Annotated in this window: 180 protein-coding genes and 1 other RNA gene (2 of these 181 only partly in view); 72 read left to right on the top strand and 109 right to left on the bottom strand. The window is 57.1% G+C overall.

Going from position 1 to position 230,686, the window contains the following annotated elements:
• On the top strand, positions 1 to 1,282 hold the 3' portion of the coding sequence (gene ilvD / locus RRF56_RS08710) for a dihydroxy-acid dehydratase (protein WP_317037245.1). It extends 614 nt beyond the left edge of the window; the window shows 1,282 of its 1,896 coding nt (coding positions 615-1,896); the start codon falls outside the window, past its left edge; its stop codon occupies positions 1,280 to 1,282.
• A gap of 104 nt (positions 1,283 to 1,386) precedes the next feature.
• Here ilvD and gyrB read toward each other — a convergent pair whose 3' ends face one another.
• Positions 1,387 to 3,327, bottom strand: coding sequence for a DNA topoisomerase (ATP-hydrolyzing) subunit B (gene gyrB / locus RRF56_RS08705; protein ID WP_317037244.1), 1,941 nt, complete (start codon positions 3,325 to 3,327; stop codon positions 1,387 to 1,389).
• A gap of 206 nt (positions 3,328 to 3,533) precedes the next feature.
• Between gyrB and miaA the strand changes: the two genes are divergently transcribed.
• From miaA to RRF56_RS26390, 3 genes are all read left to right on the top strand, one after another.
• Positions 3,534 to 4,445: a tRNA (adenosine(37)-N6)-dimethylallyltransferase MiaA gene (gene miaA, locus RRF56_RS08700; RefSeq protein ID WP_410510582.1), complete on the top strand. Its 912-nt coding sequence runs from the start codon at positions 3,534 to 3,536 to the stop codon at positions 4,443 to 4,445.
• Positions 4,446 to 4,540: 95 nt separating this feature from the next.
• Complete coding sequence (locus tag RRF56_RS08695; RefSeq protein ID WP_317037243.1) at positions 4,541 to 4,750, top strand: ribbon-helix-helix domain-containing protein; 210 nt, start codon at positions 4,541 to 4,543, stop codon at positions 4,748 to 4,750.
• Positions 4,737 to 5,075 carry a type II toxin-antitoxin system PemK/MazF family toxin gene (locus RRF56_RS26390; protein WP_410510550.1) on the top strand — a complete coding sequence of 113 codons (339 nt, stop codon included), beginning with the start codon at positions 4,737 to 4,739 and terminating at the stop codon, positions 5,073 to 5,075. The genes RRF56_RS08695 and RRF56_RS26390 overlap by 14 nt, the downstream gene beginning before the upstream one ends.
• Before the next feature lie 101 nt (positions 5,076 to 5,176).
• On the opposite strand, the gene RRF56_RS26385 is transcribed toward RRF56_RS26390, so the two are convergent.
• The 6 genes from RRF56_RS26385 to RRF56_RS08660 form a co-directional block, all read right to left on the bottom strand.
• Complete coding sequence (locus tag RRF56_RS26385) at positions 5,177 to 6,052, bottom strand: BMC domain-containing protein (RefSeq protein WP_410510549.1); 876 nt, start codon at positions 6,050 to 6,052, stop codon at positions 5,177 to 5,179.
• A gap of 36 nt (positions 6,053 to 6,088) precedes the next feature.
• Positions 6,089 to 6,772 carry a hypothetical protein gene (locus RRF56_RS08680; RefSeq protein ID WP_317037242.1) on the bottom strand — a complete coding sequence of 228 codons (684 nt, stop codon included), beginning with the start codon at positions 6,770 to 6,772 and terminating at the stop codon, positions 6,089 to 6,091.
• Positions 6,773 to 6,801: 29 nt separating this feature from the next.
• Complete coding sequence (locus RRF56_RS08675; protein ID WP_317037241.1) at positions 6,802 to 8,790, bottom strand: ribulose bisphosphate carboxylase small subunit; 1,989 nt, start codon at positions 8,788 to 8,790, stop codon at positions 6,802 to 6,804.
• Positions 8,791 to 8,926: 136 nt separating this feature from the next.
• Positions 8,927 to 9,229, bottom strand: a complete 303-nt coding sequence (locus tag RRF56_RS08670; protein WP_317037240.1) for a EutN/CcmL family microcompartment protein — start codon at positions 9,227 to 9,229, stop codon at positions 8,927 to 8,929.
• A gap of 6 nt (positions 9,230 to 9,235) precedes the next feature.
• Complete coding sequence (locus RRF56_RS08665; RefSeq protein ID WP_017296879.1) at positions 9,236 to 9,574, bottom strand: carbon dioxide-concentrating mechanism protein CcmK; 339 nt, start codon at positions 9,572 to 9,574, stop codon at positions 9,236 to 9,238.
• A gap of 150 nt (positions 9,575 to 9,724) precedes the next feature.
• Positions 9,725 to 10,033: a carbon dioxide-concentrating mechanism protein CcmK gene (locus RRF56_RS08660; protein ID WP_026072292.1), complete on the bottom strand. Its 309-nt coding sequence runs from the start codon at positions 10,031 to 10,033 to the stop codon at positions 9,725 to 9,727.
• Positions 10,034 to 10,860: 827 nt separating this feature from the next.
• Here RRF56_RS08660 and RRF56_RS08655 point away from each other — a divergent pair.
• From RRF56_RS08655 to RRF56_RS08645, 3 genes are read left to right on the top strand one after another with little or no spacing between them, the layout of a single operon-like run.
• A complete protein-coding gene (locus RRF56_RS08655) occupies positions 10,861 to 12,696 on the top strand; it encodes an NAD(P)H-quinone oxidoreductase subunit F (RefSeq protein ID WP_317037239.1) in 1,836 nt (611 codons plus the stop codon).
• Between the two features lie 9 nt (positions 12,697 to 12,705).
• On the top strand, positions 12,706 to 14,313 hold the full coding sequence (locus RRF56_RS08650) for an NADH-quinone oxidoreductase subunit M (protein ID WP_317037238.1): 1,608 nt from the start codon (positions 12,706 to 12,708) through the stop codon (positions 14,311 to 14,313).
• Positions 14,310 to 15,440 (top strand): CO2 hydration protein, encoded by a 1,131-nt coding sequence (locus tag RRF56_RS08645; RefSeq protein WP_317037237.1) that lies wholly within the window; start codon positions 14,310 to 14,312, stop codon positions 15,438 to 15,440. The genes RRF56_RS08650 and RRF56_RS08645 overlap by 4 nt, the downstream gene beginning before the upstream one ends.
• 12 nt (positions 15,441 to 15,452) lie before the next feature.
• Here RRF56_RS08645 and RRF56_RS08640 read toward each other — a convergent pair whose 3' ends face one another.
• Positions 15,453 to 16,877: an MFS transporter gene (locus RRF56_RS08640; protein WP_317037236.1), complete on the bottom strand. Its 1,425-nt coding sequence runs from the start codon at positions 16,875 to 16,877 to the stop codon at positions 15,453 to 15,455.
• Between the two features lie 217 nt (positions 16,878 to 17,094).
• Between RRF56_RS08640 and RRF56_RS08635 the strand changes: the two genes are divergently transcribed.
• Positions 17,095 to 17,625, top strand: a complete 531-nt coding sequence (locus RRF56_RS08635) for a phosphoribosyltransferase (RefSeq protein ID WP_317037235.1) — start codon at positions 17,095 to 17,097, stop codon at positions 17,623 to 17,625.
• Here the strand turns inward: RRF56_RS08635 and RRF56_RS08630 are convergent.
• The 6 genes from RRF56_RS08630 to gloB all read right to left on the bottom strand — a co-directional run bounded on the left by RRF56_RS08630 (position 17,591) and on the right by gloB (position 25,079).
• Positions 17,591 to 18,760: a tetratricopeptide repeat protein gene (locus RRF56_RS08630; protein WP_317037234.1), complete on the bottom strand. Its 1,170-nt coding sequence runs from the start codon at positions 18,758 to 18,760 to the stop codon at positions 17,591 to 17,593. The genes RRF56_RS08635 and RRF56_RS08630 overlap by 35 nt on opposite strands.
• A 142-nt stretch (positions 18,761 to 18,902) precedes the next feature.
• A complete protein-coding gene (locus RRF56_RS08625; RefSeq protein ID WP_317037233.1) occupies positions 18,903 to 19,541 on the bottom strand; it encodes a hypothetical protein in 639 nt (212 codons plus the stop codon).
• 100 nt (positions 19,542 to 19,641) lie between these two features.
• Positions 19,642 to 21,276 (bottom strand): CHAT domain-containing protein, encoded by a 1,635-nt coding sequence (locus tag RRF56_RS08620; RefSeq protein WP_317037232.1) that lies wholly within the window; start codon positions 21,274 to 21,276, stop codon positions 19,642 to 19,644.
• An 82-nt stretch (positions 21,277 to 21,358) separates the two neighbouring features.
• Complete coding sequence (locus RRF56_RS08615; RefSeq protein WP_317037231.1) at positions 21,359 to 23,701, bottom strand: PP2C family protein-serine/threonine phosphatase; 2,343 nt, start codon at positions 23,699 to 23,701, stop codon at positions 21,359 to 21,361.
• A 128-nt stretch (positions 23,702 to 23,829) separates the two neighbouring features.
• A complete protein-coding gene (locus tag RRF56_RS08610) occupies positions 23,830 to 24,180 on the bottom strand; it encodes an NAD(P)H-quinone oxidoreductase subunit M (protein WP_317037230.1) in 351 nt (116 codons plus the stop codon).
• Positions 24,181 to 24,287: 107 nt separating this feature from the next.
• Positions 24,288 to 25,079: a hydroxyacylglutathione hydrolase gene (gene gloB, locus RRF56_RS08605; RefSeq protein ID WP_317037229.1), complete on the bottom strand. Its 792-nt coding sequence runs from the start codon at positions 25,077 to 25,079 to the stop codon at positions 24,288 to 24,290.
• A 254-nt stretch (positions 25,080 to 25,333) separates the two neighbouring features.
• Here gloB and RRF56_RS08600 point away from each other — a divergent pair, with 254 nt between their 5' ends.
• The 6 genes from RRF56_RS08600 to RRF56_RS08575 all read left to right on the top strand — a co-directional run bounded on the left by RRF56_RS08600 (position 25,334) and on the right by RRF56_RS08575 (position 32,713).
• Entirely contained in the window at positions 25,334 to 25,531 is a 198-nt protein-coding gene (locus tag RRF56_RS08600; RefSeq protein WP_317037228.1) for a hypothetical protein, read from the top strand.
• A gap of 134 nt (positions 25,532 to 25,665) precedes the next feature.
• Positions 25,666 to 26,727, top strand: a complete 1,062-nt coding sequence (locus tag RRF56_RS08595) for a potassium channel protein (RefSeq protein WP_317037227.1) — start codon at positions 25,666 to 25,668, stop codon at positions 26,725 to 26,727.
• Between the two features lie 186 nt (positions 26,728 to 26,913).
• Positions 26,914 to 27,399 carry a response regulator gene (locus tag RRF56_RS08590; protein WP_317037226.1) on the top strand — a complete coding sequence of 162 codons (486 nt, stop codon included), beginning with the start codon at positions 26,914 to 26,916 and terminating at the stop codon, positions 27,397 to 27,399.
• Between the two features lie 589 nt (positions 27,400 to 27,988).
• Positions 27,989 to 30,307, top strand: a complete 2,319-nt coding sequence (locus RRF56_RS08585) for an ATP-binding protein (protein WP_317037225.1) — start codon at positions 27,989 to 27,991, stop codon at positions 30,305 to 30,307.
• Positions 30,261 to 30,707 (top strand): response regulator, encoded by a 447-nt coding sequence (locus tag RRF56_RS08580; RefSeq protein ID WP_317037224.1) that lies wholly within the window; start codon positions 30,261 to 30,263, stop codon positions 30,705 to 30,707. The genes RRF56_RS08585 and RRF56_RS08580 overlap by 47 nt, the downstream gene beginning before the upstream one ends.
• Positions 30,668 to 32,713 carry a response regulator gene (locus RRF56_RS08575; RefSeq protein WP_317037223.1) on the top strand — a complete coding sequence of 682 codons (2,046 nt, stop codon included), beginning with the start codon at positions 30,668 to 30,670 and terminating at the stop codon, positions 32,711 to 32,713. Before RRF56_RS08580 ends, RRF56_RS08575 begins: the two co-directional genes overlap by 40 nt.
• Before the next feature lie 19 nt (positions 32,714 to 32,732).
• Here RRF56_RS08575 and ileS read toward each other — a convergent pair whose 3' ends face one another.
• From ileS to RRF56_RS08550, 5 genes are all read right to left on the bottom strand, one after another.
• Positions 32,733 to 35,615, bottom strand: a complete 2,883-nt coding sequence (gene ileS / locus RRF56_RS08570; RefSeq protein WP_317037222.1) for an isoleucine--tRNA ligase — start codon at positions 35,613 to 35,615, stop codon at positions 32,733 to 32,735.
• Positions 35,616 to 35,787: 172 nt separating this feature from the next.
• Entirely contained in the window at positions 35,788 to 36,885 is a 1,098-nt protein-coding gene (locus tag RRF56_RS08565; RefSeq protein ID WP_317037221.1) for a Ycf66 family protein, read from the bottom strand.
• 103 nt (positions 36,886 to 36,988) lie between these two features.
• Positions 36,989 to 38,014: an anti-sigma factor antagonist gene (locus tag RRF56_RS08560; RefSeq protein WP_317037220.1), complete on the bottom strand. Its 1,026-nt coding sequence runs from the start codon at positions 38,012 to 38,014 to the stop codon at positions 36,989 to 36,991.
• Between the two features lie 231 nt (positions 38,015 to 38,245).
• Positions 38,246 to 40,927: an aconitate hydratase AcnA gene (acnA, locus tag RRF56_RS08555; RefSeq protein WP_317037219.1), complete on the bottom strand. Its 2,682-nt coding sequence runs from the start codon at positions 40,925 to 40,927 to the stop codon at positions 38,246 to 38,248.
• 116 nt (positions 40,928 to 41,043) lie between these two features.
• Positions 41,044 to 41,997: a J domain-containing protein gene (locus RRF56_RS08550; protein ID WP_317037218.1), complete on the bottom strand. Its 954-nt coding sequence runs from the start codon at positions 41,995 to 41,997 to the stop codon at positions 41,044 to 41,046.
• A gap of 172 nt (positions 41,998 to 42,169) precedes the next feature.
• On the opposite strand from RRF56_RS08550, the gene RRF56_RS08545 reads away from it, so the two are divergent.
• The 3 genes from RRF56_RS08545 to RRF56_RS08535 all read left to right on the top strand — a co-directional run bounded on the left by RRF56_RS08545 (position 42,170) and on the right by RRF56_RS08535 (position 46,081).
• Positions 42,170 to 42,553, top strand: coding sequence for an NINE protein (locus tag RRF56_RS08545; RefSeq protein ID WP_317037217.1), 384 nt, complete (start codon positions 42,170 to 42,172; stop codon positions 42,551 to 42,553).
• 210 nt (positions 42,554 to 42,763) lie between these two features.
• Entirely contained in the window at positions 42,764 to 43,294 is a 531-nt protein-coding gene (locus RRF56_RS08540) for a ComEA family DNA-binding protein (protein WP_317037216.1), read from the top strand.
• A gap of 387 nt (positions 43,295 to 43,681) precedes the next feature.
• On the top strand, positions 43,682 to 46,081 hold the full coding sequence (locus RRF56_RS08535; RefSeq protein WP_317037215.1) for a phosphoketolase family protein: 2,400 nt from the start codon (positions 43,682 to 43,684) through the stop codon (positions 46,079 to 46,081).
• Between the two features lie 191 nt (positions 46,082 to 46,272).
• Here RRF56_RS08535 and RRF56_RS08530 read toward each other — a convergent pair whose 3' ends face one another.
• The 14 genes from RRF56_RS08530 to RRF56_RS08465 form a co-directional block, all read right to left on the bottom strand.
• On the bottom strand, positions 46,273 to 47,193 hold the full coding sequence (locus RRF56_RS08530) for a glycosyltransferase family 2 protein (protein ID WP_317037214.1): 921 nt from the start codon (positions 47,191 to 47,193) through the stop codon (positions 46,273 to 46,275).
• 9 nt (positions 47,194 to 47,202) lie between these two features.
• Positions 47,203 to 48,108, bottom strand: a complete 906-nt coding sequence (locus RRF56_RS08525) for a glycosyltransferase family 2 protein (protein WP_317037213.1) — start codon at positions 48,106 to 48,108, stop codon at positions 47,203 to 47,205.
• Positions 48,109 to 48,115: 7 nt separating this feature from the next.
• Complete coding sequence (locus RRF56_RS08520) at positions 48,116 to 49,363, bottom strand: glycosyltransferase family 1 protein (RefSeq protein ID WP_317037212.1); 1,248 nt, start codon at positions 49,361 to 49,363, stop codon at positions 48,116 to 48,118.
• Positions 49,360 to 50,130, bottom strand: coding sequence for a class I SAM-dependent methyltransferase (locus RRF56_RS08515; protein WP_317037211.1), 771 nt, complete (start codon positions 50,128 to 50,130; stop codon positions 49,360 to 49,362). Before RRF56_RS08515 ends, RRF56_RS08520 begins: the two co-directional genes overlap by 4 nt.
• Complete coding sequence (locus RRF56_RS08510; RefSeq protein ID WP_317037210.1) at positions 50,127 to 51,242, bottom strand: DegT/DnrJ/EryC1/StrS family aminotransferase; 1,116 nt, start codon at positions 51,240 to 51,242, stop codon at positions 50,127 to 50,129. The genes RRF56_RS08515 and RRF56_RS08510 overlap by 4 nt, the downstream gene beginning before the upstream one ends.
• A 6-nt stretch (positions 51,243 to 51,248) precedes the next feature.
• Positions 51,249 to 51,719, bottom strand: a complete 471-nt coding sequence (locus RRF56_RS08505; RefSeq protein WP_317037209.1) for a hypothetical protein — start codon at positions 51,717 to 51,719, stop codon at positions 51,249 to 51,251.
• 161 nt (positions 51,720 to 51,880) lie between these two features.
• On the bottom strand, positions 51,881 to 52,792 hold the full coding sequence (locus tag RRF56_RS08500) for a class I SAM-dependent methyltransferase (protein WP_317037208.1): 912 nt from the start codon (positions 52,790 to 52,792) through the stop codon (positions 51,881 to 51,883).
• A gap of 17 nt (positions 52,793 to 52,809) precedes the next feature.
• A complete protein-coding gene (locus RRF56_RS08495) occupies positions 52,810 to 53,721 on the bottom strand; it encodes a hypothetical protein (RefSeq protein ID WP_317037207.1) in 912 nt (303 codons plus the stop codon).
• Positions 53,722 to 53,811: 90 nt separating this feature from the next.
• The gene (locus tag RRF56_RS08490) at positions 53,812 to 55,050 is read right to left on the bottom strand and encodes a hypothetical protein (protein ID WP_317037206.1); all 1,239 of its coding nucleotides are present in this window, start codon (positions 55,048 to 55,050) and stop codon (positions 53,812 to 53,814) included.
• A gap of 2 nt (positions 55,051 to 55,052) precedes the next feature.
• A complete protein-coding gene (locus tag RRF56_RS08485) occupies positions 55,053 to 56,072 on the bottom strand; it encodes a glycosyltransferase (protein ID WP_317037205.1) in 1,020 nt (339 codons plus the stop codon).
• 27 nt (positions 56,073 to 56,099) lie between these two features.
• The gene (locus RRF56_RS08480) at positions 56,100 to 56,831 is read right to left on the bottom strand and encodes a class I SAM-dependent methyltransferase (protein WP_317037204.1); all 732 of its coding nucleotides are present in this window, start codon (positions 56,829 to 56,831) and stop codon (positions 56,100 to 56,102) included.
• Between the two features lie 52 nt (positions 56,832 to 56,883).
• Positions 56,884 to 58,176, bottom strand: a complete 1,293-nt coding sequence (locus tag RRF56_RS08475; RefSeq protein WP_317037203.1) for an ABC transporter ATP-binding protein — start codon at positions 58,174 to 58,176, stop codon at positions 56,884 to 56,886.
• Positions 58,177 to 58,493: 317 nt separating this feature from the next.
• On the bottom strand, positions 58,494 to 59,357 hold the full coding sequence (locus RRF56_RS08470; RefSeq protein ID WP_317037202.1) for an ABC transporter permease: 864 nt from the start codon (positions 59,355 to 59,357) through the stop codon (positions 58,494 to 58,496).
• Between the two features lie 119 nt (positions 59,358 to 59,476).
• Positions 59,477 to 60,070: a PAP/fibrillin family protein gene (locus tag RRF56_RS08465; protein ID WP_317037201.1), complete on the bottom strand. Its 594-nt coding sequence runs from the start codon at positions 60,068 to 60,070 to the stop codon at positions 59,477 to 59,479.
• Positions 60,071 to 60,195: 125 nt separating this feature from the next.
• On the opposite strand from RRF56_RS08465, the gene RRF56_RS08460 reads away from it, so the two are divergent.
• The 5 genes from RRF56_RS08460 (at position 60,196) to RRF56_RS08440 (ending at position 64,407) form a co-directional block, all read left to right on the top strand.
• Positions 60,196 to 60,444, top strand: a complete 249-nt coding sequence (locus RRF56_RS08460; RefSeq protein ID WP_317037200.1) for a DUF3134 family protein — start codon at positions 60,196 to 60,198, stop codon at positions 60,442 to 60,444.
• 315 nt (positions 60,445 to 60,759) lie between these two features.
• Complete coding sequence (gene mraY / locus RRF56_RS08455) at positions 60,760 to 61,854, top strand: phospho-N-acetylmuramoyl-pentapeptide-transferase (protein ID WP_317037199.1); 1,095 nt, start codon at positions 60,760 to 60,762, stop codon at positions 61,852 to 61,854.
• Positions 61,855 to 62,029: 175 nt separating this feature from the next.
• Positions 62,030 to 62,806 (top strand): isochorismatase family cysteine hydrolase, encoded by a 777-nt coding sequence (locus RRF56_RS08450; RefSeq protein WP_317037198.1) that lies wholly within the window; start codon positions 62,030 to 62,032, stop codon positions 62,804 to 62,806.
• Between the two features lie 420 nt (positions 62,807 to 63,226).
• On the top strand, positions 63,227 to 63,907 hold the full coding sequence (locus tag RRF56_RS08445; RefSeq protein ID WP_317037197.1) for a hypothetical protein: 681 nt from the start codon (positions 63,227 to 63,229) through the stop codon (positions 63,905 to 63,907).
• 161 nt (positions 63,908 to 64,068) lie between these two features.
• Positions 64,069 to 64,407 carry a P-II family nitrogen regulator gene (locus tag RRF56_RS08440; protein ID WP_073609484.1) on the top strand — a complete coding sequence of 113 codons (339 nt, stop codon included), beginning with the start codon at positions 64,069 to 64,071 and terminating at the stop codon, positions 64,405 to 64,407.
• Positions 64,408 to 64,474: 67 nt separating this feature from the next.
• Here RRF56_RS08440 and RRF56_RS08435 read toward each other — a convergent pair whose 3' ends face one another.
• Positions 64,475 to 66,253 (bottom strand): hypothetical protein, encoded by a 1,779-nt coding sequence (locus RRF56_RS08435; RefSeq protein WP_317037196.1) that lies wholly within the window; start codon positions 66,251 to 66,253, stop codon positions 64,475 to 64,477.
• A gap of 235 nt (positions 66,254 to 66,488) precedes the next feature.
• Between RRF56_RS08435 and RRF56_RS08430 the strand changes: the two genes are divergently transcribed.
• The 4 genes from RRF56_RS08430 to RRF56_RS08415 all read left to right on the top strand — a co-directional run bounded on the left by RRF56_RS08430 (position 66,489) and on the right by RRF56_RS08415 (position 70,181).
• Positions 66,489 to 67,049 carry a methylated-DNA--[protein]-cysteine S-methyltransferase gene (locus RRF56_RS08430; RefSeq protein ID WP_317037195.1) on the top strand — a complete coding sequence of 187 codons (561 nt, stop codon included), beginning with the start codon at positions 66,489 to 66,491 and terminating at the stop codon, positions 67,047 to 67,049.
• A gap of 149 nt (positions 67,050 to 67,198) precedes the next feature.
• A complete protein-coding gene (locus RRF56_RS08425; protein WP_317037194.1) occupies positions 67,199 to 68,809 on the top strand; it encodes an alpha/beta hydrolase in 1,611 nt (536 codons plus the stop codon).
• A 28-nt stretch (positions 68,810 to 68,837) separates the two neighbouring features.
• On the top strand, positions 68,838 to 69,830 hold the full coding sequence (locus RRF56_RS08420; RefSeq protein ID WP_317037193.1) for an aldo/keto reductase: 993 nt from the start codon (positions 68,838 to 68,840) through the stop codon (positions 69,828 to 69,830).
• Positions 69,831 to 70,016: 186 nt separating this feature from the next.
• A complete protein-coding gene (locus tag RRF56_RS08415) occupies positions 70,017 to 70,181 on the top strand; it encodes a DUF1328 domain-containing protein (protein WP_317037192.1) in 165 nt (54 codons plus the stop codon).
• A 250-nt stretch (positions 70,182 to 70,431) separates the two neighbouring features.
• Here RRF56_RS08415 and RRF56_RS08410 read toward each other — a convergent pair whose 3' ends face one another.
• The 3 genes from RRF56_RS08410 to RRF56_RS08400 form a co-directional block, all read right to left on the bottom strand.
• Positions 70,432 to 71,979, bottom strand: a complete 1,548-nt coding sequence (locus RRF56_RS08410) for a glycosyltransferase (protein ID WP_317037191.1) — start codon at positions 71,977 to 71,979, stop codon at positions 70,432 to 70,434.
• Between the two features lie 234 nt (positions 71,980 to 72,213).
• Positions 72,214 to 74,268, bottom strand: a complete 2,055-nt coding sequence (locus tag RRF56_RS08405; protein ID WP_317037190.1) for a DUF3685 domain-containing protein — start codon at positions 74,266 to 74,268, stop codon at positions 72,214 to 72,216.
• Positions 74,265 to 76,073 (bottom strand): hypothetical protein, encoded by a 1,809-nt coding sequence (locus tag RRF56_RS08400; protein ID WP_317037189.1) that lies wholly within the window; start codon positions 76,071 to 76,073, stop codon positions 74,265 to 74,267. The genes RRF56_RS08405 and RRF56_RS08400 overlap by 4 nt, the downstream gene beginning before the upstream one ends.
• 167 nt (positions 76,074 to 76,240) lie before the next feature.
• On the opposite strand from RRF56_RS08400, the gene RRF56_RS08395 reads away from it, so the two are divergent.
• On the top strand, positions 76,241 to 77,026 hold the full coding sequence (locus tag RRF56_RS08395; RefSeq protein ID WP_317037188.1) for a pentapeptide repeat-containing protein: 786 nt from the start codon (positions 76,241 to 76,243) through the stop codon (positions 77,024 to 77,026).
• Positions 77,027 to 77,178: 152 nt separating this feature from the next.
• On the opposite strand, the gene RRF56_RS08390 is transcribed toward RRF56_RS08395, so the two are convergent.
• From RRF56_RS08390 to RRF56_RS08365, 6 genes are all read right to left on the bottom strand, one after another.
• Positions 77,179 to 78,531, bottom strand: coding sequence for an OB-fold nucleic acid binding domain-containing protein (locus RRF56_RS08390; protein ID WP_317037187.1), 1,353 nt, complete (start codon positions 78,529 to 78,531; stop codon positions 77,179 to 77,181).
• A gap of 137 nt (positions 78,532 to 78,668) precedes the next feature.
• Positions 78,669 to 79,094, bottom strand: a complete 426-nt coding sequence (locus tag RRF56_RS08385) for a protease complex subunit PrcB family protein (protein ID WP_317037186.1) — start codon at positions 79,092 to 79,094, stop codon at positions 78,669 to 78,671.
• A gap of 232 nt (positions 79,095 to 79,326) precedes the next feature.
• Positions 79,327 to 84,003, bottom strand: coding sequence for a pre-peptidase C-terminal domain-containing protein (locus RRF56_RS08380; protein ID WP_317037185.1), 4,677 nt, complete (start codon positions 84,001 to 84,003; stop codon positions 79,327 to 79,329).
• 1,431 nt (positions 84,004 to 85,434) lie between these two features.
• Positions 85,435 to 85,776 (bottom strand): XisI protein, encoded by a 342-nt coding sequence (locus RRF56_RS08375; RefSeq protein WP_317037184.1) that lies wholly within the window; start codon positions 85,774 to 85,776, stop codon positions 85,435 to 85,437.
• Between the two features lie 92 nt (positions 85,777 to 85,868).
• Positions 85,869 to 86,120 (bottom strand): hypothetical protein, encoded by a 252-nt coding sequence (locus tag RRF56_RS08370; protein ID WP_317037183.1) that lies wholly within the window; start codon positions 86,118 to 86,120, stop codon positions 85,869 to 85,871.
• Between the two features lie 296 nt (positions 86,121 to 86,416).
• Positions 86,417 to 89,017 carry a DNA polymerase III subunit alpha gene (locus tag RRF56_RS08365; RefSeq protein WP_317037182.1) on the bottom strand — a complete coding sequence of 867 codons (2,601 nt, stop codon included), beginning with the start codon at positions 89,015 to 89,017 and terminating at the stop codon, positions 86,417 to 86,419.
• Positions 89,018 to 89,421: 404 nt separating this feature from the next.
• On the opposite strand from RRF56_RS08365, the gene RRF56_RS08360 reads away from it, so the two are divergent.
• The 4 genes from RRF56_RS08360 to RRF56_RS08345 all read left to right on the top strand — a co-directional run bounded on the left by RRF56_RS08360 (position 89,422) and on the right by RRF56_RS08345 (position 94,238).
• The gene (locus RRF56_RS08360) at positions 89,422 to 90,675 is read left to right on the top strand and encodes a transposase (RefSeq protein WP_317037181.1); all 1,254 of its coding nucleotides are present in this window, start codon (positions 89,422 to 89,424) and stop codon (positions 90,673 to 90,675) included.
• Positions 90,676 to 90,716: 41 nt separating this feature from the next.
• Positions 90,717 to 91,076: an AIM24 family protein gene (locus RRF56_RS08355; protein ID WP_317038347.1), complete on the top strand. Its 360-nt coding sequence runs from the start codon at positions 90,717 to 90,719 to the stop codon at positions 91,074 to 91,076.
• 161 nt (positions 91,077 to 91,237) lie between these two features.
• A complete protein-coding gene (gene pcrA, locus RRF56_RS08350; RefSeq protein ID WP_317037180.1) occupies positions 91,238 to 93,592 on the top strand; it encodes a DNA helicase PcrA in 2,355 nt (784 codons plus the stop codon).
• A 490-nt stretch (positions 93,593 to 94,082) separates the two neighbouring features.
• Positions 94,083 to 94,238, top strand: a complete 156-nt coding sequence (locus tag RRF56_RS08345) for a lmo0937 family membrane protein (RefSeq protein ID WP_317037179.1) — start codon at positions 94,083 to 94,085, stop codon at positions 94,236 to 94,238.
• A 64-nt stretch (positions 94,239 to 94,302) separates the two neighbouring features.
• Here the strand turns inward: RRF56_RS08345 and RRF56_RS08340 are convergent, their stop codons facing one another.
• The gene (locus RRF56_RS08340; RefSeq protein WP_317037178.1) at positions 94,303 to 96,450 is read right to left on the bottom strand and encodes a diguanylate cyclase domain-containing protein; all 2,148 of its coding nucleotides are present in this window, start codon (positions 96,448 to 96,450) and stop codon (positions 94,303 to 94,305) included.
• A gap of 420 nt (positions 96,451 to 96,870) precedes the next feature.
• On the opposite strand from RRF56_RS08340, the gene pstB reads away from it, so the two are divergent.
• From pstB to RRF56_RS08325, 3 genes are all read left to right on the top strand, one after another.
• A complete protein-coding gene (gene pstB / locus RRF56_RS08335) occupies positions 96,871 to 97,674 on the top strand; it encodes a phosphate ABC transporter ATP-binding protein PstB (protein WP_317037177.1) in 804 nt (267 codons plus the stop codon).
• Positions 97,675 to 97,879: 205 nt separating this feature from the next.
• Positions 97,880 to 99,334 (top strand): BCD family MFS transporter, encoded by a 1,455-nt coding sequence (locus RRF56_RS08330; RefSeq protein ID WP_317037176.1) that lies wholly within the window; start codon positions 97,880 to 97,882, stop codon positions 99,332 to 99,334.
• A gap of 108 nt (positions 99,335 to 99,442) precedes the next feature.
• Positions 99,443 to 100,252 (top strand): inositol monophosphatase family protein, encoded by an 810-nt coding sequence (locus RRF56_RS08325; RefSeq protein WP_317037175.1) that lies wholly within the window; start codon positions 99,443 to 99,445, stop codon positions 100,250 to 100,252.
• Positions 100,253 to 100,313: 61 nt separating this feature from the next.
• Here the strand turns inward: RRF56_RS08325 and RRF56_RS08320 are convergent, their stop codons facing one another.
• Positions 100,314 to 100,925, bottom strand: a complete 612-nt coding sequence (locus tag RRF56_RS08320; protein WP_317037174.1) for a thylakoid membrane photosystem I accumulation factor — start codon at positions 100,923 to 100,925, stop codon at positions 100,314 to 100,316.
• Positions 100,926 to 101,021: 96 nt separating this feature from the next.
• Positions 101,022 to 101,642 carry a hypothetical protein gene (locus tag RRF56_RS08315; protein ID WP_317037173.1) on the bottom strand — a complete coding sequence of 207 codons (621 nt, stop codon included), beginning with the start codon at positions 101,640 to 101,642 and terminating at the stop codon, positions 101,022 to 101,024.
• A gap of 213 nt (positions 101,643 to 101,855) precedes the next feature.
• On the opposite strand from RRF56_RS08315, the gene ychF reads away from it, so the two are divergent.
• Both ychF and RRF56_RS08305 read left to right on the top strand, forming a co-directional pair.
• A complete protein-coding gene (gene ychF / locus RRF56_RS08310; protein WP_317037172.1) occupies positions 101,856 to 102,947 on the top strand; it encodes a redox-regulated ATPase YchF in 1,092 nt (363 codons plus the stop codon).
• 133 nt (positions 102,948 to 103,080) lie between these two features.
• Positions 103,081 to 103,947: a GDSL-type esterase/lipase family protein gene (locus tag RRF56_RS08305; RefSeq protein ID WP_317037171.1), complete on the top strand. Its 867-nt coding sequence runs from the start codon at positions 103,081 to 103,083 to the stop codon at positions 103,945 to 103,947.
• A 36-nt stretch (positions 103,948 to 103,983) separates the two neighbouring features.
• Here RRF56_RS08305 and RRF56_RS08300 read toward each other — a convergent pair whose 3' ends face one another.
• The gene (locus RRF56_RS08300) at positions 103,984 to 104,766 is read right to left on the bottom strand and encodes a DUF6816 family protein (protein ID WP_317037170.1); all 783 of its coding nucleotides are present in this window, start codon (positions 104,764 to 104,766) and stop codon (positions 103,984 to 103,986) included.
• A gap of 480 nt (positions 104,767 to 105,246) precedes the next feature.
• Here RRF56_RS08300 and RRF56_RS08295 point away from each other — a divergent pair, with 480 nt between their 5' ends.
• A complete protein-coding gene (locus RRF56_RS08295) occupies positions 105,247 to 106,149 on the top strand; it encodes a pentapeptide repeat-containing protein (RefSeq protein ID WP_317037169.1) in 903 nt (300 codons plus the stop codon).
• Between the two features lie 134 nt (positions 106,150 to 106,283).
• On the opposite strand, the gene RRF56_RS08290 is transcribed toward RRF56_RS08295, so the two are convergent.
• Positions 106,284 to 108,098, bottom strand: a complete 1,815-nt coding sequence (locus RRF56_RS08290; RefSeq protein ID WP_317037168.1) for an alpha/beta hydrolase — start codon at positions 108,096 to 108,098, stop codon at positions 106,284 to 106,286.
• A 256-nt stretch (positions 108,099 to 108,354) separates the two neighbouring features.
• On the opposite strand from RRF56_RS08290, the gene RRF56_RS08285 reads away from it, so the two are divergent.
• Positions 108,355 to 108,846: a cytochrome gene (locus RRF56_RS08285; protein ID WP_317037167.1), complete on the top strand. Its 492-nt coding sequence runs from the start codon at positions 108,355 to 108,357 to the stop codon at positions 108,844 to 108,846.
• Between the two features lie 248 nt (positions 108,847 to 109,094).
• Positions 109,095 to 109,379 carry a hypothetical protein gene (locus RRF56_RS08280; protein WP_317037166.1) on the top strand — a complete coding sequence of 95 codons (285 nt, stop codon included), beginning with the start codon at positions 109,095 to 109,097 and terminating at the stop codon, positions 109,377 to 109,379.
• A 295-nt stretch (positions 109,380 to 109,674) separates the two neighbouring features.
• On the opposite strand, the gene RRF56_RS08275 is transcribed toward RRF56_RS08280, so the two are convergent.
• Positions 109,675 to 110,949, bottom strand: coding sequence for a cyclic nucleotide-binding domain-containing protein (locus RRF56_RS08275; protein ID WP_317037165.1), 1,275 nt, complete (start codon positions 110,947 to 110,949; stop codon positions 109,675 to 109,677).
• 114 nt (positions 110,950 to 111,063) lie between these two features.
• Here RRF56_RS08275 and RRF56_RS08270 point away from each other — a divergent pair, with 114 nt between their 5' ends.
• A complete protein-coding gene (locus RRF56_RS08270) occupies positions 111,064 to 111,630 on the top strand; it encodes a hypothetical protein (RefSeq protein ID WP_317037164.1) in 567 nt (188 codons plus the stop codon).
• A gap of 19 nt (positions 111,631 to 111,649) precedes the next feature.
• Here the strand turns inward: RRF56_RS08270 and RRF56_RS08265 are convergent, their stop codons facing one another.
• The 7 genes from RRF56_RS08265 to pdhA all read right to left on the bottom strand — a co-directional run bounded on the left by RRF56_RS08265 (position 111,650) and on the right by pdhA (position 120,462).
• Positions 111,650 to 113,893 (bottom strand): caspase family protein, encoded by a 2,244-nt coding sequence (locus tag RRF56_RS08265; RefSeq protein WP_317037163.1) that lies wholly within the window; start codon positions 113,891 to 113,893, stop codon positions 111,650 to 111,652.
• 34 nt (positions 113,894 to 113,927) lie between these two features.
• The gene (gene sat / locus RRF56_RS08260) at positions 113,928 to 115,109 is read right to left on the bottom strand and encodes a sulfate adenylyltransferase (protein WP_317037162.1); all 1,182 of its coding nucleotides are present in this window, start codon (positions 115,107 to 115,109) and stop codon (positions 113,928 to 113,930) included.
• A 223-nt stretch (positions 115,110 to 115,332) separates the two neighbouring features.
• Positions 115,333 to 115,704, bottom strand: a complete 372-nt coding sequence (locus RRF56_RS08255) for a hypothetical protein (RefSeq protein ID WP_317037161.1) — start codon at positions 115,702 to 115,704, stop codon at positions 115,333 to 115,335.
• Positions 115,705 to 115,721: 17 nt separating this feature from the next.
• Complete coding sequence (gene secF / locus RRF56_RS08250; protein WP_317037160.1) at positions 115,722 to 116,702, bottom strand: protein translocase subunit SecF; 981 nt, start codon at positions 116,700 to 116,702, stop codon at positions 115,722 to 115,724.
• Positions 116,703 to 116,710: 8 nt separating this feature from the next.
• Positions 116,711 to 118,129 (bottom strand): protein translocase subunit SecD, encoded by a 1,419-nt coding sequence (secD, locus tag RRF56_RS08245; protein WP_317037159.1) that lies wholly within the window; start codon positions 118,127 to 118,129, stop codon positions 116,711 to 116,713.
• A 117-nt stretch (positions 118,130 to 118,246) separates the two neighbouring features.
• A complete protein-coding gene (locus tag RRF56_RS08240) occupies positions 118,247 to 119,230 on the bottom strand; it encodes an alpha-ketoacid dehydrogenase subunit beta (RefSeq protein ID WP_317037158.1) in 984 nt (327 codons plus the stop codon).
• 203 nt (positions 119,231 to 119,433) lie between these two features.
• On the bottom strand, positions 119,434 to 120,462 hold the full coding sequence (gene pdhA, locus RRF56_RS08235; RefSeq protein WP_317037157.1) for a pyruvate dehydrogenase (acetyl-transferring) E1 component subunit alpha: 1,029 nt from the start codon (positions 120,460 to 120,462) through the stop codon (positions 119,434 to 119,436).
• A gap of 780 nt (positions 120,463 to 121,242) precedes the next feature.
• On the opposite strand from pdhA, the gene RRF56_RS08230 reads away from it, so the two are divergent.
• From RRF56_RS08230 to RRF56_RS08205, 6 genes are all read left to right on the top strand, one after another.
• Positions 121,243 to 123,870, top strand: coding sequence for an IMS domain-containing protein (locus tag RRF56_RS08230; RefSeq protein ID WP_317037156.1), 2,628 nt, complete (start codon positions 121,243 to 121,245; stop codon positions 123,868 to 123,870).
• 230 nt (positions 123,871 to 124,100) lie between these two features.
• Entirely contained in the window at positions 124,101 to 124,706 is a 606-nt protein-coding gene (locus RRF56_RS08225) for a DUF3038 domain-containing protein (RefSeq protein ID WP_317037155.1), read from the top strand.
• Entirely contained in the window at positions 124,703 to 126,094 is a 1,392-nt protein-coding gene (locus tag RRF56_RS08220) for a DUF4335 domain-containing protein (protein ID WP_317037154.1), read from the top strand. The genes RRF56_RS08225 and RRF56_RS08220 overlap by 4 nt, the downstream gene beginning before the upstream one ends.
• Before the next feature lie 99 nt (positions 126,095 to 126,193).
• A complete protein-coding gene (locus tag RRF56_RS08215; RefSeq protein ID WP_317037153.1) occupies positions 126,194 to 127,234 on the top strand; it encodes an OmpA family protein in 1,041 nt (346 codons plus the stop codon).
• A gap of 4 nt (positions 127,235 to 127,238) precedes the next feature.
• The gene (fmt, locus tag RRF56_RS08210; protein WP_317037152.1) at positions 127,239 to 128,240 is read left to right on the top strand and encodes a methionyl-tRNA formyltransferase; all 1,002 of its coding nucleotides are present in this window, start codon (positions 127,239 to 127,241) and stop codon (positions 128,238 to 128,240) included.
• A 72-nt stretch (positions 128,241 to 128,312) separates the two neighbouring features.
• Complete coding sequence (locus RRF56_RS08205) at positions 128,313 to 129,131, top strand: queuosine precursor transporter (protein ID WP_317037151.1); 819 nt, start codon at positions 128,313 to 128,315, stop codon at positions 129,129 to 129,131.
• A gap of 79 nt (positions 129,132 to 129,210) precedes the next feature.
• Here RRF56_RS08205 and RRF56_RS08200 read toward each other — a convergent pair whose 3' ends face one another.
• The 4 genes from RRF56_RS08200 to RRF56_RS08185 all read right to left on the bottom strand — a co-directional run bounded on the left by RRF56_RS08200 (position 129,211) and on the right by RRF56_RS08185 (position 133,284).
• Positions 129,211 to 130,419 (bottom strand): alpha/beta fold hydrolase, encoded by a 1,209-nt coding sequence (locus RRF56_RS08200; RefSeq protein WP_317037150.1) that lies wholly within the window; start codon positions 130,417 to 130,419, stop codon positions 129,211 to 129,213.
• Positions 130,420 to 130,466: 47 nt separating this feature from the next.
• Positions 130,467 to 130,982, bottom strand: a complete 516-nt coding sequence (locus RRF56_RS08195; RefSeq protein ID WP_317037149.1) for a nitrate reductase associated protein — start codon at positions 130,980 to 130,982, stop codon at positions 130,467 to 130,469.
• 7 nt (positions 130,983 to 130,989) lie between these two features.
• Positions 130,990 to 132,243, bottom strand: a complete 1,254-nt coding sequence (locus RRF56_RS08190; protein WP_317037148.1) for an MlaD family protein — start codon at positions 132,241 to 132,243, stop codon at positions 130,990 to 130,992.
• 156 nt (positions 132,244 to 132,399) lie between these two features.
• On the bottom strand, positions 132,400 to 133,284 hold the full coding sequence (locus RRF56_RS08185) for an ABC transporter ATP-binding protein (RefSeq protein ID WP_317037147.1): 885 nt from the start codon (positions 133,282 to 133,284) through the stop codon (positions 132,400 to 132,402).
• Positions 133,285 to 133,662: 378 nt separating this feature from the next.
• On the opposite strand from RRF56_RS08185, the gene RRF56_RS08180 reads away from it, so the two are divergent.
• The gene (locus RRF56_RS08180) at positions 133,663 to 135,045 is read left to right on the top strand and encodes a YvcK family protein (RefSeq protein ID WP_317037146.1); all 1,383 of its coding nucleotides are present in this window, start codon (positions 133,663 to 133,665) and stop codon (positions 135,043 to 135,045) included.
• A gap of 95 nt (positions 135,046 to 135,140) precedes the next feature.
• Here the strand turns inward: RRF56_RS08180 and RRF56_RS08175 are convergent, their stop codons facing one another.
• The 3 genes from RRF56_RS08175 to RRF56_RS08165 all read right to left on the bottom strand — a co-directional run bounded on the left by RRF56_RS08175 (position 135,141) and on the right by RRF56_RS08165 (position 138,593).
• Positions 135,141 to 135,404, bottom strand: coding sequence for a hypothetical protein (locus tag RRF56_RS08175; protein ID WP_317037145.1), 264 nt, complete (start codon positions 135,402 to 135,404; stop codon positions 135,141 to 135,143).
• A 366-nt stretch (positions 135,405 to 135,770) separates the two neighbouring features.
• A complete protein-coding gene (locus RRF56_RS08170) occupies positions 135,771 to 135,953 on the bottom strand; it encodes a hypothetical protein (RefSeq protein ID WP_275337038.1) in 183 nt (60 codons plus the stop codon).
• A 609-nt stretch (positions 135,954 to 136,562) separates the two neighbouring features.
• Complete coding sequence (locus tag RRF56_RS08165) at positions 136,563 to 138,593, bottom strand: hypothetical protein (protein ID WP_317037144.1); 2,031 nt, start codon at positions 138,591 to 138,593, stop codon at positions 136,563 to 136,565.
• 423 nt (positions 138,594 to 139,016) lie between these two features.
• On the opposite strand from RRF56_RS08165, the gene RRF56_RS08160 reads away from it, so the two are divergent.
• Positions 139,017 to 139,223 carry a hypothetical protein gene (locus RRF56_RS08160; RefSeq protein ID WP_317037143.1) on the top strand — a complete coding sequence of 69 codons (207 nt, stop codon included), beginning with the start codon at positions 139,017 to 139,019 and terminating at the stop codon, positions 139,221 to 139,223.
• Between the two features lie 24 nt (positions 139,224 to 139,247).
• On the opposite strand, the gene bioD is transcribed toward RRF56_RS08160, so the two are convergent.
• On the bottom strand, positions 139,248 to 139,955 hold the full coding sequence (gene bioD, locus RRF56_RS08155; protein WP_317037142.1) for a dethiobiotin synthase: 708 nt from the start codon (positions 139,953 to 139,955) through the stop codon (positions 139,248 to 139,250).
• 198 nt (positions 139,956 to 140,153) lie between these two features.
• Positions 140,154 to 142,055, bottom strand: a complete 1,902-nt coding sequence (locus tag RRF56_RS08150) for a serine/threonine-protein kinase (RefSeq protein WP_317037141.1) — start codon at positions 142,053 to 142,055, stop codon at positions 140,154 to 140,156.
• A 295-nt stretch (positions 142,056 to 142,350) separates the two neighbouring features.
• Here RRF56_RS08150 and RRF56_RS08145 point away from each other — a divergent pair, with 295 nt between their 5' ends.
• From RRF56_RS08145 to RRF56_RS08135, 3 genes are all read left to right on the top strand, one after another.
• Positions 142,351 to 143,982, top strand: a complete 1,632-nt coding sequence (locus RRF56_RS08145) for a DUF697 domain-containing protein (RefSeq protein WP_317037140.1) — start codon at positions 142,351 to 142,353, stop codon at positions 143,980 to 143,982.
• Positions 143,983 to 144,068: 86 nt separating this feature from the next.
• On the top strand, positions 144,069 to 145,451 hold the full coding sequence (locus RRF56_RS08140) for a GTP-binding protein (RefSeq protein WP_317037139.1): 1,383 nt from the start codon (positions 144,069 to 144,071) through the stop codon (positions 145,449 to 145,451).
• A 184-nt stretch (positions 145,452 to 145,635) separates the two neighbouring features.
• Positions 145,636 to 150,252, top strand: a complete 4,617-nt coding sequence (locus tag RRF56_RS08135) for an EAL domain-containing protein (protein WP_317037138.1) — start codon at positions 145,636 to 145,638, stop codon at positions 150,250 to 150,252.
• On the opposite strand, the gene RRF56_RS08130 is transcribed toward RRF56_RS08135, so the two are convergent.
• The 11 genes from RRF56_RS08130 to RRF56_RS08080 all read right to left on the bottom strand — a co-directional run bounded on the left by RRF56_RS08130 (position 150,225) and on the right by RRF56_RS08080 (position 165,911).
• Positions 150,225 to 152,093 (bottom strand): diguanylate cyclase domain-containing protein, encoded by a 1,869-nt coding sequence (locus tag RRF56_RS08130; protein ID WP_317037137.1) that lies wholly within the window; start codon positions 152,091 to 152,093, stop codon positions 150,225 to 150,227. The genes RRF56_RS08135 and RRF56_RS08130 overlap by 28 nt on opposite strands.
• Positions 152,094 to 152,348: 255 nt before the next feature.
• Positions 152,349 to 153,101 (bottom strand): urea ABC transporter ATP-binding subunit UrtE, encoded by a 753-nt coding sequence (gene urtE / locus RRF56_RS08125; RefSeq protein WP_317037136.1) that lies wholly within the window; start codon positions 153,099 to 153,101, stop codon positions 152,349 to 152,351.
• Between the two features lie 121 nt (positions 153,102 to 153,222).
• The gene (urtD, locus tag RRF56_RS08120; protein WP_317037135.1) at positions 153,223 to 154,353 is read right to left on the bottom strand and encodes an urea ABC transporter ATP-binding protein UrtD; all 1,131 of its coding nucleotides are present in this window, start codon (positions 154,351 to 154,353) and stop codon (positions 153,223 to 153,225) included.
• Positions 154,354 to 154,472: 119 nt separating this feature from the next.
• Positions 154,473 to 155,657, bottom strand: a complete 1,185-nt coding sequence (gene urtC, locus RRF56_RS08115; protein ID WP_317037134.1) for an urea ABC transporter permease subunit UrtC — start codon at positions 155,655 to 155,657, stop codon at positions 154,473 to 154,475.
• A 4-nt stretch (positions 155,658 to 155,661) separates the two neighbouring features.
• A complete protein-coding gene (gene urtB, locus RRF56_RS08110) occupies positions 155,662 to 156,834 on the bottom strand; it encodes an urea ABC transporter permease subunit UrtB (protein ID WP_317037133.1) in 1,173 nt (390 codons plus the stop codon).
• Positions 156,835 to 157,266: 432 nt separating this feature from the next.
• Positions 157,267 to 158,571: an urea ABC transporter substrate-binding protein gene (urtA, locus tag RRF56_RS08105; RefSeq protein ID WP_317037132.1), complete on the bottom strand. Its 1,305-nt coding sequence runs from the start codon at positions 158,569 to 158,571 to the stop codon at positions 157,267 to 157,269.
• Positions 158,572 to 158,820: 249 nt separating this feature from the next.
• Complete coding sequence (gene ureG, locus RRF56_RS08100; protein WP_410510548.1) at positions 158,821 to 159,468, bottom strand: urease accessory protein UreG; 648 nt, start codon at positions 159,466 to 159,468, stop codon at positions 158,821 to 158,823.
• 111 nt (positions 159,469 to 159,579) lie between these two features.
• Entirely contained in the window at positions 159,580 to 160,872 is a 1,293-nt protein-coding gene (locus tag RRF56_RS08095) for a glutamyl-tRNA reductase (RefSeq protein WP_317037130.1), read from the bottom strand.
• 374 nt (positions 160,873 to 161,246) lie between these two features.
• Positions 161,247 to 162,284, bottom strand: coding sequence for a class II fructose-bisphosphatase (gene glpX / locus RRF56_RS08090; protein ID WP_317037129.1), 1,038 nt, complete (start codon positions 162,282 to 162,284; stop codon positions 161,247 to 161,249).
• Between the two features lie 95 nt (positions 162,285 to 162,379).
• Positions 162,380 to 163,408, bottom strand: a complete 1,029-nt coding sequence (locus RRF56_RS08085; RefSeq protein ID WP_317037128.1) for an S-layer homology domain-containing protein — start codon at positions 163,406 to 163,408, stop codon at positions 162,380 to 162,382.
• Between the two features lie 28 nt (positions 163,409 to 163,436).
• Complete coding sequence (locus RRF56_RS08080; RefSeq protein ID WP_317037127.1) at positions 163,437 to 165,911, bottom strand: ATP-dependent Clp protease ATP-binding subunit; 2,475 nt, start codon at positions 165,909 to 165,911, stop codon at positions 163,437 to 163,439.
• A gap of 509 nt (positions 165,912 to 166,420) precedes the next feature.
• Here RRF56_RS08080 and RRF56_RS08075 point away from each other — a divergent pair.
• The 8 genes from RRF56_RS08075 to RRF56_RS08040 all read left to right on the top strand — a co-directional run bounded on the left by RRF56_RS08075 (position 166,421) and on the right by RRF56_RS08040 (position 173,464).
• Positions 166,421 to 167,197 (top strand): hypothetical protein, encoded by a 777-nt coding sequence (locus RRF56_RS08075; RefSeq protein WP_317037126.1) that lies wholly within the window; start codon positions 166,421 to 166,423, stop codon positions 167,195 to 167,197.
• 124 nt (positions 167,198 to 167,321) lie between these two features.
• Positions 167,322 to 168,413, top strand: coding sequence for an EAL domain-containing protein (locus RRF56_RS08070; protein ID WP_317037125.1), 1,092 nt, complete (start codon positions 167,322 to 167,324; stop codon positions 168,411 to 168,413).
• 625 nt (positions 168,414 to 169,038) lie between these two features.
• The gene (locus RRF56_RS08065) at positions 169,039 to 170,064 is read left to right on the top strand and encodes a chlorophyll a/b binding light-harvesting protein (protein WP_317037124.1); all 1,026 of its coding nucleotides are present in this window, start codon (positions 169,039 to 169,041) and stop codon (positions 170,062 to 170,064) included.
• A gap of 255 nt (positions 170,065 to 170,319) precedes the next feature.
• The gene (fldA, locus tag RRF56_RS08060) at positions 170,320 to 170,832 is read left to right on the top strand and encodes a flavodoxin FldA (RefSeq protein ID WP_317037123.1); all 513 of its coding nucleotides are present in this window, start codon (positions 170,320 to 170,322) and stop codon (positions 170,830 to 170,832) included.
• A gap of 140 nt (positions 170,833 to 170,972) precedes the next feature.
• Entirely contained in the window at positions 170,973 to 171,734 is a 762-nt protein-coding gene (locus tag RRF56_RS08055; RefSeq protein WP_317037122.1) for an alpha/beta hydrolase, read from the top strand.
• A gap of 34 nt (positions 171,735 to 171,768) precedes the next feature.
• The gene (locus tag RRF56_RS08050; RefSeq protein ID WP_317037121.1) at positions 171,769 to 172,065 is read left to right on the top strand and encodes a hypothetical protein; all 297 of its coding nucleotides are present in this window, start codon (positions 171,769 to 171,771) and stop codon (positions 172,063 to 172,065) included.
• A 186-nt stretch (positions 172,066 to 172,251) separates the two neighbouring features.
• Positions 172,252 to 172,863 (top strand): Crp/Fnr family transcriptional regulator, encoded by a 612-nt coding sequence (locus RRF56_RS08045; RefSeq protein ID WP_317037120.1) that lies wholly within the window; start codon positions 172,252 to 172,254, stop codon positions 172,861 to 172,863.
• Positions 172,864 to 173,074: 211 nt separating this feature from the next.
• On the top strand, positions 173,075 to 173,464 hold the full coding sequence (locus tag RRF56_RS08040; protein WP_317037119.1) for a RidA family protein: 390 nt from the start codon (positions 173,075 to 173,077) through the stop codon (positions 173,462 to 173,464).
• A gap of 131 nt (positions 173,465 to 173,595) precedes the next feature.
• Here the strand turns inward: RRF56_RS08040 and RRF56_RS08035 are convergent, their stop codons facing one another.
• From RRF56_RS08035 to RRF56_RS08020, 4 genes are all read right to left on the bottom strand, one after another.
• Positions 173,596 to 174,798, bottom strand: a complete 1,203-nt coding sequence (locus RRF56_RS08035) for an argininosuccinate synthase (protein ID WP_317037118.1) — start codon at positions 174,796 to 174,798, stop codon at positions 173,596 to 173,598.
• A 339-nt stretch (positions 174,799 to 175,137) separates the two neighbouring features.
• Complete coding sequence (locus tag RRF56_RS08030; protein WP_317037117.1) at positions 175,138 to 176,400, bottom strand: ATP-binding protein; 1,263 nt, start codon at positions 176,398 to 176,400, stop codon at positions 175,138 to 175,140.
• On the bottom strand, positions 176,397 to 178,307 hold the full coding sequence (locus tag RRF56_RS08025) for a tetratricopeptide repeat protein (RefSeq protein ID WP_317037116.1): 1,911 nt from the start codon (positions 178,305 to 178,307) through the stop codon (positions 176,397 to 176,399). Before RRF56_RS08025 ends, RRF56_RS08030 begins: the two co-directional genes overlap by 4 nt.
• Before the next feature lie 194 nt (positions 178,308 to 178,501).
• Positions 178,502 to 178,762, bottom strand: coding sequence for a hypothetical protein (locus RRF56_RS08020; protein ID WP_317037115.1), 261 nt, complete (start codon positions 178,760 to 178,762; stop codon positions 178,502 to 178,504).
• A gap of 106 nt (positions 178,763 to 178,868) precedes the next feature.
• Here RRF56_RS08020 and mazG point away from each other — a divergent pair, with 106 nt between their 5' ends.
• Positions 178,869 to 179,714, top strand: a complete 846-nt coding sequence (gene mazG / locus RRF56_RS08015) for a nucleoside triphosphate pyrophosphohydrolase (RefSeq protein WP_317037114.1) — start codon at positions 178,869 to 178,871, stop codon at positions 179,712 to 179,714.
• Positions 179,715 to 179,783: 69 nt separating this feature from the next.
• Here the strand turns inward: mazG and RRF56_RS08010 are convergent, their stop codons facing one another.
• The 3 genes from RRF56_RS08010 to RRF56_RS08000 form a co-directional block, all read right to left on the bottom strand.
• Complete coding sequence (locus tag RRF56_RS08010) at positions 179,784 to 180,008, bottom strand: hypothetical protein (protein ID WP_317037113.1); 225 nt, start codon at positions 180,006 to 180,008, stop codon at positions 179,784 to 179,786.
• A 95-nt stretch (positions 180,009 to 180,103) separates the two neighbouring features.
• Complete coding sequence (cofG, locus tag RRF56_RS08005) at positions 180,104 to 181,075, bottom strand: 7,8-didemethyl-8-hydroxy-5-deazariboflavin synthase subunit CofG (protein WP_317037112.1); 972 nt, start codon at positions 181,073 to 181,075, stop codon at positions 180,104 to 180,106.
• Between the two features lie 111 nt (positions 181,076 to 181,186).
• Positions 181,187 to 181,564, bottom strand: coding sequence for a rhodanese-like domain-containing protein (locus tag RRF56_RS08000; protein ID WP_317037111.1), 378 nt, complete (start codon positions 181,562 to 181,564; stop codon positions 181,187 to 181,189).
• A gap of 284 nt (positions 181,565 to 181,848) precedes the next feature.
• Between RRF56_RS08000 and mutL the strand changes: the two genes are divergently transcribed.
• Positions 181,849 to 183,537, top strand: coding sequence for a DNA mismatch repair endonuclease MutL (gene mutL, locus RRF56_RS07995; protein ID WP_317037110.1), 1,689 nt, complete (start codon positions 181,849 to 181,851; stop codon positions 183,535 to 183,537).
• 130 nt (positions 183,538 to 183,667) lie between these two features.
• On the opposite strand, the gene RRF56_RS07990 is transcribed toward mutL, so the two are convergent.
• The 12 genes from RRF56_RS07990 to rpsT form a co-directional block, all read right to left on the bottom strand.
• A complete protein-coding gene (locus RRF56_RS07990; RefSeq protein WP_317037109.1) occupies positions 183,668 to 184,870 on the bottom strand; it encodes a glutathione S-transferase family protein in 1,203 nt (400 codons plus the stop codon).
• Positions 184,871 to 184,990: 120 nt separating this feature from the next.
• Positions 184,991 to 185,635: a response regulator transcription factor gene (locus tag RRF56_RS07985; protein ID WP_317037108.1), complete on the bottom strand. Its 645-nt coding sequence runs from the start codon at positions 185,633 to 185,635 to the stop codon at positions 184,991 to 184,993.
• A gap of 351 nt (positions 185,636 to 185,986) precedes the next feature.
• Positions 185,987 to 186,589: a fasciclin domain-containing protein gene (locus tag RRF56_RS07980; RefSeq protein ID WP_317037107.1), complete on the bottom strand. Its 603-nt coding sequence runs from the start codon at positions 186,587 to 186,589 to the stop codon at positions 185,987 to 185,989.
• Positions 186,590 to 186,893: 304 nt separating this feature from the next.
• On the bottom strand, positions 186,894 to 187,535 hold the full coding sequence (locus RRF56_RS07975) for a hypothetical protein (RefSeq protein ID WP_317037106.1): 642 nt from the start codon (positions 187,533 to 187,535) through the stop codon (positions 186,894 to 186,896).
• 93 nt (positions 187,536 to 187,628) lie between these two features.
• Complete coding sequence (locus RRF56_RS07970; RefSeq protein WP_317037105.1) at positions 187,629 to 187,973, bottom strand: hypothetical protein; 345 nt, start codon at positions 187,971 to 187,973, stop codon at positions 187,629 to 187,631.
• Between the two features lie 337 nt (positions 187,974 to 188,310).
• Positions 188,311 to 189,036 carry a ribonuclease III gene (rnc, locus tag RRF56_RS07965; RefSeq protein WP_317037104.1) on the bottom strand — a complete coding sequence of 242 codons (726 nt, stop codon included), beginning with the start codon at positions 189,034 to 189,036 and terminating at the stop codon, positions 188,311 to 188,313.
• Positions 189,037 to 189,058: 22 nt separating this feature from the next.
• Positions 189,059 to 189,433, bottom strand: an RNA gene (rnpB, locus tag RRF56_RS07960) — RNase P RNA component class A.
• A 130-nt stretch (positions 189,434 to 189,563) separates the two neighbouring features.
• Positions 189,564 to 193,556 (bottom strand): DNA-directed RNA polymerase subunit beta', encoded by a 3,993-nt coding sequence (locus RRF56_RS07955; RefSeq protein ID WP_317037103.1) that lies wholly within the window; start codon positions 193,554 to 193,556, stop codon positions 189,564 to 189,566.
• Positions 193,557 to 193,609: 53 nt separating this feature from the next.
• Positions 193,610 to 195,484: a DNA-directed RNA polymerase subunit gamma gene (locus tag RRF56_RS07950; protein WP_317037102.1), complete on the bottom strand. Its 1,875-nt coding sequence runs from the start codon at positions 195,482 to 195,484 to the stop codon at positions 193,610 to 193,612.
• 130 nt (positions 195,485 to 195,614) lie between these two features.
• Positions 195,615 to 198,923: a DNA-directed RNA polymerase subunit beta gene (rpoB, locus tag RRF56_RS07945; protein WP_317037101.1), complete on the bottom strand. Its 3,309-nt coding sequence runs from the start codon at positions 198,921 to 198,923 to the stop codon at positions 195,615 to 195,617.
• Between the two features lie 146 nt (positions 198,924 to 199,069).
• Positions 199,070 to 199,912, bottom strand: a complete 843-nt coding sequence (locus RRF56_RS07940; protein WP_317037100.1) for a TatD family hydrolase — start codon at positions 199,910 to 199,912, stop codon at positions 199,070 to 199,072.
• 62 nt (positions 199,913 to 199,974) lie between these two features.
• On the bottom strand, positions 199,975 to 200,277 hold the full coding sequence (gene rpsT, locus RRF56_RS07935; protein WP_317037099.1) for a 30S ribosomal protein S20: 303 nt from the start codon (positions 200,275 to 200,277) through the stop codon (positions 199,975 to 199,977).
• Positions 200,278 to 200,492: 215 nt separating this feature from the next.
• Here rpsT and hisD point away from each other — a divergent pair, with 215 nt between their 5' ends.
• Together hisD and RRF56_RS07925 are read left to right on the top strand one after the other, a co-directional pair.
• Positions 200,493 to 201,818 (top strand): histidinol dehydrogenase, encoded by a 1,326-nt coding sequence (hisD, locus tag RRF56_RS07930; protein WP_317037098.1) that lies wholly within the window; start codon positions 200,493 to 200,495, stop codon positions 201,816 to 201,818.
• 111 nt (positions 201,819 to 201,929) lie between these two features.
• On the top strand, positions 201,930 to 203,570 hold the full coding sequence (locus RRF56_RS07925; RefSeq protein WP_317037097.1) for a CTP synthase: 1,641 nt from the start codon (positions 201,930 to 201,932) through the stop codon (positions 203,568 to 203,570).
• Between the two features lie 75 nt (positions 203,571 to 203,645).
• Here RRF56_RS07925 and RRF56_RS07920 read toward each other — a convergent pair whose 3' ends face one another.
• The 3 genes from RRF56_RS07920 to argS all read right to left on the bottom strand — a co-directional run bounded on the left by RRF56_RS07920 (position 203,646) and on the right by argS (position 210,251).
• A complete protein-coding gene (locus RRF56_RS07920; RefSeq protein ID WP_317037096.1) occupies positions 203,646 to 204,833 on the bottom strand; it encodes an adenylate/guanylate cyclase domain-containing protein in 1,188 nt (395 codons plus the stop codon).
• A gap of 9 nt (positions 204,834 to 204,842) precedes the next feature.
• A complete protein-coding gene (locus tag RRF56_RS07915; RefSeq protein WP_317037095.1) occupies positions 204,843 to 208,118 on the bottom strand; it encodes an MHYT domain-containing protein in 3,276 nt (1,091 codons plus the stop codon).
• Positions 208,119 to 208,493: 375 nt separating this feature from the next.
• Positions 208,494 to 210,251, bottom strand: coding sequence for an arginine--tRNA ligase (gene argS / locus RRF56_RS07910; protein WP_317037094.1), 1,758 nt, complete (start codon positions 210,249 to 210,251; stop codon positions 208,494 to 208,496).
• A gap of 68 nt (positions 210,252 to 210,319) precedes the next feature.
• Here argS and RRF56_RS07905 point away from each other — a divergent pair, with 68 nt between their 5' ends.
• Positions 210,320 to 210,784: a cupin domain-containing protein gene (locus tag RRF56_RS07905; protein ID WP_317037093.1), complete on the top strand. Its 465-nt coding sequence runs from the start codon at positions 210,320 to 210,322 to the stop codon at positions 210,782 to 210,784.
• 215 nt (positions 210,785 to 210,999) lie between these two features.
• A complete protein-coding gene (gene mnmH, locus RRF56_RS07900) occupies positions 211,000 to 212,076 on the top strand; it encodes a tRNA 2-selenouridine(34) synthase MnmH (protein WP_317037092.1) in 1,077 nt (358 codons plus the stop codon).
• A 271-nt stretch (positions 212,077 to 212,347) separates the two neighbouring features.
• On the opposite strand, the gene RRF56_RS07895 is transcribed toward mnmH, so the two are convergent.
• Positions 212,348 to 212,683: a hypothetical protein gene (locus RRF56_RS07895; protein ID WP_317037091.1), complete on the bottom strand. Its 336-nt coding sequence runs from the start codon at positions 212,681 to 212,683 to the stop codon at positions 212,348 to 212,350.
• 298 nt (positions 212,684 to 212,981) lie between these two features.
• On the opposite strand from RRF56_RS07895, the gene leuC reads away from it, so the two are divergent.
• Both leuC and RRF56_RS07885 read left to right on the top strand, forming a co-directional pair.
• Complete coding sequence (gene leuC, locus RRF56_RS07890) at positions 212,982 to 214,394, top strand: 3-isopropylmalate dehydratase large subunit (protein ID WP_317037090.1); 1,413 nt, start codon at positions 212,982 to 212,984, stop codon at positions 214,392 to 214,394.
• A 287-nt stretch (positions 214,395 to 214,681) separates the two neighbouring features.
• On the top strand, positions 214,682 to 215,368 hold the full coding sequence (locus tag RRF56_RS07885) for a Crp/Fnr family transcriptional regulator (protein ID WP_317037089.1): 687 nt from the start codon (positions 214,682 to 214,684) through the stop codon (positions 215,366 to 215,368).
• Here RRF56_RS07885 and RRF56_RS07880 read toward each other — a convergent pair.
• From RRF56_RS07880 to purN, 3 genes are all read right to left on the bottom strand, one after another.
• On the bottom strand, positions 215,365 to 216,333 hold the full coding sequence (locus RRF56_RS07880) for a DUF1350 family protein (protein WP_317037088.1): 969 nt from the start codon (positions 216,331 to 216,333) through the stop codon (positions 215,365 to 215,367). The two genes, RRF56_RS07885 and RRF56_RS07880, sit on opposite strands and share 4 nt — an antisense overlap.
• Before the next feature lie 257 nt (positions 216,334 to 216,590).
• Positions 216,591 to 217,424, bottom strand: coding sequence for a hypothetical protein (locus tag RRF56_RS07875; protein WP_317037087.1), 834 nt, complete (start codon positions 217,422 to 217,424; stop codon positions 216,591 to 216,593).
• A gap of 146 nt (positions 217,425 to 217,570) precedes the next feature.
• On the bottom strand, positions 217,571 to 218,203 hold the full coding sequence (gene purN / locus RRF56_RS07870) for a phosphoribosylglycinamide formyltransferase (protein WP_317037086.1): 633 nt from the start codon (positions 218,201 to 218,203) through the stop codon (positions 217,571 to 217,573).
• Positions 218,204 to 218,283: 80 nt separating this feature from the next.
• Between purN and RRF56_RS07865 the strand changes: the two genes are divergently transcribed.
• Both RRF56_RS07865 and RRF56_RS07860 read left to right on the top strand, forming a co-directional pair.
• Positions 218,284 to 221,181, top strand: a complete 2,898-nt coding sequence (locus RRF56_RS07865; RefSeq protein WP_317037085.1) for a zinc-dependent metalloprotease — start codon at positions 218,284 to 218,286, stop codon at positions 221,179 to 221,181.
• A gap of 309 nt (positions 221,182 to 221,490) precedes the next feature.
• Complete coding sequence (locus RRF56_RS07860) at positions 221,491 to 223,107, top strand: DUF3370 domain-containing protein (protein ID WP_317037084.1); 1,617 nt, start codon at positions 221,491 to 221,493, stop codon at positions 223,105 to 223,107.
• A gap of 152 nt (positions 223,108 to 223,259) precedes the next feature.
• Here the strand turns inward: RRF56_RS07860 and RRF56_RS07855 are convergent, their stop codons facing one another.
• The 6 genes from RRF56_RS07855 to RRF56_RS07830 form a co-directional block, all read right to left on the bottom strand.
• Complete coding sequence (locus RRF56_RS07855) at positions 223,260 to 225,089, bottom strand: serine/threonine-protein kinase (RefSeq protein ID WP_317037083.1); 1,830 nt, start codon at positions 225,087 to 225,089, stop codon at positions 223,260 to 223,262.
• A 7-nt stretch (positions 225,090 to 225,096) separates the two neighbouring features.
• Positions 225,097 to 225,759 carry a V4R domain-containing protein gene (locus RRF56_RS07850; RefSeq protein WP_317037082.1) on the bottom strand — a complete coding sequence of 221 codons (663 nt, stop codon included), beginning with the start codon at positions 225,757 to 225,759 and terminating at the stop codon, positions 225,097 to 225,099.
• A gap of 87 nt (positions 225,760 to 225,846) precedes the next feature.
• A complete protein-coding gene (locus RRF56_RS07845; RefSeq protein WP_317037081.1) occupies positions 225,847 to 226,335 on the bottom strand; it encodes a hypothetical protein in 489 nt (162 codons plus the stop codon).
• A gap of 102 nt (positions 226,336 to 226,437) precedes the next feature.
• Positions 226,438 to 226,725: a hypothetical protein gene (locus RRF56_RS07840; protein ID WP_317037080.1), complete on the bottom strand. Its 288-nt coding sequence runs from the start codon at positions 226,723 to 226,725 to the stop codon at positions 226,438 to 226,440.
• Between the two features lie 17 nt (positions 226,726 to 226,742).
• The gene (locus RRF56_RS07835; protein ID WP_410510581.1) at positions 226,743 to 227,420 is read right to left on the bottom strand and encodes a V4R domain-containing protein; all 678 of its coding nucleotides are present in this window, start codon (positions 227,418 to 227,420) and stop codon (positions 226,743 to 226,745) included.
• Between the two features lie 322 nt (positions 227,421 to 227,742).
• On the bottom strand, positions 227,743 to 228,219 hold the full coding sequence (locus RRF56_RS07830; RefSeq protein WP_317037078.1) for a phycobilisome protein: 477 nt from the start codon (positions 228,217 to 228,219) through the stop codon (positions 227,743 to 227,745).
• 375 nt (positions 228,220 to 228,594) lie between these two features.
• Here RRF56_RS07830 and RRF56_RS07825 point away from each other — a divergent pair, with 375 nt between their 5' ends.
• The 3 genes from RRF56_RS07825 to RRF56_RS07815 all read left to right on the top strand — a co-directional run bounded on the left by RRF56_RS07825 (position 228,595) and on the right by RRF56_RS07815 (position 230,204).
• Positions 228,595 to 228,819: a photosystem I reaction center subunit IV gene (locus RRF56_RS07825; protein ID WP_317037077.1), complete on the top strand. Its 225-nt coding sequence runs from the start codon at positions 228,595 to 228,597 to the stop codon at positions 228,817 to 228,819.
• A gap of 204 nt (positions 228,820 to 229,023) precedes the next feature.
• Entirely contained in the window at positions 229,024 to 229,872 is an 849-nt protein-coding gene (locus RRF56_RS07820; protein WP_317037076.1) for a DNA-formamidopyrimidine glycosylase, read from the top strand.
• Between the two features lie 113 nt (positions 229,873 to 229,985).
• Positions 229,986 to 230,204: an NAD(P)H-quinone oxidoreductase subunit O gene (locus RRF56_RS07815; protein WP_317037075.1), complete on the top strand. Its 219-nt coding sequence runs from the start codon at positions 229,986 to 229,988 to the stop codon at positions 230,202 to 230,204.
• 115 nt (positions 230,205 to 230,319) lie between these two features.
• On the opposite strand, the gene RRF56_RS07810 is transcribed toward RRF56_RS07815, so the two are convergent.
• Positions 230,320 to 230,686, bottom strand: the 3' portion of a protein-coding gene (locus RRF56_RS07810; RefSeq protein ID WP_317037074.1) for a hypothetical protein. 272 nt of this gene lie beyond the right edge of the window; 367 of the gene's 639 nt are visible here — the last part of the coding sequence; its start codon lies beyond the right edge, outside the window; the stop codon is at positions 230,320 to 230,322.

Genomic DNA, 230,686 nt, shown 5'->3' with positions numbered 1-230,686 from the left:
CACCGAGGCGATCGGCCTGTCGCTGCCGGGCAACGGCACCACCCTGGCCACCCACTTCGATCGCAAAGATCTGTTTCTCACCGCCGCCCGCACCATCGTTGACATCACCCGCCGCTACTACGAGCAGGGCGACGAGTCAGTGCTGCCCCGCTCCACCGCCAGCTTCAAAGCCTTTGAGAATGCCATGATGCTGGATATCGCCATGGGTGGTTCTACCAACACCATTCTGCACCTGCTGGCGGCCGCCCGCGAAGCCGAGGTTGACTTCACCATGGCCGATATCGATCGCCTGTCGCAGCAGGTGCCCCAGCTGTGCAAAGTGGCCCCCAACACCCCCGACTACCACGTCGAGGATGTGCATAGAGCTGGGGGTGTGTACGCCATTCTGGGTGAGCTCGACCGAGCCGGGCTGCTGCACAGCGACATACCCACGGTTCACAGCCCTACCCTGAAGGAAGCCCTGGAACGCTGGGACGTGACCCGTACGGCTGACGAAGCCGTTCACACCTTCTTTAGGGCTGGCCCAGCGGGCATTCCCACCCAGGTGGCCTTCAGCCAAGACACGCGCTGGCCTACGCTCGATCTCGATCGGCAGTCGGGCTGCATTCGCAGTGTGGAGCATGCCTATTCCCACGACGGTGGCCTGGCCGTGCTCTACGGCAATCTGGCCGTCAATGGCTGCGTTGTCAAGACCGCAGGTATCGACGTCAGTATGTTCGAGGCGGAGCAGTTGCGCTATACCACCAGCGTGCCGACCTCGACTCTGCGGGTGTTTGAAGGGCCTGCCCGCATCTTTGAAAGCCAGGATGCCGCCGTCACCGCCATCCTCAACGACCGGATACAGGCGGGAGACGTGGTAATTATCCGCTACGAGGGGCCAAAGGGCGGGCCGGGGATGCAGGAAATGCTCTACCCCACCAGCTACCTGAAGTCGAAGGGGCTGGGTAAGTCCTGCGCTCTGCTCACCGACGGGCGGTTCTCGGGCGGCACCTCGGGCCTCTCCATTGGCCACGCCTCGCCTGAGGCGGCGGCGGGGGGCAACATTGCCCTGGTGGAAGAGGGCGATCGCATCGTGATCGACATTCCCAACCGCACGATCAACGTCGATATCTCTGACCAGGAACTGGCCCAGCGCCGTGCCGCCATGGAGGCGAAAGGCGACGCCGCCTGGAAGCCCGCCGAGCCCCGCCAGCGACGAGTGACGGCAGCACTCAAGGCCTATGCCCTACTGGCTACCAGCGCTGACCAGGGCGCAGTCCGCAACCTGGAGATGCTGAAGTAGAGTCTGTTTCGGCGATACCAAAAAACCCGGTTTCTTTTCTGCCCTAGGCCAGCAGCCTGTGCGTGCAAAAGAAACCGGGTTTTTGCTGGCTTTTGGCCGTTCCGCTAAATATCGAGATCTTCCAGCTTCATACGGGGGCCGTAGGTCTCAATGAACTCGCGGCGGGGGGCAACGCGATCGCCCATCAAGATCGTAAAGATGCGATCGGCCTCGGCAGCGTCTTCAATCTCCACCCGCTTCATGGTGCGGGTGGTGGGGTCCATGGTGGTTTCCCACAGCTGCTGAGGCATCATTTCGCCCAGACCCTTAAACCGCTGCACCGTGTAGTTGGCGTTGGCCGGAAACTCGTTGGTGATCAGGTTTTGCAGCTCGCGCTCGTTGTAGCAGTACCAGTGGTTGCGACCCCGCTCCACCTTATAGAGGGGCGGGCAGGCAATGTAGATATAGCCCTGATCGACCAGGTCGCGCTGGTAGCGGTAAAAGAAGGTCAGCAGCAGGGTGCGAATGTGGGCTCCATCCACGTCGGCGTCGGTCATTAGGCAAATGCGGTGGTAGCGCAGTTGTGACGAGTCAAACTCTTCGCCGCGAATGCCCATGCCCAGGGCGGTGATCAGCGCCTGGATCTCGGTGTTTTTGTAGATCTTCGAGTCTTCGGTTTTCTCAATGTTGAGAATCTTGCCCCGCAGGGGGAGAATGGCCTGGAACCTGCGATCGCGCCCCTGCTTGGCGCTGCCGCCGGCTGAGTCACCTTCTACGATAAAGATCTCAGACTCGCTGGGGTCGCGGCTGCTGCAATCGGCCAGTTTGCCCGGTAGGGTAGACGACTCTAGCACCGACTTGCGGCGCACCAGTTCCCGCGCTCGGCGGGCCGCCTCAGCGGCGTTAAAGGCTTGGATCGCTTTCTCTAGAATGGCATCGGCCACGCCGGGGTGAAAGTCGAGGTACTCGGTCAGTGCCTCGCCCACCAGCGAGTCGACAATGCCGCGCACTTCGGTGTTGCCCAGCTTGGTCTTGGTCTGGCCCTCAAACTCAGGGTCGGGCACCTTGACCGAAATAATCGCCGTCAGCCCCTCGCGGATGTTTTCACCGGCCAGGTTAGAGTCGGCGTCTTTGCGTTTGTTGCGCTTGCGGCTGAAGTTATTGAGGGTGCGGGTGAGCACCGCCTTGAGCCCCTCTAGGTGGGTGCCGCCGTCAATGGTGCGAATGTTGTTGGCAAAACCCAGCAGGTTGTCAGAATAGGCGTCTATACACCACTGGAGCGCTGCCTCTACCTGCACTCCATCGCGCTCGGAGGAGATGTGAATGATTTCGTCGTGGATCGGCTGCTTGTCGTTGTTGATGTACTTGACGTACTCAATGATGCCGCCCGCGTAGTGGTAGGTGGACACCTTGGGGGTGTCTGACTTGATCACATCGAGGCGGTAGTCGGTGAAAATCACCTGAATGCCCGCGTTCAGGTAGGCTAGCTCTCGCAGCCGCCCGCACAGGGTGTCGTAGTCAAACTCAGTGCCGTTGTGGAAGATTTCGGTGTCGGGCAAAAAGGTTACCGAGGTGCCCTGGCGCTTTTCGGTAATTTTTTCAACCTGGAGATCGCCGATGGGCACGCCCCGCTCAAAGCGTTGTTTGTGGGCCTTGCCCTCGCGCCACACCGTGACCTCAACCCACTCCGACAGGGCGTTGACGACAGAAATGCCGACGCCGTGGAGACCGCCAGACACTTTGTAGCCGCCGCCGCCAAATTTGCCCCCGGCGTGCAGCACGGTCATCACCGTTTCGAGCGCCGACTTGCCGGTGCGAGGGTGAATATCGGTGGGGATGCCGCGCCCATTATCGGTTACACTGACCGAGCCGTCGGCATTGAGGGAAATATCGATGCGATCGCAGTGCCCTGCCAGCGCTTCGTCTACGGAGTTATCGACGACCTCGTACACTAGGTGATGAAGCCCCCGTGGCCCCGTGCTGCCAATGTACATACCTGGGCGTTTCCGTACAGGTTCAAGCCCCTCTAGAACCTGAATCTGATCAGCACCGTAGTCGGTTGTCATGTTATACGCTCCAAAAATGAGCCCTAAGCCGCCTGACTGCGCGACAGGCTAAAACGCTAGAAAATTATAGCACAAAGCGGCCACGGCGGTTCCTAAGGCAGCTTCAGGCGAAGAATGAGCTAGGGATGCATCTACCAAAATTTTCTCAACTAGAATCACTACCCCAAGCCGACAGTATCACTAGTTCAATTGTACCGTTCTTGGTGATAATTGGCGGGGCTACAGCTACGGGCAAGTCTGCTCTGGCGATCGCCCTAGCCCAGCGCCTGTCCCTGGCCTCAGATAGCGAGGCTGTCATTCTTAGCGCCGACTCCCGACAAGTCTATCGAGAGTTTGACATTGGCACTGCTAAACCTCTGGCCTGCGATCGCCAGCAGATTCCCCACTATTTAATCGACATTTGCGATCCCACCGAAACCCTCACCCTGGCCCAGTATCAGCGCCAGGCCCAGACGTTGATCCAGCAGTTTCACCAAGCGGGCACTCTGCCGCTACTAGTGGGCGGCACCGGTCTCTATATAGATGCGGTGGTGAAAGGACTGCGAATTCCCCCGGTGGCTCCTCAGCCCGCTCTGCGGCGGCAGTTTGAGGCTTTGGGCCAACCCCACTGCTATGCCCTGCTCAAAAGTCTCGACCCCGCCGCTGCCGATCGCATTCACCCCAACGACCCTGTGCGTACTGGGCGCGCCCTAGAGGTGTATTACGTCACTGGTCAGTCCATCTCTACGCTCCAGGGCGAAGCTCCACCGGCTTATCCGCTGCTGTACCTGGCCCTCGACTGCGATCCGCTAGCCTTAGAAAAACGCATTGCCAGGCGTACCCAGGCCATGCTCGAGGCTGGCTTCGTCGAAGAGGTCACGCGTCTGGTGGGCAAGTACGGTTCTGATCTGCCGCTGTTGCAAACCCTGGGCTATGCCGAAATGCTGCGCCATCTGCAAGGCCATAGTTCTCTCGCCACGGCCCAGACAGAGATTGTGCAGCACACGCGCCAGTTCGCCAAGCGCCAGCGCACCTGGTTTCGCAACCGGGCCACGGTGCAGTGGTTCGATGCCGACGCCAGCGATTTGGTAGACCGGGTGTGGGATTGGCTCAAAGAGCAGGGGGAGCACCTGACCTAGGCGGTGCATTCAGCGGGTAAACGATAGCGCTAAACTGGTGGCATAGTAAGTATGACCATGTTTCCTACTGGGTAAAGCTTATGCAGGTTGCCAAAGTGTCAATCTCTCTCCCTCAACCATTGCTCACCTTTGTGGAAGATTATCGCCATAGCCATGCCTTCAAATCGCGATCGCAGGTGATTGAAAGAGCCCTAGAGCTACTGCGTGAGCAGGCCTTAGAAGAAGCCTATGCCCTCGCCGCTGAGGAGGTAGATCTAGATTGGGAGGTCACTGTAGCGGATGGAATGACCAATGAGGCGTGGTGATATCTATTTTGCCGACCTAAACCCAATCGTAGGGTCAGAAATTGCCAAGCAGCGCCCGGTACTCATCGTCAGCAACAATGCGAACAACCGAGCTGCCTCTACCGTTACAGTGGTGCCGCTTACGTCCCAAGTGAATCGGGTATACCCCTTCGAGGTGCTATTAACTACAGATGAAACGGGCTTGCCTAAACCATCCAAGGCCCAGGTGCAGCAAATCCGCACGATTTCAAAACAGCGTGTTCTAGGAGGCCAGGTAGGGCGTTTGGGGGTTAGCTCCATGCAAAACATAGAGGCTGCCCTAAAGTTACATTTAGATCTTCGTTAGGTCTCCCATCCAGCAGGAGGTGGCTTTAACCCCAATCGCGCACCAGTCCAGGGGGCTAAACGAGCTGAGAAAATATGGTCGCCAATTTTCTCGGGTGCCCTCTAAAGCTCTTCGTCGGCCAGCTCGCGATCGTCTACGGTCAGCTCTAGGGCGATAGGTTCAGCCTCTTCTGCGGCAGCTTCGATCAGCACCGGCTCGGCTTCGGCCTCTTCCTGCTTGACCTCCAGGTTGAGGGGCATCCGCAAGGGTTCGGGCTGCTCCTGCTCCTGCTCCATTTCCATCACCGGCAGTGATTCAACGAGGTCATCGAGCGGTCGAGGAATCACCATGACAGCATGGAGTTCGCCGATGCGCTCGGCCTCATGCATCCCGGCTTCAATTGCGATCGCCACATTCGGCAGCGATCCTCGAATCAAAATTGTGCACAACCCCTCCCCAATTGCCTCATGAGACATGAGCTGCACATCGGCGCTCTTGGTCATCGCATCCGCAGCCCCCACCATAGCCGGAAACCCACGGGTTTCCAGCAGCCCAATCGCTTGACTGCCAAGTTTGCCCCCCCCGACGCTGCGCAGTTCGTCCCAGCGGGCACAGATCGGCAGCACTGCCTCCAGATTGGGCATAGGGCGTGGTATTAGCGTTGAGGAGACAAACTGACCAAATTCCTGGGCCGTTGCAACTCCAGCCTCCACCGCCATCCGCACGTCGCTGATGCCGCCCCGGACAATCGCCGTGCAGTGGCCCCCACCGGTTTTTTCATAGCCCACCAGCAGCACATCGGCGGCCTTGAGCATGGCATCGGCAGTGCCCACCACCGCCGGAAAACTCTCCGTCGACACCATGCCTAAGGCCGCCCCGCGATACTTGTCACGGCGCTGGGCCTCTGTCGGTTCTGGCGCTGGCGTGGCCAGATTGAGCCGCTTAGGCTTGCCGGACTTGAGGTCTAGGGGCGAGGCTAGTTTGCCGTCGGGTTGCATAGGGTGCCTCTGCACAGGGGTGTCTGCTTCTCCATTCTACGGCCTGTCTTCTGGGCTAGCGCCATTCAGCGCCTGACGTTGGGGAAATAGAGTTGCCAGCAGTCGGTTTACCTGACTTTTACCGTAAACAGAGGAGCCATTCTGGGTATTGCCGTTCTGGGTATTGCCATTCTGGGTACCACTGTGAATACTTTCTTGGGCAGAAGCGCTGCCGTTCAAAGAATTGCCGTTGGAGGTACCACCAGTTTGAGCGTGACCGACTGCGGTATCGCTTGACGCTGAATAGAAAGTACTTCCCCCAGCCTTACGGACACTAGGGCCAAACCCAGGGCTCGAACCGTTGGCCTGCCCTGGCTGGGGCGGTGTAGGTTGACTGGGGTCGCCCATTAGAGAACTCGGCGCTACTACCTGAGAAGCTCCTATAACGGGATTGATCAGGGTGCTATTGGCCCCAATGCAGGTGTGCTGACCAATAAAACCGTGGCCAACTACCAGCACACCGCTGCCTAAACTGACCCCTGGCTCAAGCACTAGATCGCCGTGGTGGGCCTGTATCACCACATCGGCCCCCAAACAAACCCCAGCGGAAACCACCAGACGACAGCCCGGCGCTGCGCCCAGCAGCACCCCAGGCGCTATGGCTACTCCCGGTGCCACATCCACATTCCCCTGGATATGGCCGTTGGTAGACTGATTACTGGCCTGGGCGGGTGCTGCCACGGTTACCGATCTTTGCGTCAGAGCGTTGATTAAGGGCGCTGAATAGTTGTTTCAAGCACCCGCTTTTTCACTTTGGGGTCAATGCCGATCAAGCGCACGTATTTACCAGAGTGATTTCGGAGTTGAGAGTCTAAGGCATTGAGCACGTCTGAAACCCGGCTGCCCTCCAGCGCCCCCCCGGTCTGCCAAGCGCCACTGCGGTAGCGACGCACATCGGCGTGCTCAAGGCTGAGTCGGTAACCCTGGTTCACCAACTGCTGTACCTGCTGCACCAGATCCTGGGACAGACCGCCCATCGGTGCCGCCCCGTTGCTGGCCGAGGAACTGTGAGAGGTTGGAGCCGAATAGGAGGGAGTCGGTGCCGCCAAAGCACCCTTAGATCCGGGGCGCTGAACGGTGACAGCGGCTACTCGGCGCTTAGCTTTGGGGTCAATACCAAAGACGCGCACATAGTCGTTGGGGTGCTGAGCCATGCAGGTGTTGATCGCTGCTACCACATCACCCTCGCGGTTGCTGGAGATGGGCGTGCAGGTTTGCCAAACATTGCTGCTGTAGCGGCGGCTGTCGGCGTGCTCGGCCCCAATGCGATAGCCTCGACCGAGCCACTGACGCACCTGCTGTACGACCTCACCCGTGGCCTGGGCACCACTACCGTTGTGGTTAGGGGAAGGAGTTGCATAGGTGGAACCAGCGGTACTCATGCCGCCAGTCGCGGTAGCTACGGGCTTGCTGTCGGGGCGTTGAATGGTAATGGATGCGACGCGACGCTTGGCCTGAGGGTCGATGCCAAACAGGCGAACATATTCGCCGGCATGCTCGGCTAGGCAGCGTTCTAGGGCACCAAACACTTCACCTTCGCGGGAGGAAGTGATGGGGGAGCAGGTTTGCCAGACATTGCTGCTGTAGCGACGGCGATCGGCGTGCTCGGTGCCGATGCGATAGCCCTGGCTGAGGTACTGGCGCACCTGCTGTACCACCTCGGGCGACAGCGGGCCACCACTGGCTGCGGCCGGAGCGGGGCGATGACCGCCGTTGTTAGAAACCGTCGTGATCGTGACTCCACCACTATGGACGTCTACAGGTTTGCCATCGGCTCGCTGAATGGTGATGGGAGCTACCCGCTGTTTGAGTTTCGGATCGATGCCAAACATGCGCACATACTCGCCAGAATGCTCAGACAGGCAGGCTTCTAAGGCCGCTAGCACCTCAGGCTCTCGGTTAGATTGAATGGGGCTACAGGTCTGCCAGACACCACTGCGATAGCGGCGCGCGTCAGCGTGCTCGGTGCCAATTGTTAAGCCCTGGGCCAGATACTGACGAGCCCGTTGGACAACGTCGGGAGGTAGCAGTTGAGAAGTCATAGTGCCTAATCCATCGCGTTCGTTTGATTGTGCTGTGGTGCCTGAAGAGGCCGAGCTTGACGATCGGTATCCGCTGGCAGGGGAGGTGTAGCCGGGCATGCCAGCCAGTTCTCTGACCAGAGCAATGTCGGCAGGGCCTACGTCAGGCAGCCCATCGGCCTGCTGCTGCTGAGTGATCACTGCGCCCGAGGGCACCAGTTTGCCCGGAGGCACATCCACATCCTGTACCAGGGCGTGCATCATCACTACGCAGCCCGCCCCTAACCGGGCGTTAAAGACTGTGGAGCGAAAGCCAATAAAGCAGTCGGTGCCGATGTAAACCGGGCTTTGTATTAATACCTTGTGGGTCAGAATGGCGCGATCGCCCACCCAGACCGCGTAGGGGGCGCGATCGTCTCCCAACACGCGCCCTTGGGAGCGACCATAGACTGTCGCCCCCTCTTGGAGGATGCTGCTCACACCAAGCCGCACAGTGGCAGCGGCGTCAGCCTGCACTACAGACCCTGCTGCTAGAGATACACCAGGCTCTACTAGAACCTGGCCCAAAACCTGGGCTAAAGCATGAACCTGGCCCAGGTTTTGGGCTGACGTTGGCCCAAAGACCGACTGCGAACCCCTTGCCTGAGTCGGAGATGCCGCTGGTGTGCGGATCGCCATCGCTGTAATTCCTCCAAAAAAGTCCCGATTGGCTAGCCCTTGACCTACAGCAGTAGATCGCTCGATCAGGGCTAGTTAGCAGGAAGAGAGTGTGCTTAGTCAGACTGAGCAGGGCTACTCAATGCCCTCAGACCAACTAGCTGAAATCGTCTCGTTTGTTATAGAGGTTGCCACTGTCGAGACTAACGGTGTCGACAATGGCAATAACCGCCGCATCGACGGGACGATTTTCGTAGCCGGGGTGCTGGCGTGCCCCGCTGCCTTGGGTAATCAGCACCCATTCACCAGGGCCGGCCCCGACTACATCGGCGGCGACCGTATAGTCGGGCAGTAGATCGCCAGTTTCGCTGATGAGCTGCACCAGCAGAAACTTAACGCCACTCAAGCTCGGCTCTTTGCAGGTGCTAACTACCGTGCCGCGAACCTTAGCCAAGAGCATAGCGACTTATCTGCCGTAGGGACGAATGCCGCTGACGCTCTCTCTAAACTGTTCGACCGCTTCGGTGTAACGAATGGGCAGAACAAATTCTAGGTTCTCGTGGGGACGGGCAATGATGTGGGTCGACAGCACCTGGCCACCGTTTACCCGCTTCACGTTCTCGATACCAGCAGCCACGGAAGCCTGGACTTCAGACACATCGCCGCGAATAATTACGGTGACGCGGCCGCTGCCGATTTTTTCGTAGCCCACTAGGGTGACTCGGGCCGCCTTTACCATGGCGTCTGCGGCTTCTACCACAGCGGGGAAGCCCAGCGTTTCAACCATACCAACTGCAATTGCCATATTTCTATATACCTTTCTTCACAAAGAACGCGGGATTAAACGAATGCTGAGTAGATTTACCTTGAGCGACAATCGCACCCAGGCAACCCCTAAACCTTAGAACGAATAGGTCTTAAAAAACCGCGCGTTTTAGGTTTGCTGTCTTAATGTCTAGGTTCGGAATTGTTCTACGGCTTCGGTGTAGCGAATGGGCAGCACAAATTCCAAGTTTTCGTGGGGCCGCGCGATGATGTGGGTCGATAGAACTTCTCCGCCATTGACCCGCTTAGCCGACTCAACACCGGCCGAGACGGAAGCTTGAACTTCAGACACATCGCCCCGCACAATGACGGTGACGCGACCGCTACCAATTTTTTCGTAACCCACCAGGGTGACCCGGGCCGCTTTTACCATCGCGTCGGCGGCTTCTACCACAGCCGGGAAACCCAGCGTCTCAATCATTCCAACAGCAATCGGCATAGTCGAAATCTCCGTTATAAAAATTTAGGCAACCCTAGACCTACCCAGCACGCTCTATAAGGTATTTAAGCGCAAAAATATGCCCCGAAATCGACAGACGGGACTCACCCCTAGGGGAAGCAAAAACTTCAGACTGCCCAAAAATTCTTGATGACAGATTAAGCATAGGTGTCCGTAGTCACTTTTGCAATATAAGCCCCAATGATTGTTGCTAATGTTGAATATTATTAAATCTTATATTGCAAAAGTTTTCCTGCCGCAATCAATCCATATATTGACAGAAGTGACTGCTCACTTCCAAGCAGTGTTTTGAGGGGTAGTTTGAACCTTGAGAGAGGGGGTTGTCGAAGTGATTATGGTACCTCGTTAGGCTTTTCGAGGGCCCATCGAAGGGGTTTTATGGCTGGAGGCGAAAACTGGCGATTCCTGGTCCAGAGGCCTTCAGGTAATCAGGTAGAATAGCAAAAAGCTCTGAAATTAGGGCGTTAAGGTCTACGATCGCAGTCCGTGGGCGCTGTGGAGGTGGGGGCCCAGCCGCCATGCCTCTCGGTGATGGCGGCTGGTAAATAGTTAGGCTGAGCTTTGAGTGCAGTTCTGTATCTGTGCTTGCCGCCTGTAGCTGAAGCGCGTAGCAGGGCGATCGCCCAGGGCTGAAGCCTAAATAGCTGCGGTAGATTGGCCGCTCGTCTTGGGTGGAGGGTGTTGGCGCAGATTGTGTTGCCGCTGCTCTGCTAGATTGCTGCCCAGGAGACGGTAAACTCTGGGGCAGATACTGTGGGAAGCTGCCGCTAGGTGCGAACGGTAAGGTGTTGTCAGAGAGCGTCGGGATGACCCAATTCTTTGTAGAAACCAGTTGGCTGTTGCCGGTCTATGGTCTAATCGGGGCGCTGCTGGCTGTGCCCTGGTCCACTGGTTTGATTCGCCGCACTGGCCCTCGTCCAGCGGTTTATCTCAACATATTGATGACCCTGGTGGCCTTTGTCCACGGTCTATTGGCTTTTAGAGGAATTTGGAACCAGGGTCCCCAGGAACTGCTGTTCTCCTGGTTTGACTTTGCCGATGTGCACCTCACCTTGGCGTTCGACATTTCGGTGCTCAATCTAGGGGTTCTGGAGTTGATCACGGGCCTCAGTTTGCTAGCCCAGGTGTTTGCCCTCGGCTATATGGAAAAAGACTGGGCCTTAGCTCGTTTTTATGGGCTAATGGGCTTCTTTGAGGCGGCCATGAGCGGTCTAGTGTTGAGTGGCTCGTTGTTTGTCTCCTACTCGCTGCTGGAGATGCTAACGCTATCTACCTATCTGCTGGTGGGGTTTTGGTTTGCCCAGCCCTTAGTGGTGACCGCCGCCCGTGATGCCTTTTTAACTAAACGCATTGGCGATGTGCTGCTCCTGATGGGGGTGGTGACCCTAGCGTCGCTGGCGGGCAGCCTCAATTTCAATGATTTATACGAGTGGGTGAAGGTAGAAACCCTGCCCACGGGGGTAGCTACGCTGCTGGGACTGGCGCTGATCGCTGGCCCAATTGGCAAATGTGCCCAGTTTCCGCTGCACCTGTGGCTTGATGAAGCCATGGAGGGGCCTAACCCCGCCTCAATTTTGCGAAATTCGGTGGTGGTTACCTGTGGAGCCTACGTATTGATTCGGTTGCAGCCGATTGTGGTGCTCTCGCCAGTGGCTTTGGGGACTCTGGTGGCGATCGGCACGGTGACAGCGCTGGGGGCCTCTCTCGTGGCCCTGGCCCAGGTCGATCTCAAGCGAACGTTTTCCTATTCCACCAGCGCCTACCTGGGGCTAGTTTTTATTGCGGTAGGCACTGAGTGGCCAGGGGTGGCCTTTGCCCTGCTGCTCACCCATGCCGTGGCCAAAGCGCTGATCTTTATGGCGGTCGGGTCGGTGATTATGACCACCAACTGCCAGAACATCACCGAACTGGGGGGGCTGGGGCGCAAAATGCCGGCTACTACCCTGGCCTACGTGACCGGTGCCCTGGGCATGGTTGGGGTGTTACCCCTGGGCTGTTTTTGGGGCCTACGCATGGGGGTCGATTTTTTGAGCGGTAGTTCGCCACTGCTGGCGCTGGTGTTTCTTGGAGTCAATGGGCTGACGGCTTTCAACCTGATCCGGGTGTTTCGACTGGTGTTTTTGGGGACACCCCAGCCCAAGACTCGCCGCGCTCCAGAGGTGCCTTGGCCGATGGCGGTACCGATGGTTACCTTATCGGTGGTAACGCTGCTGGTGCCGGTGATCATGGGCAAGCTAGCGCTGCTGCCGCCCTGGGAGTACATTAACTGGCCCATTACGCTGCTGCTGCTGGCGTCGGGCTGGGTAGGGGTGGCTGCGGGAGCCACGGCTCCATTGTCGAAGTCGCTAGCGCGATCGCTCAATCGCTCCCTGCGCATTGCCCAAGACCTGCTGGCCTACGACTTTTACACCGAGCGCCTCTACGACAAGACGGTAGTGGCTGCGGTATCGAGCCTGGCCCGGTTTAGCAGCTGGTTTGACCAGTATGTGGTTGATGGTCTGGTAAATGGGGTAGGCCTGGCGTCGCTGTTCGGCGGTGAGGGGCTTAAATACAGTGCCTCTGGCCAGTCGCAGCTCTACCTGCTGACCATTTTTGCCGGGGTAGGGCTACTGGGAATTTTCATGACCTGGACGCTTTGGTAACGGTTGACGATGCTGAGTGCACTGATTTTAATTCCGCTGGTGGGGGCATTGGTGCTGATCCTCTGGCCTGGCAAGCTAGAGTCGCAGACCGCTAAGGTGATTAGCAGCGTCAGTCTGCTGGTGACCCTAGGATTGTTGGGTTTTCTGGCCACCCAATTTGAACTGACCACGCCAGGGTTTCAATTTGAGGAACTGCTGCCCTGGGTCGAACCCCTGGGGCTGAGCTACCGATTGGGGCTAGATGGTCTGTCGCTGCCGCTGCTTGTGGTTAACAGCTTGCTGGGCCTAGTGGCGATTTACATTACCGATCCACAACTGCATCGGGTGCGGCTCTACTACGTACTGCTGCTGGTCATTAACAGCGCCGTGGCCGGGGCCTTTTTGGCGGCGAACCTGCTACTGTTCTTTATTTTTTACGAACTAGAACTGATTCCGCTGTACCTGCTGATTGCCATCTGGGGCGGGGCGCGGCGCGGCTATGCAGCCACCAAGTTTTTAATCTATACGGCGCTGTCTGGGGTGCTGATTTTGGGGGCGTTTTTGGGGCTGGTGTGGCTGTCGGGCAACAGCAGCTTTGACTACGACAGCGCCCTGGCCACAGCGCTACCCCTGGCTCAGCAGATTACTCTGCTGGTGGCGCTGCTGATCGGCTTTGGTATTAAGGTACCGCTGTTTCCCTTTCACACCTGGTTGCCCGATGCCCACGTGGAGGCTTCTACCCCGGTGTCGGTGCTGCTGGCGGGGGTGCTGCTAAAGCTGGGTACCTACGGGGTGGTGCGGTTTGGCCTGGGGCTGCTGCCCGATGCCTGGATGGCCCTGGCCCCCTGGATGGCGACTTGGGCGGTGATCAGCGTGCTCTATGGGTCGCTGGCGGCGATCGCCCAGACCGACATGAAAAAAATGGTGGCCTACAGCTCGATTGGCCACATGGGCTATGTACTGCTGGCGGCGGCGGCGAGCACTCCGGTCAGTATTGTGGCTACGGTGTTTCAGATGATTAGCCACGGGCTGATTTCAGGGCTGCTGTTTTTGCTGGTGGGGGTGGTGTACAAGACCACCGGCACCCGCGATCTAACGGTGCTGCGCGGTCTGCTCAACCCCGAGCGGGGGCTACCCTTTGTGGGGTCAATGATGATCTTGGGCGTGATGGCCAGTGCGGGCATTCCCGGTATGGTGGGCTTTATCTCTGAGTTTTTGGTGTTTCGCGGCAGTTTCTTGATCTTTCCGGTGCAGACGCTGCTGTGCATGGTGGGCTCAGGTCTGACGGCGGTGTACTTTTTGCTGCTGGTCAACCGGGCATTTTTTGGGCGGCTGGCGATCGCCCCGCCCACCAATGCCCCCCAGCTCGATATCGCACTGCCTCCGGTGACCTGGCGCGATCGCGCCCCTGCATTAGGTTTAGCTCTACTAATCATTGCCTTTGGCCTCCAGCCCAACTGGCTGGCCCGGTGGAGTGAGCACACCACCCTGGCGCTCCATGCTCCCTACCAAGGGTTTGTACTGGGTGAATCGCGGTTTACGCCCGCTGCTCCCGCTACGTTGCCTGCTGCTGTCGCTGATACTCGGCTAGCGGCTCCTGCCCTCGTTGACCCTAGCGCTAAGGTCTACCTGCCATGACCCACACCCTGACTGCCCCCGCCACCCATCCCCAAGAGCCGTTTATTCAGCGGCTGTTGAATGCTGAGGCCCTGCTGCCCGACTCCCCTAGCAACGTGCTGGAGGTAGTGGGCATTCTCAAGAGCTACGGGGTGGTGCTCAACGCCTATTCCGACAACTTGATCTATATTGCCGACCACCAGTTTTTGGTGCTCTTCCCCTTCTTCAAGTACTTCAACGGTAAGGTAACGCTGCCGCAGCTGCTGCGGCACTGGTGGCACGATCGCATCAACTTTGAGTACGCCGAGTACTGTATGAAAACGATGCTGTGGCACGGCGGCGGCAAGTTTGACGCCTACCTTGATAGCGATGACTTTTTGCAGCGGTGCCAGGCGGCGGTAACCGCAAAAACCAAACACAATCCGCCCATTCGCCTGCTCGGTGGTCTGTTCCCAGACTTTTTTCCTGAACAGGTGCGCCAACTCGCCTACTACAGTGCTCTAGGCCAATTTTGGCGGGTGATGAGCGATCTGTTTATCGATCTCTCCGATGCCTACGATGCGGGGCAGGTGGTCACTATTCCTGAGGTGGTGGCTTTTATCAAGGCGGGGCTGGTGGCGGCGGCGGCTAACCCGATTACCTACGCCGTAAACATCGACGGAACCACCTACGAGCTGCTGCCCAAATCTGCGGAGCTTACCTTTCTCATGGATGTCGCGGTGCCCTACGTGGAGGCTGTCTTCTTTCGCGGCACGCCCTTCTTGGGAACGGTCTCCTACAATGCCCAGGCCAACCAAATTTCCGCCGACCAGGGCCGCTTCGAGTACGGTGCCCTCTACGCCGATCCTCTGCCCATCGGCGGTGCGGGCATTCCCCCCACCCTGCTCATGCAGGATATGCGTCACTACCTGCCCGACTATCTAACGGCGTTTTATCTCGCCAGTGGCCGTGGCCTTGACGATGTGCGGGTTAAGATTTGCCAGAGCTTTCAAAAGTCGATGTTCTGCGTTACCAGTGCGTCATTGCAGGGCCTCATGCCTCACCCTGCCGATACCCAAAACCCTGCTGAGCAAGCTGCCAACCACGCCTTCCTCGCCGGATGGATGGATCGGTTAGCCACCTCGCGTTTAGATGTGGTGCAACTTTAAGGCCCTAGTCATCTACCCCTCCATGCCGCCTTGCTCTTGCTGGCGATCGCGCTCAGCCAGTTGTAGCAGCATTTCTGCGTGCATTTGGCGGGTAATGGGGTAAAAGCGGGTGAGCAGCATCGACATGGCCAATAGCACCATTGGTACCGGGCCAATGAAAATGCGAATTGCCAGCAGGGCCGAGTCAGGCTGCTGGGTGGCCTCGCTGACAAAACCCGAAAATTGCAGGGCCAGACTGACCAAAAACAGCCCCAGGGCCAGTCCCACCTTTTGCAGCAGGGTCATAAAGGCGTAGAAAATGCCCTCTCGCCGCTGGCCGGTTTTAATTTCGTCTAGCTCAATCACGTCGGGCAACATAGCCCAGGGCACCACGTAGGCGGTAGCCACCCCAAAACTAATCACAATGCACAGTAGGTACAGAGCCGCCACCTGCCCCGGCTGCACAAAAAACAGGGCAATCTGGGCAATAATCCAGGTGCCAATGCCGATGTAAAACACTTCCTGCTTACCCAGGCGACGGCTGAGATAGTTGACCACCACCATCATCAAAATGGCAGTACCCTGTACCAGCAGCGCCGCCAAAAAGTAAGAGTCTAGGCCCATCCAAAACGTAGCGTAGAAGGGAATAATGCTGGCGGTCATTTGTAGGGCCAGCCAGGCAAACAGGTAAATGCCTACCACAAACATAAAAGCCCGGTTGGCAAAGACCACTTTGATCTGCTGCAGAAAGGGCAGTGCTGCTTCCTCTGTGTCGGCGGGCTGGAGGGCGTTGCGCTGTACCGCGTAGGGATAGGTGCCCCAGACGCACCACAGCAGCGGCAGCACCGCCAGCACCGAGCAGATGCCCCCCAAAACTAAATACTGCTGGCGCTGGTCGGCAATTACCTGGGTGATCACTAGACCCAGGCCCAGGGCGGCGATCGCTCCAAACAGCGACGACCCCAGCCGAAAGGCCGTCAGCTCAGTGCGTTCGTCGTAGTCTTTGGTGAGTTCAGCGGTGAGGGTGGTGTAGGGCAGGTTTACCACCGTGTAAAACACCTGAAACAGCAGCGACATCACCACGTAGTACCAAAACCGGGCGGTATCGCTCTCCCACCCCGGTACTACCCAGGTGAGAAAGAAAGTCACCCCAAAGGGAATGGCTCCCAGCACAATCCAAGGGTAGCGGCGACCCCAGCGAGTACGAGTTTTATCGCTGAGATAGCCAATAAACGGATCGTTTACCGCATCCCAGATCCGCCCAATGGCCAGCACGGAGCCGGCGGCTACCGGGCTCAGCCCGGCAGCAGTGGTCAAAAAAATTAAGAACGAAAATGCCAGCAGGTTGGCGGTCATGCCAGGGCCAATGTCTCCGGCCCCAAAGGCCAGCTTGCCCCAGAGCGAAAACTTATCGGGGGCAGGTGAATTAGTGCCCGAGGGCGAAATATTTGGAGCCATAGGGAACCTGCTTGGTGGATCACCACCAGAATCAACAATTCAATGGGCGTCCTCAGTGTATTATTTCCCCATCGCAGATTGCCCTACACCGAGTCCAGCTTAGGAACTGTAGCGCGACCGTGGGCAAAACTCCACCACTGCGCTTAAATCGGGGCAGGGCAACGCCTTGTTTTTAGGGACGTTTTTGGGGGCGGGGGCTATTCATGGGAGAAGGGGCATGGCTGATTTTTATGTAAGTTGGGACGACTACCACCGCGATATTGAAAAACTGGCTATTCAAATCTACGAGTCGGGCTGGGAGTTTAACCAGATTGTCTGCCTGGCCAAGGGTGGGCTGCGCATTGGCGATACCCTCTGTCGCCTGTTTGATGTGCCCCTGGCGATTTTGTCGACTGCCTCCTACGGTGGGGCCGATGGTCGTACACGGGGGTCGATTACTTTCTCCCGCGACCTGAGCATGACCACCCCGAGCCTGGGCAGCCAGGTGCTGATTGTCGACGACCTAGTTGACTCAGGCTACAGTCTGAAGAAATCGATGGCCTGGCTGCACCACAAGTATGGGTTCTACATCGAAGATGTGCGTACGGCGGTGCTGTGGTACAAGGCCGAATCGATCATTAAGCCCGATTACCATGTGGTTTACCTGCCCGATAACCCGTGGATTCACCAGCCCTTTGAACGTTATGAAACCATGACCCCAGCGGATCTGGTGGCTAGTCATCGATCCCAGGCGGAGTCAGCGGTTTAGCGGGTAGCTCTAGGGGCGACGCCGATGCTTCTGGAGGGCCATAAAGCCGTTGATAGCCCCAGTAGCCCACGAGCATAGTCACCAGAGTGAGGGAGATGATGCCCCCGGCGCGGCACAGCCCCTGAATGGCCTTAGAAGCTCGCAGGGCGGTGAGGTAGTCACCCCGCTGGTAGGCCTGACGCAGGTTCATGGCGCAGGCTAAGGCCGGAATGCCTAGGGGCGGGAAAATCAGAAAGGCGGTCAGCAGTACCCGAGACCATCGAGCCGGGGGGCAAGGCTGCCCTTGAAACAGCTTGTAACTGCCCCGCCACTCGACAACATCCTGCTCTTGCACCTGACCGGTGAGATCAAAGCTGTGAATGTCGTCCATTTGCCAGCTAATCATCAGGGTGCGCAGCCGGTCGGGCAGGGTGAAGTAGTTGATACCCACCCCCACGGGCCGATGGACTTGGATATGCAGTCTGTCGTCGTCTTGCTGGGCGGTTACGGTGATGTGTTTGAGCGCTAGCCCCGCTTGTAGGCGTTGAGCAATCAGGCGATCGCGGTTGGCCTGATGGTAATGGTGTAACTTGATCCGAGCTTGATCGAGGTTGAGGTCATTGCAGAGGGCCAGTTCCCAATCCCGGATAGCGGCCTCAGCTTCACCTAGGGTTTCGTGCAGGTGGCCCCGGTGCAGGTAGGCTTCGGCTAGGTTGGGGTTAGCGGCAATGGCCGCATCTAAGTCGGCCAAGGCGGCAGTATAGTGCTGATGTCGCAGGTGCAGCAAGCCCCGGTTGTAATGAATTAGCGCGTGACCAGGCTGGTGCTCGAGGGCACGTTGCCAGTCGGCTAGGGCCAGCTCGTCGTGCCCTTGCTGGCAGTGCAGCAAGCCTCGGTTGCCGTAGGCGCGCACATTGCTGGGGTCATGGGCGATCGCTTCGGTGAAGGCGGCGAGGGCTGTATCTAGAGACCCGGCCTGCCAGTACACCTTGCCCAACTCAAGGTGAATATCGGCAGGGTTGGGGTGATGGCTAAGCGCTTGGGGCAGGGCCTTGAGAGCGGCGTCTACATTGCCCTTGCGGGTCTGGGTCAACGCTTGACGATAGTGATAGCGGGCCTGCTGGCGGCGGAGCCACTGGGTGAGGGAGTATCCCATAGGAGTAACACAGCTAAGGAGCATCCACTCTCATGATTCCCTCTGAAACTCAACCTGTCAGTGGAGCATTGCAATATCGTAATGAGGAAATTTGCAGTAGTGAAGTATACAATTTGGTGGATTGATGGTCGAATTGCTGGGCTTAAGGGCGATCGCTCTTGGCCCCGTCATCGTCGGCTTGGGCCGCTTTGAGCGCCACTGACGCAATAGCTAACGTCAGCCGTGCCTGCTCTAGATCAGACAGGGTCTCCCAGGGATTGGCTGGAATTGCCCGCAGGTTTAGCTCTAAAATTTCTCCGCGTCCGTCTCGTAACGAGTAGGCCAATGGACGGGCTAGCACCGCTAGGTCAGCGGTGTCCCAGCTGGGCAGAATGTCATTGGCACATTGCACTAGCTGGTCAATGAGGGGTTGGCCACTGCGGGCTAGGGCAGTGGCGGTGGTGGCCAGGCTTTGCAGCAGTTCGTTGGGCACTCGCGCTTGAAACTGACGAATCTGACTGAACACGGTCCTAGCCTGGGCTGGAGCGATGGCTGTCTCGCCCCTTTGAGCACTCATCTGAGCGGCCAGGATCTGCCATCCGGCGGCGATCGCACTCGTTAAGTCCTCTGTTCCTAAATCGTCAAACTCTGCTTCAAGGTGAGTCAAATAAGCTTCGGCTTCAGGGGCCAGAGGTTGCCAGGGATACGCCTCATCGGCGGTAAGAATACTGGCAAGCAAGTCGTGTTCAGCGGCCATGGCAGACTTAGAAGCAGGGTTGGAAGGCTGGGAGGACTGGTTCATAGCAAAATCAAAGATGCACAAGACGGTAACAAACCTGACAAGAGAGAATACACAAGGCCGCTGAGCCATTCCGTACAGAGTAGACAAGTTTGCCCGATAGCTAGCGCGGCGGCGCTGACCTGGGGTTACCCTCAAGGGTAAATTCCATCAATTCGCCATCCCGGCTGCCAAACTGAATGGCTGTGCCCAGGGCCAGGGGCACTTCGGCCCGGTGGACATGGTGCCAGGTGCGACCATCATAGTAGTAAGACCCATAGCGCGACATATCCCGCAGGTAATAGCCGGTAGTCTGTACGCCGTTCTCAAATTGGTTGCGGCAAAAAATCTCGGCATGCTGCAGCGATACCCAGGGTTCGACAATCACCAGGTCATTATCAGGCAGCCTTCCTACCCGCAAATAGCCATCGTAGAGCCGCCACAGGCGGTCTGGGGTGTTGAGGCAGCGCACTACCGCATTGGTCGTGTCTAAGTCTTGACCGGGCAGTTGGGTAACCGCTAAGGTCGCCTCTCGCAGCAAATGTCCTTCAAAATTGGGATGCTGATACAGCACTGGCAGCGTCCAGGCCGCATGGTTAAACCGGTAAGCCGTCAGCAAATGTTGTCGGGCCAGCGCTACCGCCTGGGCCACCGGCTGCCGCTCCGCCAGCCCTCGGGCCAGTACCTGAATAAAGCTCAGGGCCTCATGGTCCGCAATAGAGTCACGCATGGCCAACACGGCTGGCACCCCGTGGTGCAACAGTACCTCCGCTAGGCTACTGCGGGGAATCACCTGCTGGTGTTGTAGGTCAGGCTGAGCTCCCCAGCAGGTGTTAAACACCGCTAGCCGAATGCCGTTGTGGGCAAGCCCCTGGGCCAGTTCGGTGCCGCTCAGACTGCCCCCCTGCCGCAAAAATAGCATGCCGCCGTCGGGGGCAGGCACCCCGTGGCCCGCGTAGAAGAACACATTGAAATATCCGGTTTCTAAGGCTTTGAGCAGGGTTTTGGCGTCGGGTTCTAGCAGCGTCTGCACCTGGCAGACGACTGGGCCAGCACCCTGGTAACTCAAGCGTGAGGCACTAAGCTCTAGCAACTGTTTCAGGGCTTCGGCTTCCTGGGGGAGCTGCAGAACGTTTCCTGCCCCCTCGGTCGCTCCAGGATCGTCTTGTCCTAAGACCAGCAAAATACGCAGGGAGGTGTCTAACTCAGCGGGGGGCAGCGGGTCTACAGCGCTGGCTGTGCGGCTAAACAGTACCTGGGGCCCCATCGCCAGGGCCGGGCGACCGGGCTGAGGCTGCATAATTTCCCAGGGCAGACTGATGAGCTCTGGGGGCCGTACTTCTAGCCGCAGTGTGAGCGGGCGGTTTTGGCCGATCGCGATGCCGAGGCTGCGTTCTAAGGTCTGGCGAATGGGGCCGTCAAACAACCATTCCCACAGGCTTACCCCCAGCCCCTGCATCAGCCGTCCGGTTTTGCTGCCGGTTTCGGCGGTGGGGGCGACCCGGTCGAGCAGATCGTCGAGCTGAAACTGCGGCACGTAGGCTGAGGGTACGTGGGGCACCTGGGGTAGCCCCCGCAGTGAAAAGAACTGTTGCCAGCTGTCCCAAATCTGCGCCATCTGATCATCCCAGATGCGATCGTGGTGGGCGTATCCCCCGGGAAACGGGCTTTCTAGCACCCAGATGGCATAGTGGTTGGAGTCGGCCTGAGTAAGGCGATCGATGGCAATACAAAGGGTGAGGGCGTCAGACGACAGCATAGGCAGGCCTAAGGCAAGAGGGCCAAATCATGAAAATTGAGGCGGCGGCAGGGCCAGAAAATACGGCGACCAGGCCGGGCGGCTAGGGAACACAGCGACCGGCTTGGGTCGGAGTCACTAACTCTAAAAATGCTGTGGCCCGATAGAGCTGTCGGGTCTGCATCCAGCCTTCATCCCCTGGGGTTGATAGGCGCTGGCTGAGATCTGGGTTATTGGCCAAGGGCTCGCTTAGATCGGTTTCCTGGGGAGCTTGTTCAAGGGAGTCCCCCGAGGGAATAGAGCAGATTTGGAGCCGTACCCAGTCAGTATTGTCTGCGGTGGTTTGGCGACTGATGACCCTGACGATGCTACCAATAGCTACCGCAGGAGGCTCTGTTGGCCCTGGCTCTGTTAGCCCAGCCGCCTCACCAGGCTGCTGCCGCAGATCCAGGTCGCGGCCATCCCCAGCGTTGGTCGCTTGCCAAAACGATCCGATGGGGATTTCGACGGTGGCAGCTAGGGCCGAGCTGGGTAGGGGTTGACCGGCCAGCGCCGGGATAGGCCAGTCTGTCGTAAGGGGCTGGATGGCCATGGCAGACGACTGACGACGACTTAAGAACCACCCCGTTGCCCCTAGGGCTGCTAGCACCACGGCCATGCCGCCTAGAAAAGCGGCCCACGGAAAGCCCGCTCGCCCTGGCCTTGCAGCCGGAGCGGTGGCAGCGGCAGGGGCCACTAGACGCGTCGTTGGGGGTGGGGCATGGCCTGCTGCCCCTGTGGCTGCAAGCTGGCTAGGGACCGGAGCCTGTTTTAAGCTGCTGGCGGGCAGGCTGGGTAGCGTTGCTACCTGGGGAATAAACCGCATTAACCCCACGGTCACGTTGTCGTGGCCGTTTAGACGATTGGCCTGCTGAATCAACTCGGCGATCGCCGTTCCCAGAGGGCCAGCGGTGGCGGTCAGCGGGGCCACCAGATGGGGGGCCAAGGCTTCAACCCGGTCGTAGTCGCTGAGGCCATCGGAGCACAGCAGCAGCAGGGCAGGATCGTCAAGCAGCAGGTGTTGTACCGAGGGGTAGAGGTAGCCCGAGTCGCTAATGCCTAGGGCCTGAATAAGCGCTCCGCCACTGGGTAACTGCACGGCTTCTGAGTAGAGGGCATAGCCCATCTGGGCCTCCCGAGAGGCCACGTCGTCGTCGACGGTAATTTGGTAACAGGTGTGTGGGCTGATTCGATAGGCGCGGCTGTCGCCAATGTGGGCAATAGATACATAGGGAAAATGCACTAACGTCACTACTACGGTGGTGCCCATGCGGGCTCGGGCCGATCGCTGTTCGTCGTTATTGCGGGCTGAGATGGCATCGTTGGCCAGAATAATGGCCTGCTTGAGCCGCTGGGCGATCGCCGCTGGCGGTAGATGGGGCTGCTGGGTCAGGGGTTCTAGCTCTTGCTGGAGTAGCTTGATGGCGGTTTGAGAGGCCACACTGCCCTGTTCGTGGCCACCAATGCCGTCGCAAACCAACAGCAGCGGTGGCGGATCAACGCCGATGGCTGACCCGGTTAACCGCTGCTGGCGAGACTCGCCATCGGGGTAGCAGGCATCTTCGTTGCGATCGCGGGTTGGCCCCTGGTCTGTCCCTGCGGCCCAATCAATGGTTACCAATAGCCCCTGCCCCAGGGTTTGCAGGGCTCCTTCCAGGTCAGCCTCTAGGTCGGCGGCAGTCGTGATTTTGCCGTCGCGCAGCGCCTTGACTACCCAGCCCAAATATTCCTGCACCGCAGGCTGAGCCGTAGCGACTAATTTTCGCCACGGCAGCTCTAGGGCGCTGAGGGCGGGGGGTGTCTCGTCGGTGACTAGGGTGGTGAGCCGCAGCAGCGCCCCATCAACTCGCAGATCGTCTAGATTGAGTAGGGTTGAGGCCACCTGCTGGTCAGCGAGAGCGGGCCACAGACTGGCCACCTGACGCAGCCAGTTGAGCTGCCGCAGGGCCGACCCACTGGCCCAGGCCTGAGACAAATTTGGCAGCAACATGGCCTCGATCTGCTCGGGCGACTGCGGCGACGAGCTCTCCAGATTTCCCTTGAGGCGAGTAGCAATGGGGGCGGCATCAAGCAGCAGTACCGGCGTGGCTAGGCCCGTTTCTTCAGGAATGAGGTAGGCATAGGGCCGGGGAACGTGCTGGGCCAGATAAAAGAGCTTGAGATAGACCATCACCGGAGGCAAAATCTTCTCCAGGGATGGGGGCGGGGTGTCGGGCCGAGTGTCTAGCCAAAGGCGATCGCGCCACACCAAAAACCGCCCGGCTACCAGCGTGCCCGAACGCAGCGATCGCGCCCCTTCGCCCACGGCCAACAAAAACCGGTACAGCAGTGGCGTACCGCAGACCTTACAGCGACTGGCGGGTGGCGTCGAAGCGGCTCGACAGGTTGGATTAGAGCACTGGATCACGATCCTCTAGGCGCAGATAAACAGCTCTGAACGTTTCACTTGTAACGTCTCAATAGTACCCAACCCTAGGGGAAGTGCGGAGAGCGCTGCCAATCGATGGGTCGCCGAGCCTACGCCAGCCGCCAAGCTTAGCTTGCTGCCGATGGGTCAGGCTCGACTCGGGGTAAACCCATGCTGTAGTTGAGGGCGCGGCTCTTGAGATTGTAGCTAATCGCTCCCTGCTGCAAGAGTTGGCGCACAAAATGCTCTAAATCTGAGCCAATGCGTCGTAGGTTGTAGTCGGTTAAATCTTCGCCAGCGGCGGCATCGACAAGGCGGTCAAACTCGGCATAGACAGCCTTGAGGGCGTCTTCGGGCCAGTTGAACTCGTTGTCGGGGTCAATGTCGAGGGTGAGTTTGTCGTCGCTGGGCACCAGTTCGTTATCGGCGACGGTGGCGGTGTAGATATGGACGTGCCGGGTGGTCGATTTGAGCATCATAGCCAGGTTATGCCCTCTAGGGAATCCAATGTGGTCGTTCTGGGGTAGTTTGCTCCCAGGGTGGCGCTACTCTTGTTGATTGTATAGCAACTGCCCCACCCCAGAGCTTAAAACAAGTCTTTCTTGCCCCGCAGCCGGGCAAAGGTTTGAACGGCTGAGCTACTATTCGTGGCCTGCTGTAGCGTCTGCTGATCCCACCGCAGAAAGGGATTAGTTTGTTTTTCTAGCCCAAGCTCAGCGGGTACGGTGGGGCGATCGTGGGCGCGGGCTGCTTCTACCTGGGCCAGGCGATCGCGCAGAGCGAGGTTGGCCCCATCGACCGTCAGCGCAAACTTGAGATTGTTGAGGGTATATTCGTGGGCGCACCACACCCTCGTGGTATCGGGGAGCTGCCGCAGTTTGCCCAAAGACTCAACCATTTGCTGGGGGGTGCCCTCAAACAGCCGACCGCAGCCCCCGGCAAACAGCGTGTCGCCACAAAATAGCTCACCCCAGTCGGCGGCGGTAGCTGGGGCAAAGTAGTAAGCAATGTGCGCTCGGGTGTGCCCAGGCACAAAGAAGACGTCGGCGGTGCATTGGCCCTCCGCCGAACCCTCGAATAGGCTGACCCGATCGCCTTCGCGAAGCAGATGGGTTTGCCCTGGAATGCGGCCTCTGTCCTCGCTGCCCCCATAGACCTGGGCCTGGGGAAAGTGCTCTAGTAATTGCTGGTTGCCGCCCACATGGTCACTGTGGTGGTGGGTATTGAGAATAGCCGTCAGTTTCGCCCCCAGCCGATCTAGGGTTTGCAGCACTGACGTGGCATCGCCAGGGTCAACCACCGCAGCCTGCCCTTGGGTTGCATCGTGCAGCACAAAAATATAGTTGTCGCGAAAGGCCGCTACCCGATGAATTTCCATGTTGCTCTCCTGGCTGTGCGCCATTGCTTCCGTATCTTCTCCGTGGCAAATCTACCCTTAACTCAGGTTTAATGCAGATTTACTGAATCTTTATCGGTTGCCCCACCGTAACCTCTAGGGATTGGGCATGCTTGAGAAAGATGCAAATGTAGCATTGGTTACATTGCCTCGGGCGGTCTCTGGGGTAGCCCACGCCTTTGCCGCCTACCTACTCCTACCTACTATCGTCACTCCTGAACCGAGGATCTGCAATCATGGTGTCGTCTCTGCCTGCTGCCGATATTCAAACCCTGGTGCACACCGCCCTTCAGCAGGGCCGGTTGAGCCGCCGCGATCACCTCAGCCTGTCGACGGCAATGCTCAGCAACCCGGCTCTGACCGCCCGCGATCGCCAGTACATCAACCAGATGTTTGACAGCATTCGGGCCGGGCGAGTGCGCCTGGCCGACTAAGTTTTTCTCCAGGATGGTAAAAAAAGCGCCCTGACTAACCCCAGGGCGCTTTTCCTTTTACAATTTGGGCATTCCCATCGTTGTCGGCCTAGGCCGGGTCAGCTTTTAGGACCACCGCTTAGGACTATCTACCCGTGCGCCAAAACCGCATTCGCTATGGCGAAACCGCTGTTGAGGAAAACTACCGCCGCACCCGGCGACACTTAACTCGCGGGGCGATCGCCCTGGGGGGTGTCGTGTTCTCGGGGGTGCTGTGGTATCGCTTCATGGAGGGGTGGAGCTGGCTCGATGCCACCTATATGGCGGTGATCACGCTCTCGACGGTGGGCTTTGGCGAGATTAACCCGCTCAGTCCCCGGGGGCGGCTGTTTACCATCCTGCTGATCATGATGGGTGTGGGCGTGATTGCCTACATCCTGAACAGCTTGACCGATGCCATTGTGCAGGGGCATTTTCAGGCCGGGTTTCGGTTACTCAAGCGGCGCAGACTGATGGAATCGTTACAGGAACACTATATTATTTGCGGGTTTGGGCGTACGGGTCGTCAGGTGGCGACCGAGTTTGCGGCTGAGGCCCTTGCCTTTGTGGTAGTTGACTCCGACAGCGTGGCGATTCAGACGGCCCAGCAGCTCAGGTACATCACCCTCCAGGGTGATGCCACCCAAGATCAAATGCTGCTCCAGGCGGGGGTAGAGCAGGCTCGCTGCCTGGTGGCCGCCCTGCCCTCCGACGCTGAAAACCTCTACATTGTGCTCTCGGCTAAGACCCTGTCGCCGGGTATTCGGACCATTGCCCGCGCCAGCAGTGAAGAGGCCATACTCAAGCTACAGCGAGGCGGGGCCGATGTGGTGGTGTCGCCCTACATCACCGGCGGCAAGCGCATGGCCGCCGCCGCCCTGCGCCCTCAGGTGGTGGATTTTTTGGACGGCATGCTCACTGGGGCGGAACGCGCGGTCTATGTGGAAGAATTTTTGCTGCTGCCCGAGAGCTGCCCAGTTGTCGGCAAAACCCTGGCGGAGGCTCAGCTAGGTCGTGAGTCTGGGGCGCTAATTCTGGCGATTCGCCGGGACGATGGGGTGCTTATGTTTGCCCCTAGCGCCGACACCCGCCTCTACCCCGGCGATATGGTGATCAGCATGGGCAACGCCGACCAGCTGCGGCTGCTGAGCCAAATTATCAGTCCGATTCGTCGCTGAAGGCCACTGACACCACCGCCGGCCTGAGCGGGCCGAATCTTACAACTTTCTGCACAATGGGCGGCTGTGGGTAATTTGTCGCTAGCGTGCAGTAGCAAGGTGCGCTGCGTGGCCCACCCTGGTGTTGTAGCCAGGTGTGTCGATGGGGCTCAGCCGTACTCAACCAGCCTTAAATGGCCAGGCCCTATGCAAGAGCTAGAACGCGATCGCTTCATTTTGATCATTGATCCTCACCGGGAGCATGCCCAACTGGTGCAGCAGGTTTTGGCCCAGTCCTCTGGTGACGATGCCTGGCGCGTTCAGGCGTCTCAGGCCGAGTATCGGTCCCAGAATCGCTTTGACATTATCGAGGATGGGAATGAGGCGATTGACTACCTGCTCCAGCGGAATCAGTACACCCAGGCACCTCGTCCAGATTTAGTTTTACTCGATCTCGATCTGCCGGGGCACGACGGCCACAGCATTCTCACCACGATCAAGACAACCCCCCACCTGAAGCGAATTCCGGTGATTGTGTTCACGCAGTCAGACCACAGTGAAGATGTTCTGCGGAGCTATGCCAGCCAGGGCAACTGCTACGTGGTGAAGGCGGCTGATTTAGCGCAGTTGTCTCACACGGTGCAACAGATTGAATCGTTTTGGCTTGGCATTGTAACGCTACCGCTGAGGTAAGCCTCCCTCGCTTCAATACGTTTAGTAAATAAACAAAAACTATCCAATAGTCCTGTTGCTTGAAAACTCGGTTTTATGGGGCGATTGAAATCTAAATTTACCTAAAAAGTAAGCTTCTTATTTTCTTAATAACCTTATTCCGGTGCCTCAATTTATCTGAGATATGCTGCTGGTATAGAGCCATTTCAGGGCACGATGATCTCGTTGCAGTGAATGGTTGACGATGAATTGGCCTAGCTGGATGGTTTGGTGCCCTGTTCTGTTGAGGCTCTTAGGCTTCTCTGTCCGTTAAGGTCAGAGTGCTAAAGAGCGTTTAGCTGGTGCGAATTCGCTATGGGTTGTGCCGCAGCAGGGGCGAATTAGGCTGATGCTGTATGGTTCCGGTTTTTGAAGGATGAATGCAACCTATTAACATCTTGTTTGGGTTCGATCAATCTACGGTTTTGTCTAGTTAAGTATTTGTCTAGCTGAGTGTGTTATTCCAGATGCTTTTGAATCGGTAGATTGTTGATTTAAAGGTCCAAATCCACCACGCCTACCCACAGCCACGCCTACAAACACCCCTATTTTTGCCAGGAGAGCGATCGCTATGACCCTTCGGAATCTAAACCCTGACGCCCAGCTCGTGAGTCTCAAACAGCCCGAGATTCATACCCTGACCCAGGTGCAGCCCCACGGCGTGCTGCTGGTGCTGCGGGAGGCCGATCTGTCGATTGTGCAGGTGAGTCGCAACACCCGCGATGCTTTTGGTCTATCGGCGGAGGAGGTGCTGGGCCAAACCCTAGACGATCTGCTGGATGCCTATCAGGTAGATCAGATTCGCGCGGGCCTGCGCCACGACAATTTAGATGTCTTGAACCCCACTAAGGTATGGGTTCGGCGACGGGGCGATGACTACGGCGTGTACGATGCCATCTTTCACCGCAACAGCGAGGGCTGCCTGATTCTAGAACTAGAGCCGGCCTCAACCCACGAGTCGATTCCGTTTTTGAGCTTTTACCACCTGGCGCGGGCCTCAATCGGGCAACTGGAGGCGGGAACGGCGAGCCTGGCCGATTTTTGCCGCATCATTGTCCACGAGGTGCGGCAGGTGACGGGCTTTGACCGGGTAATGCTCTACAAATTTGATGACGACGGCCACGGCGAGGTGCTGGCCGAAGAAAAGCTCGACGATATGGAATCGTACCTGGGCCTACATTTCCCTGAGTCGGACGTGCCCCAGCCCGCTCGTAAGATGTTTCTCTCCAACTGGATTCGGGTGATTCCCAACGCCAGTGCCGAGCCGGTGGATTTGGTGCCCGCCCTCAACCCCGTGACCCACCACGGCACCGACCTGGTGATGTCGATTTTGCGCCAGCCCTACCGCTGCCACACCGAGTACCTGCACCACATGAACGTGGAGGCGTCGCTGACCATTTCGCTGATGAAGGATCAGAAGCTATGGGGGCTGATTGCCTGCCACCACAAAACGCCCAAGTATGTGTCCTACGAGCTGCGTAAGGCCTGCGAGTTTTTGGGCCGGGTGATTTTTGCTGAAATTTCGACCCTAGAAGAGGAGGCCGACCAGAGCTACCGGCTGCAGCTGGCGGCGGTGCAGTCGGCGCTGATCGACCAGATGGCGCGGGAAGACTACTTCGTCGATGGCCTGGTGCGCCACGACCCCAGCCTGTTGGATCTGGTGGGCGCGAAGGGGGCCGCGATTTGCTTTGGCGGTCAGTGGACGATTTTGGGTCGCACCCCGCCCGAGGAGGAACTGAACTATCTGGTGCAGTGGCTGGCCAACCAGGCCGACCAATCGGAGCAGGATATTGTCGTCACCAATGCCCTGCCCCTGGACTACACCGAGGCCCAGCGGTTTAAGGATGTGGCCAGCGGGCTGCTGGCGATTCCCATCTCCAAGCGTAGCTACGTGCTGTGGTTTCGCCCCGAGGTGATTCAGACGGTGAACTGGGGCGGCAACCCCAATGAGGCCTATACCCTGGTGGGTGAGGGCGAAGAGCAGTGGCTGTGCCCCCGCCAGTCCTTTGAGTTGTGGAAGGAGACGGTGAGCCTGCGATCGCTGCCCTGGCAGCCGGTGGAAATCAAAGCTGCCCTAGAGCTGCGCAAGGCGATCGTCAACATTGTGCTGCGCCAGGCTGAGGAACTGGCTCTGCTGGCCAATGACCTAGAGCGATCGAACGCTGAGCTGAAGAAATTTGCCTACATCGCCTCCCACGACCTGCAAGAGCCGCTCAACCAGGTGGCCAACTTTGTACAGCTGCTGGAGATGCGCTACGACGCCAAGCTCGACGACGACGGCAAAGAGTTTATCGGCTTTGCCGTGGAAGGGGTGAGCCTGATGCAGACCCTGATCGATGACGTGCTGGCCTACAGCAAGGTCGATCTCCAGGGGATTGAGTGGCAGCTGACCGAAGTGCAGCAATCCCTCGACCAGGCTTTGGGCAACCTACGCGGACGGGTGTCCGAAACGGGCGCGGTGATCACCGTGGACCCGCTACCTACCATCGTGGCTGATGGCACCCAGCTGATGCAGCTGTTCCAAAACCTGGTGGGCAACGCCATTAAGTTTCGTCAGCCCGGCGAAACGCCCCAGATTCACATTGGGGTGCAGCGTCAGGAGGAGCACTGGCTGTTTTCGGTGGCGGACAATGGCATCGGCTTTGACCCGCAGTTTGCCGAGCGCATTTTTGTCATCTTCCAGCGGCTGCACACCCGTGACGAGTATGCTGGCTCGGGTATGGGTCTGGCCATCTGCAAAAAAATTGTGGAGTGCCACCGAGGGCGCATTTGGGTAGAGGCAGTCCCCGACCAGGGGGCGACATTCTATTTCACTATCCCCGTTGAAGGACGCGATCGCCACCATGGCAACGGACGCAAGGCCCAAAACTATCTTTTTAGTCGAGGATAATCGCGGCGATATTCGGCTGATTCAGGAGGCCCTTAAGAGCACCGCCGCCCCGTGCGAGATTGTGATCGCCCGGGACGGCATGGAGGCGATGGCCTACCTACAGCACCAGGGGGAGTTTGCGTCGGCCACTCTCCCTGACCTGATTTTGCTTGACCTAAATTTGCCCAAAAAGGATGGGCGTGAGGTGCTAGCGGAGATCAAAGCCAACGAGGCGCTGAAGCACATTCCGATCATTGTGCTGACTACCTCGCGAAACGAGGACGACATCGGTAAGAGCTATGACCTGCACGTCAACTGCTACATCTCAAAATCGCGGAACTTGGCCCAGCTGTTCAAAATTGTGCAAGGAATTGAGGCATTTTGGCTAGAAACAGCGACGCTGCCCTCGCCTACCCCCTAAGCCCAGGGGCGGTGCGCGTGCTTTTGATTGAAGACGACCTGGCCGAGGCCCGGTTTTTGCAGGAGGTGCTAAAGGGGTCACCCCGCAGTCGCTTCCTGCTCAGCCACGCTAAGCGCCTGGGGGAGGCGATCGCCTGGCTGGATCAAGACAGCTTTGACATCGCATTGCTCGATCTCACTCTGCCCGACAGTACCGGCCTCGATTCGCTGGATGTGCTGCTGCAAACGGCCCCCCACTTGCCGGTAGTGGTGCTGACCAACACCAACGATGATGAGCTGGCGGTGGCCGCCGTGCGCCACGGTGCCCAAGACTACTTGATGAAGCGATCGCTCCAACAGGAGGTGCTAGTGCGATCGCTGTTTTATGCGATCGAGCGGCAGCGGGCCGAAGAGGCCCTGCGAGATGCCAACGAAATCTTAGAAGACCGGGTGCAGGCCCGTACCGCCGAGCTGGAGGCGGCCAACCGCCACCTGCGCCAGGAGATTGAGCAGCGCCAGCGCATTCAGGAACGGCTGACCCTGGCCCAAAATGCGGCCAGCATTGGCACCTTTGAATGGTGTGTCGATGCGCCTGCCCAGCCGTTGCATGCCTCAAGGTCAGCGCCAGACATGCCCTGGCCCCTGGCTGACATGATGGCCAGCTTTAGCGCCAGCTGGCCCTGGCCCATGCACCCAGACGACACAGAACGGGTCGTTCAGGAGCTGAGGCAGGCTCTCCAGCAGGGCCAGGGGCTCAACACCGAGTTTCGTATTTTGGTGGGCGATCGGGTGCACTGGCTGACCATCAACAGCAGCTTGATCTGCGATCTCGAGACCCATAGCGAACGCCTGCTGGGCATTCATATGGACATCACCGATAAAAAGCAGCTAGAGACGCAGTTCTTGCGATCGCAGCGGCTAGAGAGCCTGGGCACCCTGGCCAGCGGCATTGCCCACGACCTCAACAACATTTTGACGCCGATTTTGCTGGTGGTGCAGCTGCTGCCGCTCAAGCTCAAAACCATCGATCCTTGGATGCAGGGCAAGCTGGACATTTTAGAAGCCAGCGCCCAACGGGGAGCCGACTTAGTCAAGCAGATTCTCGCCTTCACGCGGGGGGTTGAGGGCAAGCGCTTTGCCCTCCAGGTCAACCATTTGCTGGGGGATATTCGCAAGCTGGTGCAGCAGACCCTGCCCAAATCCATCGATATTTACACCGAGGTGCCAGACAGCCTTTGGTCGGTCTGGGGCGACCCCACCCAGCTGCATCAGGTGTTTATGAACCTCTGTGTCAACGCCCGCGACGCCATGCCTGCTGGGGGTACGCTGCGCCTGACCGCCGAGAACCTGACCCTCGATCCGGCCTCGGCCCAGCGATATTTTCAAGCCCAGCCTGGTCCTTACATCAGAGTGACCATCGCTGATACTGGCACTGGCATGGGTCCAGCGGTGCTCAACCAAATTTTTGACCCCTTCTTTACCACCAAAGCCTTTGGCCAGGGGACAGGCCTGGGGCTGTCGGCAGTGCTGGGCATTGTAGAAAGCCACGGTGGCTTTGTCGATGTCCAGAGTCAGGTGGGCCAGGGTAGCCAGTTCCAGGTGTATCTGCGGGCCAGCTTCGAACCCAGTGCAGAAGCCGACGCCCCCCTGACCCTGCTCGATGGCCATCAGACAACTGTGTTGGTTGTCGATGACGAACCCGCTGTCTGTGAGGTAGTGCGTACGGTGTTAGAGCTGCACAACTATCGGGTGATGGTGGCCGATGGTGGCCAAGCGGCGATCGCCCTGCTGAGTGCGCACCCCACCACCATCCACACCGTGCTGATGGATCTGATGATGCCCACCATGGATGGCCTGACGGCCATTCCGCTGCTGAAGTCCATCAATCCTGGCCTGCGGGTGGTTGCCATGAGCGGCCTCAATTCCACCGAGGCGGTTGCTAAGGCCGAGCAGCAGGGCTTTGAGAGTTTCTTGCCAAAGCCCTTCACCCACCAAGAGCTGCTACAGCGCATTCAGCCCGGTGCCTGAAGGGGCTAGCCCGACGGAACTAGAACGTACCGGCCAGGGCCTCAACGCAGCGATCGCAAATGGTCGGATCTTCGGCACTCTCCCCTACGTGGGTCGAGTAGTTCCAGCAGCGATCGCACTTTTGGCCCTCCGCATCCACTACGCCAATGCCCAGCGCGTCGGATTCACTACTGCACTTAACCCCAGCCAGTGCCTCAGGAGACTCCAGCACCTCCACCTGCGACACCAGGAACAGATAGCGCAGTTCGTCCACATGGTTGCCGCTGGGGGTGGTCGCATCCTCAGGATTCATCGCCGCTAGCTTCCCGCGCAGTTCGGCATCGGCCACGTAGATCAGCGCCTTTGCCTCCAGGGAGGAGCCGATATCCTTTGCCGTGCGGGCTTGTTCGAGGACTTTGTTGACCTCTTGGCGCACGGTGCGGATCTGGCTCCAGGTTTCGGCCAGCTCCGGCTGTTGCCACTGGGCATCGAGTGTTACCCAGCCCGCCTCGAATACCGACTTGTGGGCGGTGGGGTAGGGCAGGTTTTGCCAGATGTCTTCGGCCATGTGGGAGAGCACCGGGGCGATGGAGCGGGCCAGGGCTTCGATCGCGATCGCCAGCACCGTCTGACAGCTCCGCCGCCGCTGGGAATCCGCCGCGCTGATGTAAAGCCGATCCTTCGCAACATCCAGGTAAAAGTTCGACAGATCCACCGCGCAGAAATTCTGCACCGTTTGGAAGAACCGGAAGAACTGGTAGGTCTCGAAGGCGTCGGTAATGTCGGCAAATACCTCGGTCATGCGGTGCAGCATGTAGCGGTCGAGCTCAGGCAGCTGATCGTAGGGAACCGCATCTTTGGCCGGGTCGAAGTCGTCGAGGTTGCCCAGCAAAAACCGCGCCGTGTTGCGAATTTTGCGGTACACATCGGCCATTTGCTTGAGAATGTTACCGCCTAGGGGCACATCGGTGGAATAGTCTACCGACGACACCCACAGCCGCAGCACGTCGGCCCCGTAGGGCGGCTCAGTCTTTTGGTTTTTGCCGCCGTTGATCACAATCGCCGGATCGACCACGTTGCCCACCGACTTGCTCATTTTGCGACCCTGCTCATCGAGGGTAAAGCCGTGGGTGAGCACCGTTTTGTAGGGGGCATGGCCATTCACCGCCACGCTGGTCAGCAGGCTGCTCTGGAACCAGCCTCGGTGCTGGTCAGAGCCCTCTAGGTACATATCGACGGGGTAGTCTAGTTCGCCGCGCTGCTGCACCACCGCCGCCCAGGAAGACCCTGAGTCAAACCACACATCCATGGTGTCGGTGCCCTTGCGGTAGGTGCGGCCATTGTCGCGGTAGGCCTCGGGCAGCAGATCGGCCTCGCTCAGCTCCCACCAGGCGTCAGACCCTTTTTCGGCAAACAGCGCCTTGATGTGGGCCAGGGTGTCTTCGTTCAGCAGCGGTTCGCCGGTCTCGGTGTCGTAGAACACGGGGATTGGCATCCCCCAGGTGCGCTGGCGCGAGATACACCAGTCGGAGCGATCGCCCACCATAGCCGTAATCCGGTTTTCGCCCGTAGCCGGAATCCACTGTACCGACTGGATCGCCTTCAGGGCTTCGTCGCGGAAACCCTCCACCGAGGCAAACCACTGCTCAGTGGCGCGATAGATGGTGGGCTGCTTGGTGCGCCAGTCGTAGGGGTACTTGTGCACGTAGGGCTCGTGCTTGAGCAGTGACCCGGCTTTTTTCAGCGCTTCGATCACTGCCGGGTTGGCATCTTTGAGCACGTTCAAGCCCTCAAAGGGGCCAGCCTCCTCGGTCATATCGCCCTTCTCGTCCACGGGGCAGAGCACCGGCAGGCCGTAGCGCTGCCCCACCTTAAAGTCTTCGTCGCCGTGGCCGGGGGCGGTGTGCACCAGGCCCGTACCCGACTCGGTGGTCACGTAGTCGCCGCCGATCAAAATCGGGCTGGTGCGATCGAACAGGGGGTGACGGTAGGTAGAATGCTCCAGCGCTGCCCCTTTGATTTCGGCTTTGAGGGTGAGTTCGGAACCGAGTACTTGGGCCATGCGATCGCAGAGATCCTTGGCGATGATCAAATACTTAAACGGTGTCCCCGAGGCCACCTCCACCACGGCATAGGTCAGCTCGGCATTGACTGCCACCCCCAGGTTGGCCGGAATCGTCCAGGGAGTCGTGGTCCAGATCGCCACGCCCAGCTCGCTTAGGTAAGGCTCCAGGGCCGTCTGAGCTTCCGGCGACGCGCTCACCATCTGGAAAGCTGCATAGATACTGGGAGAGGTGTGGCCCTCGGGATACTCCAGTTCGGCCTCGGCCAGCGCCGTTTGGGAACTGGGGCTCCAGTGTACCGACTTGAGGCCACGGTAGATGTAGCCTTTGAGGTACATCTGGCCAAACACCTCGATCTGAGCCGCCTCGTACTCTGGCCGCAGGGTCAGGTAGGGATGGTCCCAATCGCCCCAGACGCCGTAGCGCTTGAAGCTCTCTCGCTGACGATCGACGGCCTTGAGGGCAAAGGCCTTGGCCTTGTAGCGCAGCTTGATGGGCGTCAAGTTGGCCCGCGCCTCGGCATCCATAGCCTGGAGCACCTTTAGCTCAATCGGCAAACCGTGACAGTCCCATCCGGGCACGTAGCGTACCTTGCGGCCCTTGAGCAACTGGTACTTGTTGATCGTATCCTTCAAAATTTTGTTGAGGGCGTGGCCAATGTGCAGGTCGCCGTTGGCGTAGGGAGGCCCATCGTGCAGCACAAACACCTCGCCGGGGTTGCTGGTCGACAGGGTCTCGTAGATTTTGTTCTCGGCCCAAAAGGCTTGAATTTCGGGCTCCCGCTTGGTGGCGTTGGCCCGCATGTCAAAGCTGGTCTGGGGCAGCAGAACGGTATCTTTGTAGCTTTTAGGGTCTGTCACAGCCTGAGGTCAGAGGGTGAAGGATAGTTCGCGTCATTATCGCAGATTTGGCCCTGGGAACATCTCCGGTAGGCCGTCTCTAAGCGATCATTCCTCTACATTAGGTCAGGTTGCGGGCAATTGCAGCAGGGGAGGGGAGATTGCGGTTGGAGGCTAAGCCGCAGGCTTGACCTCAGTCATCGAGCCAGTTGGTCTCGTCATCATCCCAATTGGTCTCTGCCTGATTGCCTCCTGAATTGCCCGTAGCATTGTCCGTAGCCTTGACTGGACCATGGGTATTGTCGGTCTGCGGAGCATCGGGTGAGACGGCTGCGCTGTTCTCCATGGGGGAGTTATCTGGGGCCATGGGGGCCGCTGGGGCATCGCTCTCTACTGCCGCCGCATCCACAATCGTCACGGTTTCGGCAGGGGGAACGTCCTCTCTGTCGGGCGGATTGTTTGATCGATCTAGGGGCGAAGGGCGGGGCGGGATATCTATGGTCTCCCGCTTAGGTTTCTTGCGGCCCAGCGGTGAGGGGCGGGGCGGAATTTCGATCACCGCTCGCTTGGGTTTGGGGGCTGTCTTGGCTTTTACCACCTCTCCCACCCACGCTTTGAGGCCAGCCAGCCTAGTGCCGATGGGAATGGACTTTGGTTGGGGAGCGCTAGGGGCAGGTTTGGGCTTGGCAGCCGTCTGGGGGGCGGAGGGGCGGGGCGATCGCGCTATCCTAACCGGTGGTACGGGAGATACAGGTACCTCTGCATCGGTGGGCGCAGTAGTGACTGGGAGAATTGTGGCTGGAGCAGCCCGGCCTGAGCGAGGTGTCAGCTCATCGACAAACTCATAGTCCACATCTTTGAGCGATGAGACTCGAATTTCGCTGACGGCGATCGCCGGATCGCCGGGCGGCCTCTCAGTATCTGTCTCAGGCAGCCAGCGTCCCAGGGGCGTCGCTTTGAGCAGGGTCAACACCGACTGCTTGAGCTGCCGCCCAAAGGTAGGCCAGGAGTCTGCCGTGAGGGGAGTTTGCAGATCGAGCGGGGTGCGCTTGCGGCGCAGGGTCAGAGTTTGCCAGCCCAGCCAGCCCAGCAGCACAACGCTGGCCCAATGGCCCAGCAGCTCGGTGGGCGAGGTTTGGGCTGCCGTAAACCACAGCACTAAGCCATAAAACGCCCCGACCCCACTCCAAAAAAAATCGTGGCGGCGATGAACTTCCGGAAAGAAAAAGGCGGCTCCATAAACGGCAACGCTGCCTAGCCAAACCGCGATCGCCAGAACTTGAACCCCCATATTTTTCGGTGTGCCCGCAACCTCAATACCACCACTGTATCGTGGCTGGCCAAGTCAGACCAAGATTCTACAGTCAACCCTCCTTTAACCCTTTGCTGACGGCCTAGGCCGCCCCTGCCTTCTTAGAAAACAGCACCAAAATAGTCTTGACAATCAGCTGAATGTCGTACATCAGACTCCAGTTTTTCTGGTAGTCCAAGTCCATGCGAATCACGTCTTCAAACTTCTTCACGCTGGAGCGACCATTGACCTGCCACTCGCCGGTCATGCCGGGCTTCACATCAAGGCGCTGCCACTCGGGCACCTTGTACTGTTCAAGTTCATCTGGGGTAGGGGGGCGGGTGCCTACTAGGCTCATGTCGCCCTTCAGCACATTCCAAAATTGAGGCAGCTCGTCTAAGCTAGTGCGGCGCAGCAGCCGACCTACTTTGGTAATGCGAGGATCGTTTTCGTTTTTAAACAGCGGCCCTTCTACTTCATTTTTAACCTGGGCCTTACGCGCTTCGGCGTCGGTCACCATAGAGCGAAACTTCCAGATTTCAAACCTCTTGCCCATCCACGAGCAGCGCACTTGTTTGAAGAAAATAGGGCCACCGTCTTCAAGCTTGATGGCCGCAATGATCGGTACCGCCAGCACCGCAGTAATGCAAAGCCCCACGATTGCCCCGATAATATCCATCGCTCGCTTGCCCCGAGAGGTCACTGAAGGATGGGTTGTCAGAGCCACAAACCGCATTTCGGGCGGGGGAGCTGGTTCGGCAGATGCGCCTGCCACTGGCTCAAAGGTGAACAGCTGTTCTAAGTCGGTCAGCGCTAGCACCATACGTACCTGCTCTTGAACGCCCCGCAGCACCATAGAGATGCCCTTGCCGTGGCAAGTGCGATAGCAGATTACCAAGGCCCCTAGGCCGCTGCTGTCAATAAAGCCAGTCTGACTCAAGTCGATGACGATGGTTTTAGGCGCTGGCTGGCTCGAGCTCTGGCGCTTTACCTGCTGTTCAAACTCAACTGCCTCAACCACGGTCAAGGTTGACGGTACGCTAACAACACAGGGCGTTACAATCTCATCCGCTGGGGTTTGTGCTTCGGCCACTTGTGGATCCTTGTCTGAGGCAATGGATGAGGACATACCGGCATCCCTGGTAGGTAATGGTTAACGTCAAAAATAATGTCAGAGTTCCCCCGGACAATGGCCAAACTATAGAGGTCCTGGCGGCGGTTTGCCCTGCTCCTGGGGCCAACTTCAAGGAGTCTTAACGAGTCGTTGAGGAGTTGGTTAGGAAAAACTGAGTGTTTTTTCCCTTGACGGACGCAGGGCACCTCGGTTCCAGCCCGGGGGTGATCTAGCAGTTCAGGCCCCTTAGGCGGCCAGCAACTGTCGCAGCACGTAGGGCAAAATGCCGCCGTGGCGGAAGTACTCCACTTCATCGAGGGTATCGATGCGGCACAGTAGGGGCACCGTGGTAGCGTCGCCCTTGACCCGATGAATCACTAAGGTGACCGTCATGCCGGGCTGAATACCGCCGCTGAGGCCTGTCAGGTCGAAGGTTTCGCTACCGTCGAGGTGTAGCATGCCACGGTGCGCCCCGTCGATAAACTGGAGCGGCAAAACGCCCATGCCCACCAGGTTAGAGCGATGAATGCGCTCGAAGCTTTCGGCCACCACTGCCTTAACCCCAAGTAATCGGGTGCCCTTGGCGGCCCAGTCGCGCGACGACCCAGTGCCGTACTCTTTGCCCGCGATCACCACCAGGGGGGTGCCGGTGGCCTGGTACTTCATCGCCGCATCATAAATCGACAGATCGGTGCCGTCGGGCATGTACTTGGTGACGCCGCCAGAGGATCCGGGCACCATTTCGTTTTTAAGGCGAATGTTGGCGAAGGTGCCGCGCATCATCACCTCGTGGTTGCCCCGGCGAGAGCCGTAGGAGTTGAAGTCGGCGGCGGTGACCTGGTTGCCCACTAGATAGCTACCGGCGGGGCTGTCGGTTTTGATCGCCCCAGCGGGAGAGATGTGGTCTGTGGTGATGCTGTCGCCCAGAATGGCTAAGGGCCGCGCCCCGATAATATCGGCAAAGGCCTGACCGTTGACGCTAGGGGCCATATCGGTGAAGTAGGGCGGGTTCTGCACGTAGGTGCTGTCGCCGTTCCAGGTGTAGGTTTGGCTTTCGGGGGTGGCAATCTGCTGCCAGTCGGCGGTGCCGGTAAACACGTTGCTGTAGCGGCTGCGGAACATCTCAGGGGTGAGAGCAGCGGTCATCACCTCAAAGATTTCGGCGCTGGTGGGCCAGATGTCTTTGAGGTAAACAGGGCGGCCTTCTGAGTCTTGGCCGATGGGGTCGGTTTTGAGGTCGATGGCCAGGTTGCCTGCGATCGCATAGGCGACCACCAGCGGCGGCGAAGCCAGATAGTTCGCTTTGGTGTGAGGGCTGACCCGGCCCTCAAAGTTGCGGTTGCCCGAGAGCACCGCGCCCACCACCAGGTCATGCTCTTCAATGGCGCTGGCAATGGGGGCAGGCAGCGGCCCCGAGTTGCCGATGCAGGTGGTGCAGCCGTAGCCCACCAGGTTAAAGCCCAGGGCATCGAGGTCTGCTTGCAGGTTGGCCTTTTCGAGGTAGTCGCTCACCACCTGACTGCCGGGGGCGAGGGAGGTCTTGACCCAGGGCTTAACGGACAGTCCCTTCTCTCTCGCCTTGCGGGCCACCAGACCCGCACCGATCATCACCGAGGGGTTGGAGGTATTAGTGCAGCTGGTAATGGCGGCAATCACCACGTCGCCGTCCGTGAGGGAGTAGTCAGTTCCGGCTACGGGCACCGATCGCTTCTCGCTGTAGTCTTTACCGCTAAAGCCGGGAAAGTCGCTGGTTTTGAACTGGGCTGCGAGGGCTGCCAGAGTAACGCGATCCTGGGGCCGCTTTGGCCCGGCCAAAGACGGTTCTACCGTGGCTAAATCTAGCGCTAGGGCATCGGTGAAGATGGGGTCGGGGGCGTTGGCTTCGCGCCAGAGCCCCTGGGCTTTAGCATAGGCTTCGACCAGGGCTACCCGCTCCGGGTCGCGGCCCGAAAACTCTAGATAGCGAATGGTTTCGCCATCGATGGGGAAGAACCCGCAGGTCGCGCCGTACTCGGGGGCCATATTGGCGATGGTGGCGCGATCGGCCAGGGTGAGGTGGTCAAGACCGTCGCCGTAAAACTCGACGAATTTGCCGACCACGCCCTTGGCCCGCAGCATTTCGACTACGGTGAGCACCAGGTCGGTGGCGGTGGCCCCTTCGGGCAGCGAGCCAGTGAGCTTAAAGCCCACCACTTCCGGAATCAGCATCGAGATGGGCTGGCCCAGCATGGCCGCCTCGGCCTCGATGCCGCCCACGCCCCAGCCCAGCACGGAGAGGCCGTTGATCATGGTGGTGTGGCTGTCGGTGCCCACCAGGGTGTCGGGGTAGGCGATGGTTTCGCCATTTTCGTCCTTGGTCCACACCACCTGGGCCAGGTATTCTAAATTGACCTGGTGGCAAATGCCGGTACCGGGGGGCACCACGCGGAAGTTGTCGAAGGCGTTTTGGCCCCAGCGCAAGAAGGCATAGCGCTCAAAGTTGCGCTGAAATTCTTTCTCAACGTTTTGGTCAAAAGCGGCGGCGCTGCCGAAGGAGTCAACCATCACCGAGTGGTCGATCACCAGATCTACGGGCGACAGGGGGTTAATTTTGTCGGGGTCGCCGCCCAGGTTGACCATGGCGTCGCGCATAGCGGCCAGGTCAACCACGGCGGGCACCCCGGTAAAGTCTTGCATCAGCACGCGGGCGGGGCGGTAAGCAATCTCGCGGCTGGAGGTTTGGGTCTGGAGCCAATCGGCGATCGCCTGGACATCTGCGGCGGTGACCGATCGCCCGTCTTCGTGGCGCAGCAGGTTTTCGAGCAGCACCTTGAGGCTGAAGGGCAGGCGGCTGATGTCTCCCAGGGTGGTAGCAGCGGCGGGCAGGCTGTAGATGGTGTAGGTAGTGCTGCCTACGGTGAGATGGGTCTTAGCGTTAAAGCTGTTCACGGCGGTGTGGCTCTCCGAGTCGCGACGGGCATAGATAGCGATGCGATCTTATTACATTGGCTGCCCCGCTGTGCTGTAGGCTGTGTTGCCAATCGCGCCCCAGAGAGCAATCTGCCTTAGCGAGTTGGCCCCTTAGAAAACAGGCCGCCAAACCGCGATCGCTTTTCGGCGGTCGGTGCTGCCTTGGAGTCAGCGGTTGCGCCCGCCTCGCGGCGAGGGATGTCGGCTAGGCTGACGTTGAGTTGCTGGGCATACTTGAGGGCTACGGCATTTTTGGGGTTGAAGCGCAGGGCTTGCTTAAAGTGCACCTTAGCCATCCCAGGTAGTTTGTTGAGTAAGTAAGCCTGGCCCATGAGGCAGTGGTAGCTGCTGTTTTGGGGGTCAATCTTGAGGGCATCTTTGAGTTCTTGAATGGCGGCCTGAATATTTTTGCCTTTGAGGTATTCTTGGGCGCGGCCAAAATGACGATCGGCGTATACCTGTTCTGAGGGGATCTGGTTATCGCCGGGAAGATCGGGCATCGCCCCTGGCGACTTGGGTGTAGCCGCAGTGGCCATAAGCCCAGTCCGCTTTTCTCGAATCACCGGTGCGCCCATCTTGCGGTACAGATAGACCAAGTTGAGTTCGCTGAGCTGCTGGGTACGGGTCTCAAATTCGGCTAGGGTCTCGTACTGGCGATCGCACAGCTGTTCTACCGCCTGCTCGTAAAACACATCGATCTCAAGCTCAGGCACCTTGAGTAAGGCTTGGCTGGGCTCAGCAGTAGGCTTAAGCTGCTGCTCGCGACTGAGGCGACGCACCTTGAATCGCAACGTTGCCAACACCTCGTTGCGGCCTTTTTCTTGCTTGAGCCGTTGATAGGCTGGGTTGACTAGCTTAGGCAGCACCTGATCGGCGAACTGGCGTAGATCTGCTGGCACTTCTACTAGGGCATCGGGGTGGAGCTGCTTGGCCACCGCCCGGTAGCGCTTGAGAATGCGGCGCTCGTCCGCCGCGACCGATACCCCTAGCAGCGCGTAGGGATCTGTAAAGCGATGGAGCCATTCGGGAGAGAAGGCGGCGTGAGGCATGCAGGTGCAGCGCTAGGGAGGGTTTTGCTTATTGTTACGGATGGGATCGGTGAGGCAGAGTCGATAGAGGGTGGCAATGTCGATTCTTTACGCCCGTCTTATACTGAATTCACAAGATTATTAGATTAAAGCTTTACACTCTACGGGCTTTAGGGAATAGCGAAGGGCAATCATGTTGGCACAGCGTAGCCGTCGGACAGCCGTTATTTTGGCGTGGGTAGGAGTGTTGACACCGCTCTCGGGTCTACACAAATTTTATCTGGGGCAACCCTTCTGGGGAATATTGTACTTGCTGCTAGGGCTGACTCCCATTCCTAAGGTAGCCTGCGCCATCGAAGGGGTGATGTTGCTGACCCAGTCAGCGGATGACTTTGCCCAGCGCTGGAGCGATTCGGTGGCACAGGCGAGTTCTCCCCTGGACCCGACTCGGGTGAGCGCTCAGGTGAGTGCCCTGGGGGTGGCGCTGCGGGAGCTCGATACCCTGCGCCAGGAGGGCTTAATCTCAGAACTGGAGTTTGAGCAGAAACGCCGCCACCTATTAGAACAAGTTACCTAGTTGCCTGTTCTGCTCTGCCTGTTCAGCACCGCAGCGTGAGCTAGTGCTTGGCACAACTAGTACTTGACACAACAAACCCTGAATTCTATACCCCCTGACGGGTCATTTTTGGCTTGGCAGTTTACCAGGGCTACAGTCAGCATCCACCCCGTTTTTGGGTGGAGCGATTAGAGTTGAGTGGTTAACCCCTAAGGCAAGGCAGAATTCGCGGTGCTGAAGCATTGGCAAACCCTGAGGGCGCAGCTCAATCCCCTGGCTAGTCGGCTGGGCCAAGATCCGAGCTACCGGCTACGGTCGTACCAGGAGGTAGACCAGGCGGCCCGCCTAGGATTTTCGCTCGATGTCAATCGGGCTACGGTAGACGACTGGCTGCGGCTGCCGGGGCTGTCCATTCGTCAGGCCCAGGGGTTGGTGCGCCTGCGCCAAACGGGGGTACAGTTTCACTGCCTAGATGATCTGGCGGCAGCGTTAGGGGTTGCGCCAGCCCACTTGCAGCCCTTGGCCCCAGTGTTGTCTTTCTGCTACTACGACGAGTATGGCGGTGCCCTACCCGCGCTCAGCCTCAACCAGGCTACTGCCCAGCAGCTCTGCGGGTTGCCGGGAGTGCCCCCCACGCTGGCCCAGGCGATTGTGCAAGAGCGATCGCGCCATGGCTCCTACCAAGACCTGGCCGATTTGCAGCGCCGCCTTAGACTGCCACCTGATCTAGTGCAGGCCTTGATGTATTACCTGCGGCCCTAAGCCACAAAGCTTTAGCATTATTTTCTCTAAGCAAGAAAATTTTTCGTTAGCTAAATAACAAATGAGCCCAAGCAGATGTAACGAAAATCACAAAAATCTGGCTTGCTGGGCTTGTTTATGAGAGACATCAGGGGAAAATTTACGTCTTTCTATAGATTTAATTGTGCAATCAAATTAAGCAAGTTGAGGGATGGGTTAGTCTGAGCGGTAGCGATCGCATTTAAGCGCCAAAGTCCCCTATTAAAAGATATCTAGGGTCATAGGCCCTTAGGTCGCCATGGCCAAAACTTAATTTTGTCGGAGTATTTTTAGGAAATTAAAAACGCTCTGTCATTTTAGAGGCTGGCCTCACAAACATAACGAGTACTTCTTGCTGGAATTAGTTCAATGGTAGTAGCTTCCCCTCCCCAAACTAAACCCCTGACTGACGAAGAACTCCGCAAAATTCATGCCTATTGGCGAGCCTGTAACTACCTCGCTGTAGGGATGATTTATCTGCGCGAGAACCCCCTGCTCAGAGAGCCGCTGAAGCCAGAGCATGTCAAGCACCGCCTGTTGGGCCACTGGGGGTCGTCCCCGGCCCTCAGCTTTACCTACGTTCACTGCAATCGGCTGATTAAAAAATACGATCTCGACATGATCTTTGTGGCTGGGCCGGGCCACGGTGCGCCAGGGGTGCTGGGGCCAGTGTATCTAGAAGGCACCTACGCCGAGACCTACCCCGATAAGAGTGAAGATGCCGAAGGCATGCAGCGCTTTTTTAAGCAGTTTTCCTTTCCGGGGCATATTGGTAGCCACGTCACTCCAGAAACCCCTGGCTCAATTCACGAAGGGGGCGAGTTGGGCTATAGCCTCTCCCACTCCTTCGGGGCTGTGCTAGACAACCCAGACCTACTGGTGGCCTGTGTGGTTGGCGATGGTGAAGCCGAAACCGGTGCCCTCGCCACTGCCTGGCACTCCAACAAGTTTATTAACCCCGCCCGTGATGGAGCGGTGCTGCCCATTCTCAACCTCAACGGGTACAAAATTGCCAACCCGTCTATTCTCTCGCGGGTCTCCCACGAAGAACTCGATTGCTTGTTTCGGGGTTACGGCTACACGCCCTACTTTGTCGAGGGCAGTGACCCAGAGCTGGTGCACCAAAAAATGGCTGCCGTGATGGAAGAGTGCGTGCTCAAAATTAAAGAGGTGCAGCGCGAAGCCCGCATCAATGGTGGCACCGAGCGCCCCCGCTGGCCCATGATTGTGCTGCGTACCCCCAAGGGCTGGACCGGCCCGAAAGAGGTCGATGGCCACAAGGTGGAAGGCTTCTGGCGATCGCACCAGGTGCCCATGGGCGGCATGCACAGCAACCCTGAGCATTTGCAACGGTTAGAAGACTGGATGCGCGGCTATAGCCCCGAAGAGCTATTCGACGAGAATGGCACCTTAGTGCCTGAGCTCAAGGAGTTAGCCCCCGTCGGCCCACGCCGCATGAGCGCCAACCCGAACTCTAACGGTGGCTTGGTGCGCAAGGCGCTGACGATGCCCGACTTTCGCGATTACGCCATTGATGTGCCCAAGCACGGCACGGTGGAGTACGAAAACACGAAGGCTCTGGGCATTCTCATGCGTGAGATCATGCGCGACAATCCCAAAAACTTCCGGTTGATGGGGCCAGATGAAACCGCTTCAAACCGGCTGCACCCGGTGTATGAGGTGAGCAAAAAAGCCTGGATGGCCGACTTTTTACCCGAAGATCTTGATGGCGGCGAGCTATCGCGCGATGGTCGGGTGATGGAAATGCTCAGTGAGCATACGCTCCAGGGCTGGCTAGAGGGCTACTTGCTGACCGGGCGACACGGCCTATTTCACACCTACGAGGCCTTCGCCCACGTGGTCAGCTCGATGTTTAACCAGCACGCCAAGTGGCTCGATATCTGCAAAAACCATGTGCCCTGGCGGCGATCGGTATCGTCGTTAAATATCTTGCTGTCGTCGCTGGTGTGGCGGCAAGATCACAACGGCTTTAGCCACCAAGACCCCGGCTTTGTCGATTTAGCCACGAACAAAAGCCCCGATGTGGTGCGGGTGTACTTTCCCCCCGATGCCAACTGCTTACTCTCGGTGGCCGACCACTGTTTCCGCAGTGTCAACTACATCAACGTGATTGTGTCCGACAAGCAAAGCCACTTGCAGTATCTGCCGATGGCTGAAGCGGTACAGCACTGCACCAAAGGTCTGGGCATCTGGGACTGGGCCAGCAATGACGACTGTGGCACCGAACCCGACATTCCCGATGTGGTGATGGCCTGCTGCGGCGACATCACTACTAAGGAATCGCTGGCAGCAACGGCTATTTTGCGGGAAGAATTTCCCTACCTAAAAGTGCGGTTTGTTAACGTTGTCGATCTGTTCACCTTGATCTCAGCAGGAGAACACCCCCACGGGCTAAGCGATCGCGACTTTGACTCGCTGTTTACCCCCGACAAACCGGTGATCTTCAATTTCCACGGCTACCCCTGGCTGATTCACAAGCTGGTCTATCGCCGCTCTAACCAAGATCGGATTCATGTTCGGGGCTACAAAGAGCAAGGCAACATTAACACCCCGCTAGAACTGGCGATCAACAACCAAATTGACCGCTTTAGCCTGGTGATTGACGTGATCGATCGGGTGCCCAAACTGGGTTCCGCAGCGGCCCACGTCAAAGAAAAGATGAAAAACAAGATCATCGAGTGTCTCACCTATGCCCACACGGAGGGCAAGGATCAAGATGAAATTGTTCACTGGCAGTGGCCCTACTAGGGTTGGGGTTATCTTGAGGGACTAGGCGATCGCTGGCCGGTCTCCATCAAAAACGGTCTGGCTATGTCAGACCGTTTTTGGATGGTCCAATACTAAATCCTATTTAGTTCCCCGGTTCAGCAGGGCGCATGCCCTGTACCCCTACAGTTTGGCCTTGGGAAATTGGGGTTGGCTCTGGCGAATAATCTAGGCTAGCGAAATCGCTTGGCCAGCCGCGCCATGGGCTGAAACAAAAAGGCAGGTATGGCTAGGGCCACCAGGGATGAAAATTGAAACTTGCCCCTGCTAATGCAGGTTGCCAGGGCGTGGCGATAGCGATGAATGTCCTCGGGCCAGTTCATCCACTTGCTGCCCAGCAGCAGCAGCTCGTGGGCTCGGTACTCCAAACCGTTTTGGCAATACACATCAAAATGTTTTTGGGCAATACGGTACCACGACATCGGGTTGACCTGGCGGCTGTTGCTGCCTAGGTACTTACGCCAGATGTAAATTACCTCTGGGGTGCCGTAGTAGCCGCAGGGCAGCGCCATCGCCCGCAGCCAAAATTCTAAATCGTGCAGATCTTCGGCTCCTAGTTCGGGGTCGCTGTAGCCCACGGCTTCCCACAGTGACTTGCGCAGCGGGGCGGTGCCAATTAGCGTCCAGTTGGTGCTGAGGGAAAACCGCCGCGATCGCAGCAGCGAATTCAGCGAAATCGGCTCTGCCCGAACCAGGCGAGCATCGTTGGCATAACGCTGGCACAGATAGCTGCCGTAGATAAACCCGGCATCGGGATGGCTGATAAAGGCCTGCTGAATGTGGCTAAGCGCGTCGGGGGGCAGCAGGTCATCGGCATCGAGGGGCACCAGAACCTCGCCTTGGGCGGTGGCAAACCCGGCATTGCGGGCGACTGAGGGGCCACCATTTTGGGCCTGCCACACCAGGGTAATGTCTGGCTCAGTCTCTAGCTGGCGGCAGACCTGGTTGGTGCGATCGTCCGGCGAGGCATCGTTGACAATTACAATCTCCAGGGGTGACAAGGTCTGCTGGCGCACGCTCTCTACCGCCTCTAGTAGCAGGTCGCCCTCGCGGTAGCAGGTGATGACAACGCTCAGGGTGGGTGAATTGGCCATTGATGTCCCTCAGGTGGGCTGATTGGGGGATACCTGCGCCGGACGAAACAGCCGCTGCCGTATAGTAACAGGCAGCAGCCGCAGCACGGTAAGCGGCAGTATAGAAACGTATTTTTTAGCGAACATAACAATGCCCCAGGGGCCATAGGCTAGCCAGTTGAGCCGCCACCACAGCCGCCAGCTCAGCCCGGAGTAGGGGTTAAAGGCCAGCCGCACCAGCTGCCAGGGGTCGCCGGGGGTCATTAGCCAGTCGCTGGGGCACAGGCGCGACTCGGCGGCGTGGTTGGTAACGGTATAGCGGCTATCCACCCAGAGCTGAAACCCGGCTTTTTGGGCATGTAGCAGGTACAGCGAGTCGCCGCCATAGTGGGGGCCAGTCTGCGGATCGGGATAGCCGATCGCATCCACCACCGCCCTAGGCAGACAGACCAAGTTGCCGCTGAACAGATCGCAAGGTACCGTTTGGCCGGGAGGCAGGGTGAGAAAGCGGTAACCCTGCCAGGTCTTGCGCTTGCCGCCGAAGGAGAGGCGGTTAGGGACGTCCTGTTCAAACCCCTGGGCACCAACGATGGCGTTGGGACGGTCGGTGCAGAACTGTACTAGCCCAGCCAGGGTGCCGGGGGCCAGGCGGCAGTCGTCGTTGAGCCAGACAATGTAGGCTGTATTCTGGGCGATCGCATACTCCATCCCCAGGCGAATCGCCCCCGTCCACCACAGGTTGCCGTCGCCCACCAGCACCGTCACCGTGGGAAAGCTAGCGGCGATGGCTGCCCCGGTGCCATCGGTGGAGCCGTCGTCGATCACCACTACCCGGTGGCGGGTCAGGTCACCGTTGCGATCGAGCGCTTGCAAACAGCCCAGGGTAATCGCCCTGCGGTTGTGTACCGGAATTAGAATGTATACCTTGTCATCCATAAGCACGCTATGTATTAGCAGGATGGCTGGTGCTGTTGGGCCAGCCGTAACGAATGGTTTCAAACTCATCTAAAAGCGCGATCAGCCGCTTCGCATAGTCCTGAGGTTGCCAACTTTCCGCCCGCGTCAGCCCCTTTTGAATCAAGTCATAGCGCAGGGTGTCGTTCTCACAGAGGGCTTTCATCGCCAGGGCCAGCTGGGTTGCATTGCGCTGATCGACTAGCAGAGCTGCATCGCCTAGCTGTTCTATCGCTCCCGGTACATCGGAGGCAATCACCGGACAGCCCAGGGAAAACGCCTCAAGGGGCGGCAGGTTGTCAGGCCCAAAGTGGGTGGGAAACACCAGCCCCAGGGCGTGCTTGTAGAGGTTGGCCAAGTCGGTGCGAGAGACAAACCCCAGAATGTGAACCCTGGCGATGAGATCTAAATCGTGGATCAGCTGCTTGATATAGCCTGCGTTACCCTTGTCCGACCCGGTCAGCACTAGGCCAATATCTTTGTGCTGGTCAACCAGGGTTTTGAATGCTTTCAGCAGAGTGTAGTGGTTTTTGTGGGGCCAGAACTGGGCCGGATAGAAGAAGTATTGATTGGGTAAGCCGTGCTGGGCCAAGAAATCTTCTTTTGTGGATGCGTGCTTGGCCAACGCTTCCGCCAGTCTTGGCGTCGGGAAGGGAATTACCTGAATGCGCTCTGGAGCAATCTGGTAAAAGCGCTCGATCTCAGCCTTGCCCCGCTCGGTACCGGTAATCACATAGGTGGCCCGAGGCAGATTGCCTCGGTAGAACCGCTCTCGCTTGCCCCACTCGCGCCCCTGGCTCACCTCTGGGAAGTAGGGCTGCAGGCGGTGCTGCAAATCCCAAATAGTCAGGGCGTAGGGTGTGTGATGCTTGGGGCACTGGATCAGGGCGGCGGGGGCCAGCACCCAGCTAAAGTCAAAGCGGTTTTTGGTGATGAAGTGTCGCACATAGGCGGCCTGAACTTTGTCGGCCTGGTTGGCCAGCTTGGGGGAACCGCTGCCGTAGGCCAGCTCCACCCCCCGCCTCAGCACCCCTGGCATCAGCTGGGTGGGCGGGTGGAGGATGGTGAGATTGGGGTGAGGCGTTACCGCCTCGTCGCCCTGAGCCCCGCTAAAAATCGTGATCTGGTGGCGCATCGTCGGGGCCAGGTCGATCAGCGCCGCCACGATTTCGGACTCAAAAGTGTAGCCGCCCCCGGCTGATGGAAACGCTGAGGACACGGGGATAGCGACCTTCATGACTTGACGGCAACAAAGTAGACGCCCCAGGTGTCGAGACTAGCGGGGCGATCGCTCATCCATTCGCTATAGGTCACCAGACTCATCCCCGATTGCCCTAGCAGCAGCTCCAACTCGGGCTTAAACAGGTAGCGCATACGGTGCAACTCGCGCAGCTCCTGACAGGTATCAGTACCCGTGGGCTGCAACAGAATGTGGTAATTCACGTCCACAATATTCTCATTGGGGTGCAGCACCGGCTCAGCAATCCGAGTGATGGCCAGATTCTCGTTTTGCAGGCGCTTGACCCGCACCTGAGGCTGGTCGTACAGTACCGCAGGCCCATACCACACATCAAATATAAACATGCCCCCCGGCTTCAGGTGCTGGGCTACGGTGGCAAAGGCCGCCGCCAGATCGGCGTTGCTGGTCTGGTAGCTGATCACGTGGAACAGCGACAGCACACCGTCGAAGGTTTGCCCCAGCCGCACCTGCCGCAGATCGCCCTGGAGGAATTTGAGCCGCTGGGCGAGTTCCTGGGACTGAGCCGCCTGCCGATCGCCGCAGCGAGCCAGCATCTCCTCGCTGCGCTCGACTCCGGTGACCTGGTAGCCCCGTTCGGCCAGGTATTCGGCATGGCGACCGGTGCCGCTGCCCAGTTCTAGCAGGTGCTGAGCCGCTGGGGCGTGGGTCTTGAGCAGTTGGTGAATAAAGGCGGCCTCTTGGGCGTAGTCTTTATCCTGATACAGCAGGTCGTAGTACTGGGCATAGGCATTGAACACGCTCACGCCATCACCTCCCGCACGGCAACAATTACCTGGTCGATCTGCGCGTCGGTGAGGGCCAGACCGCTGGGCAAATAGAAGCCGCGCCGGGCGATGCGCTCGGCCACGGGGTGGTGTTCGCCTTCAAATAGCCCCATGGTGTGGAACACGGGTTGCTCATGCATGGGCCAGAAAAAGGGGCGGGTGCCGATGCCCTTGGCCTTGAGACGCTGCATGGCCTCGATCGCATCGAAGGGCAACCCGTCGTCGAGCACCAGGCCGTAAACCCAGTAGACATTCTCGGCATAGTCGGTGGTGGCCAGCGGCAGTTGCAGCCCAGCGACTCCAGCCAACCCCTCGGTATAGCGTCGCCCGATCGCTCGTTTGTGGGCAATAAAGCTGTCGAGCTGCTCTAGCTGAGCCACCCCCAGGGCGGCTTGCAGGTTGCCCAGGCGAAAGTTCCAGCCCAGCTCTTCGTGGACAAAGCGCCGCTGGGGCTGAAAGCACAGGTTTCGCAGGGAGCGGCAGCGTTCTGCCAGCTCTGCATCGTCGGTGAGCACCATGCCGCCTTCGCCCGTGGTGATGTGCTTGTTGGCGTAAAAGCTAAAGGTGCTGAGGTCGCCAAAGCTGCCGCAGGGCTGGCCTCGATAGGTCTGGCCGTGCATTTCGGCGGCGTCTTCGATGATCGCTAGATTGTGCCGCTGGGCGATCGCCAGCAGCGGCTCCATGTCTACGGGCAGACCATAGATGTGTACCACCATGATCGCCTTGGTCTGGGGGGTAATGCAGGCTTCGATCTGACCGACATCCATATTCCACGTAATCGGGTCGGCATCAACCACGACGGGCTTGGCTCCCGCCCGCACGATCGCCGCCGCACAGGAAATAATCGTAAACGTAGGCAAGATCACCTCATCGCCCTGCCCCAGCCCCAGGGCCGCCACCGCCACATCAAGGGCAGCAGACCCATTGGCCACCGCTACCCCGTGCTGGCGACCCACCCGCTGGGCAAACTCGGTCTCAAAGCGATCGACAAAGGGGCCTTCGGACGAAATCCAGCCGGTGTCGAGGCATTCCAGCAGGTATTTTTTTTCGTTGCCGTTGAGGGCGGGCTCGTTGACCGGAATAAACGCCATAGCTGCCTAGCCTGTAATGGTGGCCTGGCTAGACGATATCCCAGAGAAGCGGGTTTTGTCTTGGTCGCCCATGTAGGGGCCTTGCTTGACCTCGACCATCTCCAGGTCTTCGAGCACTTCAAAGCCGTGGCCGCCCGTCACCAGCAAAATCACGTCGCCGCCTTCTAGCACGCGGCTCTCCAGGTACTCCTGCTCTTGACTGTAGAAATCGACCCGCAGCTTGCCTTTTTTGATAAATAGCACTTCCTGGGTGTGGAATACGTCGCGGTGCACGGGGTTGTGGACGTGGGCGGGAATGGTTTTGCCTGCGTCGTATTTCATGTAGGCGAGCTGCTGCGATAGCTCGTTGGGGGTAAAGAAGTGAATGCCCGGCTCAGCAAAGCGGTGGGAGAGAATCAGCGCCAGCATTTCGCTGTTGTGGACGATTTGCTGTATGGGGGAGAACTGAGTGGCAGTGACGGTGGGGGAGGATGGCATGGGGCAGAGCCTTTGGGTAAAGGAAAGAAGGCAGCGCCTGCGAAAGGACAGGGCAACCTACTAGTTCTAGTCTGCCCAGGATGGCGGCGATCGCGTAGCCTGTTTAACTAAATCAACAGATTGGGTCATTCCGTTCAGGTGTTGCTCCATCTGCAGAGGATCTAACGCAGCAAGTGAACACAGGCAACAGCCCGCGCTGCTGCTGCCCCGTCGCTGGGTTTAGGTTTTCCCGGTGTCTGGGTAAACCACTCATCGGACTGAACATATTCACAATTGGCACAGTCGGCTTCTGTAGCTACTTGCCATCCATTTATGAAGTACTTAAAGTAGGTTTTCTCTACTACCTGGGCAGGGCCAAAGGCTGCGATCGCCTTGTTTAGAAGTGCTGCATCAAACTGCTGAAAGCTGCCAAAATTCTGGTACGTGCCGAACGGCACACTGATAAACAGTGCTCCCCCGGGCTTGAGCACGCGCCGGAGTTCATGAAGAGCAGCTATAAAGTCGGTGGATTTGGCTTCGATGTCGTCAGAGGAGCGTGTATAAATGCTGTTGTCTAAGCCCACGTGCTCTAGGGTAGACAGGCAAACAATCGCATCGTAGAACTCATCCCGCAGGGGTAGATGGCGGAGATCGTCATAGAAATAGCCAATGCCTCGCTCCCAGTAAGCCATTGCTTCGGGGGACAGGGTGACAATGTGGAGGCGGCGACTGTCGAAATAGGGGTGGCTGACGATGTAGTCGTGGTTGAGCACCGACCCGGCGTCCAGGAGGGTGCTAGCGGTCTCGGGCAGGTGGGCAAATAGCCACGGATATTCTACACAACGCTCGTCCAGGCCGAGACCGTAGTTTTTGGGCAGAGGGCGGCGATCGCGAAATACCGTCAGCAGGTCGCGATCGCGGATGGCAGCTGCCACTGCTTGAGTCTTGTGAATAAGGTATCCCTCAGACCAGGGAATACGGCCCCCCTGGTGGTACTTCTTGAGCTGTTGGTCAGCGGATTTGCCAGCCACCTGTAGGGCTAGGGGATAGAGCCCAGGGGGAAGCAGATTGCGGGCGAGAGATTTCAGCGTCATAACGGGGTTGATTCAGCTTAGAAAGGAGCAGAGTAAAACAGCTTTTTGACCTGGCTCAGCACCCGAGTTACTGGGCTAGGGCAGCACTGCCCTAGCCCCAGGTACTGTTTGACAGCGGCGCGGGCAGCAGCGCAGGGTACCGGGGCGATCGCCTCTACCCGAATGGGCGTTGGGCTCACGACCACATCATAGGTGCCGGTGCGCTGGGAGTGGGTGCCCGAGTCGTCGTGGCCGATGTTGTGCACCAGCGATCGCCCAGGATACAGTGTCAGTCGATCGGCCAGAAACGCGGAGGCGTGCCAGCGAATGGCCCAGGAGTTGTTGCGTCCGGCAATTTGGTCGCGCAACATCTGGGAAAAGGGGTAAGCTCCCTCCAGGTCAAAGGCCAATAGTAGCTGCTGGCGCTCTAGCTCTGTCAGCAGCGCTTGGCCGTCGGGGTTAAACAGCGCCCAACCACGCCGCCAGGTGGCCCAACCCCAGCAGTCAGCCCCCCGTAGGAAAAAAGTTTCGGGTAGTGGCGTATCAATGGGATAAATGTAGCCATGGATGCTGATGACGCGATCGCACTCGGCATAGACCTCCAGCGCCTGGTTCATGTAGCGCAGAAAAAAAGGCGACGTTACCAGGTCGTCTTCGACGACGATCACCTGCTCGTGCTGCCTGAGCTGCTCGGTGACACCCATGATAATCGACCGAGCCAGACCGCAATTGGCTTCGCGCTCCACCACCTGCACCTGGGCAAACCCATTCCCTCCGTGGGCAATCGCCCGTACGGCCTCGATGTTCGAGTGATCCTGCTCATGGCGAGGGCCGTCACAGTAGATCGTGACAGTCGTAGTCTCGGCTCCCTCGTTTTGTGCCAGGGTGGTCAGGGTTTGGTGGAGGTGGTGAGGGCGGTTGAAGGCGAAAACAGCGACGGGGGCGGGCATGGAGTGGATCAGCGAAGGGATAAGAGGTGAGAAAGCTAGTGTGGACAGTGCCCATCGCGGCTTAAGGCTGCCCGTCAACGGCGGTGCAGGTTATGGTGTGGCTAGACTAGCCAGGTACTGCACTAGCGGTTGAACATTTTTTTCAAACTGGTACTCGGCTAAAAAGAGCTGTTGGGCACGGTGACGGTAGGTGGGGTGGGCGTTGAGAATGGTTTGTACTGCCGAGCCAATCTCCTCTAGATCAGTAATGAGAACTCCTGCCTGGGCTGTTTCAATGGGTTCATACCCGGGGTAGCGAAAGCCAATGACGGGCAGGCCGCACTGCAAATAGAGGGCTAGCTTTTCGGACGATCGCCCGGTGAGCTGATCGTTAATGGGGGTGTTGCTGTAAAACACTAGGCCCACATCCGCAGAGGCGCTGAGGGCCTGTATCTGGTCAAAGGGCAAATTTTCTAGCGAAAACACCACCCGGTTTTTGCGATCGAGCTGTTTCAGCTCCTCCACAAAAGCTTCGCACTGCCAGAGATCTTGGGTGAGCCCGTCGTGGAGCACTAGTCGATACTTTTCAGGAAACTGCTGGGCTAGCTGTACTAGCGCTTTGCCGTACCGCTGAATTTGGCCAAACTGTAGAATAAGCACGCTATCGGCGGGCAGCTGAAATTTATCGCGCAGGTAGGTGCTGGATTTGGAATAGGGCGATCCCGGTAGCGAGATCGGTAAGGGAATGACGGGGCGATCGCCCAGCTCATTGTCCTTGAGCAAAACCTCAGCTCGGGCCTGATCCTGAATGATCAGGGCAGCTAGGTTCTGGCAGTAAAACTGCTCGGCTTTTTTGAGCCGTCGCCAGTAGCGGCGACTGGTGATAAAAAAGTGATCGCGGGTGTAAAGCTCTAGGCTGTAGTACAGATAAGGGATGTGCCACTGCTCAGCCCACTGGGCAGCCCACACCAGGCCCAGTTTTTCGATGCCGATCAGACATAGGTATTGCTTGGCTGTGGCCACAGTCTGAACTCTGCGGTTGATTGCGGCCGGAATAAAGGAGCGGGTATTTTGGGTCAGGTTGAGGTACTTGCGGTGAAGCGATCGCGTTTTGTCGGCAAACCATGCTGCCTGATGTTGTAGCCCGTTTAAGTCGCCCGGTTTTGCCTCTGAGTAACTGAAGCGATGGATGTGCACCCCACTACCACAAAAGTCTTTAGGGTCGTCTGTAAAAAACGATTCTAGACAGAAAAAATCGACATCATACCCAGCATGGGCTAACCCATCGAGCAGGTACAAAGTGTGCTTTTGGACGGGCCATTCTCCTTGGAATGCGGCGATCGCGGCCATAGTCAGCTCTCCATCTGGGAAGTACTGCCAATCACCGAATAGCTATTTTGACTGACCCATTGTCGCAATGACTGATCGACAATTAGCCGCAAGGTATATAGCAGACTAACACTATAGAACACCAACTCAATTTCGCGATCGACTCTGGCTTGGCGAGGGCACAGGGAGTAAACTACCCAAGCGATTGTGGCCTTTATAAGTCCTTTGGTGTTGCTGAAGGTATCCTTCAATAATTCCGAACGGGAAAGGTTGTGTTGGCGAGCCTTGGTATAAGAGCCGCTAACTGCGCTTTTCATCGCTCGGTGACGAATAAATTTGAAGCTTTGACGCGATAGGGGAATGCGGTGGTATAGCCAGCCCTCGGCACTGTACATAATAACGTGGCCCGCCTGTTTGACCTTCCTTGCAAAGCCCGTTTCTCCATCCCCTCGACGCCATTCAATCCAACCGCCGCCCACGCCATCGGGGGGAAATCCCCCAAGCTTAACTACCAGGTCTCGACGAAAGGCCATGTTGCAACCGTAGGGCAGTTCGCTCTCAGTCATAGCCCTAGTTTCTGAACCCAAATCCAGTAGGCTAAAAAAAGATGGCTCTAGGGCTTTTACCCAATTGGGGGGAGGAGACTCCCACCGGGGCAGAGTTCTACCACCTACGCCTCCTACTGCGGGATCTAAGAAGGGTTGGCAGATGTTCTCAAGCCATCCCTGCGGCGCAATAACGTCATCGTCAATGTAGACAATGATGTCTCCAGAACTTAACTGAGCACCTGTGTTTCTGCCGTTGTGAAGCCCAATCGCCTCTACAGAAAGATAGCGAAGCGGCACTGTGATACTTTGGGCAAATGATTCTACTCGTGTTTTGAGGTCGAGGCTGCATTCGTTGTCCAGCACCAACACTTCAAAATCAAAGCCTGGCCTCTGCGATACTACACTGTCTAAAGTGTCCATCAATAACTGATGACGACGATAGGTGGGGATTGCAATGCTTAAGGCAATTGTTTTTTGATTGTTTTCAGCAAACATTAGAACACATTTCTCAGTGAAAGAGAGTTATTTTTGGCAGGTGAAAAAATCCAGCATGGCCCACCCAGGAGCAGCTCGGGCGATTGGTTCGAATAGATCGTGGAGGAACCGCAGTTGCTTAGCATGACGGCAAATCAGTCGCCTATAAATGTAGGGAACTGATAGAGTGACTCCGACGCAATTCAAAAGCTTGAAATTCGCAGCTTCTAAGAGTTCTCGATTTTCTTTGAAGGGCCGCTCACCTAGATGGTCAAGTTCATTGTCGGTGCGATCCAGACGGCCAAAAATGGAGAAAATAACGCGAGAATTAAAATGAGCAAGATTGGGAATGGAAGTAAAAAACAATCCTTCTGGCTTAAGTACTCGATAAATCTCAGTAAGTGCTTTAGGCTGATCTTTAAAGGCAATGTGCTCAAATACATCTAGCAACATTATCGTATCAAAATGTGAGTCGGGAAAAGGTAAGTCAAGAATATTTCCCTGCCGCACAAACTCGCTCTCATAGTTCAAATCTATTCCTTGAATATCTCTACCCTGGCGGACATATTCTTCAACGAAAACTCCCTCTCCACAGCCAATATCTAAGATTTTATAGTCTGGGTTAAGAGATTCAATGAACTTCCTGGTTAACTTGATTTTCTGAAGATAAGTGGGCGCATAAGACCACCCTAAATCAAGATATCTATGATAGTCTCCTGCCTCAGAATAAACCCACCCTCTGTGAGCCTTTTTAATTGAATTCATTGGTTCGCTAGACATTTATAAGTTCACAGTTAGTTTTTAGATGCAAAAAATCTTTGTGAGATTCTCATTAGTTGGCTTCAATCTCTATTTCTCCAGGCAGAAAAACTATTCCATGAGAACGGTCAGGAATCTTGCCAGATCCAAATACGTCAGCCGGGAAAACTTCAAATTCTATTGCTCTTTCAATAAAGTCAACCCATTCAGTTTGGTTCTCGACAAGTGAAATGCTGACTGAGTAGCGCCCAGGCATTAGAGGTAGCTTATTAATTCTGAGACTTGCGACTCCCTTTTTTACAATCTTCAAGTTGCCATGCAAACTTGGACACATGTAATTATTGAGAGAAAAAACTCGTCTGCCAGATTGATCTTCGAATCCAAATCCAAAGCCAGGAGACGAAACACTTGATTCGCAGTCGAATGAGAAAAGGACTGATATTCCTTCTCCCATTTTGAATTCATTCTTTACTCTTTGCATTTCATCTAATAACCAAATTTTTTTTAAAGCTTTTTCTCTTGAGCGAAGTCTGCCTGGATGCTCTAGTAAATCAATTTTATCGGAGGATCTTTTTCTGCCCATTCCAAGATAAGCAGAAATAACTTTATCCGTATTAGCTTGAATTTTGATTAAGCCCTGTTCTATCAACAGGGCTCTGCTACAAAGGGACTGTACCGCTGGCAGATCATGGCTAACGAAAACAACAGTCCTGCCTTCAGAATTGGCAATGTTGTGGAGCTTACCCAAGCATTTCTTCTGAAATGCAGCATCACCTACTGCTAAAACTTCATCCACCACTAAAATCTCTGGCTCCAAGTGGGCGGCGACGGCAAAAGCAAGCCGCACATACATACCGCTGCTGTAGCGCTTGACCGGCGTATCTAAAAACCGCTCAACTTCGGCAAAGTCAACAATTTCATCGAACTTGCGGTTAATCTCAACCCGGCTCATGCCCAAAATTGCGCCGTTGAGAAAAATATTTTCGCGCCCGGTCAGCTCTGGGTGAAACCCCGTTCCCACCTCCAGCAGGCTCGCCACCCGACCCCGCAGGCGCACCCGCCCCTCCGTGGGTTCTGTAATGCGGCTAAGAATCTTCAGCAGCGTCGACTTACCCGCCCCATTGCGGCCAATAATGCCCACCACCTCGCCCTGCTTCACCTCAAACGAGACATCCTTCAGCGCCCAAAACTCTTCTTCGTGGCGGGCAGGCTGCGATTTAAGCGGGTGACGCAGGCGGCGGCCTACAGACTTAACCCCATCGGCCACTACATCGCGCAGCGCGACGTAGCGAGAGTTGCCCTGCTGTTGTTGGCCAAGAACATACTTTTTGCCGAGATTTTCGACCTGAATAACCGTGTCAGACATGGGGGCTGTAGAACTGGGGCGGTTCACTGACTGGCGCATCGGCCATTGTGCTCATTGTGCCCTCTGGCTTTATGAAAATTGCATGATCACACACTTAGTTACCCAGGCCCACAGCCCAGATTGATCTCAACCCAGGAGATGGGGCATTGCACTCAGCCACCATCCTTTAGCCAAAACGGGGTGAAGCGCGCCCTAGCCTACAGTTTCTGGCTACCTAGCCGTCTGTGGTCTCTTCTGGTGCGGCTGGTTGATGGAGCACTGGCCAGAAAAATTTGAGAGTAAAGCTGGTCAGCTTTCATGCGATCTTGCCTCGCTAGCTAGATCACATCGGCAAAGGTGCGCTCCATACGGCGAAAGTAGAGGATGCCGGTGATGAGCAGCAGTATTACCAGCAGCAGCGACAGCAAAAAGCCTGGCCAATACAGCGCCACATCACCGCCGATAATCGCCCAGCGAAATCCGTCGATCACCCCCACCATGGGGTTCAGCGAGTACAGCAGCCGCCAGCGCTCAGGAATGATGCTGCTGCTAAACCCCACGGGCGACACGTAGAGGCCAAACTGCACTAAAAACGGCACCACGTAGCGAAAATCTCGGTACTGCACATTAAGCGCCGCCAGCCACAGCCCTGCTCCCATCGCCGCCGCAAAGGCTACAGCAATAAACAGCGGCAGCGTTGCCACCCGCCACGAGGGCACCTGCTGATACCAGGCCATTAGCCCCAGCAAAATAATGCCCGAGATCAAAAAATCGACAAAGCTGACGATCACCGCGCTGGTGGGCACCACCAACCGGGGAAAGTACACCTTAGAGATTAAGTTGGCGTTGGTGATCAGGCTGTTGCTGCACTCAGAGAGGGCGTTGGCAAAAAACTGCCAGGGCAACATGGCCGCAAACACCAGAATGGGGTAGGGGGCATTGCCCTCTGTTGGCAGGTTGGCTAACTGGCCAAACACCACCGTAAACACCACCATGGTCAAAAACGGACGAATCAGTGCCCAAGCTACCCCGATCGCGGTCTGTTTGTAGCGCACCAAAATATCGCGCCAGGCGAGAAAGTAAAACAGTTCTCGGTAGCGCCACAGATCTCGGAAATACTGGGCTTCGGTGCGTCCGGCTTCGATAATGAGCTCGGGCGGGGCGGCGGGGGTAGGGCGGCGGGGGCGGGGGCGACGGGGCATGGGCACAGTCTTAAACAATAAAGGGTTTGCCAGTATCGTCCCAAGATGCCCCGGTTTAGGGCTAAGGGTATCAACCCTAGAGGCGATTGGTGGTAACTCATGTAACCCAACGGCGATGCTCAAACCCTTTGCAGCACAAACAGACTGCCTTGGTTGCCCCGGCCAATGCGTAGGTCGTCGTCTAGGTAGGTGACTTCGAGCCAGCCAGCGGAGCGATCGCGGTTAATTCTAAAATCGAGGCCCTGGAGCAGCGAAAACTTAGGGGTGCTTTGCAGCGCCTGAATAAACTGGGCGGGCGATCGGTAGCCCAGGGCCTGGCGCAGACCGACCACGCCGCGCTCAAAGCCCACGTTGACCCGCTGGGCCGAGACCGGCTCTAGGGTGGCGGCCACGGCCACTAGGCCCGAGAGCAGGGGTGGGCCGTTGACTTCGGCAATATTGTAGATGCGGTTTTCGGCCAGGCGAATGCACTGGTAGATCGGGCCTAGGGCAGCAAGGGGAATGCGATCGATATTTAGCAGCTCTTGGCTGGTGGTGTAGAGCAGTAGCCAGTCACCATTGAGGCGATCGCTGGCCTCTAGCGGTCGAGGGGTGGGGTTGCGGCCCTCTAGGGTGGCGGCAGCCGCTTGAATGGCGGTGCGATCGCTGGGGGTGGCCGCAATACCTCGGTTGACCGAGGCCACGGCATCGAGTAGCTCTGCTTTACCCAACATGGCCAGTCTCCACGGCAGTACCACGGGCATGATACGGCAAAACTTCGCGGCTCAGCCGCCAAGCCGCTCTGTTACCATGGAATGTCTGTATAACAGCGTCTGTATGCCGCTAAAGGGCCACTGCTATGTCTGAAAAAATTTATAACCCCTCTCTGCGCCAGGTGCCCCGCGACGCCAAGGCACCTATTCTGCCGTCTTCTGGGCGATCGTCCATTCTGAGCTGGCTCGAGGAAATTGGCCGCCTGCGCAGCCGCGATGTGATCGAAACTATTCCTGACGAGGCCGAAAACGAAGAAATTTCAGACCTGATGGGCAATGATGACGGCTTTGAGGAAGATGACGATACCGATCTTGCCCTCGATGATGATGACTAACCGGGAAAGACTTGACCCAAAAGGTCAAATCTGGTCAGACAGTCCTGACTAATACCAAATCCGACTCACAAAACCCCAATTCCCAAAAGGCCAACCCGTAGGGGTGCATGGCATGCGCCCTGCTGAACCGGGGGTAGCTAACCAGGAGTTGGGATAAGAGCCAATTTGTCGTTAAGTGTTGTTAACCTTCGCCACCTAGTGTGAGACTGTCGTCTAAACTTCCTGACTATTTCCTGACGCCAAACCGTAGTCAATCGGAAGATCATCCAGTAGACTCCTGTTGGTGTGTGGTGTGACGATATTGAGGAATTGTTAGTGGATGCGAAGTTCTCAACACCCAATCGGCTGTCGCTGAATGGTCAGGGGCTGTTTTGGTTGCTTAGCCTAGGTCTCAGTGCCGCTGCCCTAGGGCTAGATGGGGTTTTAGACCACAGTCTGGGCTTAGGCACCTCGATGACAGTGCCATTTTTGGTAGCGGCTTTGGGCAGCAGTTTGGCGGGTTTTTGGGGGGTGCCTCTGCTGCGGGCGCTCAAAACCGGTCAATTTATTCGCGCAGAAGGTCCCCAGGGACACCTGAAAAAAGCGGGCACTCCTACCATGGGTGGCGCTTTTTTTGTGCCTGTGGCGGTAATCACCGCGCTGGTGGCCACGGGGTTTGCCCGCGATGCCTTGGCGGTATCGGCTCTTACCCTGGCCTACGGGGCCATTGGCTGGATTGACGACTGGCAGGTGATTCAACGCCGCTCGAATAAAGGAATTTCGCCCCGCACCAAGCTGGGCTTGCAGGTTGCTGTGGCGATGCTGTTTTGTCTCTGGGTGCTGACCAGTCAGCCGGAGAGCATTACGACCGTGGCGCTGCCCCTGGGCCTGGGCCTGCCCCTTGGGTTTTTGTTTTGGCCCCTGGCTGGGTTTGTGCTGGTGGCTGAGAGCAATGCCACCAATCTTACCGATGGTCTCGATGGGCTGATGGGCGGCACCGGCGCGATCGCCTTTATGGGGCTAGCGGCGATCGTGGCCCCCAGCCACCCCGATCTCATGGTTTTCTGTGCCGCGATGGCCGGAGCCTGCCTGGGCTTTTTGCTGCACAACCACAACCCCGCCCGCGTCTTTATGGGCGACACGGGCTCCCTAGCTCTCGGGGCTGCCCTCGGAGCGGTCGGTATCCTCAGCGGCAACCTATTTGCCTTGCTGGTGCTCACTCTTTTATTCTTTGCCGAAACCCTATCGGTAATTATTCAGGTTGGCTATTTTAAGGCAACCAAGGGGCCAGACGGCGTTGGCAAGCGTTTCTTTAAGATGGCCCCTCTGCACCATCACTTTGAGCTGTCGGGCTGGTCTGAAATTCAGGTGGTTGGGGTTGCCTACGCCTTGACGGCCGCCTTAGCCACCCTAGCTCTCAAAATGGGTTGATGTATTGCGGGCTGGCCGTTCTTGTTTGCGGCCCCAGCCTACAATTGGAGCCTTGACTCGGGTTCTAACTCCCTGGCCAAAGCCTGCATTCCTGCATTATTTATGGGATGACTGAACGGCTCGTCGCCTGCTATTCCCTTGGTTTCCTGTCCCCTGACCTCTGAGGAGGGCTGTTTTGGCAGATTCAAACCTGCGTCCTCTGGGTGTTGAACCCAACGTTTGGTGGGTTGACGATCAGGTAGCTGACGTTAGCCGCCAAGCCCTACAGCCCCGTCTCGCCACCCTGACTACCCAGACCAAGCAGCTGCGGGTTGACCTCAGCAAAACCGCCTGCCTGGTGATCGATATGCAGAACGACTTCTGCCACCCCGACGGCTGGCTCGCCAGCATTGGGGTCGATGTCGCCCCCGCCCGCCGGGCCATTGAGCCGTTGCAGGGGCTGCTGCCCAGCCTGCGATCGGCCCAGGTGCCCGTAGTGTGGGTGAACTGGGGCAATCGCCCCGATCTGCTCAACATTAGTGCCGGGTTACGCCACGTCTATAACCCCAACGGGGCCGGCGTGGGTTTGGGCGATGCCCTACCCGCCAACGGAGCCCCAGTGCTCACGAAAGGCAGCTGGGCCGCAGCGGTGGTGGATGAGCTAGAGCAGGGGCCTCAAGACATTTGGGTCGATAAGTACCGCATGAGTGGCTTTTGGGATACTCCCCTCGACAGCATGCTGCGCAATCTGGGCAAAACCACTCTGCTCTTTGCCGGGGTCAATATCGATCAGTGCGTTATGGCGACCCTGCAAGACGCCAACTTTTTAGGCTACGACTGCATTTTGGTGAGCGATTGTAGCGCCACCACCTCTCCCGACTACTGCACCTTGGCCACGGTTTACAACGTCAACCAGTGCTTTGGCTTTGTGACCGATAGCGCCGCCATCCAGGCGGCTCTGGGACAAGTCTAGGCGTAGCGCGCCAGCGGCCTAAAGCTTTTGAGAATGCTGCGCCTGGCTACCTATAGCTACGTCAGCCTCGCCGAAACAACGTCTTGCCACTACCATAGCGGTATAGGCAAGATGTACTAGCTGCCCGCCCGTCCTCTGCTGCCAAGCTGGAACGGTGTTCAAGGTATTGCTGTGGCCAGCCTGGTTAAGACATCTCCCTCAAGAACGTTTGAACGTTCAAACCTTCTTAGGGCTTCTGGATGTCCTAACCCAGGTGATCATGGCTATATTGCTGTGCACTTCTGGCATGGTTGAGCTTGAAAAACTTTTCTTGACTAAATCTGGTGCAATTGCTCTAATTTGAACTACCCTTGGGCAGACCAATTTAGCCGACTCCTTTTCAGACTTGTTTTTGTCTTTATTGCCCCTTCTACCGTCATCATGAACGTACCTTTTTCCTCCGACTCTGCTTACCCTGGGGCGGTGGCTCCAGAGGCACCCCAGGGCAACCGCCAATCGCCTTCGGTACCGATCTCGGTCTATCGAGAGCTGGCTACCGAGTTGCGGGCCACCCAGGCCATGGTAGATTCGCTGACCCAGCAAAACCAGCAGATTACCCAGCAAAACCAGGTACTGCGCCAAGAAATGATTCGCTTTGCCGACTCGGCGGCCCGGCTGAAACAGGCCATTGAGGGCAGCCAGCCTCAGCCCGTGGAGATGGCCAGCGGCATGCGGCCGCTGGAGTCCAACTTTGGCGCTGAGGCCTCAGCCATTGCTCCCCTGTATCCGACACAGGTGCATGAAGAGACCGCGTCTTTACCCGATCGTCTATCGGAATCGATGGGCGAAGGGGTCTCTTCTTTGGCTAACCAAATCACTCAAATGGTGAAGCCTAAGGCCAAGACCAAAAAGGCATCGAAGCCACCTCAGCGGCCCCAGGCAGCTCCGCCCCAGCGGCTCTACACCGAAGAGCGGCTAGAGAGTAACCGTCCGGGCCAGCTGAGCCAGCGCCCTGCTGACCTCAGTGGGCTATGGTTAGCGGCGACGATTCTGCTGATTGTGATCAGTGCCTTTGGGGCCGGATTTTTGATCATGAAACCCCTATTGAGTAACTCTCGCTAGGGCACCGATGCCTTGACCATGGGGTTTGACCAGATGCGCTGAGCGAGGTGCCCAGGGTTTGCCGGGGCTTTTGTAGCTAGCGATACAGTATTCTAAGGGTCAGGCCCGATAAACATAGACCGAAGCTAAGAGATAATTGCTGAAGCACCCTAGTCTGATCTATGAAAAAAATAGAAGCTATCATTCGCCCCTTTAAGCTCGACGAAGTTAAGATTGCCCTGGTCAATGCTGGCATTGTGGGGATGACTGTGTCGGAAGTACGCGGTTTTGGTCGTCAGAAGGGGCAAACCGAGCGCTACCGAGGCTCAGAATATACGGTCGAATTTTTGCAAAAGCTCAAAATTGAGATCGTGGTTGAGGAAGCCCAGGTGGACACCGTGGTCGATAAAATTATCTCTGCTGCCCGCACCGGAGAAATTGGCGACGGCAAAATCTTTGTCAGCCCCGTAGATGAAATTATCCGCATTCGCACCGGCGAAAAAAACACGGAAGCTGTGTAGAGCTCACCGTTGATGCCTCAACCCAAGACGTAGCCTCTGGCTGCGTCTTTTTTGTTTTTGTAGCGGTTTAAGACGTGCACTCGTAGTGGCTGTAGGGGTGACTGCCCTGGCTGGCCTGGGTCACCTGAGTACAGCCGTAGTCGCTTAGGTCGGCGGCGGTGTGGAGAAACCACAGGTCGAAGGGGTGCGGCAAGGTCGAGAGAATGTCTGCCAATTTTTCTTCGGGGGGTGTGGCTGGGTTGCTGGGCAAGGTCCAGATGAAAAACTGGGGTGGCTCTGACCACTGGCTGGCAGGATCTTGAGGATGAAAATGGCGGTGGATCTCCCAGCCAATGCTCAGGAGTTCAAGGCCCAGTACTGTGGGTTTAGCGTCAATGGGGTTAGGAAAGCCCACGAGAGCGGGATGGGTAGACTCGCTTTGGACGGTGCGGACAAATTGGGCGGGATTGTAATACTTGGCGAAGGCTAAATTGTTAACGACAAATAGGGTGCTGACTAAGCCCGCCAGCCAAAAAATCTGCACGCTGCGCCGCCCGGTGATTTTGTGCTGAGTGAAGGGGATGCGGCCTGAGGTCTTTTGTGCCTTTGTTTCTGGCCAGTAGACGGCGAGCAAACCGCCTAACAGCACCATCACACCGGGGTGAAAGACGACGTTGTAGCGGTGACCTCGGGTAATATCCATCGCTAGGCCGTAGCTGACGGCGAAAAATAGGGCGATCGCAGCCAGTACAAACCCGCCCATCACGACTAGGCCAAACCGGCCAGCCTCGGAGCGATTAACCAGGGAGCGAGCTGCCCCTAGCCGCGCCCCTAGCCACAGCAGCACGGGCAGCAGCACCAGCACCGACAGCACGACGGCCCCCAGGCCGATCGCTCCCTGGGTATGGGTAATCGGGGTGATCACCATAAAGATCAGCCCGGCCAGCATTTGGGCGATCGGGTCTAACCACAGCCGAGGCTGGCTGAGGTCGATGGCCAAATTTGAGGACTGGCTGCTGCCATAGAAGTTAAGCAGCACTGGTAGCCACACCAGGCAGGTTGCCAAGGTGCCGAGCATGACCCAGTACAGCCGTCGCCAGGGCCGTTGCCAGAGGAGTTGGGGCCGCCTGCGACCCTGGTGCCAGGCGAGGCCCAGCAGCACCAATGCCTGAGCCAGCAGCGCCAGCGCTGTGAAGTAGTGGGTGGCAAAGGCCAGGGCATTGACCCCCACCCACAGCAGTCCAAAAGCCGGTGATATGGGGGCAGGCGGTGGGGCTGGGGCGGCGGGACGATGCAGGCTTCTAGCGCCGACGGCAAAACAGGCTAGCCCTAGGGAGATCATTAAGGTGGTCATGCCGTAGTGGCGAGCTTCTTGCGCCATGGCGACCCCAAAGGGCGATACAGCCATCAGGGCGGCGCTGATCTGCCCCGCCAGTACCGAGCGAAACCCCCACCACCCCGCTAGATAGACCGCCGGTACGCTCAAGGCCCCTAGCAGGGCCGGTAAGGCCCGTGCCGCCCAGGGGGAGGCTACGCCCTGGAAGGTCGGGAACAGCGCCATCCAACCGTGGGCTAGGGCGAAGTAGGCAGGCGGGTGATTGTCTTCTTGAAGCAGGTAGTGAATGGTTGAGCCCACGCTTGCCTCAGGGCGCGGCTGTAGCGGCGTTAGCAGTTGATCGAGGGAAATCACCTGGTCTAGGGGCATTGAGTAGCTGCTGTTGCCCAGGCTAAAGATAACTGTGGCCACCTCATCCATCCAGAAGGGCTTGCTGACTAAAAACGCTAGACGCAAGCCGAGAGCCAGCAAAAACCACCCTGCTAGCCACACCGCTGGGGCGGGTAGCTGCCAAGTTTTGAATAACTGCATAGCGGTGAGGGAGACAATCTAAACTCGCATCATAACCTTCAAGCCTAGGCCTGCTGTTGCCCCCACAGGGGATGATTGAGCAGAAAAAAGTTTAGGCTAATAGAGCAGAGCCCATAGCCAATGCGGGGCTGAGCTGCCTAGACGTTTGCTGCCTGAGGTTGTCTTTAGGGTTGCCGATCGGCCTTTTGCCTGCCCCTGGCCCTAAAATGCGGGGGTACCTTGCCCATCAGGCGTTATGTCTGTGACCACTGAACTCTGGATTGACACCCTACCCTCGGCGATCGGTGACATTCTGCTGGTATCGGATGGGGGGTCGCTCTGTGCCCTCGACTTTGCCGACTACGAAGCTCGTCTGCTGCGGCTGATAAACAAGCGATTTGCCGCCGTCACCCTCACTCCCTGTTCCAATCCCCAGGGCTTTACCGATCGCCTCAGCGCCTACCTAGATGGCGATCTGCACAGTTTTGATGCGGTGCCCGTCAATCCGGGGGGCACGCCCTTTCAGCAACAGGTGTGGCTGGCGCTGCGGCAGATTCCGGCTGGTACGGTGGCCTCCTACGGTGAATTGGCGACCAGGGTTGGCAAGCCTGCGGCTTACCGCGCTGTGGGGATGGCCAACTCGCTGAACCCAGTGGCGATCGCCCTGCCCTGCCACCGGGTAGTGGGTACCCAGGGCCAGCTCACGGGCTACGCGGGCGGGTTAGACCGCAAACAGTGGCTGCTGCGCCACGAAGGCGTGAATCTGGCTCTGGGGAAGAGGGCGGTTGGGCAGGAGCAACTGTCGCTGGGGTTTTAGAGAATTTGGGACGACGACGACTTTCCTAGAAAATCCCCAGGATTCTGAGGGAAAATGCGGGTACTTTTTGCTGCTGCCCTATGCCACTGTGCGATCGCCCGTTCAAGTTTTTGATGGCCCTTGCTCTGGGCCTGAGCACCACTGTAGCTATGGCCAGGCCGCTCAGGGCCGCCGATACCTTAGTGCTAGAGTTTGGCCCCTTCAGCCGCTCTATTTCGGTCGAGTCGCTGGTCACCTTTGCCGAAACCGGCGTGGTCGATCGGTCGCTCGCGCCCTTTTTGCGACGGCTCAGCCCGGCTCAGCAGCAGGGGCTGCGATCGGCGCTGACTGCCAGCCGATCGGTCGATGTGGTGCCAATTTCTCAATGGTTTAACAGCCCCATGGGCGATCGCAGCCTGGAGTTTCTCGGCCAGGTGGTTCAAACCGAGGCCGGGCTGAATGGACGGCAGGCGCTGCGGGCGGCGATCGTGGCCGCCGCCGCTGATGGTGAACTGGCTCCAATCGACATCGTGCAGCACTTTCCCACCAGCAGTCTGCGGCTAGATCTGTCCCAGGCCGGGGCGATCGCCCGCCAGGTTCAAGCCGAGGCCACCGTCACCCGCACCATTGCCGCCGCCATCCAGCAGCAGTCAGAATTAGAGGCTGCCCAGTCGCCGCTGCTCGATCTAGAGGCCCTGCCCGACCTTACCCAGCCCGGCCCCTACGGCAGTCGTCAGGTTTCTCTCACCCTGAACGATGCCAGTCGCGATCGCACCTACGCCGTCGACCTATTTTTACCTCAAACTTCAGCGGCGGTAGCCGGGCCGCTGCCCGTGGTGGTGATCTCCCACGGGCTGGGCGACAGCCGCACCACCTTTTTTGACCTGGCGGCCCACGCGGCCTCCCACGGCTTGGCGGTGGCCTTGCCCGAGCACGTGGGCAGCAACAGCACCCAAAAACAGGCCCTGCTCACTGGCCTAGACCATGAAACCTTTAGAGCACGGGAGTTTCTCGACCGCCCCCTGGATGTGAGCTTTTTGCTGGACGAGCTGGAGCGCCTTAACGGCAGCACCTTTGAGAATCGGTTGAAGGTTGACCGAGTAGCCGTCGTTGGCCACTCCTTTGGCGGCTATACTGCCCTGGCCCTGGGCGGGGCCAGCATCGACTTTGAGCGCCTGGCCCGCCGCTGCCACCCTGCCGCCAACCTACTGCTCGATGCCGCTATGGTGCTGGAGTGCCGTGCCCTAGAGTTGCAGACCGATTCAGCGGTGATGGCGCGCTTTGCCCAGGGCACCCACGATGAGCGGGTCAAGCTGGTGATGGCCTTTGCCACGGTGTCTAACCTGTTTGGCCCTCGGGGGTTGGGGCAGATCGCGGTGCCCACCATGGTGTTTGGCGGCGAAGTCGACCTGCTGGCCCCGGTGGTGCCCCAGCAGGTGGCCGCCTTTAGCTGGCTGCAAAGCCGCGATCGCTATCTATACCTGGGCGAAAATACCTCCCACGGGCCTGACTTTACCAAATTGGCCACGCGCTTTTTGTACCTAGACGACGCCTTCGATCAGGGCCTTGACGAAGCTCTGGCCGCCACGCGGGGGGTAAACAAGTCTCTAGTGGTGGCCTTTAGCCAGGTGTATTTGGCCGAGCGGGAAGACTATAGGCCGTTTTTAACCGCGGCCTACGTCGAGGCGGTCAGCGCCGATCCGTTTCGTCTCCACCGGGTGCACGATCTACCGGCAGCCGTGGTAGAACAACTAGAGTCTGGGCTACCCGGCCTGGAATAATGGAATTGCCCTTACGCTTCGCTACCCTATGACTGCTGCCCCCCCTGCTCTACCCCCCCTTGTTTTGCCCGAGATGGGGTGCGGCACCTGGGCCTGGGGCAACCGGCTGCTGTGGGGCTACGACCCGAGTATGGATGACGAGCTGCAGCGGGTGTTTGATCACTGTCTCAGCCACGGCGTCACCCTGTTTGACAGTGGCGACTCCTACGGCACCGGGCGACTCAAGGGTCGCAGTGAAGCATTGTTGGGGCAGTTCGCTAAGACCTACACCGGACCCCACCGCGATACTCTGTGCCTGGCCACAAAGCTAGCCGCCTACCCCTGGCGATTGACCGCTGGCTCGGTGGTCAGCGCCGGGCGGGCTTCGGCCCAGCGCCTGGGTCGCCCCATCGACCTGGCCCAAATGCATTGGTCTACCGCCAACTACGCCCCCTGGCAGGAAGGCCCCTTTCTCGACGGCCTGATGGATCTGGCTGCCCAGGGCCAGGTGCGGGCCATTGGCCTGTCAAACTTTGGTCCCAAGCGGCTGAAGCTAGCCCACCAGCGGTTGCAGTCGCGGGGGCTGACCATTGCTACCCTGCAAGTGCAGTATTCGCTGCTGTCAACCTACCCGGTGACCGAGCTGGGCCTGAAGGATCTCTGCGACGAACTGGGCATTCGGCTGATTGCCTACAGCCCCCTGGCCCTGGGTTTGTTAACGGGAAAATACTCGGCTCAGGGGCCGTTTCCCTCAGGATTGCGTGGGTTGCTGTTTCGCCAGCTGCTGCCGAAGATTCAGCCGCTGCTGGATACGGTGACGGCGATCGCCACCCACCGCCAAAAAACGGCGGCCCAGGTTGCCCTCAACTGGTGCCTGTGCAAGGGCACCATCCCGATTCCAGGGGCAAAATCGTTGGCTCAGGCCAAGCAAAACACTGGTGCTCTGGGCTGGCGGCTCGACGCCGGAGAAATCGAAGATCTGGATCGAGCTGCAATGGGCAGCGATCGCCAGATGGTGCAGAATATCTTTCAATCGCATTAGACCGTGGGGCAATGTATTTCCCTTTACAACTACCCAAAGACAGGGATAGGGGTTCCTTTTCTTGCCCAAAGTGATGCCTGAACCCAACCAAGGGGCAGATGTGGCAGTAGGTTCAAATCTGGATAATGGGGGCGTTAGCTTTACGGCTTACCCCCCAATCTTTCCATTCCATTTAGGAGAACCGCCATGCTGCGTTATGCAATTATTTTTCTGGTTGTAGCCTTAATCGCCGCCTTCTTTGGCTTTAGCGGTGTGGCTGGTGCCGCCGCAGGTATTGCTCAAATTTTGTTCTATATCTTCCTAGCCATCTTTGTTATTTCTTTAATCATGAATTTCCTCAAGCGCGCCTAGGTATCTACCGACGTGAATGGTGTAAAAGCCGGATAGCTTTGAGAGGAAAAATCCCTTTCTTCACTGTAGAAGGAAGGGATTTTTTTAGTAAGAAATTGCTTACCTTAAACTAAATTCTATCTGTATATCCCCGATTTGTAGGGGCATTGCAGTGCAATGCCCCTACGAGGCACCGGTTTTGAACCGGGGTTTTGTAGGTCGGATTCGGTATTAGCTATGGCCTTGGAGAGTTTACCTCCCTACTCGATGCCTACTTGACGCCGCGCAGGGCTGGCATCCACTTGCGGGGTTTGCGTTTGGTGCGGGCAGTGACATGCCACACCCGACTGCCGCTGAGATGGTTGACCAAGGCCACCATGCCAATGAGTGCCTTCAGCCAAAAGTAAACCGGCGACAGCAGACAATACAACAGTCCGTGACGGCGGGTGTAGGTCGATGCCTCTGGGCGCAGCACCATCGCCACCGCCACCTGGAGCACGACGCTGAGGGTCAACAGGCCCATCAGCACCAGGTTGAGGGTTTCAAAGTTGAGGTCGCGATCGCGATCGCTAATGTAAATGCTTAGCAGCATGGGCACCACCTGCCACACCAGCGGGTAAAAGCCTTGGCTAAACAGCAGCATCAGCGCCCAGTAGGGTTTTTGAGCGGCGTCTAGGTGGGGCGATCGCAGCACCCGCCCTAGGTAAAGGCCCGCCACCTCCAGCCAGCCCTGGCTCCAGCGCTGCCGCTGCAACCATAGCCCACGCAGATTATCGGGGGCTAGCTCCGTGGTGACAATGGCCGGGTCGTGCACCAGGCGACAACCCCCCAATAGCCCCCGCACCGTCGTGTCAATGTCTTCGGTTAGGCGGGTGTGGTGAAACCCGAGCTGACGCAGGGCCGTCGTGCGCCAGTAGCCATTGGAGCCGCCAAATAAAGCGGTGTCGGCCAGCAGCGATCGCCCGTAGTGGCTCACCCCATAGATGCATTCAAACTCTACCGCGATCAGCTGTGTGAGCCAGCTATCTTGGGCATTGCGAATAATATTGCGGCCTTGGACGACATCGTAGCGGCCCTGGTAGAGCCAGGCCCAGGCCCGCCCCAAACAGTCGGGGGCAGGGTGGTGATCGGCATCAAAAATGCCGGTCATCTCACCGCGAACCATCTGCAACGCCGCATTCAGGTTCTCGGCCTTAGAGTGGCTGTGGTCCACGGGCAGCAGCACCAGGGCCGGGTGACGGTACGCCAGCGCCCGCAGTCGACGCTCCACCGGCAGCGGCGTGGGGGTGTTGTAGGCCAAAATGATTTCCCAACCCTGGGCCGGGGGAGTCACCTGGGTCAGCCAGTGAATCAGGGTGTCTTCGATGATGTCTTGCTCGTTGGGCAAGTAGGCCGCCACCACAATCGAGACCAGGGGCAGCACCGTCGACGGGCTGGCTGTCGACGGTGGCTCTACCCATGAAGGGCTAGGGCCAGAAATTGCGGCCCCGGCCCTAGTTCTAGCGCGATCGGTTCTAGGGGAGAACCCAAGGCACCAGGACCGCAGGGCCTGCCCCCACCGCTGTACCATGCCTCGATGGTGCCAGGGGTAAGGGCGACGGCAGCTGTAAACCACTACGGTGGTTTCAATATTGATCACCACCAGACCAATGGCCGAAACCACCAGCAAGGCCCCCTGCAATAGTCCTAGGTGATGCCCTCGGTTTAGCGCAACAATGTATACCCCCATTGGTATCCACAGTAGCCAGGTGCTTAACCAAAACAGCCGCCTGGCCCCAGCCAGAACCGGCTCAGCCAACAGCGCCAAGCTCAACTTCATAGGCGTTGACCAACTCCTTATGGGGTAAGTAAAAAGACAGAATCAGCAGACGAACGGCGTTGCCATGCCGCTAACAAACTAGAACGGCTAGCTGACCCATGTAGCCCACGCCAGTCGTTCCATTCTGCTGATTGTCCCAAAAAAAGGTAGAGTTTGTGTGGTTTGAATGGGCAATTGTGGGTGATTACCCAGTTGACCTGGGTCGCGAAGTCGCCCCTGCGATCGCTCAGCCCCCTACTCGCGCAGGTCGCCCGCCTGGTTATCGCGCCGGTAGCGGGGGTCGCGCCAGCCACCCCCTACCCCTCGCAAAATGCCCCGGCCAATTAGCCCAATGCCGCGGCCAATCACATCGGTGAGCACGTACACAATGCCGCTGCCCACCAGCGATATCGCCGAGCGAAATCGGGGAGCCACCGCATCGCGGGCCTCTACCGCCAGGGTCACCGCCCGCTGTAACCCCGAGAGCTGCTCTAGCTCGTCGCGGCGGGGCACGTAGATCAGGTCGCTTTGAATGCCCCGTTCGGTAAAGCCAAACAACCGATGCTGACTTTCAAAAATGGCCCTGGGTTCGTTAATTAGCCCATCCCATCGGTAGCGCCAGGAGAGGTCGTTGCGAAAGCGCTCTAGATCGCGGCTGGTCATCATCCGGCGCTGGTAGAGGTTCTTTTTGAGCAGCTCCACATCGGCGAAATGGTTGAGCAGCGGCTGCACCACGGCGTTGGCCATCTGAATCAGCAGGTGCTCTAACAGCGCCTGGCTACGGGCTATGGCCTCAGGGGTAGCCGCCTCGTAAAGCGCCCCGTCTACCACCATCGGTTCGTTAAACAGCAGGTGTCCCAGCAGCATTGGCACCAGGGGCAAGCGATCGAGAATGGCTGCTTTCACCACCGGTGCTTCGACTAGTAGGGTGGGCACCACCGGCTGTTCGAGATTACCCACCTGGAGGGTGTAGTAGCGCCCAAAATAGTCGGTCACCGTGGCCTGCCACAGGTCTTGTAGGACCAAGGTGCTGCTTTCGGCTAGCTGCCCCGGTGGCACCCCAGCCTGACGCAGGTTGTCGAGGGCGTCTTCGAACTTGCGCAGGGTGAGGTAAAGCAGCTCCCGCTTTTTGTCATCTCGCAGAATGTCGGTTTCGAGCGGTATGCCGCTGGTGTTGTCGAGCAACCCTTGCAGATGGTTAAATACTCGCTCAAATATCAGGGTTGCCAGGTCGCCCTGGTTCAGGGCCAGGCGCTGGCCAAACACCGGCTCTAGGGGACCATCGCTAGCAACTGCCGCCGCTCCCGAAGCGGCAACCAGGGCCTCATCGGGAACGCCCGCCGGCCCATCGGTAGGAGACTGTCTCGGGGGACGACCACCGCCCTGGGCCGGGGCAATACTCTTTGCCCCCAGGCCGCGCTCAGGCCGTTCGGCCCTGCCCGGTGGCCTGGGGTTGCTTAGGCTAGGGGTGGCCAGCAGTCTACGCACCAGCCAGCGGGCGGCTTTGAGTTCTCGGTAGCGCCCGGCCAGCATCGCCTCCGACAACAGGGTGCCTCGCCCCCGGCGCTGCTCGACCTCAATTTGGGCCATCACCGCATCAATCTGCTGTACTGACGATCGCCGCAGGTTAAAGCGCAGGGCTGTTAAGGGGCCGACGGACGGGGCGATGGCGGTGGGGACCACCTCTCGCAGCGGGGGCGATGGCGGACGTGGCCCTGGCCGGATGGGGTTGGGACTGGCAGCGGAGGGTAACCGCCCTGACTGTTCGCGTTCAGCACTTTCAGGCCCAGGAAGGTCAGGCGCAGGAATTTCGGGCCTCGGCCCAGCCAACTGCTGAATTAGCCGACCCAGGTCGCCCACGGCCATGCCCCTAGCCCCAAACCCGTCGGCCCCCATCTGTTGGGCAGCGGCTTCTAGCACGGGTTCGGCCTGGGCGCTGAGCACCAGCACCGGCAGGGTGGGGTAGCGGGCTTTAATATCGGCACAGAGGTGCAGCCCCGGCAGCTGGTCGGGGCGTCCGGCCCCTAACCCCAGATCGAGAATCACTAGGTCGAGGTCAGGCTGGGGTCCATCGTCTGGGGTGGCCCAGGCCTCGGTCCAGTCCGGCGACGATTCGGGGGGCCAGTCTGGGGGCGGCTCCGGCGGTGCCCCCAGGGCGGCGCGGCTGGCCAAAATCGCCAGGGCATCGGTTCCTTGGCTAGCCTCGGCCACCACCTCGTAGCCGGCGGTTTGCTCCAGCCAAATGCGTAGACCCAGGCGAAATACCGGGTCTTCGTCCACTAGCATGAGTCGCAGGGGGGCCGCCGTCATTCTGAGTCTGCTGTCGAAGATCCGCCGGGAGTGGGCCTACCCTCGGCCTCCCAAATCGACCAGATATAGGCGCGCTCGGCTTTCCAAAGGGCGATCGCCGCTTGGGCTTCTCCCGACAGCGCCCGACCCGACGCAATCTGGCCCGCCAGGTTGATCGCCGCCGACAGGCTGCCACTGTAGGCCAGATTCTTGGCGCGATCGAGAATCGGCTTGTCTTCAGCAATTTGAATCGACGCCGTCCACTCGTCTACTAGCCCCTGGGCGCGGCTGTGAAGGGCACGGCCAGGGGCAATTTTGAGGGCTTCGCTGATCGCCTCGCGCAAATTCCCGTCATCGGCCAGCGCCACGGCGGCATCGAGAATCGGTCGGTCTTCGATCACCTGAATTTCTTGTTGCCACCCAGCTACCAGGGTTTGAGCCTCTACTCGCAGGGCTCTCCCTAGCTCAATCTCTTCGGCCTTGGCGATCGCCGTTTCGAGGGCAGGAATAGTGCCCGGTCGGGCCAGATTGCGGGCTTCAGCCAAAACGGGCCGGTCTTCAATCCGCTGAATGTTAGCCTGCCACTGAGCGACTAGGGTTTGGCCCTGAATGCGCCGGGGGCGATCTACCTCTACCTGCTGGGCCTGATACATGGCCCAGTTGTAGGTAAGGCGCTGCCCTAGTCTGGCAACAAGGTCGCTAAACTTCAGCCGCCTGAGATCGATCAACTGTTCTTGCCACTGCTCTGCTGGGGTTAGCTCCGCCACTGCGTAAGGACTGCCCTCCGGCAGCTGTGCGATCGCATGGGTGGCTTCCATCAGACTAAACAGATGGCTATAGCGGGGGGCCAACCCCTCGCCCGTAGGTTCGGCCTGGCTGGCCAGGCGCTGGGCGTGGCTGAGGTGCAGCAGCTCCTGGTCGGCTCCTGCCCACTGGGGGCCGGGGGGGACAACGCTAGCCAGCTCTAGGGCACTGGTGCGATTGCCCACCTGCCAGCGCTGGAGGGCGACATCTAAAACGGTCTTGCTCCAGCGATCGACATCGTTTTCGGCGGCCTGCCATACCTGGCTGCGCAGGTCGATCGATCGCGCCAGCACCACTGCCTGAGCCAAATTGTCGATCTGGTTAGTGCCTGCCAAGGCGCGGGCCTGCAAGAGCTGATCCCAGGCCTGCCGTTCGATCTGAAGCTGCCGCTGCCAGCGCAGGTAGCGGGTGTCCAGCCAGTAGTCGCTCTTGAGGGTTTTGAATTCTTGTAGATACCCTCTCGCGAGTTCCCAGTCGCTGGCGGCCAGAGCGGGCCTGAGTTTGGCTTCAATCGCCTGGCCCTGCTGCCAGTCTTGTCGCCACTCAAAAATGACCGCCTGGGCAGGATTCCTCAGGGGGGTATCGAGGGGGATTTTTTCGGCTAGCGCCACGGCGTCGTCGAGCTTGCCTGCCTGAGCCCAGCGGTTAGCCAGCACCAAGAGCTGCTCCGAAGCATCGGTCAAAATTTCTTGAGACTCTTCGTACTGGGAATGGGTTTTGGACCAGTTGGCCGTCAGCAGCACCGACTGCACCAAGCTGTTGGGTTCCCCGGTGCGGGCTTGGGCCTTGGCACAGTAGAGCAGGTCACTCGACGAGTGAAACGGGGTAATTTGCTCACAGTCGGGCAGCGGCGGAATTCGGGTTAGCCACATCAGCGCCCAGCCGCAAAACACCCCTGACCCAGTCAGCAAAAGCACCCACAGAGTGAGCCACACCCATTCCCACGGCTTGACCTGGCGGTTTGACCTAGGTAGTTGCCGTCGCCGAGAACTAAGGGGCGAAGATGCCGGTGTAGATGCCATGACGTCGAACTACCAGAGCGAGCAGTAAGATCTAAGCAGCCAGAGAGATCAGAACCATACTTTGCTGGTTCAAACTCCTGCTGAAGGCAAAAGATGCTGACACATTGTAGAAGCAATCTATAGACTTGATCTTAGATTCTGGGCCTATTTTTTAGGGATACTACTCTATGGCACGCTGCACCCAAACCCGTCGGAGCCTGAACCGAAGCCAGCTGGCCATTGGTCTGGTAGCTGGTTTGGGGCTGATGGCAGCGCCGGGGGCCGCCAACGACCAGCTCCGGCAGTTTTTGATTAGCCGCAACTGTATAGCCTGCGACCTCAGTGGGGCCGTGCTGTCTCGGGCTAATCTCGACAATGCCGATCTGACCAACGCTACCCTGGCCGGAGCCAACCTGCGCCAGGCCCGATTGCCCAGGGCGCAGATGACCCAAACCGATCTGGGACGAGCCAATCTGTCCCAGGCTGTGCTGAGCGAGGCCGATCTCTCGCGGGCCAACCTGGCTGAGGCCAACCTGAGCGGGGCTATTCTCACCCAAGCCCGCCTGGTGGAGGTAAATGCCGCCAACGTCAACCTAGAGAACGCCGAGGCCCGCAGCAGCAATTGGTACGGTAGCGATCTCAGCGGCAGTCGCTTAGACGGGGCCACCTTCGCCCAGGCCAGCCTATCGAACACCGACCTGACCAATGCCAGCCTCACCAACGGCCAATTTTATCGTGCCGACCTCATCGGCGCTCGCCTAGACGGAGCCGATCTGACGGGCGCTGACCTGCGCGAAGCCCTGATTCGGGATGCGTCGTTAGCCGGTGTTGACCTGACCAATGCCGACCTACTGCGAGCCCGGTTGACCCGCACCGACCTCAGCACCGCCCGCTTTTGCAATACCCGCATGGCCAATGGCGACATCAACAACGAGCACTGCGGCGATGGCGATCGGTCAAGTCTCAATGAATAATCGGTACGGCAGTTTTCCACCGCTTCGCTGTCTGCGGTAGATCTGGCCAGCTGTCGCCGGTCTACTAGCCTCCGCGTTTTAGAGACCCGGTCCCTTTTGCGTGTAGCCGATCAGCTTGGCATCGCACAGAAGGGACCGGGTCTCTCCCGAGATCACGCGCTGATCAGCGGCGTTGCCTTGGCCTGAAAATTGGCATTTACCAAGGCCGTTACCGCTGCCTCGGGGTCTTTGACACGAAACTGTGCCCCCAGCCGCACAAACTGCCGCTGCTGGTTACCGCCAATCACCGCGATCACGGGTACCCGCGCGTACTTGGGGTCGTCGCCCTGGTTGTTGCGAATCACGTTGCGCAGGCGGTGCTGCTGCTCAATGTCGCCCGCCAGGCGTGGGTCTAGCTCGACCATCACCATGCGCACGTCTTCAATCGATTCGGCATCGTCAATGATGAACTGCACGCGATCGTCGCGGCGATCGACCTTGCCCCAGATCATCAGCCGTTTGTCAGCGACGATGTGCTGGCCAATGCGCTCAAAAGACTTGGGGAAAACGACGGCTTCGGATTGCCCCGTCAAATCTTCGAGCTGCACGATCGCCATCCGGTCTCCCTTTTTGGTGATCACCGGCTTCACGCTAGCCAAAATCACGATCGCGCTCAGGGTCACGTTATCGGGCTGCTCGTGCAGCTCTGCCAGGTTAATCGGGGCCAGCACCCGCGCCGATCGCTGCACCGACTTGAGCGGGTGATCAGAAATGTAGAAACCCAGCAGCTCTTTCTCCTGGCGCAGCTTTTCTTGGGCTTCAAAGTCGGCCACCAGGGGTGCTTTGGGCGCGGTTTCATAGCCACTGGTTGGAGATGCGGCCTGGGTATCGCCGCCCCCCATCATCATGTCGAACAGGTTGCCCTGGCCGATTTCGCGATCCTTGGCGCGACTTTGGGCCCACTCGATTACCAGACCCAGATCCTGCATTAGCTGGTTGCGGTTGGGGTCGATGGGGTCGAGCGCGCCACTGAGAATCAGTGATTCTAAGGCACGGCGGTTGACGGAATGCAGATCGACGCGATCGCACAGTTCGGCTAGCGAGTTAAACGGCCCCTCTGCTTCGCGGTGCTTGAGAATGCATTCGATCGCCCCCAAACCCACGTTGCGCACCGCCGAGAGACCAAACAAAATACTCTTGTCCTCGGGGGTGAAATCGACCAGCGATCGGTTGATATCCGGCGGCAGCACCTCAATGCCCATGGCGATGCAGTTGCCGATGTGCATCTGCACCTTGTCTTGGTCGCCGCTGTTGGAGGTCAGCAGCGCCGCCATGTACTCGACGGGGTAGTTGGCCTTCAGGTAGGCCGTCTGAAAGGTGACAAACCCGTAGGCGGTAGAGTGCGACTTGTTGAAGCAGTTAGCGGCCACCTGACCATCGGCCAGCAAAAAGTTGTGGTTGTGGGCCACCCCGATGTCGTAGACGGGCTGCACTCCCAAAGACTGGCGACTAACGATTTTGGCCATAGCTTTACCTCATGGGCAGAACGTCATGATAGCAGTATCAAGCCGCTGGCAATTCCATACAATGGTGGGGCTTCCAGCCGTTGGCTGGTGGCTGGAACAGCAGCGTCAGTGAGGGGCGATGGCTATGGCGGGTGCGGTTAACAGGACTCGTTGACTATGGTTTGTCCTTGCAGTTCAAGGGGCGGCACTGGTGGCTTAACTGTGATAAACACACTTGGTGTCGTAGGTTCTTGGGTTAACACGCAGTTGTGAGCTGGAACCGATTCTGTGTAATGTATGATCCATCGATTGCCTTGAAGATTGGGCTCTATACGATCGATGTGGATGCCGTAGCCTCCAGTGGTACGGGATCCTGAAGTAATTCCAACAATCGTTTGCTGTTGAAAGTCAACGCTAGGAGCCGGCGGCTTTTGCAAATTTAGATCTAGAACAGTGCTGCTTTGCCAGAAGTCTTTCCAATCCGAAGTGCTGGAAAAGACAAAGGCCTGAGGCTCAGGTACAAACCGCTCTTCCAGTGGTGTTTGGCCAAAGTCAAGTATCTGAAAAGGAATGTTTGAAGTCATAGAAGCTGCTGGAGAGGGTGTAATTGGTTGGGGCTCAGATGGCACGACAGAATCGAGAGAACTACAGCTACTCAAACTTACTGCTATGGCTGTCAATAAACTAACTCTTAACCATTGCATTGCTATTTCCTAGAATGTTGGCCCTCATTATTCTAAAAGCTGAGTGGGGTTGAGAAGAGAACCCTCATACCCCCACTCAGTCCTACCCTAGAAGCGATGTGGGCCTAGGCCTTTAGGCAACACCTCGAGCGGTAGCCATGGCCCGCCTAACGGCGGCGTCTGCATTGACAAACCCATTGCCATAAACTGTGTCATATCCTGGAGTGCCCAGATCGTAAGCAGTTTGGGAAAGAATATTACGAACCTGGGTGGCCGTCAGGTTTTGGTTAGCACTCCAGACGAGGGATGCCACACCTGTAACATCTGGCGTAGCGGCAGAGGTGCCATTAAAGCTAGTTGTATAACCAAACGTGACAGCCCCCGTAGCACTGCGAGTTGCAGTGGTAGCCGTCACCTCCGATGGCCCCATGAGGGTTAAGCCAGTGCCATAGTTAGAACCCCACCACCCTGGATAGGAAATCCGGCTGCCTGGTGTGACTGAATTGCCGTAGGTATCCCTTCTGCCCCAGGAAGCGCCGATTGCCATGACATTTGTAAACTGGCTGGCAAGCCTCGATGGGTAAGAAATAGAACTGATGTTGTCATTACCAGAAGCAATCACAAACAACACATTGGGGTTGGCAGCAATCAGTTGCTCAAAAGCCGTACCGCCACCGCCGCTCAAGCTCATATTAATCACCAACCGCCGACCAGCTTGAGTTGCTACATTGATCATATTTTGAGCTGCCTCTGCATACGATTGGTCAAACGCATTGCCATCCAGCACATCGATATGGATGACAGGAGAGTTCCAGTTGATGCCGCTCATCCCCACGCCATTATTCGTGGCTGCGGCAATAATGCCTTGAACAGGGGTGCCATGGGAAGTGGCCTTGGGCCCAAACCCTGGCCCTGTAAAGTTGCGGTAGAAGTCATCTTGGTAGTTGTTGGGGTAGATGGTTGTCGATCGCAGATCGGGGTGAATCGCATTGTTAGCGTCTACCCCTAAACCGGTGTCTTGCACCCCAATTTGCACATTGCTCGAACCGGTAGTAAATCGCCAGGCGTTGTGAACCCCCATCATGTGTAAGTTCCACTGATTGTTAAAGAGGGGGTCGTTAGGGGTAACTGATAGGTTGATGGTGCGATCTGCAAACCGTAACCGCTCAATCCCCTCGAATAGAACTCGAGCTCCATTAGATAGTGTCAACGCATCGAAGACACGGTTGCCGTTACCGGGATTGTAAATAACTCCACCTGTGCCAGTATTGGCGTAGTTAAACACTACTGAAGTTGAGGAGATGTCCGAGAAAACGAGCTCATCCCGAGCCCCTGTTTGATAATCAACATTGCCATTGCCTAAAAAGACGCTGCGGCTATAGCCTGGAACATAGGTAAACGAATCTGCGCCTAAAGTCCCACGCTCCGTTCGGGTGCCGGCACCCCCAAACAGACTTAGGGTGTAATTACTGCTCCCGTTATATTGATAAACTTGGGCAAAATAGGCACCTGCGCCCAAACCAGATAGACTAATTGACTCACTGCCGCCCACTCCGGCAGTAGAACGAGCTAATTCATCGCCAGCATCAACAATGCCATTATTATTTGCATCTCTGATTAAGCGCAAATCAATGTCATTAGGAAATCCGCCACTGACGCCGGTGAGCTGCAAGTTTAAAGGACTATTGGGTGCACCTAAAACAAACCGATAGACGTCTGACGTATTTGTGCTTCCTACCGTACCAGAATAGCTGACTACCGATGATCCTAAGGTGCCAATATTCGTCTCTGTCGGCAATAGGTTACTGGGCGTGCTTGTTGGGGCAATTGGTGTGGTCGATAGCAGCAGGCGATAATTGGTATTATTACCGCTGAAGGGATAGACCCGTACATAGTAGGTGCCAGCATTTAAGGCGTAGTTGATGGCATCATCATTCGTGCCACTTCGGGTAGAACTCGTGATGATAGTGCCAGAGCTGTTCAGTAGAGCAATGTCAGCATCGGCTGTCAGCCCTGTCAGCGCTAGATTCAGATTGGCCGCACTGCCAAGGGTAAATCGGTAGTAGTCATTGGTATCTGCACTCCCGACAAAGTCATTAAACACAGATGGTGTGGCACCAACTGTAATCGCTCGTGCGGTGCCAAGGGTATTACCAGCACGATCGGGCGGTGTTGCATTGAGCGCTAAGCTGTAGTCGCTGGCACCGCTATAGCGGTAGACCTGCATGTAGTAAACTCCGGCGGCCAAGCTCCGGCTAATCAATTCTGATGCCGAACCAGCCAACTGTGAACGAGCAATTTCTTCCCCCGCATCTACAATCCCGTTGTTGTTAGCATCCCGAATTAAGCGAATGTCTACATCAGATGTTAAGCCCGTTAGAGAGGCATTTAGTGTGCTTGGTGTATTGAGATTGAATCGATAGAGCTGAGTCGTGTTACTGGCACTGACATTACCAGTAAACGTTTGGGTATTTAGCCCCACAGGCCCAATTTCAGTTTCACGAGTCAAGAAGTTGCTAGGCAGACTGGTGTCAAGGCTGAGAGTATAGTTGCTATTGCCGCTGTATTGGTAGACCTGCATGAAGTAGGCACCTGCAGATAAAGCGCCCAAGTTAATGGCTTCATTTGCAGACCCACCCCGCTGTGAGCGAGCAATTTCTTCGCCCGCATCTACAATACCATTACCATTTAGATCGCGCAGTAGCCGAATATCAACATCGGCGTAGGGGCCTACACCCGTTAGTACGGCGTTTAAGTTGCTGTTTGCCCCCACGGTAAAGGCGTAAATATCAGAAGTATTGAGGTCTCCTATGGCACCTGTACGAGTGCTAGTAGCACTGCTCAACGCTCCTAGATTAACTTCAACAGGCAATAGATTACTTGGTGTCGTTGAGGGTGAAGGAGGGGTTGTAGAGAGCCTAAGGGTATAGTTAGTGTTGCCAGAAAATTGGCTAACATTGACAAAGTAATTGCCTGGCCCTAGTCGCGCTACATTAAGCGCATCGTTAGCGTTTCCACCTCTAGTGGAAGATGTCAGCACATCTCCACTGTCCACAATACCGTTGTTATTTACATCTTGAATTAGTCGGATGTCAGCATTAGCACTCAGCCCAGTCAATGAGGCGTTAAAGTTGCTCAGAGAACTAAGGCTAAAGCGGTAGTAATCGTTAGGATCGGTATTGCCAACAAAATCAGTATAAGTTCGCGTACCACTCAGATTGCCAATGTTGCGGGCGGTTCCTAAGCTATTACCAGCTTGGTCGATCGTCAAACTTAAGTTATAGTTGGTGTCTCCATTAAATGGAAGAACTCTTGCGTAATAGGTGCCAGCACTTAAGTTTCTGGTAATGAGTTCTGGAGTAGTGCCACTGGCTGTAGAGCTCTGGATCACGCTGCCAGAGCTATTAAGCAATTGCACATCAGCATCTGCACTTAGGCCGTTGAGAGTTAGTTGGAAATCACCTGGTGCAGTTAAATTAAAGCGGTAGTAATCGTTAGGATCGGTACTGCCAACAAAGTCAGTATAAGTTCGCGTACCCCTCAGATTGCCAATGTTGCGGGCGGTTCCTAAGCTATTACCCGCTTGGTCGATTGTCAAACTTAAGTTATAGTTGGTGTCTCCACTAAATGGAAGAACTCTTGCGTAATAGGTGCCAGCACTTAAGTTTCTGGTAATGAGTTCTGGAGTAGTGCCACTGGCTGTAGAGCTCTGGATCACGCTGCCAGAGCTGTTAAGCAATTGCACATCAGCATCTGCACTTAGGCCATTGAGAGTTAGTTGGAAATCACCTGGTGCAGTTAAATTAAAGCGGTAGTAATCGTTAGGATCGGTACTGCCAACAAAGTCGGTATAAGTTCGCGTACCACTCAGATTGCCAATGTTGCGGGCGGTCCCTAAGCTATTACCAGCTTGGTCGATTGTCAAACTCAAGTTATAGTTGGTGTCTCCACTAAATGGAAAAACTCTTGCGTAATAGGTGCCAGCACTTAAGTTTCTGGTAATGAGTTCTGGAGTAGTGCCACTGGCTGTAGAGCTCTGGATCACGCTGCCAGAGCTATTAAGCAATTGCACATCAGCATCTGCACTTAGGCCGTTGAGAGTTAGTCTGAAATCACCTGGTGCAGTCAAATTAAAGCGGTAGTAATCGTTAGGATCGGTACTGCCAACAAACCCAGACAACGATCGACTGCCGCTCAAGGTGCCAAGATTAACAGCGGTGCTCAGGGAATTGTCAAATTCTACTAGTAGGGACGTGCCATCGAGATTTAATAGCCCCCAGTCGTTCTCAGCTCGTATCCTGCCCAAGTCTTCTGCATTGATTGCTTCACCTAAAACAGTCATGCTAAATAACTCACCTTCGTCACCAGCAGTATCTCCACCGGAATTAAACTGCTGATCTAAGGCATGTCCATACTCCTCTAGCAGCACCCTAGTGAGCCCTGTCAAACTGTCAGGGTGCATCAGAGATTCTGCCAAATAAATAGTGTTTCGATCTGCAGAATAAGCGCCTAAAGCACCCCCCAAGACCTCATCACTCAATACTGAAATATCAGGCAGATCTGAAAATACCCCTTCAGCCCAGCCTTCTAAACGAGTTGCTGCTGCATTAAGATTAGTAATTTCAAAAATGCGATTGAGCTCTTCAAAAGCATTTGATGATAACGCTAACTGATGAAGACTACTCCGAATACCTTCAAATGCAGAAGTAATGACTCCTGAATTTAATGAAAACAGCTCGTCATCAGTACCAGAGCCGGTTGAATGGATATTTGAAAACTCATCACGATCGCCAGACATAAAAGTAGTCATGCAAACCCTCCAGGCAGATGCTTATTACTTAGTTCTCATTTCAAGCGCCAGGCTTTTCAGGCTTTTCTTTAGCCCCAGAAGAGTTATTTCCTTAATCATGATTGCCAAACTTCCTGATACAAGAGTAAGGAGAGTCTTGCTGATCTGTTTTATAAGCCTACAATGAGAATTTTTCGCTTTTCGAGATACATGCCGACAGGAAACAACACAAAAGCTTTAGCCTGCTCAATCTTCCAGTTCCTTGGCTGACAATGCCCAAACTAATCAAACATTTTTCACTTCGCTTGCTAGCAAGCGAAGTGAAACGGCTTGATAAACTGGCTTTTGGCTCAAGAAAGCTATTTATTCTTTAATAAGAGAACCATAGAGAAGTACTTGTTTGCAGTACTTCTCTTGAAAATCTTATACCATGCTTTTTCAGAGAAAAGAAGTGCTCTGGACTTTTATGACAGGAAATCAACATTTTTTCATATCCTTCCATGGCAAAAGATGTTTTACAGCTAAGCAAGCCATAGGGCAACGCCACGAACCACAACCGCAGCCATCTGTCGCGAAAGGGACTGCTGGGTAAAGGGGGGAGTCAAAATGCAACGTCTCTCGTAAGGGCAAAGGGCCGTTTGCCCTTACGAAATTTCTGCCTCAACTCAGCAACACCCGACACCATGCCGGTTGAGGTGCGGTCACTGAATAAATCAATTTGCTGTTCTTTGAAGCGATTCTCCATCGTGCAGCAAGGACAATGGTTAGTCGGCGCTTAGTTTCGCAAACGGGCCTGTTGAGCCCTTAGAGGTGCCGACAAAATGATGACGCACACCCTTGCCCCCCCGCCGTCACCTTACAAATTTCTCGCTGGAATAACAACTAAGACCAAATCCTAACTGCATACCCCCGATTCGTAGGGGCATAGCATGCTACGTCCCTACAGGGTTTCTGATTATGAATTGGGGTTTCCCAACTCGGATTTCGTATAACTCTCCTGAGTCTGATAGGAAAAACAGTCCTAGACAATTGCCTAGAGCATGAGCGCATCAAGGTTTTTAGAACTCGCGACATCCGACAGTGGTTAGGCGCTCAAGGTTCCACTGGCCTGCTGACAGTGTTGCTTATATAGCGGTGGCCGTTGCGCTTAGGGCAATGGTCACTGTCCCGGTTAAAAACTGGAGCAGCGCAACGGCGTATAGCCATTGCGCTAGGGCTACAGGAAATGTCCTAACGGTTCTGGCGATCGCTATAGACGTAACAATACCGCTTCGAGTTTAGCTGGGTTTACCTTGGCCTTACCCGCTAACGGGGCAGCCATAACTGCCTCAAGTGTTAATGGAGATTAAGGACGGATATTTCAGCTTCCTTATCTTGCTCTATTTAACTATTTTTTGACCATTGCCCCCAAATTGAAAGGTTTACTTACTTTCTGTTTTTACCTGAAATTGATTAGGCTACAGCGAAGTCTGTGTACTGCCGCATGTTGGGTTCATGGAAAGCTAAAACAATACCTTCCTTAGCGACTCCCATTCGCATTAAATCTGTAGCGACGCCTTCTTCGGTCAAGTCCTCCTCAATCCAAAATTTGCCGTCAAGAACGCGGGCATAAATAGTCATGCCAGCAATTCGTTCTCCCTTTTGCCAGCCCAGGGTCATCCAAATGTAATGACCTCTTTCCTCATCAAGAATCAAAAGCTTTTTGATGTTGGGATTGGGGTAGCGATCGCAAATTTCCGCATGTTCAGTCAAAATCTTCTTGATAATCTGAGGATATTCGGTCAGTTTATCCACTGCTCATTTCCTTCATCTTCAGCCTTAAATCCTCGGCGAGCGTTGGGTTTCGCTACGCTGCACCCAATCTACAATAGAGATGTGTCAGGCAATCAGCAATCCAAGCCAAGCTGAGCTTTTAAGCTTAATAACTTAACTGTCGATTCTTCTTGTCCATGCCGATCAAGAAGCGCCATTAATGCTGGATTTTGTCGAGTTAGCTCTACTTCGTGGGCAAAGTTGTTGAGGGCAGCCAGGACAAACTCTTTGCCATCAGGAGTTTGCAAAATTAGGGCTTCTTCTTGAGCCTGCTCTAATAACTCTGCTAGGGGAGCCAATACATCCAACAGAGAGACAGTTTTCATAGCTGGTACGGCTCTCCACGAATAAATAGTTGGTTGCCTTCTTTATAGTCAATAGCTTCAACTTTAACAATTCTTACAATTGGCTCAACATCGTAGAAAACGCGATACTTGCCCAGTCTCAGTTCCCACTCTGGAAAATCGTTGGGGTGGAGGCGTGGCGCTTACGGTTTCGTGTCTCGACATTAGGTTCATGCAAAAGCTGGCTTGCAATGCCAGCAATTACTTGCTGCTGCTCATTCTTCTTCAGAAATCGCAGATCATCAACAGCACCCTGCGTAAACTCAACGTCGTACATCTCACGCGCACCGCAGCACTTTCGGCCAGGGGGGCTCGACCTGCTTCAACTCTAGCCCACGCTGAAAGATTTGGTCGATCGCCATCATGTCCCCGGTCTCGGTCATAAATTGGTGGTCGGCGGTGGCGCGGAGGGTGGTGCCATCGTCGAGGTGGTATTCAAACACCTCTTGCTGGCCGCGATCGTGCCATTGGGCAATGGGCTGGGTATACACATAGCCCTGCTCATCGACACTGAACACATGGCAGGGGATGCGTTTGGCGACAATTTCGCCGATGGTAAGGGGGCCGTATTCCAGCGTCAGTAACTCTGTGTCGGCGCTGAGGCAGTACTCTGCAAACTTCACCATCTGGTCCCAAAGTTCTGTGGCTACTTTTTTGGCAACGCCTTTCTCCATGGCACCATTGACGAAGTTTTCCTGGTGCTTGAGCATTTCCGACATTTTCTTTTTACCCATGGCCCGCCGCAGCAGGTCGGCCTGGCCAAGAGAGTAGCCGCCCATATCCTGGGCAATTTTCATGATCTGCTCCTGGTAGACCATGATGCCGTAGGTTTCGCTGAGGATGGGTTTGAGAATTTCGTCAGCAAAGTCGATTTTTTCGCGCCCGTGCTTGCGGTTGATGAATTTGGGAATCAGCCCCGCATCCAGTGGCCCTGGTCGGTAGAGGGCCAGCACCGAGGAGATGTCTTCGAGACCCGAGGGTTTGAGATCTTTGACGATCTGGCGCATGCCGGATGACTCTAGCTGAAACACGCCGCCCAGATCGCCCCGCTCCAGCAGCTTGTAGGTGGCGGGGTCATCCATGGGCAGGTCGTCGGGGTCGATTTTGGTGCCGTGGGTGGCCTCAATTAGCTCCAGGGTTTTTTGGATCATGGTCAGGTTGCGCAGGCCCAGGAAGTCCATCTTGAGGAGGCCCAGGGCTTCCACATCTTCCATGTAGTACTGGGTGATCACCTGGCCGTCGTTGTTGCGCTGGAGGGGCACAATTTCATCCAGCGGGTCTTTGGAGATCACCACCCCGGCGGCGTGCATGCCGAAGGTCTTGTTGGTGCCTTCGATCCGCAGGGCCATGTCGAGCCAGCGGCGGGTTTGGGGGTCGTTGTCGTACTTCTCCTTGAACTCGGGGGCGGGGGTGTCGTCGGAGATCATCACCTTAAGCTTGGTGGGCTTGCCCCGCGCCACGGGGATCAGCTTCGCCATCCGATCCGACTCGGCGTAGGGGATGTCGAGCACCCGCGCCACATCCTTCAGCACCGCCTTGGAGGTCATACGGTTGAAGGTGATGATCTGGGCCACCCGTTCTTCGCCGTAGCGGCGGGTGACGTATTTGATCACCTCGTCGCGGCGATCGATGCAGAAGTCGGTGTCAATATCCGGCATCGACTTACGTTCGGGGTTCAAGAATCGCTCGAACAGCAGACCGTGGTGGATGGGGTCGATGTTGGTGATTTCCATGGCGTAGGCCACTAGCGACCCCGCCGCCGAGCCGCGACCAGGGCCGACCGGAATGTTGTTGTCGCGGGCAAAGCGAATGTAGTCCCACACGACGAGAAAGTAGGTGGGGAACCCCATCTGGATCATCATCTCGATTTCGTATTCGAGGCGATCGCGGTATTCCTGCTCAATCTCCCCATAGCTGACCGCCTTCATCCGCTTAACCAGCCCCTCCCGCGCCACATGGCCCATGTAGGCCCCGGCGTCTTCGTTGAACTCGGGGGGAATGGGGAAGTCGGGAATGCGCGACTGGCCGAGGATGCCGGTGTACTCTTCGACTTTTTCGGCGACTTCGAGGGTGTTGGCGATCGATTCCTCAATCACCTCCGGCTCAATGTGATCGCGAAACAGCAGGCGCATTTCATCGGCAGATTTGACATACTCGGTACCGCTGTAGCGCAGGCGCTTGTCTTCGGTCAGCAGCTTGCCGGTCTGAATGCAGAGCAGGGCGTCGTGGGCCTCCACATCGTTGCAAGAAATGTAGTGGCTGTCGTTGGTGCAGATGACTTTGATGTCCAGCTCGCGGGCGATCTTGAGAATCTCCACATTCACCACCCGGTCTTCAGGAGAACCGTGATCCTGAATTTCGAGATAGTAGTCTTCGCCAAACAGGTCTTTGTACCACTGGGCCACCTTGCGGGCCACGTCAGGCCGCTTCTGCAAAATCGCCTGGGGCACCTCGCCACCGAGGCAGGCGCTGGTGACGATCAGCCCTTCGTGGTACTGCTCTAGCAGGTCTTTGTTGATGCAGGGGCGCGAGAAAATGCCTTTGCCCTGAACGCCTTGCAGGTGGGAGATGGTGGTGAGCTTGACCAGGTTCTTGTAACCCTGGGTGTTTTTGGCCAGCACCACCTGATGGTAGCGGGGGCGGCGCTGCTGCTGCGAAATATCGCCGTTGATCAGGTACATCTCGTTACCGATGATCGGCTTAATGCCTGCCCCTTTGCAGACTTTGATCAGCTCGATCGCGCCATACATGACGCCGTGGTCGGTAAGGGCGATCGCCGGCATACCCAGTTCCTTGGCCCGCTCCACCAACTGGGGTAGCTGGCTGGCCCCGTCGAGCAGACTGTAGGCACTGTGGATATGGAGACCAACAAAGGACATGGCGCAGCGGCTCGTTAGTACAATTTTATCATTTTGAGTATTCCTGGGGCTAGAGCAATCTTGCCTAGGCACCCAAGCTGCCCCTTAGGTTAGCCGATCTGCCGGTCTACATCTAGTGATGTTTGAGAAACAATAGAATTTGGTCACCCCATATGTAGGGGAGGGTAGCCAGCCACGGTTTTGCCCTGCTGCGGCTATAGCGGTGGTGAGATCGAGCAGGGTAGGCAAGCTTGGGGATAACTAGAGAGGCCAAGCTCTATCAACCTTCAACAATCTACCAGGTTCCGCCGCAGTGCTCCGCCCATAGACGAAGGCTTGGGGGGTGGTGAAGCGGCGGGCAACCAGGGGGAGCAATCAGTCACCCCTAAGAAATAGTCGATCATTTCTTAGGTTACAATGACTCTATGCTGAATATGACGTGGGAATTCAAGCTAGAGCCAACTGCCGAGCAGGTTTCAGGGATTGAGGACATCCTAGATGTGTGTCGCAATGTCTGGAACTTTGCGCTGCGGGAACGTAAAGACTGGCTGGATTCTCGCAAGTCTCCGGTAAATGCGTGTTCGATTCGGCAGGAGTTTATTCTGCCAGTCGATGCACCATTTCCTAACTATGCTCGTCAGTGCAAGTCGCTGACGGCAGCGAAAGCGGCATTCCCCCGGCTCAAGACTGTCAACGCCCAGGTCCTCCAGCAGGTCATTAGAAAGCTGGAAGCCTCCTGGGAGTCGTGGCGGTTGAAGCGGTCGGGGTTCCCTCGGTTCAAAAAGCCAAACCGGATGCGGTCTTTTTCTTTCCCTCAGATGCTCAAGCACTGCATCACACCAGAAGGGATTAAGCTGCCTCAACTAGGGTTGGTGAAGGTGCGCTGGTCGCGGGAGATCCCGGACCGCTTCGAGGTGAAACAGGCCCGGATCGTCCGCAAGGCATCGGGCTATTTCGTCATGCTTAGCCTCCAGGCTGATGTTGCTATTCCCGCCACGATGCCCCATGGACATCCGGTGGGGATTGATGTTGGGCTGGAATACTTTCTCTCGACGTCTGATGGAGAGCAGGTCAAGCGACCTCGCTTTTTCAATGAACTGCACCGCAAGCTGAAATTGCTGCAACGCAGGTTAAAGAGGAAGCAACAGGGGTCAGCTAACTGGCTGAAGCTCCAGAAGAGGATTGGGAGAGTCCATCAACGCATTGCCGACACGCGCAAAGACTGGCATTTTAAGCTGGCTCATCACCTCTGTGACGAGGCAGGGATGGTGTTTGTCGAAGATCTCGACTTCCGCATCATGGCCAAAGGGATGCTGGGTAAGCACATGCTAGACGCTGGGCTGGGTCAATTTACGAACCAAGTCCTGCCCTGGGTGTGCGTTAAGCGCGATGTGTTTTACGGCAAGGTTGAGGCACGGGGCACTAGCCAAGAGTGTCCTGATTGCAGGGCAGAGGTACGCAAAGACCTCTCAACCCGGATTCATCACTGCCACAACTGCGGGTCAATTAAGCCCCGTGATGTGGCAGCGGCTCAAGTTATTTCTGCCCGTGGGCAACGGGTGGTCGAAATTGCCTGTGGAGTCGAGGCGGCGGGGGCTGAGGTCACTCAGTCTAGCTGGCTGGCTGTGAAGCAGGAAATCTTTGGGGCGACTCAAGGAATCACCACCCATATCGCCTAGCGATTGGGTGGTGAGGATGTCAATGGAGCAGCGACGGCAGCATTGAGGTCTCGACTGAACGCAATAAACTCGTCACCGGTCTGGTGGGCGGTGAGGGGTTGTTTCAAACCAAGGTCAAAGGCACCGGCAAGGTGGTGATGGTGGCCCAGGGGCCGGTGGAAACGGTCACACTCCAAAACGACCGTCTGGTGGTAGACGGCAATTTTGCGATCGCCCGGTCCGGCTCCATCACCTATCGGGTCGAACAAGCCACGAAGTCTTTGCTGGGGTCGATGACCTCTGGCGAATTTCTGGTCAATATTTTTGAAGGCAGCGGCACCGTTCTCTTGGCCCCCATACCTTATTGGCAAGTTCTGCTGTTGCGGCAAATTGCGGCCAGCACCCCTAGTTCATCGAGTTAGCCAGGGCAGTTCAGTGCCCGATCTGGGAGCAAGGCTGCATTGCCACACCGGGTGATTCCCAGCCCTCAGATCGGGCTTAATCCAGGCTCACAGTCAGGCGGCTCACCCTCTCAGGGCACCGGGTGTCATACTTAATAGGCAAAAACCCTAACCGGCTACCGATGACTGACTTTCTCGCCCTGCTCAACCCCGCCCAACGCCAGTCTGTCGAGCACTACTGTGGGCCGCTACTGGTGGTAGCTGGGGCCGGGTCAGGCAAAACTCGGGCGCTCACCTACCGCATCGCCAACCTGGTGCTTACCCACAAGACCGACCCCGACAATATCTTGGCGGTCACCTTCACCAACAAGGCCGCCAAAGAAATGAAGGAGCGGATTGAGGTGCTATTTGCCGAGCAAGATGCCCAGGCTCGCTTTGGCAAATCGCTCTCGGCGCTGCCCCCGTACGATCAGACCAAGCTCAGATCCCAGGTGTATAAATCCATCACCAAGCATCTGTGGATTGGCACCTTTCACGCCCTCTGTGCCCGCATTCTGCGCTTCGACATTGAGAAATACCAGCATCCGGCGGGCTACCAGTGGACCAAAAACTTCTCAATTTTTGACGAGTCTGACGCCCAGGGCGTAGTCAAAACCATCGTCACCCAGACCCTAAATCTCGATGACAAAAAATTTAACCCCCGCTCTGTACGTTTCGCCATCAGCAACGCCAAAAACCAAAACCTGACGCCCGATGACCTAGAGCGGGAGCAGCCTAACTATCGGGGGCGAGTGATCGCCGATGTCTATCGCCTCTACCAAAAGGCCCTGGCAGAAAACAACTCTCTCGATTTTGACGACCTGATCTTGATGCCGGTGCACCTGTTTCAGCAGAACGAGCAGGTGCTGGCCTACTGGCACAAGCGCTTTCGCCACATTTTGGTAGATGAGTATCAGGATACCAACCGCACCCAGTACGATCTGATTCGCCTGCTGGCCACCAATGGTGAGTCGATCGCGACTTACAAAGACTGGAATCACCGCTCTGTTTTTGTCGTTGGTGATGCAGACCAGTCGATTTATTCCTTTAGAGCTGCCGACTTCACCATTCTGATGAACTTTCAGGATGACTTTGGCGACGGGCTGCCCGACGACGACACCCACACCATGGTGAAACTGGAGGAAAACTATCGCTCTACCTCAAATATTCTCGAAGTTGCCAATCACCTGATTGAAAACAACACCGAGCGCATTGACAAGGTGCTGCGGGCCACCCGAGGTGAGGGCGAAAGCATCTACGTCTATCGGGCCGACGATGAAAATGCCGAGGCTGACTTTGTGGTCAGCCAAATTCGCAACCTAGAGACTCAGCATCCAGAACTCAACTGGGGTGCCTTTGCCATTCTCTACCGCACCAACGCCCAGTCGCGCGCCTTTGAGGAGGTGCTGACCCGCTACAGCATTCCCTACCAGGTAGTGGGGGGGCTGAGGTTCTACGATCGCCGCGAGATTAAAGATGTGCTGGCGTATTTACGGGCGATCGCTAACCCTTTCGACACCGTCAGCCTCAAGCGGGTGATCAACGTGCCCCGGCGCGGCGTCGGCAAGGGCACCCTCGACAAGCTCGAACAGGCTACCCAAACCCTGGGCGGCATTCCCCTGTGGGAAATTCTCGCCGACGAAACCTCGGTGAAGACCCTGGCCGGGCGATCGTCTAAGGGCGTACTAGAATTTGCTGACATCATCAAAAAATATCGCCAGGGCATCGATGAGCAAAAGGGCTCTGAGATCATTCAGGGGGTACTCGAAGACAGCGGCTACCTAGCCGCCCTCAAGGCCGAGGGCACCGACGAAGCCGACGATCGCTTCGGCAACGTGCAAGAGCTTTACAACGCCGTGCTGCAATTTGAAGAAGAAAACGTTGACGACCCCTCACTCCTGGCATTTTTGTCCAATGCTTCCCTCGCCTCTGACATGGACGACAACAAAGAGGGCAAAAACGCCGTCTCACTGATGACCCTCCACTCCTCTAAGGGGCTTGAGTTTCCTGTCGTGTTTCTCGTCGGTCTAGAGCAGGGCCTGTTTCCCAACCACCGATCGCTCGAAGACCCCGCCGCCACCGAAGAAGAGCGCCGCCTTTGTTACGTGGGCATTACCCGCGCTAAGGAGCGCCTGTTTATCTCCCACGCTCGCGCCCGCCGCCTCTACGGCAATCGCGAACCTGCCAGCCCCTCACTGTTTTTGGGTGAATTGCCCCTCGACTTGATTACTGGCAACAGCAGCACAGGCATGCCCCAAAAGTGGAGCACCCCCCTGCGCGAAGCCCGCAACAAGAGCGAGGCCGCCGCTAAACCGGGCAGCGGTGCCCACGAGTCAGACTGGACTGTGGGCGATGTGGTGGTGCACAAATCCTACGGGGCGGGTGAGGTGACCCACATTTTTGGGGCGGGCAATAAGATTTGTTTGGCGATTCATTTTCAGGGTCAGGGCCGCAAAATTATCGATCCGAAAATTTCTGCTCTACAACGGGCGGAGTAAACCTCTTTAGCCCTACTCGGATGCCAACCTTATACCAAATCCTAGCTGTCTACCCCCGATTTGTAGGGATATTGCACTGCAAATCTCTACAAGGTATAGGTTGCAACTTGGAATTTTGTGAGTCGAGTTTAGTATTACTCATACTCTAGATAAAGATATTGTCGGGGGCGATCAGCTAAGCTTTGCGCATCATGCTTGGCGCTAAAAAACCATGCATCCTAGGGTTGCAGGGCTACGCTCAAATTGATTTTCTAAGGCAAGCGATTTGTTTTAGACCTGTAGCCAATCTAGTCGAGATGCTTGCTAAACAGACGTTTAATTGCTTGAACGTCTGAGGTTTTTGATGTCTTTTCTAATGAATCTATGGCTATCAAAAGCTTAGGGGGTGGAGCTGAAATAATCTCCAAACTTATTTTGGCAGCGTTGAGAATAAGCATTGATATCAAGCCAGCTATTGGCTAGGCAGCTTTAGTTTAAAGAGGTGAATCCCGTGGTAAATCTGATTTGGACCGCTATTGTAATTCTTGTTATCTTTTGGGTGTTGGGCTTTGCAATCAACATTGGTGGCAATTTAATTCATCTACTGCTGGTTTTAGCGGTAATTGGTCTGATCTACAACTTGTTAACTGGCCGCCGAGTGCTTTAGGTTAGCGATTTAAGCCCAGCAATTCTAATTCTCCTCACAAGCAATCTCTGGGATGGTTGGCGTCTTAAATGAGCCGAATCCAGTAGCGATCGCGCCCTCTCCGCTTCGCCTGATACAGGGCGGCATCGGCGGCGGCGATCAGGTCTTCGGGCGATTGATCGGTGGTGGGTACTACGCTGGCAATGCCAATGCTGATGGTGAGGTAGTCGCTGACGGGTGACTGAGGGTGGGCGATTTGCAGGGCGGCAATTTCGGCTTGCAGGGCTTTGGCGACAATTTCGGCTCCGGCACGGCGGGTGTTGGGTAAGATCACCGCAAACTCTTCGCCGCCGTAGCGGGCCAGCAGGTCGGCGGCTCGTTTTACAGCGCGGGTAGCTGCTGCTGCGATCGCAATCAGGGCCTCATCCCCCTGCTGGTGGCCCAGGCAATCGTTATAGGGCTTAAAAAAATCAACATCAAACATAATCAGCGACAGGGGCTGTTGTTCGCGCACCAGGCGTTGCCACTCTTGCTCTAGATATTGATCAAAGCGGCGACGGTTAGGAATCTGGGTGAGCCCGTCGAGGGTAGCCAACCGCCCTAATTTTTCGTTAGCCGTCTTGAGGGCCGTTTCCATGCCCTTGCGATCGGTGATGTCAATGCAGTTGGTAATCACGCCATTGACGGTGCCGCCAGTATCTCGAAAGGGGCTAATCACCACCTGGTACCAGCGTCGAGTGCCCACCCGGTCGATAATCTCTTGCTCCCCCTGGTAGGGCACCTGGGTTCCAATTACCTGCTGGTGAATGTGGTGCTGCTGGGCGGCCTCAGAGATCGAAATATTGGGGTTGAAGTCGGTATCGAGTTTGCCCACCATATCGGTGGGGGTAATGCCGTGGAGAGCAGCGCTGGCTCGGTTGGCCATTTTCACCCGCCCATGGCGGTCTTTGACCACAATAATGCTGGGAATGCTGTCGATCACATTTTGCAGAAACTGTCGCTGGCTGGCAATTGCGGCCTCAGCCTGCTTGCGTTCCGTAATGTCTCGGATAATGGCCAGCACTTCATTGGGGCCGCTGGTCACAATGCGAGACTCTTCGTAGTGCCAGCCCTTAGCGTTTTGAAATTGATACTCATAGACCTGGGGCTGGCCGGTTTGCAGGGCCAGGCGAATGTAGTGCATGCGCTCGGCAGCCATATCGGCGGGTAGCACTTCATGCATTGGTCGGCCAATCTGGGCGCTGGGCTCTACGATCAGATCGACCGATCCGGCGTTCATCACGTCGAGACATACGCCGTCGCCCGATAAACGCATCAACAAATCGGGAATGGCCTCTAAAATAATCCGCTGGGTGGCCTCGGCCTGGCGCAGGGCCGCGGTGCGATCGGCCACCTGGCGTTCAAGGGTTTGGTTGTAGTTGGCCAGTAGGGTTTGGGCCTGCTTGCGGGTAGTGATGTCTTGAAAGGCCGCGATCGCATATTCGACCTGGCCCGTTTGGTCAAAAATCGGCGTCGTCGCCATCTCAATCGGGATGGGTCGATTGCCGGGGCGCAGCTCAAGATCATCGGCCCAGCCAGCCTGTCCTCGCAGGGCTTGAGCAATGGGGAGATCAGCCGTGGGGTAGCGATCGCCACTGTTGACCCGGTAGGCAATGAAGGTCTCTTCTAAAGCGAGGGACGGCACCGAGGGCATGTCTTCGAGACAGAGCAAAATGCGAGCCTGCTGACTCGCAAACACCATCTGTCCCTGGCGATCGTACACGGCAATGCCTAACGGAATGCCGTCTAGAAACTGCCGCCATCGTCGCTCACTGCGCTGAATTTCCCTATTGAGGTGTTGCAGCTCAACGTTGAGATGTTCTAGTTCAGTAAACGAATCGCGCAGCTTGGCCCCCATGCCATTAAAGGCCCGCGCCAACTGGCCGAGTTCATCCAGGTTGTTGACCGGCAGGGGCGTTTGCCAATTGCCCTCGGCTGTAGCCTGAATGGCACGCTGCAGCTGGGCAATGGGCTGCAAAATGCGGTTCACCACCGCTAGCCCCACCACCACTGAGCAGCTAATTGCCCCCAGGCTGAGCAACGCCACGGGCCAACTGCCCAGATAGAACGTCAAAAAGCCCAGCAGCCCGACTACTGAGATAATTTGCAGCACAAACACCGCTACTAAAACCGTTTTGAGCGAAAAGGGTCTAAGCAAACGGCTTAGCGATCGGTAGAGGGGAAGTTTTGGCACTGGCTCAAGCGGCAAAATTAAGTGAAGCACAACACCCTACCTGTCTTTCTAGAATAAAACGCAAAGCCTGGCTCTGAAGGGCTGTCTGTGTCAGATGTTTATTAGTAAGCCCAGACTGGAGTGATGCGCCTATCCTAGGTGCTGGCTAGGGATTAGCCCGTGATCTTAAGCAGCCATTTCAACCCTGTGGAGAGGCCGACTGAGTGATTTAAAGCAGCACCAGAGCATTTTTCCTCGTTCTAAGGTTTTTTTCACAGGTTTTTGGATTGAAGCCAGCGCCGGAGCATTGGCCTCACGGTGCCTCTCCTCAAGGATCTTAAGCCCCTACCCCTTAGTCTCGCCTTAACCCTAAACGGAGTCCGGACTGCAATACTATGGGGTGAGTTCTTGTTCGAACTTTAGCGCGACCCTGGTGCCAAAATGTCAAACACCTATGCTCCACCTTCTACCGATGTGGCCCTTAAGGCCGAAAGCCTTCAGGTCTACTACGGGTCTAACCTGGCCGTTCGTGACGTTGATCTAGAGATTCCTCGCAACGAAATTGTGGCTTTTATTGGCCCCTCGGGTTGTGGCAAAAGCACCGTGTTGCGCTGTTTCAATCGCATGAACGACCTGATTGTCTCCTGCCGGGTCGAAGGCAAAATCACCTTCCACGGTGAAGATATCTACGCCGACAGAGTAGATGCCGTAGAGCTGCGCCGCAAGGTTGGCATGGTGTTTCAAAAGCCCAACCCCTTCCCCAAGTCGATCTACGAAAACATTGCCTGGGGTGCCCGCATTAACGGCTACAGAGGCGATATGGATGAGCTGGTCGAAACCGCCCTCAGCAAGGCCGCCCTGTGGGATGAGGTCAAAGATAAACTCAAGCAGAGTGGCCTATCTCTGTCGGGTGGTCAGCAGCAGCGCCTCTGTATTGCTCGGGCGATCGCCGTTCAGCCCGATGTCATTTTGATGGATGAGCCCTGCTCGGCCCTCGACCCAATCTCGACTATCAAGATCGAGGAAACCATGAAGCAGCTCAAGGAAGACTACACGATCATCATCGTTACTCACAACATGCAGCAGGCTTCGCGGGTGTCTGACCGCACCGCCTTCTACAACGCTGAGCCGACCGAGAAAGGCGGCAAGGTCGGTTACCTAGTCGAGTTCGATCGCACCGAAACCATGTTTAACAACCCCCGCGAGCAGTTTACCCGCGACTACGTGTCGGGTCGCTTCGGCTAGGGTAACCGCTTGGGAACATGGCCCAGGACGTTGCCTGACTTAAGAGCAATGCCTGAGCGACTTTCAAAAAAACAAAGCCTTACACTCGACAACCCAGGCCTGACCTGGGTTCTTTTTTGCCCTAGGCTCTAGGGCCATCTAGCGTTGCGGCCCGCCAATTAAGGTCTAAGGTATTACTATCCTCTGACGAGTTTTTCCATCCACTATGACAAGCCCAGATGTCTCACCCTCGGCTGCGGCAGCCGAGGCCAAGCCCACCCTCGGCATTCCCACTATGCTGCGTCTGGGAGTGTTTAATATGGGCCTGGGCATTATGTCGTTGCTCACCCTGGGGGTGCTCAACCGCATCATGATTGAGGAGCTCCAGGTGCCAGCGCTGATTGCGGCGGGCACCATTGCGGTGCACCAGTTCATGGCCCCGGCGCGGGTGTGGTTTGGTCAAATGTCTGACTCTAAGCCGCTACTGGGCTACCACCGCAGCGGCTACATCTGGATCGGCATTTCGGTGGTGGCGGTGACCTCGTTCTGCGCGGTGCAGGTGGTGTGGCGACTGGGCGAAGCCATGGCCACCTCGGGCTGGGGGCCAGCGGTATACCCCTGGGTGGGGCTGCTGGGGCTGCTGTTTGCGGTCTACGGCCTGGCCCTGAGTGCCACCTCGACCCCCTTTACTGCTCTGCTGGTCGATGTATCCGATGAAGACTCGCGATCGCGCCTGGTGGGCATCGGCTGGGCCATGCTGATGGTGGGTATTATCACCGGGGTAATCATCGTCTCGATTGTGCTGCGGCCCATTGACCTCGATGCGCCGATTGAGCAGGTGCAGCAGTCGGTGAACCGGCTGTTTGTGGTGGCCCCAGCGGTGGTGATTGGCTTGTCAATATTTAGCACCGTCGGCATTGAGCGCAAGTATTCGCGGCGATCGCAGCGCTCCATGGTCGCCGGACGCGAAGACAACATTACCCTGCCCCAGGCCCTGGGCATTCTCACCGCCAGCCGCCAGACTCGGCTGTTCTTTGGCTTTTTGCTGGTGCTCAGCCTCAGCCTGTTCATGCAAGATGCCATTCTCGAACCCTACGGCGGCGAAGTCTTTGGCATGACCATTGCCGAAACCACCCAGCTCAACGCCGCCTTTGGCATGGGTACCCTGCTGGGGATCATCGTCACCGGATGGTTGGTGGTGCCCCGGATTGGCAAAAAGCGCACCGTCACCATTGGCTGCGGCTGGGCGGCCCTGAGCCTGCTGGGCATTACCCTCTCGGGGTTAACCGGGGCACCGCCGGTGCTGCTAGGGGCGGTGTTTTGCTTTGGCATTGCCTCGGGGGTGCTCACCCTGGGGGCGATCGTGCTGATGCTCGACCTGACGGTGGCCGAAACGGCGGGCACCTTTATTGGGGCCTGGGGGTTGGCCCAGGCGATCGCTCGGGGAAGCGCCACGGTGCTGGGCGGCGGCGTGCTCGATCTGGGCCGGGGGCTTTTGGGTCTGTTTCACGCGGGCGAAGTGCCGGCCTCTCAAACGTTTATGGCCTATGGGCTAGTCTTTATGGTGCAGGCGATGGGTATGGTGCTGGCGGTGGTGCTGCTGCGCCGGGTTAACATTCAAGAATTTCAGGCCAATGCTAGGGCCGCGATCACGGCGGCTTTAGAAAGCGATATGGACTAGTGGCGGAAGGCAGAAGGATGAAGGCAGAAGGCAGACATGAAATTCTCGATGTAGTGACGCTTCCCCACGGCACAGATAGGGCGGCTACATCCCTCTTTGAGGACTAAGATGCAAAACTTTTGGGATCAGGTGCTGGCCTTTGCTGAGGCGATCACGACCACCGTGGGCGAAAAGCTGCTGGTCGATTTTGGCCAGGTGCAGGCCGATTTGAAGGCGGATGGCAGTTTGGTGACCCGGTGCGATCGCTGGTCAGATGACACCCTGCGCGCCGCCATTCGTGAAGCATTCCCCGACCACGGCGTGCTCAGCGAAGAGGTTGAGCACATCTTCCCGGCCACCGACTGGTGCTGGATCATTGACCCGATCGACGGCACCACCAACTTCACGCGGGGTATTCCGGTGTGGGGCATTTCGTTGGGCCTGCTGTACCGGGGTACCCCAGTGTTTGGCTATGTGGCCATGCCGCCCTTACGCCAATCGTTCTATGGCTACTGGCCAGGGCACAGCGGTCTGGAGATGCCCAGCGGGGCCTTCTGTAACGGTCGCCCGATTCACACGAGCGAGGCTGAACCGGACAAAACCCAGTTCTTTAGCCTCTGCGCTCGCAGTACGGCGGTGCTAGCTAACCCTTTTCCCTGCAAGATTCGCATGCTGGGCTCGGCGGCCTATAACCTGCTGATTGTGGGGGCCGGCTGGGCGATCGGCGCGGTCGAGGCCACGCCTAAGATCTGGGATATTGCGGCGGTGTGGGCGATCGCGCAGGCTGCTGGTGCTACCTGGGTGCCGCTGGATGATCTGAACCCCTTCCCCCTAGAGGTGGGCAAAGATTATAGCGATCGCCCCTACCCCACCCTGGCCACCGCTCAGGCCTCATGGATAGAGCGGTTTCGTCCCCTCGTGCAGCGGGTTGTGCCGTAATGGTCTGTCGTCAAAACCCCTGTTAGCACAGTTGCCTAAAACAGTTGCCTAAATTGGCTCGCTACTGGGGCACCAGTTCGGTATTCACTTCGTTGATGGGGCGGCGGCGCAGTTCTTCTGACTCACTGCGAGGCAGCAGATCAAAGGCTTCGCGCATGGCATCGTCGATTGCCTCGTAGGCGACAATCCCCGTTTCATTCAGCAGCAGCTTGCCCTCGGTGTCAAACACCAGGGTTTGGGGCACGGCATTTTTAAAGTAGTAGCCCGGCTCATTGGGTGCGTAGGCATCTTTGACCGGAATCGAGTCGGCCATGATCGGGATGAAGTTGGCCACCCGGCCATAGGGAGCCTGAAGCTGGGAGATCACCGACGAAAATTTCTTGCAGTCGCTGCTGTCGTCAACGTAGATCACGACCAGAGATACCTTGCCGTACTTAAGCGACTGCTCCAGGCTGACCTTGGGGGGCACCAGCGACCCATTGCCCGCGTAAAGGGCAAAGATATTGCCGTCGTAGTTGTCGTCGGTGAGGCCCGCTAGTGCGGTAGGCTGCCCGCCTAAGCCCAGCCACAGCACCAGGGCAGCACAAACGAGTCCGATCGCTTGCCCCAGCCGGTGCCGGACCTCTGAGGAGAGACGATGGGTGGAGAAATGTGCGATGAGCCAGCGCAGCATGGCAGTGATGTCCTTGGTCTAGAGCCTGTATTCTTGGGCCTTGAGTTGTCACACTTGCAAAGCCACAGACTCTATTAGGCCACAGAATGGGGTTGCTTATTGCTGGGCTTCCCGAAATTCTTGTGCGATCGCTCGCATGGCCTCGCTGTTGGCTACGCGCAAATCGTCCGGGGTCCAGACTACGACCTGGTAATAGTTGTCGCCCATCTCAACGGTGGTGTGCAGGTAGGCGACGGGGCGCTGAGACACTTCACCGCGCACCTCGTATTGCACCGCCGGAAAGCCGTTGATCCGCTCTACGCCGGTGCGGGCTTGGTTGCCGATGACTTGAGCAAAGCCCCCCTTGAGAATTTGCAGATAGAAATTGGCTTGGTCTTCAAGGTTGCCGGGAGCCACGGCGTTGCGGTCTTCCCCCAGCACGATCAAAAACATGCTTTGGTCAAGGTTGTGGGCCTCTAGGTCGGCATTGGGATGCAGACTGCCGGTGGGAGCGGCCTGCCAACCGTTTTGCAGGCGCAGACGCACGGGCTTGAGGCGGCTTACCAGGGTGTCGTCTCGAAAGGAGCGATCGACCCGCTGGCTGTCCATGGTGCCGTTGCCATCGAGCGATCGCGACAGCCCCAGGGTGCCACATCCGGTGACTCCCAGGGCCACTGCTGCAACTACTAGCAGCGATCGCAGCCCACCTTGCCCTCTCCACCCAGTTTTACCAGCCATAGCTCCACCCTTTGCGGTCTCAGGTTCTGTCAGCTTCAAGGGTATAGCAACACCTCCGCAATCGCCCCATCCTCCCATATGCTAGATAGGGGTTTAAGGTGCAAGGTCTCGGGTGCAAGGTCTCAGGTGCAAGGTTTGAGCTCAGCCCTGAACTTGAACCCTGAGATCATTTCACCACACCCTTCCCCGTTGCCCCAAATCTAGAGTTATCCCATGTTACGAGCTGGCATTGTTGGGCTGCCCAACGTTGGCAAATCAACCCTATTTAACGCTGTAGTGGCCAATGCCAAGGCCCAGGCGGCAAACTTTCCCTTCTGTACCATCGAGCCTAACGTGGGCATCGTCGCGGTGCCCGATGGCCGCTTACAGGTGCTGGCCGACCTCTCTAGCTCCGACGAAATTGTGCCTGCTCGGGTTGAGTTTGTCGATATTGCGGGCCTGGTGCAGGGTGCCAGCCAGGGAGAAGGGCTGGGCAACCAGTTTTTAGCCAACATTCGCGAAGTCGATGCGATCGTCCATGTGGTGCGCTGCTTTGACGACGACGACATCATCCACGTCTCGGGATCTGTCGACCCGGTGCGCGACATTGAGGTGATCAACCTGGAACTGGCTCTGGCCGACCTGTCCCAGCTAGAGCGTCGGGTAGATCGGGTACGCAAACTGGCCCGCGCCGACAAAGAGGCCCAGGCTGAGCTGGCGATTCTCGAAAAAATTCTGCCGGTGCTCAACGAGGGCAAAACTGCCCGCCAAGTCGAACTAGACGACGAAGCCGAGGCAATTATTAAGCCCCTGGGGCTGCTCACCCGCAAGCCCGTGATCTATGCCACCAACGTGTCTGAAGATGACCTAGCTAGCGGCAATGCCTGGGTTGAACAGGTGCGAGCTGTAGCGGCGGCAGAAGACGCCCAGGTGGTAGTCATCTCGGCCCAGGTCGAGTCTGAACTAGTCGATCTCAACGACGCCGAGCGCAAAGACTTTCTCGAAGCCCTCGGGGTTGAAGAAGGCGGCCTCAAGACCCTGATTCGCGCTACCTACGAGCTCCTGGGCCTGCGCACCTACTTCACCACCGGCCCGAAAGAAACTCGTGCTTGGACGATCAAAGCGGGTATGGTTGCCCCCCAGGCTGCAGGGGTAATTCACACCGACTTTGAGCGGGGCTTTATTCGCGCTGAAACCGTGGCCTACAACGATCTGGTTGCCGCTGGCTCGATGGCCACCGCCAAAGATAAGGGCCAGGTGCGCAGCGAGGGCAAAGAGTATGTGGTACAAGAAGGCGACGTCATGCTGTTTCGCTTTAATGTGTAACCCATTGTTACCATCCCACCAGGATAGACGCGAAAACTATGGCTACAACAGTGGTCTGTAGGAGAAAATCTATCTACAATTTGAGCCATTGGGGGCGCGGACAGCTTGGCCCCAGCTCTGTAGGTATATAGCCGTGGCATCACCGCTTCAACCCTATCCTCAGCTTCGATCAGTGCTGCAACGATTGCAGGGGGTGCCCCCTTGGGCACTGCTGTCGCTGGTGATCAATGGGCTGCTGTTCATTACGGTGGTTGTCATGCTGCGGCAGCTCAGCCGTGCTGGAGACGATGTGCTGCGCCAAGCTAACGCCTTCGCCGCCGACCCCTACGTAGCTGTGGCCCCCTTTGACCCTGAATTGGGCAGGCGTCATAGCCTTGACTATGAGCAGTGGGTAGCCCTGCTAGCGGCTGAGGCCCAGGCAGCGGTGGCGCTTAACGCCCCGCGCCAAAATATTTTGCTGGGTGACTCGCTTACCCTGTGGTTTCCCTCTACGATGCTGCCGGGGCGCAAAACCTGGATCAATCAAGCGATCTCGGGTGAAAATACCGGCGGTCTGCGCGATCGCCTCTACCTGCTTGACGACACCTCTCCCGAGGCGGTGTTCATCATGGTGGGCATCAACGATTTGATCTGGGGCGGCTCGGAGGCTGACTTGGTCTACAACGTGCGCCGCATGGTGAACTACCTGCGCCAAACTCACCCCGAGGCGCGGGTGGTGGTGCAGTCGATCTTGCCCCACGGCGGCGAAACGGCTACGTGGGAAGGCCGCGATCGCCTACTGACCCTTTCCCCCGATCGGGTGCGCGAGGTCAACGACCAACTCAAGCTCGTGGCCGTCGAAACCGGAGCCGACTTTCTCAACCTTTACCCGCTGTTCGCCAATGGCGACGGCTATCTGCGTGCCGACCTGACTACCGATGGCCTACACCTCAACCAAAACGGCTATATGGTGTGGCGCACGGCCCTGGCCCTGTTCAACGAAACCGATTTTCAGCCCTAGGGGCGGTCGGCTTGATGCCCAGCTTCGAAGGCTGCTCTAAACCCCTGTCGGAGCCAACGCCAACTGATAGCGGTAGAGCGCCACAGGCTGATTTTGCGCCTTGAGAAAGTCAGGGTCTTGGGGCGAGAGATAGACGGCGGTCACCTGGTCGGCAACCACACCCTGGTCAATCTGGCGGTAGGCCGTCGTCGTCTCGACCTCGTTAAAGTAGGGTATTGCTCCCCCTCGAAACACCTGCTGAAACCGCTCCACGGTGATGAACCGATCGTCGGCGGTTTCGATCGCCCGGGCGGTTACGGTCGACTCTAGCTGGCGGTTCTGCCGGAGCAAGGTGATCTGGCGATTGGGGTTACTGGGGTCAACCTTTACCGCCCTCACCGTCGCCGCGCCCAGGTAGGCACGGGCCATACTTAGCCCGTTAAAGGCGCGATCGGCCACGGTCTGGGGCTGCCTCGTCACGATGGGAACCAGGCCTGGCGATGGTCTATTCACCGCCACAAAGCGCACTGGGCAGGTGACAGGTTCTCCTAGGTGCGCTTGGTTACTCTCAAACCCAGGACTCACTAGGTCAGGGGCTAGGGGAGCCGCTAGATCAACGAGAGTACTGGTCAGCTGCCACTCTCCCCGCAACCAGTCTGGATAAACCAAGTCTCCCTGGGCGGCGGGCAGAGCCGTTTTGTGCTCCCAATTTGGGAAAGCGGCTAGGCGATCGGCGATTGGCCCTGCTTGGGCTTGGCCGCTGCACAGCAGCCACACCGTCAGCAGCAACGTCAACCAAAACAAACGGCGGCGCAGCAGGGTTAGGAGCGATCGAGGCATAGGGCAATACCTAAAGCAACAAGCTAGAACAACCTGATGGCCACTTTGATTGAGGCTAGCGGCGGTAGGTAGGTAATCCCTATTCTGAGGGAAACCTGGTGGTAGAGATCACCTTAAATCAGCCCTAACGGACCAAAGTTAATGCCTAAAACAAGTTCATCATAGATGCTCTCGCCAAGCCGCACTGGCTCAGATAGGTTGTAATAGAAGATAGAAGCCGTTAGCCCCGATTGGCTGGGTCAATTGGCTGATTTCCTCTCCAGTTTGGGTTAGGCGAAGTTGAGACCTGTTAAGGTGACAAAACTCAAGCGGTCAGGCCAGAGTAACTGCTTTACTCGGAGTAATCGCCTGACAATCCTAGGTCATCTAGGTTAAATCATCTACCCTAAGATAGATGCCCTAGCAACTCCTTTGCTCGTTGCTACTCAGCTTTTCAAGGCTGTGGTCATTCCTAATCATCGTTGCTGTTGAGGATTGTCTTTGGAAACTCTGCCTTCTAGTGCTCAACCCCCCGATACCCCCGTAGAGATTACTGCTGCGGGTTTGCTAGAACGCTACGCAGCAGGGGAACGAGACTTTCGCGGCATTCAGCTGATTGGCGCTGACCTGAGTGACCAAACCCTCAGCGGAGCCAATTTTCGTCAGTCAAATCTGCAAAACACCAGCTTTCGGGGAGCCACCTTGGTGGGGGTCAACTTTCGCGAAGCTAAGCTCACCGACATCAATTTTGAACAGGCCACGCTGACCTTGGCCAATTTAATTGGAGCCGATATTGCCGATGGGTGTCTGGTGCGGGCCGATCTGAGCGAAGCGGGCATGCGCAGTGCCAACCTTGTAAGAGCCGATCTCAGCGAGGCCATCTTGCGGGAAACTAACCTCAACGAAGCTGTGCTCGATCATGCCACCCTGCAAGGAGCGGTATTGAGCGAAGCTAGCCTTAGCCGAGGTCGTCTGCTGGCTGCTAACCTCAGCCACGCTAACCTGGAGCACGCCAACTTAACTAGCGCGCTGATGAATCGGGCTAGTCTCAAAAACGCTAGTTTGGTTGGGGCTGTGTTTACTGGGGCCACCCTAGAGGGGGCCGATTTTCAATCGGCCAATCTAAGCCGAGCCAAGTTAACCAGCACTAATCTAGTCAATGTCAACTTGTCTTACGCCAATTTGCGGGGGGCCAACCTGAGTTGGAGCTCACTGCGGGGGGCCAATCTGCGCGGCGCTACCCTCTATCGCACTCGGTTGAGTTGGTCGAACCTCAGCGGGGCTGACCTCACCGATGCTGTGATGATTAACGCTAAGCTCGACTACACTAACCTGCGACGCACCGATGTTCACGGCGCTATTATGCCCGATGGCTACACGATGGGATCCAAGGGCGAGGCCTAGGGTTGGGTTTGGAGTAGTGCGTTATACCCAATCCGAATCCCATGCCCCCGATTCCCAAGCGGCCAACCCGTAGGGGCGCGTGGCATGTGCCCTGCTAACAAACAGGATTCAGTAGAGCCTAAGCGTGTTTTTGGTTAGGGTGTCGCTTGGCGGGGTTCGCGGTGGTTGGCCTGCATGGGCACCGTGGGCCACAAAAACGGCCAGTACACGGATGTCAGCGACGGGGGGGTGTTGCGCAAGTAGGTGATCATCTGCCGCTGCAACGCCTGAAACTGGTCTTGAATGGCCAACGCCTCCAGGTGCAACAGCGAGGGTAGATAGCTAATTAGCCCTTCCTGACGGTGTAGCGTTTGGTGCAGTCGGGGCCAGCTAGCTAGTCCTTCGGGTACTGTCTGACTCAGACGCAATGACAGGCTGGTGGTCGAAAAGGTGGTGGCTGTAGCCGGGTCGAGAGCGGGGGCGTAGGCTTCGGCCTCGGCGGTTTGCTGCATGACAAAGCTCAGGCTGAGGCCCTGGAAAAAGATGCGCAGGGGGGCGGTAGTGACATCGGGCAATTCGGGCATAAACGGAATGCGGCCCAGGTCAGCATTGAGGTTGTTGGGGTCGCCGATGCTCAGGTGCGATCCACCGACCATGGTAACCAGGTGTTTGTTGCTAGGCAGCTGCATAAAGGGTCGCAGCTGCTGACTCGCCATGGGGGTAACGGTGTCGTGGGTGGCGGCCAACACTAGAGTGGGCACCCGTACCCGGCTTAGCCCAGCCTCACCAAACAGCAGGCCGGTGAGAGGATTGGCCACAATCAGCTGAGAAATGCGATCGTCGCGCAGATTGGCGTATTTAACCGGCAGGTCGAGGGCGGCGCACTGAAGCCAGTCGGCGGGGGAAACATTGACTGGGTTGAGGGTTTGGCAGTAGGTTTCGAGCGATCGCAGATCGAGGGCTGCCCCTGCCAGCGCCAGCCCTGTGTAGCCCCCCAGGGAATGACCAATGAAGGTGACGTCGCGGGTGTTGATGCGATCGCGCAGGCTGTAAGAGTGACGGTTAATCTTTTCTAGGCGATCGAGCACGAAGCTAATGTCGCGAGGGCGATCGAGAAACTCGGTGGCGGGTAAGATGCGGCTCTGAGAGGCGACCCCAGGCAGGTCATCAGCAGGAAGCGACAGCAGAGCCGCCACGTTGCTGCCCGGATGCTCGACTGCCACCACCGTGAGCCCGTGGGAGGCCAGGTGCTGGGCTAAATAAGCAAAGAAGCGGCGATCGGCCCCAAACCCGTGGGAGATCACCACCAGGGGGCCGTGGCTGTCTTGGCTCCAGTAGATATCGACCGGAATGCTGCGATCGCGGCTGCGATCGCGCAGGATCAGTTCCCAGCGCTCTACGTTAGAGGGGCCAGTCGCAAAGGGGTCGGGGCCAAGCAGAGTCACCGGATCGGTTGCCTCGGGCTCTGGGGCCTGGCGCAGCACCCGGCTGAGGGCTTTGCTTTCCATCTGGGCTAGGCGAAACTGAGACGCCAGGGTAATCAGGGTGCCCACGTTAATTTCGAGGGTGTCCTGGGGCATGGCCCGCAAAATGCCCAGCAGCGTCAGCCCCGACTCGGCTTTAGACATCTGCTCTAGGGTGATTCGCAGATCGGTGGCCGACAGGTTGGGGGCGATCGCCCGAAGGGTGTCGAGTAGCTGCGCGCCACCGGGCGTATTTAAAATTTCGTCTAAGATAACTTGACCAACCTCTGGCTCTAGGGTAATTTCGCCCTGGAGCGTCTCCTGAATGCTGGCGTTGAGCAATGGGCGATACAACCGCAGCGAGCCAGGCACCTCTCCGGTGGTGGCGAAGGTCTGCAAATCGTCAAGGCTTACCGTTTGGGAAAACCGCCCCAATCGTACTGTCACCGATTCTGCGGCGGCGGCAGATGGGCTGAGGGCCAGACCACCCGCTATCAGCCCGCTCATTACCAAGGCTAAACTACCCCACCGTCGACGCTGTATCGGAGCAACCAAACCACTAAAACAAGACACTATAGATCGCACGGTAAAACGGCAGGATCAGGAGTACGAAGGTAGGGCACAGCAACGATTCAGGACAGGCAATGGGTTCACTGTTCCCAAATTCTCTCCATTAGTTAACTTAATCTAAACGACAGCACCCCTCGGTGGTGGGATTTCATCATCAAGTTTTTTTGCAATTGCCCAACACGACATTCACCCTATGACCGAGATTGTCATTGGCGTTATGGGGCCAGGGGCCGCCGCTACCCCAGCCCAGCTAGAGACAGCCTACGCCCTCGGATACGCGCTAGCCTCTACCGGATGGGTGGTCCTTACCGGTGGGCGCGCTGCTGGTGTGATGGCGTCGGCCTGCCGAGGAGCCAAAGCGGCTGGCGGGCTGACCCTGGGAATTTTGCCCTCCGCCGATGGTCACGATATGTCAGCAGATATTGATATTCCTATTCTGACGGGGCTGGGCGATGCCCGTAACGCGATCAACGTGCTGTCGAGCCGGGTCGTGGTGGCCTGTGGTCTTGGCCCTGGCACTGCCTCAGAAATCGCCCTGGCTCTTAAAGCCGAAAAGCCAGTGATTTTAATGGCTATGGACCCCAGCGCGATCGCCCTGTGGCAGAGTTTGGCCACCGGGGCGATCGCGATCGCCCCTACCGTTGAGGCGGTTATCGACCAAATTCGAGAATGGCTACAGCCCTAGGGCAGGCTAAGGGGGCTACCCAATAGCTCTGGTTGGCTAGCTCATACCAACTCCTATTGGTATATTCCCGATTTGTAGGGGCATGGCAGTGCAATGCTCCCTACGAGGTATCGGCTTCGAATCGGGGTTGTGTGACTCGGATGTGGTATCAGCGCTCAGATCGGCAACAGACTCAGAGTTTGGGGCCGACAACCGCCGAAAAGTTGGCTAATGTAAGCTAAGAGCTAAGCCCTCCATTCGCTGGTGCCATGACCGATAACAAACCATCGCCCAGAGAGAATTTTCTCTTTCCCCGCAGCAAGTACTGGGGCGAGTTTACGCCGCAGCAGCTAGCCTTCAACGCTAACCTGCAAGAATTTGCCCAGCGAGTGTCCTTTGTGTGCAACTTAGAAACCGGCGGCAAGATGTCCGCTGATGATGCCTACGACGAAATCAGGCGGCTGTGGAAAGACCTAAAGAAATCTAAGGCCAACTTGATTGACGCCGAAACTTTACCGCCGCCCGAGTTGCCGCCCGACAATTCTGGAATATGAGGCATTGAAGGTTGTGACGGCAGACCCAAACCGGCTCTAGCCACTGTGGCGTTACCCATGGCTTAGCCTCGCTTAAAACGTGAGTTCGACAAAAAATGATTTTTTGGAAAAACCGTTTAATCATCCCCGCTTGGAAGGGGTAGGGGTGGGTTCATTGGGGATAAGAAGCTTTTTCCCGGTTTGGAAGCTTACTCTCTGTCGCCCTTTTGACCCACCCTGCCCTCCGGGCACCCCTCCTAGGAGGGGATGGGGCCAGCTTTTCTGCTGCATAAAATGTCATCGAACTGACGTTTTCCTAAAACGCCAGGGAGGCGAGATAAAAGCTGACTAGAAACCCGGCAATGGTTGAAAACGTGATCGACCCACCGCCCATTTCGTAGGCTTCGGGCATCATTGTGCTGGCCACCATGGCCAGAATGGCCCCCCCAGCCGTCGCTTGGGCCACCGCTAGCACCCATTCAGACAACACGTTGACCATCAGGCTACCGACCACCGCCATCAGGCCGCTAAGCAGCACCGCACCGCTCCACAGGGCCAAAATGCGTCCCCCAGACGTACCGGCCTGGCGCATGCCAATCGAACTCGACATTGCCTCGGGAATATTAGAAATAAACACCGCCATCAAAAAAGAGGCCCCGGTATGGCCCAGGCCGGTGTGAAAGCCAATCACTAGCGCCTCGGGAATGTTGTCGATCAGGGTGCCCACCAGAATGGCCAGGGGGGCAGAGCTCTGGGCGAGTTCTTTAAACTGCTGTTCGGAAATGGGGATGTCAACTTCTACGCTGTCGAGCACCTGTCGCCGCCAGCGATCGTCGTCGATTAGAACGGGCTTGGTGGTTGACTGGGTAGTTTCGCGCAGTCGTCGAGCCAAAATGCGGCTCAATCCGCTAGAGATTTGAGGCGCATAGGTGAGCATGGCGTCGAAATCAGCCTTGTCTAGCTCATAGAGTTCCATGGAGGTTTTAGCCAGCACCGTGGCCGATCGCTCCTCACCGGTTAGCAGCGCCATTTCGCCAAAGATTTCACCCGCCCCCAGGGCGGCCAGCCGCTGCTGACCCTTATAGATTTCGGCTTCGCCGTCCACGATTAAAAACATTGAGCTACCGGGGGCACCCTCCCGACATAGCACAGTTTCTGGCTCCACCTGAAGGGGTTTTAGCAGCGGGATAATCGCCTGCATTTCAGCCGGGGAGAGGCTGTGGAGCACCTCAATGTGGCCAATGCGATCGAGCACCTCCGAGGCCTCGTCTTGGCGGTGGTGATAGAGAAAACGCCGCGACGACGAAGGGTGCCGAATAAAGCCCCCCTGGTTGTCGATGTAGGTGACAATCACCGTAAACAGGGTGCCCCCCAGGGCAAACCCCACTACCAGAGGCCAAAAGCCGCTGCTGGTGTAGGCTGGTAACGTAATGTCAAAGGCGATCGCCGATAGCAGAGTGCCGCTGCCAAAGGCCATGATCGCCGCTGTAATCGATCGTGCCGGTCGCCAGGCAATGCCCAAGACCGCCCCCACCAATAGGCTAGAGGCCGCTAACAACCCTTGAACTAATGCCGCCAACGGAATGCTCATTACCGCAGTGACCGGGAGTGCAATAACCGGGCATGATGATCAGAGTACTGCACAATGCTCCGCTTCCTGGCAAACTAGAGCCTAAGGATTTTATCGCTCACCGCCTCCGTTGCTATGACCCCACCCAGTCAGCGCCGTCGGCGCTCTGCCCCTGCCCCCGCCCGGCGATCGCGCCCGCCCGCTCGATCCTCATCTCAGCGGCGACCTTTTGTGGGGCTATGGCTGCTGTGCGGGCTGCTCTACGCCGCCGTCGGAGTCATTATCGTGGCTTTGGCCCCTCCCTGGGTCTGGTTAGTGGCGGTGGCAGGGGCGTTGGTTCAGAGTTTGGCCCTGGCTGGTCCCCAAACGCTACAGCGCTTCCGTTGGCTAGCAGCGAACCTGGTGGTCTTGGGTAGCATCTTGGGTGGCACAGCCCTGGCGGTAGCTATTTCTATTGCTCTCAACCATTTGGGGGTCAACAACCTCGACGAGTTAGCCATTGGCCGTGCCGTGATTGAAGTGGCGCTTTACAGTCTGCTGGCGGCGCTGCTGGCGGTGCTGTGTAGTCTGGTCACCACTACCCTGGGCGATCGCCTCCTGCGCCGCTATCAAGGCCGTACCATCACTGTGGTGCTCCTGGGTACCTGCCTGCTGGGGCTGGCCATTGGTGGCGCACTAGGTATGCTGATCGCCCCAGCTTAGCCAATAGGGGTTTAGCCTGTTAAGCAATGTCGTAGCGAAAGCTCAGGGTTGTCCAGCGATCGTGATGCAGGGCATAGGCGTCTTGGACGGCAGACTTACCCTCGGTGTTGGGATCTAGGCTGAGGTCTTGGAGGAGCGCCTGGGCTAACTTTAGAGGCTTAGGGACAGGGCGAAAGCCCGCATCTAAGGATGGCGGTTCACCACTCAGAACGGCCAGGCAACGATCGAGGGGCTGGGTGCTGAGAATCAGGTAAGCCTCAACCCAGGTAGCTGATCCGGGCATGGCCCAGCCTGCACCATCCCTGGGTTGAGGTAACAGCTGTCCTGCCTCCAGCAGCCTAGGGGCTGGGATTTGATCAGTGTCTTCCTCGGGGTTGACCTCGGAGAGATTGACCAGGGCAGTGCATTCTCCCCGGCTATTGAAGTTGATCCACAGCAGGTGCAGGGCCTGGGCCGTAGTGTTGGCAATGCGGTAACCAATCCGGCTGTCTCGGGGCAGCAGTAGGGGGCCAGCAGTGGCCAGAGATTTTTGGGCCTGGCGAATTGCCAAGGGCCAGGCCTCAGGAAGACGACGTTCGGTAGTCTGTACCTCCAGGGGGCGAAGCTGAGGCTGCACGGTCTCTAGCACTGCCGCTACTGCCAGTTGGGACGAAGCGCGGTTTTCGGTGAGGCGCACCAGCTTTAGGGCTAGCAGGGTTTGTAGATAGGGGGCCAGCCGGTTGACGGCTGTTTTAACGGCCTCTTCTTTAGCCAGCATTGTGCCGGGCAACAGGGTGCGATTGGGGGCAAACAGCCCATAGCTGCTCTCAGGAGGCAGGTTGATGCCTGGCTTAGGGCCAGCGGTCGTGGCACCGGGTAACGCGGCGGTAAGGGTGGGGGCCGGGCCGGTGGGCAACCGACCAAACAGACAGTCGGCCGCTTTTTCTCCGGCGGTCACGGCTGTAACCAGGGGCAGACCCGCCAGGGCGCTGGTGGCGTCAACCCGCTCAACCCGCTTGAGCTGGCTATCGAGGGCCACCACCAGATCAATGGTTTGAGGCAGCACCCGCACCCGTTCGTAGACGGGCTGTCGAGCTAGGGTGGCCAGGGTTAGATTAGCGGATGCAAGGGGTTTAGCTGTGCTCTTGAGTCCCAGCCGCGACTCTAGGCGCAGGGGGATAGTCTGGCCCGTCGGAGAGGTAACTTCTAGCTGAGACCCGGGCTGGAGATAGCGCAGCACCTGGGGAGGCACCCCTCCTAGCCATAGGGTCAGAGGGCGATCGCTGCCGCTAGACAGCACCACCCCTTCAGCCCCTGCTGACTGCGGCTGAAGGCCATAGACTCCGGGGCCACTGCGAGCGGGTAGGCGATCGCTCACTACTGGCCGTTGATCGGCTCCTACCCACCGCTGGAGGTATCGCTCGGCCCGCTGGATCAAAGCCTGGGTCGATGGGGTGGGCGGCCCCGCCCACAGACTTTGGGTGAGGGCGTAGGTGAATACCCCGGCGCTAAAGCCCTCCCACTGGCTTTCTAGCACTAGTCGACCTGTATCGGCGGCCCGCAGCAATAGCCCTGGCCAGGGGAGAGTCAAGGGATCGCCCAGGGGCAGTGAGGGATCTCCCAGCGCAGCGAACGTGCCGGTGGGTACTGTGGGGCGCGATCGCACCCGCGAGTTACCCCAGCGCAAATATCCGGCATCCTGGCTACCGGCGTCTATCACGGTGGTCAGGTTGGGCGTGGCCAGGTGAGCCAGGCGGGCTACGACTTCGGCTTCTAGCAGATCCGCCAAAGCCGGAGAGTCTTCACTGGGTAAGTGGCTGTCTGCGGTGACCCAGGCCAGGTGCAGGGAGCTGTTCTCCGCCGCCCCCTGCACCTGCACCTGGCTGCCGTAGCCACTAAAGTGCAGCACCACTACGTCATCGGCCTGGGCTTGTTGCACCAGGTGTTCGTCAATCGCCGTTAAAATGCCGGCGCGAGTGGCTTCCTGGTTAGTCAGGGTGACCACATCCACCGGCTGAAAGCCAAACCGATGGACCAATAGCTGTCGCTGGAGATCAATATCGGTGAGGCAACCCCGCAGGGCAACGTCTTGAGCCACCCCAGGATCGAGGGCGCGATCGGGGTAGGCATTAATGCCAATCAGCAGGGCGAGTTTTCGACGGGCGGGCTTAGCCAACGCTTGCTGATACTGGTTTGAGCCGGCCAGCAGGGCCGTGCCCCCCACCCCCAGCGCCCCCAGGGCCAGACTTGCCTGCTGCAAAAACGCCCGTCGATTCAGTCTCACCGAGTTAATCGCATCCTAATTGCTAGGGTTGAACTTAGCTAACGGCTTCAGCCACCTGCATGGCTTTAGCCAATTCTGCGGCTACTTCGGGCCGCGAAAACTCAGGCGGGGGTAGCTCGCCCCGACGCAGCATTTCACGCACTTTAGTACCGGACAGGTGAATGCGCTCTTCCTTCGTGCTAGGGCTGGTTTTAGACGTCGCCATCCCCCCGGTGCGGGTGCAGTAGAAAGCATGCTCAAACTTCATCGGCACAATGCCCAACTCCGCTGGCTCAAACTCATCAAAGATGTACTGAGCGTCGTAGGTGCCATAGTAATCGCCTACCCCAGCGTGGTCACGGCCCACAATGAAGTGGGTGCAGCCATAGTTCTTGCGAATAAGCGCATGGAAAATGGCTTCCCTAGGCCCAGCGTAGCGCATTGCGGAGGGATTGATCGCAAGAATCACTCGCTCCTGGGGGAAGTAGTGCTCCATCATAATTTCGTAGCAGCGCATACGCACATCGGCGGGGATATCGTCGGATTTGGTGGCCCCCACCAGCGGATGCAAAAATAGGCCATCGACGGTTTCTAGGGCGCACTTTTGGATGTACTCGTGGGCGCGGTGGATGGGGTTGCGGGTTTGGAAACCAACAACGGTCTTCCAGTTGCGATCGCGAAACATGGCCCGCGATGCCGCCGGATCGACCTGGTAGGTGGGGAACAGAGGATGGGGATCGCGCTGCATGAGCCACACCGGTCCCGCCAAATTCACTGCCCCCTGTTCGTAGACCACCTTGACGCCAGGGTGCTTGTCTTCGTCGGTGCGGTAGACATTGATCGCCTCATGGGCCTTGTCGTAGGTGTATTTTTCTTCTAGCTCTAGCACCCCGACAAAGCGGCCGCTGGGGTCGTCGAGGCGCACCAGACTGCCCTCTTTCAAGGGGGCGGCGATCGCCTCATCCACCGATAGCGTCACCGGAATTGCCCAGGGTAAGCCGTTGGCCAGGCGCATGTCGGTGACTACGGTATCGTAGTCAGCTTTCTTCATGAAGCCCTCTAGGGGGCTAAAGCCGCCAATGGCAATCATCACCAGATCAGAAAAAGCCCGCTCATCCAGGCTGACCCGAGGCAGGGTATCGGCTTGGTCTAAATAAACTGCTGTTTTGTCGGGGGCCACCAGGCGATCGATCAGGGTGCCGCCGTGGGGGGCAATGCCGTCTTTTTGTAGAGTCATTGAGATACTGCTGCCTTCTGCGTGAGATTAAGTGAAACAAAGGGAACGGGGAAACAGCCAACCCTGGCGAGTTGGTATTAACCCCGATTCTCCGGTGGACAATAGGGGTTAACCGCCTTGTTCTATGAAATTACATCTTGGGATCAATGTCACCCAGCTAACCCAGGTATTCGTCGCTTGTCAGGGTAGCCGGGAATAGCTCGGCCCAATTGGTTGGGTTCAATCAGTCGCGATAGAGTTGTTGCCACAGGGGGTGAGATGGGCCTTGAGCTTCAATGCGGTGGTCTAGCCGCTCCAGTCGCTGCTGCTCGGCTTTAGTTAAACCAAACAGAATGTAGCGGCTTTCAGCAATCAATAGCGCCACAGTCAGCCCTACACAGAGCCCTAAACCCAAGGCGGCTAGGCGATTATAGGCCAGACCCAAACGCACTGCCGACCAGGTAAAGTATTGGCGCAGCAGGGCAATGTCGGGGCGCAGGCTCCAGAGGCTAAGGCTGCCGACAGTCAACCACAGCAATCCACTAATGACCCACCAGCGGCGCAGTATAATCACCCGCAGGCGTTCTAAACGTGAGCTATGGCTCAGTGAGGCCATGGACAACGTCCTTGTAATTAGCTAAAGCTCTCAGGCGGCGAGGTGTCGTCGGATGAGGCGAGGGCCATGTCTGTATAGGCCTGACCACTGCGCTCTCGCCACAGGGCGAGCAGCGAACTGGCCACAAAAATGCTGGAGTAAGCCCCGGCCAAAAAACCAATAATTAGCGCTAGGGCAAAATATTTTAGAGTTTGGCCGCCAAACACCACGATCGCCACTAGGGGTAGCACCGTGGTGAGGGAGGTATTGATCGATCGCCCCAGGGTTTGGTTAACGGCGCTGTCGACAATGTCGTTGATGTGGGTGCCAGGGTGCAGCTTGCTATTCTCGCGAATGCGATCGTAAATCACCACCGTGTCGTTCACTGAGAAGCCCACAATGGTCAGCAGCGACACAATAAATAGGCTATCGACCTCGACTCCCAGCACCAGACCCAGCACCGCGAACGCTCCTACGGTGATGGCTACATCGTGCAGCAGGGCTAGGATGGCCAGCAGTGCATAGTCAATCTTAAACCGCAGGCTGAGGTAGATCACAATGCCTGCAAAGGACACCAGCAGGGCTAGTAGGCCCGACGATAGAAGCTGCCGCCCAATCACCGGCCCCACCGAGTCAATCTGGGTTGAACTGGCGTCAAAGGGGCCAATGGCTTCGTCAAGGGCGCTTTGCAGGGTGGCCCGTTCCTCCACATCTAGGTTGCGGGTGCGAATTGAGAGCACCTGCTGATCTTGGCCCAAAATTTGCAGGCTGCTGGAGTCTAGCCCCTGTTGGCTGAGCACCTGGCGCACCTCGGTCAGATCAATTGGTTCGGTACAGGTCTCGCTGATGGTACAGGTGCGGCTGAGCTGTAGGCGGGTGCCGCCCACAAAGTCAAGGCCCGGATTCAGGGGTGCCCCGAACTGCTGCCACGACAGCGCCATGGCTACCAAACTAGCTAATACCAGCAGCCCCGATACGGCCCACCACAGACTTCGCTGCTGAATGATGTTGAGCTTCATGGTCACTCCTAGGGGCGAACGGTGGTTAAACCGGGGCAAAACAGATTTGGCCGCCGGAACTGGGGCAGGCTAATGGCCAAAAACAGCAGGGTACGACTACAGGTCAGGGCTGTAAACATGCTGATGATGACGCCAATGGCCAGAGTGAGGGCAAACCCTTTCACCAATCCAGCCCCAAAATAAAACAGTGCGAGGCATGAGATCAGCGTGGTCACATTGCTGTCTAAAATGCTGGAAAAGGCGCGATAAAACCCCGATTCTACTGACCGATACAGGGTTTTGCCCGATCGCAGCTCTTCGCGGGTGCGCTCAAAAATCAGCACGTTGGCATCGACGGCCATGCCAATACTGAGAATAAACCCGGCAATACCCGGCAGGGTGAGGGTCACCCCCAGCAGATTAAAGGCGGCCCAGGTGAGTAGGGCATAGATAACCAGCGACAAATCGGCCAGGATGCCCGGCAGGCGGTAGTACACCGCCATGAAAATTAGTACAAGCACCAGGCCAACAATGCCAGCGTAGAGGCTGCGCTGAATGCTATCGCGGCCCAAGGTAGGGCCAACGGTGCGGTTTTCAACCACTTCTACCGGCAGGGGCAGGGCACCGCCCCGCAGCTGAATTTCGAGGTCGCGGGCCGACTCGGCGGTAAAGTTGCCGGAAATCACCGCACTGCCGCCGGTAATACCGGTTTCAGCGTACTGCACGTTGACCGTAGGGGCGCTCAGCAGGCGGTTGTCGAGAAAGATGCCGATGCTGCGCCCGGTACCGGCAATGGCTCGACTGAGTTCGGCGAAGGCGTTGCCGCCCTGGTTATTGAACTGAATCACCACTTCCCAAAGAGTGCCGCTGGTGGGGCGGGCGATCGCATCGGTCAGCTGATCTCCTCCCAGGGTGCTGGGCTCAAACAGGTTGGCAATGGCGGCTTCACTACCGGCGATATCGGCCTGAAGCCGATCAATGCGGGCCTGGGTTTCAGCATCTACGGTTGTTTCTGAGGGCAGGGTAGCCTGAATTGCGGCCAACTCGCCCAGGTGACCTTGCAGCACCTGGTTTTCGATCGCGAGTTGCTGTTCGGTGCCCGCCCGTTGGGCACGGAACTCCAGCTGTGCTGTGCCCCCCAGCACCCGCTCTGCCTGCTGGGGGTCGCTAACGCCGGGCAGCTGTACCAGCAGCTGATTGTTGCCTAACTGCTGCACGATTGCCTCTGAGACGCCCAGGCCGTTGACGCGGCCCTCAACCACGGTTTGCACCGCCTCCATTTCCCGCTCGGTGATAGTGGGAATGGCCTCGGTGGGTTGCACCTGAATGGTGAGCTGAGAGCCGCCTCGCAGGTCTAACCCCAGTCGGGTGGGAATTTGGCTAATGATCACCACAGCGGCGATGGTGAGCGCCAAAATAACCCCTAGCCAAGCTCGATATTTTGCCATTGCGGTTTGCTGTGGTGTGAGTGCAGGTAAGGGATGGTCATCCCTCAAGAACATGAGAAGGGAACGGTTTATTCTCCAATTGAGCCATGGTGGGCAATGCCCACTCTACAGCTGACCCTAGACGTTAAGGGCGACCATGTTTTCGACGGCGGCCTCAATTTGTTTGGGTTGCACAATGGTCAATGTCTCTAGCTTACCGTTGTAGGGGGTGGGGATGTCTTGGGAAGACAGGCGCACTACCGGAGCATCGAGTTCGTCAAAGTAGCGATCGTTAATTGAGGCAATGATTTCGGCCCCAATGCCGCCGGTTTTCATGCATTCTTCGACGATAATCACGCGGTGGGTCTTTTTGATCGACGCGCCGATGGTGTCGAAGTCAAGGGGCTTGAGGGAGATGAGGTCAATCACCTCGGGGTCAATGCCTTTTTTCTCTAGGCCCTTCACCGCCTGGGTGACGTGGTGGCGCATGCGCGAGTAGGTGAGAATAGTGACGTCTTTGCCGGGGCGCACAATCTCGGCTTTGTCGAGGGGCACCACGTACTCGTGGTTGGGCAGATCTTCTTTCAGGTTGTAGAGCAGCACATGCTCAAAGAACAGCACCGGGTTGTCGTCGCGGATGGCGGCTTTAAGCAGTCCCTTGGCGTTGTAGGGGGTAGAGCAGGCCACGATCTTCAACCCCGGCACGGCCTGGAAGTAGGCCTCCAGGCGCTGAGAGTGCTCGGCTCCTAGCTGACGACCCACCCCCCCCGGCCCGCGAATCACCATAGGAATTTTGAAGTTGCCGCCGGAGGTGTAGCGCAACATGCCCGCATTGTTGGCAATTTGGTTAAAAGCCAGCAGCAAGAAGCCCATGTTCATGCCTTCGATGATCGGGCGCAGGCCGGTCATGGCGGCCCCGACAGCCATGCCGGTGAAGCTGTTTTCGGCGATCGGGGTGTCGAGCACGCGCAGCTCGCCGTATTTGTCATAAAGGTCTTTGGTGACTTTGTAAGAGCCGCCGTAGACGCCGACGTCTTCGCCCAGCACAAAGACGGTGTCGTCGCGGCCCATCTCTTCGTCGATGGCCTCGCGCAGGGCGTTGAATAGGAGAGTTTCTGCCATGGGTGGATGTGGGTGGGTAAATGAGTGGATGGGTGGGCGGGTGGATGGGCAAGCATCCGGTAGGGTGCATTCGCGGCCAGATAACTTAGGCGGCTCTCAAGCTCACAGCAAGCCGCAATGCACCGTTTCCAAGGACTGTAGGGTGGGCACTGCCCACCACGGCATCGGCCAGTTTTCAGGGAAATACCCTGGTGCTAGGTCGATCAATCCTCAGCGAAGATATATTTATAGAGATCGTCGGGGCTGGGCTCGGGGCTGTCTTCAGCAAAGGTGAGGGCGTCGTCGATGCGGGTTTGGATGCGATCGCGAATTTCCTTCAGTGCCCCCTCGTCGACCAGGCTGTGTTCAAGCAGGTAAGCCTCAAACCGCTTGATCGGGTCACGGGCTAGCCAAGCTTCTTTTTCGGCTTTCGATCGCAGCTCGTCAGGGTCAGCCAAACTGTGGCCTCTAAAGCGGTAGGTGAGGGCCTCGATCAGGGTAGGACCTTCTCCGGCTCGGGCTCGGGCTACAGCTTCCTGGGCTACGGCGCGTACCGCCATCACATCCATGCCGTCGACTTCAACCCCAGGCATACCAAACACCGCCGCCTTTTTGTAAATTTCGGGCTGGGAGGTGGCCCGCTCATGGGCCATGCCGATCGCCCACTTGTTGTTTTCCACCACAAATAAGATCGGTAGCTTCCACAGGGCGGCCATGTTTAGGCACTCAAAGAACTGACCGTTGTTGGTGGTGCCATCACCAAAGAAGCAGGCGGTTACCTGGTCGGCACTGGGGTCCTTCAGGGCATCTTTGCGGTAGCGCGACTGAAATGCAGCTCCCAGCGCCACAGGAATCCCTTCGCCAATGAATGCGAACCCCCCTAGGAGGTTGTGCTCACTAGAAAATAGGTGCATGGAGCCACCCCGCCCCCGGCTACAGCCGGTCTCTTTGCCAAACAGCTCCGCCATGACATTCTGCGCGGGCACCCCGGCACTGAGCGCATGCACGTGGTCACGGTAGGTACTGCACACATAGTCGTCGGAGCGCAGGGCCTTGATTACCCCAGTCGAAACCGCTTCCTGACCGTTATAGAGGTGTACAAACCCAAACATTTTGCCCCGGTAGTACATCTCGGCGCACTTATCCTCGAAATAGCGCCCTAGAATCATGTCTTCGTAGAGCACCAGACCCTCATCCGCAGTAATTTGGGCCGCTGGAGCCTGAAATTGGGGCAATGTCCGTTCTTGAACCATGGGTTTGCTGGGTCCTACGCCGCGATGTCCAACATTTGACTATACCGAAAAGTATCCCCGCTGGGCAGGGGCCGAGGCAGATACGCTCTCCATCATACCGAGTGGGTTGCTTCGCAACGGTGTTCGGCATAGCGGTGGGATAAGCATACTCCGGTCCCCTAGGTCCCATATTAAGGAGCCGTACTTTTATGCGATCGATTATGGATAGCCTACGGGGAGAAACATCAATCATGGGCCGCCAGCACCGGCCCGATCTTGACTCAATCTTTGCATTGCGCTGAATGGGCATTTTCCATTTTTCTTAGAGCGACGTTTCGAAAGATTGCTGTTGTTGGCGGGGCGCTGTAACCGTCTAAAGGCCCTGGTAAAGCTGGATGTGGCCCTCAGGGAGGTTCCCGTAGCTAGTCAAGGGCGGGATTACCTCTGGCAGTGGCGGCGGGCATGTGTTATAAACTTCACCTTTGCTCTGATTTTGGGGCAAACGCGATAGGGTGTAGCTATTTACCCAAGGCCTCGGAGCCTGGGGCTATTGCCGGTGGCACAGCTAAGCAAATGTCAGGGTTAAACACGACGTATAGGGTGAACAGGGCTAAAGGCGACCAGGGAGGTGGCACAGTGGTTGGGGACAAAGGTTGGGGGCAACGACTGGTTAGGGCAAAAGCGCTTGAAGACAGCGGGTGCTCTAAGGTTGCAGTTATTAAAAGTTCAATGGGTTGAGCAGTCCGCAACAAATCTTTTTGGATACCATTTCGAGTGAATTCGCCGTTGGGGATGTGAGCTGTGCAAATTCCGTTAGACTACTACCGAATTCTGGGGTTGCCCATTCAGGCGACCGCTGACCAGCTAAAGCAGGCCCACCGCGATCGGGGCTTGCAGCTGCCCCGGCGCGAATTCTCTACCGCCGCCATTGAGGCTCGTAAGCAGCTCATCGATGATGCTTACAGCGTTTTATCTAACCCCGATCGCCGCCGCGACTACGACAGTAAGTTTCTCGCCAGCGCCTACACCGTCGATATGGCCCCCGAGCCGTTGCTAGAAGCACGGAATTCGGGCCTGGAGGTGAGCGCCGATTTGGGGGAGGCCGCGCTCCGGTCGCTGGCCACCGAACCCGGCGGTAGCGAAGCTCAAAGCTCAAAAATTGAGATTGAGAGCGATCAACTGGTTGGGGCCTTGCTGCTGCTGCTCGAATTAGGAGAATACGAGCAGGTGCTTCAGCTGGGGCAACCTCAGCTCAGCAACCCCTATGCCAGTGCCGATGGGGGTATGCCCCCCCCGGACTCCGCTCAAGCTGACGTAGTGCTCACCCTGGCCCTGGCCTGTCTAGAACTAGGGCGCGAGCAGTGGCAGCAGCGCCAGTACGAAGTTGCCGCCGAATCGCTCCAAACCGGCCATGAACTGCTGGCCCGTGGCAACCATTTTCCCAATCTGCGGGCCGAAATTCAAACCGAACTGTATAAGCTGCGCCCTTACCGTGTCCTAGAACTGCTGGCTCGTCCCCTCGACCAAACTCGCGAACGCCGCCAGGGCATTAAGCTGCTCAAGGCCATGCTTGAGGACCGGGGCGGCATTGAGGGTACTGAAGACGATCTCTCTGGGCTTGCGATCGATGACTTTTTGCGGTTTATTCAGCAGCTGCGCGACTACCTCACTGCCTCTGAACAGCAGGAGCTGTTTGAGCACGAAGCTCGTCGGCCCTCTCCGGTGGCCACCTACCTAACGGTCTATGCGCTGCTAGCGCGGGGCTTTGCCCGCCACCAGCCCGCCTTGGTGCGCCGCGCCAAACAGCTGTTGCTCCGCCTCGGTGCCCAGCAGGATGTGCACCTAGAGCAGGCGGTGTGTGCCCTGCTCTTAGGCCAAACTGAGGAGGCCAACCGCGCCTTGGAAATGAGCCAGGAGTACGAACCTCTGGCGTACATCCGCGAGCACTCTCGCCAGTCGCCCGACCTACTGCCGGGGTTGTGCCTCTATGCCGAGCGCTGGCTGAAGGACGAGCTATTTCCCCACTTTCGCGACTTCAAAAACCAGGAGGCCACCCTCAAGGACTACTTTGCCGACGCCCAAGTGCAGGCCTACCTCGAAACCATGCCCACTGGCCCGACGGAGGCCCGCTCACCCCAGTTTCCGGCCACTGCTACCGCCCCACCAGGGACAGATCAATACGCTAACGTTCACTATTCAGATGACCAGTACTCAGAGACTCGCTATGCAGACGGCCAGTACTTAGGCCCTCAGTATTCCGGCACCCAGTATTCCAGCGCTCAGGTGCCGACTATTGAGGGGTCGTTGCCCATTGGTGCACCCACTATGCCCTCTCCTCCTGCCTCCCGTCGGGATGAGGGTCCCAATCAGCGTTCTAAGGCCTCCTATGGCAATGGCAGCAATGGCTATAACGGGAATGGCTATACCTCCTCTGCCGATGCTGCCCCAAGCCACAACGGCAACGGCAACGGTCGCCTAGGGCCGGCAGCTCTACAAGATGAGCAAGCTGATCCCACTCCCCCCGATTTTCGTCGTGCCGCGCTACACGACGAAAATCTATCGGTGGCCGAGCGGGTGGCCCAACTCTCGCCCGAAGGTAAGATGGCCGGGGCGGGCATAGCTCGTGATGCTGACTCCAAGCGCGAGGCTCCCAAGCGCGGGGCTCTCAAGCGCGAGGTCTCTAAGCGTGAAGTCTCTAAGCGGGGAGCCCCTAAGCCATCAGACAGAGCAGCGGCGCCTCGGGAGCGGCGTGCTTCTGCCTCAGACCCTGGAACGCTAGCCCCAGGACAGGCGTTCTCGTCCGAAAATGCTGAGCTTCGCCGCGATCGCCCCGCTGCGCCCCGCTGGGGGCGGCTGGCCTTAGTGGGATTGGCTGGCATAGTAGGCGTAGGAATTTTGGGGTTTGGCACCATGCGCGCCCTAGGTTGGGTCGCCGGTGTTTTTAGTGGTCCTCGCATTTCGGGTCAGCCCTTGGCTATCCGCCTCGATCAGCCTGCTTTTGAGATTCCTGATGCCCCACCCGCTCCCACCGAAATTGGGGTTAACGACATGGCGGGCCGCGTGATCAACGAATGGTTGGAGATCAAGCGCGGAGCCTTGGGCGAAAGCTACCAGGGCGATCGCCTTGACGATATTTTGTTAGAGCCGGTGCTGACCCAGTGGCGTCGCCGGGCCGATGCTGCTGCTGCCGAGAGCTGGTACTGGGAGTATGAGCACACCGTTGAAATCGAGTCGGTTAGCCCTGACGACCCCACCGCTGACCAGCTCCAGGCCATTGCCCTGGTGTCTGAGCAGGCCCGGCTGTTTGAATTTGGAGTCGAAAACACCAGCGCCGCCTACAATGACACCTTGAGAATGCAGTATGACCTGGTGCGCCAAGATGGCAAATGGTTTGTGCAGGGCATGAGCAAGCTAGCCGACGCCAACTAGATCTGCCTTCTTCTGCCGGTGATAGGGCTGTTGGTAATTAGGGCAAAGTACAAGCCATGGGGATAACCCCATTTCCTCAACGTTTACCTGGCTGCTAAAGCCCTAACCCTAGCTTCCCTGGCTAGAACTCTCAACGCCTATCCCGCACGCTGTGGTTCGGCAATTTCTCCGGACAGGCAGGCGGTAACTGTGTTTTGATAGAATGCTGTTCGTATTAACCCCAGAGCTGAATGCCAGTAGATAGCCCGCCCGCTCCCCAGCCGCCCCTAGTGCTCGACACCCTTGCCAACCCAGGGCTGCCCAGCGATGAATGCCCTCGTCGGGCGCGCATTCAGCTTGACCTGCTGTTGCTGGCCATTGAAGCCCTTGACTTGGTTGGCGGTGAAGCCATGCTGACCACAGCCCACGACCTAGGCCTCAACGGGTTGGTCCGGGGGCGTGTGCATCTGTGGCTGCTGCGAGGCACCAATCCTATGCGCCGTTACAGTCAGCGTCGCCCCCTAGACCTCGAAGAGGCTAAAGCCCTCGTGATCATCATTTGCACCCTGGCGCGACGGTTGACGGTGCTGGTGCGGCAACTGCTGCTGGGCTACCAACAGCTCACCGACAAACAGCTGTCGCCCGACCACCACTTTCGTTTAGCCGATTACCTGATCCGCTTTCGTAGCCACTTTCGCGCCCGCATGAACCCCCGTCGGGCTGGGGTGATTGCCTACAGCTCTGACGAAAAACTTGATGAGCTGGCCATTCAGCTATTGCATCAACTGCTGCTGTGCTCTGGGGTGCTTGGCCCCCAGCGCCTGTGGAGTAGCCTGTTTGACGGAGAAGTATCATGACCGTTCAACGGCAATATACCTTGCCCCATTGCAACCTCATTTTGGAGGGATTAAGCACCGACGCCAACGACCCACTGTCGCCTCTGGCTGTGCTGATGAATGCTGAATGTCACCTGCCCGGAGCCACTGATGCCACCCTCACAGGGGGACGAGAATTTTTAGATAGTCTGGTGGCAGCGGTCAGTCGCTATGGCCAGCAGCAGCTCAGTGGTGTGCCCTATCCCTCAACAGCAGGGAATCCCCCATCAATGGTTGAGGTGAAACCGGGCGAAGGCCCCTACCATCACTTGATTGTGCAGCAGCAGCCCCTGGGCGAACCCGTCAGCGATATCAACGCTCAGCTGCCGCTCGATATCAAGCTGAGCACGGTGCAGTTTTATGACCTGATGGAAGCGGTCGACCAACTCCTAGCCGATTCGCAGACCTTGCCCGACTTGAACGCCCAGTTTCAGGCGGTTTCGCGGCGGCTGGTGCAGCCCACCGAACCGATCGCCCAACGGGCCGCCCCGGCTGCCCTAGGTGCTGCGGCCTTGGTCGCCGCCGGTCTGGCCCTGTTCTTTGTGCCCCTACCTGAGTTTGAACCCACACGTCCAGAGTCGGAGTCGTCGCCCCCGGCAGAATCAAGTACTAATCCCCTGGAGACCAATCCGGGGGCCAATGGTGAGAACAATGCCCCAGCCGCGCTGGCTGCTGAAGGTGGTGATTTAGACCAGCTAGAGAATGCGCCTGCGATTACTGATGCGGCCACGATCGCCCTGCTTCAGGCCGACCTGACCACGCGTCTGCAAACTGCCTGGGCCGATGCCCCTCGCCCCAGTGGCGATTTGGTCTATCGCACGGTGGTTTCAGAAGACGGCGATATCTTGGGTTACAAGTACGAAAATGACCTGGCCCTAGCGGAGGTCGAAAATACTCCTTTCCCTGAGCTTACCTTTGTGCCGGTGGCTAGTGCCGCGCCGGTGCAAGAGCGGGTAGCCCAGTTTATTGCCACCTTTACCCCCACCGGGGAGGTGGTGGTGGAACCCACAGCAACCGCTTCAACCTCTGCTACGGCTGCAACCTCTGAAACGCTTCCCGCTCTGGGCGATCGGGTGACTGATGGCGATCGCATTCGAGCCTTAAATAGCACCCTCTACGACAGCATTTTGGCTGAGCTAGAGCCGCTATCGGCCAACGAAGCCCTGCGGTTTCGCGTGCGCTTAACCGAGTCGGGCGAGGTGGTGGGCTACGAGCCGGTCAACGCTGCTGCTCGTCTAATGGCAGCAGAAACTCCGCTGCCGGGGTTGGTGACCGCAGCCAATAGCACCGCCGATCAGGCCGATTTTCAGGTGGTGTTTACCGAGCGGGGCGTGCTGGAAGTGAGCCCCTGGGACGGTTGGCCCCAATAGGGTTGGCCTCCATAGTGCTGGCCCAAACCCGTCTTTCCCAGCAGCTCCGCTGTCTCTGCCCCAGTGATGCTGGTCTACTGTTTCGAGTCCGTTTGCGTCATGGCTGATTCTCCTGACCTGCCGCCTCTGTCGCCTGACCCCGCCCCGGCGGCTCCCCGCCCCGTAGCCCCCGCCCCGCCCCCCAGGCCCGGCTCTGGCCTTGGCCGTGGGGTGAGCACGCTATGGACTCTGCTGCTGCGCCTGCTTATTTTGGGCGCAGGGGTGAGTCTGGGTTGGCTAACGGGGATGCTGATCGCTCAAGTTTTACCCTCACGCAACCCTAACCCGCCGCTGACAGAAGTGGCCCTGCGCCACAGTAGCCAGACGGTCCGCAAGCTGCGGCAGCTGCCGCGCTGGTGGCAAGGGGGCGGCAGTTTGGCGGCGGGTGAGCAGGTCTCTGCCCTTGAGTCTGTCCCCCTAGAGGCCGGTGAAGCGCCGGGAGCAGTGGGAACCAACCAGCCCAACCCACCATCGGCCGAGGGCGATCGCGATCGCCTTCAAGACGACCTCAGCCGCCTAGAGCAAGACCTGGCCAGCCTCAATGCCCGTTTGGGAGCCTTAGAGACTACTCTAGGCTCGACCGACGGCAGCCTAGAAGAGCGTGTGCAGCAGCTCAACCAGCGCCTGAGCACCAGCCCCGAGCCTGGCCCCACCGCTGCTGACGAACCGCCTGAAGCCCCTTCTCCGGCAGAGGCAGAGGCCAGCGGGACGCGATCGCCCTACCAAGAGCCGCGCTTTCCGCTAGTCAGCGATCGCATTGTGTTACCTAGCGCCCTGCTGTTTGTGCCGGGTAGCAGCACCCTCACCCCAGCGGGTCAGCAATTGCTCGACAGCATTGCCTCTGACCTGCGCCGTTATGGGGCCGTTACGCTGCTGGTGGGTAGCCACACCGATGGGCTTGCTGAGGGTGACCAGGCCAGCCAGCTTACCCTTCAGCAGTCTTTGGCGGTGCAGCAGCACCTAGCCCCCGAGCTCGATGGCGAAGGCATTCGTTGGGTGGCCTTGGGCTATGGCCAGACCAGACCCAGCGCCGGGGGCAGCACCCCCAGCAGCCAGCAGCGCAACCAGCGTGTCGAAATTGGCATTGTGCCCAGGAACTGAATCTATGCGACTGATATTTTTGGGGACGCCCCAGTTTGCCGTACCCAGTCTCCAGCGGCTGCTGGCCGAGCCAGACTTTGAGGTGGCAGCGGTGGTTACCCAGCCCGATCGCCGCCGAGGCCGGGGCAACCAGGTTGAGGCGTCGCCGGTCAAGCAAGTGGCCGTGGCCGCCAACTGCCCGGTGCTGCAACCCCACCGCATCAAAAAAGATCAGGCTACCCTGGAGGCGTTAGAGGCCGTGCAGGCCGATGCCTTTGTGGTGGTGGCCTACGGGCAACTGCTCTCCCAGCGCATTCTCGACTTGCCCCGCCTGGGCTGCATCAATGGCCACGGCTCGCTTTTGCCTGCCTACCGGGGGGCTGCACCGATTCAGTGGTCCATCGTCAACGGCGATACTGTCACCGGCATGACCACCATGCAGATGAACCTGGGTATGGATACCGGCCCCATGCTGCTCAAGTCATCTTTGCCCATTGGCCTATTCGATACAGCGGTCGAGGTGGCCGATGGCCTGGCTCAGCAGTGTGCTGATCTGCTGGTAGACACCCTAGACGGATTGCAATCCGGTAAGCTCAGCCCTCAGCCCCAGGATGAAGCGCTGGCGACCTATGCGCCGCTGATTCAAAAAGCAGATTTTGAGCTGGATTGGAAAAAACCGGCGATCGCGTTACACAATCAGGTGCGCGGCTTTTATCCCAACTGCGTTACCAGCTTTCGCGGTCAGCCCCTCAAGGTCATGGCCACGGCTCCCCTAGGCGACCCCTACTGGGCGGCGTTGCCTCCAGAGCTAGCTGCACTGCAAGCAGGCGTGGCGACGATGGCGACCGAGGCCACCCAAAGCTGCCCCGGTACCGTGGTGGGCCTAATTAAGGGCCAGGGGCCTGTGGTGCAAACCGGTGAGGGGCTATTGCTGCTGCGCCAGGTCAAACCCAGCGGTAAGCAGGCCCAGTCTGGGGCCGATTTTGTCAACGGCAGCCGCTTAGAGGTAAACGAATCTCTGGGTTAGACCGCCGCGCTCCAAACTCTGTTGGTAAGCTGGGGTGGATCTGTCAATCTTTCCACAGAGAGAAATTCACCGATGAAAACAGAGCCCTTAGCCTCTACGGCGGTGTATGGCCCAGTGCCAGAGCAGTTGCAAAACCGCCGCGAGATCGTGTTTTTAGTGCTGTCTGGGCTGTTTCTCGGCACCCTGGGCATGCTCAACATTCTCGGCATTAGCCGGTTTGTTAACGTGTTTACCTGGGGCGATTTTGCCGTCACCGTAGCGGTGGGGGTGCTGCCCTATCCCCTGACTTTTCTCTGCACCGACCTCATTTCAGAACTCTACGGCAAACAGCGGGCCAACCAGGTGGTGTGGGTCGGGCTGCTGCTGAACCTGTGGGTGCTGTTGATCGTTTGGCTGGGGGGCGTGCTACCGGGGTTTGAGGCCACTGACCCAGCTACTGGCGAACTGGTGCGCGATGCCGCCGGGCGGCTACCGGTGTTTTTTGAAATTCGCAGTCTCACCTTTGGGGCGGTGGCCGCCTCGATGATGGCCTATATGGCCGCCCAGTTTGTCGATGTCTACCTATTTCACTTTTGGAAAGAGTTGACCAACGGCAAGCACCTGTGGCTGCGCAACAACGGCTCTACCCTGATTAGCCAACTGGTCGATACCACTGCCGTCGTGCTGATTACCCACTTTCTCGCTGGAGCGCTACCCCTCGAAGCAGATCAGGAGCTATGGCCGCAGCTGATTCGGTTTATCGGCTACGGCTATGTGTTTAAGCTGGTGGCGGCGCTCCTCGACACAGGGCCGTTTTATCTGTGTGTGTTTTGGCTGTCCAGCTACCTGGGGCTAGAGTCTCCGGTCCCAAAGCCAAAGCGCCCTCGGCTCAGGAGCCGGGAGCAGCGTTGACAAAGCCGTGAGCGCTCATGTCACCCATCTCATCTCATCCCAAATTCTGCCCCGCTAAATTGGGGTAACCAAGCAGGATTTAGGATTGGGCGGCGATCGGGGGTACCGCCGGTAGGTCTGGGGCTGGCGTGATCTCCGCTAAACTGCTGCCCTTGAACTGGGTTTGGCTCAAAAACCGAAACGTCTCTTGATACATCGGTTGCCAGTAGTCGTTGCTCATGTTTTGGCTAATCTCTAGCGGGTCAACCATGGGGTGGGGTACCAGGGCCTCGCTGGGGAAGGTGTGTAGGAAGTGGTTGTCGTAGCGCTTAAAGATGGAGGCTCGGCCTAGGGACTGGTTAAACCGTTGATTGGTCTGCAGGTCAGCGGCATCTTCGTTTTCGGTCAAAAGCATCAGCGTGGGTAGGGGGCGCAGGGCCGAAATCTGCTCGCTTCTGCGGACAAAGGCTCCAAACCGGTTGGCGGCAGTAAAGCAGCCTAGGGGAAACCGCAGTTCATCCCAGCCAAATTCTTTGACATCGAGGGGGCCGGCCAGGTTGATGTAGCGCTTGCGAGTCTCTCCGCCGTAGACTTCAAGCAGGGGTGCAAAGGCTACTACCTTGGTCACCCGCTGCGGGTTTTTGGCGGCCAGGGCCAGGGCCACGGCTCCCCCTACCGATAGCCCCACGGTATAAATTGGCCCCGGTAGGGCCTCTAGCTCGGCGAGACGAGCCTGGGCGTCGCTGAGGTAGTCTAAATGCGATGAGACAAAATAGCGGTCAAAGTCGGGGTCGTTGTCTGTTTCGATGGCGGCAATGATATCGAGCAGTCGAGGTTCTAGCTTGCGTAGGCGGGCCATGAGCCCCACCATTTGTACCGGAGTGGGGGTGGCTGCGCCGACATCGTCGGCGATCGCAACATTGGCCAAAAAGTGTTGCAGTACCGGATCAGCGCTAACTTTCTGGCGTAACGGCACGAGAATTTCGGGCTTGAGATCGACTTGGGGCCAATACCGATCGGGCAGCTTGTAGGTATGGCCTGCCAGCGTGGCTTGGTATACGTTAAACCCGTTGCCAAACAAATAGTCGGCTAAGCGCGACATCTGGTGAGGTTTGGCGCTAAAGCCATGGAACATCAGCACTGTGCCCTGAATGGGGGTGCCCGCCTTATGAAACAGGTAGTAAGGAAAGGCACCCTCGCGCCGGTCGGGGTTGCTGGCAATGGTGTTGACGTAGGTATCTATGCGCTGCTGGGTTTGCTGAAGCTGCTGGGCGGTGGGAGCGATGGGGCGAGTTAGCTGAGTCACCATGGCGCTAAGGGGGATAGAGGCTGCTATGGCCATTATGGCTGATGGGTTCAGTGACGCTGCTGGGGAGTCGTGGGCCGCGATGCCAGCCCGAATTCGGTCAGGGTGGCTGCAAAGTTGCGGTTTTCGTGGCCGGGACGGCTGAGCTTGATCAGCGCAAAGCGTTGTAGGGGACTCAGCGATCGCCACTGCTCTAGGGCGATCGCCACCCCTAGCAAGGCCGCCTGGGCTTGCACCTCAGCGGGCATAGCGGCCCCGTTATGCCAGGGCGGAGCGGGGTCAACCGCTAGGGTCGAGGCCGGGGTGCCCTGTACCTGCTGCACTAGGGTTTGCACGGCGGTGGTGTAGGCGCTAGCCGTGGGGCCATCGTGGCAGGGAAGCTGGGTCAGGCGCTGGCGATCGCCTTCACTAAAGCGATGCCAATGCTCTAGCTTGAGCTTGACGCCGCAGGTGTCGAGCTTCAGCCGTACCTGCATGGGAATGCAGCGCAGTGAGTTTACAAAGTCGGCCTCAAACTGAAAAAAGGTATTGTCGGAGCCGGAGTGAGCCGGGGGCATCGCATCCATAGTTGACCTATCGGGGCTGAATAGACTGTACGTTGAGCCGGTAGGCCTGCCCCTGGTGGGTCACCACCACACTACCTGGGTTAGCCTCAGCCTGGGCGTCGGGCACGGGAGTAAAGATCACCCGATCTAGCTGTTGGCCGGCTGGTGGAGTCAGGGCCTGGGCTACCTGGCTAGCCTGCTCTAGCTGGTTTGTTAGCGAGACCAGGCCGCTGAGGCCGTTGATTAGATCGCGAATATTGCGGCGCAAGACCGGATCGCCGGTGAGCTCATCTACGTCGGCGAGCACTTTGTGGGCACTTTGAAACACGCTGCGGGCCGAGTCGAGGGTCTGCTGAAGCATGACCAGGTTTTCGGCGCTGTTAAAGGTGCCCGTAATCGATCGCAGGTCAGCAGCGGCCACCGCCGCATCGCTAGACAGGCGATCGAGGTTGGCTAGAAAGACGCTGTCTTGAATCGCTGGACTAAGGGTGGTGGTAATTAGCTCTAAGTTGACGGCACTGCGGTTGATGTTGTCGAGGGTGGTGGTAATGGTGCCTCGATTGCCAACCACCAGGCGGTTGACCTCGCTACCCGCCACCTCAAATTGGGCGGCGGCGTTGCCAATGTTGTCGGTAGCTCGGTTGGCTGAGGCCATCAGCGGGGTGAGATCGGCCTGCAACTGCCGCGACAGCAGCGTTAGCTCTGCCGAGAGTAGGCTGGCGCTTTCGGTCAGGGCCGTCGCGTTTCTGAGGGTGAGCTTTAAATCATTCACGATCTCCGGATCGGCAAAGGTGTTGGCGAGTCTTTCTGCCGACAAAATCAGTGACTCATAGCTAGCCCCAACGATGCCCTGTAGGCGATCGCCATCGCAGATAATGGCCTGACCAGGGCAGTCGGGGCCAATGGGGTCAACGGCCAGTTCTGCGTCGCTCAGCACCCGCAGGGGGGTAATGTCGATAGTCGTGTCGCCAATTAGGCCCGACTGGTTCACCTGAATCGTCGCATCGCGGGGAATTCGCAGATCATTGCCGGCAATTTCGACCGCCACATCCACCGCATTAGCGGTTGGAATAACGCGCACCACGCGACCCACGGGCACGCCCCGGTAGCGCACACTGGTGCCCTCCTGCATGCCCAGGGTGTTGGTAAACACAACCGTGGCCCGGTAGCTGCGGCTGCCGGGATTAAGCCCCCGCAGCCACAGCACTAGGCCGCCAAACAGCCCCACCGCAATTAAGATTAGCAACCCCACCGACCCTTCTCGAATTGCCCTTGCCCGCATGGTGCCCTCTCGCCCCAACCACTCAACGGTGGTCTAGTACAACGTGATCTACTTAAACCCAATTTTGTACTGAATCCGGTTCAACTACCTCGCTCAACAGTGAACTTCGTTAGTTTAGGCCAGGGTTACACCCCGATTGCGATCGCCGCCGGTACGCTATTGCACCATTTGAATGGGGCCATCTACCCGACCGCTAAAGAATTGCCGCACAAAGGGGTTGTCGGTGTCATCGACGGCGGTGACCGGCCCTTGCCACTGAATGCGGCCCTGGTGCAAAAAGATCACGCGATCGGCAGTGCGGCGAATCGTGCTGTCTTGGTGGGTCACAATCAGGTACGAGCTGCATCCGTTATTGCCTTGAATGGTCCGAATTAAATCTTCGATCACCGTCGAGGCAATGGGGTCAAGCCCTGCCGTAGGCTCATCGTACAGCAGCAGAGCTGGCCGATCTTGGGGGCTCTCAGGGTTTGACACAATGGCCCGCGCAAAGCTGACCCGTTTGCGCATGCCCCCCGACAGTTCTGCCGGGTAGCGACTGCCAGTACCCGGTAGCCCCACCATATCGAGCACGTCATCCACGATCTGGCGAATCTGGCGGGCCGGCAGATCAGAGTGCTGATAGAGCAAAAAACCTACGTTTTCGGCCACCGTCAGCGAGTCAAACAGCGCCGCCTGCTGAAACACCATGCCGATACCCACCGGGTCGGGCGAATCTTCGATTAGCCCCACACGCCGGCGCCCATCGACATAGATTTCGCCCTCATCGGGGGGCAGTAGGCCAGCAATAATTCTTAAAATCGTTGATTTCCCCGTGCCCGATGGGCCAATAATGGCCACTGCTTCGCCCCGGTAGAGGGTTAAATCAACCTGGTCGAGCACCTGATTGGTGCCAAACCGTTTAGAAATGCCCCGCAGGTCTAACAAGACCTGATCGCTATAGTCAGCCGTCCCCGCCCCTGGGCTTGGCTGGGGCGCTGTCCCGTCGACGAGAACCGTCGTGGGGGGGACGGGGGCAGTGCCATGATCGTAGGAAGCGGCCATAAACCATACCGAGATGAATCATATCCAATGATAAGTAGCCCGCTATGCCCCTGACGTAGGCCCTAACGCAGCCTTTGGGCTACTCAACGTGGGCCAGTGGCTTACCATTCATTTAACAATCAGGTGGCATATCCATGCCTTGACTCTATCAAATAGCCGCTAAAATCGAAGGCGCTGGTGCTAAATCCTACCAATGGCTATTTAAAGCGCCTGAGAAAGGTTCACGTCTTACCGTGGACGCTGGTTTAAGGTGGAGCAACCCCGAGGGAAGAGGGCCAAACCTTAGGGTATGTACCGCAAGCCAAGGGGTCAATAGCTCAGCCTTTACTGGGTGTCTATGGCCTCTCAGGTTGGTCAGATCGCTATCGACCTCCTTCCATGTTCTTAAAATTCTTGCATACAGCCTTAGCCAGACTGTTTCGTCGGGTCAAGCGGGAGACGTTAACCCTAGCCCCCCCCCGGCGGGTCAATCGGCTGGTGAGCTGGATGGCCCCGGGGCTATTGGTTAAACGGTGGCTCTTTCTCAGCATGTCTGGAGTGCTGACCGTGGGCATCGGCCTGATGATCTGGCTCAGGCTCACGCCCGTGTTTCATACGGGGCAACTGCTGGGGGCGGCCCTGCGGGCCTTTACCACCCACGTACCCAACTATGTGAGTGGCCCTCTGGGCATTTTGCTGGGGCTAGGGCTGATTTTTTGGGGCCAGAGCCGCACTGTTGGGGCTATTACCGACGTGCTGATTCCTGGCAACGAAGAAGATCTGCTCGATGCTCTGCTGACCCAGCGGCGGCTGTCGCGGGGGCCAAAAATTGTGGTGATTGGTGGCGGCACCGGGCTGTCTAACCTGCTGCGGGGGATGAAGCAGTACAGTTCTAATATCACCGCCATTGTCACCGTAGCTGACGACGGTGGCTCGTCGGGGCGGCTGCGACGAGAGATGGGAGTGTTACCACCTGGAGATATTCGCAATTGCTTGGCGGCTCTGGCCGATGAAGAAAAGCTGCTGACGGAACTGTTTCAGTATCGGTTTGAGTCGGGCAGTGGGCTGGTGGGCCACAGCTTTGGCAATTTGTTTTTGACCGCCATGAATGAGATCACAGGCGACCTGGAACAGGCGATCGCCGCCAGTTCTAAGGTGCTGGCCGTGCGAGGGCAGGTGCTACCCTCTACCTCAGTCGATGTGCAGCTCTGGGCTGAGTTGCAGGATGGTCGCCGGATTGTGGGTGAGTCGAAAATTACTGAGGCGCGGGGCCATATTGTGCACATTGGCTGCTTACCCCCCAACCCCCCCGCTCTCCCCAAGGCCGTGAAAGCAATTGAAGAGGCCGACTACATTGTGATTGGCCCTGGCAGCCTCTACACCAGCATTATTCCCAATCTGTTGGTGCCCGAATTGGTCAAGGCGATCGCAGCTCGCCCCGTGCCCCGCATCTATGTGTGCAACATTATGACCGAGCCGGGAGAAACCGATGGGTTTTCGGTGTCTGACCACATCCGGGCGATTGACTCGGCCTGCGGGTGCTACCTGTTTGATGCGGTGCTGGTGCAGAAGGTCATGCCCTCCGACCCGGTCATTACCCACTACGCCAAGGTCGGTGTTGGCCCCGTGCTGCTCGATCGCGCTGCGATTCTCGACTCGGGTCGCCGTATCATTGCTGCCAACGTGATGGATGAACAGGAAAATTTCACGGTACGCCACCACAGCGAACGCCTGGCTCGGGTGCTATTGCGGTGGTATACCCGCACCCAGCGAATGTGGTAAGCAGAGGTTCGCGGTTTAGGGTATGCGGTTCACGGCTTGACTGAAACCTGAAACCGCATACCCCTCTTACTTGCCATCTTGAACTGACGAGTCGATTAGGACGGATCAGTCTTAAAGCGGCGACCTAACCAGCCGACCACACCACTGGCGATCGCACCGGCCATTAACACCCCCAGTGCAGGCATAATCAGCGGATTCCAGAGAGAGTACCAGAGGTCAAGGCCAAGGTCGAGGTTCATGCTGCGCCCCAGCACCGCCACCAAAAACCAGCCCAAACTCAGCAGCACCAGCCCCAGATCGACGACCAGCACCCAGCTAATGAAGCTAGAGATGCGTTGTGTTATGGGTATTTGCGTCATGGGCGTTTGTTTCATAAGGACTTTGAAAGGTAAGAGTGGTATAGATCGAGACGGGACAACCCTGGCTAGGGTGTCATCCCAAATCCGACTCCTAAAACCCTGATTCATTATCGGTACCCCGTAGGGGCATTGCACTGCAATGCCCCTACAAAGCGGGTGCATCACAGGCAGGATGTTGTATCAGTTGCTCGGTGTCAGGTTTTAGGACCAGTTGGCCGACTTATGCCGCAGAATACTAGATACCGCCATCCTAAAACAAAAATAGGCTGCTCTAGAGGGAGAGCAGCCTATCAAAAAGATTAGAGCCATTAACAGATCGATACAAATTTTGCCTGAACTGAGACAGGTAGCTGGCCCGAAGTTGTCCTAAGCGTCTAGATTCTGAATCAGTAGGTTATCGGGGTCTACATAGTGGCAAACGGCATCATCAACACAGATGAGCGCCCAGCCTGAGGCCTCGATGCTGACCAGTTCATAGTCGGCATCTTGCACAAAAAATCCCTTGTGGTTACGGGTTTCGGGCTTGATTCCAACGGGGTTACTAGACATGACTTATACTCTCCAGAAAACAGCGACCAGCAATGATGAAAAAAGCTTATGGCTTACTTGAGGAAATCCTATCATTGCCTTCATGAGAATTTTATTAAGTAATCTAAGGCTTTATTGCAGGTCAGCGGTGTAACTAGATGTAACAGCGCGATCGCAGCGACCTGACACCCCGGCAACCCCTTGGTTTATCGTTTGCTAGCAGCTAAAATTCATGTTTTTTGCTGTCAAGGGAAGGTTAACTTAAGTTTTGTTAACCTTCTATGAGATCCAAAGATTGCGAGAAGAACAGTAGAAATACTCATGCCATTGTCCGGTTTTTGCTGCGATTTGAGGCTGTTCTTTCTTGATCCCCACTCAGTTGGCCTTTGCATGGGTCAAAATACAACACTTTAATAAAGCCAAATTATAGTCATCGCTAGAAGGGTTGATGCTGCATTCTATTGTCCAAGTAATGATCCTAGGCAGCCTTACAAATTGCTCTAGATCGCTGGCAAACTACTTCTAAAAGTACACCCCCCAATCAACTGCTTTAGCCCTATGGCCAAGTCAAAGCTACCACCGCTGAGGGGCCGTCCATCTCAGCGTCTCTAGGACTGGCGTTATAGCTCGTTACAGCTCGTCCCTGTTGCGCAGGGCACCCTGAAACACCCGCCTGTCGGTAGGATTTTTCCCAGAGGGCAATAGCCGCAGAGGGCCAGTGTCGCTGACGATTAGGGGTTCGTAGGCGATCGCGATCGGAACGTTGCGCTGCTCAAAGGCCGCTAACAGCTGCTGCCGGGATTGCTCTGCCGGGTCGATAAACGCGGGGTCATAGTCAAAGAACGCTTGGCTTTGGGCCTCGACCTCTATACCGCCAACTCGCATCTCTTCGTCGTAGGTGAGGGTGTAATTAATAATGTCGGGCTGTCGCTGCCCGATCTGAAGGCGGTCTTGGATCACCATGCGGTTTTTAGCCGTCAGCGTGTATTGGCTGTTGGTGCCATCGTCGTCGGCAAAGTAGAGGCGTTTGAGGTTGTCATGGGCGGTGAGGGCCACGCGCTGGCCCGCCGTTAGCTGGAGGTCGCTCAGCTCAAACCCAGAGCTTTTAGACACACGGCGATCGGTGATTGAAAACCCAGTTTCGGGCGTGGACGAGTTGAACGAGTAGGCGCTGGTCGTATCGCCCAGGTTAAGGGTCAGGCGAGGAATGGCGGCGGCTTGGCTGGCGACAAAGGTAATCTCTGGCCCGGTGGGATGGGGCACCAGGTATAGAGTCAGGCTTTGGTTGGGGGTGAGCCTTAGATCTTCGACATTGGCGGTATACCCTGGCCCAGTGAGCTGAAGGGTCGCGGGCGATCGCCGGGCAGTCGCTACCCCAGTGATGGTGACCTGAAGCGGCTGCCCCAGGCTAGCAGCAGGCAGACGATAGCTGGCGGGTACTGCGCGGTTGAGACCGCCTTTAAAGGGCACCCAGGTACCGGGCGTTTGGCCGTTGAGGGCTGGCCCAGGGAGCAGCGGCGCAATGGTGGACTCCGTGTAGGGGGCAACGGTGAGCCGCCCTTCTCCTACCAGGGTGATGTCTAGGGTCGGGTCGGGGGCGGTTTCGGCCGCTGGCTCTAGGCCACAGAAGGGACAGGTGAAGGAGCCCGTGGCGGTGATGTCACCTTCGCTAGGGGGCTGTCGCCACGATCGCTGGGTTAGATCGAGGGTTTTGCTCTGGGCATCGCCCCCAAATGCTGGGCCATTGGCCGTGGGCTGGTAGGTCCAGGTGTCGGCTTGGGTGTCAAACTCCATATGGAGATCGGTGGGGCTGGTGGGTCGGCCCGCCGGATAGTTGCTGTCGTAGACATAGACCCAGTACTTGCCATTGCCCTGGGCTTCGACCCGGTAGGGGGTGAGGGCGTGGCCGTCGGCCAGCGCGCCGTCTAACAGGCGGTAGACCCCCAGGGTAAACGGGTCGTTTGCCCCACTGATCAACACCCGCACCAGAGATAGCAAAATTTGGGTTGGAGTGAAGGTGTTGCGCACCGTCTCGGTCTGCTGAAACACCTCGTTTACCCCCTGCATGAGAAACAGGTTGGCAATCAGGGTTTGTAGCTCAAACAGGGTGCGGGCCAGGCCAAACACCGTGCGCCCCAACACCAAGTTAACCAGCCGCTGCCACCAGAGAATTCGCGGCTGGGCGGGTTTCCACAGGTCGAGCACCGCCGCCGCCATGCCTTCAGACAGCCCCTGGTCCATGCGGCCCAGTTGGGTTTGCAGCCAGTTTTGGGCCGCGGCGGTGAGCACGCAGTGGGCCGAGTTGCCGCCTACACACACCTGAGTGCCAAACAGCTGCTGAAGCTGCTCGGTGAGTACCGCTTCCCAGGCCTGGGCGTTGCGATTGTGGTCAATGGCCTGGATCAGTTCTTGGTTAGAAAACTGAAACCCATTCACCGCCGGGTCAAAGTTGGGTAGAGCCACGCTGCCGTTGGGCAGTTGCTCCAGTTGGGCCAGTAGGTCTTGACTGTGCCCGTCAATGCGGAAGGGAGCCGATCGCACCGGGCTTGCCGCTTGGGCCAGGTAGGGCGACAGTTGCATGCTTAGAAAGGTGCTCAGAGCGGCGATCGCAACGCTGCGCCAGAGTTTAGCACCGAGGGTGTTGCCGAGGGGGTGAGCCACCGTATTGTGTTACCTCCCAAAGAATTTAGCCGTTATAGCCATCGCTATACAAGGGATCGAATCCGCGTCCTTAACGTCTATGAGATCTTGGCTGAGGGCCACTGAGCTATAGCCATGATCACCTGAGTTAGGACATCCAGAACCCCTAAGAACGTTTGAACGTTCAAACGTTCTTAGGGAAGATGTCTTAGCCAGGCTGGCCACAGCTATACCGCCTCAGCCAATCAGAGTGTTGACTGTATGTAACTGATTCTTAGAATACTGATTCTTGGAATGAGGTAGCTGGTGAAGTTTTTTCTTATATCGTTAAAGCAGATTTGCAGCGTCTGACGCCATCGATGGGCTTGGCTACAATCAGCTGTCTAGCGATCGCGGCCCAGCCGGCAAATCGACCAAAATCAGGGTGCTTTCGAGGATTTAGTCATGCTCTTTCAATTTCCCCCCGTTTTACCGGTCCCTAGCCTGACCGGTCCGGTTATCACCACCGCTACCGTTAGACCCAACTGTGAACGGGGTAGCCGCGACTGCTTTCCCAAAGATTTAGTGGGGGCAGTGTCTGAGCCCCATCCTGCTTTGACGGCTGATCTGATGCAGCTGGTGCTGAGCGATTTGTTCCCCGTCACCGTCTAATTTGGCGAGCTAATTGGGCATTAGCTAGGGCACGGCCTGCGCTAGCAACGGATGCAGGGCTTCGAGGTCGAGGGCGGCGGCAGCGGCGGCTAGGGCTTCGACCGACTCTGGCGTAGCTAGGTAAGGCAGGGTGCCAAGCACCGGTATTTGAGCCAGGTTGGTGATTACATCCTGCGGGGCCCACTGGCTGATCTGCTCGTCGGTACAGGGGATAGAACAGTTGAGAATGATGCCGCGCAGGTCGAGGTGATGCTGACGGGCCAGGGCCACATTGGCGATCGCCTGGGCGATCGCCCCCAGCTTAACCGGTACCACTAACACCACGGGCAGATGCCAGGCCGCCGCCAGGTCGGCCACGGTCAACTCGTAGGTGACTGGCGACCCCAGGCCGCCCAAGCCTTCGACCAACACCCAGGGATGCTGCTGGGTGTTGGCTTCTAGGGTGCGCCAGGCCAGGGTGAGATCGACCGAGCGGCCTTCGAGGGTCGCCGCCAACGGTGGAGCCAGGGGAGCCTCAAAATATTGGGGAGTAATATCGTCTAGGGTCGCAGCGGGGAAAAAGAGGCGCTGGTACAGCTCGCGATCGCCCACCCCCGATTGAAACGGCTTCAGCACCGCTGGAGCCTGAGCCGGTTGATATCGCTGCCAGTAGGCTAGCAGCGCACTGGTTACTACAGTTTTACCTACCTCGGTGTCGGTACCCGCCACCAGCAGAGCATTTAAGGAAGCCATAGCGCGTTTGTAGGGTGATTAACGGTGATCAGGTTGACTAAATTCTGACGAATTAAACTCTGACGGATGTTCTAGTAGTCTGCCAAGCCAAAGGTGACAGGTTGAGGGGTGTCAGGTGTCAGGTTCCAGGTCTGCCATGAACCTGACACCTGACACCCCTCAACGTTTAGAGCCTGTCACCATCAGCTTGGTCAAGTCCTAGTTGGCCGATACCTGCAACACATAATTCGATGGCCGCGCCGACTTGACATCCACAATGTAGTCACCGCTAGTGGGCAACTGCCCCTGCCAGGAGAGCACCCGTGACGCATCGGGAATCATTTCCCCGCTGGGGAAGCGCACGTCTAGGGTAACGGGGCCGCTGACGCTGGGCAGATTCAGCGCCAACACTTGCCCCTCCTGGGCATTGATCAGGTAGCGACGAATTCTATCCTGATTGACTTGACCCGACACCTGGACGCTAGTCTGGCCCGGCGGAATTTGCACCCGCTGCTGCACCACGTTGGCATCGGGGTTGGGCTCAGGCCCAGGGTCAGGTGGTGGGGTGACCGGCGGTTCGACGGTCGGCTCAGGCTGGGGTTCGACGGTCGGCTCAGGCTGGGGCACGCTGCTCAGGCTGACCTCTAGCTCATAGTCGCTCTGCTCTAGCCCCTGCACCGGGCGCAACTGTAGGGTGTATTCGCCTGTGGCCGGGAGAGTGCCCTGCCAGTTCAGCACCCGCTGGGCACCCTGGGCGACTGTCTGACCCTGGGGGTTGAGCACCGTCAGCAGCACCCCTTCGCCCGCCATTCGGGCCAAGAGCACCTGGCCCTCGGTGGCGTTAAATCGGTAGTTAATCGTTTCGTTGCTGCGCAGGCTACCAGTTACAGTGCGGTCTTGACCAGGAGAAATCGCCAGATTTTGGTTGTACTCTACCGGGCTGGTCTCGGGGGTAGGGGTCGGCTCTGGAGTCGGTTCGGGGGTAGGGGTGGGCTGAGGATCTAGGGTGATTTCGGGTGTTGGAGTGGGGGTGGGGGCGGGGGTGCGGTTGAGCAAGCTCACTACCGTCCATCCGCCGAGGCCCGCCAACAACGCCAGTACGCCGCCAATTACCGCTACGGCCCAAGGGTTTTCCCAGACTGAGGCGGGCTCGGTCGGCACCGGGGGCGCATAGGCCGGAGCCGGAGCTGGTGCCGTCACCTGGGTGGGCTGGTATTGACGACCGACGGCCACGGTTCTCACCTGGGAAGGTGTTGGCGGCGGCATTGAGGTGGTGGGCAGCCCCTGCACCGTGCCTAACCCACCCAAAGCTTGGGCCATTTCGCTCACCGATTGGTAGCGATCGCCCGGTCGGTAGCTGGTGGCTCGTTGCAGCACCTGAGTCATGCCAGGGCTGAGGGTATTGGGCAAATTCCAGCTCAAGTTGACGTCGTCAAACACATCCTGGGGCTCTTTGCCCGTCAACAGCACAATCGCTGTGACCGCCAGGGCGTAGAGGTCGCTACTGGGGTAGGCCCGGCCCGACTGCATTTGCTCGCTAGGCGCATAGCCCAGCTTGCCTACCGAGGTAACCTGGCTGGGGGTGCCGGGGGGCTGAATGCGAGTGACCACCTCTTTGACCACCCCAAAGTCAATCAGCACCGGTAGATTGTCGGTGCGGCGCTGCATGACGTTGTCGGGGCTAATGTCGCGATGAATGATGCCCTTGCTGTGGATGTGGGCCAGCACCGGCAAAATTTGCTGCAAAAACTGCCGCACCTCGGCTTCTGCAAAGGCCATACCCTGGGCCATACGCTGGTTGAGCAGCTCGCGGTAGGTGACGCCGTCGATATAGTCTTGAACCAAAAACAGCCGCTGGTTCTCTTCAAAGATGGCTTGAAACTTGGGAATCTGCGGGTGCTCAATGTTGTAGAGAATGGTGGCTTCGCGCTGAAATAGCTCTAGAGCCTTGTCGGAGAACTGGTCGCCCTGCTGGGGTTCGAGTTCTTTGACGGCGCAGCGTTCGTTGAAGCGGCCCAGGTCTTCGGCCAGGTAGGTGCGACCAAAGCCGCCGTGACCCAGCTCTTGCAGCACACGGTAGCGGTTCTGAAGGGTCGTACCAGGGGTCAGAATGGGTTGCATAGCGTTCGGTTCAGAAGCTGAAACTAGGTGTGAGCTGAAGACGAGGCGGTCAGCGCGATCGCTACCCCAGTTTACAGTAGGATTACCGACCGCGCTCTGGGCGGGGATCTACGCCGCTAGCGGGTAGGAAGTCCCTACTGGAGGAATGTTTACCCCTTTGCCACAATAGAAAGAGTTCACCCCTGCCCAAGCCTCCCGACCAGTTCCCGGCGATGCTCGATCGCTAGGGTTAGCGGCTGAACCACCCAGTGATCACGTCAAATTCAGTCATTGCGCTATAGGAAGCGGTTCGGCCATGGCCCTAGAGGCAGTCAATTCTCAACAGAACGTCCCCGAATCTAAGGCCAGTTCACCCGGCTCCGCTGAAACTCTTCGGTCTACCCGACTGCGACCCCGCCTTGGTGCCCTGCTCCAGCGGCCACTGCTGGTCGGTGGCTTGGGCCTATCTGCCACCCTAGCCCTGGTGGGTAGCGCCCATTTTAACCCGCTCGATAGCTCTACGCTGCTGAGTGCTATTGCTCTAGGGTCGGGGGTGTGGTGGTGGCGGCGGGGCGATCGCCCCCCGGCTGCCCCCAAACCCATTGCCCCGCCGGTCAGCGATCGCGCCCGAGCCGAGGCAGAACTGGCTGCTCTCGCTACCCTGATCGCCAGTCTGGCCCAAGAGGCGGAGTTGACCCGCCAGGGGGTGGTCTCTGTAGGGGCGATCGAAACCTATCGCCAGCAGCACCAGGCCCTGCTGATCGAACTCGATCGCCAGACTCTGCACGTGGCGATCGCGGGTGCTCCCCGCACCGGTAAAAGTACGCTACTCGCCCTGCTGACCGCCGAAGCCGATCGGCCTCTGGCTAACCTTGCCGACCTTACCTATGACGAAGTCAGCCTAGCTCCCCGCGTCACCCCCGACTGGCTCGCCTACGATGGCCTGCTGCTGCTGACCGATGGCGATATTACCGAGAGTGCCTTTACTCTGCTGCGCGATCGCCTGCTAGCGGGCCAGGCCGCCGTGCTGATCTTCAACAAAAGCGATCACTACGATGCCGCTGACCAGCAGACAATCTTAGCCCAGCTGCACCAGCGGCTATCCACCCTGCCCGCAGCTGTGCCCGTGGTGATCACCGCCGCTGCCCCCCGCCCAATTAAGGTGCGTCGCCACCAGCCCGACGGTAGCTTTACCGAAACCCTGGAAACACCGCCGCCCATCCTGGCTAGTTTGCCAGTGGCCCTCACCGCGACCCTAGGCGACCAGCGCCCTACCCTGGTGGCGGCCACTGTGGTGCGCCGCACCGAGGTGCTGCGTCAGCAGATTCAGACCGACCTCAACCGCCTGCGCCGCGATCGCGCCCTGCCCCTGATTGAGCAACTTCAGTGGGTGGCCGGGGCCGCCGCCTTTGCCAACCCCGTACCTACCCTCGACCTGCTGGCCACCGTTGCCATCAACGCTCAGCTACTGATGGATCTGGGCAAGCTCTACGGCTTTAATCTCAACCTAGACGAAGCCAAAACCGCAGCGGGCACCCTGGCCAGCCTCACCGTCAAGCTAGGGCTGGTAGAACTCTCGACCCAGGTGCTCACCGCCGTGCTCAAAAGCCACTTTGCCACCTACGTTGCTGGGGGCCTGGTGCAGGGGCTCAGCGCCGCCTACCTAACTCGGATGGCCGGGCTCAGTTTGGTCGATTATTTTGAGCAAGCCGCCCTGGCTGGCACCCCAACGACCGACCTGTCTTGGGAGGCGATCGCCCAGCGCCTGCAAAGTACCGTGCAGCAAAACCGTCAGCTCAACCTGCTGCAAACCCTCGCCAGGCAGGGCATTGATATTCTCAAGCCCACCCCCGCCCAGCTCCCGGCGAGCACCGCCCCCGTCATCGAACCCTTGGCCACCACTGCCGAACCTGTCCCCGTTGAGGCGATCGCCCAAGACCCCTCCTAGCGCAACCCCTATCCACCCCCCCACCCATCCACCCATCCACCCATCACCCCTCCACCCCTCCACCCCTCCACCCTCCCACTCACCCCATGCCCTCACCCCTGCTTCAGCGCGCCCGCCAAACCTTGACCGAGGCCGTTTCACGCTACTCTGCTGCCCTCCAGGGTAGCCCCGACCCAGGGGCGGCCCACCATCAGGCCGCCGTCAAGAACAGTCTGGGCCAGCTTCAGACCCTGACTGCCAAGCTAGAGTCGCGCTGCTTGCGGGTGGCGGTCTTTGGCCTCGTTAGCCGGGGCAAATCGGCGGTGATCAATGCCCTAGTCGGCGAGAGCCTGCTCGAAACCGGCCCGCTCCACGGGGTCACCCGCTGGCCCCGCTCGGTCTACTGGCAGCTGCCGGTCGAGGGCGATCTGCCCTGGCAAGTAGAGCTGGTGGATACCCCCGGTCTCGATGAGGTCGGCGGCGATCTGCGGGCCGATATGGCCCAAACCGTAGCTAACCAGGCCGATTTGATTGTATTTGTGGTAGCTGGAGACATTACCCCGCTGGAGTATGAGGCCTTGCTCGAACTCCAGCGGAGCCAAAAGCCCTTACTGCTGGTCTTCAACAAAATTGACCTGTACCCCGAGGTCGATCGCCAGGCGGTGCACCGCACTCTGCAAACGCTGCGAAACGACCTAGATCAAAGCCATCCCAGCGCTCCGCTAGCCGTAGAGGACCTGGTCATGGTCGCGGCTAGCCCCGCGCCGCTTAAGGTTCGAGTTGAGTGGCCCGATGGCCGCACCAGCGAAGACTGGGAACCTCAGCCGCCTCAGATTGAGCCCTTGCGCCAGGCGCTGCTGACGATTGTGACCCAGGATGGCCCCGCCCTAGTCGCCCTCAACGCCCTGCGTAGCGCCCGCTCGATCGAAGGTGAGATGGTGGGTCATGTCACCCAGCTCCACGGCGATCGCGCCGACGAAACCATTTGGCAGTTTGCTAAGTACAAGGCCGCCGCTGTGGCCCTCAACCCCATCGCTGGGCTAGACCTGCTGGGTGGCATCGTCATCGACCTGGTGATGATTCGCACCCTGGCGCGGCTCTACGGCTTTCCCATTACCGGCCACGAGGCGGGGCGGCTGTGGCGGGCTATTCTCAAAAGCTCAGGCACGCTGGTGCTCAGTGAGGTGGGCAGTGGCCTGCTAGGGGCAGGCAAAACTACTGCCGCCCTATTCACTCTAGTTGACAGTGCCTCGGGGGTCATGGCTTTGGCTGGGGCCATCACCGCCCAGGCCAGTGCCGCAGGTTATGGCTCCTACACCGTGGGCCAAGCCGCCAAAACTTACCTAGAGCAGGGCTGTACCTGGGGGCCAGAGGGGGTCAGCGCCACCCTAGCCACCCTGCTCAGAGATACCGATACCTCGGCCACCCTGGCTCGTCTGCGCCACGAGGTTGCCGCCGATTTAGTAGAAGCTACTGCCCCGAGGGGTTAGCTCTGTAGGCTAACTCCAGTAAACGGGTAACCTAAGCCCATCATTGTTGCCCCCAGATCACTACTCGGATCTTCTAGAAGACAGCTCCTCGCAGGCAGCTGCTTGGGAGCAGCCTATCAAGCGCTGTTCGCAACCTGTGGCCGATCTGGCCAACGCTATACCTTACCGCCGAGGTATGTCGGCTATGGCCGCTCTGTTTAACTCAAATCTTTCTGTGCACAGCGATGGTGCTGCGCCGATTGCCCCAGCTCCGTCCAACATTCTGTCTAGCACTTCAGACGCCTCTAGCTCCGATAGTGGGGCCTCAGAAGATGAGACCTTAGGTGACCTGGTAGATGCAATCCCAGCGGTGTTGCCTCCCCAGGCCTCGATTCATGGGGCTGTCCAGGTGATGCAAGCGCAGGGGCTAAGTTGCGTGGTCGTTGCGGAGGGCGGCACTATTTTGGGCCTCTTTACCGAACAGGAAGTGCTCGATGCTGTCGCTACGGGCCTCGATGCAACGGCTACACCTATCAGCCTATGCCGGGTGCCTCAGGTGCCTATTTTGCGCCCTAACGACAGTATTGGCGAGGCGTTGCGGGTGATGCAGGCCGCTAACCTGCGCTATCTCCTCGTCGTAGATCAGCAGGGGCAGCTCTGCGGTCTGGTGCCCCGTCAGCGACTGCTTCAGTCGGTCATCGATCGGGGACAGCGGCTGGCCTGGGAGGCTACGGCCCCAAGCCCATCCTTTGAACCGCCCGAATCCGGCGCTGACCTACTGTCCCTAGGGGTGCAAGAGAGCCACCTGCCAGTAAGCGAGTCCGCCGGATCACCGTTCTCCGATCCCCTCTCCGATCGCGGGCTGACGGTGTTGACCCATGTTCACTACCAGTTGCTAGGCCAGGCGGGACAAAACCGGCTGCGGGTTTTAACCCGCTGTCTCAAGCTGCTGGGCCAGGCCAGTGAGGCCGTGGGGGCGGCTCTGTTTGAAATCCATCTCGACGGTAGCGGCACCACCTTAACCAGTCTGCGCGCTGCGTGGCATCGGCTGGGAACACCTGCCGTTGACCACGGCGATCTACAGCTGCTGCCCCTAGGTCGGGTGCAGCGGTGGCACGAGGTGCTGGCCCGTGGCGGCATGCTAACCGGCGCGATCGCCAGCTTTCCGGCGGCAGAGCAGACGCTGCTGCGCGCGCTGGGCGGCGAAAATGTGCTCATATTGCCCCTGCGCTGCCACGGGCAGTATTTTGGCTTTTTGGTGTTTAGTCGCCGGGGCGATGCCCCATTGTGGCCCGTGGCCACGGTCAAGCTGCTGCGGACCGCGTCGATGAGCCTATCGCTGGCCTGCGAGCAGCACACGATGCAGTCTTGTCTGCGCCAGACCCAGAGCGCCTTTGCTAGTCTGTTTCACCACAGCCCCGACCCCATGGCGGTGACCACCTTTCCCGAAGGACGGCACCTGTTGGTTAACGCTAGCTATGCCCGTTGGCTGGGGCGGGCTAGCGCCGAAATTATTGGTCGACGACCGGCAGATCTGGGTATGGTGCACGACCGGCGGCAGTTCGCCCAGCTGCGACGTCAAATTCGCGATCGCGGCATGATTCAAAACATTGAAATTGACTCGCGCCTGACCAACGGGAAAACCCGTACCCTACTGGTGTCCTCGGAGCTGACCCAGCTCAATGACCAGACCTGCTTGCTCTCGATCGGCAAAGACATCACCGATCGCAAGGTGATTCAGGCCACCCTCAGCGCCGCTGAAGCTCGGTTTCGGGCAATTTTTGAGCAGATTAATGTGGGTATGTGCCAAGCCAACCTGGCTGGACAGGTGATGGATGTCAACCCTGGAATGTGCCAAATGCTGGGCTTTAGTCGCGAGGAACTGCTCACCAAGTCGTTTCCAGAATTTACTCACCCCGACGACTTGGCCCTCGATTTGTCCCACTACAATCGGCTTCTGGCTGGAGAACTGGACTCATTCACCATTGAAAAGCGCTACTGCCATAAGCATGGTGGCTATGTGTGGATATCGCTAATGGTCTGCCTGGTGCGCAACGATGACGGGGAGCCGCTGTTTAGCATTGGGGTGTCTCAAGATATCAGCGAGCGTAAACGCGGCGAGGCCGAACGCAAGCTAGAAGAAGCAGAACGCCAGGCCGCTGAGAAGGCGCTACAAACCTCTCACCGACGCATCAACAATATTCTCGAGAGTATTACCGATGCCTTTTTTGCCCTCGATCAGCAGTGGCAGTTTACCTACCTAAACCAGCGGGCTGAGCAGTTTTTGCGGCGATCGCGCCACCAAGTGCTGGGGCAAAACCTGTGGTACGAGTTTCCCGAAGTGCTGGGGACTCAGCTGTCTAAAGAGCTGCGCCGAGCTATGACCGAGCGGGTCAGTCTCACCTTTGAAGAAGATATGGCCTCTTCCGACAGCTGGTGTGAGTTTCATGTCTACCCCAGCCAGGAAGGACTGGCCGTGTACTTTCAAGACATCACCAGCCGCAAGCGAGCCGTCGAGCAGATTGAGCATCAGATTCGGCGTGAACAGGCGCTCAATCGGGTGGTGCAGGCCATTCGTCAGTCCCTCGACCTCGACGTTATTTTTGACACCGCTGCGCGTGAAATCGCCCTGCTGCTCCAGGCTGACCACGTCGATATTCAGATGCGTCAGCCTGCCGACGGTCGCTGGCGGGTGCTAGCTGAGCATCGCGAAGATGACCAATTGCCCAGCCTGCTGCACCACACCCTGAGCGATCACACCCCTGTGGCCCTCAGCCTCAACCGACTGGAGATTGTGCAGTTTGCTCCAGGACAGGGACATCCGACCGGCTGTGCAGACGACCCACTAGAAATGCTACCGGGCGGGTGGTTACTGGTGCCGTTGCATATCACCGGACCTCTACCCTGGGGCTGTCTCGGCATTCACCGCCGGGCCACCCAGCCCGAAGTTGCGGTCGAACCCTGGAAGGCATCAGAGATTGAACTGGTGCAAACCGTCGCTGACCAACTGGCGATCGCCCTGGCCCAGGCCCAAACCTTGGCCCAAGCCCAGGCCGAATTGCGCGAGCGTCAGCGGGCTGAGGCCCGCCTCAAAGAGGCCCAGCGCATTGCCCACACCGGCAACTGGGAGCTGTCGCTGGCCCAGCAGCACCTCACCTGGTCTGAGGAAATGTTTCGCATCTACGGCCTAAATCTCCATCAGCCGCCGCCGTCGATCGAGGATCAGCTGGCGGCTCTGGAGGACGGCGATCGCCCCCGATGGCGGCAGCAGCTAGCCCTGGCCAGCTCTACCGGTCAGCCCTTAAACCTAGAAGGGGCAATTTTGCGGCCCGACGGCCAGCGCCGCTTTGTGCAGTTGCTGGGTCAAGCCCAACGCAATGCCGCTGGGGAAATCATCAGCTTGGTCGGCACTCTCACGGATATTACCGAGCGCAAACTCATTGAAGATCGTCTCGCCTACGAAGCCCTCCACGACCCCCTCACCGGATCACCCAACCGCGCCTTTTTCATGGAGCAGCTTAACGCTGCCGTGCAAACTGCTAAGACCCTAGATCAGGCGATCTTTGCGGTACTGTTTATCGATCTCGATCGATTCAAGGTGATTAACGACAGTCTGGGCCATCTAGTCGGCGATCAGCTGCTGATCGACTGTGCCCAGCGCCTCAGCTCGGTGGTGCGAGAGGGCGATCTGGTGGCCCGTCTCGGCGGCGACGAATTTGCTATTTTGCTCAACCCCATCGCCATCATTGACGATGCCCTAGCTGTAGCCCAACGGATTCATCAGGTGTTGCAGCCTCCCCTGGTGCTGGAGGGGCGCGAAATTTTTATCAGCGCTAGCGTGGGTATTGCCTCCAATCTCACCGGGGCGGTAGAAGCCGTCGACTTTTTGCGCGATGCCGATACGGCCATGTACCGGGCCAAGGAAAATGGCCGGGGTCGATCGGCCCTGTTTGACCCCGCCATGCATGAGCAGGTGGCTACCCGTCTCACCCTCGAAAATGACCTCCAGCGGGCGATCGCCCGCCAAGAACTGGCTCTCCATTACCAGCCCATTGTCGATTTGACCCATCACCAGCTGATCGGCTTTGAGGCGTTAGTGCGCTGGCATCATCCCCGCTGGGGGCCAATTCCCCCCGGCACCTTTGTTCCCCTGGCCGAAGAAACTGGGCTAATTTTAGCCATTGGCGAATGGACCCAACTGGCTGCCTGCCAACAGCTCCAGCGGTGGCGTCAGCACCTGCCCGCTGCCCAAGATTTGATCATGAGCGTCAACCTGTCAGTGAAACAATTTGCCCATCCTCGCCTGATTGCCACCATTGACGAGACCCTGGCCACCACCGGCCTCAGCAGCCAGTATCTACGGCTTGAAATTACCGAAAGCGCCCTGATTGAGAATGCTCAAACTGCCGAGTCGATTCTGCAAGCCCTGCGCGATCGCGGCATTCAGCTGGGCATTGACGATTTTGGTACGGGCTACTCCTCCTTGAGCATGGTGCACCAGTTTCCCATGCAGATTCTCAAGATCGATCGGTCCTTTATTCAGTCGATGGAGAGCGATCCTCGTGGCGTGGCTATGGTTCAGGCTATTTTGGCCCTGGCTCAGAGTCTGGGCATGGCCGCGATCGCCGAGGGCGTCGAAACCGAGAGCCAACTCCACCAGCTGCGCCAACTGGGCTGTCCCTACGCCCAGGGTTACTGTTTTTCTAAACCGTTACCCGCCCCCGAGGCCGAGTACCTGCTGGTGCATTGGCCGATCGGCCCTAGTAGCGCTCAGTCCCCAAGCGCTCAGCCCAGCTACTCAGGGGAAAGCTGCCTTAACTGAGGGGCAATGCAGTAGCCGTTGCGCCCTTTCTCTTTGGCGAGATAGAGTGCCTGGTCAGCGGCGGCCACCAGATCGCGAGTTTGATAGATAGCGCTTGGGATTGCCGTGGCGATGCCGATGCTGATGGTTATTTGCTCTAGAGGAGAGTTCTTGTGGGGAATAGACAACGCTCTGACCGCTGCGCAGATCGACTGGGCCAGGTGAATCGCTCCCATCAGGTCAGTGTGGGGTAAGACAATGGCAAATTCTTCTCCACCGTAACGAGCTACCAGATCGGCTGGACGGTGAATCGCCTGCTGAAATACCTGTGCCAGCTGTTGCAGACAGCGATCGCCCGCCTGGTGGCCGTAGGTGTCGTTGAAGGATTTGAAGTAGTCGGCATCACACATTAACAGGCTCAGGGGCTGCTGTTCGCGGGCTAGGCGCTGCCACTCTTGGGCTAAAAAGCTATCAAAATAGCGACGATTGGCGGCTTGGGTCAGTCCATCGACGTGGGCCAGACGCTGGAGTTCCTGGTTGAGCTGCACGAGTTCTTGGTTCCGGAGTTCGACCCGTTGCTCTAGGGTGGTGAACACTTCCTTAAGCTGCTGGGCCATAGCAGCTAAGGACCGGGACAGGTCACCGATCGCATCCGACCGCCCAATTTCGATTGGTTCATCCCATTGGCCTAGGGCCAGGTGACGAGCGCGATCGCTAAGTTTCCGTAGGGGTCGTGTCATCCACTGGGCTAGCACCAATCCGCTAAGGCCCGTTAGCACCAGGGCCAATAGATACAGCACTAGCGTAGTTTTATTGTTGTCATTAATTTGCCCCATAAAATCGTTTTCAGGGATGACCAAAACTAAAATCCAGTCGAGGCCAAAATCATCAATAAAAGACTCGGTTTGAAGAGAATAGCGCTCTTGATTAATCCAAACACGGTGCTGTTGCTTTTCCCCATGCTCCCAATCAAGGCCCGTCCCCATTAGGTACTGCACCGTACCGCGAATCACGGTATCTTTACTGTCGGCGGCCTGGATCAGCATGAGGGTTTCGTCTTGCTCGGCGATAATGGGCTCTGGGCTAGAACTGGCCACTAACAATCCCGATCGCTCCACAATAAAGGCCAGGCCGGTGGGGCTGATATGTAGGCTGCGCAAAAAAGCGTTTAGATCCTCTGACAAAATTACATCGGTGGCGCAGACCCCCAACAAATTGCCGCTGGTTGGCTCATAGACCGGCGCAGCGGCAGTAATGGTGGGCAGCATGGTCTCAAAGTCAGCATAGATCGGGCTCCAGGTGGGCTGACCCGCTGCTTTGGCTGCCTGATACCAGGGGCGTAGTCGGGGGTCGTAGGGCTGATCGCCAATGCGTTGCAACGGCCCTCGCGCACCGTTGGCCTCGGTCTCGTAATAGTGAAAGTAGCGATTTACCGAGGCATTAGCCAGTTGAATTTGCAGGGTATCACCAACCCCTCCCTCTGAACGACCTACTCCCAAAAAAGCGCCGTCAGCCTCAGTGGCACAATAGATCAAATTAATCGAAGAGAAAATTATGGCCTGTCGCCACAGCTGCTTTTCCCCTTGCCCGGTGAGCAAGTTGATGTCGCCTTCTAGTAAAGAGCCGCCGTTGAGCTGATTAACCAGGTTGGGCTGAGCCAGGGTATCTTCGAGCTGTTCAAGAATGCGCGCCGTCAGCTCATTTTTGACCTGGGCGACCAAGTTGTAGACCACTATCTGACTATTTTTGTAAGAGAAGTAGGCTACCGCCCCCACCGCCACCGCCACCTGAAGGGCAAAGGGAATCGTAATGGCTGTCTGCAACGGCAGCTTACCCAGCAGTTGTTTGAGTCTTGCGATCATCTGTGCCCAAGGACGATCCTTTCAAGGAGAGGTGCGAAGCAATAAAGACCAAACCTGACGGCTAAACTTTGCTCTCAACGCTAGTCTTAGTTATCCCCTAAGGTCGGTGAAAATCCCCCGCTCAGCCCTGAAGTCAAACTAGCAGTCGGCCCGCCGAGTACTGATTTGCCCACCCCTATCGAGCTGAATGGGCCATAAAACTACCAGGCCACAGAGATTTGACCAACTGCCCGCGATGACTCCTCGCGATGACCTCTACACCGCCAAAAATTCTTGAATAATGTCGTTAGTGAGTTCGCTGGTGGGGCCGTGGGCAACAATGCCGCCCCGCTGCATCGCGTAGTAATAGTCTGCCTGACGGACAAAGTGCAGGTGTTGCTCGACCAGCAGCACTGAAATGCCGGTGGTGCGAACGATCTTTTTCACCGCCGCCTCAATGTCGAGAATGATCGAGGGCTGAATGCCTTCGGTGGGTTCGTCGAGTACTAGCAGCTTGGGCTGGCCCATGATTGCGCGGGCGATCGCTAACTGCTGCTGCTGACCACCACTGAGGTCGCCCCCCATGCGATCGAGCATGGTCTTGAGCACCGGAAACAGCTCGTAGATTTCCTCGGGCACTGCTTTGCCCGCTTTGCCCCGGTTTCCCAGAGCCTCCTGACCAATGAGTAAATTTTCGCGCACCGTCAGGCGGGGAATCACTTCGCGCCCCTGGGGCACATAGCCAATGCCCAAGCGCGCCCGGCGATCGGGGGTGAGGCTGTTGACCACCTGCCCCTCAAAGCGAATTTCGCCGGTGCGAGGCCGCAACACCCCCATAATATTTTTCAGCATCGTGGTTTTGCCCACGCCATTGCGGCCAATCAGACAGACCATCTGCCCCTTAGGAATGGTCATGGCCACATCGCGCAAAATATGGCTTTCACCGTAGTAAAAGTTTAGCCCCGAGACCTGAAGCATTGGGGCGGTCATAGGGTCTTGGCGAGTGACGGTGGGGAGGGTGGTGGTCATGTTGGGTGGATGAGTGAAGGGGTGGATGGGTAAAGGGGTGGATGAGTGAAGGGGTGGATGGGTAAAGGGGTGGATGGGTGACAGAATGGCTACTCATCCACTCATCTACCCATCTACTCATCTACCCTCTTGCCGCTAGCTCTTCAAGGGCGGCGGCTTCCAGACGGCTGACGGTTTCGGGCGGTAGACCCAGCAGGTTTAGAAGCTTTTGGTAGACTGCCGCTTCAGTTTGGTTGATCTGGTTGGAGCTGATCACTTCGTAGCTGAGCATCAGCGCTTCTTCGCGCTGGGCCGGGGTTGCGAGTTGGGGCACCAAATCTTCTAGGGGAATTTCGGTGGCCAATAGATCTTTGAGATCGTCGCGCAGCCCGGCCTGCTCTTCGGGGGCGTGGGCAAACTTGCGGCTGAGGCGGTCTAAAATGACCTCTTGCTGTACGTCAGCAAAGTTGTCGTCGGCCCAGGCCATCGTGGCGGCAATGCGCAGCAGCAGCATCTGTTCGGGGGTAAGGGTGGTTTCTTTGCCCAGGTAGACCTCAATCACTTTGGGGTCGTTCTGCACCTGATCCATGGTGCCTTCACACAGCACGCTGCCCTGGTGCAGCACGGTAACCTGGCGGGCAATCTGGCGCACAAACTCCATGTCGTGCTCGATCACCACAATGGAGTGGCTTTCGGCCAGTGACATCAGCAGCTTGCCAGTTTGCTCGGTCTCTTCGTCAGTCAGGCCCGCTACCGGCTCATCCACTAGCAGCAGGTCGGGCGACTGGGCCACCAGCATGCCGATCTCCAGCCACTGCTTTTCGCCGTGGGAAAGCAGGGCGGCGGGAATGTCGGCCTTATGGTCGAGGCCAATGGTTTCGAGCAGACCACCGACAGTGCGTTTTTCGGCGCTGGGGGCTTTTTTGAACAGGGTTGAGAAGACGTTTTTCTCGCGGTTGCAGGAGAGGTCGAGGTTTTCGCGGGGGGTGAGGTTGAGGTAGACGCGGGGGGTTTGAAACTTGCGGCCAATGCCTAGGCGCGAGATCTCGTGCTCTTTGTATTTGCGCAGGTCTTGACCTTTGAAATAAGCTGCGCCCTCGGTGGGTTTAGTCTTGCCACTGATCACGTCTAAGAAGGTGGTTTTGCCTGCGCCGTTGGGGCCAATGATCACCCGCAGTTCACCTTCATCCATGCTGAAGTTGAGGTTGTTGATGGCCTTAAAGCCATCAAAGCTGACGGTGACGTCTTTGATCTCTAAAACTTTGGTGCTCATGGCAGGGGTGATAGGTGAAGGAGTAGGGTGGGCACTGCCCACCATGGGACGTTGGGGCTATTCGGGGTTTGCGCTGGGTTGTATTGATGGGCGGGGGTGGAGAGTGGGCATTGCCCACCCTACTTTTCAGCGAATTCTGGGGTTTCTGAGAGGGGGGCGGGTTCGGTCTCGGCGCTGTCGTCGAGGTAGGGTAAATCTTTGGGGGCCAAACCTAGGGCTGAGCTGACGGTATGGCCAAACTGGCGGCGGCCCCAGCCAATAATGCCGTCAGGCAATGCTGTCACCACAATTAAAAACAGCGCCCCTTGGAAGAACAGCCATACATCGGGGAAGCGTTCGCTGAGCAAGCTGCGGGCCATATTCACCAACACCGCGCCCAGCACCGCGCCCACCAGGGTGGCCCGCCCGCCCACGGCAACCCAGATCACCATCTCAATCGAGAAGGCAATGTCCATCGCCTGGGGTGAGATAATGCCTGACTGCACGGTGAAGAGGGCACCGGCAATGCCTGCGATCGCGCCTGAGACTGCAAACACTAGCACCTTGAAAGCCGTAGGGTCGTAGCCTGAAAACCGCACCCGGTTTTCGTCGTCGCGAATGGCGACCAGCATGCGGCCAAAGCGCCCGCTGGTGAGCCAGCGACAGAGGGCGTACATGGCGATCAGGGCGATCACCGTGGCGATGTAGAAAAACATCCGCATTTCGCCTGAGCCCACCCGCTGCCCCAAAAAGGTGGCAGTGGAAGTGGTGAGACCGTTGGTGCCATTAATCAGCTTTTGCTGACCGTTGAAAAAGTTGAAAAAGACAACCAGAGCGGCCTGGGTCAAAATCGAAAAATAGACCCCGCGAATGCGGTTACGGAAGACTAGGTAACCTAAGAGACCTGCCGCGATCGCCGGCACCAGAAAAATGGCTAGCAGGGTAAATGGAAACGAGTTAAACGGCTGCCAGAACCAGGGCAGCTCGGTCACACCGTAGAGGCCAAAGAAGTCGGGAATGCTGCCCTCGGGCAGACTGCTGAGCTGGAGGTACATGGCAAAGGCATATCCTCCAAGGGCAAAGAAAATGCCGTGGCCCAAGCTCAGTAGACCGGTAAAACCCCAAATTAAATCAATCCCCAACGCCACAATGGCCAAGGCCAAAAACCGCCCCAGCAAATTTAGGCGAAAAGGGGTCAAAAACAGCGGTAAGACCAGGATGAGAATCAGCGCGATCGCCGCGATCGCGATCGCCTCAATCACAAACTTGCGTTTTTGGCTGGCCTTAGCGACGCGGCGCGGTTGCATAGTTGCCTCAGTAGTCATAACTCTAGAGCTCCACCGAACGGCCCTTCGGCGGGAACAGCCCAGCGGGCCGCACCTGCAAGAAGGCAATAATCAACGCAAATACCATCACCTTGGCCATGCTGGTGGTGGCAAAAAAGGTAAAGAAATCGATCGCTGGCTGAAAGAACGCCGTCGGCGGAAACATCAGCGCCAGGGTGCCAGAGCCCACCAGGTAGGTGACAATCCCGATGACTAGCGCCGCCACAATACTGCCTACCAGCTTGCCGACCCCGCCCACGACCACCACCATAAAGGCATCGACAATGTAGTTGCCCCCCAAATTAGGACCAACCGAGCCCAGCAGCGTTACCGCACAACCCGCTATCCCAGCCAGCCCCGACCCCAGGGCAAAAGTAATGGCATCGACCTGCCCGGTGGGAATGCCCAAACAGGCGCTCATGCCCCGGTTTTGGGTGACTGAGCGAATGCGCAACCCCCAGGCCGTACCGTTGAGAAACCAGTACACCGCCACCAGGCAGAGCACGGTGAGCACAATAATAAACAGCCGCGCCGAGGGAAATTGCAGCGAATTTCCCAGGGTCACACCGCCCCGCAGCCAGCTCGGCGGCGTCACATCGACGTTGCGGGTGCTAAACCAGGGGCGGCTAAAGGCGGCGCTGGTGGAATTGCCGATCAGTACCCAGGCTACTACCGAAATTGCTGCTGACAGCGTCAAGAACAATGGGTTCGCCCACTGACTGATGCGATCCCAGTCGGTATAGCGAGTGAGGACTAAACGACCGATAAAAAACAGCGCTGCAAAGATAACCAGGCCAATTACCATGGGCAAACTGACGCTGCGGATGAACTGAATCAAAATTAGGCTCACCCCCCAGGTGGCTAGCAGCGTTTCTAGGGGCCGCCCGTAGAGGTAGCGAATGACCGTTCGCTCTAGCAATAAACCCAGCAAAGCCGCCACCAAAAAAGCCAGGGGCAGGGCCGCAAAAATGTAGAGATCAAGCGCTACACCTCCCATGCCTTTGGCCGCGTTTTGCACCACAAAGGTGGTGTAGGCCCCAAACATCATCAATTCGCCATGGGCCAAGTTAATGACCCCCATCAGGCCAAATACAATGGCCAAACCCAAAGCCACAATTAACAGCACTGCGCCAATGCTAATGCCGTTAAATAGGCCACCAATTAAGCCTTCTAACACAGCTCTTACCGCTTTAATAACAACTTGCCCAGGCAGGATAGGTTGATTCTGCCAACAAAACAGGGGTCCAACTTCTCTGGGATATTAAAAGTAATCCAGTGTCAAAAAAGTCCACCCTTGACAAAGTTTTAGTATTTTAAGTGGTCTACTAAAACACCCTATAAAGCACAGTTACTCTAACTTGGTTAGCCGATCGCTACGGGCAATATAGAGTACTTGTGTCACAGTGGCGATCGCCACTTCTGAGCCGCTAACAACGTTAAGTTGCCGCTGCCGAACTCGCTAAACGTGCTACCGAAAGATAGTGATAGAGTCAGAAACTTTCTCACTGGTGTTTTGCTTAGCAAAAAATGATTTCAAAATCTACAAAGAAAGCGAGGATGCAGCTAGCTGTATCCTCGCTTTCTTTATGCCTGGGCCGCGAGAGCTAGCCTAGATTTCGTACTTTTCACCCTTGGCAGGGTCAGACCAGTCGCAGCCAAAGCCAATGGTGTCAGGCACAAACTGGTTCCAGGGCTGCGGATCGACAGGGCCATCGGTAGCCCAAAGGATGTCGAACATGCCGTCATCCATAATTTCCCCAATCCGCACGGTCTTGGATAGGTGGTGGTTAGAGTTCATGGTGACAGGGCCTTCGGGAGCCGCCATGCTCTGACCGTAGGCTGCAGCCCGCACTTCTGGAATATCAAAGGTACCGGCAGCTTCTACGGCCTGCTTCCACAGATAGACCATGATGTAGGCCGCTTCCATGGGGTCGTTGGTCACGCGGTCATCACCGAACTCAGCCTTGAAGTCGGCCACCCACTTTTCGTTTTCGGGGGTGTCTACGGTCTGGAAGTAGTTCCAGGAGGCCAGGTGGCCCACTAGGAACTCGCTGCCGATCTGGCGAACTTCTTCCTCAGCCACGCTGACCGACATCACCGGATACTGGTCTGGCCCCATGCCAGCGCCCTGAAGCTGCTTGAAGAAGGCGACGTTGCTATCGCCGTTGAGGCTGTTGAAGATTACGCCGCCGTTAGGTAGCGCTGCGCGAATGCGGGTAATGATCGGGGTAACTTCGGTGTTGCCCAGGGGCAGGTAGTCTTCGCCCACGGTGTTGCCACCCTTGGCGGCCAACTGCTCTTTGATGATGGTGTTGGCGGTGCGGGGAAACACATAGTCAGAGCCGACCAAGAAGAAGTCGGTGCCTTTGTTTTCAAGCAGCCAGTCTACGGCGGGCTCGATCTGCTGGTTGGGGGCTGCCCCAGTGTAGAAGATGTTTTGGGAGCATTCTTGCCCCTCGTACTGCACGGGATACCACAACATGTGGTTTTTAGATTCAAACACAGGCAGCACGGCCTTGCGGCTGGCTGAGGTCCAGCAGCCAAAGACCACGGCGACTTCGTCCTGGTCGATTAATTTCTCAGCTTTCTCGGCGAAGGTGGGCCAGTCAGAGGCACCGTCTTCGGTAACCGCTTCGATTTGGCGACCTAACACACCGCCTGCAGCGTTAATTTCTTTGATAGCCAGCATCTCAGCATCAACGACAGTGGTTTCGCTGATGGCCATGGTGCCGCTGAGGGAGTGCAGAATGCCAACCTTGATGGTTTCTCCATCGCCACCCGCTGCCCCGCTGTCGCCACCCGCTGCCCCGGTGTCGGTGGTGGTAGCCGTGCCGCAGGCCTTGAGCAGCATGGAGGTACCGAGGGTCGCAGACCCATACACCAAAAACTTACGCCGATTAAATCGAGTTACCATTCAACCTCTCTCCTGACTCGTAAAACGAAAAACTTTATGACCGAGACTTCGTGTAGACCGTCAGAGTGGATATTAAGAGGTGTGGTTGGGAGTAAATGTAGCCTAGGACACAAAATAGTCCAACGTTTTTGTAATATTTCCTAGATCTTGGTTACGTTGCCATCATCCATAGGATGGATTTTAGGTAATTGCGTTTTGGTTGCCGCCAGGATGGTGGCGAGGCTGGGTTGTGAGCGGCGGGAGTTGAGGCTAAAAATCAGCGGTTTTGGCTGAGCCTAGGGGGTTTGGTTGCTCTGCTATGGCGTGGTAGCGGATAAACTCAATCACCGTGGCCAAGCCCTCCTGGGTTTTGAGGTTGGTAAAGCCAAAGGGGCGATCGCCTCGCATCTTCCGGGCATCGCGCTCCATGACCTCTAGGCTAGCTCCCACCATCGGAGCAAGGTCAATTTTGTTGATCACCAAAAAATCAGACTTGGTGATGCCCGGCCCACCCTTACGGGGAATTTTGTCGCCAGCGGCGACATCAATCACATAAAGGGTCAGGTCTACTAACTCGGGGCTAAAGGTGCTGGCCAGGTTGTCGCCGCCGCTTTCTACAAACACCAGATCGAGGGGATGAAAGCGCGCCTCTAGATCTTCGATGGCCACCAGGTTCATGGAGGCGTCTTCGCGAATGGCGGTGTGGGGGCAGCCCCCGGTCTCTACTCCGACAATGCGATCGGGGCTGAGGGCCTGGCTGCGCACCAAAAATTGGGCGTCTTCCTGGGTGTAGATATCGTTGGTAACCACTGCCAGAGAATAGCGATCGCGCAGCGCCTTACACAGGCAATCGACCAGGGCAGTCTTGCCCGACCCCACCGGGCCAGCCACACCAACGCGAAAGGGAGTTGTCATCACCATCATCCAACAGGAGAATGCTTGGTATCTTACACCCCAGCCCCAGACCACCCCAGCAAAAGACCCCAGAGATTTTTAAAATCCCTGGGGTCTAGTTGAGCTTAGCCGAGCCTAGCTGTACTTCTCGCTAGAGGTGGTCTCGAGGTCAAACAGCACCTGGAGGGTCTGCATCGCCCGCTTGCGAGCCTCAATGTCGCGCTGGGCGCGCAGCTGCACCATTGGGTCATGGAGAATCTTGTTGACGATACCCCGCGTCAGGGCTTCGATCACCTCCTGGTGTTTTTCGGCAAACTCGCTGCCCAAGCGAGAGAGGGCCTTTTCGAGCTCCTGCTCACGAATGGTTTCGACCTTGCTGCGCAGGCTGCTGATGGTGCTGACCGTATCGAGCGATCGCCACCAGTCCATAAAGCTTTCTACCTCCTGGTCGAGCAACCCCTGGGCCTCCATGGCCATGCGGCGGCGGCTGGCCTGGTTTTGGGCGACTACGGCCTTCAGATCGTCGACGTTAAAGGCGTGTACATTGGCGATCTCATTGGCGTTGGTGTGCACGTTGAGAGGCACGGCAATGTCGAAGAGCATCAGGGTGCGGTTGGCTGCCACCAGCGGTTCCAGGTTCTCCCGGTGCAGTAGCGGCTCGGTAGCCGAGGTGCAGGTAAACACCACATCAGAGCACTGCACCGTCTCCAGCATGGCATCGAGGGTGCCGGTACGAATCTCAGCATCGGGAAACTGCTTGGCTAGCTCGTTGGCCCGGTCGATGGTGCGGTTGAGAATGGTGATTGTGCAGGAATCTTTAGAGATTAGGTGCTGTACCAGCAGCCGTGCCATCTTGCCTGCGCCCAGAATGCTGACGTGACAACCATTCAGGTGAGGCACCTTCATGCGGGCTAGCTCCACAGCGGCGGAGCTGATCGAAACGGCCCCGGTACCAATGCTGGTTTCGCTGCGCACCCGCTTGCCAGCGGTGAGCGACTGCTTGAGCAGGCGGTCTAGCACCCGGCCAATGCTCTTGTGCTGTTGGGCCAGCTGGTGGGCATGCTTAACCTGGGCGAGAATTTGGCCTTCACCCAGCACCAGGCTGTCGAGCCCTGCGGCCACGCGCATCAGGTGGTTCACGGCATCTTGGTGCAGCAGAATGAACAGGTGCTGGCGCAGCTCGTGGAGGGGCAGACCGCTGTGTTCAGAGAGAAACTGGGTGACTTCGCGAATGCCCTGCTCGGTGGCCTCGGTGACGATGTGGATTTCGAGGCGGTTGCAGGTGCTGAGAATCGAGACTTCGTCAATGTGGGGGCAATGGGTGAGATGGGCGATCGCGTCACCTGTCTGAGCCGTCGGAATGCTAAGTTTTTCGCGGATTTGCACTGGGGCAGTTTTGTGGCTCAGGCCAATTACGGCGATATTCATTCTTCCTCCACGCGTTTAATAGTCACCTAATTTATGGTGTCGGCAACACCCTAGGCCCAGGTCATCAGCTGCCAGGGCTAGCCTGGTTCAAGGGTTACACCGTACACAATTGCCAATATGTTTGAAGTTAGAGACAAATAGGCCCTGACTCAAGGAAACTCAACAAAAGTCCATCAAAAACTGTGAACACTAGCAAAAAAAAGAGATGCAGAAATTCCGCATCTCTAGGCTAACGAATTAAACCCTTTTTCCGAGGCAATTTTTACCTCGGAAAAAGAATATAAGCCAGTTTGGGCCACTCCCAGGCTGGTCTGGTCGGCGGTAAGGCCTCTGGCCAGGCTACGCCAACGCCCCTACAGGTTGGCCGATTGGCCCTAGTGGAGTTGCAGACGGCTGGGGCTATCGCTCATGTGGATCGTATCGACAAAGCGGGCGGTCTTCGACTGGCTTGAGATCACCAGGGATTGAGTCCGCATGCCACCGTGGAAGAAGCGCACCCCTTCCATCAGTTCGCCGGAGGTAATACCGGTGGCGGCAAACAGCACGGTTTCGCCCGAGGCCAGTTCGTCAGCGTCGTAGACCTTGTCAATATCGGTAATACCCATCTCGTTGAGGCGGGCGATGTTGGCTTCTTTGCTTTCGCCAATTAGACCGGTCTTGACCACCGCCGGATCGTAGATCAGTTGTCCCTGGAAGTGGCCCCCTAGGCAGCGCATGGCGGCGGCGCTAATCACCCCTTCGGGCGCAGCCCCAATGCCCATCAGCGCATGGGTGTTGGTGCCGGAGAAGGCGCAGGAGATGGCAGCACCGACATCGCCGTCCCCAATCAGCTTGACGCGGGCACCGGCATCGCGGATTTCTTTGATCAGGTCGTTGTGGCGATCGCGCTTCATCACCACCACTACCAGCTCATCGATACCGCGATCGAGGCACTCACCCAAAATCTTCAGGTTCTCGGTGGCCGACTTGTTGATGTCAACCTTGCCTTTGGCCTGGGCCGGAGCAGCCAGCTTCTTCATGTAGAAGTCGGGGGCCGCAAACAGCCCACCTTTTTCAGAGATGGCCAGCACTGCCATCGAGCCATTTTGACCGTAGGCCACCAAGTTGGTGCCTTCGCAAGGATCAACGGCAATGTCAATTTCGAGCAGTTCGTCGGGGTTGCAAAAATCGGTGGCGTTGGGCTGGGTGCAAATGCCCACCTCTTCACCGATGTAGAGCATGGGGGCATCATCCCGCTCGCCCTCGCCGATCACGATGCGACCGCGCATGTGAATCTTGTTCATGCGTTCCCGCATGGCTTCTACCGCCACCTGGTCAGCGATATTTTTTTCGCCCTTGCCCATCCAACGGGACGATGCGATCGCAGCCTGTTCGACAACCTCAATAATCTCAAGACCGAGGGTACTTTCCACGGGATCAATCCTCCAAACTGCCTATATTTAGTGGGTTTCGCGTTCCCCATCTCGATTTCCCAGTCTATCAGACGGTGGGATCAAGGCATAGAGAATTACGGCACCGTATACTCAGACTCTACCGCCGGTAGCGCGCCCCGCTGCACTAAAGCCTGGTGAACCATCGCCACAATTTCGGCACGGGTGGCGGCCTGGGTCGGCTTGAGCTGGTCGCGGGCCGGGTAATTGACCACCAGGGCGTTGTCGGTGGCCGACGCCACTTTAGGCCTAGCCCAATCGGGCAAGGGGTCGCTATCAATAAAGGCTTGCAGCGATTGGTCGGGGGCTGGTGAGGGCGGCAGATCTAGGCCCGTGACTAAAGACACCAGCACTTCGTAGCGTGGCACGGCCTGATCGGGACGAAAATTGCCGTCGGGGTAACCGTTCATAAAGCCTTGGGCGACGGCATTGTCAATGGCTGCCACGGCCCAGTAGGTGTCGGGCACGTCATTAAAGGTCCGCACCGATCCCTCTCGGGGGGAGTTGCCAAAGGCTTGGCTGAGCAGGGCAGCTAGTTCGGCCCGAGTCAGGGGTTGATCGGGCTGAAAGCCGCTTTCGGGAAAATCAGGCAAATAACCCTGATCAAACATGGACCGAATAAAGGGGTAGGCCCAATGGGTGGTCGGCACGTCGGAAATATCTAAGGGCTGAGTCGCCTGCCCGGCTGGGGCTGGGTCGGGAACAGTCGTCGGAGCCACCGGCACCGAGGTGCTCGGCAGCGGCGCAATTATAATCGGACGCCGCTGCCCAGGGCCTGCGCCCGGTACTTGCCCCGACCCTTGCCTAAGGTCTTGAGGCCAGTCTCGCTGGAGGGGCACCCCTGGGTCTAAGGTGCGCGGCACTAGCGCCGCTGGATCTTCTTCCCTAGGGTCGGCGATCGCAGCGGGATACTCAGGCCGACCTTGCAGCAGCCCAGTCTCCGCCAGCAGCCTAGGGCTACGGGAAAGGCCCCACCACAGGATGGAGCCGATGCCCGCTAGAGCTAGCACTACCGCCAACAGCTCGTCGAAGCTGAGCAGTTGATCTCGACGCCGCGAATCGGGCGGATTCGACGGATTTGGCTGATCAGGGGGAAGATTGACCATGGTGCGGGGGGGCTAGCAACGTCCACGGTTATCCTACCAGAGCGGGCTGACGCTCCGGCGTTACGACAGGGTTGCCAGCGTCGTCAATGTCAATCCGGGCGCGATCGCCATTTTCCAGATTCCCCGAGAGAATGGCCTCTGCCAAGGTATCTTCAACCAGCCGGGCAATGGCGCGGCGCATAGGGCGAGCCCCATAGCGCTGGTCATAGCCCTCCTGGGCCAGCCGGGCGAGAAACGCCTCCGATAGCGTCACCGTCATCTGGCGATCGGCCAAGCGCTTGTTCACCTCTTCTAACATCAGGTCGGCGATCTGGTTAACTTCCTCCCGAGTCAGCTGGCGGAAGACGATGATCTCGTCGATCCGGTTCAGCATCTCAGGGCGGAAGTACTGTTTCATCTCTTCGTTGACCAGGTTACGGATGTTGTTGTATTGGCTGGTAGCCGCATCCGTCGTAGCAAAGTCAAAGCCCAGGCCAGAGCCCCCCTTCTCAATCACCTGAGAACCGATGTTTGAGGTCATGATGATCAGGGTGTTCTTGAAGCTTACGGCACGACCCTTGGCGTCAGTCAATCTGCCATCGTCAAGCACCTGCAAGAGCAGGTTAAACACCTCGGGGTGGGCCTTTTCGACTTCATCCATCAAGATGACGCTGTAGGGGTTGCGGCGCACAGCTTCAGTTAACTGACCACCCTCGTCATAACCGACAAAGCCTGGGGGCGAACCAATCAGCTTAGAGACCGTATGGCTTTCCATAAACTCTGACATGTCGAGGCGAATCATCGACTCTTCAGAGCCAAACAGAGCCATGGCCAGAGCCTTAGATAGCTCAGTTTTGCCGACCCCAGTGGGGCCAGAAAACACCAAGCTGGCAATGGGGCGATCGGCACTGGCTAAGCCAGAACGCGCCCGACGGATCGCTTTGGCGGCGGCCATGACGGCCTCATGCTGACCAATCACCCGCTCGTGGAGCACATCTTCTAGGTGTAGCAGGCGCACCGCTTCGGTTTCGGTCATGCGGTTGACCGGAATACCCGTCCAGGCGGCCACGATGTCAGCGATATTTTCTTCATCGACTACAGGTACTACGGGCAAGCTACCCGCCGCCGCTTCACCGTATTCAGGAATATCGGCTTGAAGCTGCTGAATCAGCCCTTGCCGCTGTTCCCGTAGGGCTTTAGCCTTGCCAAAATCTTGTAGCTGAAGCGCTTCGTCAAGCTCTTTGTTGACCTGACGCAGCTCTTGCTTCAGCTCCTTCGAAGGATACTTGGGCATAAACCGCAGCTTGACCTGAGAGCCCGCCTCATCAACCAGATCGATTGCCTTGTCGGGCAGATGGCGATCGCTGATGTAGCGATCGGATAGCTTAGCCGCTGCTTCTAGGGCCTCATCAGTAAAGCTCACCTGGTGGAACTGCTCGTAGCGGCTGCGCACTCCCTGCAAGATTTCAATGGTTTCATCCACCGAGGGCGGCTTCACCATCACCGACTGGAAGCGACGCTCTAGGGCTGCATCCCGCTCGATGTGCTTGCGGAATTCGTCGAGGGTAGTGGCCCCAATGCACTGCATCTCACCCCGCGCCAGGGCAGGCTTCATCATATTGGCCGCATCTAGGCCCCCTTCTAAAGAGCCCGCCCCGACCAGGGTGTGAATTTCGTCGATAACCAAGATCACATCGGGGTCTTGGCGCATCTCTTCTACTAGCTGGGTAAGGCGCTCTTCAAAGTCACCCCGAAAGCGGGTACCCGACACTAGAGACCCCATGTCGAGACTGATCACCCGCTTTGTGATCAGGGCCTCGGGCACGTCTTGGTTGGCAATGCGCTGGGCCAACCCTTCAGCGATCGCGGTTTTGCCCACCCCCGGTTCACCGACTAAAATCGGGTTGTTCTTGGTGCGGCGACCGAGAATTTGGACGACCCGCTCAATTTCTTTAGCACGGCCCACCACAGGGTCAATTTTGCCCGCCGCAGCTAGAGCCGTTAGGTCGGTGCCAAACTCAGAAAGAATTTTGCCTTGCTTGCGAGAGCCGTCGCGATCGGTTTCGCGTCGCCCGACAGGCACCGCTGCCACTTCACCCAACTCTTGAATGATGCGAGTGCGCACCTTAGCCGGGTCTACCCCCAGGTTAGTGAGCACGCGGTAGGCCACGCTTTCGGTGTTTTGGCACAGGCTCAACAACAGGTGCTCAGGTTCGATGTAGGGAGAATCCATTTTGCGGGCCTCTTGAAAAGCCTGCTCAAACACCTGCTTGACCTTGGGGGTAAAGGGAATCTCAGGGGGAACACTGCCGCTGCCCCGGCCAATAATGGCTTCGACCTCAGCGCGAGCATCGTCGAGCGTAATGCCAAACTCGCCTAGCACCTTGGCCGATAGAGTGGCTTCTTCTTTGATTAGTCCCAGTAACAGTTGCTCGGTGCCAACAAAGTTGTGGCGCAACCGACGAGCCTCTTCCTGAGACTTCATAATGACGGCGATGGCGGTGTTAGTGAAGTGTTCAAACATGGGTTTTAGTCAGTACCAATGGCTTGAGGAGCGTTAAAAAACCGAAAATAGCTGGGTCATTGCCTGCTCTTAGTCGCCTGCCTTCGGTGAAAGATGCGATCGTCAAGGCCGAGGCCACCCAGGAGAAACGTCATAGTCCTGCTTAGTAATACTTTACGTAAGGCTCAGCCACTTCGCAGTGGGGAGAACCGTAGGAAACGAGTGAGGTTTAGGATATACCCGCCTACTACTCCAGATAGGTTCGCTCAAACTGAATTAGTCAATATTTCAAGCAAAGATATTTTTCCCTTAGAGATTTTGTTTACATTACTTAACCGTTATCTTATCGCTTCCGGTCCAGGTTCTGCAAATTGTCAAAGTCAATCCCAAAGTGACGCCGCCTCGTCAGCAAATCGCTTTATCATTTCAAACAAATCTGGCGCAGTCAGATCGGCCCAACATGCTCCATAATTCAGAACTAGTGCCACACTAGATTAGTACATAAAAACTACCTTATTTCCTGATCCGCCGTGACCGTAGCCCTAGAGTTTGCCAGTTCAGAAGACCTGCGGACCGCGCTTGGGCGTTGGCTCGAAGACTATGGCCACAGCGTTCACCGCCAAGTGCCTTGCCCGGAGGAGGGAGTGGTCGATCTGCTTACCCCGCTCTACGCCATCTTTTGTCCTCCCAGCCTAACCCCGGCTGACCTGTGGGCCACGGTCGATGCCATTCAGCCGCAGCAGGCCCACTTTCCTGACCACCGGCTAGTAATTGCTGGGCTGACCCCCGAAACGGACTGGGAAGCTGCTTGCGACATCGCCGAGCAAATCAAGCCCAAGGGTATCGATGTGTGGTTTCTCGATCAAAATGCTGCTTTTGTCAAGTTTTATACCGGCCTGACCGTCGACCCGCTACCCCAGCCCCAGGGACGTCTGACCCGCCGGAGCCCTTTGGCCGGGTGCCTGATTTCTTTAGGTATGGCGGCTATTTTGGGTGCTAGCTTTTGGCTGGCTTACCGCATTCTCGATCGCCACCAGTTGCAAGTGGCCACCAACAGCCAAGAAAATCGCGCTTGGGAACAGCTTCACAGTGCGGTAGAAGTCTGGGATATGGACACTACTCTCGCCAGCCTAGAGCGTCTGGGCAACAGCCGCAGCCCTTGTGTAGCCAGGTTTGCCGAGCGCTTTGAAACTAGCCTCAGGCAGCGGGGCGAAGAAGGCTTTAGGGATATCAACCCAATTAAGCGTGCCCTCAACATGCAGGAGGGCTGTCGTCTTGATCTGCGAGAATACGACTTTTCTCAATAACGTTAGCTGGCTTACCCCAGCTCAATATCTAAAGGGCACGGTATTGAGGTGCACCATCTGAGGCCGCGAATTGGGAATACTCAACTGCAATGTGGACTGTGTGGACTGCGATTGGATTTGAGTTATGAAACGTTCTGCCGCTAAGCCCTGTGCCTGTCAATCTGTTAAGCGCTGCCAGTCCAAACAGGCAGGACGGCTATTTCTTTGGTTTCCGGTGCCCCACACCTTAGCTAAGGTAATCCCGTTTCTAGAGACGAGGAGCCTAGCGTTTGAGCTGATGCAAGAGCGGCCAGGGTTGGGCATTGACTGCACCTTTGGCCAAGCTCAAGCCATGGCCCAGCATCTGGCTCAGCTGGTAGCCCCAAGAGAGCTGAAAGAAACCCAGGTTTTGTTTGTTAGAGGTACCCTTCAGCCTCAGATCGAAGATTTTAGCGATATGGCCTCTCTCCAACGGTTTATCACCGTCAGTCAGTCAGATTGGTTAGTAGATATGCTGGCTGGCGATCGCTTCACTAGCCATTTTCAGCCGATTGTCTCCCTCCAAGACACCTCTGAGATCTACGGTCACGAAGCGCTCCTGCGAGGCATTGATCAGCAGGGCAATCTAGTAATGCCTGGGGCCATTTTTGCTCAGGCGATCGAAGCCGGGCTGATACCTCAGCTAGATCGGGCAGCGCGGCTCAGTGCGATCGCCCAGGCGAGTCAGCATCAGTTAAACAGACGAATTTTTGTCAACTTCACCCCAACGGCCCTTTACGATCCGGTGTCTTGTTTGCGCAGCACCCTAGCAGCCATTGACAAAGCGGGTATTCGCCATGAGCAGGTGGTGTTTGAGGTGGTCGAATCAGACAACCCGCAAGATCTAGAGCACCTTAAGACTGTGCTGAACTATTACCGGGAGGTAGGCTTTGCCATCGCTCTAGATGATTTGGGGTCGGGTTATTCTGGCCTCAATTTGCTGCACCAACTGCGTCCCGATTTCATCAAGCTCGATATGGAGCTGATTCGGGACGTGCATCAAGACCCATACAAAGCCTCAATCACCGAGAAGTTGCTTGAGATTGCCCAAAAACTCAACATTCAGACCGTAGCTGAGGGTATTGAATGCGTTGAAGAGCTGCACTGGTTGAAGCAGCGGGGCGCTACCTTTGCCCAGGGATATCTGATCGGCCAACCCAGTGCAGTGCCCCTAGCAACAACCCATCGTTTTGATTAAGCCCTCGTGGATAGCTCCTCGACCCCTCTGTAGACGGCTAGCTAAACCGGATGACGGAGTGAGGGGTCTAGAGCGATCAACTGTTTCTAACCCTGCTGCTTAGCCTCTAATACACAAATCCGACTTAACAAAACCCGATTCCCAAACGGCCAACCCGTAAGGTCGCATGCCATGCGCCCTGCTGCATTTTGGCGAAGGTGGTTGGCACCCCGCAACGGTGCAGATGCCAACGCTGAGCAAAGGACTTGCCGCTATGGCCGTGGGGTGGGGCGGCAGCCCTATCTGTTGTCTGTTGAGACTAGAAATCAATAGTTTGGCATCCTAAGCGCTGGCTTTGGGCTGAGGGACAACGCCGATTGGGCTAGAGGGGCCGGTTCTTCGGCCTCAATCTGGGGGCGATCGCTATTGTAGCTGGCTGAGGGAGACTGCCGCTGCCGTAATTTTAAGCGTTAGACGTTCACTTATCAGCAGTAGCCGGGAAGCAAGACGACTGGATGAGTTGTGCGCAACAAAACTTAACTTGATTCTATTGAGAATGATTCCGATCTGTGGTCAAATTCTCTTATTGAGTTTGTTTCTCAATAAGTGCTGTGTTGATATTGACCTTAGTAAGGATTCGTTGACTATGCAAACCTATGGCAGTACCGAAGTAACCTATGACTGGTGGGCTGGTAATGCTCGCTTTGCCAACTTGTCGGGGTTCTTTATTTCGGCCCACGTCGGCCAGGCCGCGCTAATTACGCTTTGGGCTGGGGCCTTTACCCTCTTTGAGCTGTCCTGGTTTGACCCAGCTATTCCTATGGGCGAACAGGGATTAATTTTGTTGCCCCACCTGGCTACCCTCGGCCTTGGCTTGGGCGAAGGCGGACAAGTGGTCGATACCTATCCCTACTTTGTAGTCGGGGCGGTGCACCTAATTTCTTCCGCTGTGCTCGGGGCCGGAGCGCTATTTCACACCTTCAAAGCTCCTGCCGATTTGCGAGATGCTAAGGGACAGGCCCGCAAGTTTCACTTTGACTGGGATAACCCGGCTCAACTGGGGCTGATTTTGGGTCACCACCTTCTATTCTTGGGGGCCGGCGCGCTGCTGCTCGTCGCTAAAGCCACCACCTGGGGCGGTTTGTACGATGCCACCACCCAAACTGTGCGGCTGGTGCAGCCCACCTTAGACCCACTGGTGATCTACGGCTACCAGACCCACTTTGCTAGCGTTAACAATCTCGAAGACCTGGTGGGTGGTCATCTATTTGTCGGTGTGTTGTTGATTGCCGGAGGCATCTGGCACATCTTGGTTCCCCCGCTTCGGTGGGCCAAAAACCTGCTGCTGTTTTCTGGAGAAGCGATTTTGTCTTACTCTCTCGGGGGGATTGCCCTAGCCGGGTTTGTCGCAGCCTACTTTTGTGCGGTCAATACCCTGGCTTACCCGGTGGAGTTTTACGGCCCCCCGCTGGAGGTAAAACTTGGCATCATGCCTTACTTTGCAGACACTGTGGTGCTGCCGCTCAATGCCCACACCTCCCGCTGCTGGTTGGCCAATGCCCACTTTATTCTGGCGTTCGTTTTCTTGCAGGGCCATCTTTGGCATGCCCTGCGCGCCATTGGTTTCGACTTTCGCCGGGTAGAAAAAGCCCTGAGCACCGTCGAATTGTAGCGTTGGGTTAACTTCTCCTCTCTTTGGGGGGTACATAGGGCTCCAACATCCTGCCCCCCTTTCCTCATGTATTTCTAGGGCGCTCTGTGATGATTTGCCTTTGCTGCTCAGACCGGTTGCTGCTTCAAGTGCAAGGCCGACAGCCCCAGTGGTTTTGCCCCACCTGTCGTCAGTCGATGCCGAGTAGTCGAGCCGCTGTGGCTTCTTTACACCCACCCGATTTTCTGTTTGAACCAACTCAGGATAAGCACTGTCATGACTAAAATTGGCCTCTTTTTTGGCACCCAGACCGGCAATACTGAAACGTTGGCCGAGGCAATACAAAAAGCATTTGGGGGTGATGGCGTAGTCACGCTGCACGACATTGCCGATGCCAGCCCCGACGACTTTTCTGACTATAACTGCCTGATCATCGGCTGCCCTACCTGGAATATTGGCGAGCTGCAATCGGATTGGGAAGGTTTCTTCGACGAGCTCGATGGTATTGACTTTAGCGGTAAGCAGGTCGCTTTCTTTGGGGCGGGCGACCAAGTTGGCTATGCCGATAACTTTCAAGACGCCATGGGCATTTTGGCAGAGAAAATCACTGAACTGGGGGCCACCACTGTAGGTCAGTGGCCCATTGATGGCTATGACTTTAGCGATTCTAAGGCCGTACAAAATGGCAAGTTTGTGGGCCTGGCTCTAGATGAAGACAACCAGCCTGAGCTCACGGATGACCGCATCAGCGCCTGGGTTGCTCAGCTGAAATCGACTTTTGGAGTTTAAATCCTCTGGTTGGCAATGGTTAAGTGTGACTGCACGCCTGCTCCTTAACCCATGGGGTGCTATTGCCCGCCACTTTTCAATGCCAGTAAAAATTTCTTCGACTTCGCTCCTCTCATAATGTCCACATTTTTTGGTTGCCAATGACGTTAACCTCTTGCCCCGATGCCGTGTGGCTGAACGTGAGCCCTAGCTTTGAACGATTTGATCACAAGCTGTTAGGCTGTCTAGCCCGCTATGGTGAAGTCACCCACTGGGCCTACCGACAAACCCCAGACGAACCTAGCTCTCTCGATATCGCTGTTACCCTGCTCCACGACTATCTCAAGGGGTTTGACCGACCGGTGCACCTGATGGGCCACGGCACGGGGGGGCTGGTTGGGCTGCTCTATGCTCGCCAAAACCCCCACCGGGTGAGCTCGTTAACGCTGCTTTCTGTGGGGGTAAACCCCATGGTCGATTGGCAGGCCCACTACTATGCCCAGCTAGAGCGGTTACCCTGCGATCGCCGCCAGGTACTGGCCCAGATGGTCTATAGCCTATTTGGCCACCAGGCTCGGCCTTTGGTACCGGGCTGGGTCAACTTACTAGAGCAAGATCTGCTCCACTCTGTGTCTCCCCACTCACTGCTGAAGCGAGTGAGCCTGTGCCCTGGCAGCGTGGCGGTGCCTCTGCTGGTGGCTGGTGGCACCGAAGATGCCATCGTTGATCCGACCCAGATCAAGGGGTGGCAACCATGGCTAAAGGGGGGCGATCGCATCGTGGCATTCCCCGGTCGCCACTTTTTCCATGCCGTTTACCCGCAACGGGTAGCCAGCCAAATTTTAAGTTTTTGGGGCACCACTCAGACCCTGCTGTTCACCCCCGAGGGGTTTAACGTAGCGTCTTCGCTGCCAGGTTCTTAGATCATCTACTGCTGCTGTATTCAGTGAGGTTTCTATGCCCTCTAGCGACATTTTGCTTGCCGTCTTGGTGCCCCTAGGCATTTGGGTCATGGTGCTGCTCTTTGTTTTGGCTCTATTGCTGGCTATTCAAGACGGCCTTCAGCGGCTGCGGCGATTGCACCAGGTGCCCTGCTTTCGGTGCCGCTACTACACTGGTAGCCCCTATCTCAAGTGTCCGGTGCGCCCTAGAGATGCCGCCTCAGAAGCTGCCCTCTGTTGCCCCGACTATGAAATCGCCGATGTTAGGCCCACCCCTTCACCTGCCAAACCCCGATTCAAAGCACTCCTCTGATTGCTGCCGCTGTGGGAAAAACCCTAAGGTGACTTCTGGAAAACTTTTTCCCTAAGGGTGGGCATTGCCACCCTTAGGCGGCTACAGTCGCCGGATACAGCAGGGAGCTTCTGTTCTAAAAATCTCCTAAGCCTTCAGTTACAAAGACCGTCCCTTCACGCTTCCTCACCTCACCTCTAGATTCCCATGTCTCGCCCTCAACTCTCGATTCTGCAAACCTTTGGCCCTAAAACCTCTCTGCCGCCGCTGTGCGATCGCGTCTGGCTGATTGAGCAAGGTATTGTGCGCAGCCTGACCTGGAACGCTGAGGGTCAGGTGATTACCGTTGGCCTGTGGGGCCAGGGAGATATTGTCGGGCTGCCGCTGACTCGACTGAGCCCCTACCAAATGGAATGTTTGACCTCAGTAATGGTCACGGAAGTGGTTTTTCATTCACAAACACGCTACTGGCAGACGCTGCTGCTCAATCATCTTTGGTATAGCCAGGAGCTATTTCGCGTAGTGCAAATTCCCTGTTTGGCCGAGCGCCTGCTGCACCTGCTCCACTGGCTGGCCGATCGCTTTGGACACCAGACCCCAGAGGGCAGATTGTTGCCACCGCTATTGACCCACCAGCAGCTATCTGAAGTGTTGGGCAGTAGCCGGGTTACGGTGACTCGCCTGCTCAACACCCTAGAGCGGCAGGGGCAGCTCGTGCGCTTTAGAAAGCGCCGAGGTGAAACCAAACACCGTTACCTAGCCTCTGAGTCAAGTCGAGCCATTTTACTGCCTGATTTAAAGCAGTTAGCTCAGCTCTAGGTGCTGCTGAATGGGTGCATGAATTGGGGTAGGGGAAAACGGACATTTCGTCATTGGCCTGGTCTGAAAATGTTAGTCAAGAGATGGCTTCTATGACTCAGGTTGAGATCGATCTGGCTATGTTTGAAAGGCCTAGTAATTTGCTCTTGCGACAATTTATTGGTGACAATTTAAGCGACACTATAAAACTGTTGTTGTAATAGTTAAAACCATGCTGGAATTTATGACCTTGCCCGATAACGTGCTGCCGCCGGTAGCACCCTACTCCCACGCGGTGCGGGCTGGAGATTTTTTGTTTGTGACGGGGCAGCTGGCCGAAGACCCGGCCACGGGCAAGGTTGTTAAAGGCTCAATTGAAGAGCAAACCCGGCGGGTGATGGATAACCTGGCTCTAGTGTTAGATCACGGGGGCAGCGGTTTCAACCGAGTAGTGATGGCGCGGATCTTTGTTACAGATTTTCGCTACTACGAGGTGGTAAACACCATTTACCAATCATACTTTGGCCAATCTCCCCAGCCGAGCCGTACTACAGTGGGGGTCACAGCGCTGGCCGGGTATGGAGATGTAGAAATTGACCTAATCGCTTACTGTGGGGAGTGATTTGCCTAGCTCGATCTCAACACAGAATAGGGGTGGAGGTCGTCAAACTCCACCCCTTGGTGTACTAACTAGGTCATCAGGCTACTGTCAGCACCTCAAACCTAGCCCAGACGGTTGGGCAAGATGACGTTCTAACCCCGCAGCTTTTCAGACCAGACGCGTGTGGGTAGACCCCACACGTAGATAAAGCCTTCGGCAGCCCTGTGGTCAAACTGGTCATCAGAGCCGTAGGTCGACAGGGCATCGCTGTAGAGGGCCAGCTCAGACTGGCGGCCCACCACCCGGTTGGTGCCCTTAAACAGCTTCACCCGCACGGTGCCTGTCACCCGCTCTTGGGTCTGCTGAATGAAGGCGTCGAGGGCCAGCTTGAGGGGGCTATACCAGAGGCCGTTGTAGACCAGACGGCTGTAGCTTTCTTCGATGCCGCGCTTGTACTGGGTGACGTCGGCGGTGAGGGTGAGGCTTTCTAAATCGCGGTGGGCGTCGATCAGTACCAGTAGAGCTGGGGCCTCGTAGATTTCGCGCGATTTGATGCCTACCAGGCGGTTTTCAATCATGTCGATGCGGCCTACGCCGTGGCGACCGGCGATCGCATTCAGTTGAGTAATTAACTCTACCGGCCCCAGCGCCTGGCCATTGAGGCTGGTGGGCAGACCCTTGGTAAAGCCAATATCCACGTATTCAGGCTCGTTGGGGGTGTTTTCGATCGCCTCGGTCATCAAAAACACTTCTTCCAAAGGCTCGGTCATGGGGTTTTCGAGCGGCCCGGCCTCAATGCTGCGGCCCAGCAGGTTGCGATCGATGCTGTAAGGGCTAGACTTTTTCACCTGAAAGCTGAGGCCATTTTTTTCACCGTAGGCAATGGCTTCTTCGCGCCCCATGCCCCACTCGCGGGCGGGGGCCAGCACCTTAAGGCTGGGATTGAGGGCGGCGATCGCCACGTCAAAGCGCACCTGGTCGTTGCCCTTGCCGGTGCAGCCGTGGGCGACAGCATCGGCCCCATAGCGATCGGCGGCTTCGACTAGGGCCTTGGCAATCAGCGGGCGGGCCAGGGCCGTAGACAGCGGGTAGCGATTTTCATACAGGGCATTGGCCTGGATGGCGGGGAAGGCATAGTCGGTAATGAATTCTTTGGTCAGGTCGGCTACTAAAGACTCTTTTACCCCGGCATTGAGCGCCTTGAGGCGAATCGGCTCTAGCTCGTCGCCTTGGCCTAAGTCTGCCGCCAGGGTAATCACTTCTTTTACACCCCACTCCTGCATCAGGTAGGGGATACACACGGTGGTGTCAACACCACCGGAATAGGCTAGAACAACTTTCTCTGCGCGACCCATGGGCAACTTCCTGCTTTCCGCTAAGGGGGTGATCAATAATCGTCCTGGCAGGACGACCCGCCAAACTTACCACAGCCCTAACCCTCTAAGGGGTATAGCGATGCACTGGGCAATTTGGCCAACGCTATATTATCGGCTGTTGTCTGCCCTGCACCACCGCGATTTAGCAAGATCTGATGACATATAGAGCGGGTTTATGGCAGTCGCGATCGTTAGAACGTTTTAACCGCCTCAACGTAACTCGCCATAGTGATCCAGCGCAGTAGCACAGCCAATAATCTGGAACGCGTTTAGTTCTGCTGCCACATAACACAACCTCCGCGATATTGGTGCTCTGATCTACAGATCTACTGGCTCATCCTCTATGGTTGGTGGCAGAGCGATTGGGGCAAAGGCTTTGGTGTCATCCTGATCGAGTTGGTGGGCGAGGTCAGCTGCTTCTAGCCGTTCTAGAAAGGGCAAAATCTCGCTAAAGCTGCGAAACCCTAGTTGTTCCAAGTCTTCAAAGGTAATGGTTTCGTCAGAGATTGGCCCTCGCTGTTCTAGAAAGGCTCGAACTCGTTCTTCTTGAACGCTGAGGGCAGCACGTTCTCTCAGCTCTGGAGCAGCCGCCTTTAGTCCCTGAGCCAATACCTCTGAATCAATTAAGGTGGCCTGCATGTTAGCGGCGGTGTCGAGTACTGTGTTGCCAAGCCGGTTAAACAGGCGAGGCTTGCCTAGAGATACTTCACAGAAGCGCTTGGCGGCCTCTGGGGTAAATGGCAATACCGATCGCGGATCATCGGGGTCAGTGCAGGTGTTGCCGATGCGGGCGCTGTTGAGGTAGTTGATCAGCATCTTGTAGGTGGTGGGCTGATCGAGTTCTTCGAGCTTCAGTTGCAGGTCAAACAGTCCTCGCTCACTGGTCAACAAATCGCCTGTGATGCCCATCGGGTGCCCGGTAAGCATAAACCAGGCCCGCCCCTTCAACATGCCTTGGGCATCGTGCATCATCTGTCGAACGGCGCTGGGGTTGCGTTTATCCAAGTCGTCAATGGCAATGACAACGCCCTGGGGATATTTTTCTTGGGCGCGTTCTAGCAGGGTATCGAGGCTCACGGTGGGATATAACGGCTTCGTGAGAGGCAGGTCTTTTTCCGCCATTTTGGCACCCATGACCAGGTTTCCGCTTACTTCTGAACTGCGCTCTTTAAGGATTTTGGCGGTCGGAATCCCCATTTGGTAGAGCTGCCGCTGTGCCCATTCGTCATCGGCCATTTCGCGGGCAACGGCAATTAAGGCTGTGGTAGCCAGGTCTAGATCAGCGGGTAGAGAAATATAGGCGGTCAACATCTGTGGACGCTTGCGGCGCAAAACAGACAGCACCTCTCGCAAAAAGGCGCTTTTGCCAATGCCAATGCGGCCATAGACCAAAACCCGTCGCCGCTCCCGGCTTTGAAACAGGTTAAATACCCGTCGCAGCTCGTCTTCGCGCCCGGTGAAGATGTACTGTAGCGTTTCGCTTTCGAGGTCAGGTGGGCTTTCTGTAAACGGAATTTCGCGTAGGCCCAAGCCCTGCACGTTGCTGGTTGATTGATCAAAAATATCGTCGGCGGTGGTCATGCGGGCACCTCGCTTAGCTGCTGCTCTGCCCGCTGGGCTGCCTGGTAAAGGTTATCCACTTCTCTTACCCTGTTTTGTCTATCTAGCTGATGGTAAAGGTCGCGGGCTTGTTGTAGCTCAGCCATACCTTTTTTGAAATAGCCCTGGGAGGCTAACACACTCCCTAATCCATGACGACTTTGGGCAATGCCGGGCTGATCGTTAAGGTGTTCGTACAGGCGCAGGGCATCGCGGTAGTAGAGACGGGCATTATCCCAGTCAGAGAGGGTTTCGTGGGCGCGTCCGGTTTGATACAGCGCATTGGCGTGGGCAAGTTGGTCATCCCCTTCGCTGAGCAGTCTGACGCTGTTGAGCAAGAGCTGTAGCCCTTCCTGCCACTGGCCTTCGCGTACCAGGCGACTGCCTAAGACAGATTGAGTAGTCGGTAGCGCTTGCCAAATTTTTTCGCGATCGTAATGCTCTGGGCTAATGGCATCTAAAGCGGTTTTATAGGCTTTGAGTGCGTCTTGTAGATCGCTAGCATTTTGATTTAGCTCAAAGCGACGCGATAGGGCAGTACCCAATCGGTACTGAGAGTCGATAAAGTCTGGGCTACCAGGCACGGCAACTTCTAAAGCCTCTTTCAGCAGCGTAATAGCAGTATTTAAGTCATTTGAGTTATCTGACAACGAGGCTTGTTTAATTAATGCTTCAGCCAAGCAGCCCTGGTTCTCGGCCCACTTAAGCGGGAATGCCTTTTGCGTGAAAACTTGAGTAGCTTCTTGGTACAAATCAATCGCTGTTCTTAGATTGTCGCTTTGCTCGCCTAGAATGCGATCGCGATAAGCATTGCCGAGATTGTGCTTACTTATTGCCCAATTTTCTGGGAAAGCATCATGAGTGTAAACCTGAAGCGACAACTTATAAGCCACAATCGCTTGCTCTACATTTTTGGCGTGATCGCCTCTAATGCGATCACGATAGGCAACGCCAAGATTACTTTGTGTCGTGGCCCAATTTTCAGGAAAAGCATCGCGAGTGTAAACTTGAAGTGACAACTCATAGGCTGCAATAGCCTGCTCTAAATTCTCAGCCCGATCACCTCTAATGCGATTACCGTAGGCAGTGCCGAGATTATTTTGTGTCGTGGCCCAATTTTCAGGAAAAGCATCGCGTGTTTTGACCTGAAGCGATAACTCATAGGCCGCAATCGCTTGCTCTAAGTTTTCAGCCCGATCACCTTGAATGCGACTGCTACAGGCAGTGCCGAGATTATTTTGTGTCGTGGCCCAATTTTCAGGAAAAGCATCGCGTGTTCTGACCTGAAGCGATAACTCATAGGCCGCAATCGCTTGCTCTAAGTTTTCAGCCCGATCACCTCTAATGCGGTTACCGTAGGCAGTGCCGAGGTTATTTTGTGTAGCGGCCCAACTTTCAGGAAAAGCATCGCGTGTTCTAACTTGAAGCGATAACTCATAGGCCGCAATCGCTTGCTCTAAGTTTTTGGCCCGATCGCCTTGAAAGCGATTACTGTAGGCAGCGCCAAGATTATTTTGTGTAGCGGCCCAACTTTCAGGAAAAGCATCACGAGTAAATACCCTTAATGCAATTTGGTAAGCCGCAATACTCAACTCCAGGTTTAAGGCCCGATCACCTAGCGGAAACTCGCAAATTGCATTTCCAAAATTCCCAAATAGCGATGCACCTGCTTGCCTATCTCCAAATAAACCATCTTCTACCAGTGTCGGAAATGTATGTGGCAATGCCTCTAGAAGAGATTCATCTAGCTTGGCTAAGTTTGCCTTCAAAAACTGCTCGACCTGCCGCTTATCTCCCTTAGCTTCGGTATGGCACTTCCTAAAGGCACGCATAAACTGGGTCGCATTGCGCGTGGATACCGCTTTTGGCTGTCCAAATCCTTTGCCCATAGCACCCTCTGCACCAGCTCACACTTCATCAACAGGGTCGTAAGTTCAATAGTAGTGCCATATTTCTCAAAACTCCCACCGCACCCTCAGCGCTTCATAGCAGTGCATAACATGGCGCAAAGGGCCAAAGCCCGTGTCCATCTTTGCCGAGTGTTTAGAAGATGGGCACGCTGCGCTTTGCGCCATCCGACGGATTAACTGAGCTGCCGAGCGCGCCTCAGCAGACTAAACACCTCCCCCTGCTCTGGGGTAATCAAAATTCCCGAGGGCGGGATCGTGATCAGCTGGCTCCAGGTGGCATGGAGCCGGTGAATGGTGGCACGCACCCCTTCGGGCGAGCCAATCACCAGATGGCGCAATCGCTCTGGCTGGGGGCTGGGTTTGGCTAGGCGCAGGGGATTCAGATCCCCGAGTTCTTCAAGAACTCGGGGATCTTGGCGGGTAAAACACAACATAGTTGAGAGCATCTCATCGGGCGATAACATCGCCCAGGGTATGGGCAATGTACCTAGGGCTGAGGATCACCGTCTAAGCTATGGTTGTCGTCAACCCAGTTTCGCTATGGTTTCTGCGCCCCTGCCTTCTGAACCTGTCACCCATCGCGCCGCCATTCTCGCCGCCCTAGAGCGGCTGGTGGATATTATCGCTCAGCTGCGCCACCCCGAAACCGGCTGCCCGTGGGACCTGGCCCAAACCCCCACTAGCCTAATTCCCTACGTGATCGAAGAAGCCTACGAGGTGGTGGATGCCATTCAGGTGGGGGAAAAGGATGCGATCGCCGAAGAACTCGGTGACCTGCTGCTGCAAGTAGTGCTGCAAGCCCAGGTGGCCAGCGACGCGGACAACTTTGACCTGGGCACGGTGGCTACCGGCATTGCTGACAAGCTGGTGCGCCGCCACCCTCACATTTTTGGCGATGCCTCAGGTGAGACGCCCGAAGAAGTCAGCCAAAACTGGGACCGCATCAAGGCCGAAGAAAAAGGCATTCCCCACGAGCCTGACAAGCTCTCGCCCAAGCTGACCAAATACAGCCGCACTCTGCCGCCCTTGATGGCCGCCAGCAAGATTTCGCACAAAGCCGCCAAGGCCGGGTTCGAGTGGAACGATATCGACGGCGTGTGGGACAAATTTCACGAAGAACTAGACGAGTTTCGGGCCGCCCTGGCCAGTGAACCCAAAGAGAACCAGCAAGCAGAGCTGGGCGATCTGTTGTTTACGCTGGTTAACCTGGCCCGCTGGTATGACCTCGACCCCTCGGAGGCCTTGCAGAGCACCAATCGTCGCTTCATTCAGCGCTTTGGGCTGGTGGAAGCCGTGGCCGAGAAGCCCTTGGGAGAGTACGGCATCGAAGAGCTAGAAGGGCTGTGGCAAAAGGCGAAGGCGCGTCTGGCCAAGCCTCAGGATTAACGACCCAGAGTTAATGGTGGGCACTGCCCACCAACTGCAATCTATCACCCTACAGAGCCAGTCGCGGTGCTAGCGCGGGGCGTCGGGCTTGTAGTAGTCGTTGGGGCTAGGGGGCTGACTGCCGCCGTTTTTGTTGATGCAGCCGGGTTTATCGACATAGCGGCAGACGCGGGCGTAGAGCCGGGCACGGGTGCCCGGTGGCCCCGCTGAGAAGACGACGCGATCGCCCCCAACCATCCCCACAAAAATTTTGACGCCGCACACGGAGCAGGTTTGAGGGTTAGAAGCTGTCATCGCGATCAACCATAGACAGAGTTGGAAGGCGTTGGGTTAACTGCTCCTCCGTTGTAAGCATCTTACTGAATGGATGGGCTCACAAGGGTTTGCAACTAAACGATAATTCTGTGGTCGTAAGAATTTTCGCTCAACTGTTGACGCCAAGTGTTGACTAAGGGTTTTAGTGACGCTGGTAGCCAACTATCGTACTGCGGGTACACGGGTAGCCGGGGCTGGAGCTGCCAACCCGCAGGGGCGATCGCCGCCGCCAGCGAAGCTGGGGTAGGGTGATCGTAGTCGGGGTTCACTTCATCGACCGGGCTGATGCCGCCTAGATCGCTAGCTCCCTGCTCTAGGCAGGCCACCAGGCCCGCATCACTCACTAAATTGGGTGGAATTTGCACCGCTATATCGGATGGCAGGTAGGTCTTAGCCAACTGCACCGCCTTGATTAGAGCGGCTTCGGCTAGAGCCATACCGGGTTGAGCCTGGCGCTGTCCGGGGCTGTGGGGTTGTAAAATTACTTCTTGAATGTGGCCGTGGCGGGCATGGCTAGCGGCGATCGCCCGCAGCGAATCGACCCAATCAGTCTCCGTTTCGCCGAGGCCCAGCAGCAACCCCGTCGTGAACGAAATGCCCAACTCACCGGCCCACTCGAGCTGCTGTAGCCGCACGGCTGGGCGCTTGCTGGGGGCGTGGCGGTGTACGGTATAGAGCAGTTTTGGAGAAACCTGCTCCACCATCAGACCCATGGAAACATTGACCTGCTGAAGGTGCTCCATTTCGCTGCGGCTGAGGGGGCCAGCGTTGGTATGGGGCAGTAACCCCGCCTCTATAGCCAACTCACAGATGCGATAGATGTGACGAAACCAGGCATCCCGCCGAGGGCTGTGGGGGGCTACCTCGCCGCTCAAAACCAGCACCTCACATACTTGTTTCTGGCGCAGGTGAGGTAACAGCTGGTCAACAGCCTCTAGGCTGAGCCAGGGAGACTCCCCAGGCTCGGCACGAAAGTTGCAATAGGTGCAGCGGTTAAAGCATTCGTAGGTGGGTACCAGGGTGTAGGCGCGACTGTAGGTTGCCACCTTGGCTGCACCACCTAGGTTTGCACGGTCTGAAAAACCACTAGCTGCCGAAACTGAGAGAGAAGGATCCATGCCAACGCTATAGGCCCTAACTGCATCAGTTTAGAGGAGTTAAGCCACTGTCGTTGTGACGACTTCTACGGGGAAACCCGCTGCCTTCCATGCCGCAACGCCACCCCGCACAATGGCTACCCGCGAGAAACCTGCTTTACGCAACTGCTCGGCGACGACGGTCGATTCATCGTCGGTGTTGCTATAGATATAGAGATCGCGGGTGACTTCAAAACAGTTGGCGGCTGTAGCCAGCAGCGTGTCTACCGGTATGGAGATAGCACCCGTAATGTGGCTGTGGTTAAATTCAGTGCGATCGCGCACATCAATGATGGTGAGCGCCGGTTCGCCCCAGTCTAGCCGCTCTTTGAGGTCGTAAACGCGAGATTCGGGTCGTAAGGGCGAGGGTTTAGGCAGAAGGCCAAATAAGCGGTGCATGGGAGGAGGATCCTTGGGCGAAGGCGTTCTCCTGCAATGTAACAAACCTTAATAGGGTCTGCAAACTTCTGTGGAAAATAGTAGACAAAACGCCAGATGATTCCCCGATATTAATTGAATAAAATCAATTATTTTCCCTGAGTTGGGGTTCGGATTAACTCCAAAACTAGAGTTTAGAGTTACGGAGCCAAGGGCAAATTCTGACCCTGGCGCATCATCCTGGCAGTAGCATAGGAGTAGTTCTTTGGAGGCTTAAGCCCATTACTGCCGTTAGCTCATCTAATGTGGCCCCCAACAGCCCCATTCAGCCTCTGCCCGGAGATGTGATTCACAGCATCGCCGCTGGAGAGGTGATCGACTCTTTGGCAGCAGTGGTACGAGAACTGGTTGAAAATGCCTTAGATGCCCAGGCTACCCACATCACCATTGCCCTCTGGCCCGATCAGGGACGAGTGCAGGTAGCCGACAACGGCATCGCCATGACCCTCGATGATCTATGTCAAGCGGCAGTGCCCCACAGCACTAGCAAAATTCGCACCCAGGCTGATCTATGGCAGGTGCATAGCCTGGGGTTTCGGGGAGAAGCCTTGCACAGTTTGGCCCAGGTAGCCCAGCTTGAGCTGTGCAGTCGTCCCGCCGGAGCGTCGTCGGGCTGGCGGGTGATCTATTCTGCCCAAGGCGAACCGATAGAGACAACGCCAGTGGCGCTAGCCCCTGGCACCGTGGCTACGGTGACCGATCTGTTTAGCCGTTGGCCAGCTCGTGGGCAGCGGCTACCGGCGATCGCCCGTCAGATCACCCAGGTGCAGCGGGTGATTTACCACTGTGCCCTCGCCCATCCCACGGTGACCTGGACAGCGCAGCTGAGCGATCGCCCCTGGTTGGCGTTGACCCCTAGCCCCAGTGCCAAGGGACTGCTGCCTCAGATGGTGCGGACGGTTAGCGAGGTTGACCTGCAAGAGGGCTGGCAGTCAGCCCCCTGGGCCGAGCAGGATGATCTGGCCTCGCAGACGGGCCTCTATGGCGTGATTGGCCTGCCCGATCGCTGCCACCGCCCCCGCCCTGACTGGGTCAAGTTGGCGGTCAATGGCCGTCTGGTGACAGTGCCCGAGCTAGAGCAGAGTATTATCAATGGGTTTCGCCATACTCTGCCCCGCCATCGCTACCCTCTGGTGTTTATGCATCTGACCGTGGCCCACCACCACGTCGATTGGAACCGCCGCCCCGATAAAAGCACGCTGTATTTGCATCAGCTCGACCAGTGGGCTGCCCTCTGTCAGAGCCACGTTGAGACTCTGTTGAGCCAAAATCCTGCTGCACGACTCGATCAACCCCAACAACAGCGGGTCACGCAGCTGCTCAAAACGGCAGAACCCAGCGGGGCCTACGGCCTAGCCACCCTGTCCGATGGGTTGCCGTACCGCGATCGCCCCAGCACCCTACGGGCGATCGCCCAGGTGCACGATCGCTACATTTTGGCCGAACAACCCGATGGTCTCTGCCTGATCGAGCAGCACATTGCCCATGAGCGGGTGCTCTACGAACGCCTGCAAGCCCGATGGCGGCTGGTGCCCTTGGTCACCCCAGTGGTGCTGGAGGGCCTGAGCGACAACCAGATCGAGCAGCTTCAGCGCTTAGGGCTAGCCCCAGAGGACTTTGGCCCTAGCCGCTGGGCTATCCGCCAAGCCCCGGAGCCGTTGTGCGATCGCGACGATCTGCCCGATGCTCTAGTCGAACTCAGCCGGGGGGGGAATCTAGATACAGCCCAGGTGGCGATCGCCTGTCGCACCGCCATTCGCAACGGCACCCCGCTTGATCTGGCCACCATGCAAACCCTGCTTGACGATTGGCAGCAAACCCGCAACCCCCGCACCTGCCCCCACGGCAGACCCATTTGCCTCACCCTGAGCGAAACCAGCCTGGCCCGCTTCTTTCGCCGCAGCTGGGTAATCGGCAAAAGCCACGGCATTTAGCTAGAGGCAGGGCATGCCCCGTTGAGGCGCTGGGCACCTATCTCTGCTGCGTTCCCATGGAGAAGATTCTGCGCCGCCGTCCCCTCCTCGGAGGGGTGCCCGCAGGGCGGGGTGGGTCAAGTTTCCTGCCCTAAGCAGCAAAATTTGCCGGGTCTTGATCGCGGCGATGACGGATGGGCAACGGTTCTGGTTGGGCCTCTCCGGCTAGGGCTGCGGTGGCTTCCAGGGCTTCGCGCAGGCGTTTGGCGGCGTAGATTGACATGTCGCGGGGCACGTTGATGCGATCGCGCAGATACCGCAGTCCCAAGTCTGCCCCCGCTGGCGGTTCGCAGGGCTCCCCCGTCATTAGATAAGTCAATGCACAGCGCAGGGCAGCGTCAATCACATCGGCAGCGGCAGGGTTAACCTTAATAATGTTCTCGCGGTGCTTCACCATGCGGGTCAGGGCTTCTCGGCGAGAGGTCTCTGGTTCCGGGTAGGCGACATCGGGCAGACCAAACCAGGGGCCAAGGTCTACCTGAGTTTGGTTGCGTTTCGTCTGGGGCAAATCATTCTCGTAGCAGCCGCCCATCTGCGGTGGCAGGTCGTGCACGTGGGTGTGAAAGTCGCTCTGGGTGCCGCGATAGGTGGCGCGGCTCTCCAGCCCGTCAAACCACGCCCCCAAACGGGGGTTCTCCTCGCGCAGCGAATAGCCCTTGTAGTAGTAGAGGCTGGCGTTCATGCGCTCTACGTAGGGCACAAACACCACATCGGCGGTGCTAAACTCCGGCAAAAAGAACGGGCCGGGGGTGCTGGCCAGGGCTTGCTCAACCCGCTGCACAATACCCACAAACTGCTCCCCGGCCCGCTGGTCTACCGCAGGCGATCGCGCGGGCTGGCACAGCCACATACACCAGGCCCGAAACAGCAGCCGCTCTAGCTGACGCAGGGGCACCACCGCCGGGTCTTTCATTCCCCAGACCAATGGGCCAAAGGCATGTTCTAGGGCCAGCAAAATGTCGTCGCTTTCGGTAATCATCTGCCCGTCCAGTTCCAGGGCGGGCAGCATCCCCGAAGGCACCTTGCGCTTATACCAGGCTTCCTTCTCGCCGTAGCAAAACATGGTGACCTTTTCGATGCGGTAGGGCACCTGCTTTTCTTCCAGCCACAGCCACACCTTTTGGCAGTAGGGGCACCAGGCATGGTTATCGCGGTACAGCGTTACCCGCACCGCCGATTCGGGCTGACCAAACAGGCGCAACCGAGACTGAGCGTTAGTTGGCCCATTCACCAGGTCCACAGAAAAATCGGCCATCTCTTCCAGGGCCGACCAGCTCAAGGGGGCAGTTGTCATAAATCAGGAAACGCAATTAGGTCACTACCCTGATTGTGCCAGGAAGCCAGGGTTTACGGTACGCGTTTTAGGTCTAAGGCCGCCCCTTAAACCATATCCCTTGAAACCTTGAGCCCCTTGCTAAGCCTTGTTATTTTCGATCGCCCAGCGAGCAAGCTCAGTACGGTTATTGAGGCCGGTTTTGCCCAGCATATTGCTGACGTGGCTCTCAATGGTGCGCTGACTCACCTGGAGCTCGTTGGCAATTTCGCGGTTAGCCATGCCTCGGGCCACAAACTGTACCACCCGCAGCTCGGTGGGGGTAAGCTCGACGTCAAAGGGGACCTGAATGGCTGGGCTGCTACCCCCTTTAATCTGCTGTTTAATCAGCCGAGACGCTTGTTTGAGCGAAGATTCAACCTGGGCAACGAGTTCTTCAGGCTCGAAGGGCTTGACCATATAGACGTCGGCCCCGGTGTTTAAACCCTTGACCCGGTCTTGGCTCTGACCTTTGGCCGAGAGAAATAAAATTGGGATCCACTCGGTGGAAGGGCTTTCCCGCACGTGACGCACGAAGGCATGACCATCCATCTCAGGCATCATCACATCGCAGATAATCATATCTGGGGTAATCTGCTCAAGCACTTCCAGGGCTTCTCGACCATTGCCCGCTGTCTTGACCTCGTAGCCACGGAACTCAAGATAGTCCTTGACCAGCAAAATCAAGTTGGGATCGTCGTCAATTAGCAGAAGCTGCTTTTGGTCGCCTGGGGTTGAATCCTTCATGCTCTGACAATCACTGCGATTAACTCTTCTCTAATATGCCCCTGGAACATGGTGCACTCTCCATTGACGCAGCATCGGTGCTTTTGAGCCTAATTGGCTTAACCAATTGCAAACGACTGATGCTTACTGCTGATGATACTTCAACAAATTGATATCAGCGTGCGATCGCCCTTTTGAGACTCTGTTAAGCCGGCCTAGTCTCAGTAAACCATGGGACGTGAACCACTTAGGCCAAACGGTCGCCCTCGGGTGGAGCGACCGTTGATAACTATTACCTTAAGGCACTTTGGGGTAATGCAATCGGCCCAAGGCACCATGCTAGAGCATAGCTATATCGTAGCTGCGTGGGGCCTAAAGCGGCATCAGCACCGCGTCAATCACATGGATGACACCGTTGCTGGCTTCAATATCAGCCATCACCACATTGGCTTCGTTAATGGTCACAGCCTCATCCCCCACCATGACCATCACAGGTGATCCAGAGATGGTTTCGACTTCTCCATCAGCCAAGTCGGTGGAACGCACTTCACCATCGACTACATGGTAGGTAAGCAACTGGGTGAGTTGGTCGCGGTTCTCGGGCAGCAGCAGCGCCTCAAGGGTACCTTCCGGCAGGGCTTCAAAAGCTGCGTCAGTGGGAGCAAATACCGTCACTGAGAGGTCGCTATTGTTGAGCACCTCCGTTAGGCCTGCCGCTTCAATAGCAGCGGTCAGAATTGTAAAATCTTCGCCACTGGCGGCAATTTCAGCGATCGATAGCTCAGCAGTAGCGGGTTGTTCAGCCTCGGCTGCTGGCTCCATATCTTCCTCAACCGGCTGCTCCATCTCGGCGGGCTGCTCTACCGCAGGACTATGGCTGTCAGAGATCGCCTGCTGAGGAAAGGCCGTGATCGCGACGGGGGCAGCACCAAACAGCAGCAGACCCAGGGCGATGCGAAGAGTGTTCGGAGTCATTGTAATTACGTCCTAACGGGTGTTTCAGATTAGCCAGCCAAACAACGTTACATTGCTTAACCAGACCTGAAAAGTTGTAACACGGTGGTCAGGGCGGTCTATCTATCTAGCGATAGAGCCCACTTGTTCCCCAAAAGCCGTACCAAGGGCTAAGGGCTTTCCGTTAGGGCGTTCGGGGTCCAAGCACCACCCAACTAAATCGTCAGGTAAAAAAAGAATTTGCTGGGTTGATCAACGTCTGTCGCTGTCAGCTCCAACAACGACTGTCAGAGAATCGGAGAGTATTGGTGTCCCTTAGCGGTGATTACTCATTGCGCTGGGGAGTGCCCTGTTCGCGACCGGGAATAGCTTCCATCACGGCTAGTACAGCCTGCTGCGCCGCGAGAATGTCCCGTTCCTCCCCGCCCAGATAAACCCGCCCAAAGCTACCCACCGAGCTAATTTGCAAAATGTTGATTAGAGCTGCTTTCTCTGCCTCATTGGCGGCCAGAGATGCATAGGCCGCAGGCTCAACTTCAAATACATAAAGGGTTTGACCAGCGACAATCATGTTGCCCCGGCGACTGCGGTTAATCAGTTGCACATGGTGAGGGTCAAGATTTCGAATCACCTGACTAGAAATAATCCGGGGCTTAAGTCGCTCACGGTAGGTAACCCCTAGGGCGTTGAGCATGGCCCCGCCTGCGGCGTGTACTTCGCCCTGGTTGCTGGCGTGAATCTCCAGCAGCCCGTACAATCGCTCTACAATCAGAGTGCCGGGGCGCACAACCGCCGCTTTCAGGCCAATGTCGAGAATGCGGTTGATCTCAATGCCAGGGGAAATTTCTATCCACAGAGAGGCATCGCCAGGCAGCGGTAAAAACCCCAGCGACACAGTGCCCATATAGGCGGCGTGCTGGGGTTGAAGATTATCAATAAAAACGTAGCTGCGAAGATCGACGCCCAAGGCCCAGTATCCTACTTTCCTTCCTTGGTAGTATACGGGCTGGCGCAACACCTTGGCGTGCTAGCAGGTGCTCCTAGGCGATGCTAAACCAGATCAAAATTCAGAGCCAAACCCAACCGATGTCGTGCCCATGGCATCGTAAACGGTCAGTCCGAGGGGCAGTCTAAACTCTCCCGAACTGTCGAGCAGGTCGTTCAGCAAAGGTATATTCAATGACTTAGCAAAATCAGTGATTTCACTGTCCTCCTGGCGACCTACCTGCCGACTCATGGCATCCGCTAGCTGATTTAATCGATCTTGACTGTGATGCTCGGCGACGAGAGCATCTGCCATGGTTAACGGGGTGGTTTGAAGGTCGTGGGGCGAAGCCATAGCCTGCACGGGCAGGCTACAACTCCCCAGAACTGCTGCCGCCGCAAGCCAGTGTGAGGTATGCATGATGATATTTGTGTGAGGTGTGTGAGGGTGAGCCAAGGTCGATGATCAGGAACTTAAACTCTTGACCCTGACAAATAATTGCCCTGACCGAAAATCGACGAGTTTCTCTAGGTATAGCCCGCCAAAGTAGATTGTCAAAGCAAACTTATCGTGGGTTCATGAAGCCGCTATTTTATGAAGCGACGTTCATAAATTACCTAGAGTTTGAGGTCGTCGGTATCGCCCTACGGGGTTAAGTTGCCCAAGCCTTCAGGAAAATCACCTGTTTTTTTGGCTGATGATTTAAACCTACACAAATAGCGATCAGGTCTAGGGTCTGAGCGCAACGAGCGCAAGGTTAAGGGACCGAGGGCTGATCATGGGTAAGGGCCGCAGAAAGGCGATCGTAGGCTATGGCAGCAGCGGCCTGCTCAGCCTGCTTTTTGGTAGAGCCATAACCACTACCCCAGCAGGTTTCCCGAAACCACACTGTAGATTCAAATCGTTGGGGATCGCCGTCAACGGGGCGCTGCTCGGTAGTGCGGTACTGGGGCAGTGCTTTGCTATGGGCCTGGGTGAGTTCTTGCAGGGCTACTTTATAGTTTTGGCGAGCCGGGTCTAGGCGGACGAGGTCGGCCAGTCGTCGTAAATCGTTGTCTAGCCAAGATCGCACGCGCTTTAAGGTGTGAGTGTCTAAGTACAGCACCGCTACTACGGCCTCAAGGGCATCGGCCAAATGGGTGGGGCCGACCTGCATAGTAGGAGCTACCGTTAGGTAGGAGGCTAAACCTAGCTCCTCGGCCAGTTGCCCCAGGGTGCGATCGCTAATCAGCACCGATCGCACCGCCGACAGCTCTCCCACCGATGCCTTAGGAAACGTCTCTTGCAAACATTCCGTTGCCGCCAAGCGCAGTACCGCATCCCCCAACAGCTCTAGCTGCTCGTAGTTATGGACAGCGTCTACAGACTTGTGGGTCAGCGCCCGATCGAGAGAAACCCAGTCAAAGCTTTTGTCGGCAGGTAGTCCCAGTTCCTGCATGCAGCGCTGGAGCTGCCGTAACCGAAACAATGGTAAATCTGACACAGGCCAAAGATGCAATAGAAGGGGAAGGAGGTAGACATAAGCCGGGTTCTGTTCCTCCGTTGCCGGGGGGCGGTTATCTATCTGGGACGTTTGTTGCCAAACGCCTCTTGCGGTACTTAAAGCGGGGCCGGAAAAAGACCAACCTTGCCCCTTGACCTTGCACCCGACCGGGGTTTACCGAGCCAGCACCTCTCAATGCTGCTGGTGCGCTCTTACCGCACCCTTGCACCCTTACCTGTGCCCTGGAGTTAATACTCTGGGCCATCGGCGGTATGTTTCTGTGGCACTCTCCTCACGGTTGCCCGCACTGGGCGTTACCCAGCAAGTCTGGTCTTTCGGGAGCCCGGACTTTCCTCAGACTGGCATTCACCAGTCCGCAACCGCCTGCGCTACCTCCCTCTTATCTATTAGTCTAAACCCCAACGTCTAAACTCCAGATCCTTAAGGCCAAATTCAATAGCTGTAGCTTTAAATAAAATAAATCCCCGGCTGATGTACATCAGCCGGGGATTTTTAAGGCCTACACCCTAGAGGGTTTCGGTTTTGTCGTCAATTAGCAGGTCGTCGTCGTCATCGAGGCTAATCCCGTTGCCGAGTCCGGGGAAGTCGCCATTGCCGTCGCGGCGAGGGCCACTATCCTCTACAGACATGCCACCAATCATCTCATCGTCATTGAGCATGCTGAGGTTGCCCTCCAGGTCATAACTGCGGGCTGTAAAATCATCCAGCACCACATCCTGAAGCACCATATCATCGTCCAAAATGGCCGACTCATAGGCAGGGTCAAGCTCAGGGGCCGGGGATTCTTCGTAGGCGTTGTAGCCCGTGCCCGCCGGAATCAACCGCCCAATGATGACGTTCTCCTTCAGGCCCCGCAGCCAGTCAGACTTGCCTTCAATGGCTGCTTCTGTTAGCACTCGAGTTGTCTCCTGGAAGCTAGCGGCAGAGATGAAGCTGTCGGTATTCAGCGAAGCTTTGGTGATTCCTAGCAGCACCGGAGTATATTCTGCCGGGGCACCACCAGTAATGGCCATGGCCTCGTTGACCTGCTCTACCTGGTAGATCTCCACTAGTTCGCCGGGCAGCATGGTAGTATCGCCGCCGTCGTCGATCCGGCACTTCGACGACATCTGCCGCACAATCACTTCTGTGTGTTTGTCGGAGATGTCAATGCCCTGGGATTGATACACCGACTGCACTTCGTTCACCAAGAACGACTGCACCTTTTGCAGCGCTCCCAATGCCGCATCGTGGATACCCTGGCCCAGGCTGAGGTTGTACTTGAAGAACACCTCCAAAATCTGGTGTGGGTTAGCGGGACCGTCGGTGAGGTGTTCAGCGGTGCTGACCCGCTGACCGTCAGAGACAATGACGTTTTGGCCAGGGCTCACCGGGTACTCAGTGACTACGCCATCGTCTTCGATGATTTTGACCTCTACGGTTTCATCATCGCTGTAGACCACCTGGGCATTCCCAGGCCGCTCAGCTAAAACGCAGGCTTCCTTCGGTTTGCGAGCCTCTAGCAGCTCTTCAATCCGAGGTAGACCCTGAATGATGTCTCCAGTCTTGGCCCGCTCAAACACCAGCAGCACCAGGTTGTCACCCCGCTGTACTAGGTCGCCGTCTTCAATGTGTAGTACAGCACCGGTAGATACTCGGTAGGGGCGGGCTAGGCGAAGGGAGATTTCTCCCCCCTCGATCGCTGTGACTTCACCCGACTCTTCATGGCTAAGGCCAGGGGCCAGGTCAGTGTTGGCCACTACCAAGTCTCCCACTTGCACGGTTGGCTCCTTGCCTTGGAGATCGACCTTCATCCGGTCAGTCTCCCGAACCACAAGCACTCGGCGAATGGCCTCTTGCCCTTCCCGAATACCACGCACCTCACCCGCTTCTTTACAGCGAATCTCGGTACGAGCCACTACGGCCCCTGGCTCAATTTGCTGACCATCTTCCACCAGCAGGCGGGTCACGGTGCTGCCCTGGGTTTGGTCGGCCACTACGTCGCGGCGAATCACCTGGGTTTCGAGCACTACCATTTGCAGGCGCATCAGGTCAGTATCATCGTCGTCGGGTACTAACTCGATGTCGGCGACCACGTGGGGCGACTCGTCTTCGATGTCGAGCACTAGCTGAGTGCGTAGCAGCTCAACTCCAACCACGGACTTAACCCGTTCTCCATCTTTGAAGGGGATCCGCTGAATGGCACGCAGCTTGATTGAGCCAGTGGCATCGGCGGCACTGTCTTGACTGGGGACAGCAGGCTCGTTGGGCACCACATACTCTTCTACCGGACGCAGCAGTAGGGCAGGGCCATCGGGGGTTTCGACGTACTCGACGTAGCGCAGAGCATCGGCCACGAGACCCGGCATGACTTCTTCGCCAGCATTGACTAGGGTGCCGTCGCGGTCCATTACATCCTCGGGGGCATCCACCATGTGAATGTCGCCGGGCTTGACCAAAATCTCCCGCAGAATGTCATTCTTTTGGGTAACTTCAACGACACCGCTGTTTTGGCAGAAGATATCTTTGACCACTTCGGTACCGGCTTCCAGGTACTGGCCGTCTTCCACCATCAGCAGGGAGATGTCTTTGTTGACCTCGTGGGCTTCTTCGGGAATCCACAGCAGGGTGCCGCCCTGAACGACTTCATAGCCCTGCTTGCCCTTGCCTTTTTTGGCCACATCAACGCCCGAGAACTTGACGATGCCGCCAGTTTGAGTGTGGAAGCGATCGTCTTCTAATTCAGCGATCACCTGGCCGCTAGTCACCTTGGCTCCTGGCGTAGCAATTAGCGAGAACCGCTGACCGTGGGCTGTTTCGATGAAGTAGTGCTCGCGGCCTTGGCCCTGCTCTTTGCGGACCTGAGCCTGATCGAGCATTACCGAGGCGGTGATGATCTCAACTTCGCGAGTCCCCTTTTCATCGTCGGCCTCAGGTAGACGCACCATGCCGCCTCGCTCGGTGGTGAGCTTGGTTTCGGCTAGGGTGTCGTCAGCGTTGACGTAGTCGCCGTTGCGCACCACAGGCTCGGCACTGGGGGGCAGGTTGTAGACATCGCCTGCCAGTACCCACAGCAGGCCGCCCCGCTGGGCCAGGCGAGTGGTGTTGCCCTGGCGGTCAGTTTTTTCTTCCTGTACCAGGCCAGCAAATTTCACTTCTCCAGCTAGGTCGGAGGTTACGTCTTTGGTGGCTTTTTCGGTCACTTTGCGGGTGCGGCCAGCGGAGGGCAACTCGGCTAGAAGCTGCTCTTTCTGAACGGTTTCACCTTCATTGACAAACAGAATGGTGCCCTGGGGCAAAGATTCGGTTTTGTTTTTGCCGGTGCCTTCGATGGTTACGTCGGCGTTCGACTCCAGCATCAGGGCATCTTCCCCGTAGCGGGTGCGGAAGGCACGGGTCTTGAGGTTTTTGGGCAATTTGACGGTACCGTCTTTGCTGGCCCGGATGCGGGGGGCCACTTCGCCAGTGAACGTACCGCCGGTGTGGAAGGTCCGCATGGTCATCTGGGTACCAGGCTCACCAATCGACTGGGCGGCGATGATGCCTACCGCTTCACCCAGATCGACCATTTCCGAGTGAGCCAGACTCCAGCCGTAGCAGAGGCGGCATACGGATCGGGTGGCTTCGCAGGTAAGAGGCGATCGCACCACGACATCCTCTACGCCAGCCTCGGCCAGCATTTCTGCCGTCTCGGGAGACACGGGATGATCTTTCTCCAGCAGCACTTCACCGGTTTGGGGATGAACCACATCCTCGGCCACTACCCGACCCAGTAGGCGATTCTCCAGGGGAATTAGCACTCGCTCACCGTCAGTCATGCTGCGCAGGGGAATGCCACGGGTCGTACCGCAGTCGTGCTCTCGGATGATCACGTCCTGGGAAACGTCGACTAGACGGCGGGTGAGGTAACCCGAGTCGGCGGTGCGTAGCGCCGTATCTACCAGGCCTTTCCGCGCACCATAGGAGGAAATCACGTACTCGGTAACGGTCAGCCCTTCGCGGAAGTTGGTCTTAATGGGTAAGTCAATGATTTCTCCCTGGGGGTTGGCCATCAGACCCCGCATACCCACCAACTGCCTGACCTGGGAGATGTTTCCTCGGGCTCCCGAGAATGCCATCATGTAGACCGAGTTGAGCGGGTTGTTTTCTTTAAAGTTCTTGACCACCTGATCCTTCAACTCTTCGCTGGTGTCGTTCCAGGTGTCAATTACCTTAGTTAGACGCTCTACCTCGGTGATTTCACCTCGGGTGTAACGCTCTTCGGTAATGCGAATATCCTCTTCGGCAGCAGCCAACATCTGCCGCTTTTCTTGCGGCACCTGAAGGTCTTCCACGCTGATGGAGACCCCGGCGCGGGTGGCGTACTTAAAGCCTAACTCCTTGATGCGGTCGGCCATCTGGGAGGTGCGAGCGGTGCCGTGGTGGGTAAACGACCACGAGATCAGCTTTTTAAGCTGCTTCTTGTCAATGATGCGGTTCCGAAAGATCAGTGAGTTTTGGGGTGCCCCTTGCTCAGCCATGGGTTTCGCCTTGTGTAGTGGTGGTCTGGTGGTGATGGGTGGTGATATGGCTCTTAGCCTGCGATCGCATCAAGTACCGCTTTGTTGTAGATAATGCGGCCCGGAGTAGTCTTGATGTACTGGGAAATCAAGTTGCCCTCGCTGTCTAACCGCCTGCGGCGATCGGGGTAGATTTCCGTGATGGTGCCATCCTCAGACTCCATGCGCTCTGGGGCCGCAGTCGTAGGCTGATCAGACTCCACCTCGCCGTCAAACCGCAGCCAGACCTTAGCGTGAAGATCGACCAAGCCCTGTTCAAAGGCCATGATGGCGTCGTCCATGCTAGCAAAGTAGTGCCCCTCGCCCTTATTGGCGTCAGGGTTTTCTGCCGTCAGGTAGTAACAGCCCAGCACCATGTCTTGGGATGGAGTGATGATCGGCTGCCCGGTCGCCGGGGATAGGACGTTGTTGGAGGCCAGCATCAGCAACCGTGCCTCTGACTGTGCCTCTAGGGATAGTGGCACGTGCACCGCCATCTGGTCACCGTCAAAGTCAGCGTTAAACGCCGGACAAACTAGCGGGTGCAGCTGAATCGCTCGCCCCTCCACTAAGATCGGTTCAAAAGCCTGAATCCCTAAGCGGTGCAGGGTTGGAGCTCGGTTTAGCATCACTGGGTGGCTCTCAATCACCTCCTCCAGCACATCCCATACGCTGGGATCGTTGTGCTGAATCAGTTTCTTCGCCGCCTTAATGTTGTTGACCAGCCCCTGGCGAATCAATCGGTGAATCACAAAGGGCTGAAACAGCTCGATCGCCATTTCTCGGGGCAGGCCGCACTGGTGAATCTGTAGCTTCGGCCCGACTACAATAACCGAACGACCAGAGTAGTCAACCCGCTTGCCCAGGAGGTTTTGGCGGAAGCGGCCCTGCTTACCCTCAATGATGTCGGAGAGAGACTTCAGCGGCCGGTTATTGGCACCGACAACGGTGCGCCCTCGGCGACCATTGTCGATCAGCGCGTCAACTGCTTCCTGGAGCATCCGCTTCTCGTTGCGGACGATGATCTCAGGAGCCAGAATTTCCTGAAGCCGGGCTAAACGGTTGTTACGGTTGATGACTCGACGGTAGAGATCGTTGAGGTCGGAGGTGGCAAACCGTCCGCCGTCTAGCTGCACCATCGGTCGCAGATCGGGCGGAATCACCGGAATCACATCCAGCACCATCCACTCAGTCTTGGAGCCAGTAGCGATAAAGTTGTCGATTACCCGCAGTCGCTTGATCAGCTTGGCTCGCTTTTGTCCCTTGGAGTTGGCGATCTCTTCCCGTAGCTTTTCTGCGGTAGCCTCGAGTTCCAAATCCTCCAGCAACCGCTGGAGAGCCTCGGCCCCAATGCCGACCTCAACGCCTGCAAGCTCCGTCTCCTCGTCGTAGAGCTGATCTTCGATCTCAATCCACTGATCTTCTGTCAGCAGCTGCTTATAGCTCAGATTGTCGGCATTGCCCGGATCTAACACCACATAGGCGTTGAAATAGACAATTTGCTCTACGTCCCGCAGAGGCATGTCTAGCAAAATGGCGATATAGCTAGGAATCCCCTTGAGATACCACACGTGGGCCACCGGAGCCGCCAACTTGATATAGCCCATCCGGTGGCGGCGCACCCGCGATTCGGTGACTTCTACGCCACAGCGCTCACAGACAATGCCCCGGTGACGCACCCGCTTGTATTTGCCGCAGTGACATTCCCAGTCTTTGGCAGGGCCAAAAATGCGCTCACAGAACAATCCGTCCATCTCAGGCTTGAGGGTACGGTAGTTAATGGTTTCGGGCTTGGTCACTTCACCGACGATCTGCCCGTTGGGGAGGGTGCGTTCGCCCCACTGACGAATGCGTTCGGGGGAGGCGAGTCCGATTTTGACGTAGTCAAATCGCTGTTCTAGCTTGGCCATGCTGATGTCTTCCTTGTAAGCGCAATCTGGGCGGAGCAGGGTTGGGCTAACCCTGCCGGGTTGGGATGGGGCGATCGCAGGGGAACAACCGCCCCAGAGTCGGGGTTAAAGGGAGCGATCGCTCACGACATTATTCTTCAACTTCCTCTAGCTCTTCGTCCCTCGCAATGGACTCGTAGGTAGGGCGAGATGGGGTGCGGCGGCTGTTAACATCGGCCATCAAATCCACCTCAGTGTCACGGCTGGTGCCATCTTCCCTGGTTTCGACCTTGTGCACCGCAATGTCTAAACAGAGCGATTGCAGTTCTCGCATCAGCACCTTAAACGACTCAGGCGTGCCGGGCCGCGGGATCGACTTGCCCTTGACAATGGCGTTAAGCGCCTCGTTTCGGCCCTGCATATCGTCAGACTTGACCGTCAGCAACTCCTGTAAGGTGTAGGCTGCGCCAAAGGCCTCTAGCGCCCACACCTCCATCTCACCAAAGCGCTGACCACCCTGCTGAGCCTTACCGCCCAAGGGCTGCTGGGTCACCAGCGAGTAAGGACCCGTCGATCGGGCGTGGATCTTATCATCAACCAAGTGCACCAGCTTCAGCATGTAGGCCCGGCCTACGGTGATAGCCTTATCGAAAGGTTCACCCGTGCGACCGTCTCGCAGCTGAATTTTGCCGGGGTCATCCGGGTTAAACACCCAGTCTTTACCCGTGGTTTCCCGTGCCTCCATCAGCTTGCCGTGGGTGGAGTTACGAGACGCCTCTTCACCATACATTTCGTCAAAGGGAATGACCTTAAAGCGACAGTCGAGGTTGTCGGCAGCCCAGCCCAGCAAACACTCAAACACCTGACCCACATTCATCCGGGAAGGTACACCCAGGGGGTTGAGCGCAATATCGATGGGTGTACCGTCGGGCAGGTAAGGCATATCTTCTACCGGCAGGATGCGGGAGATAATGCCCTTGTTGCCGTGGCGGCCAGCCATTTTGTCGCCCACCTGAATCTTGCGCTTCAGGGCCACATAAACCCGCACCACCATGTTGGCACCGGGCGGCAGCTCATCCCCCTGCTCGCGGGTAAACACCCGCACGTCAACCACACGGCCTTTTTCACCGTTAGGTACTCGCAGAGAGTTGTCCCGCACATCTCGAGCCTTTTCACCGAAAATGGCCCGCAGCAGCTTTTCTTCTGGCGGCTGATCCGACTCCCCCTTAGGCGTCACCTTACCCACCAGAATGTCGCCCGAATCTACCCAAGCTCCAATCCGAATGATGCCGGTTTCATCGAGTTGACGAAGCGAGTCTTCGCCCACGTTAGGGATTTCTCGAGTGATTTCTTCAGGCCCCAGCTTGGTCTGGCGAGCCTCAATCTCAAATTTCTCAATGTGGATTGAGGTGTATACGTCGTCATACACCAGACGCTCACTGAGCAGAATCGCGTCCTCGTAGTTGTAGCCTTCCCAGGGCATATAGGCTACCAGGATGTTTTGTCCCAGGGCTAGTTCACCGCCTTCGGTGGCAGAGCCATCGGCTAAGACCTGACCCGCTAGCACCTGCTCTCCAGGGAAAACAATCGGACGCTGGTTTAGACAGGTGTCTTGGTTAGAGCGTTGATACTTTTGCAGCTCATACTCGTGAACGTTACCCTCAGGGTCACGCACCTTGATTAGATCGGCATCTAGGTAAACGATCTCACCGTCAGTGCGGCTGATAATCACCATGCCGGAGTCCCGCGCCGCCTGGGCCTCAAGCCCAGTACCGACCAAGGGCCGCTCTGGCTGGAGTAGGGGAACTGCCTGACGCTGCATGTTTGATCCCATCAGGGCACGGTTGGCGTCATCGTGCTCAAGGAAAGGAATCAGCGAGGTGGCCACCGAGATAATCTGCACCGGAGACACCGCCACATAGTCGACTTCGGTGGAGTCGGTGGTGGTGAAGTCTTGGCGATAGCGCACCGGAATGGTGTCGCCAATGATGTAGCCATTCTCATCGGTGGCAATGTCACCGGGAGCCACCCGCAGATCGTCTTCTTCGTCGGCGGTCATGTAGATCGGCTCTACATCCTTGAAGACCTGACCGTTTTCGGCCTTAAAGAAGGGGGTTTCGATAAAACCAAATTCGTTGACCCGAGCGTGGGTAGCCAGGGAGCCAATCAGACCCGCGTTCGGTCCTTCTGGTGTTTCGATCGGGCAGATGCGCCCGTAGTGAGAGGGGTGAATGTCGCGTACAGCAAAACCTGCCCGCTCCCGAGTCAGACCACCAGGGCCAAGGGCGCTAATTCGGCGCTTGTGGGTCAGCTCCGCCAAGGGGTTGGTCTGATCCATAAACTGCGAGAGCTGGCTAGAGCCAAAGAACTCTTTAATGGCTGCCACTAGGGGCTTGGGGTTAACCAGCGAAGCTGGGGTCAGCGAGTCAGAGTCGGAAACCGTCATGCGCTCCCGAATGATGCGCTCTAGGCGGTTTAGACCCACCCGCACCTGGTTTTGCAGCAGCTCACCTACAGACCGCACCCGGCGGTTGCCTAAGTGGTCAATATCGTCAATGGAGCCGACATCAAACTCCAGGTTGATCAGGTAGTCGATCGCCGACAGAATATCGGTGGGGGTCAGCACCCGAGTGGCATCGGGCACGTTGAGGCGCAGCTTGCGGTTGATCTTGTAGCGACCTACCCGACCCAGATCGTAGCGCTTGGGGTCAGAAAAGCGAGAGTGCAACAGCTGTTCACCCCCCGCCACGGTGGGGGGTTCGCCGGGACGTAGCTTGCGATACAGCTCTAGCAGAGCCTCTTCTTCGCTGAACTGCCCTTCTTTTTCGATCGTCTTTTGAAAATATTCAGGGTTGCGCAGGGAATCAAAGATCTCATTGTCGGTGAGACCGAGCGCCTTGAGCAGCACTTGCGCCGAGAGCTTGCGCGTCTTGTCGATACGCACCCACACTAGGTCGTTTTTGTCGGTTTCAAACTTCAGCCAGGCTCCTCGGTTGGGAATCAGGTTGGCGTTGTATGTGCGGCGACCGTTTTTGTCTGTTTCAGATTTGTAATAAACCCCAGGACTACGCACGATCTGGTTGACGATCACGCGCTCAGCACCGTTAATGATGAAAGTGCCGCGATCGGTCATCAAGGGCAGATCGCCGATGAAGACCTCTTGCTCTTTGATCTCCCCAGTCTCTTTGTTAATTAGCCGAGTGGGCACGTACATTTGCACGGCGTAGGTGGCATCCCGCCGTTTAGCCTCATCGACGTCGTACTTGGGACTCTTGAGCTTGTACTGCTTACCGAGAAAGTGCAGCTCAAGTTTACCGGTGTAGTCGGTAATAGGTGAGAAACTTTCCAGTTCTTCGATCAATCCTTCTTCTAGGAACCAGCGAAAGCTAGACCGCTGAATTTCTACCAGGTCAGGCAGAACAAAGTTGGGAGTAGTTTGGTAAACGGTGGTTTCAGTCATGGGTCTCCTAGTGCAGGTTGGCCAGGCGCAGGTTGGCCAAGATCTAACGACGCGTCTGGAACAGAGGGGAACGGTTAAGGAATAGCAGAACAGATTGGTGGTGGCATAGGCGAACAGGCTAGAACCCGACGCATTCAACCAACCGCCTAACAGCCTGCCGGGGTTGGTATGGGGGGTAGATTAGAACCCAGGGGAGATAACAAGGATGATTTTGGCAATTTAAACAACGTCAAAGCGTTATGAGTGGTGATTTGGGCTAAAACGTCAAAATCGACTTGGCGCAGGCTGGACAGACTAGCCGCCACATGATAAACAAAGGCCGGCTGGTTACGCCGCTCCTTGCGTTTTGGCTCGGGCGATAGAAACGGGCAGTCCGTTTCTATCAGCAGTCTGTCATTGGGAACCATTTGGGCCGAAGCCTTAACCTGATGTGCATTCTTGAAGGTAACGATGCCACTAAAACTAATGTAAAACCCCAGATCTAAAAACCATTGGGTTTCCTCTGGGGTGCCTGCCCAGCAGTGCATGACGCCCGTTATCGCACCAACTGTGCGCTGAAACTCGCGGATCACCTGGGCAGTGGCGAGAGCTGCATCGCGACAGTGGACAATCACCGGCAGGTTTAGGCCATGGGCGATGGTCAACTGCTGCCAAAAGGCCTCCCGCTGAAGTACCGCATTATCAGCCTTAAAAAAGTCTAGACCGGTTTCACCAATGGCCACAACTCGGCAGTCGGAAGCCGCCAACTCAGCGATCTGCGCTGCCGTAGACGGCAACCACTTATCCATGTCGAGGGGATGTAGCCCTACGGCCAGGTAAAGCTCTGGAATGCGATCGGCGATGGCTTGCATGGCCGGGAACTCACCCGGCTCGACGCAAGAATGCACCAAAGCTGAAACCCCGGCCTGTCTCCAGGCCCGGGCCAGTTCATCGAGATCCCCAGCAAACGTATCAAAGTTGAGATGTACGTGGGTATCAACCAGAGGCATAACAGATGCAGCGACAAAAAAGGGCAGGCAGCCTAGCGTATCCGTAACCCAAGGGAGACCCCCTAGGAGGCAGCCCCTGTCGCTTCCTGTGCTTTGAGAACCCGCGCCAGTCTAGACTTTTTGCGGGAACCAGTGTTGCGGTGAATCACACCACATTTCACAGCTTTGTCGATTTTGCTGTAGGCAGCGGCCATAGTTGCTGCCACTTGTTTCTCGGTTTCACTGCTGGGAGCAGCCTTATGGGCCTCGACCGCAGCGAGATAGGTTTTGGTAAGGGTTTTGACCGCCGATTTGTAAGATCGATTTTGGAGCCGATTGCGCTCGGCCACTTGAATTCGTTTCAGTGCAGACTTAATGTTTGCCACAACTCGCCCTAGCTTAACAAGATTACATTGACTGGATAAAACATGTTAGCACCTATTGCTGCAATTGAAAGCTTTGGTTTACTGCCAAATTATTCGTTAGATCGATTAGGATGTTAGAACGCTGGTGTTGATTGCCTTTTCGGGATGCTCCACCTCCCTGGGGTGGTTGGCGTAGCGAACTTCACCTTGCTAGCTTATCTGGATTCCTGGCTGTAATGCTCCGCATCACTCATCAGCTGACCGAGGCAAAGACAGAGCTACAACGCATCTGTGCGCGCACCCACGACGACCAGGTCGTTCATAAGGAAGCAACGGTTCGAGAGATTTTGCATGCCGTTCGTCGCCAAGGCGATCAGGCTTTGGTGCAGTACACCGCAGATTTTGACGGTGTCACGCTCCAGGCTGAGGAGTTGCGCCTCTCAGGGGCTGAACTAGACGCGGCCTACCAGCAGGTGAGCAAGGGCTTGCTCGATGCGATTCGCTTGGCTTGTAAAAATGTAGAGGCCTTCCACCGCCATCGCGTGCCCCAGAGTTGGGTGCGCTTTGAAGATAATGGTGTGGTGTTGGGTAAGCGCTACACTCCCGTTGATCGAGCCGGGTTGTATGTACCGGGTGGGCGGGCAGCTTACCCCAGTACTGTGATTATGAATGTCATTCCAGCTAGGGTCGCTGGGGTGAAGCGGGTGGTGATGGTGACGCCACCGAGCAAGATTGGGGCCGTCAACCCGGCGGTGCTAGTGGCGGCCCAAGAGGCGGGGATTACTGAGATTTACAGAGTGGGGGGGGCGCAGGCGATCGCGGCTCTCGCCTATGGCACTGAAACTATTCCAGCGGTCGATGTCATTACTGGCCCTGGCAATATCTACGTCACCCTGGCTAAGAAACTCGTGTTTGGCACAGTGGGCATTGACTCCTTGGCCGGCCCCTCGGAGGTGCTGGTGATTGCTGACCACACGGCTAACCCCGCCCATGTGGCGGCTGATTTGTTGGCCCAGGCAGAACACGATCCGATCGCTGCTGCTATTTTGATTACGACCAGCGAAGCGTTGGCTGAGCGTGTGGCGGCTGAGGTAGACCGACAGCTTGCTGGCCATCCACGCCAAACTTTGACTGAAAAGGCGATCGCAAACTTTGGCCTGGCTGTTGTGGTCGACAGTTTGGAGATGGCAGCTGAGTTATCCAACGGCTTTGCCCCTGAGCACCTTCAGCTCGAAGTAGCTGAGCCCTGGGATTTGTTGGAGCAGATTCGCCATGCGGGGGCGATTTTTCTAGGCCACTCTACCCCTGAAGCGGTGGGCGATTACCTAGCTGGCCCCAACCACACGCTGCCGACGTCAGGCGCGGCCCGCTACGCCTCGCCGCTGTCGACTGAGACCTTTATGAAGCACTCTAGCCTGATGCAGTATTCCCCTGAGGCTTTGAAGGGAGTGGCCGATGCGATCGCGGTGCTGACTGAGACCGAGGGGCTGCCCTCCCACGGCGACTCGGTGCAGCGGCGGGTGCAGCCCGAATTGGGAAACAACGAGGGAGCAGCCATTTAAATCCGTCGGCGCTGGACACAGGGGTAGACAGAAGGCATCGTTAACGTGAATCGCCCGGCCCCTGTGGCACAATTAACGGGTTAACGCTCCTTGGGTCTGGGTTGGGCTGCTATGACGAAGTTTGTATTTGTAACTGGCGGTGTGGTGTCAAGCATCGGCAAGGGCATTGTGGCTGCCAGCTTGGGTCGCTTGCTCAAGTCGAGAGATTACTCTGTCTCTATTCTTAAGCTCGATCCTTATATCAACGTTGACCCCGGCACCATGAGCCCCTTTCAGCACGGGGAGGTGTTTGTCACCGAAGATGGTGCAGAAACCGATTTAGATTTAGGGCACTACGAGCGCTTCACCGATACCGCCATGTCGCGGCTTAACAGTGTCACAACCGGCTCTATCTACCAGGCCGTGATCAATAAAGAGCGCCGGGGCGACTACCAAGGGGGGACGGTACAGGTGATTCCCCACATTACTAACGAAATTAAGGAGCGGGTGCACCGGGTGGCCCGCAACACCAACCCCGACGTGGTGATTACCGAAATTGGGGGCACTGTGGGCGACATTGAGTCGCTGCCGTTTTTGGAGGCAATTCGCCAATTTCGCAAGGATGTGGGTCGCCAAGACGTGCTCTATATGCACGTTACCCTAGTGCCCTGGATTGCCTCAGCCGGGGAACTTAAAACTAAGCCTACCCAGCACTCGGTGAAAGAACTGCGCTCTATCGGCATCCAGCCCGATATTTTGGTCTGCCGCTGTGAGTGCCCGCTGCCCCAGCCGATGAAGGAAAAAATTGCCGAGTTCTGTGATGTGCCCGCCGAAGCGGTGGTCACCTGCCAGGATGCCAGCAGTATTTACGAGGTTCCCCTGAAGCTGGAGCAGGAGGGGTTGGCCCACCAGGCCATGAAAATATTGTCGCTAGATCAGCGCCAGCCCCACCTGGGCCAATGGGAGGCCCTAGTCGATGGTCTCTACAGCTCCAGTCGTCCGGTTGATATTGCCATTGTGGGTAAATACGTCAGCCTTAATGATGCCTATCTGTCGGTGGTAGAGGCTCTACGCCATGCGGCGATCGCCCACCGGGCAGCTCTCAATGTTCGCTGGATCAATTCCGAAGATATTGAAAGTGAAGGCCCAGATACCCACCTTAGTGGGGTGAATGGCATTTTGGTGCCGGGAGGGTTTGGCTCTCGCGGTATTGGCGGCAAAGTTCAGGCGATTCAGTACGCACGGGAGCGCGGCATTCCCTTTTTGGGTCTGTGTTTGGGCATGCAGTGTTCGGTGGTGGAATGGGCCTGTAATGTGGCCCACTTAGAAGGGGCCGATAGTTCTGAGTTTACGCCCGAAACCCTCAATCCAGTGATTAGCCTGCTACCCGAGCAGCAGGATGTGGTAGATCTAGGCGGCACCATGCGCCTGGGCCTCTACCCTTGCCGGTTAGCTCCCGACACACTGGCCCGTCGCCTCTACGACAAAGAGGTGGTCTACGAACGCCACCGCCACCGCTACGAGTTCAACAACGCTTACCGCAATCTATTTGTAGAATCTGGCTATAGCGTCAGCGGCACCTCCCCCGATGGCCGTCTCGTAGAGATTATTGAGTTGCCCAACCATCCCTTCTTTATCGCTAGCCAGTTTCACCCCGAGTTTCAGTCGCGGCCCAGTGCGCCCCATCCGTTGTTCATGGGGCTTGTGAATGCGGCTTTAGGGAATACCGCCGTGCCGGTGCCACTAGAGGTGGCGGCGGCGGTTGAGGGTTAATCGGTAGGAGAGAAGCTGGTTAGCCAACTCATTGAGCCTAGCTCAAGCTAGCTAGGGCACCTTTCGCGAGGTGCCCTAGCCGCAGCATAGGGTTGGGTTGGGCGAATCATCGAGGGCAGTGGCTGAGAGCGGGCTCGACACCACCTGGTTCTGGGAAAGTAGCCAGTAGGTGGTCATGCGATCGCCGCTTTTGAGTTTGATTGGGCCTCGGGGCTCTAGGGTGAAGTGGTCTTTAAGCTGCAGATAAGTCTGCTCAGACACCTGAATTTTTCCAGCTTTGCCGGTGGTTTCCATAAAGCTAGCGATGTTGACCGTATCGCCCCACAGGTCATAGATGAACTTTTGGATGCCAATTACCCCAGCCACTAGGCTGCCGGAGTTGATGCCGATCCGCAGCTGGAAAGGGGTGCCGTCGGGCCGTTGAAAATCACCGATGGTGGACTGCATATCGAGGGCCATTTGAGCGATCGCCTGGGCATGGTCGGACCGGGCCACCGGCACCCCCGCAGCCACCATGTAGGCGTCGCCGATGGTTTTAATTTTCTCTAGCCGATAGGTAGCCGCTAAAGCATCAAAGCGAGAGAACATCTGGTTGAGTAGGTGCACCAGTTTGCTAGGTGTCAATTGAGCCGCTACAGTGCTGAAGCCCACAATATCGGCAAACAGAATAGTGACTGCGTCAAACTGGTCGGCGATCGAAGACTCCCGGTCCTTAAGGCGCTGGGCAATTTGAAACGGCAGCACGTTGGTCAACAGTTCCTCCGACCGCTGTCGCTGGCGGCGAAGCTCGACCTCGACTTTCTGACGCTCTTTGATTTCGGCCTGGAGCTGCTGGTTTTGAGCGGTGAGCTGCTGCTGCTGCCGTCGCAGAGCAAGCTGATGCTTGACCCGCAGCAAAACCTCGTAGGCCATGAAGGGCTTAACAATATAGTCTGCTGCCCCTAAATTAAAGGCTTCCTCTTTTTCGGCTTCGGCGTCGCGAGCGGTCAAAAAGATGACCGGAATACTTTCGGTAGCCTCGTCTGCCTTGAGCCGTCGGCAGACCTCAAAGCCATCCATCACCGGCATGGTGATATCGAGCAGAATTAGATCGGGAGGGGCTAGGGCAATGGCGTTGAGCGCTAGGGTGCCGCCTAATGCTTTGCGACAACGATATCCCTCAGCTTCAAGAATTGTCGCTAACACCCGCAGGTTGTCGGGGATGTCGTCTACCAGCAGTATGTCTACATCATCCTCAGGGGTGGGGGGTGGGGTAGTTAGCATAATCGGGTGCTACAGGGAGATAGATTCGGTTGAAACAGCAGTCAAGTCAATGATGACATCGAGGCGAAAATCGTCAACCAGGCAGTCTAAGCGTTGGGCTAACGCTTGATAATCAGCCGGGAGTTGGGCGATGAGCTGGCGCACCTGGCGATCGTCGGCGGCTTGGGCGGCCTGGTGAAGTTGACCAAGCCAGTCGGTTGACAAGCCGCTAAAGTCGTCCTTGGTAAGGGGAGTACGACTTTGGTCACGGCAGAAAATAGCCCTCTGAGCGCTTTTTGAGTCAGCCTCGATCGCATCGACATACTGATAGGTCAAACCCAGGCTGTGGGCAACGTGCTCTAGGAGCACTGAGCGCTGTAGGGGTTTGGGCAATACGGCGTTACAGCCCGCCGCTATACAGTCTGAGCGTTGCTCTTCAAACACGCTGGCGGTTACGGCCACAATGATGGTGGCCTCGCCGCCGGGCAACTGGCGTACTTGGCGAGCTACGCCATAGCCATCTAGCACCGGCATGCGCATATCGAGGCAGATCATATGGGGCTGCCAAGTGCGCCAGGTGTCTATGGCCTCTTGCCCATGGCGGGCTTCTCGCACCTCAAAACCCACCGCTTCTAGCCAATGGCGCATGAGCAAACGACTCTCAGCCGCATCGTCAGCGACTAAGATGCGGCGGGTGGGTTGCTGGGGGGCCAGTCGGGCGATCGCCCGACTGGCCGATACAGGCTCTAGGGGGGCAGTAACAATGCCGACTGGCAGGTTGACAGTAAACATTGACCCCTCCCCTGGCCTACTGTGGACGGTAATGCTACCCCCCATGAGCTGAGCAAAATTACGGCTGAGGGATAGCCCTAGCCCGCTGCCCTCAGCTGACAGACGGCCTGACTGAGTTTGCTCAAAGGGCTGAAATAGTTGAGCTAATTCGCCTGGATCAATACCCACTCCAGTGTCTTGTACGACCACCTCAAGCCAGTGGGTTTTGGTGGAGTCACTAGCGCGGGGCATGGGCCTGCTCTGGATGCTGGCCCTCACCGTGACGCTACCCTGGGCCGTAAATTTAATCGCATTGCCAATTAAATTTATGAGAATTTGTCTGAGCTTGCCCTGGTCAGCCCACAGGCGGTAGGGCAATGGTGGCGGCGGCACCACCTCAAGCCGAATGCCACGAACCTCAGCCTTGAGTTGCAGCATGTCCTCCACGGCCTGAAGGATTTGATGCAGGTCAAAGGCGGCTTCATCGAGGGTGATTTTGTTGGCCTCAATTTTAGCCAGCGACAGCACGTTGTTGATCAGTTCTAACAGATGGTTGCCGCTGCGGTTGACAATGTCGATCAAGTCGCGATGGTCGCCCTTTAAGGTGGCGTCATCGTGCAAGATTTGGGTGAATCCTAAAATGGCGTTGAGCGGGGTACGCAGTTCATGGCTCATGCTGGCTAAAAATTCGCCCTTGGCTTGGCTGGCGGCATCGGCAGCTCGTTTGGCGATCGCTAGCGCCTCGGCCTGTTGCTGAGTTTGACGCAACAGATCGGCCTGCTGTACGGCCGTCCCCAGGTGAGTACCGACCTGGAGCACTGTTTTGACTTCGTGACGACTCCAGGTGCGGGGCTGGTGGTGGGCGTAGATGCCGAGCAATCCCCAGAGCTGGTTACCGGCAAAAATTGGCACAATGACGTAGGCCCGCACCTGCCATTGCTCTAAAAACTCTAGGTAGCACGTGTCAAACCCTTCGCTATAGATATCGTTGACTCGATGATAGGTGCGGTCTTGGCGATAGGTTTCGGCCTGGGTTTCTTGCAGGTAAGTATCTTCTAACAGCAAATAGCCCTCGTCGAAGGCGCTGTTTTGCATCTGACGGGCACTGCAGTCAGATTGATCGATCAGCTGTTGGCTACTCCCAGGAATAAGTAGAGTGGAGGGGGCATCTAGGTCAGCGAGATTTTCAGCGACTACTGTGCCACTCCAGTCGGGGTTAAAGCGATAGATCCAGACGCGATCGCAGTTGACCGCCTGCTGTAACTCAGCAGTGGTCGTCGCAAAAATCGTTTCTAGATCGAGGGTCTGGCGCATACGCTGCACAATCCGCATCACCGTTTTCTCGCGGTTAGCTACGGCCCGCACAGCGGCCTCTGCCTGCTTCTGCATGGTGATATCGCTACAGGTGCACACTACCCGCTCTACTTCACCCAACGCACTGAGTTGAGGGTCAACATTGACCAAGAGCCAGCGCAGCGGGGCCGTCTGATTAGCTCTTACCCCAATTACAACGTCTCCGATGGGTGCTTTTTGGCAAATGGCTCGCTGTACCGGCAACTCTGTAGCCAAAAATGGCGAACCGTCGTCTTGGCAAATAATGCCTGTCTGACCAAACCTTAGATCAGAGTGGCTTGTTTCAGGAAGGCCCAAAAACTGTCGGGCGGCCTGGTTGCTAATTAAAATTTCGGCGTTGGCATTGAGCAGCAAGACCCCCACACCCATCTCGCGAATTAGACTGCGAAACCGCTGTTCGCTATGAGCTAGAGCTTCTTCCTCTAGCTGCCGCTGGGCCAGGCGTTGATTCACTTTCAACACGATGAGCGTGATGACCAAAATGACGCCCGCCCCTAGCCCAACCGCTACGGCCAGCCAGCGCGTATCCAGGTTGGCCTCTAGGCCCATAGCCGATACCGGTAACGCGCTAGGCTGAAATAGCGTGCCCGCCATCCCTGTGTAGTGCAGGCCACCAACGGCAATTCCCAAGGCGGGCACGGCCAGGTTGGCTGACCAACTCTTTCCCTGGAGAGGACTTTGCTGAGAGCGCAGCGTCACCCCCAGGGCTATCGTAGAGGCTACCATCGCAACGGCTACTGAGAGCGCCACCAACCACCACTGATAGCTAATTTGAGCGGCCATCTCCAAAGCTCCCATGCCTGTATAGTGCATCCAGGCAATGGCCAAGCCCATAATTGTACCCCCAGCGCCCAGACTTAACTTACTCACGCCTGAACGGCTGACCACCGCCAAAGCCACCCCTGCGGTCAGCACTCCATACACTAAGGATCGAACGGTCAGCAGTAGGTCATAGCTGACTGGCATAGACATCTCCAGCGCTAGCATGGCAATGAAGTGGGTTGCCCAAATGCCTGTTCCCATAGCTAACGCACCACCGATGAGCCATGGCCACTGCCGCCAACCGGTTGTCGCTAAGATCTGACGACCCAAACTCAAAGTAGTGTAAGACGCCAAAATCGCTACACCAAACGATAGGCCGACTAAGCCAGCATTGTAGTGACCAACTACCGCGTAGGCCATGGTGATCGTTCAACTCTAGACTAAATAACTGATTCTAGATGCAACGCTAGCATTCCCAAAAAGCGATTCCTTTCAACAAGAAGAGTATCAGGAGTTACCAGCTTTTTGGTATTTCATTATTTCTGGGAATGAAGCTTTAAATAAATCCTCAAGATAGTGTAAAGTCCTGCAAAAATAGGACTTTGAGCACTTTTTGTAGAAAGAAAAACTACTAGCTGTAGGATTGAAAAACTCAGTTCTAGCTATAGAAGCACACCCGATCAAATAGGCTTGTAAATTTTACAGCCTTGCCACTATTAGGCACTTATCTTGAGCAAAACATGGTTTAAGTCGAATAACGTCTCTCTTTAGACTGATTTAGTCGTGACACACAGGCTACATACGTTCCAAGACACGAATGCCGAGGAGGGAAAGACCCAACTTAAGCGTTTTAGCGGTCAGATCGCATAGCAGTAGTCGTGAGGTACGCTGAGGTTCAGCGGCCTGAAGCACGGCACAGCGATCGTAGAACTGATTGAACTTTTGGCTTAGCTCAAACAGGTACTGGCAGAGGCGGTTGGGGTAGAGCTCTTGTGCTACCTCCCCGAGCACTTCGTCGAGCTGGAGCAGGTGGCGGGCCAGGGCAAACTCACTGTCGTCTTCGAGATGGATGCGGGCGTCGGTGGGCAAGTTGTCTAAATCAATCTCACCCTTGCGGCCAATGCCCTGCACTCGTACGTAGGCATAGAGCATATAGGGGGCCGTGTTGCCCGTCAGCGCCAGCATTTTGTCGAAGCTAAAGATGTAGTTGCTGGTGCGATTTTGGCTGAGGTCGGCATACTTGACGGCACCGATGCCGACGGCTTCGGCCACGTCTTGAATAAAGGTCTCGGTTTCTTGTCGTGATTCGGTTTGAATGCGGGCTTCTAGGTCGGTGCGGGCGCGACTGACCGCTTCATCTAGCAAATCTTTGAGTTTTACCGTATCGCCGGCGCGGGTCTTAAACTTTTTGCCGTCTTCCCCCTGCACCACGCCAAAGGGCACATGGGTGAGCTCTACTCCGTCAGGAATCCACCCAGCTTTGGCAGCTACCTGAAATACCTGGGCAAAGTGGTTACCTTGGCCCGCGTCTACCACGTAGAGCACGCGCTCAGCCCTGTCCTGCTGGGTGCGATAGCGAATGGCGGCCAGGTCAGTGGTGGCGTAGTTATAGCCGCCGTCGGTTTTTTGAATGATCAGCGGTAGGGGATCGCCGTCTTTGTTGGTAAAGCCATCGACAAAGACTACTTTGGCCCCCTGGTCTTCGACCAAGAGCCCTTGGCTCTCTAAGTCATTGACGACGTTGGCCAGCAGGGGGTTGTAGAAGGATTCGCCCCGCTCTTGGATAGTAATATCGAGGCGATCGTAGAGCTTTTGGAAGGCTTGACGAGACTGCTCACAGAGAGCTTTCCAAGCTTTAGTGGCAATATCTTTACCCGATTGCAAATCGACCACAGCCTCTCGGGAGCGGGCTTTGAAGTTATCGTCTACATCGAAGCGTTGCTTAGCCTGTTTGTAGAAAGCGACCAGGTCACCAATATCGACCCTAGAGCCAGTTTCTAGGGCCTCAGGACAGGCTTCTGTGAGATGGGTAATCAGCATGCCAAACTGGGTGCCCCAGTCACCCACGTGGTTGAGGCGTAGCACGTTGTGGCCCATGAACTCCTGCACCCGAGCGATGGAGTCGCCAATGATGGTAGAGCGTAGGTGGCCCACGTGCATTTCTTTGGCAATGTTAGGGCTAGAGAAATCGACAATCACCCGTTGGGGCTGTTCGGCGAGGGCGACCCCTAGGCGCGGATCGGCTTGGATGGCTCGCAGCTGATCTTCTAAATACGCGGTTTTAAAGCGCAGGTTGATGAAGCCGGGGCCGGCGATTTCGGGAGGCTCACAGAAGTCGCTGAGGTCAAGTTTTTCGACGATTTGAGCAGCGATCGCCCTGGGATTTCCCTTCAACGGCTTGGCCAGCGACATGGCTAAGTTGGCCTGGTAATCGCCAAACTTGGGGTTGCTGGTGGGCACTAGCATAGGGTCAGTGCCCGCTAACTCTTCGCCAAAGGCAGCGACGAGGGCCTGGTCAAACCGGGCGGTAAGTTGTGCAAGTGTAGACTTCATGATGTGTTTACCCTAACCCCTCTAACTCCCGGATAGCTGCAAAAAACCTTAAGTTCTATGGATTGCCTATGACTAGCTCACAAACACCTGGGCCGTTGTTGACAGACAGCGCGATCGCAGCCTTGCCCGAAGCGATCGTTGTCCATCCTCTCAATCCTAGGGCAATCCGCCACAGCAAAGCTTTGGGCGACGCAGTAGGATTCCAGCACCTCGGTATTCACCGAGTACGGATAGAACCAGGACATGACTCTACCCAGTACCACCGCCACCAAGCCGAAGAAGAGTTTTTGTACATTCTCTCGGGTCGGGGAGTGGCAGAAATCGGTGAAAGCACGGTTGAGGTTGGCCCCGGCGATTTTATGGGCTTTGCGGCTGGTGGCCTAGCCCACAGTCTGAGCAATCCGTTTGAGGAAGATCTAGTTTACCTGGTCGGCGGCCTGCGGCTGGATTTTGATATCTGTGACTACCCCAAGGTGAAGACTCGCCTCTACCGCCGGGGCGAGCAACGGGAGTATGAGGTGCTAGACGCATGAACCCAATGCACGGCGCTGGATCACGGTCTGGCAACGCGCATTTGAGGGGCGATCGCAACGGGAGTAGGTGGTATCTGCCCCAGCTTATGCGCCGCTCCAGCCTGTTGTCTCAACCTCCACTAGGCTAAACCCCATTACACTAAAGACTTATAAAGACTTAGGCTGGTTTTACCCGCCCTGGCCTAGCCACCTCTGGGAGTTTTGCCTGTCTGCCCATGCCAACGCCCCTCAGCATTGACGATTTTTTGCAAGGCTCAGGCCCAATTCTTGACGTGCGTAGCCCTGGAGAATATGCCCAGGGCCATATTCCTGGCGCAGTCAGTTTTCCTCTCTTTACCGATTCAGAACGGGCACAGGTGGGCACCTGCTATAAGCAAGTGGGGCGCGAAGCTGCCGTGGAGCTGGGGTTTGACCTGGCTGGACCTAAGTGCGGCGAGTTTGTCCGCCTAGCGAAGTCGCTGGCTCCCGATCGCCAATTGCGAGTGCATTGCTGGCGCGGGGGTATGCGCAGTGGCGGCATCGGCTGGATTTTAGAACTGGCCGGGTTTACGGTACAGAGCTTGGCTGGAGGGTACAAATCTTACCGGCGCTGGGTGCGCGAAACCTTGGCGATCGCGAAACCGATTGTGGTGCTAGGGGGTATGACCGGCAGTGGCAAGACCCTCATTTTGCAGGAGCTAGCTGCTCTAGGCGAATCCGTACTCGATCTTGAAGCGCTGGCTAACCACCGAGGCAGCAGCTTTGGGGCCTTATTGCTGCCCCCACAGCCCTCTACAGAGCATTACGAAAACTTGCTGGCGGCGCAGTGGGCAGCCTTTGCCCACCACCGTCCGATCTGGCTAGAGGCAGAAAGCCGTCGGGTGGGCACCTGCCGCATTCCCCAGGAACTGTTTGAGCAAATGGAGGCGGCTCCGGCGGTGGAGGTGGTGCGATCGCTCGATGAACGCCTTGATCTGTTGGTAGACATCTACGGGGCTGCTTCCCCAGATAGCTTGGTAGCCGCGACAGAACGTATTCGTAAGCGGTTAGGGGGCGATCGCACCCAAGCGGCGATTCAGCATATTCGATCGGGCAACTTGCGAGGGGCCTGCACCATCATTCTCGACTACTACGATCGCGCTTACCGCCATGACCTAGAGCGTCACCCCAAGAGCATTCCTCAGGTAGATATCAGCGGTCTTTCTCCGGTGGCCAGCGCCTGTCGCTTACTAGAACAGGTACAGCTTGACCAAGCCCCTCAACTGAATACTGCTGCTGGGACTAAACCCTATAGCTGTAGCCAGTCTGGCTAAATTAAGTTAGTTAAAACATTTCCAGAAAAACGGAGAGTCAGACGAAATCCGAGTTGGAAAAACCCCGCTTCAAAACCAGGAACCCTGTAGGGGTGTAGCATGCTACGCCCCTACAGGGTTTGGAGTCAGTCAGGTTAGCTGTTTTCTTAAAAATTTTAATCATCAAAACGCCAAGCCCCCTTAGGACCTGGGGGCTTGGCGCTAATAGAAGGGGTTTCACCCTAGCTAACTCCCGTCTTAGGTCAGAAGGGACAAGGGGGCAGGCTCAACCTTAAGCGTTAGGCTGGGCATTAACGGCGGTAGCTCCGTCTACAGTCATCGCAATTTTCTTGGCTTGCTCTAGCACGCCCTGGGCATCGGGGTTATATTTCAGCACCACGGTGGAGCCAGTTTGGGCCACCCAAAGGCCCACATTGTCAGACAGCCCCGCCTGGTCAAAGGCCAGTGCCACCCGCTTTGCCAAGCCGCTCTCGTCGAACTGACCGTCGATACCGACCTTAGCTGCGTCGACCTTAGCGGTAGTAGCGGCTTGCCTGACGTTGACTTTGGGGGAGGACTTAGCTTTCTCCTCTTCTTTTTTGCCAAACAATTTGCCTAGAAAACCCATGATCTATCTCCTGGTGAATTAAATTGGTTGGTTCCTCGTTGGAGGGCATGGTTTTAGTCAGAGCCTGCGGCGTTTACCCAAGGCTGAAACCACACCATGTGGAAACACCATGTCGAAACCTACCAGCAGATGGTAAAGAATCGATAAAGGGACAGCAAGCACCGCTGGGTACAGTTGCAGCCTCGGCCTTTGGAGGTAGGGATAAAGCAATGGGGTAGAGGCTTTGGGCTAAGATAAAACACTGGCAACGCATTCGCCATTGTTTTCATCACTACTGCATATTGCCTACAGGTCTGCCATGAGTAAGGGTACGCTGTTCGACAAAGTTTGGGATCTACACACCGTAGGTACGCTACCTTCGGGGCAGACCCAGCTATTCATTGGGTTGCACCTGGTGCATGAAGTCACCAGTCCTCAAGCCTTTGCCATGGTGCGCGAGCGCCAGCTGACGGTCATGTACCCAGATCGCACGGTAGCCACTGTCGATCACATTGTGCCTACCGAGAGCCAGGCCCGCCCCTTTGCTGACCCCTTGGCCGAAGCCATGATGCAAGCGCTGGAGCAAAATTGCCAAGCGCATGGCATTCGGTTCTACAACATTGGCTCGGGCAGTCAGGGCATTGTGCACGTGATTGCGCCAGAGCAAGGGCTGACCCAGCCGGGCATGACCATTGCCTGTGGGGATAGCCACACCTCTACCCATGGAGCCTTTGGGGCGATCGCCTTTGGCATTGGCACCAGCCAGGTGCGCGATGTGCTAGCCTCTCAAACCCTGGCCCTCGGCAAGCTCAAGGTGCGCCGCATTGAGGTCAATGGCGCTCTGCCCGCCGGAGTCTATGCCAAAGACGTGGTGCTGCACATTATTCGCAAGCTGGGGGTCAAAGGCGGCGTGGGCTATGCCTACGAGTATGCCGGCACTGCGATCGAAGCCATGTCGATGGAAGAGCGCATGACCCTCTGCAATATGGCGATCGAAGGGGGAGCCCGCTGCGGCTACGTCAACCCCGATCAAACCACCTACGACTACTTAAACGGACGCGACTTTGCCCCCAAAGGCGAGGCCTGGGACCAAGCTGTGACCTGGTGGGATACCCTACGCAGCGACACCGACGCCGAGTACGACGACGTAGTGGTGTTTGACGCCGCTGCCATTGCCCCTACGGTGACCTGGGGCATTACCCCCGGCCAGGGAATCGCCATCAACGAAACCTTGCCGACCCCCGACAGCCTGCCCGACGAAGAGCAAGTATTGGCCCAAGACGCCTTCGCCTATATGGATTTTGCCCCTGGCCAAAGCCTGAAGGGCACTGCTATTGACGTATGTTTTATCGGTAGCTGCACCAATGGACGCATTAGCGACCTGCGAGAGGCGGCCAAAGTGGCCCAGGGCCGTACCGTGGCCGAAGGGGTAAAAGCGTTTGTGGTGCCTGGGTCTGAACGGGTGAAACAGCAGGCTGAAGCCGAAGGCCTCGACCAAATCTTCACCGCTGCTGGCTTTGAGTGGCGAGAGGCGGGCTGCTCAATGTGTTTGGCCATGAACCCCGACAAGCTTCAGGGGCGGCAGATCAGTGCCTCGTCATCGAATCGCAACTTTAAGGGGCGGCAGGGGTCGGCCTCGGGGCGTACCCTGCTGATGAGCCCGGCTATGGTGGCGGCGGCGGCGGTGGCGGGCCAGGTCACCGATGTGCGTGAGTACCTACCGATCGCCTAGGGCCTGCTGCAAAAGGTATTGCAGATTGCCAGATAGAGACTAATTAGTGCGGTAGATCACAAACGTTAACGAACCATTTCCCTGGGCTTAACTTAACCTGGGGAATTCCTTAATTTAGGCCGTTGAAGATGGGGCTGGGTAGGTTATCGATCGCAGGCTTAGCTTCATCAGCATCTAGCAGGCTTAGGGCTTGAAAACAGGCTAGCTGTAGTTCTCTAGGGTGTCGTTGATGGTTTGAGCCTTTAGCCAAGGCTGGCAACCTACCCAGAAGCACTCTAGGTACTTTAGTGTCTGTAACCGCAACCTCTACGGCCCGCAATGCGGCGATCGCCCCCCGCAGCCACCAGACCTTCATTCAACTGCTAGAGCAGCTATATCGAGAACGGGCGCTCTTGCCCTATGCAGCAGGCCGGCCGCTGCCCCTACGAGACAACGAGATTTTGGTGATTTGTCGAGGCATCGTGCAGCTCTTCACCCTGCAACAAGACGGCAGCGAAACCCTGCTGGGCTTAGTTGGCCCCTCCATGCCCCTGGGCTTGCCGCTCACTATCGTTGACCCCTACTGGGCCACCGCCCTTACCGATGTCGATGTGCTGGCGCTACCGATGGCTGAGATTGAGAGTTCGTCGGTGCTGATGGCGGGCATGTTTCGCAATGTCACCCTGCGGATGCAGCAGGCGGAGGCGTGGCTGGCCCTCTCGGGTAAGCGGCTGGTGGCCGATCGCCTGAAGCACTTTTTGCTGTTGCTAGCTAAAGATTTTGGCCAGGTAGAACCCAGCGGCATTCGCATTCCCATTCGGTTAACCCATCACCAGCTGGCAGCGGCCATTGGGACTACCCGCGTCACCGTCACTCGGCTGCTCAAGGACTTCAAATCCGAGGGGTGGCTGACCATCGACCAGCGCCAGGTGGTGCTTCAGCTAGACCCTCGGTTTCCAGCCAACCAGCTGCTCGCCCCCCTGGCTCGGCCCTAGGGGTCTACTAAGGCGGCGACTACCTCGGGCTCGCGGGCAGGGGCAAGAGCTGTCTCTAAGACAATTTCCTTGGTTTGCAGGCCATGCCAGTTCTCTAGCACCCGGTCACCCGTAGGCCACTGGCCTACGGGCTTAAGAAATTTGTCTAGCGGGTTGAGATCAACCAGCCAAGGGCCAACCTTTACCCCCAAAGGCTCCAAATGCTTGCCCGCCAGCTCTTGGTGAATGAGCCCTTTAGATTGTAGGTGCTGGTAGAGCCAACGCACGTCGCTGGTCTCTGGGCAGGGGTCTTGAATACTGCCTGCCACCGTGTCTTGGGCAAAGGAAATTATCGCTGTCAGGTTGAACAGACGGCTGTGATCGATCAGGGCCAGGGTCTGCGATCGCGTCGGTTGTACCCCCAACCCCAGAGCATCGAGCAGGTGTGCCAGGGCTTTGACGGGCACGGCGCTGGTGGTATCGCTAATATCGGGGGCCAGCAGCTGGCTGGGCTGATTCCAAATTGTGGGAACATTCGCCAGGCGATCGCGCAGCCACTGGGCCTGTTTAGGGCCAATCACGGCGTCTAGCGTGCGATCGTCTGGGGCTAACTCCACCCCGCAGAGCAGCTCAAGCAGGGCAATGTACTTGCAACCTAGACTGTGGCCTAGCCAGGCGTAGCGATCGTCTTGTTCATAGATGGCGCTCTCGTAACCGGCTTGCTCGGCCAGCCCCGGCAGTAGCTTTCGTAGCCGTCGCTGTTCCTCCAGCAGGTTCAGGGCAATGCTCCAGTGGCGAAAGCTAAATCGAAAGGGCAGCGCCACCACGGTGTAGCCCGCCCGGTACAATTCTTGCAACAGGTGGCGATAGCTCAGGGTGGGAAACGAGCCAAAAAACGCCCCTCCCATAAACTGAATCACTCCCCGAGGCTGCGGGTGCAGCGCCACCCAGCTAAAAGACACCGGTTCAAATTTAGGTTTATGCATAGCAATGTTCGAGATTAAGGCAGGCTAAATCAACCTCAGGCATGAGCCCATAGCTAATATTGAATCCGAATCCTCTACCCCCGATGCCACTGGGCGAACCACCGTAAGGCCTCTGGCCAGGCTATGCCAACGCCCCTACAGGTTGACCGGTTGGGTATCGGGGGTATGGAACTCGGATTGGGTGTTAGCTTTTTTGAGCGCTGCGGGTATTGGGGCGCTAACGATGTTTGGTTGGGTGCCCCATACCCGCAGCGGCATTATCGATTCACTGACTCCATGCGGATAGGAATTTCTAACCGCGAGAGCAGCTCACTCACGGTGCTGAGGTTCTCAGGGCTGGGGTCTACCTGGGCCAGGGTTTCGGCCAGCACTTCGGCTCGGGCCGCTGGGCTGAGCAATGACAGATCAATGGCTGGTGGATTAGTCAACTCAGGCAGTACGGGCCGTTCTAGCCCGACATTGCCCACAAAGATGGGGTCAATCACGAAGGAACCGGGGTCTGGGGCAATTTCATTCAGCCCCTTGCCGCTGGCCAACTGGAGCGGATAGTTGATCTGGTCAAAATCACCGCCGCTGCCGGGGAAGGTGTTGGGTAGGAAAGTACCGCGAATTTCAGGGTTCAACAGTACTTTGACCGGGGTATTGCCCTGGGGCCGCAAAAACACACCCTGGCGCAGGGCCGGCACGCTCAAGCGCACGTAACCGCGAATTTCAATATCGGGGTTGGCCTCATTGATCAGGCCTGGCTTTGAGAGGTCAGGGAGCAGTTGCAGGGAGGCCGTTTGTTTGGCAGGCACCCGAAAGCGAGTGGTAAACACTGGCGTCACTGGGCTGGGCATTACTGGGGTCAGGGCCAAGAAACTGTTGGCACCGGCTACGTCAAAGGCAACTACTGCATTACCTGGCAAATTGCGGTTGGGGTTAGCGGGGTTGGGGCGGCTGACGGTGAACTCGAGCTGGTAGGTCAAGTCGCGGTCTTCCAGATTCGAGATTGTCAGAAAGTAGCCCTGAATCACCCGTCGGGCGAGGGTCGAGTTTGCGGGGGGTGGGGCAATACGTTTGACAAGGAGCTCAAAGGTTGTGATTTCCATAGGGCTTTTCTTACCGGAGGTAATAGGATGTCCCGCTGGTGTGGGCGGCCAATGGGGGCCGAGCCGCTTACCGTTGGGTTGTCCCCATTGTCCTCAGGCCGCCCGGCCCTTGCCGTCACCCGCGCGGGTACATTCTGCGGCAAACCTTAGGCGATCGCCGCCAGGGCGATCGCCGCTGGATAGATCACATGCTCCTGCTGCTGAATCCGAGCCTGGAGAGTCTCGGTACTGTCATCTGGCTCCACCGGCACTGCCGCCTGCATAATCACCGGGCCGCTATCCACGGCTAGCTCCACATGGTGCACTGTGCAGCCCGCCAGTTTTACCCCCGCTGCCAGGGCTTGATCGACTGCCCTAAGGCCTGGAAAGCTGGGCAGCAGGCTAGGGTGAATGTTGAGTACTTGCCGGGGAAAGGCGTCAATGAGCACGCTGGTAACGCAGCGCATCCAGCCCGCCATAATCACCCACTCGACTCCGTGCCGCCGTAGGGTCTCGACAATCTCTTTATCTAGGGCTTCGCGGCTGGGGTACTGGCGATGGTTGAGCAGCACGGTAGGAAGCCCCAGTCGACGGGCGCGATCGGCCACCTTGGCCCCAGGGTTGTTGTATATCACTGCTCGAATTTCAGCGTGCAGATCGCCCCGGTGGATCGCCTGGGCGATCGCCTCTAAATTGCTACCGTTGCCCGAGGCCATCACCCCTAACTGCAACGGCTGCCCAAACTGGGGCCAAACGGTCGGTAAAGGTGGAGCAATGATGGCAGTGGCAGTCTCAGGCATGGTGGCAGCAAATGGAGAAATGAGGTCTATCATATGACAACACGAAAAACCTCTAACTTAGGGGTGAGGGAGTGCAGTTAGTGAAGCTAAGTGGGCGACTAGGACTGATATTTCTCTGGGGGCTGGCGATCGCCGCCGCTCTCTCCCTAGGCCACGGCAATCGGGTAATAGCCAGTGACGCTACCCTATCACCTGATAGTGCTTTTCCAGCCCTCTATGCTCAGGCCGACGGGCCTGCTGCGGGCAACTCTAACCCCGAAACCACCCTATCTGAGGCGATCGCCCCCCCAGACGCCAGCAGTCTTAAATCGTTTGAAGAGGTGGTTAAGGGCCTGACAGTTTCCCGTGGCCTGTTCACGCTGTATCACGACCATCAGCGCAACCGCGCCCTGATGGGCATAAACCCTAACCAGCTCAACCAAAATCTATTGTTCATGGCCAACCTAGAGTCGGGGTTGGGAGAGCTAGGCCTGTTTCGGGGGTGGCCCGTCAACGACTTGATGATTCAGTTTCGCCAAATTCCTGACAACCGGCTTCAGGTGGCGGTTCCCAACCTCTACGTTCGCAATCCTCAGCCCCAGGCCCAACAGCTGCTGCGAGAATCTTTTGGTGACTCGGTGCTGACTACCCTACCAATCCAGGCCATTCATGCCGACACAGGCGAAATTTTAATTGACCTTAAAGACTTTTTGATCAGCCGTGATCCAGCAAACCTCTCGGGTCAGTTTCCCTGGGTGCTAGGCAGCTATACCATCAGTGGCGATGCCTCTTACATGGGGCCAGTGCAGGCCTTTCCCGAGAATGTGGAGCTAGAGGCGGTGTTGGGGTTCTCGGGTGGGGCCGGGTCGGCATCGCCCTTTTCCTTCGGGTTAACTAGCATTCCCGATAGCCGAGGGTTTAATCTGCGGGTGCGCTACAGTCTGTCGGCCATCCCCAATCACCCCACTTTTCTGCCCCGTTCTGCCGACGATCGCGTGGGCTACTTTCTCACCGCCTACCGCGCCCCCAGCCGACCGGGCATCTCAGACCCCTTTGTGCGCTTTATTCACCGCTGGCACCTAGAAAAACAAGATCCCACTGCGGCCCTTTCTCCTCCCAAGCAACCCCTGGTCTTTTGGATTGAGAATACTACTCCCCAGGAGTATCGAGCCGCGATTCGCGACGGTGTTGACTGGTGGAATGCTGCCTTTGAACAGGCCGGATTTACCGATGCGATCGAAGTGCGTCAAATGCCCAATCAGGCTGACTGGGACCCCGCCGATGTGCGCTACAACGTAATTCGCTGGTCCGATTCGCTATACCCCTGGGCCAGTGGTCTGGGGCCATCGCGGGTCAACCCGCTGACGGGCGAAATTCTCGATGCCGATGTGGTGCTCGATGCCAGCGTTGTCAGTAACCTGAGCCAAGAGTACGACACCCTGGTGTCAGGGGGACTCACAGCAGTAGAGCAACTTACCCCCTGCGGGCATCCCCTGAGCGATCGATTAATGGCGCGGCTGAGTGCCAGGGCTATCCCCGGTAGATTCGAGTCCGGCAGATCGGGCCCCGGCAGATCGGGCTCGGTCCTCCAACGTCTAGATGCGGTCGACTACTGTGCCGGTGTGCGGTCTTCCCAAGTCAATGCCTTTGGCAACCTGGCAATCACCAGCCTGGCACCGCCCTTCTCTACCCGTGACGCCAAGGCCGACTACATTCAGCAGTACCTGCGAGTGCTAACAGCCCATGAGGTTGGGCACGTACTGGGTCTACGGCACAACTTTGTAGGCAGCACTCTGCTGTCGCCAGCTGACCTCAATGACCCGACGACGACTCAAGCCCAGGGCATGGCCAGCTCGGTGATGGACTACCTCCCCCCTAACCTAGCCCCGCCCGAGCAACCCCAGGGCGACTACTTTCCCACCCAGCTAGGCCCCTACGATCGGTGGGCCATTGAGTATGGGTATCGTCCTGTTACCGATCGCATGACGGCGCGACAAGAATTGCAGGCGATCGCTAATCGGTCTGGTGCCCCCGAACTGGCCTATGCCCCCGATGAAGACGCCTATGCCCTGCTTGACCCCAGGGCCAATGCCTGGGACCTGAGCAATGACCCGCTGAGCTACGCCGAAGGCCAAATGGCGATCGCTAAAGCGATTTGGGATCGGCTCGACTGGTTTTCGGTTGACCCTGGCGAGGGCTATAGTCAGCTACGGCAGCGGGTAGATCTGGTCTTTTTTCACTACGATACGCAAACAAACACGATCGCCAACTACATTGGTGGGCAGTACTTTAACCGCACCGACCCCTGGAGTTCTCGCGGACAGGCGGCCTTTGCCCCGGTGGCGGCCACCGATCAACGGCGCGCCTTGGCGGTACTTAACCAGCAGGTGTTTGCCCCCGATGCCCTGACCCTATCGCCAGAATTAGTCAATCGATTGGCCCCCAATCGCTGGCTGCACTGGGGGCAAAACCCCTTCGTCGATCGCATCGACTACCCGATTTTCGATCGGATTTTGTTCACCCAGGCCTTTACCCTGACCAACTTGCTCGACGGTTACCGCTTGCTGCGTCTGCGCGACAGTGAGTTTAATCAACGCGGGGCGTCCGATAGCTTTACTCTGGCCGAACTGTTCGACACGGTGGGTCAGTCGATCTGGGCTGAGGTGCTAACCCCACCCACAGACCCTAAGCCCATCTCAACCCTGCGACAGGGGCTACAGCGACACCACCTCAATACCCTCACGAGCCTGGTACTGCGCAACCACGGCTCGGGGGAAGGGGTGACCGACCTGTTGGGATTTGTCGCCCAGGAGTTTACCTTTGGTGCGCCTGAAGAAGCGCGAGTGTTGGCCCGCTACCAGCTGCGCCAACTGCAAGGCGCGATCGCCCGCTATGTCAATCGCCAGGGCCGTCACCTCGACACTGCGACAATGGCCTACTTAGACGACGTGGGCGATCGCATTGCCAAGGTGCTCGATGCTCCTCTACGGGGACAATAAAGTTGGGGCAAATCTATAAAGATTCAATGATTTCCCCCAAAACGGGACGAAATACCCTGTCCTCCAAGGTGCTATTGTGGATCGGGCTGATCTGAAAGTCAGTTATCCTCACGGAAAGCTAGGAGAGCCGTTCTGTCATATCGGGTATTTGCTGGTCTCTCTAGCCTGTCATTCTAGAGGTGTTGTAAACTGAGCCGTTATGCCAAAGACTGCTCGTTACGAGGGTCTCATCTACTCTACTGCTTCAGGCTTGTTTTACCTGGGCACACTGAATTCACGTGAGTATTTTGGTCGTTCCACGGGTTATCCATGCTGAGTGCGTTAGCCGCTATCACCCTTTCTTCGCTGTTTGCTCAACTGCCCCAGGGTGAAGCTCCCCCTCCCACCGAGGCTAAAACGGTGGTTATTCCCCGCGATGGGACCTATGCGGAAGTCATCCGTTACCAGGAAGTCCGTCCGCTTCCCGGCAGCCTTGATGACATTCCCGTCTTTAACAGCAACAGCCCTGAGGTGGTCCAGCAGAATGGCATTCTGCTATCCACATTTCCCAAAGATGGCATGGCCTCCCCCAATGCTCATCTCGACTACGCATTTAATGGTCGCTTTGATATCTTCGCCCATCACATTGCCCGCGGCGTCAACCCCGACGATCGGCGCACGCTGTTCTTAGGAGTCGTAGTCTATAACCCCGGCAGCGAACCTGTAGATGTCACCATTCACCAAGGGGTGAGCTACCTCAGCCAAGAGGCTCCCTTTATCAACTTGCCCGATGCTCGACTGAGCAGCAACGGTAACGTTTTTGCTGGCCCTGGCAGCCGTACCACCACCGATATTTTGCGCGGTGCCAACCAACCCCACTGGCCCAACCGAATTACCATTCCGCCTGGCCATGTGCAGGTGCTGATGAACACCCCTATTCCCCTGCGCCAGCTGACGGTGCCCGTCAATGGCAGTCACCCCCAGGGCGGTGTCATTCCTAAACCGCCAGTGCGTCCCGTTACCCTCACCGCCGCTGATGCCCAAATCAACGTAGAAACTGGCGAAAATGGTACTGTTCCACCCCGGCCAGTCGCCCCGCGCCCCATTCCCAGCAATGGTCGCACGGCTATGATGTATCTCTCCAGCAGTGGCCCTGTCCATGTGGCTAGCCTAGCCCGCTATGCTGACCTGCTGCCCAACGGCAATGAGCGGGTGCCCTCTCTCCAAGACTGGCTCCAGGTGCTAAAGCAGGGGAACCTAGCTGGGCCTCGTGATATTCCGCCCTCAGATCCTGAGACCCATCGCTTCGGCCGCTTTTACTACGGGCGAGTGGCTGGGGTCGCCAAGGGGTCGAGCTGGAGGGCTACCCTCACCGATTCGTCTGATGCCGATGTGCTGACTATTCCGGCACCGGGCAACGCCTTTTCCTACGTGATTAGCTCTGTCGATCGCAATACCTTTGGCACGGGACAAATTCAGAGCGCACCCATGGTCGCTCGCTACCCCGACACTGCCTACCGCGCCCACGGCAACTACGGCGTGCGCTATAACCTTAAACTGCCGCTATACAACAACCGGGGGACTGAGCAGGCCATTACGCTAAAGTTTCAAACACCCATGCGAGACGAAGATCTGGCTTCGGGGCTGCGGTTTCGTCGTCCTCCTGAAGACAGGATTTTCTTTCGGGGCACCGTGCGGCTGAAGTTTAAAAATCAGATGGGCCTAGAGCGCACTCACTACGTCCACCTGGTGCAGCGACGGGGTCAGGAGGCCGAGGCCTTGCTGCGGCTAAATATTCCTGCCGAAGCTCGCCAAGACCTGGAAATTGACCTGGTATATCCCCCCGATGCAACTCCGCCCCAGGTAATTACGGTGCTCAATGGCGGTATTCCTGAGGTGTTTGAGGCAGAAACCATCAGGCCACCATCCCTGAGCCGCGAGCTCTAAGGTTCGTCGCGGAGGCCTAGGGGCTATGCCTAGAAAAGCCCATGGGGCTAGCACCAGGCCCATGGGCAGCGCAGGCCACCAGCTTGAGCACCCGGTAGATGAGGGCGTCCACGGTTGATTGGGCCCAATGCGTAGCTTGCGGGACACCAAAGCTAGAACAAAACATCGGGAGCCAAGTCGGTCAGGCCAACGCTGTAAATACGGCTGCGATCGCCCTCATTCATGCCCCATAGGTACTGGGTTGGCAAAGGCCTCCCAACTCCTGCCTTAGGCCCCCAGGTCACCATCATCTCAGGTCGCGGCAGCCCGGCCATCCGATTCAATATGCGCCCCTCATCGTTGATCAACGAGAACTTGCCGTCTTGACTCAATAGGCCGTAGCCCACCGCAGTTTCAAACAGCCAGTCAGGAACAATATCAACTCGGTGACGCAGAATTTTAAAGGGTTTCAAGTCGACAATCAGTACCGCACTGGGGCAGTTCTCTTCTAGCGCTAGATAGCGGTAGGGAGAGCGGGTAGGTGTCAAGTTATAAATGGGCAGCGAGGCCACAATGGCCCCTAGATAGTGGCCTCGGCGAGTGACTGCGTGGAACAGCGTACGGCTGCCCCGACGCACCACCAGCACTGCGTGACGGGTGTCCACGGTCAGTAGGGTAACCAAGCGATCGCCTGGTTCAGCCGGAATCATTACAGCGAGCGGAGCCGATATCTTGACCTCATGCTCTAGCGGCATGGTGAGCTGGCGCACAGCCACGCTAAATGTCGCTTGGTCAAGCCTTGAAGCTGTGGCAAACCAGCGCCCGTCGGGTGAAATCGCCACTCCTTCAGCAATCGTATCCTTAGCAATGCAGCCTAACCCGTGGGTTGTTGACAGCAGGTGCACAGACTCTGTCGTCACCAGTATGCCCCCCTGGGGAGTGGGTAAAAAACTTTGTACCGGGGCCGGCAGGGCAAAGCCTTGGCTGTCATTGGGAGCACTGATACCCCCGTCCTGGGGCCAGTGATAAAACCAGACCATCTGCTGGCTACAGGTCACTAGCAAATGGCCCTGGTGAGGCATTGGCACTAGCCCCATGACGGTCGTAGGGTGGGGTAACGTCACCGAGGCTAGATCAGGGGCCAGATCGATCTCAGGCAATTGCTTTAGGCAGGCGGGCTGGGTGAGTGCTCCCTGAGCTTGATAGGTTTGGTATACCGCCATCAGTTCAGTGCGCATTTCGCTAGCGGTGGCGTAGCGCTTGGCTAACAGTTTTTGCAGGGCCTTATAAATCACCCTGCCTAACGGATCTGGCAAATGGGTAGGCAGGATGGGGGGCCGGTTCAGATGGGCCACCATCAGCTCCATCGGAGTGCCTGAGAAGGGCCGCTGATCTAGTAGCAACTCGTATAAAATAATCCCTACGGCGTAGAGGTCGGCAGCGGGCGGGTGCTGATTATAAAACCGCTCCGGAGCCATATAGGCAGGTGATCCTGTATGCCCCATATCAGCCTGTTTTGCCTCTTGACTCAGACGAGCAATGCCTAGGTCAGACACCCGCGCCACCCAACCGCCGGGGGTCAGCTCCATGAGAATGTTTTCGGGTTTGATATCGCAGTGCACAATGCCCTGCCGGTGGGCACAGTCTAGGGCCGCCAGTATATCTAGCACAAATCCCAGCACCTCCTGCACGGTCAGGATGGTGTCACTGTCGAGCAGCGATCGCAGCGTGCCCCCTTCGCAGTAGTCAAGCACGAGCTGCCGACCACTGATGGAATGCTCCAGGGCGTGACAGGTAACAATACTTGGGTGCTCTAGGCTAATTAGAAAGCGCAGCTCCCGCAAAAACTTGTGGGTGGGAAAGCGATCTTTGTGGAGATCCTTAATGGCCATGAGTTCCCCAGTTTTGCGGTGAATGGCGCAGTAGACTCGGCCAAACTGCCCATGCCCCACCAGTCCCAGGGTGTAATACTGTGATCGTCGAATCTGCCGGGTTAGGGCCACCGTTCGGTTACCCCTGCTGCATGAGGGTTTGCATAATCGCTTGGTGGGCCTGGCCGTTGGCTACCATAGCTCCTACGGGTTGGAGCCGCTTTTCTAAACCCAAAATGAAGCGGTTGCAGTCGTCGCCTTTGGTGGTGCAACTGGTCTGCATGCAGCGGAGCTCACGCCCGGTGAGCTGGGTAAAGAAAATTTCAACAATGCCGCGCTCTAGATCGCCGGAGGGTTTTTGGCCCTGGGGAGCGGCTGCCGTGAAGGGAGAATGCCAAATTTCTACGCCTAAAAAACCGCGATCGCGATAGGTGATATCGAGGTGAATCTGTCCCCAGCCGTGGGTTTTCCAGCACTGCTGAAGCGACTGCAAAAATTCAGCCATCGACAGGCTAGCTAAAGGTTGCTTGTAGTAGTCAGACAGCTCTTCACAAAAGCGAGCGTAAAAGTTTTTGCCCCACCAGCGGCCACAGTTATAGAGCACTAACCCTGATGCCTGGCCGGTTTCTTTTTCTAGTCCAGAGTAAATCGCTTGTAATAGTGGGTTAGGAATGGCCAGCAGGCGATCGCCACGGCGGTTTTCCAGTAATCCTAGCTCTGTTGACCCCCGCACGTAGAGATCTTGAGCAAAGTAGTTGCCGGGTAACCGGCCATCAGTGAGCAAATCGGCAACAGAAACCATAGTTAACGTCCTTCACAGGATAGGGATGGGGGTGGTCATACCCACTGAGGATTTCAGGTGGAGCCAGGGGTCTCCGTAGCAGTTCAGCTAAAGCAATCCAGCCAGAGTGACAGTTTCGCGGGTGTTGAGTATGAGATCTTGGGCTTTCTCTAGGTTGGGCTTGAGCAGGTTGACCTGAGCGGGGGAAAACACCTTGGCCAACTGCTGCTGCAAGAGTTGAAATAATTGCTGATCAACAGCTTGAGTGTCGTAGGCTTTTACCATTTCGGGCAGCCAACCTCGCAGGCGCTCCTCCACAAAGGCATCGTCGTCTAACAGCATGGCCATGGCGACGTAGCGCAGCACCATTAGCCCGTTGCGCACACTGCGCTCAACTAGGGCTTCAGCATGGCCCCCCTGCTGTTGCAGGGCATCGGCAATGGGCTGCATAATGGCAATCTCTTGATCGCGTAGGGTACGATAGACCGTCATGCGTTCAGGAATCGAGCTGACGTACTGACTCAAGAGGCTGAGGTCGTTGGCGTCAAGGTATTGTTTCTCGGGCGAGTCAAATAGGGCGTCGAGCTTAAAGGTCATGGCAAAATCCTCCGAATATCTAGGGCGGTCAAGGGGCCGAGAGTTGGCGGCTAAAAAGCCGATGGCAGCCGCCGTGAACGAGCTTTGACGACCTGGCTGAGTTTAACCAAACAGGTCAGAAAAGCCGTCTAGGGTCAAATCTAGGTCAGAGTTTGGCGTGGGGTCAGCGGCGGCGGCTAGGGGTGTAATCGGCACCCCAATCGTGGGTTGGCCGTCCCAGGCAATATTTTGAAAGAAGTCGCCGACGGTCATGGTCATCGTTGACCCTGTCTGGCTACTTTCTCCTAGCCCTGAAGCCGCAGCCGCTACCCGTCCGTCCCAGGCCACGCCTTCAAAAAAGACCTGCACAGTTTCTCTCAGCCAGAGCTGAGGGGTCTGAGAGTCGGCCATAGGAGCTAAAGAAATGCTCATTGGCCACCTTCCCCAGCCCGCAGCCGCTTCTCAATGTCGCGGGCGTTAGCCCCTTCATTCATCCAAAAGGCGGCAGCATCGATGCGCTCTCGGCCACCTAGCAAAAATTTGCAGTAGGTTTCACCCATGGAATAGCATTGAATTTCAATGCAGCTCAGCTGCTTGCGCACCATTTCGGTAAAGAAGCCCGCAAACAGACCGGCGTAGAGGTGACATACCGGTTTGCCCACATCGCCTAGGGTGCGGGCCACAGCGGAGTCAAACACGTTGATGAACATGAAGCCCTGTTTGCGATCGCTCATGTCGACCTCCCACCGGCCCCAGCCCTGGGAAATGAAGGGCCACCACCAGGTTTCGAGTAAAAACATCAGGTTGGCACGGCGAGGGCTCATGGCAAACTCGCGCTCAAACCAGGCCTCAAATATCAGCGAGTCGTGTTTGCCCCACTCCAGACCTACCGTATACATGATGGCGGCTGAGGCATCGCCGACCTCTTCTTGCAAGCCTTCTAGCAGGCCAATGATGAAGTCTTCACTGGTGAGCACATTGCGGGTGTTGTTCCAGTCAGTGATGGTGCCGTAGTCCCCATCAAACTGGAAGAAATCCCGCAGGGCATAGTGGTTATGCTTCTTGGGAAATTTTTGGTTCAGACGGTGGGCGGTCTCTGTAGTCATAACCATGGTCGAACAAGCCTTGTAAGACTGTTTTCAGTGATAGGTGTAATGTGCCCAAGCCTACCCAGAATTAACATCGCCTTGGAGCGATTGTAACTATAAGTTAGCCACAGGCTCATTCCCAAAACTACTATGACTAAGGAACTTGAGCCCGCCACCCGATATCCTAAAACGACATAAAACGTAGTAATTCGCTGCTAACGTGATGACCCAGGTGAGCAAATGGGGCTCCCTGGGTCAAAGAAAAATTACGCAGACTTATAACTGGTTGGGGCATAATCAGCCTCGTCTAAGCATCGGCTTCAGAGAACTCACCCTGGTGCTATACAAGCTCACCTAAGGTGACACGGCTTAGCTCGAGGATGGGCAGGAACATTCTAAGTTCTTCCGTATTGAGGTGCTGGGCAATTACCTCTTGCATAGCAGTGTAGGTAAGATTGCAGCTTTCTTGGGCACCAAACGCACGCATGATGGTTTGAAACCACATCAGCAGCCCTTCTTTGAACCGCTCTGGATCGTCGAGCAGCAGAGCAATAGCGCTATAGCGCAGTACCCGCACGGTGTCTCGCTGCCATTTGGCCGTCAAATCTTGCCCGCCTACCAAAAAGATACTCGGCTTTTGTGCGTTGAGCTTAGCCATTACCTGGGCAATGATTTGCTGCTCAGCTTTTTGTATCTTTTGGTAGGCCCGTAGCCGAGGGCCTACTGAGGAGAGATAGCTCTGAAAAAACATCAGTTCTTGATCAGAGGCATAGCGGCCATCAGTCGCGTGTACTAAGGCCTCAACTTTGGTCAGCATGGATCAGCTCTCAAGGGAAGGAAGGTTAAGATTATTATGCCCATATGTTACCAAATGTAAATAAAATCATTGCTGAATAATATTGATGTCAGCTGATTGGCTGTCTTTATGTCCGTCTACCCCGCCGCTTGTTGTTTGCCAGCCTTCTGAAAAGTAGCTCCTTTAAGTATTGCGGAAAATTATGGATCCATTTGGTGGTTCTGCAATAAAACTTAAACCCTCTGCTGCCATGAAGCTGAAGGTCTCGTAGTAATCTGGTGGACATGGAATAACCCCCTATCCAAGCTTGGTCATGGGCTTTATGCGATTAGCCATGACTGGGGTTTGGCCTGGGCAAGCTGCCATTAATATTGATTTTTCAAGAGGGCATTGTTCATGGTTCAACGTGGTTCTAAAGTTCGCATCCTGCGCAAAGAGTCTTACTGGTATCGGGAAGTCGGTACTGTAGCCACCATCGACCAAAGCGGCATCAAATACCCTGCGGTAGTGCGCTTTGACAAGGTTAACTACGCTGGCATCAACACTAACAACTTCGCGGTGTCTGAACTGCAAGAGGTTGAAGCTCCTAAGGCCAAAAAGCCTGCCGCTACTGGTGGCTAAGGCATTCAATCAGTGTGCCGACACTGCCTTCAGCGTTCTGGCATAGTTATTCTGGTCTGCCCGGTTCTGTTCGCTTAGTTTCCAAGGCCTGTGCTTCGGCATGGGCCTTGGCTGTTTTTGCAGCTTCAAGATACGGATTGCCTCAGGCGATTGTTATAGTTCAGGGACACACCGTAGACAGGGTCAAAGGCCCAGGGCTAAGTAGTGCCAGAATTACCTGAAGTTGAAACCGTAAGACGGGGGCTCGAACGGGTAACACCGGGTCACCCGTTAGAGGGGGGGCAGGTGCTGCTAGCGCGATCGATTGCCCACCCGGCTACCGAAACCGAATTTTGGGCGGGGTTAACGGGGGCTACTCTGAGCGCCTGGCACCGCCGAGGCAAGTATCTGCTAGGTGAGTTGACCCGGCTCAATGGTCGCCCCGGTGGCTACCTAGGGGTGCATCTACGCATGACTGGTCAGCTGCTATGGCTCGACCCTAAGACCCCGGTACAGAGCCATTGCCGGGTACGGCTTTGGCTCAGCGATCGCCACGAACTGCGCTTTGTCGATCAGCGTACCTTTGGTCGCCTTTGGTGGGTTCCCCCTGGGGTGCCCCCTGAAACCGTCATGACTGGGCTCAAAAATCTGGGGCCAGAGCCCTTTGATGAGGCATTTTCGGTCACCTACCTGCACCAGCATCTGAGCCGCAGTCATCGCCCGATTAAAAATGCACTGCTCGACCAGCGGTTGGTGGCAGGCCTAGGCAATATCTACGCCGATGAAGCCCTGTTTATCAGTGGTCTGCGCCCGCTTACCCCAAGCGATCGCCTTGATCCTGATCAGATCCAGCGGTTACATAGGGCTATCTGTGAGGTGCTAACCACCAGCATTGAGTCAGGGGGAACTACCTTTAGCGACTATCGTGACATCTATGGCATTAACGGCAACTATGGTGGCGTAGCCTGGGTTTATAATCGCGACGGTGAACCCTGCCGGGTCTGCCAGACACCTATTCTGCGTTTGAAGCTAGCGGGGCGATCGGCCCACTACTGCCCCCGTTGTCAGTGTTAGTGCGTTTGCCCGAAGATTGCCTGCCTTAGAGGGGGTTTGGTAAAGGCTACGCCAGCGGCCTTGAACAAGGGATTTCGTGTACAGTAAGGCTGAGGTTGATAGCGAACAGATCTATGGCAGCAACTTTAAAGCGGGGCGACCTAGTCCGGGCCGTACGCGAAAAACTAGAAAACAGCGTGGAAGCAACCGCCAGTGACACCCGGTTTCCCTCGTATCTCTTCGAAACCCGAGGAGAGATTGTCGATACCAATGACGACTACGCCCTAGTCAAATTTGGCGAAGTACCTACCCCCAATATGTGGCTGCGCCTGGATCAGCTTGAGAAATTTTAGGCTTGCGCCTAGACAGACACACATACCCAACACTCCATTAGCAGGCGGTCTTAAGACCGCCTGCTAATGGAGTGTTGGGGTAGGTTTATTCGACTCTGAGCTAGCACTATGCTAGCTATAGCTCAGAGTCGATAGGTAGACCCCCTTGATCAAGGGCGTTACCAGCCTCATTCAAAAAAGCTGCATTTTCAGGAATTGGAAACGCAGGTCTATCTAAAGCAATCTGCAACGTATCGGGTTGTGACAAGGCGGCTATGCGCCAGGGACTATAGCCAGTGCCAGCACCGCCAGATAGTAAGTTAATCACACCAATGGCAGCAACTCCAGCACTGGCCATGGTGACCAATCTGAGACGGTGATTGAGTGAGTGAAACACGCCTACCAGCGTGTCTTCGGGTGGACAAGCCGGAGGGCAAACCTGAGTTCGCATCCCCTGACGTAAATTTAGCAACCGGTTGTAGAGGCAACGGGCATCGTCACTA

This window comes from Nodosilinea sp. E11 (genome assembly GCF_032813545.1).
Lineage (GTDB): Bacteria > Cyanobacteriota > Cyanobacteriia > Phormidesmidales > Phormidesmidaceae > Nodosilinea.
The sequence above is the reverse complement of the archived record's forward strand: the minus strand, read 5'-3'. Positions and strand labels throughout refer to the sequence as shown.

Coding starts and splice junctions, on each gene's coding strand:
- gyrB (WP_317037244.1), bottom strand. CDS start 3,327: ATGACAACCGACTACGGTGCTGATCAGATTCAGGTTCTAGAGGGGCTT.
- RRF56_RS26390 (WP_410510550.1), top strand. CDS start 4,737: ATGAGGCGTGGTGATATCTATTTTGCCGACCTAAACCCAATCGTAGGG.
- RRF56_RS26385 (WP_410510549.1), bottom strand. CDS start 6,052: ATGCAACCCGACGGCAAACTAGCCTCGCCCCTAGACCTCAAGTCCGGC.
- RRF56_RS08675 (WP_317037241.1), bottom strand. CDS start 8,790: ATGGCGATCCGCACACCAGCGGCATCTCCGACTCAGGCAAGGGGTTCG.
- RRF56_RS08670 (WP_317037240.1), bottom strand. CDS start 9,229: ATGCTCTTGGCTAAGGTTCGCGGCACGGTAGTTAGCACCTGCAAAGAG.
- RRF56_RS08665 (WP_017296879.1), bottom strand. CDS start 9,574: ATGGCAATTGCAGTTGGTATGGTTGAAACGCTGGGCTTCCCCGCTGTG.
- RRF56_RS08660 (WP_026072292.1), bottom strand. CDS start 10,033: ATGCCGATTGCTGTTGGAATGATTGAGACGCTGGGTTTCCCGGCTGTG.
- RRF56_RS08655 (WP_317037239.1), top strand. CDS start 10,861: ATGACCCAATTCTTTGTAGAAACCAGTTGGCTGTTGCCGGTCTATGGT.
- RRF56_RS08650 (WP_317037238.1), top strand. CDS start 12,706: ATGCTGAGTGCACTGATTTTAATTCCGCTGGTGGGGGCATTGGTGCTG.
- RRF56_RS08645 (WP_317037237.1), top strand. CDS start 14,310: ATGACCCACACCCTGACTGCCCCCGCCACCCATCCCCAAGAGCCGTTT.
- RRF56_RS08640 (WP_317037236.1), bottom strand. CDS start 16,877: ATGGCTCCAAATATTTCGCCCTCGGGCACTAATTCACCTGCCCCCGAT.
- RRF56_RS08635 (WP_317037235.1), top strand. CDS start 17,095: ATGGCTGATTTTTATGTAAGTTGGGACGACTACCACCGCGATATTGAA.
- RRF56_RS08630 (WP_317037234.1), bottom strand. CDS start 18,760: ATGGGATACTCCCTCACCCAGTGGCTCCGCCGCCAGCAGGCCCGCTAT.
- RRF56_RS08625 (WP_317037233.1), bottom strand. CDS start 19,541: ATGAACCAGTCCTCCCAGCCTTCCAACCCTGCTTCTAAGTCTGCCATG.
- RRF56_RS08620 (WP_317037232.1), bottom strand. CDS start 21,276: ATGCTGTCGTCTGACGCCCTCACCCTTTGTATTGCCATCGATCGCCTT.
- RRF56_RS08610 (WP_317037230.1), bottom strand. CDS start 24,180: ATGATGCTCAAATCGACCACCCGGCACGTCCATATCTACACCGCCACC.
- gloB (WP_317037229.1), bottom strand. CDS start 25,079: ATGGAAATTCATCGGGTAGCGGCCTTTCGCGACAACTATATTTTTGTG.
- RRF56_RS08600 (WP_317037228.1), top strand. CDS start 25,334: ATGGTGTCGTCTCTGCCTGCTGCCGATATTCAAACCCTGGTGCACACC.
- RRF56_RS08590 (WP_317037226.1), top strand. CDS start 26,914: ATGCAAGAGCTAGAACGCGATCGCTTCATTTTGATCATTGATCCTCAC.
- RRF56_RS08585 (WP_317037225.1), top strand. CDS start 27,989: ATGACCCTTCGGAATCTAAACCCTGACGCCCAGCTCGTGAGTCTCAAA.
- RRF56_RS08580 (WP_317037224.1), top strand. CDS start 30,261: ATGGCAACGGACGCAAGGCCCAAAACTATCTTTTTAGTCGAGGATAAT.
- RRF56_RS08565 (WP_317037221.1), bottom strand. CDS start 36,885: ATGGGGGTTCAAGTTCTGGCGATCGCGGTTTGGCTAGGCAGCGTTGCC.
- RRF56_RS08560 (WP_317037220.1), bottom strand. CDS start 38,014: ATGTCCTCATCCATTGCCTCAGACAAGGATCCACAAGTGGCCGAAGCA.
- RRF56_RS08550 (WP_317037218.1), bottom strand. CDS start 41,997: ATGCCTCACGCCGCCTTCTCTCCCGAATGGCTCCATCGCTTTACAGAT.
- RRF56_RS08545 (WP_317037217.1), top strand. CDS start 42,170: ATGTTGGCACAGCGTAGCCGTCGGACAGCCGTTATTTTGGCGTGGGTA.
- RRF56_RS08535 (WP_317037215.1), top strand. CDS start 43,682: ATGGTAGTAGCTTCCCCTCCCCAAACTAAACCCCTGACTGACGAAGAA.
- RRF56_RS08530 (WP_317037214.1), bottom strand. CDS start 47,193: ATGGCCAATTCACCCACCCTGAGCGTTGTCATCACCTGCTACCGCGAG.
- RRF56_RS08525 (WP_317037213.1), bottom strand. CDS start 48,108: ATGGATGACAAGGTATACATTCTAATTCCGGTACACAACCGCAGGGCG.
- RRF56_RS08520 (WP_317037212.1), bottom strand. CDS start 49,363: ATGAAGGTCGCTATCCCCGTGTCCTCAGCGTTTCCATCAGCCGGGGGC.
- RRF56_RS08510 (WP_317037210.1), bottom strand. CDS start 51,242: ATGGCGTTTATTCCGGTCAACGAGCCCGCCCTCAACGGCAACGAAAAA.
- RRF56_RS08505 (WP_317037209.1), bottom strand. CDS start 51,719: ATGCCATCCTCCCCCACCGTCACTGCCACTCAGTTCTCCCCCATACAG.
- RRF56_RS08500 (WP_317037208.1), bottom strand. CDS start 52,792: ATGACGCTGAAATCTCTCGCCCGCAATCTGCTTCCCCCTGGGCTCTAT.
- RRF56_RS08495 (WP_317037207.1), bottom strand. CDS start 53,721: ATGCCCGCCCCCGTCGCTGTTTTCGCCTTCAACCGCCCTCACCACCTC.
- RRF56_RS08490 (WP_317037206.1), bottom strand. CDS start 55,050: ATGGCCGCGATCGCCGCATTCCAAGGAGAATGGCCCGTCCAAAAGCAC.
- RRF56_RS08485 (WP_317037205.1), bottom strand. CDS start 56,072: ATGTTTGCTGAAAACAATCAAAAAACAATTGCCTTAAGCATTGCAATC.
- RRF56_RS08480 (WP_317037204.1), bottom strand. CDS start 56,831: ATGTCTAGCGAACCAATGAATTCAATTAAAAAGGCTCACAGAGGGTGG.
- RRF56_RS08475 (WP_317037203.1), bottom strand. CDS start 58,176: ATGTCTGACACGGTTATTCAGGTCGAAAATCTCGGCAAAAAGTATGTT.
- RRF56_RS08470 (WP_317037202.1), bottom strand. CDS start 59,357: ATGCCCCGTCGCCCCCGCCCCCGCCGCCCTACCCCCGCCGCCCCGCCC.
- RRF56_RS08465 (WP_317037201.1), bottom strand. CDS start 60,070: ATGTTGGGTAAAGCAGAGCTACTCGATGCCGTGGCCTCGGTCAACCGA.
- RRF56_RS08460 (WP_317037200.1), top strand. CDS start 60,196: ATGTCTGAAAAAATTTATAACCCCTCTCTGCGCCAGGTGCCCCGCGAC.
- RRF56_RS08445 (WP_317037197.1), top strand. CDS start 63,227: ATGAACGTACCTTTTTCCTCCGACTCTGCTTACCCTGGGGCGGTGGCT.
- RRF56_RS08440 (WP_073609484.1), top strand. CDS start 64,069: ATGAAAAAAATAGAAGCTATCATTCGCCCCTTTAAGCTCGACGAAGTT.
- RRF56_RS08435 (WP_317037196.1), bottom strand. CDS start 66,253: ATGCAGTTATTCAAAACTTGGCAGCTACCCGCCCCAGCGGTGTGGCTA.
- RRF56_RS08430 (WP_317037195.1), top strand. CDS start 66,489: ATGTCTGTGACCACTGAACTCTGGATTGACACCCTACCCTCGGCGATC.
- RRF56_RS08425 (WP_317037194.1), top strand. CDS start 67,199: ATGGCCAGGCCGCTCAGGGCCGCCGATACCTTAGTGCTAGAGTTTGGC.
- RRF56_RS08420 (WP_317037193.1), top strand. CDS start 68,838: ATGACTGCTGCCCCCCCTGCTCTACCCCCCCTTGTTTTGCCCGAGATG.
- RRF56_RS08415 (WP_317037192.1), top strand. CDS start 70,017: ATGCTGCGTTATGCAATTATTTTTCTGGTTGTAGCCTTAATCGCCGCC.
- RRF56_RS08410 (WP_317037191.1), bottom strand. CDS start 71,979: ATGAAGTTGAGCTTGGCGCTGTTGGCTGAGCCGGTTCTGGCTGGGGCC.
- RRF56_RS08405 (WP_317037190.1), bottom strand. CDS start 74,268: ATGACGGCGGCCCCCCTGCGACTCATGCTAGTGGACGAAGACCCGGTA.
- RRF56_RS08400 (WP_317037189.1), bottom strand. CDS start 76,073: ATGGCATCTACACCGGCATCTTCGCCCCTTAGTTCTCGGCGACGGCAA.
- RRF56_RS08395 (WP_317037188.1), top strand. CDS start 76,241: ATGGCACGCTGCACCCAAACCCGTCGGAGCCTGAACCGAAGCCAGCTG.
- RRF56_RS08390 (WP_317037187.1), bottom strand. CDS start 78,531: ATGGCCAAAATCGTTAGTCGCCAGTCTTTGGGAGTGCAGCCCGTCTAC.
- RRF56_RS08385 (WP_317037186.1), bottom strand. CDS start 79,094: ATGACTTCAAACATTCCTTTTCAGATACTTGACTTTGGCCAAACACCA.
- RRF56_RS08380 (WP_317037185.1), bottom strand. CDS start 84,003: ATGACTACTTTTATGTCTGGCGATCGTGATGAGTTTTCAAATATCCAT.
- RRF56_RS08370 (WP_317037183.1), bottom strand. CDS start 86,120: ATGAAAACTGTCTCTCTGTTGGATGTATTGGCTCCCCTAGCAGAGTTA.
- RRF56_RS08365 (WP_317037182.1), bottom strand. CDS start 89,017: ATGTCCTTTGTTGGTCTCCATATCCACAGTGCCTACAGTCTGCTCGAC.
- RRF56_RS08360 (WP_317037181.1), top strand. CDS start 89,422: ATGCTGAATATGACGTGGGAATTCAAGCTAGAGCCAACTGCCGAGCAG.
- pcrA (WP_317037180.1), top strand. CDS start 91,238: ATGACTGACTTTCTCGCCCTGCTCAACCCCGCCCAACGCCAGTCTGTC.
- pstB (WP_317037177.1), top strand. CDS start 96,871: ATGTCAAACACCTATGCTCCACCTTCTACCGATGTGGCCCTTAAGGCC.
- RRF56_RS08330 (WP_317037176.1), top strand. CDS start 97,880: ATGACAAGCCCAGATGTCTCACCCTCGGCTGCGGCAGCCGAGGCCAAG.
- RRF56_RS08325 (WP_317037175.1), top strand. CDS start 99,443: ATGCAAAACTTTTGGGATCAGGTGCTGGCCTTTGCTGAGGCGATCACG.
- RRF56_RS08320 (WP_317037174.1), bottom strand. CDS start 100,925: ATGCTGCGCTGGCTCATCGCACATTTCTCCACCCATCGTCTCTCCTCA.
- RRF56_RS08315 (WP_317037173.1), bottom strand. CDS start 101,642: ATGGCTGGTAAAACTGGGTGGAGAGGGCAAGGTGGGCTGCGATCGCTG.
- ychF (WP_317037172.1), top strand. CDS start 101,856: ATGTTACGAGCTGGCATTGTTGGGCTGCCCAACGTTGGCAAATCAACC.
- RRF56_RS08300 (WP_317037170.1), bottom strand. CDS start 104,766: ATGCCTCGATCGCTCCTAACCCTGCTGCGCCGCCGTTTGTTTTGGTTG.
- RRF56_RS08290 (WP_317037168.1), bottom strand. CDS start 108,098: ATGAGCGGGCTGATAGCGGGTGGTCTGGCCCTCAGCCCATCTGCCGCC.
- RRF56_RS08285 (WP_317037167.1), top strand. CDS start 108,355: ATGACCGAGATTGTCATTGGCGTTATGGGGCCAGGGGCCGCCGCTACC.
- RRF56_RS08280 (WP_317037166.1), top strand. CDS start 109,095: ATGACCGATAACAAACCATCGCCCAGAGAGAATTTTCTCTTTCCCCGC.
- RRF56_RS08275 (WP_317037165.1), bottom strand. CDS start 110,949: ATGAGCATTCCGTTGGCGGCATTAGTTCAAGGGTTGTTAGCGGCCTCT.
- RRF56_RS08270 (WP_317037164.1), top strand. CDS start 111,064: ATGACCCCACCCAGTCAGCGCCGTCGGCGCTCTGCCCCTGCCCCCGCC.
- sat (WP_317037162.1), bottom strand. CDS start 115,109: ATGACTCTACAAAAAGACGGCATTGCCCCCCACGGCGGCACCCTGATC.
- RRF56_RS08255 (WP_317037161.1), bottom strand. CDS start 115,704: ATGGCCTCACTGAGCCATAGCTCACGTTTAGAACGCCTGCGGGTGATT.
- secF (WP_317037160.1), bottom strand. CDS start 116,702: ATGAAGCTCAACATCATTCAGCAGCGAAGTCTGTGGTGGGCCGTATCG.
- secD (WP_317037159.1), bottom strand. CDS start 118,129: ATGGCAAAATATCGAGCTTGGCTAGGGGTTATTTTGGCGCTCACCATC.
- RRF56_RS08240 (WP_317037158.1), bottom strand. CDS start 119,230: ATGGCAGAAACTCTCCTATTCAACGCCCTGCGCGAGGCCATCGACGAA.
- pdhA (WP_317037157.1), bottom strand. CDS start 120,462: ATGGTTCAAGAACGGACATTGCCCCAATTTCAGGCTCCAGCGGCCCAA.
- RRF56_RS08225 (WP_317037155.1), top strand. CDS start 124,101: ATGCCAGTAGATAGCCCGCCCGCTCCCCAGCCGCCCCTAGTGCTCGAC.
- RRF56_RS08220 (WP_317037154.1), top strand. CDS start 124,703: ATGACCGTTCAACGGCAATATACCTTGCCCCATTGCAACCTCATTTTG.
- RRF56_RS08215 (WP_317037153.1), top strand. CDS start 126,194: ATGGCTGATTCTCCTGACCTGCCGCCTCTGTCGCCTGACCCCGCCCCG.
- fmt (WP_317037152.1), top strand. CDS start 127,239: ATGCGACTGATATTTTTGGGGACGCCCCAGTTTGCCGTACCCAGTCTC.
- RRF56_RS08205 (WP_317037151.1), top strand. CDS start 128,313: ATGAAAACAGAGCCCTTAGCCTCTACGGCGGTGTATGGCCCAGTGCCA.
- RRF56_RS08200 (WP_317037150.1), bottom strand. CDS start 130,419: ATGGTGACTCAGCTAACTCGCCCCATCGCTCCCACCGCCCAGCAGCTT.
- RRF56_RS08195 (WP_317037149.1), bottom strand. CDS start 130,982: ATGGATGCGATGCCCCCGGCTCACTCCGGCTCCGACAATACCTTTTTT.
- RRF56_RS08190 (WP_317037148.1), bottom strand. CDS start 132,243: ATGCGGGCAAGGGCAATTCGAGAAGGGTCGGTGGGGTTGCTAATCTTA.
- RRF56_RS08185 (WP_317037147.1), bottom strand. CDS start 133,284: ATGGCCGCTTCCTACGATCATGGCACTGCCCCCGTCCCCCCCACGACG.
- RRF56_RS08180 (WP_317037146.1), top strand. CDS start 133,663: ATGTTCTTAAAATTCTTGCATACAGCCTTAGCCAGACTGTTTCGTCGG.
- RRF56_RS08175 (WP_317037145.1), bottom strand. CDS start 135,404: ATGACGCAAATACCCATAACACAACGCATCTCTAGCTTCATTAGCTGG.
- RRF56_RS08170 (WP_275337038.1), bottom strand. CDS start 135,953: ATGTCTAGTAACCCCGTTGGAATCAAGCCCGAAACCCGTAACCACAAG.
- RRF56_RS08160 (WP_317037143.1), top strand. CDS start 139,017: ATGCTCTTTCAATTTCCCCCCGTTTTACCGGTCCCTAGCCTGACCGGT.
- bioD (WP_317037142.1), bottom strand. CDS start 139,955: ATGGCTTCCTTAAATGCTCTGCTGGTGGCGGGTACCGACACCGAGGTA.
- RRF56_RS08150 (WP_317037141.1), bottom strand. CDS start 142,055: ATGCAACCCATTCTGACCCCTGGTACGACCCTTCAGAACCGCTACCGT.
- RRF56_RS08145 (WP_317037140.1), top strand. CDS start 142,351: ATGGCCCTAGAGGCAGTCAATTCTCAACAGAACGTCCCCGAATCTAAG.
- RRF56_RS08140 (WP_317037139.1), top strand. CDS start 144,069: ATGCCCTCACCCCTGCTTCAGCGCGCCCGCCAAACCTTGACCGAGGCC.
- RRF56_RS08135 (WP_317037138.1), top strand. CDS start 145,636: ATGGCCGCTCTGTTTAACTCAAATCTTTCTGTGCACAGCGATGGTGCT.
- RRF56_RS08130 (WP_317037137.1), bottom strand. CDS start 152,093: ATGATCGCAAGACTCAAACAACTGCTGGGTAAGCTGCCGTTGCAGACA.
- urtE (WP_317037136.1), bottom strand. CDS start 153,101: ATGACCACCACCCTCCCCACCGTCACTCGCCAAGACCCTATGACCGCC.
- urtD (WP_317037135.1), bottom strand. CDS start 154,353: ATGAGCACCAAAGTTTTAGAGATCAAAGACGTCACCGTCAGCTTTGAT.
- urtC (WP_317037134.1), bottom strand. CDS start 155,657: ATGACTACTGAGGCAACTATGCAACCGCGCCGCGTCGCTAAGGCCAGC.
- urtA (WP_317037132.1), bottom strand. CDS start 158,571: ATGGTAACTCGATTTAATCGGCGTAAGTTTTTGGTGTATGGGTCTGCG.
- RRF56_RS08095 (WP_317037130.1), bottom strand. CDS start 160,872: ATGAATATCGCCGTAATTGGCCTGAGCCACAAAACTGCCCCAGTGCAA.
- RRF56_RS08085 (WP_317037128.1), bottom strand. CDS start 163,408: ATGGTCAATCTTCCCCCTGATCAGCCAAATCCGTCGAATCCGCCCGAT.
- RRF56_RS08080 (WP_317037127.1), bottom strand. CDS start 165,911: ATGTTTGAACACTTCACTAACACCGCCATCGCCGTCATTATGAAGTCT.
- RRF56_RS08070 (WP_317037125.1), top strand. CDS start 167,322: ATGAAACGTTCTGCCGCTAAGCCCTGTGCCTGTCAATCTGTTAAGCGC.
- RRF56_RS08065 (WP_317037124.1), top strand. CDS start 169,039: ATGCAAACCTATGGCAGTACCGAAGTAACCTATGACTGGTGGGCTGGT.
- fldA (WP_317037123.1), top strand. CDS start 170,320: ATGACTAAAATTGGCCTCTTTTTTGGCACCCAGACCGGCAATACTGAA.
- RRF56_RS08055 (WP_317037122.1), top strand. CDS start 170,973: ATGACGTTAACCTCTTGCCCCGATGCCGTGTGGCTGAACGTGAGCCCT.
- RRF56_RS08050 (WP_317037121.1), top strand. CDS start 171,769: ATGCCCTCTAGCGACATTTTGCTTGCCGTCTTGGTGCCCCTAGGCATT.
- RRF56_RS08045 (WP_317037120.1), top strand. CDS start 172,252: ATGTCTCGCCCTCAACTCTCGATTCTGCAAACCTTTGGCCCTAAAACC.
- RRF56_RS08040 (WP_317037119.1), top strand. CDS start 173,075: ATGCTGGAATTTATGACCTTGCCCGATAACGTGCTGCCGCCGGTAGCA.
- RRF56_RS08035 (WP_317037118.1), bottom strand. CDS start 174,798: ATGGGTCGCGCAGAGAAAGTTGTTCTAGCCTATTCCGGTGGTGTTGAC.
- RRF56_RS08030 (WP_317037117.1), bottom strand. CDS start 176,400: ATGACCACCGCCGACGATATTTTTGATCAATCAACCAGCAACGTGCAG.
- RRF56_RS08025 (WP_317037116.1), bottom strand. CDS start 178,307: ATGGGCAAAGGATTTGGACAGCCAAAAGCGGTATCCACGCGCAATGCG.
- RRF56_RS08020 (WP_317037115.1), bottom strand. CDS start 178,762: ATGTTGTGTTTTACCCGCCAAGATCCCCGAGTTCTTGAAGAACTCGGG.
- mazG (WP_317037114.1), top strand. CDS start 178,869: ATGGTTTCTGCGCCCCTGCCTTCTGAACCTGTCACCCATCGCGCCGCC.
- RRF56_RS08010 (WP_317037113.1), bottom strand. CDS start 180,008: ATGACAGCTTCTAACCCTCAAACCTGCTCCGTGTGCGGCGTCAAAATT.
- RRF56_RS08000 (WP_317037111.1), bottom strand. CDS start 181,564: ATGCACCGCTTATTTGGCCTTCTGCCTAAACCCTCGCCCTTACGACCC.
- RRF56_RS07990 (WP_317037109.1), bottom strand. CDS start 184,870: ATGACAACTGCCCCCTTGAGCTGGTCGGCCCTGGAAGAGATGGCCGAT.
- RRF56_RS07985 (WP_317037108.1), bottom strand. CDS start 185,635: ATGAAGGATTCAACCCCAGGCGACCAAAAGCAGCTTCTGCTAATTGAC.
- RRF56_RS07980 (WP_317037107.1), bottom strand. CDS start 186,589: ATGACTCCGAACACTCTTCGCATCGCCCTGGGTCTGCTGCTGTTTGGT.
- RRF56_RS07970 (WP_317037105.1), bottom strand. CDS start 187,973: ATGCATACCTCACACTGGCTTGCGGCGGCAGCAGTTCTGGGGAGTTGT.
- RRF56_RS07955 (WP_317037103.1), bottom strand. CDS start 193,556: ATGGCTGAGCAAGGGGCACCCCAAAACTCACTGATCTTTCGGAACCGC.
- RRF56_RS07950 (WP_317037102.1), bottom strand. CDS start 195,484: ATGGCCAAGCTAGAACAGCGATTTGACTACGTCAAAATCGGACTCGCC.
- rpoB (WP_317037101.1), bottom strand. CDS start 198,923: ATGACTGAAACCACCGTTTACCAAACTACTCCCAACTTTGTTCTGCCT.
- RRF56_RS07940 (WP_317037100.1), bottom strand. CDS start 199,912: ATGCCTCTGGTTGATACCCACGTACATCTCAACTTTGATACGTTTGCT.
- hisD (WP_317037098.1), top strand. CDS start 200,493: ATGCTCCGCATCACTCATCAGCTGACCGAGGCAAAGACAGAGCTACAA.
- RRF56_RS07925 (WP_317037097.1), top strand. CDS start 201,930: ATGACGAAGTTTGTATTTGTAACTGGCGGTGTGGTGTCAAGCATCGGC.
- RRF56_RS07920 (WP_317037096.1), bottom strand. CDS start 204,833: ATGCTAACTACCCCACCCCCCACCCCTGAGGATGATGTAGACATACTG.
- RRF56_RS07915 (WP_317037095.1), bottom strand. CDS start 208,118: ATGGCCTACGCGGTAGTTGGTCACTACAATGCTGGCTTAGTCGGCCTA.
- argS (WP_317037094.1), bottom strand. CDS start 210,251: ATGAAGTCTACACTTGCACAACTTACCGCCCGGTTTGACCAGGCCCTC.
- RRF56_RS07905 (WP_317037093.1), top strand. CDS start 210,320: ATGACTAGCTCACAAACACCTGGGCCGTTGTTGACAGACAGCGCGATC.
- mnmH (WP_317037092.1), top strand. CDS start 211,000: ATGCCAACGCCCCTCAGCATTGACGATTTTTTGCAAGGCTCAGGCCCA.
- RRF56_RS07895 (WP_317037091.1), bottom strand. CDS start 212,683: ATGGGTTTTCTAGGCAAATTGTTTGGCAAAAAAGAAGAGGAGAAAGCT.
- leuC (WP_317037090.1), top strand. CDS start 212,982: ATGAGTAAGGGTACGCTGTTCGACAAAGTTTGGGATCTACACACCGTA.
- RRF56_RS07880 (WP_317037088.1), bottom strand. CDS start 216,333: ATGCATAAACCTAAATTTGAACCGGTGTCTTTTAGCTGGGTGGCGCTG.
- RRF56_RS07875 (WP_317037087.1), bottom strand. CDS start 217,424: ATGGAAATCACAACCTTTGAGCTCCTTGTCAAACGTATTGCCCCACCC.
- purN (WP_317037086.1), bottom strand. CDS start 218,203: ATGCCTGAGACTGCCACTGCCATCATTGCTCCACCTTTACCGACCGTT.
- RRF56_RS07860 (WP_317037084.1), top strand. CDS start 221,491: ATGCTGAGTGCGTTAGCCGCTATCACCCTTTCTTCGCTGTTTGCTCAA.
- RRF56_RS07850 (WP_317037082.1), bottom strand. CDS start 225,759: ATGGTTTCTGTTGCCGATTTGCTCACTGATGGCCGGTTACCCGGCAAC.
- RRF56_RS07845 (WP_317037081.1), bottom strand. CDS start 226,335: ATGACCTTTAAGCTCGACGCCCTATTTGACTCGCCCGAGAAACAATAC.
- RRF56_RS07840 (WP_317037080.1), bottom strand. CDS start 226,725: ATGGCCGACTCTCAGACCCCTCAGCTCTGGCTGAGAGAAACTGTGCAG.
- RRF56_RS07835 (WP_410510581.1), bottom strand. CDS start 227,420: ATGACTACAGAGACCGCCCACCGTCTGAACCAAAAATTTCCCAAGAAG.
- RRF56_RS07830 (WP_317037078.1), bottom strand. CDS start 228,219: ATGCTGACCAAAGTTGAGGCCTTAGTACACGCGACTGATGGCCGCTAT.
- RRF56_RS07825 (WP_317037077.1), top strand. CDS start 228,595: ATGGTTCAACGTGGTTCTAAAGTTCGCATCCTGCGCAAAGAGTCTTAC.
- RRF56_RS07815 (WP_317037075.1), top strand. CDS start 229,986: ATGGCAGCAACTTTAAAGCGGGGCGACCTAGTCCGGGCCGTACGCGAA.